This window comes from Lacticaseibacillus brantae DSM 23927 (assembly GCF_001436115.1).
GTDB lineage: Bacteria > Bacillota > Bacilli > Lactobacillales > Lactobacillaceae > Lacticaseibacillus > Lacticaseibacillus brantae.
Window position 1 is genome coordinate 287,404 of record NZ_AYZQ01000001.1, and the last position, 230,686, is coordinate 518,089.

Genomic DNA, 230,686 nt, shown 5'->3' on the forward strand with positions numbered 1-230,686 from the left:
CGGTCAACTTTTGAGCAGGATGCGGCTTATCTTGATTTGGCAGCTCACTATGGGTTCAAGCGAGTGTTTACGTCGATGCTTGAAATCAAAGGCGATCAAGAGACGGTGTTAGCAAATTTCAAAGCGGTGATTGATCACGCTAATGCCTTAGATATGGAAGTCATGGTCGATATGAACCCAGCATTATTTGCCCAACTGGGTGTCTCATATGACAATTTGGCTTTCTTCCATGAATTGGGGGCTTACGGGATTCGTTTAGATCTTGGCTTTACTGGGGCTGAGGAAGCCAAAATGACCCGCAATCCGTTTGATCTCAAGATTGAAGTGAACATGTCTCAAGGCACCCATTATATTGATAACATTATGGCGTTTTCGCCTAAGCGTGAGAACTTGCTGGGGTCGCATAATTTTTATCCCCATCGTTATTCTGGCCTGGGTCAAGATTTCTTTGATTACGCCACTCGCTTGTATACGCAGTACAATCTCAATACGGCTGCGTTTGTTAATTCGCACGCGGCCACTTTTGGCCCCTGGCCGACTCAAGATGGCCTCTCCAGTCTTGAAAGCCATCGTGATCTGCCGATTGCCACTCAGGTGACGCACTACGTCATGATGGACACAATTGACGATCTCATTATTGGAAATGCCTATGCCAGTGAGGCTGAGCTCAAAGCCATGGCAGAGGCATTCAACGCGGAATTTCCAAGTCTACAAGTGGTCCCAAATTCTGGGATGACAGATTTGGAGCGGACGGTGATCTTTGATAACCTCCACAGTTACCGGGGGGATCGGTCGGAATATTTGTTGCGGTCAACGCAGACCCGGGTCAAATATGCTGGCGAGCCATTTCCCGCCCATGATACGGAATTGATTCGTCGCGGCGATGTGTTGATTGATAATGATGGCTATGGCCAGTACAAAGGTGAAACCCAAATTGCCTTACAGCCCATGCCAAATGATGGGCGAGTGAATGTTGTGGGCCATCTGGCTGAAAGCGACTTGTTCCTATTAAATTATTTGCGGCCTTGGAGTAATTTCAAACTCAGCGAAGCTCAATAATCAACAGAGCCAGTGACCGGTGTCGGCATTGGCTTTTTTGCTGGGTCAAAGCGGGGCATGGCTTGCTATTTGGGTTGTCATTGCGTATGATGAGTTGATTATGTTTTTGTCCCAAAGGAGGGAATTTCATGTTTGTCGATCAAGTGACAGTCGAAGTAAAAGCCGGAAAAGGCGGCGACGGAATGGTTGCATTCCGTCGTGAAAAGTTCGTCCCATTTGGTGGCCCAGCCGGCGGTGACGGTGGCCATGGTGGGAGTATTGTATTCTATGTGGATGAAGGTTTGCGGACTTTAATGGATTTCCGCTATCAACGGCACTTTAAAGCCCAGGCTGGTGGTAATGGTCAAGGTAAGTCGATGTACGGCCGCAAAGCCGAGGATACTCGCGTGGCCGTGCCCGCAGGGACAACCGTCTATGATGCCGATACCCATGAATTAATTGGTGATTTAACAGAGCCTGGTGAAGAACTCGTGGTTGCTCGTGGAGGCCGCGGTGGCCGGGGAAATATTCATTTTGTTTCTCCAAGTAACACGGCTCCAGAAATTGCTGAAAATGGGGAACCCGGTCAGCAACGGTTTGTGACCTTGGAATTGAAAGTCTTAGCTGATGTCGGACTTGTTGGTTTTCCTTCAGTGGGGAAGTCGACACTTTTGTCAGTTGTGACAAGTGCCAAGCCTAAAATTGCTGCTTATCAATTCACAACCTTAGTGCCTAATTTAGGCATGGTGCAGTTGGACAACGGGACTGATTTTGTCATGGCAGACCTGCCTGGACTGATTGAAGGTGCCTCGACTGGTGTGGGACTTGGTATTCAGTTCTTGCGTCACGTTGAACGGACTCGTGTTATCTTGCACTTAGTTGAGATGGATCCTGATTCAGGGCGCGAACCCTTGGAAGATTATGCTCAAATTCGCGCAGAACTAGCCGAATATGATTCGACAATTCTGGATCGGCCACAATTAGTGGTTGCCACTAAATTAGACTTACCAGGGTCTCAAGAACGTTTTGATGCTTTTAAGGCGGGTTTGATTGAACAAGGCGTTGCAGAAAGTGATATTTTTGCGATTTCTAGTATCACCCACGACGGGGTCCAAGCCTTAATGCAAAAGACGGCTGAAGTGCTGAAGTCAGCCCCTGTCTTTGCGCCTAAATCACATGACTTCGGGTCAGATTATCAGGATCACGTTAAGGATAACCGCGACTTGATTGTTGAACGAGATGCCGATGGTGTCTTTGTCCTCAGCGGGGCCAAGGTTGAACGCCTGTTTAAGATGGCTAATCTGGATCACGATGATGGGGCCATTCGATTTGCGCGTCAATTACGCAGCCTTGGGGTTGATGATGCGTTGCGCGAGGCCGGCGCCGAAAGCGGCGACCTCGTGGCCATCGATGATTTCACCTTTGAATTCGTTGAATAACTTTCATTTTCTGGCATTCTCAGTGTATGATGGTAAAAGTTAAATATTTCTTAGGAGCGATTCAGGCAGATGGAAAAACAGCAACGTGCAAAACGTCGATATATCACTGGCTTTGATGGTCTACGGACAATCGGGGTCATCGGCGTTATTTTATATCATTTACGCCCTGAACTTTTTAAGGGTGGTTATCTTGGGGTGCCTATTTTCATGGTGGTTTCAGGTTATCTGATCACCGACGGGCTGTTGCAGGAGTTCGATCGCTCCGGACGCATTAATTTCAAAAGTTTCTTCACGCGCAGGTTAAAGCGGTTATATCCGGGATTGATTGCTGTTTTGTTCGCCACCAGCGCCTACATCACGCTATTCTCGCATAACTTGCTCCATAATCTGCACATGATGGTGATTACAAACTTAGCGTATGTGTACAACTGGTGGCAGATTTTCAATGGCCAATCGTACTTTGCCCGCTTCGCAAATAATGAATCGCCATTTACTCACCTGTGGACGCTCTCGATTGAAGGTCAATACTACTTAATTTGGCCGGTTATCGTGCTAGGCTTTCTGATGTTCGTTAAGAATCGAACCAAAATGTTTAATATCACGTTCATTTTGGCGGTCTTAAGTGCAGTTGAAATGGCCATTCTGGCTTTACAAATGGGTGCGAACGCTGATCCTAGCCGGTTATACTATGGGACTGATACGCGTGCTTTCGCTATTCTCTTAGGAGCAGCCTTAGCCTTTATTTGGCCCAGTGCCAAATTAAGTGCCAACATCAAAGGCCAACAGAAGCTGACTTTGAATGTCCTTGGCGGGATTAGTTTGATTGGGATGTTGGCCATGGTCTTCTTGGTTGGCGCTCAAAGCTCATTCCTCTATCTTGGCGGCATGTTCTTGTTCTCCTTGCTAACAATGATTCTGGTGGCAGTTGTGGCTCATCCAGGGGCTTGGTTCAATCGATTGTTGAGTAACCCTGTCTTTAGTTGGGTCGGCAGCCGTAGTTATGGGTTGTATCTCTATCAATTCCCAGTGATGATTTTCTGGGAGAACCAGTTCAAAGATATTGCTGATCATCCGGTGCTTTATCCTGTGATTGAAGTCCTGATCATTTTGGCTTTAACTGAGCTGTCTTATCGCTTGATTGAACAACCGGTGGCGCACTTCGACTTCAAGAAGACCGGTGCTTTCTTAAAGGGGTTAGTAACGCCTTCGACCAAACTTGGCGCCAGTCGCTGGGTCAGCTACGGGGCTTTAGTCATTCTTCTGATTGGGACTGTTGGACTGATTCAGGCCCCGAGTGTGAAAACGGATGCCGCTGATTCATCAGCCCTGGCGAAGCAATTGAAGGAAACTAAGGCCGATAAGGCAAAGCAAGAGAAAGACTTAGCCGCGGCTAAGTCGAGTATCGCCGCTGAGAAGAAAGCCAAAGCAGACGCTAAGGCCAGCAAGTCGATTTCAGTTTCGAAACAGTCAGAAGCTGAATCATTGGCTCGTAAACATCCGGTCAACCAGGAGTATGAAAAGTACGGCTTGACTCAAGTGCAGTTGCAACAAATGCAAACCATCGGGATGACGGCTGTTGGTGATTCAGTGATGAAGGATGGCGAACCCATTCTTCAGGCCTTGTTCCCCAAAGCCTATATTGATGCCACCGTCTCTCGACAGATGATTCAAAGCATTAGCATTGTCCAAAACTATGCAAAGACTGGGGCTTTGGCTGACAACGTCTTGATTGGTTTGGGGACGAACGGCCCGTTCACTCCAGATCAGCTGGATGAAATGATGAAAATCATTGGCCCTTCCCGGAACGTCTTTTGGATTAATGTCCGCGTCCCAACACGCTCTTGGCAAAATGACGTGAACGCATTGCTCAAAGCATCGGTTTCAAAATATCCAAATCTGACCGTCATTGACTGGTACGGTTATTCTAATAGTCATAACGATTGGTTCTACGACGATATGGTTCACCCAAACCCAACTGGGAATCCTTACTACGGCACGTTTGTGGCTAAGGCCATTCTCAGTAAAGTCGACGCTAAGTAATCAAATAAGCCCAGTGCAACCTGCGAGTTTGCACTGGGCTTATTTTTTTGTCTGGGGCGGCAATGGTTGGTGTGGTAAACTTAGGCAAGTAGAATCAACGAGATAGGAAGTACATTATGGAAATTTTATTCTTAGGCACTGGCGCTGGTTCGCCGTCACGGCAACGTAATGTCAGCAGCCTGGCGCTCAAACTCCTCGATGAACGCAACGAAATTTGGTTGTTTGATATCGGGGAAGGCACACAGCATCAAATCTTAAAAACGACAATTCGGCCCCGGAAAGTGACCAAGATTTTCTTAACCCATCTGCATGGCGATCATCTTTTTGGTTTGCCAGGCTTCTTGGCGAGTCGGGCGAATCAGGGCGGTAGTGAACCACTGACCATTTATGGCCCTGATGGCATTGAGGCCTTTGTCACTGCTAGTTTGAAAGCATCACAGACGCATTTAACCTATCCAATTAAATATGTCGTTTTAAAGACTCCTGGTGTGATTTTTGATGACGCGACGTTCAAGGTCAGCTTTGCCCCGCTAGACCATCGCATCACCAGCTTGGGCTACCGGATTGAAGAAAAAGCCCATCCAGGTGAATTATTGATGGACCGGATCAAAGAAGCCCAGATACCTTCAGGCCCCGTTTATGCGAAACTCAAAGCTGGCGAAACGGTCACCTTACCTGATGGCCGCACGTTTGATGGTCACGATTTTATTGGCCCGGATCAACCCGGCCGGACCGTTGCTATTTTGGGAGACACGCGCCAAACGCCAAACGCTTTGGCTTTGGCTGAGAACGCGGATGTGCTGGTCCATGAAAGTACCTTTGGCCCAGAAGAAACCCAATTGGCTAAACAGTATTATCACAGTACAAATATTCAAGCAGCCAAATTGGCGAAGAAAGCCCACGTCAAACGGTTGTTGTTGAACCATATTTCTGCACGTTACATTGGTCCAGGAGTCAAAACCTTACAGACTACCGCCAAGCAAATTTTTCCGCACACGTGGGTCGTCAACGATTTAGAAGAGATAGATGTGCCATTCATCAAAGGAGGAGCGTAAATGTCAGGAATTCAAGGACAAATCATTGCGATTACCGGTGGATCATCCGGCCTTGGCCGGGCGATTGGGCTCGCTGCCGCCCAGTCAGGGGCGACGGTTGTCTTTCTAGCGCGGCGTAAGCCTGAATTACTGCAAGCCCAGGCGCAAGCCACTGCCATTTCTGGACAACCGGCGTATGCTTATGTGTTAGATGTGGCCGATCCCGTTGCTGTTGAAGCCGTGGTGCAGCGGATTTATCGCGAAGTTGGCGAAATTGACGTTTTGGTCAATGCCGCTGGATTTGGTCATTTTGAAGATGCCATCGATACCCCAATGGCGACGGTTGAAGCCATGTTCCGGGTCAATGTTTTGGGCTTGATGTATATGACACAGCTCATTGGCCGCCGGATGGCCGATCGCGGCCGCGGACATATCATCAATATTGCATCAATGGCTGGCAAAATGGCCACACCGAAATCAGCTATTTATTCGGCCACTAAGTTTGCAGTCGTCGGATATAGCAATGGCTTACGGCTTGAGTTGAAGCCCTACGGCGTCCGGGTAACAACAGTGAATCCCGGTCCAATTCGGACGGCCTTCTTTGAATCAGCAGAGGCGACTGATTATCTGAAATCAGTTAATTTTATTGTGCTTGATCCTACTAAACTTGCGTGGCGGATTGTCCGGAGCATGAATCAACCAGTTCGGGAGATTAATACCCCCTGGCTGATGGCAGTAGGGGCAACTCTATATACAATCGCCCCTCACGTTGGCGATTTTTTAGCGGGAACACTTTTTAATCGGAAGTAGGGGGAGTTATGAAAAATCAACAACGTTTAATTATTGGGTTGGTGCTGAGCCTTGTTTTAGTCGTATTTGCCATCTTGAATGGTCAAGCAGTCGAGGTTAATTTCTTTGGCGCCAAAGCTAGTTGGCCATTGATTCTTGTGATTGTTGGGTCGGTCATTCTGGGTGCCTTGATTACTTTCTTAGTTTCTACCAGCACTGCTAGTCAAATGAAGAAGCAAATCAAACAATTGCAAGCTGAACGCGATGATCTTGCGGCCAATAAACCAGATGTCGACAATGCAATTAAGCAAGCAATCAAACCTTATGAGCAACAGGTCAAAGACTTGCAAGCGCAGTTGGCGCAAGCAAAGAAGTCGTAATGATAAGGCTGTGACTCCCGCTGGGTGCCGCGGCCTTTTTTATTGCCATGACACTGGTCAGACCTGGGACTGATTTTTCAGAAAAAGAGTCTTTGACCTTTACTGACCAATGTAAACTTGGTAGAATATAGGCATTGAGAAGGGGGTATTCAAATGAATCCTGATAATTTTACTCAAGCAGTGACTGACGCGTTGGGCGCCGCACAACAAGTGGCCCAGACTCGCCGGCATCAAGACATTGATATTCCAGATTTATTTAAAACATTAGTCCAACCAAACCTTTTGGCCTCCCAGGTATACAAAGAAGCGGGGGTCGACCTTGATGCATTTAACGCCGTGATTGATCAAGCTTTGGATCAAGAGTCTGTCGTTGAAGGGGTCTCAAATTACGGCCAGACCATGAGCCAGAATTTGTTCCAATTGCTCAATGACGCTGACAAGGTGAAAGGTCAATTCGGGGATGAATTCATTTCCACTGAGGCCTTATTATTGGCCTTGTATCAGCAGAAATATAATCCTTTGACCCAGGAATTGGATCGCCAGGGTGTGCATCAAAAGGACTTACAAGCGACCATTGATAAGATTCGCGGTGGCCAGAAAGTGACCAGTAAAAACGCTGAAGAGACCTATCAAAGCCTTGAGAAGTACGGGACTGATTTGGTTGCTGAAGCGCGCTCAGGCAAGATGGATCCAATCATTGGCCGGGATGATGAAATTCGGAACGTCATTCGCATTTTGTCTCGGAAAACCAAGAACAATCCAGTCTTGATTGGGGAACCTGGGGTTGGGAAAACCGCGATTGTGGAAGGCTTAGCCCAACGGATTGTCCGTCAAGACGTGCCTGACAACCTGAAAAATAAGACCATCATTTCACTTGATATGGGTGGTTTAATTGCCGGGGCAAAATACCGTGGTGAATTTGAGGAACGCTTGAAGTCTGTTCTCCAAGAAGTCAAAAAGAGTGAAGGTCAAATCATCCTCTTCATTGATGAAATTCACACGATTGTTGGCGCTGGTAAGACTGAAGGCTCGATGGATGCAGGTAATTTACTCAAGCCGATGTTAGCTCGGGGCGAATTGCATCTGATCGGCGCGACCACCCTTGATGAATATCGTGAAAACATCGAAAAGGACAAGGCCCTTGAACGTCGCTTCCAACGGGTCTTGGTTCAAGAACCAACTGTTGAAGATACGATTAGTATTTTGCGGGGCTTGAAGGAACGCTTTGAAATTTTCCATGGCGTGCGCATTCATGACTCAGCGCTTGTGGCTGCGGCAACCTTGTCCAATCGGTATATCACCGATCGTTTTCTGCCGGATAAAGCCATTGATTTGGTCGACGAAGCCAGTGCCAATATCAACGTGGAAATGAATTCGCGGCCAACTGAATTGGATGTGGCTGAACGGCGACAAATGCAGTTGGAAATTGAAGAAGCGGCCTTAAAGAAAGAAAGCGATCCAGCCAGTCAGAAACGCTTGGCCCAGTTGCAAGAAGAACTGGCTAACTTGCGAGAATCCACCAATCAATTAAAGACCCAGTGGTCCGCTGAAAAGACAGATATTGCGGCAATTAATGCCAAAAAGTCTGAAATCGATCAGGCTAAGCATGATTTGGAGGATGCGCAATCACGCTATGATCTTGAGACCGCTGCCCGTTTGCAACACGGGACCATTCCTGATTTGGAAAAGGAATTGGCCGCGATGGAAGCCACTGATCGGCCTGACGAATGGCTCGTGCAAGAATCCGTCACTGAAAACGAAATTGCCGGCGTCATCAGCCGCCAAACCGGGATTCCGGTGGCCAAATTGGTTGAAGGCGACCGACAGAAACTCTTGCACCTGACGGATCACCTTGAAGAACGGGTGATTGGCCAAGATGAAGCAGTCCAAACCGTCAGCGATGCCGTTTTGCGCTCGCGAGCTGGGTTGCAAGACCCGAGTCGGCCATTAGGTAGCTTCTTATTCTTGGGTCCAACAGGGGTCGGGAAGACCGAACTGGCCAAAACACTAGCGGATGCCCTGTTTGATTCAGAGAAGCATATGGTGCGAATCGATATGTCTGAATACATGGAAAAGTATAGCGTGTCTCGTTTAGTCGGCGCTGCGCCAGGTTATGTTGGCTACGAAGAAGGTGGCCAGTTGACCGAAGCCGTCCGGCGGAATCCCTACACAATTGTTTTGCTCGACGAAATCGAAAAAGCCCATCCTGATGTCTTCAATATTTTGCTGCAAGTGCTCGATGATGGCCGGCTGACAGACTCGCAAGGCCGGACAGTTGATTTCAAAAATACGATCATCATTATGACCTCAAACCTCGGGTCAGAAGCCTTGCTTGACGGGATGTCCGATGATGGCAAGGTAACTGATACTGCCAAGCACCAGGTTGATCAATTGATTCGCACCAAATTCAAGCCAGAATTCTTGAATCGGATTGATGATATTGTCATGTTCAATCCATTGACCCTGGCCGACGTTGAGAAGATTGTGGTGAAAGATCTGGAGCAATTGAGTAACCGCTTGGCACAACAAGATATTACCTTGAGTGTTTCGCCTGCTGCCGAAGAGTGGCTGGCTGATCAGGGCTACGATCCCGCTTATGGGGCTCGGCCGCTGCAACGGTTGATTACCAGCGCCGTTGAAACCCCATTAGCCAAGAAATTGATTGGTGGCGAGATTCTTCCTCAAAGTACAGTCACTGTTGGCGTCGAAGGCAGCACGCTGACGTTCACTGGCAAGCAAGCAGTCCCGGCAGAATAACAAATGTGTGTTAAGGTCTTGCCTTGACGGCTAATTTCTTGTAAGATAGATGTTGCTATGGCGGAGGTGTCCGTCAGATACCAAATCCCATTTTTGCCTTGCAATTCTGGAAGAATTCGGTATAGTAGTAAAGAAATCTATTGAAAAAGGAGTTTAACGCTCATGGCAGTTCCAGCACGTAGAACTTCAAAAACCAAGAAGCGTATGCGTCGTGGTCACATCAAGTTAAGTGTGCCAAACTTACAATTTGATGCAACAACCGGCGAATACCGCGTTTCTCATCACGTTTCACCTAAGGGTTTTTACAAGGGTGCACAAGTGGTTTCTAAGAACGACGCGAATGCTTAATTAAAAATACCAACCCTGTGTTGGTATTTTTTTGTGCAGTCATTTAGTTTCGCACTCTAGGTAACATGGTATAATGAATCCAGGAACACCAAGGAGGCCAACTTATGGCAACGACAGACCCGTTAACAACTTATTTGGATCAAATTCGGCAGGCAAAACTGCCACGCTGGACAGATTTACCTCAGTTTGATTTGTATATGGATCAAGTGGTGCAGTATGTGAATGAAATTCTCCATCCGTTTGGGGTGGGGGATTTAACGGCGACGATGGTCAATAACTACGTCAAAAAGGGCGTGGTTAAGCCACCGCTCAAGAAGAAATACGAACGGGCGCAAATCGCTAATGTTCTCGTGATTGCGCTCTTGAAACCCGTTTTCGCCTTAGATACAATCGCTTCCGGCATCGATTATCAGTTGCAGAATCGCCCGGCCAATCAAGCGTTTGACGCTTTTATTATGGCGTTTATTAGTGGCGTCCAACAAGCGAATACAGACTTTTCTAAGGAAGTCACAATCAATGCGGTGAACAAGACGGACTTGCTCAATATTCAAAGTGCGATGGTTACCCTGGCGATTAATGCTGTGTTGGAGAAGTTGTTTGTCGAATCGATGGTGACGCAGGTTGCCCCCGCGCCAACTGCTAAGAAAAAGAAGGATTAATGATGCAATTAACCATACTCTCAACTAGTGATACGCATGGCTTTGTCGCACCGACAAACTATGTTCAACGGCAGGCAGATCTACCATTCTCGTTAGCCAAAGCCAAAACTGTGATTGACCAGGTAAAATCATCGACGACAGACCCTGTCGTTGTCATCGAAAATGGGGACTGGCTTCAAGGTTCGCCGCTGGCCTACTATGTGGCCAAAGTGGCCCAGGAGCCAGCCTTACTGACGGCCGCTTACAATGCAGTGGGCTATGATGCCGGAATTCTCGGGAATCATGAGTTTAACTACGGCACCGATTATTTGGCAGCCGCGGTTAAGACGCTAGATTATCCAATGTTAACGGCCAATATTGAAAGGCAAGGCCAGCCGCTATTTGGTCAACCTTATACAATTGTTGAAAAATCCGGGCTTAAGATTGCCATTCTCGGCTTGACGACAGACTACATTCCACACTGGGAAACCCCAAGTCACATTGAAGGGTTGGCTTTTGTTGATGTGGTCGAGGTGGCAAAACACTGGGTGCCGATACTCCATGAATTGGCAGATATTGTGGTGGTCGCCTACCATGGTGGCTTTGAGAAAGATCTGACGACTGGTGCGCCAACAGAACGGCAGACCGGCGAAAACGTTGGCTATCGTTTGGCCAACGAAGTGCCGGGGATTGACGCCTTAGTCACTGGTCATCAGCATCGTGAATTGGCGCAATTGGTCAATGGTGTGCCTGTAACGCAACCAGGCTACCGAGGTGCAAACGTTGGTGCCATTACGCTGGATATTGAAGCCACACCGACCGGTTATCAGGTCAGTGGCGGGCAGGCAGCATTGTTATCGACTGGTAACGCGATAGCTGCAGAGGCCGTCTTATCCCCATTGGCACAGTTGAGTGCGGCGGTGGAAGACTGGTTGGATCAACCGCTTGGACAAGTTCGAGGGGATATGCGAATTCACGATCCATTCCAGGCCCGAGTTGACGAAGTTCCCTATATTGAATTCATTCAACAAGTACAAATGGCAGCGACCCAGACGGACATTTCTGGGACAGCCTTATTTAACAATGAAGGTCGGGGCTTTGGTGAAAGTATCACCATGCGGGATGTTGTCACCAATTACATTTATCCGAATACTTTGGCTGTGGTTGGCTTAACAGGGACAGATCTCAAGGCGGCGCTTGAACAAAATGCTGAGTACTTCAGTTTGTCTGCGGGTCAATTAGTGGTCACACCGCGGTTTGAAACCCCAAAACCACAACATTATAACTACGATATGTATGAGGGCATTGATTATACACTCGATATTTCAAAACCGGTTGGCCAGCGGGTGACGAAGTTGACGTATCATGATGAACCCGTCGTATCTGACCACGTCTATGAAGTCGTCGTTAACCAGTATCGTGCTGGCGGCGGTGGTAATTTCCCGATGTTTGATGCGTCTAAGATTGTTCGTGAGAATCAAAAAGATATGACAGAATTAATTGCCGATTATTTGTTGGCCCATCCTGTGATTGCGGCCACAGCTAATCATAATTTCCACGTTCAGGCATAAAAAAGAAGACTGTGATCACCTAACTAGGTCATCACAGTCTTCTTTTTGAAATCAATTATTTATTAGTTTTGGTTGGGGTGGTGTCAAATTGCTTCATGATCACTGGCAGGATGAACAACAAGATGACGAAAATCAAACTGATAACCAAACTGCTACCAGGGTCAAACGTTGAACCATTCAAGGCTGAGATCAAGAAACCCATGACTTCTCCTAAAATTGCACCCCAGAAAATGGTGGCAAGATATCGCATGTGCATCCCTCTTTTCTGTGTTATCTTAACACGTTGATGCTGAGAATGTAAGGCAAACTTGCCCGAAATCAGCCTGGATCGTCGCGGCGATTGGATGCGGCCAAAGCGGTTGGCTCTGGTATACTGAAGGATGAGGTGAGCACATGACATTTACGCAGTTACAAGTTCAAAGTAGTTATAGTTTGCTGCAAAGTCCTCTGACTATTGATCAACTAATCAAAGGTGCAGTGGCGGGCCAATACGCCGCCGTGGCGCTCACAGATACGAACGTTGTCTACGGCTTAGTGGACTTTTATACCGCGGCGCAAAATGCCGGCATTAAACCTTTACTCGGTTTGACTGTAAGCATCGCCGAAGAGCAGTTTATTTTGATTGCTGAAACCACTGCCGGCTATCACCAACTTCTGAAAATCTCAACAACATTAATGTTGGACAATAATCCTACTTTGGCGGATTTACCAGACTTTAATGGCCTGGCACTCATGACGACGGCTCAAAGTCAGGTCAGTCAGCGCTTGCAGGCCGATGATGCCCCCGGGGCGACAGTTGCTGTTGAAGGCTTATTAGCTAAGCAACCAAGTGATTTTTATATTGGCTTAAGTCCAGAATTGTTGCAGTCCCCGCTGCCTGAGTTTGCCCATATGCATCAATATCCCTTGATTGCGCTCGGTGACGTCAGTTATGCGCGGCCCCAAGACGCGTTTACACAAACAGTCTTACGTGCCGTGGGGGCTGGGGAGACTTTGAACTTTCGCGACCCGACGCTGCAAAACCCGGGTCAGCATTGGCTCCAGTCACAAGAGGCGGCGGCTGAACCTTTTGTGGCGGCTGGGTTCGATCAGGCTGTGACCAACGCGAATCAATTAGCCGCTAAGACAGACGTCACCATCGCTTTTCGGCAACCTCAGCTGCCGCACTACAAGACACCAGACGGGCAGCCAGCGATTGCATACTTGACCCAATTGGCGCAAGCAGGGTTGGCCAAACGGTTTGCGGATGGGCAGGTGCCACCAGCTTATCAACAGCGGCTGGATTATGAGTTAGAGGTGATTGCCAAAATGGGATTCGCCGATTACTTCCTCGTCGTCTGGGATGTCATGAATCACGCACACGAGGTCGGCATTACCACTGGGCCTGGTCGGGGATCAGCTGCCGGCGCCTTAGTCAGCTATGCACTGGCGATTACTGAAGTCGACCCAATCGCGTATAACCTTTTGTTTGAACGCTTTTTAAATCCTAACCGGGCTAACATGCCCGATATTGATCTGGATATTCCCGACAACCGCCGTGGCGAATTGCTCCAGTATACCCATGATAAATATGGGACCAATCACATGGCCCAAATTATTACCTTTGGTACATTTGGGGCCAAGCAGGCCCTTCGTGACGTTGCTCGGGTGTTTGGTTTAAGCCAGTATGATAGCAATCTGTGGAGTCGTGCCATTCCTAATGGGTTACACGTGGATTTGAGTACAGCTTACGAGCAGTCACAACCACTGAAGAATTTGGTGGCTGACTCACAGCGCAACCAATTATTGTTTGAAACTGCCAAGGCCATTGAAGGCCTGCCACGTCATTATTCAACCCATGCCGCTGGGATTGTGCTATCAGAAGAACCGTTGACGGACACGGTGGCCTTGCAAGTTGGCAGTGATGGGATTGAAGAAACGCAGTTACCCATGGGCAATGTCGAAGCCCTTGGCCTATTGAAAATGGATTTCTTGGGTCTCCGGAACCTCAGTATTCTTGCCTCAGCGAGTTACTATGTCAGCCAAGCCACTGGAAAACCGTTTGATCCGAAACAAATTCCACTGGATGACGCCCAAACCCTGGCGCTTTTTGCAGCAGGGGATACGAATGGGGTGTTCCAGTTCGAATCCAGTGGCATTAAGAATGTGCTGCGCAAACTAAAACCCACGCAGTTTGAAGACGTTGTGGCGGTTAATGCGCTCTACCGGCCGGGCCCGATGGAAAACATTGATACCTTCATCGCACGTAAGAACGGTCAAGAACCGGTGACTTATCCTGATCCCGTCCTCGAACCAATTCTGGCGCCCACGTATGGTGTTTTGGTCTATCAGGAGCAAGTCATGCAAGTCGCGAGTACCATGGGCGGTTTCTCATTGGGTGAAGCGGATTTGCTTCGGCGAGCGATGAGTAAGAAAAAAGCTGATGTGCTTGCCTCCGAACAGCAGCGATTTATTGAAGGAGCCGTGGCCAAAGGTTTCTCAAAAGACACCGCCACGACTGTGTATGCCTACATTGATCGCTTCGCTAACTATGGGTTCAATCGCTCCCACGCGGTGGCTTATAGTATGGTGGCATTCTGGCTGGCGTATTTGAAGACGCATTATCCAGCCGCGTTTTTCACGGCTTTACTCAATTCAAGTCTCAATAACACGCCTAAACTACGGACCTACATCCAAGAAGCCAAAACCAGGCACGTCAAAGTCTTGGGCCCCGATATCAATCGGAGCGGTCGGTATTTCCAAACGACGGCACAAGAGATTCGTTTTGGCCTGCTTTCGATTAAAGGCACACGGCGCGATTTTGTTGACGCTATCCTCGCCGAACGGAAGCAAGGGCCGTTCAAGAGCCTGCAGCAATTTCTTCAACGCCTGGACACCAAGTGGCAAAAGGCGGCCACGCTCGAGCCGCTGGTGTATGCTGGGGCTTTTGATCAGTTTGATCAGAATCGGGCGCAAGTGCGGGCCAATCTCGATGAATTAATCGAATCCGTCAAACTCAGTGGCGATAATGTCACCTTGTTTGAAGTGTTACAACCAAAACCCGTGACAGTGCCGGAGATGTCTTTGACGGACCGATTAGACAAAGAGGCGGAAGTGCTGGGGGTCTATCTGAGTGGCCATCCGGTTGAGAAATATGCGGTCCTGAAGACCTTGATGCCCATTCAAACTGTGGCAACTATGGTTGCAGATAGTTTGGCGACTCTGATTGTCCAAGTGCGCGCGGTGAAGACGATTCGCACGAAGACGGGCAAGGAAATGGCCTTCGTTGACGGCCAAGATGAGACAGGACCAGTCTCAATTACCATCTTTCCTAATCTCTATCCCCAATTTGCTCAACTCGACGCTGATAAGATTCTGGTTGTCTCAGGTAAGGTTGAGATTAATCGGGATAATTTGCAGTTGGTGGCCAATCGAATTCAGTTAGCCGATGAATTGATGCCTCAGGCCCGACTCTTCATTCAATTGCCAGAAGACTTCACCGATGAGCGGCGGGCTGATTTACTGAAAACGCTACAAAAGTTTTCAGGATCAACACCCGTGATCACCGTTGAGCAAAACACACGCCAATCCGTGCTACTCGCGCGCCAGTATTGGGTTGATCCGAGTGAGACTGCACTGGCCAGTTTACAGGCGATTGTTGGGGCCAAACAAGTGGTTTTGCAACCAGTCAACGGGGATGGCCGCTAATTTTGTAAAATGTCCAAAATCTACGCGACTTTCTTTCTGAAAAGTGATATGCTTTACAAGTGTTTGAGATCACGTGAGGTGATCAAAATAGATATGCATGAGGTGAAATGATGAAACGCATCGGTATTTTGACCAGTGGCGGGGATGCACCAGGCATGAACGCCGCGGTTCGGGCAGTTGCCCGCAAAGCTTTACATGAAGGTTTGGAAGTCTACGGGATTAATTATGGTTTCGCTGGTTTAGTGGCTGGCGATGTCTTCCAGATGGACGAATCAACCGTTGGCGATAAGATTCAACGTGGTGGGACGATGTTATATTCAGCGCGCTACCCAGAATTTGCTAACGAAGAAGGCCAACTTAAGGGGATTGAACAACTTAAGAAATTTGGCATCGAAGCATTAGTCGTTATTGGTGGCGATGGTTCTTATCACGGGGCTTTGGCGTTAACCCGTCATGGTTACAATGCAGTTGGCCTGCCAGGGACAATTGACAATGATATTCCATTTACCGATTTCACAATTGGCTTTGATACAGCGGTAAACACCGTGCTTGAAGCCGTTGACCGTTTGCGCGACACTGCTGCGAGTCATGAACGGACCTTTGTGGTCGAAGTCATGGGTCGCGGCGCTGGTGACATTGCCTTATGGGCTGGTGTTGCCGGTGGTGCTGAAGACGTGATCATTCCAGAACACGACTTTGACGTTAAGGCTGTCGCTGAGAAGTTACAAAGCAGTCGTGAACGCGGCCAAAAGCACGCCATCATCTTGCTCGCTGAAGGTGTCATGCATGCTGAAGAATTCTCCAAGGCCCTGTCCGAATATGGTGACTTCCAATTGCGGAGTACTGTCTTAGGCCACGTGGTTCGTGGGGGTTCTCCAACCGCCCGCGACCGGGTGCTTGCTTCCCAAATGGGTAGCTACGCGGTTGAATTATTGTTACAAGGTAAGGGTGCTTTAGCGATTGGGATTCAAAATAATAAGTTGACGACACATGAAATGACAGACTTATTTGATTCCAAGCACAAGGCAGACCTGTCTCTGTACACCTTGGCTGATGAATTATCATTCTAATTTCTGTTAAAAAACGACATAACCGTCTTTTTTAAAAAATTCAAAGGAGCGATTCCATTTATGAAAAAAACCAAGATCGTTAGTACGCTTGGACCAGCTAGTAACACAACAGATATCATCGTTAAGTTAATCGAAGCGGGGGCTAACGTATTCCGGTTTAACTTCTCTCATGGTGACCACGAAGAACATCTTGGCCGCATGAATATGGTCCACGAAGCTGAAAAGATTACCGGTAAGACTGTTGGTATCATGCTTGATACTAAGGGTGCTGAAATTCGGACAACCGTTCAAGGTACAGATAACGGCAAGATCCAATTACACACTGGTGATACTCTACGTATTTCTATGGATGCAAGTCTTGAAGGGAACAAGGACAAGGTTGCTGTTACTTATCCTGGTCTTTATGACGATACACACGTTGGTGGCCACGTCTTATTCGATGATGGTTTAATCGATGTCTTGATCACTGAAAAAGACGACGCAAACCGCGAATTAGTCACTAAGGTTCAAAACGACGGTCTCTTAGGCTCACGTAAGGGTGTTAACGCTCCTGGCGTTTCAATCAACTTACCTGGGATTACTGAAAAAGACGCTGACGACATCCGTTTTGGTTTAGACAACGGGATCAACTTCATTGCTGCTTCCTTCGTTCGTAAGCCTCAAGACGTGATGGATATTCGCGAATTACTTGAAGAAAAAGATGCTTTGAATGTGCAAATCTTCCCTAAGATTGAATCACAAGAAGGTATCGACAACATTGATGACATCATGAAGGTTTCTGATGGTTTAATGATTGCTCGTGGTGACATGGGTGTCGAAATTCCATTTGAAAATGTGCCTATCGTTCAAAAGCGTTTGATCAAGAAGAGTAACGCTTTAGGTAAGCCAGTTATCACTGCTACTCAGATGCTTGATTCAATGCAAGAAAACCCACGTCCTACACGTGCCGAAGTTAATGACGTTGCTAACGCTGTTATGGATGGTACGGACGCAACCATGCTTTCTGGTGAAAGTGCTAACGGGGATTACCCTGTAGAATCTGTTGCCGCAATGGCTCGGATTGATGAATACATTGAAAAGTCAATGGTTGATCAAGATGCCTTCGCCTTGAAGGAATTCGCTAAGAAGAACGTTACTGAAGCTGTTGGCCAATCTGTTGCGCACACAGCTCGTGACCTTGGTGTTAAGACCATCGTTGCTGCGACAGAATCTGGCTTCACAGCCCGGATGATTTCTAAGTATCGTCCTAAGGCTGACATCTTGGCCATCACTTTTGATGACAAGACTCGCCGCGGCTTGACCATCAACTGGGGTGTGAATGCCGTTGTTGCTGACAAGCCAGCTAACACTGATGCTATGTTTGATTTGGCAACTAAGACTGCGCAAGACTTAGGCTTTGCTGAAGAAGGCGACTTAATCTTAATCACTGCTGGTGTGCCAGTTGGTGAATCTGGTACAACTAACGTCATGAAGGTTCAATTGATTGGCTCTAAGTTGACACAAGGTTCAGGTGTTGGTGATGAAGCTGTTGTTGGTAAGGCTGTCATCGCTTCTAACGCTAACGAAGCTGCTGCAAAGATGCAAAAGGGTGATATCTTAGTTGTGAAGACAACTGATAAGGATTACTTACCTGCTATCGAAAAGGCTGCTGCCTTAGTTGTTGAAAATGGCGGTTTGACTAGTCACGCTGCTGTTGTTGGGATTGCTATGGGTATTCCTGTCATCGTTGGTGCGACAGACGCAACGAACGTTGTCACAGATGGCCAAGTGATCACCGTTGACTCACGTCGCGGTATCGTCTACAAGGGTGCGACTAACGCGCTCTAGGCTACCATCAAAAAATCAATAAGCTTTTCGTGAAAAGGACCTGGGGCTTTTTGCCCGAGGTCCTTTTTGTGAATGGCCCAAATAAATCATTCCGAGAGGATAGCATTTCAACCGTAAGCTTGGTAAGCTAAACAAGAAAGAGGGGATTGGATGGAAAGCTGGTTATTTCTTGCAGGTATTTTGGTGATTGCGGTTTTTGCAAAAAATCAGTCGCTATTGATTGGCGTGGCTGCAGTCATGGTCCTCAAGGCGATTCCACCGTTTTATCCTTGGTTGGAAACCTTAGGTAAATCAGGAATCAACTGGGGTGTGACCATCATCTCAGCCGCCATCATGGTGCCAATCGCGACCGGCCAGATTACCTTCCAAGACTTATTACGGGTCTTTAAAAGTCCAGTCGGACTTGTGGCTGTCGCCTGTGGTATTCTTGTCGCAGTGCTTTCAGCCAAAGGGGTGGGCTTATTAGCCTCCAGCCCCGAAGTGACAGTGGCATTGGTCTTTGGGACTATTCTGGGCGTGGCCCTGCTCAAAGGCGTTGCCGCTGGACCCGTCATTGCGTCTGGTATGACATACGTTATTTTAACCGTCTTTAATTTGCTGCCGACACGTTAGGCAGCCAGGAGGAAAACATGGATTTTAATGGACAAATCGTCACGGCCACGGTCAGTGACCAAAACGAAACACAGGTATTCGCCCAATATCAAGGCGTTACTTTGGCAATTGAAAAAGAAGAATTAGAGCAGCCTGTCGACATTGGCGCTGATATTACAGGCTTTGCGTACGAGGATATGCATGGGCATGCCCGGATGCAAATAACCCCGCCCAAGGTGAATTTAGACCACTACGCTTTCGTGCCCGTGGTGGAAGTTCGCCGCGACTTGGGTGTGTTCGTCGATATTGGGCTAAAAGAAAAAGATATCGTGGTGTCACTCGATCAGTTACCCCAAATCAATCGGTTGTGGCCGGCGCGCGGCGATCGGCTGATGGTCCATCTGGTGATTGATAAGAAGCAACGGTTATGGGGTGAACTTGCCGATGAGCAAACTATTTCCGCCGTCGCCAATCGGGCGAAACCAGACTTAATGAATGCGGATGTCACTGCCACGACATATCGCTTGAAGATGGCTGGCACCCATGTGTTGACCGATGACTTCTACTTAGGTTTCATTCATCCCGATGAACGCGATGCTGAACCACGCTTAGGCGAAGTCATCAAGGGTCGCGTCATCGGTGTGCGCCCTGACGGCTCCTTGAATCTGAGTTTGCGTCCGCGGGCGTTTGAAGCGATTGATGATGATGCTGCCATGGTTTTAGCTGTCCTTCAGCATAGTCAAGACGGCAGTATGCCATTTACCGACAAGAGCGATCCTGAAGCCATTCAACAGGCGTTTGGGATTAGTAAGGGTGCCTTTAAGCGGGCCTTAGGGCATCTGATGAAAGCCAAAATGATTACTCAAAAGGATGGCATCACCACCCTAATCAAGTCATGATGACCAATTTAATCGCCGATTTCATCCATTATTTAGAGGTGGAGCGCGGTTTAGCTTTGAATAGTCGTACCAGTTACGCCCAAGACTTGAAGGCATTTGAAACTTGGCTAGAAGATCAGAAGCTCACGACCGTCCCACAAGATCGAGCGGTGATTCAAGCCTTTCTGGGCGAGCAGACTAGTCTCAAAGCGGCAAGTTCAGTCTCGCGGATGGTTTCTACCTTGCGGAAATTTTACAACTACTTGGCCCGTGAAGACGTCATCACCCAAAATCCCATGAGTCTCATTGCATCGCCAAAAAAAGCTCAGCACTTGCCAGCAACATTATCGACCGCTGAAGTGGATCGGCTGATGGCGGCTCCTGATGTTTCTAAGCCGCTGGGGTTGCGCGACCGGGCCATTTTTGAGCTAATGTATGCGACGGGGTTGCGCGTGTCTGAACTGGTGAATTTACAGCTGGATCAATTACACCTGGCTTTGAATTTAATGCAGGTGACTGGGAAAGGTGACAAACAACGGATGTTACCTGTCAGTCCACCCGCAGTCAGTTGGGTTAATCGTTATTTGACTGAGGCTCGGCCTCAATTGGTGAAGGCTGACGACCCTGGAACCGTCTTTGTGAACTTCCACGGACACAAATTAACGCGCCAAGGAATTTGGAAGAATTTGAAAGCCTATTTATTACAACTTGGCATCAAAAAGAATGTGACGCCTCACACCCTGCGGCATAGCTTCGCGACCCATCTGCTTGAGAATGGCGCTGACTTACGGATTGTCCAAGAACTATTGGGCCACAGTGATATCAGTACGACCCAGATTTATACGCACTTGAGTAATCAGAAATTAGTCAGTGTCTATCATAAGACACATCCTCGAGGGTGAATTGTCGGGCGGGCCTAGATGTGATAAAGTATTAGCCGAGAGTTATTATGGAGGCCATTATGCTGGTTAAGTATAAACGCGACTATCAAAAAATTGCGATGGGATTCTTATCCTTTTTACCGGATTTAGACAATCTATCCAATTTGAAAACTGAATTAAATTTATATACTGAAGACAATGACCACGCCTTATTTATGTACCGCGAAGCACCAACTGCTGATTTCAGCGGCGTCGTGGGAATTGAGGCGAGTGGGGATTCTATTTTGGTCCGCCATTTGTCCTTTTCGCCAAGTGTTCGCAGCCGCGCGACTGAATTTCAAGCGTTGGATGATTTGAAGCAGTTATATCCAGAAGCGACCCTCATGGGTACTCTTGAAACGGCGCACTTGGTTGTGGACTGGCAACGGGAACGAAAGGAGCAAGCAAGTGGTTCTGACACTGAAGCTTGATCAATTCTCAGGCCCGCTTGATTTGTTGTGGCATCTGATTAAGGCCAACGAAGTCGATATTTACGACATTCCAATCGCTGACATCACCCAACAGTACTTGGATTATTTGCATCAAATGCAAGTGCTGTCGCTGGATGTTGCTGGCGATTATTTTGTTATGGCCGCTTCTTTGATGGCGTTGAAGAGTAAATTGTTGTTACCCCAGCCAGAGCCGGAGCTGGTCGAAGATTTTGAAGATCCTCGGGCTGATTTAGTGCAACAATTGTTGACCTATCAGGCCTTTCAACAAGCTGCGTCTCAATTGCAAGACCTGGCGCACGAACGAGCCCAAGCGTTTGCCAAGCCGGTTTCTTTGCCGCCAGCTGATGCGACAATGAGTATTGCGCCGGGCGCGGTTAAACTGCGCGAGGTGACCAAGGCAATGCAGGCTGTCGTGAATCGGCGGTTGTCGGTTGCTGAAACCGTCCAACATATTACGACCGAAGCCACCAGTGTCGCTGAGCAGATTGACTATATTTTGCAAAAGTTGAAAGCAAGTCATCATTGCGATTTTGAAGCCTTATTGGTTCGTGAAGATATTCCGGGGATTATCAGTACATTCTTGGCCGTCCTCGAACTGATGAAACTCGACCAAATTGTTTGCGAACAACAAGATCCTTTTTCGGGGATTGATGTGTATTTGAAGGAGGCCAGCTAATGCAAGCAGCACTTGAAGCCCTGTTGTATACAGCGGGGGAAGCAGGCATCAGCCTGACAGAGCTGACGCAATTGTTGGGCCGCAATGCGAGTGCGATTCGGCAACAACTTGAGGAAATGAGTCTGCGCCTGGCGCACGATGACAACCGCGGCTTGATGCTCGAATTGGCCGGGGACCGTTACTATTTGTTGACCAAGCCGACATTGAGTGAGGTTGTACAGAAGTTCTTTGCTGGACCACCGGCTCAAGGCTTATCGCAGGCCGCTTTAGAAGTCTTGGCGATTGTGGCGTATCAGCAACCGCTCACCCGAATTGAAATTGACGAAATTCGAGGGGTGCAGAGTTCTGGTGCTTTGGCTACCTTAGCATCGCGGCAATTGATTGCCGAGGCTGGGCGCAAGGAAGTGCCCGGTCGGCCCATTTTATATCAAACCACGCCAGTCTTCTTGGATTATTTCGGGTTGACCGGCCTGGATCAATTACCACCGCTAGGGGATGACACGTCGAATGAAGACCTCCTAGCTGCATTTAATCAAAGTTTAGAAACGGAGGCCTCTGATGGCGACTAGTGAACGATTACAAAAGGTGATGGCGCAGGCAGGTGTTGCTTCACGGCGACATGCAGAAGAATTAATTGCTGCCGGGCATGTGACAGTCAACGACCAAGTGGTGACAGAAATGGGCGTCAAGGTCAGCTCTAAGGATGAAGTGGCCGTTGACGGCGTGCCAATCGGCCGAGAAGGCAAACGATACTTGCTGTTTTATAAGCCTCGCGGGGTCATTACGGCGGTCACGGATAATAAAAAGCGCAAAGTGGTGACTGATTACTTTAATGACTTCTCGGAACGCTTGTTTCCAGTGGGGCGATTAGATTATGACACCTCTGGTTTACTCATCATGACCAACGATGGCGATTTGACCAATCTCTTATCCCATCCAAAATTTGAAATTGATAAACATTATGTGGCCAAAGTCCAAGGTGTGCCGAATCGACCTGCCTTACAGCCGTTGAAAGAAGGCATGGTGATTGATCACAAGAAGGTCGCGCCAGCGAAGTTCAATATTTTGTCTTCTGACCGCAAGAAGCAAACGGCGATTGTGGAATTAACCATTCATCAAGGCCTCAATCACCAAGTGAAGAATATGTTCAAGGCAGTTGGGTTTCCAGTCTTAAAATTGTCACGGACGGGGTTTGGCAACTTAGATCTTCACGGCCTTCAGCCTGGGGATTACCGCGAACTGAAACCACACGAACTGCAAGAATTGAAGCGACTTGCAAACGGTTGACATTCAACTTATCTTTAGTTAGTATGATGTCGTACTTAAATATTAGGTTCGTCTTCAGGGGCAGGGTGTAATTCCCGACCGGTGGTAAAAGTCCACGACCCGCTTTTTGCGGCTGATCCGGTGTGAATCCGGAACCGATAGTTAAAGTCTAGATAAAGAAGATGCGGCTATCTTTAACGAGATATGACTGAAAGGTGTTTAGCCACCATTTTGCCCCCATGAATTTTTTCATGCGGGTTTTTTTAGTCGAGCCACTCTGAGACAACCACTTGGAGGGTTTTATATGCAAGTGTCAAAGCTTCATCGTTTGGTTGGGGTGGCCCTATTTGCGGCCATCGGGTATGTGCTCATGAATTTTGCCTTTCCAATCATTCCATTGTTCCCGTTTCTCAAGTTTGACTTCTCAGACTTGACCGTTCTATTGGGCGGGTTTATCTACGGGCCTGTGGGGGGCATTATGATTGCGTTTGTGCGGTCACTCGCCCATTTCGCGCTGACAGGTGGGGGTGTTGTCAATCTTATTGGCGACACAGCTGCTTTTGTCGCGAGTGTTGGCTTCATGTTGCCTATTGTTTGGCTCACCAAACCCAATACGGGTTGGCAGAAACAACTCTTTGGCCTGAGTTTAGGGGTCATCAGTCTGACCATCATTATGAGTATTTTGAACTGGTTAGTGATTACCCCAATGTACTTGGCGGTCTTCAATTTCAACCTCGGCATGTCGCTGACGCGGTACGTCTTGGTTGGGGTGGTGCCATTTAATCTGGCCAAAGGTGTGATTATCAGCGTGGTCTTCTATCTCGTTCAACGGGCCTTGGCGCCTTGGTTAGCTAAACGGCGCGCGATGGTTTAATTCGAAATAAAAGCCTTATTCTGCGTATTTAACAGAATAAGGCTATTTTTGTGGAAATGGTTTGTCAGAACGTTTAATCGCACCGGTTGGACAACGGGTATAGGCAAGTTTAAAATCAATCTTAGCGTAATCATCAAGTGGCAAGGAGCCAGTATTTTGATCTGGTTTGAAACTGGCAATCCCAGCCTCATCATAAGTAAATAATTCTGGGGCCAGCATTTGGCATAAGCCACAAGCGATACAGGCCTCTTGATCAACTTTTGTATAAAGTGCCATAAAAATTTCCTCCAGGAGGTGAGTGTTTGGATGATTTAGTGTTGAATTTCTTTGATGATTTGCCATGGCGCCCGCTATCCCTATGGGGACTGCTCACCAATAAGAAGACGATTTCTAATTTGTATGCGGCCTTGCAACATCATCAATTGTCGCGACTACAGTTATACCCTACCTTGTCGCGTGAGAACTTTCAAGCAACCATCCAGCAACTCGAGCATTCTGGCTTGATTGAAGTCGCTGATGCTGGCGCCATTCGGACATCTGCCGGCAAAAAACGCCAACAGGCTCACTTCTTACCGTCACATTATCAACCTTGGATGAATTTGTTTCAGTTCGAACCGCGGCTGTATTTAGGCGTCCAAGTCCTTTCAGAGGCCAGCTACGCCAATCGCAAGTACCAGCCGGTTATCGGTGACTACGCGACGCAACAGCAAGTTAAGCAGTGGTATCGACGCCTGGGGAGCCAAAGTGGCATTACTGAATTGACGGCAGTTTTTTCAATGCTTGAGCCGGCAGTCGCTAATCGCTTAGCTAGTCTCTTCATTGGTCATGATTTTGCGGGCACGGCGGTGCTTCAGACGGTCCCAGACCAAATGACCCATATTGATGACCTTAGTCAACTAGTGGCCTTAATCGACCAACATCCCGAATGGCAAGCCTTACAACAGTTGTGGGGTGGCCGCTTACCGTTGATTTCCCTGAGTGCCGCGCGCAGTTTGGCCGGTTTAAACCAAGGGCTGTCTATTCCCCAGATTGCGCATAATTCGCGATTGCGGCCCAGTACGGTCATGGAACACATTCAACTGGCAGCCTTATTTGGGGCTAATATTCCTGTTGAACAGCTGTACACGGCGGCTGAACAAGCGACTCTGACACCACTTCAGGGCCACAATCATCAGACGATTATCGAATCGACGGGGTTAGATTTTTTTCACGTGCGCTTATTCCAAATTCTCGCGGTGCAGCAAAGGTGGGTTTTGCATGACAATTGAGACAATTCTTAAAGAACACTTCGGCTTTGACCATTTTCGGCCGGGTCAAGCAGAAATTATCGAGCACGTCCTGGCAGGTCAAGATGTCATGGGAATTCTACCAACGGGTAGCGGCAAAACGCTTTGTTATCAATTGCCTGGCCAGATTCTTGGTGGAACAACGATTGTCATTGAGCCTCTATTGGCCCTAATGGATGATCAGGTCAAACGGCTTCAAGCGCAAGGTGAAAAGCGAGTAATCGCGCTGACCGGCCGATTACAGCCGCAAGATTTTGCCCAAATTTTGAGCCGATTGAATCAGTATCAGTTTATTTTTCTGTCACCAGAAATGCTCGCTAATCCGGCCGTCTATCAAGCGTTAAGTCAACTCAATCTCCAATTGGCCGTGGTGGATGAAGCCCACTGTATCTCGCAATGGGGCCCAGACTTTCGACCTGACTATCTCAAACTTGGGGATCGTCTGCATCCCTTGAAGCCTCGTTCGATTCTTGCGTTAACCGCTACGGCGCCTGACAGTGTCCAAAAAGATATTGTCTCGGGGCTTAGCCTGACTGCGCCGTTTGCCTATATTGCTTCCGTTGATCGACCAAATATTTTTATGGGCGTGGTGCAGGTGGGCGACAAACGCGAGAAATATCAACGTTTGCTTGAAATGGTGACGGCTGTCTCTGGACCAAAAATTATTTATTTTGACCGGAAGAAGACGGCTGAACAGGTGGCGCAACAACTCCAGAATGATACAGGCAAGGCGGCCGCGTACTATCATGCAGAATTGGCTGCCCACGACCGTGACCTGATTCAGCGCCAGTTCATGAGTGATCAATTGGAAATTATTTGTGCCACCAGCGCCTTTGGGATGGGAATCGACAAAGCCGATGTCCGGCTGGTGGTGCATACTTTTGTGCCCGAGTCCCTTGAAGACTATTCGCAAGCAATGGGACGGGCAGGGCGCGATGGTCAGAAAAGTTTGGCAGTGATTCTACTGGGGCCAGGTGATTTTCAGCGAGCCGCCGGTTTTGCTCAGCAGTTGCCTGACGCCAAATTAGTGGCGACAATCTTCAAGCGGCCTAATGCGTACGCTGATTTTGACGATTCTCAGGTCAACCTGATTCAGGCGTATATTGGCAGTGGCTTTAGTCAGGCTCAAGTCTTGGCCCAATTGGCCAGTCGCCGGATTGAAAAACAACACAGCTTTGACGCGGTCGCCAAGTGGCTTCAGACCTCCGGCTGCCGGCGAAATGTCTTGCTTCAGTACTTTGATTCCCCGCTAATCACGCATGATGACTTCTGCTGTGGGGTGGTCGATGAGGCAGTCATGGCGCAATTAGCCCCTGTTTCATCAGTGAAAAAAGCCACACCAACAGACTGGTCAGAGATTTTTGCACAAATTTTTCATTCACAAACAGCGTTTTGATGCGCTTGTGGTACAATTAAAAGCAGAATAATTTGAGGAGGATTGACATGGCTAAGAAAACCGATCAACCCGAAGAACAACCGGTGTATGATGCAACTGATCCGAATAAGCCTTGGGAGAAACAATTTGATGATGATCGTGACGACGATGGGAACCTTTCACGCGTTGCGAATCGAAAGAAACAGCGGGGCAATCGCACGCTGGTGTGGGTCGTTTCGATCTTATTAATTGCCCTGATTATTAGCCCGATTCTGTATCAGGTGTTTTCTTCAAGTCAAAGCAGCCAAACACCTGACGATAAGATTACGGTGGAAACCAGTAGTAAAGTTTCATCGAAGGCCAAGTCTTCTTCGAGCAAAGAGAAGTCAAAATCCAGCAGTGAGCGCTCAAGCGTTGCCAGTACGACGAGCAGTTCAATTGTTTCAAGCAGTAGCTCACAGGCACCGGCTAGCAGTTCAGCCAGTTCAACACCTTCAAGCAGCAGTAGTAGTCAAGCGACAGCTGGTAATACATACGTGGTTAAGGCCGGGGATAATCCATATCGGATTGCGGTCAATCACGGCATGACACTTTCAGAATTGTATGCACTCAATGGTTTAAGCCAGGGGAGTACAGTGACCCCCGGGATGAGTTTGAAAGTGAAGTAATTGGGAACGGAGATAAACATGCAGATTGCAATTGACGGCCCGGCAAGTGCTGGGAAAAGTACCATTGCCAAATTAGTGGCCAAAAAATTAGGTTTTGTTTACTGTGATACGGGGGCCATGTACCGAAGCGTGACTCAAATGGCTCATGAACAAGGAATTGACTATGGGGACCAGGCGGCAATTATGGCGGCGCTGGCAAACACCCAGATTCGTTTTGAGCCAGGGGATCCTGATCAAAAAGTCTTTTTAAACAACGAAGATGTCACCCGGGCGATTCGCTTGCCCGAAATCACCAACAACGTTTCGCAAGTTTCGGCTTTGCCCGAGGTTCGAGAAGCCATGGTCAACTTGCAACGCGACATCGCGGCCAAGCAGAACATCGTCATGGATGGTCGCGACATCGGCACGACCGTTTTACCTGATGCACAAGTGAAAATCTTCATGATTGCATCTGTGGCTGAACGGGCCCGCCGGCGTTTTGTAGAGAACCAACAAAAAGGGATTGATACGCCGCTGAAGACGCTTGAAGAAGAGATTGAAGCCCGCGACCACAAGGATTCAACTCGCGCCGTGTCTCCATTGCGGCAAGCCCAAGATGCCATTTTACTTGATACGACGGAATTGAGTATTGACGAAGTAGTGGCCAAAATTTTGGAATACGTGAAAGTTGCACAAGCAGCACAAGATTAATGTAAACATAGGACTAGTATTTTATCCGTTTTTCAAGTACAATAGCGGATGTATGACAGTCGTATAGGAGGATTTTTGGCATGAGTGAAAACAATGTAAGCAATGAAAACGCCCAAACAATGGCGGACGCTCTTAACAGCGTTGGCCAAGTTAAGATTGGCGACACCGTTAAAGGTGAAGTATTAGCAATCGAGGACAAGCAACTTATCGTTGGTATCGAAGGCACTGGCGTAGAAGGTGTCGTTCCTCTTAAAGAATTATCTGCTCAGCCAATCGAAGATATTCACACAGTTGCATCTGTTGGGGACGTTATCGATTTGGTTGTCATTTCAACAATTGGTAAAGATAAAGAAAACGGGCAATACTTGTTAAGCAAGCGTCGCCTTGAAGCACAAAAAATCTGGAAAGACATTCAAGCTGACTTTGAAGCTGGCAAGACAATTACTGCTCCTGTAACCAACGTGGTTAAGGGTGGCTTAGTTGTTAATGCTGGTGTTCGTGGGTTCGTTCCAGCAAGTATGGTCGATGACCACTTCGTTGAAGACTTGTCCGCATACAAGGGCCAAGAACTTGAATTCAAGATTATCGAAATCGAACCAAGCGAAAACCGTCTGATCCTTTCTCACCGTGCAATCGTTGAAGCTGGCAAAGCTGAAGCACGTAAAGAAATCTTTGGTAAGTTGAATGCTGGTGATGTCGTTGATGGTAAAGTTGCGCGTCTGACTAACTTTGGTGCCTTCGTTGATCTTGGCGGCGTGGATGGTTTAGTTCACGTTTCTGAAATCGCTTATGATCACGTTGACAAGCCAAGTGATGTCTTGTCAGTTGGCCAAGATGTGAAGGTTAAGGTCTTATCAGTTGACCCTGAGAAGGATCGCATTTCCTTATCCATCAAGGCAACCTTGCCACAACCATGGGATGATATCGAAGACCGTGCCCCTGTTGGCGCTACCTTGCCAGGTGTTGTCCGTCGTTTAACCACATTTGGTGCCTTTGTTGAAGTCTTCCCTGGTGTTGAAGGTTTGGTTCACATTTCTCAAATCTCCCACGAACACATTGCAACACCTAATGATGTGTTGAAGGAAGGCCAAGATGTTGACGTGAAGGTGCTCTCTGTTGATCCTGATCAACACCGTTTAGCGCTTTCCATTAAGGCTTTACAAGAACGTCCAGAAGGTGACGAACCATCTGAACCACGTAAAGAAAACCAACGTCCTCGTCGTAACAACAACAGCAACCGGGAATCACACACCAATATCCCTGCTGAATATCAACAAGATGATTCAGGTTTCTCTTTAGGTGATATCTTAGGTGATGCCTTAAAGGATGCCGCTAAAGACGATAACGAATAATCCATCTCGTCGAGCAAATCGATGAAGTGATCTAACCCCCGCCGAATCGTTCGATTTGACGGGGGTTTGTTTTGAGTCAGAACACAGATTAAAGGAAGTGAATCCATGAGTTTACCAACACTTGCAATTGTTGGCCGGCCAAACGTCGGTAAGTCAACAATTTTTAACCGCATCTTGGGCGAACGTGTTTCAATCGTTGAAGATACCCCGGGCGTTACTCGGGACCGAATCTATGGCACAGCTGAATGGCTGGGCAAAGAATTTAACGTTATTGATACTGGTGGGATTGATATGGGCGACGAACCGTTCCTCACCCAGATTACCCAGCAAGCTGAAATCGCCATTGAAGAAGCTGACGTCATCTTATTTTTGACCAGCATCGATAATGGCGTTACTGAAGCCGATGAACGCGTTGCCCAAATCCTCTATCGCGCTGACAAACCTGTCATTTTGGCTGTGAACAAGGTTGATAACCCAGAACGCCGCCAGGATGTTTATGATTTCTATTCATTAGGCTTCGGCGAACCATATCCCTTGTCAGGGACTCACGGTTTGGGTTTAGGGGACGCGCTTGATGCTGTCTTTGCTGCCTTTCCTGAAGAGGGCCACGATGAAGAAGATGACAGTGTGAAGTTTTCTTTCATTGGTCGGCCTAATGTTGGGAAATCCTCGTTGGTTAATGCCATTCTTGGCGAGAATCGTGTCATCGTCTCAAACATCGAAGGGACCACGCGTGATGCCATCGATACCAAGTTTGAAGCAGATGACGAAACCTTTACCATGATCGATACGGCTGGTATCCGTAAACGCGGGAAGGTCTACGAAAATACTGAAAAGTATGCCGTCTTACGGGCATTACGAGCCATTGATCGTTCTGACGTGGTGTTGGTTGTGCTCAATGCTGAAGAAGGTATCCGCGAACAGGACAAAAAAGTTGCCGGATATGCCCATGAAGCCGGCCGCGGGATTATCATCGTGGTCAACAAGTGGGACACACTCGACAAGGACAATCACACCATGGGAGACTTTGAAGATTTGATCCGACGTGAGTTCCAATATCTGGATTATGCGCCTATCATTTTCGTTTCAGCGAAGACAAAACAACGTTTACAAAATCTTCCTCAGATGATTCTTCAAGTCGCAGAAAACCAAACCCGGCGGATTCAAAGCAGTGTGCTCAATGACGTCTTAATGGACGCATTGGCCGTCACACCAACACCGACAGTTAACGGTAAGCGGCTTCGTATCTACTACATGACACAAGTGGCTGTTAAGCCACCAACGTTTGTCGTTTTTGTTAATGATCCTGATTTACTCCATTTCTCTTATCAACGCTTTTTAATTAATCAATTGCGAAATGCCTTTGACTTTGACGGCACCCCGATTCATTTAATTGCGCGAAGCCGTAAGTAGCGTGGTTTCTGGACGTTTTGCCCCTTTTTGTCCGATAGACTCGTTTTTTTATAGAAATCTTTATATATTTCGGGTTTCCCCGGCAAAAACCCTTGCTAGAGTAGGCTTTGTATGATATGTTTATGACTGAAATAGTGATACCTAGTCATCATTGTTTCCTTATTCTTGGACCACTCAAGAGTAGGTATGTTTAGATGTTCACGCATCTAAAAAATACGGAGGTGAAATGAACATGGCAAATAAGGCAGAATTAATCGAAAGCGTTGCAACTGCAACTGGCCTTACAAAGAAGGACGCAACTGCTGCAGTTGATGCAGTTTTTGGTTCTATCCAAACATCTTTAGCAAAAGGTGACAAAGTTCAATTAATCGGCTTTGGTAACTTTGAAGTTCGTGAACGTGCAGCTCGTAAGGGTCGCAACCCACAAACTGGTGCAGAAATTCAAATTCCTGCATCCAAAGTGCCAGCATTCAAGCCTGGTAAAGCTCTTAAGGATGCTGTGAAGTAGTCCTTAACGCAATGATAAGTGATAGCCGAGTCCAATTGGGCTCGGCTATCTCTTTTTATAGGAGGAAAACATGAGCTATTCTGAACAAATGCTGGATGCCCTTGCAGAAGGCAATGTTGATCAAGCGAATTTGCTGTTCCGCTCCGTACTTGAACATGATGACGATGAAACAAAATATAATCTTGCAGAAGAACTGTATGCGTTGGGATTTACGGGTCAGGCTAAGCGTCTCTATCAAGAACTGATGGGTCGCTATCCGGATCAAGATGATATTAAGACAGTCTTGGCTGATATTGCAGTCTCCGACGGGGATCCCGATGCGGCGCTGAATTATCTCAGTAAAATTCAACCTGATAGTGAGGCCTATTTGGAAAGTTTAGTCACGGCTGCTGATGTCTATCAAACCCAAGGCATGTATGAGGTCAGTGAACAGAAATTGTTACAGGCCCAAGCGATTGCTCCAGATGAACCAGTGATTGCTTTTGCCTTAGGGGAATTGTACTTTGATTGGGGCCATTATCCTCAAGCGCAACAAGCATACGCCCAACTCTTGGCTGCGGGTGAAACTGAATTGGCCGGTGTTGATGTGCAAGCGCGGTTGGCAGCTACCTTGGCCCAATTAGGGCAATATGAAGATGCCATCGCCACCTATGAGGCTGATGGCATTAATCAGTTGGACTTAAATAATCGCTTCCAATTGGGCGGCTTGTATTATTTGGTTCAGGATTATCGCGCTGCTATCGACGCTTTTTCAGGGGTCTTGGAACAAGATCAAAGTTTTGCGTCCGCGTATTTACCCCTAGCACAAGCTTACGTTGCTGATAATCAACCGGATATGGCCCTTGAAACCATTCAAGACGGAGTGATGGTTGATGACACCAATCCCGACTTATATGCGTTAGGTGCCGATCTAGCCATTAAGGCAGAGCAGAATGACTTAGCCGAGAATTACCTACAAAAGGCGCTTGCCATTGATCCGGAAAATCTAACCAATGCCTTGGCGTGGAGTAATTATTTGTATCTGGCTGAACGCGATGAGGATAACATTGCGTTCTTGAATGGTCTTGATCAAGAAGGGGAAGTTGATCCTCAGATTAATTGGAATTTGGCCAAGAGTGAAGCGCGGTTAGATGAGATTGACCAGGCCCGCGAACACTATTTGCTCGCGTTTAATCGACTACAGACCCAACCGGATTTCTTACACGACATCATCGACTTTTTCCAGATGACTGGCGCGATTGATGAAACCAAGGCCGCCATGCAGCGATATTTGCAACTGGTTCCCGATGATTTGGATATGCAAGAACGCTATGATCGCTTAATTGCAGACTAAGTAGAAACACCAACGGACTATTGCGTTGGTGTTTTTTTGTGTTTAAGTCGAATTAATTAACTTAATTATAATATGGTAATAAAATGGTGGTGAACAAAAAGGAGGAAGCAGTATGAATGAGAAATTACATTTCAAAATGTACAAGTCAGGCAAACGCTGGTTAACTACCGCGTTGGGAGTGGCAGCATTGACTAGCTTTGCATTAGTGGGTCAGACCATTCATGCCGCTGATGACAAGATTGCTGGCCAGACGACCAATGTCACGGTTTCTCCGACTGTTTCCGCTCAAGTGGCTCCCTCCACGGACCAGAGTCAATCTGTTAGCGGAGACCAGAGTGCTGCGGTTCCGGCTTCAGCTGTCGCTCAACCACAAGCCAAATCTCAAGTTGACGTGGCAACGCTCGCAGCGGCTCGTGCAACAAAAGCAACGGAGCCAGTGCCTAGCGCCAATGATGTTTTAGCCGATCCCAAAAACGCGACTAATTCAACCGAAGCAGTAGGTGTGACTAACAATGTGCAACTGGGATTCACAGATGAGAATGATGCGTTTGTCCCAGTCACGGGGCAAGCTCAACTTGAACAGGACTTGCAAAATGGCGCTTCTGCTCAGTGGCTAATCAATTCAGATTATGCTAAAGCGAATAATATGGTTATTCGGTCTTCATTCACAAACTCGAGTCAGACTGCGATTTCGAATATCAGTGCAGCCTTACAAATGAATGATAGCCGAACCACGCCAACAGGCCTACTATATTTTCGTTCCGACCCGCAACGGATTGATAGCAATGGCTTAAAGTTATTTAAGGTTGGCACGAGCGGTCAAAAAACTGATGTGTCGGATTTGCTGGGATATCCGTCAGACTTATCTTGGCAGTCCGTACTGGCAGGTCATTCTGTCGACGAGACAAAGGGTTTCCTCATCAGGGTTAGAACTGGCAATGTCTCGTTGCTACCAGGAGAAACACTTTACTTTGAAGTTCCTATTTCCTTAAAGATTGACCAGAGCATTCCGGATAAAGGCATAACTTTACGATTGCAAAACTTTCTCTATTCGACTAGCCTCGGCAATAATCCGTATATTTATGGCGGTTCAACTATGGGATTTGTCCAGTTTAGTCCAATCAATGATCAGTTTTCTGTCCCGACAAAATATCTTCTAACCGCTAAACAGCCGGATGGCAGTTATCAAGTTGTGCCAGCTGCGGTTCAGCAACTTTTTGGTGATTTGCCATTAGCTGCACAAGATTTCTATCTTAACAATTTCAGAGCACCAGCGGTTCCTACCGATGGGAGTTTTGTGGCCGGTACGCCTGTTTTTAATATGGCACAATACAGCGCTGATTTGACTTCCGTGCAGAACTTGCTTAAGAACAAAGGCTATTCACTTAAATTTGTGCCTGGCGGCGGGGCAATTAATCAAGCAGCGTACACGTACAAAGTGAATAATGGCCCAACAGTGATTAATCCGGCAGATGGCAAACCTGTCGATTTGTCGGTATATTTTAATACGCCAATTTGGCAAATTATCACTTTCACTAACAAAGATGTCCAGACCAATAGTGAAGGGAACAGTACTCTGGTGATTAAACCAACCCAAACAAACGAGTGGGATTCTCTTAATCAAGTTCGATTTTCAAATACCAATGGCGATGTTGTCTATGATCAGCTCGGTGGTGTGACGTCCGATCAAAAGGTCAGCGTGACACTTCCAGATGGTCCAGTTGACACCACCGTTCCCGGGATCAAGCACGTGACTTACATTTATCATCCCGGGCAAGCTGACGAGGTTAGCAAGACGCTGACTGTCATCATCGGGTCAGCACCGGTGTTGTCAGGGCATGAGGTCACCATCAATTCTGGAACTCCATGGCAGCCAAGTGACAGTATTTCGGTTATCAGCAATGACAAACCAGTTGACGCTCAGACCGTGAACCAAAATGTTGTCCTGCAGGTCACCGATGCCAATGGTCATACCTATACTCAAGTGCCTAATCAGCAACCAGGAGAATACACAGTTATCTATACTTACAAGGATCCTATGACGGGGCTGACTGGAACAGTCACAGCTAAAGTGATTGTCAAAAATGCAGACGCTGGTAATAGCGGCAATGGTAGCGATACTGGCAACAACGGCAGTGACAGTGGCAACGCTGGTAACTCTAGCAATACCGGTGATTCCGGAAACGACAGCAATGGCGGGAACACGGGTTCCAATGGCTCTGGTAATACTGGGGGTACAGATCAGCCAGGTAACTCAGGTAATACTGGACTGCCAGGTACAGGCAATTCTACCAATGGCCAACCTAGTGGTAATACCAGCCGCCCTGGAAGTGCTGGCCTCCAACAAGCGAACAACGGCGTGGGGCAATCAACCCAAGTTTTAGCTGACAAACAGTCGCAGCAAACCTTGCCATCAACAGGTGATCAAAGCGATCAAGCCCTCATCGGTTTGGGGCTGACCGTATTGGCTGGCGTTGCGGCCTTTGCCTGGCGCTGGTTAAAGAAATTTGCCTAATCGAATCATCAATAAAAAGTCACGGTAACGTGGCTTTTTTTGTGTCCATGGTTCTAAAGGGATGCGCCTTGCTTTTTTATGCAAAATTCAGAATAATACGAGATAGAAAGGGTGGTGGCGAGATGCAAAATGCAGGTCAAACAATACTGCAGCAAGTGACGGACCAGATTGGCCAGGTGGTTTTGGGCCATGACGCAACCGTTAAGCTCACACTTACGGCCATGTTAGCTGGCGGTCATGTTTTATTTGAAGATGTGCCTGGTGTTGGTAAAACGACGCTCGTTGAAACATTGGCCAAAACCTTGGATTTAGATTTTCGCCGGATCCAATTCACGCCAGATTTGATGCCGAGTGACATCGTCGGCGGCGCCATTTTCAATCAGCAGACAGCTGAGTTTGAATTTCGCCGCGGGCCACTGTTCACACCGATTGTCTTGGCTGATGAAATTAACCGTGCAACCCCTCGAACACAAGCGGCCTTGCTAGAGGCGATGGGCGAAAAGCGGATTACAATCGACGGCCAAACCTATAATCTGGATCCCAATTTCTTCGTGTTGGCGACCCAGAACGCGACCGAATTTGCCGGCACTTATCCACTACCTGAAGCACAATTGGATCGGTTCTTGATGCGCCTCCATCTCGGTTATCCTGAAGCCTATGCCGAGCTGGCCTTATTGATGGGCGCTCAGCACGGGCCTGTGGCCACGCCAATTTTAACGGGCGCACAGTTGAGCGCTTTGAAAGCAGAAGTGGCAAATGTGACGGTCTCAGAACCTGTGGCTGACTTTGTATTGCGCCTTGTCCGCGCAACTCGCCACTATCCACGGGTCCGGCTCGGGATTTCTCCGCGTGGTGGCTTAGCCTTGGTTGCGGCTGCTCGTGCTTTGGCCTTTATTGAAGGGCGCAATTTCGTCCTCCCCGATGATGTTCAAACATTAGTGCCAGCGGTATTTGGGCATCGACTATTAATGCAGCCGGGCGACGGTGCCGACGCGACCAGTGTCCTTGCTGAGATTCTGCAGACTGTTTTGCCACCTGATTAGGAGGGATGCGCATGTATCGGCTTAAAAATATTGCTGTCCTGATCGGCTTGTTTGGGTTGGGCCTACTTGGGCCAATTTTTAACACCGCGGCTAGTTGGATGATGGCCGATGTGGCGCTTCTCATCTTGGGGCTGAGTGGGCTTAGCCTTATTTGGCCCATCAGCATGTTAACCGTGACTGTAGATGAACCGGTTATCAGCGGGACGCCTTGGTCCTTGACCGTGCGCAATGGCTACTGGCCAGCGGTAATGTTGATAAACGCAGAAACTGTCTCTTGGCAGGGCAGCGTATGGCATCGCCAACAGATTCCTGTCACCCAACCCTTGCAGCGCGGCGTGTACCAGACTTTACCGTTTGAATGGCGTGTTCAGGTGCCTGGCCTGTTTGAAAAACGTGCTTTACTGCGATTGCAGCAACCAATGGTGGTCTTGCCGAAAGCGAATCTCACGCAAGCGCAAATCTTGAAAGACCGCTTGACAACCGAATGGGCGACAATTGGCCAGAATGATTTTCAGATCCGAGATTTTCACCCTTATCAACTGGGGGATGACGTTGACCTGATTGACTGGCATCAAACCGCTAAGCATGGGGACGTCATTGTCAGAGAGTTTGAGCAAGCACAACCGCAAGCACCTGTTTTTGCGTTTATCAATCAAGCTGATGAAGCTTATGAAGCTCGGCTTTCACTCTTTGCTGGGTTAATCGAACAAGGGGCTGATGCCTGGGTTATTGGCTCACAAATTACCGTCACACCAACCTTGACAGATCTCGCACTGTTGGAACCAGACACTCAGATTGCCGCACTCCCGACGCAAAGCGGCCTGGTAGTGCTTGCACCGGGTGATTGGGTGGCACCCGACGATGCTCAAATTCGAATCGTGCGCCTAAGCCACCAGCAATGGCAGGTGACAGGAGGGCGACAATGAAGACGATTGGATTGATGCTCTATCGATGGATTTTATTGGGCTGGTTGCTGTTTTCGGCGGGTGAGCCCTTTGTTCGTATTAATCATTTCTCGCAAGTGCCTTTGTTGATCGGGTTCAGCCTCGCGATGATGGCCATTAGTAGTCTTGTGGCTTGGCGACCACGGCTTTGGTGGGTAGCCACAACCTTGTACCTGAGCAGCTTTTTGGTCATTTTGTGGTGGCTGTTTCCTGGTCGCCAGTGGCTATTCAATTTTTGGGGTCGATTCCAAGAGGCGTTAACCAACTTTCTCACCGTCGGCGGATTGACCATGCCATTAATCGTCTCCGTACCCTTAGTTTTACTGGTGATTATTTTTCTCAGTTTGCTCGTTGTCGGACTGCGACATTACTTTATTCCGTGGTTAGTCATTTTAAGCTATCTTTTGGCGGTCCATATCTTTAATCAGGAAGGCCTGATTAATGCCTTTGCCCAATTGGCCACGATTGGCTTGCTTCTACTGGGCTTACACGTTTTCAGCGCGCAACCAAGACGGCTGGTCAGCATGGCGGTCATCACTTCGGCCATGGTCGGTTTGGTTTGGGGGATTAATGTTAATCAGCCGCAAATTAATACAACCTTGGTCGATGATTCAGTCGGGCTGAGAAACTGGCTGAACGATCGGGGATTTTATCAAGCCTTGAATGATTATGCGCATCAGAACATGAAAACTGGCTTGAGCGCTGACAGTCGCAACCTGGGTGGGCCAGTGTATGATGACAATACGCCGGTGGTCACGGTTGAACAGAAGACGCCGCATTATCTGCGGGCACGAGTGCTGACAGCTTATAATGGCAAAGGCTGGAATGGCACAGCCAACTTTGGCAGCGTGGTGCCAGCAAGCGAAGTCATTAGCGACGCGCAAACGGCCTACGGTTCACCTGAACGCATCACAATCACAGAGCCAAGCGATGCGCCTTTTGCTGTCTTACCCTATGGTCAGGTGCAGTTAACCCAGACCACACCCATGCCCGTCAATCGACTCTACTACAATCCGAACCAAGCACAACTCATGGCATCACCTAATCGCGTCCCAACGCGAGTGACGTTGACCAGTCGGCCCAAAACTGTGACGGCCACGCAACTCAATCGCGTTTCTGCCCCTGACTTGAGTACCGATAATCTGCGGCGGGATACGCGATTGCCTGCCATTCCCACCCGGGTGAAACGATTGGCCCAGCAGGTCACAGCCGACGCGTCGACTTATTACGCGAAAGTTAAAGCGATTGAGACCTACCTGAGGACCAGTCCTAATCTGATTTATTCCAAGGTCGATGCCCGAACAACCCCTAAAGGCCGGGATTATGTTGATTATTTTCTATTCGACTCACAGGTTGGCTACTGTGATAATTTCTCTTCAGCGATGGTTGTCATGTTGCGAAGTATTGGCATCCCGGCTCGCTGGGCAATGGGTTATAACACGGGGACTTTGACGACGAGTGGCAAAACTACTGACACCTATACCATCACGAATGCCAACGCTCATTCTTGGCCGGAAGTGTACTTCACCGGATTTGGCTGGTTGCCCTTTGAGCCAACACCAGGCTTTGCCAACCCAGCAAGCCCTGTCACGCCTGATGCCCCGGTTCAATCGTCATCGACATCAAGTACTAGCAGCACTAGTCAATCCGTGACATCGAGTTCAAGCGCGCCAGCTTCAAGCAGCAGTTCTACCAGGACTGCTGCCCAAACTTCCAATCGCCAAGGATTATCGGTCTGGTGGCTGCTGATCCCTGGGGGCATCATTGTTGGACTTGGTTGGTGGCTAGCTTGGCGCTGGGCAAGTGTTCTTGCCACTCTGGCCAGTATGGGTGTTAATTCGAAGAATTTCGAAGGGCGTTACCGGGGCGTTCGGTGGCTGTTACAAACTCGCTGGCCTAAAGTTCAAACAATGGGCTGGCACGATTATGCGCAATTCATTCAAGCCCAGTTGCCTGAAAGCCACTGGGATAAAGTGACAGCGATTTATGAAGCTAGACGCTTTGGTGGTGACCGCCAGACGGTGGCTGATTTGCGGTCGGTGGCGGCAGCTTTTCGACGTTATCAGTCGGAACATGCCGGCTTCAACCGCCATAACCAGCCAAAATAAAAGCTAGTGATCGTCTAAGACGGTCGCTAGCTTTTTTAGGTTATTTCTTAAATGGACGCCAGGTTTTGCGTTGGTAGGTGAAGCCTTCGCCCAAGGCTTCGTGAACATCGATGACACTAACAAAGGCTTTGGGATCGAGTCGATCAATAATGCGCTTGACCGCTGCAACTTCGGAAGGGGAGACCACGATGTATAACACCTGCTTTGGATCATGAGCATATCCGCCTTCACCGTTGAGGAAACTGGCGCCGCGTTCCAGTGAAGCCATTAATTCATCAGCAATTGCTTGACTCTCATCAGAGATAATCAGCAACCCTTTGGCAGCATAAGCCCCCTCAACGGTGAAATCAACCAGCCGCGAGAACACGTACGAAGCGAGCAGTGTATACATCATTAATTCTAGATTGAGATAACTCAGCGAAGCCCCTAAGACGATGATATCGAAAATAAGTAAAGATTTACCCATCGGCGTCCCAGTGTTCTTTTCCAGGATGCGAGCCAAAATATCAGAGCCACCAGTGGTGCCACCGTAGCGATAGACCAAACCACTGCCTAGTCCACCAAAAATCCCCGCTAAGACCCCAGCAATGAATAAATCATGGTTGATATCTAAGATGAATGGAAATTTCTGCCAGATCCAGAGCCACAGGGAGAGCATTGCCGTGCCATAAATCGTGTAAATTAAACTGCGGCGGCCTAAGAAGCGATAACCCAAAATAATGAGCGGAATGTTCAGTAGTAATGTCGTATAAGCGGGATTAATGTGCCACCAGTACCGAATCAGCAAGGTAATCCCCGTGACTCCGCCTTCCGCCAAGTGATTGGCAATATTCACGTTGACCAAACCAAATGCATAGAATGCACACCCCAACGTAATCATGAATAAATCTAAACTCGTGCGCCCGATTTTGTGCATGCCATGACCTCCAAAACTTAATTAATTCTCATTTTAACAGAAATTTCTCGTTTTATCGCAATTGGAGAGCGGGTTTGCTATGATTGTGTGCGGAGGGATACACATGCAATTAGACTTAAGTCATCCAGATTTTCAAGCTGCGATTCCAATTATGCAACAGATTGAAGCAGCCGGTTTTGAAGCGTATTTTGTTGGTGGATCGGTCCGCGATGCGCTCTTAGGGTTGCCCATCCACGATGTTGATATTGCGACCTCGGCTTATCCAGAAGAAGTCAAACAAATCTTTAAGAAAACCGTTGATACGGGCATCCAACATGGCACGGTGATGGTTTTGGCTCACGGTGTGGGGTATGAAGTGACGACCTTCCGGACTGAATCGACCTATCAAGATTTCAGACGCCCGGATTCTGTCACTTTTGTGCGTTCGCTTGCAGAAGATTTGAAACGGCGCGACTTTACAGTTAATGCCTTAGCGGCGCGCCATGACGGGACCATCATTGATTTATTTGATGGCCTGAGTGACCTGGCGGCGAAAAGATTAAAGGCCGTTGGTGATCCGCAGGCCCGTTTTAATGAAGATGCGCTCCGTATGATGCGGGCAGTACGGTTCCAAAGCCAGCTAGGGTTTGAAATTGAGCCAGCGACACTTGCGGCCATTAAGGCACATGCACCGCTGTTGGCACACATTTCCGTTGAACGAACGGCCTCTGAATTGACTAAGTTAATGTTGGGCATTGCGCGTAATCCCGCTTGGGGAAACTTTTTGGAGACAGGACTAAGCCATTATTGCCCTGATTTTGCTGATGAAGATTTAACGCCTTTACTCGAATTGAACCCAGCACGACTGCCAAGCGCCGAAGCCGCCTGGACGCTCATTGCGCAACAAGTGACGGTCCCAGCCACCAAATTGCTCAAAGACTGGAAGCAGGCCAACGCATTGATTGACATTGTGACCCGGACACTGCGGGTATTGGCGACGTCAACGCCCTCGCCTTGGATGCTGTATCAGGCCGGCCAAGAAGCAATTGAGACGCTGATAGCCGTTAGAACTGCTCAGAATCCTGCATTTGACGCAAATAGCCTGCGGCAAGCCTATGCGCAATTACCGATTCATGACAAACATGAACTCGCAATTGATGGCGGCCAACTCATCACGGCTGGCTTTAAACCGGGTCGACAGTTAGGCCAAATTCTCAACCGCCTAGAACGGGCAGTTGTGGCGGGGGATTTAGTGAACGATTCAACGGTCTTATTGCAAAACGCCCGCACTGATGAAGCGCTTTCTTAATAAATGTGTTAAAATGAACAAGTAGAAAGCGATGAGAGGATGAGCGTAAATGGCAGAACATGTTTTTGAAGAGTTGCATTTTTATTTTCGAAATGGCGATGAATGGACCGTCTCGCATAAGGAACTTGCCGACATCTGGATTAGCCGGGTGACCACCAGTTATGGTCGCATTAACGGGGGGCGGATTGAAGAAATCCATCCTTGTAAGAGTTTCAAGGTCGAAATTCTTCCTGAAGCTGATCATGTCAAAAGTGAAGATATTAATACCGGCTCCCTTGAATTAGGAATGTTTGGCCGGGCGACCAAGTATCAAGACATTGAGAAGATGGATCTTGTGTTTGACCGCAGTGATGCTGATCAGACGATTCAGATTTATTTCCCATTTAAGCAAAAAGATCCAAGTGGCCTTGACAATGCTTATCAATCTAGCCAAGTTTCACAGAAAAACGGTCACCTTTACGTGGTGATTGATGCTGAATCGACTGTCACAGATGAATATCCTGGTATTTAGTCTAATGGCGCTTGATCCCTGTCTTTGGGGTTGAGCGTTTTTTGTCGCCTGGGGCGTCTTTTTCAAGGTCGGGTTTCCGTGGTATGATGAAGCACAGAGATTAACGGACGAATAGAAATCGAGGAAACGTATGCAGACATTAACAGCGACAGGCTTGAGTAAGGCCTATGGCGATAAACAACTTTTTTCAAACATTGATTTTCTCATTAACGAGGGCGATCGGATTGGCCTGATTGGCGTCAACGGGACCGGGAAAACCACCTTATTAAATGGCTTAGCAGGCTTAGACCCCTTTGATGCTGGTGAGGTGACCACGCCAAAGAATTATCAAATCCGATACCTCGCGCAAAAGCCCACGCTAAATCCTGATTTAGCGATTATGGATGCCATTTATGGCGGCGATTCACCGGTGTTTGCGGCCATTCGCCGCTATGAACAAGTCCTGGCTGACTACACGGCCCATCCCGATTCTGAACAATTACTCGAAGCCTATACGAAGGCGGATAGTCAAATGACCCAATTGGATGCGTGGCAGGTCGATACTGAAATCAAAACTATCCTGACCCAATTACACATCACCGACTTGGATCAAACTATTGGGACCTTGTCTGGTGGTCAACAGAAGCGGGTCGGGCTGGCACAGGTCCTCATTGATCAGCCTGATTTACTCATTTTGGACGAACCGACAAACCACCTGGATTTTGACTCTATTGCTTGGTTGGAAAAATATTTGGCTAATTATCGCGGCGCCTTGCTCGTCGTGACGCATGATCGTTATTTCTTGGATCGGGTTAGCAACACGATTTTCGAACTCGACAACGGTCGCTTGTATCGTTATACCGGTAATTACGAAGCCTATGTCGGCCAAAAAGCTGAACAGGTGGCTCGAGATACAGCGGCCAGTCACAAACAGCAACAACTTTATAAACAAGAGCTTGCGTGGATGCGAGCAGGCGCTCAAGCCCGCTCGACTAAGCAAGAAGCTCGCAAAACCAGGTTTCAAGAGCTGAAGGCCGATGTTGATGGGCAAGCTGGCCCCCGTGGCAACGTGGAAATTCAAGTTGCCAGCACCCGCCTGGGTAAGAAAGTAATCGAAATGCACCACGCAAATTTGACTTTGGACAAGCATGTCATCCTCCGGGATTTTGACTGGTTGGTCCAACCTGGCCAGCGTATTGGGATTACTGGAGAAAACGGCGCCGGGAAGTCAACGCTGCTTAATGTGATTGCCGGTAAATTACCGTTAGACTCTGGCGTGATTGAAATCGGTGAAACCGTTCGGCTAGGGTATTACACCCAGATGAGTCAAGAATTGGATGAAAATATGCGCGTGATTAGCTATCTGCAAGAAGCGGGTGAAGGCGTCGTCTCGGACTCGGGGGAACACATTACGGTCACGCAACTACTGGAACAGTTCCTATTTCCTCGGAGTATGCATGGTAGTCTCATTGGCCGCCTGTCTGGTGGCGAAAAGCGGCGCTTGTATCTCTTACGGATTCTGATGGCCCAACCCAATGTGTTGCTACTTGATGAGCCGACGAACGACCTTGATGTGGCAACTTTGACTGTCCTTGAGGCTTATTTAGCCCAGTTCCCAGGCACGATTATTACGGTCTCTCATGACCGCTATTTCCTCGATAAGGTTGCCGATTCTCTGCTGATTTTTGAAGGTCAGGGTCGGATTGCTCGCCATACTGGGCTGTTCACGGATTATTTGAGTCAACAGACTGAGCCAACCAAGCCAGCATCCGCCAAACCGGTGGCAGTAGCCGAAGTCCCGGATAGTCCGAAGGCCAAGACAAAGCTGACTTATGCAGAACAGATGGAGTATGACAAATTACAACCCCAAATGGATGCCTTAGAAGCAAAAATAGATGACCTAAAGGCGCTGATGACTGATAATGGTGACAACTACCAGAAGTTGGCAGAGCAACAGCAAGCGCTTGATGCACTGAATGAGCAACTTGACCAAGCCTTTGATCGTTTCGCCGAATTAGATCAGTACGTCAATTAGAAGGAGGCCGTTATGTTAGAGCAAGCATATCTTGATTTAGCCCAGACCGTATTAGAGACTGGCCATAAGAAGACTGACCGGACTGGCACTGGGACACTTAGTCTTTTTGGCTATCAAATGCGGTTTAATCTGCAAGAGGGATTTCCATTACTCACGACTAAGAAAGTTCCTTTTGGCTTGATCAAAAGTGAATTGCTGTGGTTCTTGAAGGGCGATACCAATATTCGCTACTTGCTCGAACACAACAATCACATTTGGGACGAATGGGCGTTTAAACATTATGTTGAGTCACCCGCCTATCATGGCCCCGATATGACCGACTTCGGTCGCCGCAGCTTAGTCGATGCTGACTTTGCGGAAGCTTATCACCGGGAATTAGCGGCTTTTGATGCCCAAATTCTCAACGACAGTGGATTCGCGGATGAATTTGGTAATCTGGGACAAGTCTATGGGTCACAGTGGCGCGCGTGGCAGACTAGAAATGGCGATACCATTGATCAATTAGGCCAGGTGATTGAGATGATTAAAACTCATCCCGATTCTCGGCGACTTATCGTCTCAGCCTGGAACCCAGAAGACGTCCCAACAATGGCCTTACCACCGTGCCATACGCTGTTTCAGTTCTACGTAAATGACGGCAAGCTCTCCCTTCAACTGTATCAACGTTCAGGGGACATTTTCTTAGGAGTCCCGTTTAATATTGCTTCATATGCGCTGTTGACCCACTTAGTTGCGCGGGAAACTGGTCTGGAAGTGGGGGAATTCGTTCATACCTTAGGGGATGCCCACTTGTACTTAAACCACTTAGACCAGGTGCGCGAACAACTCAGTCGCACTCCACAGGCAGCACCACAGTTGATTCTCAATCCCGATAAGCATCATTTGAATGACTTTGAAATGGCTGATATTCAAGTTGACAACTATCATCCGGCGCCTGCAATCAAGGCACCGGTTGCGGTTTAGGAGGATAATCATGATTGCATTTTTATGGGCTGAAGATGCTGATGGCATAATTGGCCGCAATGGCCGGCTACCATGGCATTTACCTGATGATCTCCATTACTTTCGCGAATTAACTGAAGGCCAGATTGTGGTCATGGGCCGAAAGACTTTTGAGGGTTTAAAACGCCCTCTGCCTGATCGAACCAACATTGTGTTGACCCATCAAGTGGATTACGAGGCGCCCGATGACGTTATTGTGTACCATGATGCACCAGCCGTTATCGCTTACGCTGAAACTAAGCCTGACCAGAACTTAATCATTATTGGCGGGGCAAATTTGTTTGCGAGCTTTACAGGCATTCCAGATGTTTTGTATCGGACCAAATTGGCCGGTCATTTTGAAGGCGACACCCACATGTTGCCAATTGACTACAGCCAATACGCACTGACCAAATCGACGGCAGTGACTAATCCTGACCCGCAACTGACTCATACATTTGAGGTGTGGACCCGCAAGTAACCAAAAAAGCCTCAAGAACATCACAACTGTTCTTGAGGCTTTTTGTTGCATTTGTTTTAGACGAAGAAATAAACTGAAAGAAACATACTTAAGCTCCCCAGCATGACGAAAATATGCCAAATGACATGCTGATAGGGCAGGTTATGAATTAAATAGATGCCAGCTCCTAAAGTATAGGCAAGTCCGCCCGCGAGCAGAAGCGCAAAGCCGGTCACGCCAAGATGCGCCAGAAGCGGCCCGGCGGCGGTGATGCACAACCAGCCAAGCACAACATAAATGATGGTTTCAACGACTTTGAAGCGCCCGACAAACCAAACCTTCAGGATAATTCCCAACAAAGAGAGGCCTAAAATAGCCGCTAGTAGGATGGTTCCGCGGGTCCCACCAATGGCGACTAGTGAATAGGGGGCATATGAACCCGCAATCAGGATGTACACGCCGCTGTGGTCGAGAATCTTAAAAATGCGGGCAAACCTTGCATTATAAAAACTATGATATAAGGTCGAGGCAGCATACAGCGTAATCAAAGCGGCCCCAAAGATGCTAAAGCTGATAATACGCAGTTGATCGTGAGTGGTGACGGCTTTGCCCACCAGTAAAATGGTGCCGATGACGGCCAGCAATAAGCCAATGCCATGGGTCAGGGCACTGAGAAATTCGCTGCGTTGCATGCGTTGATGGTCTTTAAATGATAGTTGCATTTTGCTACCTCCTAGGGTTACTATTTTGTTCTACCTGTTTATAATACCACGTTGGAGATTAAGCAATCAACACTATCTAGTTTTAAAAACCAGATAACATATACTGACAAAGACCGGCGGGTTTGTTATAATTTTGATAGGATTTAACATTTTAGGAAAGTGTGGCAGCGAAATGACAAAAATTAAACTTGTCACGGATTCTTCAATCCAATTGACTCCAGACGAAATTTCAACTAATGACATTCATGTGATTCCATTAACGATTTCAATCGACGGCACGACCTATATTGACGGTCAAACCATCACTCGGTCTGAATTTATGGACAAAATGGCTGCGGCTAAGGATTTACCTAAGACATCTCAGCCTGCAATCGGGAGTTTCGCCGAACTCTATGATGAACTCACCGCTGATGGCAGTGAAGTGTTATCCGTGCATATGACTGAAACCATCAGCGGAACCGTTAATTCGGCTCGCCAAGCCGCTGAACTAACCAACGGTAACGTGACGGTGGTTGATTCAGACTTTACGGATCGAGCTTTGGCTTTCCAAGTGTTGGAAGCCGCGAAAATGGCTGCAGCTGGTGCTGAAATGGACGCGATTGTGGCCCGGATGGCAACAGTTCGGGACAACACGACGCTCATCATGGGCGTCTCCAACTTGGATAATTTAGTCAAGGGAGGCCGCATGTCTCGTGTTTCTGGGATGCTCTCCAGTCTGTTAAACATTAAAGTTATTTTACAACTGAAGGATGCCCAATTAACTGCTCTTCAGAAGGGTCGGGGCATGAAGACCATCAACAAATTTGTCGATGAATTCATTCAAGAAATGCAAAATGTAAAAGATATTACTGCAATCGGGATTTCACACGCCGATGCGGCCGACATGGTGGCACCTTATGCTGAGAAGATTCGCAGTCTTTTACCAAATGTCCCTTTGCTGGTGGAACCCACTGATCCTGTCATTGCCACGCATACTGGCGCGGGCGCATTTGCGATTACTTACTATCATGGCTAAGCCTGCGCAGCTTGTTTAATGAGATAACAATACATTAGGGTCTGTGCCGAAACATGCGTTTTGGCGGCAGGCCCTAATTTGAATTTGGCGATAAGGAGGAGATACTGTGAAGCGATGGCAAAATGTCTTACTTTCATTAGGGCTATTGGGCTTGGTCGCCGGGCTTGTTTTTGCCGGCCTAATGGCTTTTGGCCCCGATGGGAATATTAAGGCGCCAAAGATTAACAATACAGTGAAGACCGTGAAATTGGTTGGCTTGGGCGACTCGCTGACTCAAGGGGTTGGGGATGAAACCAAGCAAGGTGGTTATCTGCCTTTAATTAAAGCGGATTTGGAAGGCAACTATGTCGTCTCTACTGAGAATTTCGGTGTCGGGGGTAATACCAGTACCCAGATTCTCAAACGGTTGACGACCCAAACCAAAATACAAAAAAGTATTCAGTCTGCCACAGTGATTACGGTCACTGTTGGCGGCAATGATCTCATGGCCGTCCTCAAGAAAGACTTCTTGAAATTAAGCGAGGCGCAAATTGTTGCCGGATCCAAGACGTTCCAAAAGCACTTGGCCACCCTGCTGACAACAATTCGGCAATATAATCCCAAGGCGCCCATTTACCTTTTTAGCATCTATAATCCTTTTTACGTCTATTTCCCTGAAATGACCCAGATGACTGATGGGGTCACGAAATGGAACGCGGCCACACAGGCAACGCTGAAACAGTTTAATCGCGTGCACTATGTCGATATTGATCGGGTCATGAGCACGGGTAAAACCGCTAAAGCTTCAAGTCGTGCGGAGTCAGCCAAAGATAATCCACTGATTTTTACGGAAGATCATTTCCACCCAAACAATGCTGGGTATGCGCAGATGACCAAAGTCCTGTATGATGAGATGTTAGCAACCAAAAATGAATGGGAGTGAACCGCTTGAAACGCAGATTTAATTGGTGGCTCGTCGCCACTTTAGTCTTATTAGGCCTCATTATTGGTAGTGGTGCCTGGTTCATCAGCAAAGTGACCTCGCCGATTGAAACACCGGAAAGTACAGTCGCGGCTCGGACAGACGAACCTGTTTTTCATGTGAACCTAACCAAAGCACAAGTTAATCGGTTAGTTAGTTATTATTTGGCCGATTATTTAAAAGACAGTCCGATTAAATATCAATTAGTGGTTGGTGACTCCGCCGTCCTGAGTGGAAATTTTAAATTCTTAGGGGCAAAAGTTGGGTTCAACCTTGAGTTTGATCCTTATGTGCTTAACAATGGGGACGTGCAGTTGAAGGCCCGGAAGTTGAATGTCGGGAGTTTGCCCGTTCCAACAAGTTTTGTGTTAAATTATGTGGGTCATAGTTACAAATTACCCAAGTGGGTTGGTTTAAGTGAGAAGAACGAGACAGTAACCTTGCATTTAAGTCAGTACCAACTGGCGAACGACATGCAGTTACGCGCCCAGAAAATTGATCTAATAGGCGATAGTATCCAATTTGGCATCTATTTGCCTAAATCTAATAAGGAATAGGCGAGCGTGTGAGACAATCATTTTATCAGTACCTAATGACGCTAAGGAATCCTAATGACCATGGCGAAATTGCGAATTTCGCTCAGAATGCTTTTTTAGACCACAGTTTTCCCAAGCAAGCCACTAGCTACGATGAGTTAGATCGCTATCTAGAAGCTTATGGTGGTTATTTGCCCAATCGAAGTGTCTTTGATGACGCGTACAATTTGTATTTAGATAATGTCGGAGGCCACGCCCATGACTAAGATTCAAGTCCCCCTATGGTTAACCAGTACTGCGGTCGTCGTCGCCTTAGCGACTGGCGGTGTGGTTGGTTATGCGATAACTTCACCCCAACAAAGCAGCGACCCAAATATCAATAAAATAGTCTCAACTTATGAAGCCATCAATGACGGCTATTATCAGAAACCAGACGCAAAAAAATTGGTCAATGGCGCTATCAATGGCATGGTCTCAAGCCTTGATGATCCATACTCTAATCTTTTACAGACGGACGACAAAACCAGTCTCGACACCACAATTAGTGCGAGCTTTGGCGGCATTGGTGCGGTCTTGAAAAATGACCAATCTAAGTTACTAATCGACTCAGTCACAGCAGACGGCGCAGCTAAAAAAGCTGGCTTAAAGCCAAACGATGAACTGGTTGCCATTAACGGTAAATCGACCACAGGTTGGTCAACCAGCGAAGCAGTTGCCAAGATTCGCGGCAAAGTGGGGACTACCGTCAGCGTCACGATTAAGCGCGCCGGTGTTAACCAGACTTTCAAGGTCAAACGTCAGAAAATAACGACTGAGACCGTCGCCGGGACCATGGATACTAAAGATAAGGCTTTAGGCATTATTCAGATTAGTAGTTTCTCTGAACCAACCACTGACCAACTGAAAGCAACCATCAAACAATTACGCAAAGCTGGTGCCAAGCGGTTTATTCTGGACTTACGGGGTAATCCTGGTGGTCTGATGCCACAGGCACTCAGTATCGCTTCGATGTTTTTGAAGAATGGTCAAAAAATTATGACCGTCGAACCACGCAACGGTGACAGCGTCACTTATCGGGCCGGTAAAGACTACGATGATGGATTCAAAGTCACAGAACCCACCGCTGTGTTAATTGATGGCCAGAGTGCTTCTGCAGCCGAGATTACGGCTGCCGCCTTGAATGAGAACCGGAACATTCTACTGATTGGCGAGAAGAGCTTCGGTAAAGGGACCGTGCAAAATGTCAATTCACTCAATGAAACAAGTGAATTGAAGCTGACAGTGGCCAAGTGGCTCACCCCAAAAGGCCAATGGATTAATCACAAAGGGTTGATGCCGACCGATAAAGTGCCCTATCCTGCAGCTGCTAAAATCACGATGGTGACTAAAGCAAGTTTGAAGCTGGGAGACACTGGGACGGATGTTCGCTCACTTCAACAGATGTTGGCCGCATTAAAGTTCAATCCTGGAGCAGTCAATGGTGACTATAATGAGACCACCGCCTCAGCTGTCAAAGCATTTCAAGCTACCAATCAGCTGCCAACCACTGGTTCGGCTGATGCGCAGACCCTCCAGATTTTAACCACCAAGTTAGCCAATCAGTTGCACCAAGATGACCCAATGATCAATAAGGCACGGACAGTGCTGAGCAAGGAGAGCAATTAATGGCAATTCAATGGTTCCCCGGCCATATGGCCAAAGCCAAGAAAGAAGTCCAAGAGAAGTTAAAACAAGTTGATTTAGTACTTGAAATTGTCGATGCGCGCACACCAGAATCTTCTCGTAACCCAATGCTAAACGAAATTATTGGTGAGAAGCCGCGCATTATGGTCCTAAACAAGGCTGATTTGGCAGATCCTAACAAAACTGCCGTTTGGATTCAGCATTATCAGGATATGGGTTATGCGGCAATGGCCATCGACGCCCAACACGCTCGCCAATTGAAACAAATTCCGCAACTGGCTCGGCAACTCATGGCCGAAAAGATTGCCCGAAAAAAGGCTCGGGGGATCAAAAATCCAGCTGTTCGGGCCATGTGTATTGGCATTCCTAACGTGGGTAAGTCTACGATTCTCAATCGTTTGGTTAAAAAGAACATTGCGATTACAGGCAATAAGCCTGGGGTCACAAAGAATCAGCAATGGCTCAAGGCTGATGACAGTTTCCAGGTATTAGATACCCCAGGGATTTTATGGCCTAAATTTGAAGATCAGGCAATCGGTTTACGCTTAGCCTTGACTGGAGCCATCGCGGATGCGGTTTTTCAAGAAGATGTGGTCGGGATGTATGGCTTAGAATTCTTCATGGCTAACTATCCCAATGCTTTGAAACAGGCCTATCATCTAACTGCCGATGACCTGAACTTACCATCAAGCGATTTAATGGTCATTTTGAGCCAGCGGAATGGGTTCGCAGACGATTATAATCGGATGGCGGAGCGATTGATTTTTGACGCCCGCCAAGGCAAACTGGGCCGCTACACGCTCGAGTTGCCAGGTGATAATGATGCCGACGCTGAGTGATTATCGCCAGCAGCTGGCCAAAATTCCCGCCGACCCAGCAGTGTTGGCCGCGCTTGCGCAAGATGAACGCGTCGGTGCCACCAGGTTGCTCGCACAGTACGAGCATCGGGTGGCGCAACAAAAGAATGCCTTGCTTGAACTGAAAATGCGCTCGCGTTATGAACGTCAATTATGGCCGCAATACCCACATATCGCGGGCATTGATGAAGTTGGCCGCGGGCCCTTGGCTGGTCCTGTTGTGACCGCCGCCGTCATCTTGCCTCACGATTTTAGCGCCCCAGTCAATGACAGTAAGCAATTGTCTGCCAAAACCCGCCAGCAACTGTATACGGTCATTATGTCTGAAGCAGTGAGCGTTAGCTTAGGGGTGAGTGACGCTAAGCGCATTGATCAAGAAAATATTTACCACGCCACAGAACTGGCCATGGGCGAAGCCGTTAGTCATCTCAGTGTGCGCCCTGATTATTTGCTCGTGGATGCGATGACTGTGCCAACAGCTTTGCCACAGCAAAAACTGATTAAAGGTGATGCCAACAGTATTAGCATTGCAGCGGCCAGTATCGTGGCCAAAGTGGTTCGAGATGAGCTGATGACTATGTATGCTCAGGTGTACCCTGGCTATGATTTCGGTCACAATATGGGTTACGGCACTAAGAAGCATCTTGCTGGTCTTGATGAGTACGGCGTCACGCCTATTCATCGCCACAGTTTTGAACCAGTCCAGCGCCACTTGCAAGACTCGCGACTCAACTAAAAATTGCGTAATTTCTGATAACCACATTCTTTGGAGGTTGTGATGAAATTACGCGATTTTTTATTGGCAGTGCATTGGCTGTCTCATCAAAGTTTGGCCACTGCCAAAGCCATGACTTTTCCGCCTGATAATGAGTTGGTCAGTTGGGTCCAAAAACAACTGGCTGGGCAAATGGCCGCATTTAATCAGCTTAAACAACAACCGTTTATCACGATAATTGATCCAAGCTATCCCGATCGGTTGAAAGAAAGTTTTCAACCACCGTTAGTCTTGTTCTATCGAGGCGACTGGCAATTGGTCCATCAGACCAATCTGGCAGTTGTTGGCGCGCGCCAAGCTGGTAGCTACACCAAGACCAGTCTGGCGAATCTTGTACCAGGACTGGATTCGATGGCCATCGTCAGCGGCCTCGCGCAAGGTGCTGACACGATGGCCCACGAGGCTGCCTTAACCAGCAAGCGACCGACTATTGCAGTGGTCGCGCACGGCCTAGATTTGGTGTATCCAGCGACTAACCGTGAGCTCTTTAATCAGATTGCAAAGATAGGTTTGGTGATCTCTGAATATCCGCCGACAACACCGCCAGAGAAATTTCGGTTTGTGGCTCGTAACCGGATTATCGCCGGTTTGGCACATGGCGTGTTAGTGACTGAAGCCAAAGCCAAGAGTGGCAGCTTGATTACCGCTAATTATGGCTTGCAGAATAATCGCGAGGTCTTTGCTCTGCCTGGCCCGTTGAGTGCGCCACTGGCTCAGGGGCCCAATGCTTTGATCCAAGCTGGGGCGAAAATGGTGCTGACCGCGCAAGATATTAATGAAGAGTTGCACTTTTACGATTAACTCCCTAATATATAAGAAGAAACAAGTTCGCTTGAGGCGAATTGGTTGAGATATGGCTTGTCAGCGCGGAATTTATTCCGCAATTTGACAAACGATTTCATCTCTGCGTAAACTATGCAGAGATTTTTGAGCAGCTTGCTCACTGAAAGGAGGGCGTTCATGACCGCCAAAAATTTGGTAATCGTGGAATCGCCGGCTAAAGCTAAAACAATTGAAAAATATCTAGGTCGCAACTATAAGGTTGTGGCTAGTTTGGGCCATGTGCGGGATTTGCCTAAGAGTCAAATGGGCGTCGACGTGGAGAATGACTACGAACCGAAGTACATCTCGATTCGAGGTAAAGGCCCAGTGATTAAAGATTTAAAAAAAGCAGCCAATGCGGCTGAAAATATTTATCTGGCGGCCGATCCGGATCGTGAAGGGGAAGCCATTGCCTGGCACGTTTCTCATTTGCTCGATCTTGATCCTAAGGGAAAGAATCGCGTGGTTTTCAATGAAATCACTAAAGACGCCGTAAAAAATGCGTTTAAAACGCCGCGGAGTATTGATATGAATCTAGTCGATGCCCAACAAGCACGCCGCATTCTGGACCGCTTGGTTGGCTATTCGATTAGTCCGTTGCTGTGGAAGAAAGTTAAAAAAGGCCTGTCAGCAGGACGAGTGCAGTCCATTGCGTTGAAACTGATTATTGACCGGGAAAATGAAATCGCGGCTTTTGTGCCCGAAGAATACTGGACCATTGATGGCGAGTTTCAAAAGGGCCGTAGCAAGAAGTTTGCGGCGAGCTATTACGGCCTCAAAAATAAGAAGCATGCCTTGAAGAATAATGAAGCCGTACAAGATATTTTGGGCCGGATTGATAAGGCCAAGCCGTTTGCTGTCACAAACGTGGTCAAGAAGGAACGCAAACGTTACCCAGCGCCACCGTTTACCACCAGTTCGTTGCAACAAGAAGCTAACCGAAAGCTCAACTTCCGGACCCGTAAAACCATGATGATTGCCCAACATTTGTATGAAGGAATCAATCTCGGGGGCAAAGCAGGAACTGTCGGATTAATCACCTATATGCGGACTGACTCAACCCGGGTCTCCAATGTCGCGAAGACTGAAACTAGTCAATTCATTCATGACCAATACGGAGAAGCATATGCCGCAGTCAAGATTCGCCAAGGTAAGCTCCAAGAAGGGGCGCAAGACGCCCATGAAGCGATTCGACCAACCAGTACTTTGCGGACTCCTGAAAGCTTAGAGAAGGTCTTAGACAAGGACGAGATGAAGTTGTACCGCTTAATCTGGTCCCGCTTTGTCGCCAGTGAAATGACCCCAGCAGTGATTGACACAGTGGCTGTAACGTTAGACCAAAATGATGTCACTTTCCGGGCGAATGGGTCCCAGACGAAGTTCCCTGGATTCACGAAATTGTATGTCTCGAGTCGTGATGACGATGAAAAGGATAATCTGTTACCTGAACTGGCAATTGGGGATGACGTTAAGTTACTCAAAACCGACCCAGCCCAACACTTTACCCAGCCACCAGCACGCTATTCTGAAGCGAACCTGGTCAAGGCGCTGGAAGAAAATGGGGTCGGTCGGCCATCCACGTATGCGCCAACCATTGAAACAATCCAAAAACGGTATTATGTCAAACTGAATGCCCGCCGGTTTGAACCGACCGAACTGGGTGAAATTGTTAATTCATTGATTGTTGAATTCTTCCCGGATATTGTTGATATCAAATTTACTGCCAATGTCGAGTCAGAACTGGACAGCGTTGAAACTGGCCAAGCTGAATGGGTCAAAGTTTTGGATCAATTTTATCAACCATTTTCTAAAGAAGTTTCTGATGCTGAAGTTGGGATTGAGAAGATTCAAATCAAAGATGAACCAGCAGGGTTTGATTGTGATATTTGTGGCGCCCCAATGGTGGTCAAGATGGGCCGTTATGGCAAATTCTTCGCCTGTTCTCGTTTTCCAGATTGCCGCAATACCAAAGCAATCGTGAAGGAAATTGGCGTTATCTGTCCTAAGTGTCACCAAGGCCAAGTGGTTGAACGCAAGAGCAAGAAGAACCGGATTTTCTATGGTTGCTCTCGCTATCCTGATTGTGACTTCGTATCATGGGACAAGCCTGTCGGGCGTAATTGTCCTGTTTGTGACCACTTCTTAGTTGAGAAGCGCAGCAAGGCCGGGGTTCAAGTGGTTTGCCCTAACCAAGATTACGAAGAAAAGATTCAAAAATAGGCGCTTGCGGCAACCGCTGACGTCAAAGGTGGAATAAGCATGCCAGAAGTGGATGAGTTTTTGCAGTATTTACTGGTGGAGCGTCATTACTCAGCCGAAACTAAGACTGCCTACGCGGAAGATTTGAAGGACTTTGTTGATTTCCTGGAACATAATGGTGGCTTTAAAAGTTTCCAAAAGGTTGATGCCCTTGATGTTCAAACTTACTTAGCAAACTTAAACGACCGCAAATTAGCGCGGAGTACCGTGGCGCGGCGCATCAGTAGCCTGCGCAGTTTCTATCGGTATTTGATTCGAGTTGGGGAAGCCAAGATTAATCCCTTTGCCCTGGTTGAAATCAAGAAGGCCCACCAACATTTACCGCAATTCTTTTTTGAAGAAGAACTCGATGTTCTTTTTAAGGCCACCGATGGTCCTACCCCGTTGGATCAACGGAATAAGGCAATTCTCGAAGTGCTGTACGGGACGGGCATTCGGGTGTCTGAGTGTGCGAATCTGACCCTAAATCAGATTGATTTTGATTTGGAATTATTGTTGGTCCATGGGAAGGGCAATAAAGATCGCTATGTGCCGTTTGGTTCATTTGCAGCGGACGCGTTGACCCAGTATCTCGATAACGGCCGGCAAGCGCTGATGACTAAACTTGATCAGGAGCACCCCTATGTGTTCGTCAACCAGCACGGCCGGCCCATTACCAGTCGCGGCATTGAATACATCTTGAATCAACTGATTAAACAAACGAGTTTGACGAACAATATCCATCCCCATATGTTGCGGCATAGTTTCGCAACGCACATGTTAAATCATGGGGCCGATTTGCGGTCGGTCCAAGAACTATTGGGTCACAGTAGCCTCAGTACCACGCAAATTTATACGCATGTGACCACAGAACATTTGAAGGCTGACTACATGAAGTATTTTCCCAAGCACAATTAGGACTTTCGAATGATGTTTTGTTTGGGGTGAACGGCTAGACTAGATTTACCACAAAATAAAGGAGCTTTTTGACATGACAACAATTGCAGCAGTTAGAAAAAATGGTCACACTGCCATCGCTGGTGACGGGCAAGTTACCTTAGGCGAAAAGGTGATTATGAAGGGGTCCGCACAAAAAGTGCGCCGGATTTATAATGATCAAGTTGTCATCGGTTTTGCGGGTGGGGTCGCGGATGCGTTCACCCTGCAAGATTGGTTTGAAAAGAAGCTCGAACATTATTCTGGTAATTTGCGCCGTTCAGCAGTGGCTTTGGCCCAAGACTGGCGCAAAGACCCAATGCTTCAAAAACTTGAAGCGATGATGATTGTGATGGATGCTCATGACCTGTTGCTTGTTTCTGGTAGCGGTGAAGTGATTGATCCTGATGATGATGTGGTTGCCATCGGTTCTGGTGGTAACTATGCCCAGGCTGCCGCAATGGCAATGTTGCGCCACGCTGACGCGATGGATGCCACAGCAATTGCTAAAGAAGCAATTAACATTGCTGCTGAAATCGACATCTTCACCAACCACAACGTCATTGTTGAAAGCTTCTAGGAGGTCGCTATGACGGAGATTAAAACACCTAAACAAATCGTTGAACAGTTAGATCAGTATGTAATCGGCCAAACCGATGCGAAGCGTGCTGTGTCGGTTGCTTTATATAACCGGTATCGCCGGATGCAACTGTCTGACAAACTGCAACAAGAAATCACCCCTAAGAATTTATTGATGATTGGACCGACAGGGGTCGGGAAAACTGAAATTGCCCGCCGCTTAGCCAAAATTGTCAACGCGCCGTTCGTCAAAGTCGAGGCCACCAAGTTCACTGAAGTGGGCTACGTTGGTCGTGACGTTGAATCAATGGTGCGGGATTTGGCCGATGTGGCTGTGCAAATGGAAGAAGAACGCCAATTCGCCAATGTGCGCACGCGGGCGACAACTGAAGCCAACAAGCGTTTGGTGAAGTTGTTGGTGCCAAGCATCAAAAAAGAAAAGCGGACCAACCCAATGAATGACATGATGGCCATGTTGCAAGGCCTCCAGAACGGCCAAGCCCCTGAAACCAATGATGAAGGTGAAGTCACCGATGACATCCGTAATCAACGGCTTTCTGTGGCCGAACAGCTTGAAGCCGGTCAACTGGAAGATCGTGAATTAACGGTCAGTGTGGCTGACGAGAAGAAGGGCAATGGCCTCAATGACATGTATGGTCAGATGGGGATTGACCTCAGCGAAAGTCTCGGCGCATTGATGCCTAAGAAGCAAGTGCAACGGACGATGAGTGTTAAGGAAGCGCGGGAAGTCTTTATTCGGGAAGAATCCGATAAGTTGGTCAATCACGCTGATATTTATCATGACGCCATTGCTGCCGCAGAGAACAATGGGATTATCTTCATCGATGAAATTGATAAGATTGCCGCTGGGGACAAAAAATCCAGTGGTGAAGTCTCTCGTGAAGGGGTTCAACGCGACATTTTGCCTATTGTTGAAGGGTCGCAAGTGAATACCAAGTATGGTCCGATGAACACGGACCACGTGCTTTTTATTGGTTCAGGTGCGTTTGCAGAATCTAAGCCCAGCGATTTAATCGCTGAATTACAGGGCCGATTCCCCATTCGCGTTGAATTGAATGACCTGAGCGAAGCTGACTTTGTGCGTATTCTGACTGAGCCCGATAATGCGTTAGTGAAGCAATATATGGCTTTAATTGGGACTGATGGCGTTCAAGTCACCTTTACCAAGGAAGCGATTGAATCGATTGCGCATATCGCCACAACGGTCAATCATGATACCGATAACATCGGAGCCCGGCGGTTAGCCACAATCCTTGAGAAGTTACTCGAGGACATCTTGTACGAAGGCCCAGACATGCAAATGGGCAGTATCACAATTACCGAGCAATACGTTAACGACAAGATTGGGAAGATTGTCGCTGACTCAGATATGACGCGTTACATCTTGTAAACGAAGGGATTTTTGACATGGTCACACTTGAAAATGATTTTTTAACCGTCACAATCGATCCACATGGCGCTGAACTGACGAGCGTTCTCGGGGTGCATTCACAGATTGAGTATCTGTGGCAGGCTGATCCTGCGATTTGGAAGCGGCATGCGCCTGTTTTGTTTCCGATTGTTGGTAAACTGCATGATGACAGCTACCAATACGAAGGCCAAACCTATCACATGAGTCAACATGGGTTTGCCCGTGATCGGGACTTTACTGTGGTTGAAAGCACTAAAACCAGTGCCACGTTTGAATTGACGGATGATGCGCAGACGCGGGCGATGTTCCCGTTTGCTTTCAAGCTTGTGATTAAATATGTCCTAGACAACAATATGATTCGCGTGAATTATGCCGTGACGAATCCAGACACGAAGGCGCCATTGTTCTTCTCGATTGGGGCCCATCCTGGGTTTAATATCCCACTGACAGATGAAACCAACTTTGACGGTTACTATATGAGTTTCGATCCTAAGAAATCTCGGGTCCAGATTCCATTGGATGTCGCAGCTGGGATTGATTACACTCACCGGACATTGGCCGCAACGGATGTTAATCAGAGCCTCAGTCGTGACTTCTTTAAGAATGACGCGGTGATTTATGAGCTAAACGGGAAGACGACCTTCAAGCTCCAATCTGACCACAGTAAGCATGGGGTCGCTTTGACGGTTGCCGACGCGCCTTATTTGGGCGTCTGGAGTCCGTACCCAACCACCGGGAATTTTGTCTGCATTGAACCTTGGTGGGGAATCGCGGACACGATTGACGCCAGTGGGGATTTGACCACTAAACTGGGAATTAATCAATTGGCCCCGCAGGCTGATTTCGAAACTGGCTATACTATCCAAACCTTCTAGTTCGAGGCATAAAAAGAGAGACGACACTGTCTAGCGGCAATGTGGTCTCTCTTTGTTTGTGGTGAGCCAATGGCTTAAGCCTTTTTACGATCGCGTAAATATTTGCCTAAGCCAAAGGGGACCATGTTTTCAGTTCCAGCTTTAATGCGTTTGAAATTGTCGCGGTGGCGGATGAGAAAGACAATCCATAAGACAAATGCGACCGTCGACAGTAACCAGTCATGATAAACCAATGACCAAGCCGTAATAATCCCCATACCGACCGTACTGGCAATACTAACCATGGAGGTTAAGCAGACAAGGCTAAAGAAAATCGCACAGGCAATCACAAAGAAGGGTGGATTATACGCGAGTAAAATCCCGGCGCTGGTCGCAACAGCTTTACCTCCTTTAAACCCGATAAAGATCGAGAAAGTATGGCCCAGAACAGCCGCCAAGCCAACGACAAGAATCAACCAGTGTTCGGTGAATCCGGCCAAGTATGGTAAGCTTGCCCCTAATGTCCCTTTTAAAATATCCATGACCAAGACAACGGTACCGCCAACCGGGCCTAACACTCGGTAAGCATTAGTCGTACCAATATTGTGGCTGCCATGTTGGCGAATATCTTGATGGTAGAAGAGCTGGCCAATCCAGACGCCACTAGGAATCGAACCAATTAAATAAGCAAGTAGGAAGCATATCAGCAGTTTCATTGCCCCACTCCTTTCGCTGAATCATTGTAGCATGAAACCCGTGGCTTTTGTAGATAGCCAAGGATTTTTGCAGGGTCAAATTATGCCGGACTTGCTTTTTGCGAACGCATGTTCTATCGTGAATAAGCTGCTTTCAAAAATTAAAATTGAAAGCTGAATCCAGTTTAGTGTAGAGTATTGAATAGTTGTACTAAGAAGGAGTTAGTTATGAGCAAGCCAAAGGAAACATACACTGATTCATCAATTCAGGTCCTTGAAGGTCTTGAAGCGGTGCGGAAGCGGCCCGGGATGTACATTGGGTCGACCGATGGCCGTGGCCTTCACCATTTAGTTTACGAAATTGTCGACAACGCCGTCGATGAAGCCCTGGCTGGCTTTGGCGATACCATTGCGGTGACCATCCACGCCGACGACTCGATTACGGTGAGTGATCATGGTCGGGGAATGCCAACTGGGATGCATGCGTCTGGTAAGCCCACAATTGAAGTCATTTTAACGGTGCTCCATGCTGGTGGGAAATTCTCTCAGAACAGCTATAAAACTTCTGGGGGCCTGCACGGTGTGGGGGCGAGTGTTGTGAACGCCCTATCCGAAAGCCTGACTGTTCGGGTCGTCCGGGACGGTGAAGCCTTTGAAGAACATTTCGTCAATGGTGGTCATCCCGATGGGTCGCTGGTGAAGGTGGGTAAAGTTAAAGAACCAAATGGAACGACCATCACCTTTAAGCCCGACCCAACCATCTTTCAAACCACAACCTATAGTTTCGATACATTAGCTGAACGGTTACGGGAATCGGCTTTTCTGCTCAAAGATATTACGATTACCTTAACCGACGAACGCACCGACAAAGCCGAAGTTTATCATTATCCTGACGGTTTAGTCAGTTTTGTGAGCTATTTGAATGAAGACAAGGATACCTTGTCACCTGTGATGAATTTTGAAGGCCAAAAGGATGGCATTATTGTCGATTTTGCGGGTCAGTATAACGACGGTTACTCAGAGAACATTATCTCGTTTGTTAACAACGTCCGAACTGGCGATGGCGGAACTCATGAAGCAGGCCTGCGGACAGCCTTGACCCGCAGTTTCAATGAATTTGCCCGCAAGGTGGGGCTGCTCAAAGAACGGGATAAGAATTTGGAAGGGACCGACGTGCGGGAAGGCCTGAGCGCAGTCTTGTCAATTCGTGTGCCCGAAGAACTTCTGCAGTTTGAAGGTCAGACCAAGGGTAAGTTGGGCACGCCTCAGGCTCGGGCAGTGGTTGATGCCGTGGTTTACGAACAGCTCAATTTCTACCTGATGGAAAACGGGGATGCTGCTCAGGCCTTGGTGCGCAAGGCTGTGAAGGCCAGAGAGGCGCGCGAAGCAGCACGTAAAGCGCGGGAAGATAGCCGAACGGGCAAACGCAAGAAGAAGAGCGATGGCCTATTATCCGGTAAATTAACCCCAGCCCAGTCCAAGAATGCGCAGAAGAATGAGTTGTACTTGGTCGAAGGGGATTCTGCTGGTGGGTCAGCTAAACAGGGCCGCGATCGGAAGTTCCAAGCGATCCTGCCATTACGGGGGAAAGTTCTGAACACCCAGAAAGCTAAACTGCAAGACATCATGAAAAACGAAGAAATCAACACCATGATTTATACGATTGGTGCTGGTGTCGGGACTGATTTTGATTTGGATGCGGCCAATTACGACAAGATCATCATTATGACTGATGCGGATACCGACGGGGCCCACATTCAAATTCTATTGTTAACGTTCTTCTATCGCTATATGCGTCCATTGATTGATGCGGGTAAGGTCTTTATTGCCTTACCACCGCTATATCGCCTGCAAAAAGGCGCCGGGGCGAAGACAAAGATTGCCTATGCCTGGACCGATGATGAGCTAGCCAAAGAAACCCAAACAATGGGGAAGGGTTACACCTTGACTCGATTCAAAGGGTTAGGGGAAATGAATGCCGACCAGCTGTGGGAGACTACCATGAATCCAGAAACTCGGACCTTGATTCGCGTGCGGATTGATGATGCGGCGCTCGCTGAACGCCGGGTCACAACCCTAATGGGGGACCGAGTTGAACCGCGGCGAAATTGGATTGAGAAGAATGTGAAGTTCGATTTGGATGATGACGGCAGTATTCTTGAAACCGCCACGCCAGATCACACACATCAACAATTCGGTGCACAACAGATTGTTAAGCAATTGGACAAGAAGAAAGGGAAGTAATCGAATTGGCAAATCAAATTCAAGAACTGACCTTAGAGGAAGTTATGGGCGATCGGTTTGGTCGCTATTCTAAATACATTATTCAAGAACGGGCCCTGCCAGACGTTCGGGATGGCTTAAAACCGGTGCAACGCCGCATTCTTTTTGCGATGAATCAAGACGGCAACACGTACGATAAGGGATTCCGAAAGTCCGCTAAATCGGTTGGTAACGTTATGGGGAATTATCATCCCCATGGGGATAGTTCAATCTATGAGGCGATGGTGCGATTGTCACAGTCGTGGAAACTGCGAGCGCCATTAGTTGAGATGCACGGTAACAACGGGTCAATGGACGGCGATCCGCCAGCAGCGATGCGGTATACCGAAGCGCGGCTCAGCAAAATTGCTGCCGAATTATTGCAAGACATCGACAAAGAGACCGTTGATATGGTGTTGAACTTTGATGACACCGCTCAGGAACCAACTGTATTGCCAGCCGCCTTCCCTAATTTACTGGTGAATGGCGCTACTGGGATTTCTGCCGGTTATGCGACTGAAATTCCCCCTCATAATCTACAAGAAGTAATTGATGCGCTGCTGTATCTCATCAAGCATCCTGAAGCTGACTTAGCTGTGTTGATGCAATTCATCAAGGGGCCAGATTTTCCGACTGGTGGGATTATTCAAGGCTTATCGGGGATTAAGGATGCCTATGCCACCGGCCGCGGCAAAATCATGGTGCGGGCAAAAACCCACATCGAAGATTTACGGGGTGGCAAGCAGCAGATTGTGGTGAGTGAATTGCCATATGAAGTGAATAAAGCTAATTTAGTGAAGAAGATTGATGAACTACGCGTCAATAAGAAGGTCGATGGCATTGCGGAAGTTCGAGACGAGTCAGACCGTTTCGGCTTATCGGTTGTCATCGAGCTGAAAAAGCAGGCCAATGCGGAAGGTATTTTGACCTACTTGTTCAAAAACACGGATTTACAAATTGCTTATAACTTCAACATGGTGGCCATTGCCGACATGCAACCTAAGCAATTAGGGATTAAACCGATGCTGGAGGCGTATTTAGCTCACCGGCGGGATGTTGTGACCCGGCGCACCCAGTTTGACCTGGATAAGGCCCAAGCCCGTCAGCACATCGTTGAAGGCTTGATTAAGATGCTGTCGATCCTGGATCAAGTGATTGCTACGATTCGCCACAGTCTCGATAAGTCGGATGCCAAGCATAATTTGGTGGCTGATTTTGAATTCTCTGAAGCTCAGGCCGAAGCCATCGTTTCCTTGCAGTTGTATCGGTTGACGAATACTGATATTACCGCTTTGGAAAAAGAGGCGGCTGAACTGGCCAAGAAGATTGCCACTTATGAGCAAATTTTGGCTGATAGTAAGACGCTTGATAAAGAGATCGAGACAGAATTAAAGGCGATTGCTAAGACCTACGGCACGCCGCGTTTAAGTGTGATTGAAGACCAGATTGAGGTCCTCGAAGTTGAAACGACAGTCACTGTGACTGATGAACAAGTGATGGTCTTGGTTTCTCGCGATGGCTACGTCAAGCGCAGTTCTTTGCGCAGTTTCCAGGCGGTCGCGCCTGAAGACAATGGGCTGAAGGAAAATGACTTCGTTGTCTTTAGCGAAGAACTCAGCACGTTGACGCACCTTTATATTGCGACGAACAAGGGTCACTTAATCTATCGGCCGGTGTACGAAATTAGCGATGAGCGATGGAAAGACAGTGGTGAACATCTGAGTCAGACAGTTGGGTTAGCCGCCGATGAGAAAGTGATTGCGGCCTTTGACTTTGACCAACTCGATGGGGATGGCCGCTTCGTGTTTGGCTCGAGTGACGGCTATATCAAGCAAACAGCGCTTGCTGATTTGCAACCGCAACGCAATTACAAGAGCAAACCGATGGTAGCAATGAAGCTGAAACAAGATGATGCGAATGTCACCAATGCTTATTTTGTCGCTAGTGACGCTAATACTAATGTCGTGGCAGTCTCAAACCAGGCTTATGGTTTGGCTTTTGCTTTGAACGAAGTTTCAGTCGTCGGTGCACGGACCACTGGGGTTAAGTTAATGGATCTGAAGCCGGAAGACTTTGTCGTTAATTTTGTCCTCGTGGCCGATACGCTCGCTGCCAAAATTGCGATTTTGACCCAACGTGGGGCCTTTAAACAGATGGCAGTGAGTGAACTGGGCACAATGACACGGGCTCGGCGAGGATTGATGGTGCTGCGCGAATTGAAGCGTGATCCGCATCGAATTGTTGCAATGGCATTGATTCAGCCTAATCAGTCGTTGGCCGTCTTAACTGATCAAGACACCAGCATCACATTGAACCCAGCTGAACACCCGAGTGGGGATCGCTATTCTAATGGCTCTTTTGTGATTGATACTGAAACTCAAGGCGTACCCGTCTTGATGTTACCCGTGATCCAGCCGCTAACGGATAACGAGAATAATTAGCACTGTGATGAGCACGAGTCCAGACGGACCCGTGCTTTTTTGATGGTCAATAAGATTGCAGGCAATTTAAATGTTATCAAGTGAACAAATTCGAGATTAAGCTCAGATGACGGTGATTAAAAATACATAACAATGCCTATTTAAAGGTAAAGAAAAGGCTTGCAAGGACTTTGTGATATGATATACTTTCTTTGTAGGAAATGTGAAAAGGTAGCATCATCCCTCGCCACCAAAGTTCGACGCCATCTAGAGGGCCAGCAACCTTTCACGCACATTAAACCGAAACGGGGAGGCATTACAGCATGCAAGAAGTAGAACAGACCATCACCGACTACTGGCAGGGCTTCAAGAGCGGCAGTTGGCAATCAGAAATTAACGTGCGCGATTTCATTCAACAGAACCTGACCCAATATGACGGCGACGAAAGCTTTATGGCCGGACCAACTGAAGCGACTAACTTGCTGAACAACCAAGTCTTAAACTTGAAGAAACAGGAACGCGAAAACGGTGGGGTCCTGGATGCTGATAATAGTGTCGTCTCAACGATTACCTCGCATGGCCCTGGCTATTTGAATAAGGACCTCGAAAAAATTGTCGGCCTGCAAACAGACAAACCTTTCAAGCGCGCATTCATGCCATTTGGCGGCATCCGCATGGCTGAAGATGCCTTAAAGGCATACGGTTTTGAGACTGATGATGACTCACATAAGATTTTTAACGACTATCGTAAGACCCATAACCAAGGGGTGTTTGATGCGTACACGCCTGCTATGCGTAAGGCGCGCCATTATAAAATCGTCACTGGTTTACCAGATGCTTATGCCCGGGGCCGGATTGTGTCTGACTTCCCACGGATTGCGATTTATGGGATTGATCGCTTAATGGCTGATAAAGCGCATGATTTTGAAATGACCGGCGACGGTGAAATGACTGAAGATGTCATTCGGATGCGGGAAGAAATCTCCGATCAATACCGGGCTTTAAACGACATGAAGAAAATGGCTGCGAGCTATGGCTTTGACATCTCTCGGCCCGCTGCCGACGCGCAAGAAGCCATCCAATGGATTTACTTTGGCTACTTAGCAGCGATCAAAACCCAAAACGGGGCTGCGATGTCCGTAGGCCGGATTGACACAGTGATTGATGCCTATATCGCCCGCGATATGAAGTTGGGCCGGATTACAGAAGAAGACGCCCAAGAAATGATTGATCATTTTGTCATGAAATTGCGGATGGTTCGCTTCATTCGGACTGAAGACTATAACGCGCTGTTCTCTGGCGACCCAATCTGGGCCACACTTTCATTAGTCGGCATGGGTAATGACGGGCGGCATCACGTCACCAAGACCGCATTTCGTTTCTTGAAGACCCTCGAGAATATGGGGGCGGCGCCGGAGCCTAATATCACTTTGCTGTGGTCAGAACGGCTCCCAGAGGGCTTTAAGCGCTATGCAACTGAGGTTTCAATTCAAAGTTCCACCATTCAGTACGAGAATGACGACTTAATGCGTACCGAATGGGGCAGCGATTACTATGGAATTGCCTGCTGTGTGTCAGCGCAGCCCATTGCCGACGGGGTGCAGTACTTTGGTGCCCGAGCAAACTTAGCTAAGACAGTCCTCTATGCCATTAATGGTGGGGTCGATGAACTCGGCCACGCCCAAGTTGGTCCAGAATTGGCACCGATCACGGCTGAATATATCGACTACAAAGACTTCATGCATAAGTACGATAAGATGTTAGACTGGTTGGCGGATACTTATGTGAACGCCTTGAATGTGATTCATTACATGCATGACAAGTATTATTACGAAGCAGCACAATTAGCCTTAAAGAATACCCGCTTGGATCGGACTTTTGCGACCGGGATTTCAGGGTTGTCCCATGCGGTTGATTCCATTTCTGCCATCAAGTATGGCCACGTTAAAGTGATTCGTGATGACGATGGGATCGCCGTTGACTTCATCACCGATCAAGATTTTCCTCGCTATGGGAACAATGACGATCGCGCCGATGACATTGCCAAGTGGTTGGTGAAGACCTTCTATGAGAAGATGAATACCCATCACTTGTATCGAGGCGCGAAGTTGTCGACCAGTGTGCTGACCATTACTTCAAATGTGGTTTATGGGAAGAACACGGGGACCACACCAAATGGCCGTAAAGCCGGCGAACCATTTTCACCTGGCGCAAACCCCGCCTATGGTGCAGAAAAGAACGGCGCGTTGGCATCCTTAATGTCCACCGCTAAGATTCCTTACCACTATGCAACCGATGGAATCAGTAATACTTTCGGCGTGACACCAAACACCTTAGGCCACGATGATGCTACCCGTAAAGATACGCTGGTCCACATGGTTGACGGCTATATGGAAAATAGCGGGATGCACCTAAACATCAATGTCTTCAACAAAGAGACCTTGATTGATGCCCAGGCCCATCCAGAAGAATATCCAACGTTGACTGTGCGGGTTTCAGGTTATTGTGTCTACTTCGCTGATTTAACCAAAGAACAACAAGATGACGTGATTGCACGGACTTTCTTCGATCAAATGTAGTCATTGCAGACTGGGAATAATTCCCAGTTTGCCAAAAGGACACCACCTTCGCCAGTGGTCTCTTTTTGGCAGACGATGCAAAGGAGGACTTTCAACATGCGTTTATTCGATACGGTGAGTGATTCACCAACGATTCCCAACGCGGCGCACGAGCCGGTCGTGGGCTATATCCACTCCATCGAAAGCTTTGGCTCGGTTGATGGTCCTGGTATTCGCTATATTGCCTTCTTGCAGGGCTGTCGGATGCGGTGTGAGTACTGTCATAACCCGGACACCTGGAACATTGGTGTGGGCGAGGAAATGACCGCTGACGAGATTTTAGCAGACGCTTTACGGTACAAAGCATTTTGGGGCGACACTGGCGGCATCACTTGTTCTGGTGGCGAATCGTTGATTCAGATTGATTTCATTATCGATTTGTTTACCAAAGCTAAAGCCCAGGGCATTACCACCTGCTTGGACACATCAGGCGGTCCCTTTACTCGGGATGAGCCTTGGTTTAGTAAGTTTGAACAACTAATGGCGGTGACAGATATTTCGTTGGTTGATATTAAGCAAATTGATTCGGCCAAGCATCGCAAGTTAACGGGGTTTGGCAACGAGAACATTCTGGACATGATTCAATATATGAGCACACACGGGGATGATATGTGGATTCGCCACGTGCTCATTCCGACCCGAACTGACTTTGATGAGGACTTAACCAAATTAGGGGCTTACATCAAAACGCTCAGCCATGTGCAAAAAGTGGAAATCCTGCCGTATCATACGATGGGGTTCAACAAATACCATGAACTCGGGATCAAATACCCCTTAGAAGGCATTGAACCACCGACGCCAGATCGGGTGGCAAATGCTGAAGCCTTGTTGCATGTTCAGGACTATACAGGCTATTTGACTTGGCGGCCTCAGCAATAACTTAAGTAAACAATAAGAAAGAGCAACTCATATGAGTTGCTCTTTCTTTATTGTTATCTTATAGTGAAGTAAATACCCTAAGGAGCGGCTTATCTATGAAAACGAAGCAAGAAAATATTTTCTCCTCCAAAACTCTTTCTTACTTTCTACAACTTGCTGAAACAATGAATTATACGCAAGCAGCCCAGTTGCTGGGCATTACCCAACCAGCTTTAACTCAACAAATTAAAAAACTTGAACGGACAGTCGGCGCACCGCTCTTTTATTCAGTCGGTAAGAAGCTGCATTTATCTGACGCTGGGAATACGATGCTGTCGGCCACGCAACAAATTTACGAAGTCTTGAATCAAGCCTCTGATGAGATCCAGCAAACCACTAGTGCGACCAATGGTGAGATTCAGATCGGTTTCTTGTCCTCGGTCGAAGACTCTGCATTGACGGCGTTTATTGCGCACTACTATAAATTACATCCAGAAGTTAAGATTTCATTCCGGATGATGAACCGTCACGAAATTTGGGAACGGTTGGAGAACAGCCAGATTGACTTAGCGATTATGTATCTGCCAGATGACACGATTAAAAACTGGAAGCCATACAGTAGCCGGAAAATTATCGATGAGCAATTGTTGTTTATCCACCACAATGAACATCTCGCAAACCGCAAGCGAGTTCATTATCAAGACGCGTTGGAGGGTGCCTGGGTCACTTATCCGGAAGATTATTTCTTGAGTCACCGGCTGCGTGAGGCCTTCAAGAATCAATTGGTTGATCTGCCAGCGCCGGTCGCTCAGTTCACAACCCCAGTACAGTTGATGCAGTTTGCCAACGCGACAGGGGCCAATACTGCCTTACCAACGAGCTTCTACCAAGCCCATCAAGAACAGTTTGATGCCTATGCAGTTGCCTTTGAACCAAACATTAACTTTGACTTGTCCTTCGTTTACCGGAAAGAAAAGACTTCGATTCCGCGGATTGCGGCCTTTTTTGAAGCTTTCGACCAATATTTCAGTGAGAAAGATTACCTATCGCGAGTGGCCGAAAACCGTGTTAAACTATGAAGGTAACTAGATGACAAGGGGAGTAAGATAATGACGACGTTAATCTTTGGGCACCAAAATCCTGATACAGATGCAGTAATTTCCGCAATGACTTTCGCAGAATACCAACGCCAACTCGGAAATACCGACGTTGAAGCGGTCGCTTTGGGTGAATTAAACGATGAAACTAAGTTCGCGCTTGATGCCTTAAAATTGGACACCCCACGCGTGGTCAACACGGTTGCCAATGAAACCGATACTGTGATGTTAGTGGATCACAATGAATTCCAACAAAGTGTCGCTGACATTAAAGATGTCACGATTGCGGCAGTGGTTGATCACCATCGGATTGCCAATTTCACGACGGCTGCGCCTTTGTTCTACCGGGCTGAACCAATCGGCAGTACAAACTCCGTCTTGTTCAACATGTTCAAGGAACGGGGCTTTGAAATCACGCCAACACTGGCTGGGATGATGGCTTCTGGGCTTATTTCTGACACCTTATTACTTAAATCACCGACGACAACAGATCGCGATCGCGAAATCTTTGCTGAACTCAAGCAAATTGCTGACATTGACCTGGAGGCCTTTGGCTTGAACATGCTCAAAGCCGGGACCAACTTGGCCGCAAAAACAGACAAAGAGCTCATTGACGGTGATGCAAAGAGCTTTGAGATGGCCGGCAAGTCAGTGCGGATCGGTCAAGTCAACACGGTTGATCTTGATGAAATCTATGCCCGCCAAGCTGAATTGACCCAGGCAATGACCGATGAAGCGAAGGCTGATGGTTACGATTTATTCCTGTTAGTTGCCACTGATATTCTGAACAGTAATTCAGTCGGTTTTGCCGTTGGTAGCGATCAAGACAAACTCGAAGCGGCTTTTAATCAGAAGTTTGACGGCAATCAACGTTTGAACCTACCTGGCGTTGTTTCCCGTAAGAAGCAAGTGGTCCCACAATTGACTGCTGCTTTTGAAGCTTAATCCAATTTTCGTCCCTGACGCTTTGCGCCGAGGGACGTTTTTTGTAGGGAAGAGAGGGTAGGGGCGGCTGGATGTTGACGAATACAGATTTAAATCACCGGTTTGCCGCTCAATTGATAGCAATCCCTCATCAGTCGCTGAATCGGGCATTTGTGGGCCCGAGTGACCATTTTGAGCAGTCGATTTTTGTTAAAGTCTTCGCATCGCAGGCAAAATGGCGCGCCGAAACGTCCATGACAGCACAGTTAACCGATTGGTTGTTGGACGCAGATGAGCAAACGTTACTGTTGGTGCGGCAAGATTTGCCATTTAGTGCCATTGGCGAAATGACCTCCGAGCTGGCGTTTGCGATGGGCCGAGTGTTTGACGGAATTAAAACCCCTGTACAACCGAGCAACCGGCAAGATTTTTCGGCTGGGGCTGAGATTGGGACTTGGTTTGCGGATCGGCAAGCCGAGATAACTGCTCAATTGGCAGCAATGCCATTAGTTGTCCGACATGGCGATGTGGGCCGGCGGAATTATGTCTTTTTACATGGCCAGTTAACGTTAATTGATTATGAACGGGCGCAGCTCGGCTGGGTACAACAGGATTGGATTAAGTTGTTTTATCAAGATTTTCACTCGGACGCCGATTTAATCCAAGCTTTTACTGATGGCTATGGGAAGATTTCGATGATGCCACAGCTAAGCTGGTATTATTGCGTGTACGGAACGGCCTTGGGCATTTTGGCCTATGTTCACAAAGTGCCTGACCCAGAGTTTTTGGCCGTTGGGCAACGCATGTTACACGATGTGAACGATTATATTCAACAAAGCGAGGACTAAAGATGACAATTGACGTTAAAAAGCTAGAAAAACAGTTTTACCAGCCTAAAACAACGCCCGAACTAATCGAAATTCCGGCCATGAATTTCATGGCAATTCGCGGTATGGGTGACCCCAATGCTAACAACGGTGCCTATCAAACCGCCGTACAGAAGCTTTATGCTGTAGCTTACACGCTGCGGATGAGCCAAAAAGCTGGGGTTGATTTGCCAGGATTTGAGCCATACGTGGTGCCACCACTTGAAGGCTTGTGGTGGCAAACTGGCAAACACGGCGTCGATTTAACATCAAAAGCCACATTTCAGTGGTGGTCGATGATTCGCTTACCAAAGTTTGTGAATTTGGCGATGCTGGATTGGGCCAAACAGAACGCGGCTGAGAAAAAGGCGCTGGATACGTCAGCAATTCAATGGTTGACCTATGATGAAGGTTTGGTGGTCCAAGCCATGCATCTTGGCCCATATGCGACTGAACCAGACACCGTGACGACTATGGCCGCGTTTATTGCTGACCACGAATTGCAAGTAGATTTTACCGAGCGGTATCACCATGAGATTTATTTGAGTGATCCACGCAAGACAGCCGCTGAGAAAATGAAAACAATCTTACGGCATCCAGTTAAACGGCTTTAATGACGATGTGCGTGGATGAGCCGATTTTTGGGCATCCTTTGAATAAGATTCCGATTTACGTTACTTCTAATAATATATATTATGTAAACTAGAAAATAGGTCGTTAAGCAGCGCTTGCACCCTATGGCTGCCTGGCTAACCTTTGTCGATCATTAGCGATGCTTTGCCTCAATCAAAAAAAACCTTACTGGTTTGAATCGCCAGTAAGTTTTTTTGTGTCGCACTGAGAAATACAGATTCGGACAACTAACGGTCTTTCGAAGTCAAAATGTGTCTGAGCGCGTTCTGACGCATCATGGCCGTAGAAAAGCTTGATAATAAGCGACAGCAGCCACACTTTGAGCCGATTGAATCTGGCCATTTTTGACGGCTTCAATAACTTCACCCAGTGGAACCAGTTTGCTGGTCACGAACTCATCTTTATCAAAGTCAGTGGTTGTCCGATTGGCCTCATCAATTTGAACAAGCACCAGTGAGACCACTTCGTCAGTCATGCCTTCGCTTGAGCGAATTGCGGTCATCACTTGTGGATTGCGACCAATAAACCCAGTTTCCTCACGCAATTCCCTTAATGCTGCTGTTGGCACATCTTCGCCAGCGTTGATAAGCCCGGCTGGTAAAGCATAGACTTCGTGGTTCACAGCCACGCGGTATTCCCGGTTAATAAGGACCTGGTGATCATCGGTTAACGCCAACATGGCAACTGCAGGTGCGTGGGTAATCAGGTCGCGGTGAACGGTCAGGCCGTCAGGTGTTTCAATCGTCATTTTTTTGACATCAAAAATTGGTCCGTGATACATGATAGCTGTGTTCAAGATTTTACCTAATTCGGCTTGTGATTTATCCATCATAGTATTGTGATTCCTTTCACATTTAGATTTACCCCATAAAAACACACCCAGTGTCAGCCACTGAGTGTTAGAGATTACTCTTTGCTATAATCTTCAGCCCACGCAATCGCGATGGCTTTTTCGCCTAAATGGGTGCCGATGACTGGCCCAAAATACGAAATATCAAATGTTACATCTGGAAATTTCTGTTCAAGCTCCGCCTTCCAGGCTTCTGCTGCAGGTAAATCATTCGCATGAATAACCATTGCCCGCACGGGATAATCGGCTTTATCTAATGCCAGACTGAATAACTCTTCCACTCGGGCATAGGCTTTCTTCAGGGACCGGACTTTTTCAAAGGCAACAATCTTATCTGATTCAGGGTCGAATGTCAGGATGGGCTTAATTTTTAGCATTCCGCCAATAAAGCCGGCGGCGTTGCTTAAGCGTCCACCGCGCACCAGGTTCTGAAGATCATTCACGATGAACAGTTCATCTTCAGTTGCCCGTAAAGCATCAAGTCGAGCCAGAATCGTGTCGAGATCTTCGCCATTTTGAGCCAATCGAGCTGCTTCGAGCACCAACCACCCCATCAGCATAACGGTGATTTTTGAATCATAGACAACCACGTGTGCAGGCTTAAAATCAGCGACTGCTGCTGTCAGGGTTTCGACAAAACTTGAAATCGTGCTTGCCAAGTGAATGCTGAGAATTGTATCGTAGCCTTCATTTGCCAGATTTTCGTAAAGTTTCAGCATTTCACCCAATGGTGGCTGCGAAGTGCTTGGGAAAGTTTTGGCGGTTTTTAATTTTTCATAGTATTCTTCAGTGGTAATATCTTTGCCTTCATCATAGACCGTCCCATCTAAGATGACAGGAATGGGTACGACCCGGATGTTGTTGTCGGCAACTTGCTCAGGACTCAGATACGCCGAGCTGTCGGTCACAATCGCGATTTTCATTCAAGGAGCACCTACTCTTTCTGGAATTAAACATGAATAACTATACCATGAAATGCGGGAACATGAACTAATTAGCGGTCAAAAATATCAAGGGTGGCTTCTCCGTCCGGTGTCACTGGATATTCGAGGCCAAGAATTTGCGCAAATGTCGGTCCTTCATCGACAAGATTAGCGCTAGGAATCGTGATGCCTTGTTTAATCCCAGGACCGGCATAGACGATAGTAGTCTTGTAATTCGGCTTGTTTGGATCAAAGCCATGGACGGCCCGATAGCGCTCAGGTTGGCCAATGTCGTCGGGATTGACGGTTTCAGTGACTGGCCCGTCAGCATTATCAATGAAATAATACCCGGCTTTGGCTTCCACCATCAAACTTGCCTGTGGATCAGCGCCGCGACCGATAAAGTCGTTTTGCTGGTGGATGGTTTCAATTCCAGGAATATCAGAAATTGCGTCAACCACTGTTTGACTGTCGATTGTGTCTCGCAAATAAATATAGGTTGACCCGTCCGCCGACTTGGCTAGAACTTGCCAATCAGGTTGAATGAGGCCGTCTGCTGTGGGTGTGAGCCACCCCTTTTCAGCGAAGCGGGCATTTAAGCGAATCATTGTGTTGACGTTGATTTGGTAATGGTCGCCCAGAATGGCGAAGACCGTATCGCCATAAACATGGGCATCTTTAGTGGCCTGAATGATCTTTGCGACCCGCAAATCATGCCGTTTCAAGGCGTCGTGGGCTTCGGTGGATTCAACGCCATAGCGATGCCGCATCGAGTCCATGTCAACCAGATGAATTAGGGTCAAGTCAGGCTGATGCTTCAAGATCGTATCGACAGCACTGGCAGTCACAAAATCGTCTAAGTAAGGCTGCTGAATACCTTGACGCAAATGGCCGTATTTACGATTCAAATTGAGCAGCCAAACAGGTGAACTGGCCCGCATGGAAACCAGAACTTGGTTGGTCCAAATTCGATTTGGAAAGATTTCAGCCATATTATAGGTAATTTTGGCCTTGGCAGTCACCGGCCAAAGGAAAGCAGCCGTTGTTAAGCCAGATTTTCGGGCCACATCATAGAGTGGCGTGGCCTGGATGTCTTTACGATACCAGAACCAATCTGGTGATAGGCGCTGGGGCTGAATTTTGGTGTTATTAACGATGCCGTGCCGCTTAGGATAGGTGCCTGTAATAATGCTGGTATGTGATGGATAGGTTAAGGTTGGATAAATGCCCGTAACATTCTCAACATGGGCGCCAGAATCGACGATTGCTTTGAGATTTGGCAGATGTGCCAGGTTGTCTGGTGTGAGATCGCTAGCGCCCATGGCATCTAGTGAAATCACGACTAATTTTTTTGTCATGATTTTGCCCCCTCATGACCTCCATTATACGCTATCCATAGCTTTGCGTCCGCCTTGAAAAACAGTTACAATGATTGCAGCTCTTCACAGAAAGTAGGTTCATTATGTCCTTTGATGGAATTTTTACCCACGCTATGGCCCAAGAACTGAACACGGCCATTGTTGGCGCTCGGGTACAGAAGATTCAGCAGCCTTATCCCAATGAAATTGTCTTAACCATGCGTAAAAACCGCAAGAATTTACCCGTCTTACTCTCGGCACATCCTCAGTACGCTCGGGTGCAAATTACCGATATCCCGTTTGCAAATCCCGACGTGCCGTCCAAGTTCACCATGACGCTGCGCAAATATTTGGCTGCGGCTAGTTTAGAACGGCTGGTCCAGGTCGATAACGACCGGGTTTTACATTTGGACTTTGCCACCCGAGATGAACTCGGCGACGCGCTGTCTTTGCGACTGGTCGTTGAAATTATGGGCCGCCACAGTAACATTACCCTGGTCAATCTCAATAATGGCAAAATTCTCGATTTAATTCGCCACGTGCCAGCAGACCAGAACCGCTACCGCTTGTTGATGCCTGGGGCAACTTATGTCAATCCACCTGCTCAGGATAAGCAAAATCCCTTTACGGCACCTGTGCCTGATGGCTCCGTTGCGGCCAGCGATTTGCAGCAGCAGTTTCAAGGTCTCGCCAAGGATTCCGCGACCGAGTTAGCGAATCGATTAGCGACTTCTGGCTCCGCTGGCTGGCATGCCTTCTTTGCGGCAGTCGATCAACCTGACGCAACCATTACTTCTGGCGATAGCGTGAGTTTTACCGCGGTGCCGTATCAAAGCCTCGCAGGCGAGCAACAACACTACCCCACACTCAGTGCCATGCTTGATGCGTTTTATGCGCAGAAAGCCGAACGCGATCGGGTCCAACAACAAGGGTATCAATTAATTCGCGTTCTAAAGAACGAAATTGATAAAGATAAGAAGAAGCAAGTGAAGTTAGATCAAACCCTCAAAGCGTCTGAAAAGGCCGACGACTATCGGATTAAAGGTGAAGTCTTAACCACCTATCTCAGTCAAGTGACTCGGGGAATGACAACCATCACCCTGCCAAATTTTTATGCTGATGAGGCGCCCCTGACGATTAGCTTGTCGAATCAGCTCTCTCCTTCGCAGAATGCCCAAAAATATTTCGCTAAGTACCAGAAGTTAAGAAATTCAGTGGCGTATGTGCACGAGCAAACGGCCAAGAATCAAGCCGAGCTGGATTATTTGGAAGGTATTGCCGCCCAAATTGAATTAGCCAATCCCAAGGATATTGAAGATATTCGCCTAGAACTGCAAGATGCCGGTTATCTCAAAAAGCAAAAGCAAGGCAAGAAACCAGCTAAACGCCCAAAGTTGGCGAAACCGGATCATTTCTTTGCTAGTGATGGCACCAGTATCTTTGTCGGGAAGAATAATCTTCAAAATGATCAGTTGACGCTTAAAACGGCCAAGAAGACCGATATTTGGTTGCATGCTAAAGACGTCCCCGGTTCCCATGTGATTATTGATAGTGCGGCGCCGAGCGACAAGACTTTGACTGAAGCGGCCATGCTGGCCGCTTATTTCTCGAAGAACCGCAACGGAGCCAATGTGCCGGTCGACTATATTGAAGTCAAAAAGATTCGTAAGCCTAATGGCGCCAAGCCTGGCTTTGTGGTGTACGAAGGACAGCAGACCATTAACGTGACGCCAGAATTGGCCGTCGTGGAGCGACTGCGTCATCAACCGACAATGTAATGTAACGCTAAAAAAGAAGCTGTGATAAAAGCCGCTTCGAGAATGAGGATTAACCAGGATTGAAGATAAAGCCCGAATTTAGGCTTTTGAAACAATCCCATAATGTGTTCAAATTCGCAACAACCTGTGACCGACTTGCTTTGCTGACTTGGCGTCCTCGCCAAGGGCAAAGCAAGTTGGGGCTCGATTGCAAAACGCAAGTGTTCACATTGCTTGTTAACCGGAATTCTCAGTCTTTTGGAACGCGATTAGTCTAGTTTGTTCGGAAATTCAAAAAGGGGTTGTGACAAAATTACATTTTGTCACAACCCTTTTTTATTTGCGCTTAATGATTCTCTTGGGGCCAATGATGGGGATCTTGACGCCAGCGTTGAAGCGAGGCTAATTGTTGGGCAGTGATTCGCCCCTGTTGTTCAGCGACTGCGATGAGACTTGAATAGTTGGTCAGGGTGACAAACGGGATACTTGCTTGATCGAAATTCTTGACGTTGTCTGGTAGTTCATACGTAAAGATGGCCGCGACCCCCAGGACCTCTGCGCCAGCTGTCTGAGCGGCACTGACGGCTTGGAGTACGGAACCGCCCGTGGAGAGTAAGTCGTCTATCAGGACGACTTTAGCACCGGCTTCAAGTGGGCCTTCGATTTGTTGGCCCTGACCGTGGTCTTTAGGTTTGCTGCGGACATAAATCATTGGTAAATTCAGCAATTGTGCCACCAGCGCAGCATGGGGAATACCGGCTGTGGCCACCCCACCAATGACTTCGACATCAGGATAGGCTGAAATGATTTGCTGAGCTAATCCGGCGGCAATTCGGCTGCGAACAGCGGGATAGCCGATTGTGACGCGATTATCAGTGTAAATGGGACTCTTAATCCCACTTGCCCATGTAAATGGTTCATCTGGCGAGAGGCTGACAGCTCCAATTTGAAGTAAATCGGTCGCGATTTGTTGAGCTAATGCAATCATGATTAATCCTCCCAGGCTGCTTTGATTGATTGATAGGCAGAAACGGCGTCTGGTGATTGAGTGATCGGGCGCCCGACGACAATGCTAGAACTCCCTAATGCTTTGGCTTGCTGTGGTGTCACAACCCGATGCTGGTCGTCAGATGCAGCATTGGCAGGTCGAATGCCCGGCGTGACAACGAGAAAATCAACTGGCGTGACTTCCCGTATCGCTTGGACTTCTTGTGCCGAAGCAACCACCCCGTCAGCGCCGGCTTGGTGCGCCAGTTGAGCTAATTGGCGCACTGAGGCTAAGACGGTGCCGGGAATCCGTATGTCTTGATTGAGCATCGCTTGGGACGTTGAAGTCAGTTGTGTGATTGCCAACAATTTTGGCGCTAGTACGCCTGCACTTTTAGCCCCAGCTAGGAGCCCTCTTTTGGCCGCAGCCATCATTTCTGGGCCACCTAGAGCATGCACGGTGGTGAGCTGCACACCGAGGCGACCGATTTGGCGGGCAGCTTGTTCCACAGTGTGCGGAATGTCGTGCAGTTTTAAATCAAGAAAAATCTCAGTCTGTGGTCGTTTTTGGATTGCGGCAATGACCTGAGGCCCTTCGCCGTAAAATAACTCCATACCGACTTTCACGCTCAACGGCGTGTCGGGAAATTGATTTAAAAAGTCGACAGTCTTGGCTGCAGTTGCAAAATCAAGCGCGATAATTGGCCGCATGATGGTCCTCCGTTATTTCTTGATATTCTGCCAAAATATTAGGAATGGCTTGTTGCCGATAGTAGTTGGCAGACCCGATGGCAACGGCAGTGGCGCCGGCCGCTTGCATTTCTAATACATCGGCGCCACTGCTCACCCCACCCATGCCAATAATTGGTAAATCGACAGCCTGATGAACCTGATAAACCATGTGTAAGGCTAGCGGTAATAAAGCCGGACCAGAAATCCCACCAGTGCCTCGAGTGATGACTGGTTGGCCAGTCTTGGCGTCAAAGCGCATCCCCACAAGGGTATTAATCAGGGCAATCGCACTAGCGCCCCCTGCTGCGACGGCCTGAGCAATCACCGTAATGTCAGTCACATTTGGGGTGAGTTTGACGTACACGGGTACCAAACTCGCCTGGACAACAGCGGCGGTCACTGCCTGAGCAATTGCGGGATCAACCCCGAAACTCAACCCGCCGCGATCGACATTGGGACAGGAAATGTTGAGTTCCAGCGCAGCCACATTGGGCGCCTGACTGAGTTGGGTCGCGACTGCCACGTATTCTGCAGTCGTTTCGCCTGCAATACTAGCAATAATGGGTAAATCTGGGTAATGACTGGCGAGCCATGGTAATTCATGAGCTAAAACATGTGCCACGCCAGGGTTTTTCAATCCGACCGCATTTAAGGTGCTGCTTGGGCCTTCCGCATAAATGGTGCCTTGATTACCCACTCTAGGGTCAAAGGTCGTTGATTTAGTGACTAGGGCTCCCAAAGTGTTTAAGTCATACTGGTTGGCGTACCCTTGGCCGAAACCAAAAGTTCCGCTAGCGGGCATGAGTGGACTCTTCATGGTGATACCAGGCAATTCAGTTCTCACGATTAGACCTCCATCCAAAGGTTACAAAGGTTGTGTTGTGAAAGCACGAGATTCCAAAACTTTAAGAATTGCATCGGCAGTATCTAGACTGGTCATGAGTGGCACGCCGTGGGCAATTGCAGCCTGGCGAATCATGAAGCCGTCGCTAGCAGTACTCTGATCAGGCGTCATCGTATTAATCACCAGATTCAGTTTTTGATCAGCGATTGCATCAAGGATAGCGGTTTGATTGTGCCCTTCACCAAGTTTACTGATTGAGGCAACATTGATGCCAGCAGCACTAAAGGCTTCGGCCGTCCCAGTGGTCGCCACAATTCGGTAGCCGACCTCACGGAAACGCTGAGCCAAGGCGATTGCTTCGGGTTTATCCGCATCTGCAATAGTGAATAAGGCCGTACCATAGGCTGGTAAATGCGTGTGTGCAGCCTCAAAGGCTTTATACAAGGCCTTCGCTAAGGTGGTATCGCTCCCCATGACTTCACCAGTCGATTTCATTTCTGGCCCCAAAACGCTGTCTACTTGATTGAGTTTCGAGAAGCTAAAGACTGGTGCTTTGACATGCACGCCAGAGGCAACGGGCAAGAGGCCGGTTGTATAGCCAGTATCAGCTAATTTTGCCCCCAAAATCGCTTGTGTGGCCACTTGAGCCATTGGGACCCCGGTCACTTTACTCAGAAATGGCACTGTGCGACTGGCCCGTGGATTGACTTCAATGACATACACTTGCTCGTGATTAATGATGAATTGGATGTTCATCATCCCCACACAGTTGAGCGCGTGTGCGAGCTGGATGGTATATGTTGTGATTTGATCAATAATGGCTTGGCTAAAGTCCTGTGGCGGATAAACAGCCATCGAATCACCACTGTGGACGCCCGCCCGTTCAATATGTTGCATGATACCGGGTAGGACGACAGTTTCGCCATCTGAAATAGCATCAACTTCACACTCGGTCCCAACAAGATATTGATCAATCAGCACAGGATGATCATGAGACACAGAAACAGCCCGATCAATGTAATTGGCTAACTCCGCTTCACTATTAACGATTTCCATCGCCCGCCCACCGAGAACGTAACTGGGCCGGACTAAAACGGGATAGCCCAGATCATTAGCGATGGCAATCGCGTCGGCCTTGTTCGTCGCCGTTTCGCCCTTTGGTTGCGGAATGCCCAAGTCTTTAATGACTTGATCGAACAAGTCCCGATCCTCAGCGCGGTCGAGATCTTCGACCTGCGTTCCGAGGATTTTGATGCCCCGCTTTGCCAACGGTTCGGCCAAGTTTATGGCTGTTTGACCCCCAAATTGGACAATAACCCCAATTGGTTGTTCCAGATCGATCACGTTGAGCACATCTTCTAGCGTTAGGGGTTCGAAGTAAAGCTTATCGGAAATTGAAAAGTCGGTGGAAACTGTCTCAGGATTGCTATTCATGATAATCGCTTCAAAGCCCGCCTTTTGAATGGCTTTAACCGAATGCACCGTGGCGTAATCAAATTCCACCCCTTGGCCAATCCGAATGGGACCGGAACCGATGACCAGCACGCTTGGTCGATTAGAACGCGTGCTTTCGTTGTCTGTTTCATAGGTACTATAGAAATAGGGCGTGGTGGACTCGAACTCCCCGGCACACGTGTCAACCATCTTGTAGGTTGGCACGATATTGACTTCTTTACGCATCCCCCGCACCTGATCGGCTGTAATTTCCCAAGCCTCGGCAATGCGACTGTCAGGGAAACCGTATTGCTTGATCATGCGCAGCGCGTCCAGATCCCCTTTTTCAGTCGCCAATTGCCGTTCAAGTTCTACGATATGCAAAACCTTGTCCAAGAAAAATGGATTGATATGCGCCATTTCAGTGACCTCCGGTAGGGAATAGTCCCGCCGGAAGGCTTCAGCGATGTAAAAGAGCCGTTCATCGTTCGGCACGATGATATGATCGGTCAACACGTCGTCACTGACATCACGCAGTGCAGGGCGATCAAGATAATCGACGCCCACTTCCAATGACCGGACTGCCTTGAGCAAGGCTTCTTCGACCGTCCGCCCCATCGCCATCACTTCGCCAGTGGCTTTCATCTGGGTGCCCAGAGTGCGGTCACCGTGTTCAAACTTATCAAATGGGAACCGTGGAATTTTGGCGACGACATAATCCAACATTGGTTCAAATTCAGCAAAAGTCTTATCTGTAATCGGATTCTTGATTTCATCTAAGGTCAAGCCCACCGCGATTTTAGCCGCCATCTTGGCAATTGGGTAGCCAGTGGCCTTGGAGGCCAAAGCGCTAGACCGTGACACCCGCGGGTTCACTTCAATCACGTAATAGTTGAATGAGTTGGGATCGAGGGCTAATTGCACATTGCAGCCGCCTTCAATCTTCAAGGCGCGGATGATTTTGAGTGCAGCATCACGTAACATTTGGACTTCAGTATCGGTTAAGGTTTGCACCGGTGCAAAGACAATGGAATCGCCCGTATGTACCCCCACAGGATCGAAGTTTTCCATATTGCAGACAACAATCGCATTGTCGTGGGCATCGCGCATCACTTCAAATTCAATTTCTTTGAAGCCAGCAATAGACCGTTCAACCAGAACTTGACTGACAGGAGATAAATCCAGGCCATTTTCAGTAATAGCTTCTAGTTCGGCGCTGGTTTTAGCAATCCCACCACCGGTGCCACCCATGGTGAAGGCAGGCCGAATAATTACGGGGTAACCAATTTGTTCAGCAAAGGCAGCTGCTTCTTCAAAGCTATGCGCAATGGTAGATTCAGGAATCGGTTCATCCAGATGATTCATCAGATTCTTGAAGAGTTCCCGGTCTTCAGCTTGATCAATTGCTGATAACTTGGTCCCGAGCAACTCGATGCCGAGTTCCTCTAGAATTCCAGTGTTGGAAAGTTCCATTGCCAAGTTGAGCCCAATCTGACCACCAATCGTTGGCAGAATGGCATCGGGCAATTCCCGGCGCAGAATCTGGCTGAGGAATTCCTTGGTGAGCGGTTCAATATAGACCTGGTCAGCGATTTCTTTATCGGTCATAATCGTGGCTGGATTAGAGTTCACCAGCACAACTTCATAACCTTCTTCTTTGAGTGCCAGACAAGCTTGAGTGCCAGAATAATCGAATTCAGCCGCTTGACCAATCACAATCGGGCCAGATCCGATGACCAGAATTTTATGAATATCGGTACGCTTGGGCATGGTTTCCTCCTTGTGTCTGACGATCGTTAAAGGCATCCATCATTTCCATGAATTCGTCAAACAGATGGGCCGCGTCATGAGGACCAGGGGCTGCATCTGGATGGAATTGAACGGAGAACGCGGGATATAAACGATGGCGCAAGCCTTCAACCGTGTGATCATTAATCTCTTCGTGGGTAATCAATAAGTTATCATGGTTGACGGATTCAGGGTCAACCGCGTACCCGTGATTCTGGCTCGTGAAATCAATTCGACCGGTTGCGATTTCCCGCACGGGATGATTAAACCCGCGATGGCCGAATTTCATTTTGAAAGTGTCAGCGCCATTGGCCAGCGCAAAAAGTTGGTGGCCTAAGCAGATACCAAATAATGGGATCTTTCCTTGAATGCCTTGAATCATCTCAAGGGTTTCTGAAACATCTTTGGGATCGCCAGGCCCGTTAGATAACATCACCCCATCAGGATGAAGATCAAGAATCTCTTGGGCTGTCGTGGTGTAAGGCATCACGGTGATATTACATTGCCTTTCTCCTAGTTCCCGCAAGATACTGTGCTTGAGCCCGTAGTCAATCACAACCACGTTGCGGCCGTTGGCGGGCGCTGGATAAGGCTGACTGGTTGAAACTTGTTGGACTTGATTCTTTGGCAGCACCAGGGCTTTGAGTTGGTCAAAAGCGTGGTCATCAGCCGCGTCGACAATGCTGGCTTTCATCGTGCCTTGTGATCGAATGATCTTGGTCAGGGCTCGGGTATCGATTCCAGAGATGCCTGGAATCCCCTTGCGCTTTAAGAACTCATCCAGACTCATTTGCGCCCGCCAATTGCCAGTGACTCGGGCGACTTCGCGGACGACAACACCCTTAGTCGTTGGGTTAATACTTTCGTAATCGTCTCGGTTGACGCCAGCATTACCAATGAGCGGATATGTAAAGGCAATGATTTGACCGTTGTAACTTTGATCGGTGATGGTTTCTTGATAACCACTCATCCCCGTATTAAAGACGATTTCTCCGGTGGTAATCGTTGGTGCGCCAAACCCTTCCCCAGCAAAAATATGCCCGTCTTCTAAAATTAAATACCGTTTCATCCCTCATTCTCCTTTGTGGTAGGCAATGTGTCCGCCCACGATGGTTGCAAGTGTGGTCCCATAAACGGTTTCGCCAATGAAAGGACTGTTGTGTCCCTTTGAAAACCAGGTTGCGGGATCAATCGGATAAGGCTGGTTGGTTTCCATAATGGTTAAATCAGCCGGTTCACCCACTGCTAGCTGCCCGCCGCTTAAACCAAATGCGGTTGCAGGATTACGACTCATCACTTGGACAAGTTGGGCAAAAGGCATGACGCCGGATTTCACCAAATGCGTGTATAACAAGCTAAAGGCAGTTTCTAGACCCACAATGCCAAATGCGGCAGTGCTGAACGAGCCCGTCTTTTGAGCGGCAGTGTGCGGCGCGTGGTCAGTGGCAACCATGTCGATGGTGCCATCAAGCAAACCTGCCAAGACTGCCGCTCGGTCGTCTGGTGAGCGCAATGGTGGATTCATTTTGTAATTAGGATTATCGCCAGGAATCATGGTGTCATCAAGCAAAAGATGATGCGGGCTGACTTCTGCGGTCACACGGATGCCGGCCGCTTTGGCCCAACGAATGAGATCGACACTCGCTTTAGTCGAGACATGGCACGCATGGTAGTGAACCCCAGTTGCCTGGGCCAGCTGCAAATCGCGGGCCAATTGGCTGGACTCACTGACAGTTGGGATGCCAGGCAAATGTAATTTGTCCGCGATGGGTCCAGCATTGATTACACCACCATTGACTAAACTTTCATCTTCAATGTGGGCGGCGATTGGCGCATCGATGGCTTGGGCCGCGCTCATGGCTGCCAACATGGTGGCGGCGGATTGTACCCCCTTGCCGTCATTAGAGAAGCCCAGGACACCAGCTTTTTTCAGAGCGACCATGTCGACGACAGTGTCGCTCGTGAGTCCAGTGGTCATTGCGGCAAACTGGTGAATGCGCACGTGGCCGTCTTGTTGGTTTTTAGCCAGCAGGCTTTCTGTTGTCGCCAGCGTCTCTGGCACAGGATTAAGGTTGGGCATGGCGACGACTTGGGTGAACCCACCATGCGCAGCTGCCACACTCCCCGTGGCAATTGTTTCTTTGTCCGTGAACCCGGGCTCGCGAAAATGCACGTGTACATCAATCAGGCCCGGTAAAGCCCAAGCCCCGTTTGCTTCAATAATTGTATCAGCGGAGGTGTCAGGAATCGTTGGCGCCATTTGAGTGACCACGCCGTCAGCAATTCGAATGTCCTGTCGGCATTCTTTGCCCAGTACCCGTGCTTGTTTAATCAATACTGTCATGGGCTCCCTACTTTCTTTAGAAGTGATTGGCGTCAATTACTGCCTCTAACATGGCCATCCGCATGAAGACACCGTTATGCATCTGGGTAAAAATGCGTGACTGTGGTGATTCAACTAATTCAGACGCCAGTTCCACGTCGCGATTAACTGGTGCGGGATGCATGATGATGGCCTGCGGTTGAAGCTGCTTAGCCCGTTCAAGTGTCACCCCATAGGTTTGGTGGTAGTCCGTGGCAGTGAACGCTGCTCGCGTTGTGGCATCAAGCCGCTCGAGTTGAACCCGGAGTAACATCAACACGTCCACTTGTGGCATCAGGTCATCAATTTCGACATAGGGCCCAGCTTGAGCAAAATCCTCTGTATACCACGCTCGCGGCCCAGAAAACATGACCGTGGCGCCAAGTTGTTTCAGAAGCGTCATGTCAGAGCGCGCGACTCGGGAATGGGCTAAGTCGCCAACAATGCCGACTTTTAGGCCAGTAAAATGACCAAAGTGTTCATGAATGGTCATGAGGTCAAGCATCATTTGTGAAGGATGTTGGCCAGCACCATCGCCAGCATTAAGGATGGCCGTGCTGCTGGCGTCCAATAATGGTCGGTAGTAATCGGATTGGGGATGGCGGATCACCGCCAGATTCACCCCGATGGCACTGAGCGTTTTAATTGTGTCACTGAGCGTTTCACCCTTGCTGACGGAACTATGGGTTGGGTCGAAACTAATGACGGAAAGACCAAGTTTACTCTCGGCCATTTCAAAACTGGTGTGAGTGCGGGTGCTATTTTCAAAGAAAAGATTACTGACATAAATTGGGTTGGCGAATTGACGACTTTCGCCGTGTTTAAACGCTTCTGCCCGTTCAATTAACGTCAGAGCATCTGTTGGGGTCACTTGGTCTGCGCTGACGAAGTGCTTAAAGGTCAACACTGTCATCCCCTTCATTGGCAGCTTTCTTTGGCAAGATGAAGTTCAACGCAATCCCAATGACCGTGGCTAAGGCAATCCCGGAGAAGTTGTGGCCAGCAAATTGTAAGCTGGCGTTCCCGATACCAATCACCAGAATTGTTGAAGCAATCATCAGGTTACGTTTTTGGTCAAAATCAATCTTGTTATCAATGAGAACGCGCAGCCCATTTGAGGCAATCACCCCAAAGAGCAAGAAGCTAATCCCACCGATGACGGGACTTGGAATGGTGTGAATCAAAGCGCTCAGTTTACCGACAAAGGCGAAGATGATGGCGAAGAACGCTGCCCCACCCAAAACATAAACCGAATGCACCTTCGTCATCGCGAGCACCCCAATATTCTCACCATAACTGGTAATTGGTGGCCCGCCGACGAACCCAGCAATAATTGATGCGGTCCCATCCCCGGCTAAGGTGTGGTTAAGGCCAGGGTCTTTGAAGAAGTTCCGGTTGGTCAATTTGTCTAAGACCATGATATGGCCCATGTGTTCAGTCATCGTGACAAAAGCAATGGGAGCCATGGATAAGATGGCACCCCAGTAGATACCAGGCTTGTAGGTCAAGAACGGGATTTGGAAGTGTGGCAATTCAAACCAATTGGCAGCCATCACTGGGGCAAAATCCACAATGCCAAACAGCATCGCCACAATGTACCCGGTCACAATCCCCAGTAAAATCGGCAAGAGACTGATAAAGTTCTTCAAGTACATGTTATAGATAATTGTTGCGGCCAAGGTAATCATCGCCACTGCGAAGTAGCGCAAATCATACACGCTTGTGGTGGCACTAACGGTCCGCATGGTCGCATCTGTCGCGGCTGTCCCAGCAAGGCTTAAGCCAATGACCATCACAATTGGGCCAACGACAATCGGAGGTAATGCTTTGTCAATCCACGCTGAGCCCGCAAAGTTTACAATCAGGGCAACAATCAGGTACACGACCCCAACCGCGATGGTTCCCTGAGCGATTGCGGGGTAGCCCGCGCCCTTCATCAAGGCTTGCATGACGGTGATAAATGAGAAGCTCGAGCCCATGTACGCAGGAATTTTGCCGCGAGTAATCAAGATATACATTAAGGTGCCGACCCCACTGGAGAACAGGGCGATCGCTGGATCCAAACCGACTAAGATTGGCACTAACACGGTTGAGCCAAACATGGCGAATAAGTGCTGAATGGATAAGCCGACCCATTGGCCGAACTTAGGCTTGTCACCGATGTCGAGCACGGCTGCATCGTTATGATATGGTTGTTGTTTGTCTGTCATCTTAGTCCTCCAATTGCATAATCGCGATACCGTCTTGGCCGTCAATTTCTTCAACCTGTACCTGAATTTGTTCGTGTAGTGAAGTTGGGATGTTCTTCCCCACAAAATCTGGCCGAATTGGTAATTCTCGGTGACCCCGATCAACGAGCACGGCCAGGGAGATTTTTTGTGGACGCCCAAGGTCCATCAACGCATCAAGTGCTGCCCGAATGGTTCGGCCTGTGAACAAGACGTCATCGACTAAAATGACATGTTTGCTGGTAATATCAACCGGAATGTCATTGCCAGATACGCTTGGCTCACTGAGATGGTCCGCCTTATGGACGTCATCACGATATAGCTTGATGTCTAAGGCCCCGACCGGAACTTGAATACCTTCTAGTTGTTGCAAGCGCGTGGCAATGCGCTGGGCTAAATAAATCCCGCGGGTCTTAATGCCAACCAGCACAAGGTCATCTAATCGCTTGTTTTGCTCAATAATTTCATATGTAATGCGCGTGAGTGCCCGTTTCATGGTCACGTCGTCGACAACTTGTTTCTTAGCCATGGTGGTCATCCTTTCTGAGTTCAGCATACAAAAAAAGCCCTCTAGCCAGATTGGTTAGAGGGCGCGGATTGACACTTTGCGAAAAATTACCTACCGCGGTAGGTCCGATTGCCTTCTAAGCCTCTCTGGACTTAATTAAAGGAACTTATTTGATTGGTTTAACCTTACCGAAGATTATGGGTCGTGTCAATGCCACGACGCAGTTTTTCTAGGGTGGCTTCAAAAATCGGTGGCAGTGGCGCTTCAAAAATCATTAATTTACCCGTGGTGGGATGCACGAACCCGAGCTTGGCGGCATGGAGAAACTGGCCTTCACCAATTAGGGTTTTTTTCGGGCCATAGACGGGATCCCCGGCAATTGGGTGATGAATATAGGCCATGTGAACTCGAATCTGGTGCGTGCGCCCGGTTTCGAGAATGCATTTAACCAAGGTAAACCGTTCAAACCGTTCAATTACTTCATAGTTGGTAACAGCATGGCGGCCACCGACAACGACGGCCTGTTTCTTACGATTTTTGGGATCGCGAGCTAAAGGAGCATCAATTCGGCCGTGATCTTCATTAAACGTCCCGTGCACCAGCGCTAAATACTCTCGAATAGAGGACTTGGCTTTCAACTGAGCCGATAGACTTGCTTGGGCGGTATCGGTCTTTGCAACCATCAACAACCCACTGGTGTCCTTATCAATTCGATGGACGATCCCAGGCCGAATGACATCGTTAATTGCTGCCAGTTGACTGTGGTATAACAAGCCATTAACCAAGGTGCCCTGCGCATGCCCCGGAGCCGGATGAACAACCATGCCTTGCGGTTTATTGACCACAATGACTTGATCGTCTTCATAGACAATATCGAGCGGAATATCTTCAGGAATGGCGTCAAGCGGTTCTGGTTCTGGTGGAGTCACGCTGATTCTATCCCCTACCTGGACTTGATAGTTTGGTTTGACTTGCTGTTGATTGACCAAAATCGCCCCACTCTTAATCCAATTTTGGGCTTGGCTACGTGAAATCGCTGAATCGAGCTGACTGGCCACCTTATCGATGCGGCCATTTTGATCGGTTATTGTGTATTCCGTGAGTGTTCGCCCTTTCCATCAAAGAATAAAACATAAATTAAAACGAAAATGACCCCAAAGGTTAGCGCCATATCGGCAACGTTGAAAATGGCAAAATTAACAAAGTCTAGTTGGAACATATCAGTCACGTATTGAAACCGCAGTCGATCAATGAAATTGCCAATCGTACCGGCAAAAATCAAGACCAATCCAAACCGGTACCACTGACTCTTGCGACTGTCTTTCCATAAGAACGCCACAACCGCCAAAGCAACAATGGTCACAATGTAAAAGAACCATTGCTTCCCTTCAAGCATGGAGTAAGCCGCACCAGAGTTTTGAATGTGAGTCAGACTTAGCACATGTGGAATAAAAACTTGGCTTTCATTTAATGGGATATTGGCGACAACCCACGCTTTCACTAGTTGATCCGCAGCAATGATAGCTAGGGCGATCAGAGTATAAATAATCACGATTCATCCGCTTTAGGCCAATGCCTAAAGACTTCCTTTCATCAAGTTAGAATAGTCCGGAAATTTTGCCCGTTGCATCGACGTCCATGTCTAAGGCGGCTGGGTGCTTAGGTAACCCTGGCATGGTCAGCACATTCCCAGTCATGACCACAAGGAAACCAGCCCCTAACTTAGGGATGACATCACGCACATGGACCGTAAAGCCGGTTGGAGCGCCCAAAGCTTTGGCATCATCAGACAACGAATACTGCGTCTTGGCAATGCAGACTGGTAAATGATCCCAGCGATTATCAGCAATCAATTTCAGTGATTGAAGCGCCTTTGCATCGTAAGCCACGTCGGCGCCACCATAAATTTTCCGCACGATGGTCGCAATTTTACTTTCGGCACTGGCATCGGCTGCCATTAATGGTGTGAAGTGACTGGGCTCGTTCAGACTCGCTAAGACGGCATCGGCGAGGTCTAAACCACCAGCACCCCCATCGGCCCAGACTGTGGCCGTCACAGCAGTCACCTTCAATTTGGCACACGCCTCAATCAAGAACTGTAACTCGGCATCGGTATCACTGGTGAACCGATTCAGGGCAACCACAACTGGCACGCCATATTGTTGCATGTTCTGAATGTGGCGCTTCAAATTGGCAAAGCCTTTAGCTAGCGCGTCAAGATTCTCAGTTTGTAGTTCATTCAGCGCACTGCCACCATTGTATTTCAAGGCGCGGGCCGTCGCGACAATGACGATGCTGTCAGGCGTTTTGCCAAGAACTGGCGTTTTGATGTCGAGGAATTTCTCTCCCCCAAGGTCGGCGCCAAATCCTGCCTCGGTAATCGCGATGTCGCCCAGTTGCAGGGCGGTCCGGGTGGCAAGCACGGAATTGCACCCATGGGCAATATTGGCAAATGGGCCACCGTGAATGAAAGCAGGGGTGTGTTCGAGCGTTTGCACCAAGTTCGGCTTAATCGCGTCTCGCAACAACATGGTGATAGCTCCCGTGACTTCCAAGTCGGCGACGGTGACGGGTTGTTTGTCATAAGTATAGCCAACCACAATTCGGCTGATCCGGATTTTTAAGTCAGCCAGGTCTTCAGCTAAACACAAGACGGCCATTAATTCGCTGGCCACTGTGATATCAAAGCCAGTTTCTCGGGGTACACCTGACAACGGCCCGCCTAAACCAATCACAGTATTGCGCAGCGCCCGATCGTTAATATCTAACGCGCGTTTCCAAAGAATACGTCTGGGATCGAGGTTCAACGCGTTACCTTGTTGCAGGTGGTTATCAATCAGGGCAGCCAGGGTGTCCACTGCTGAAGTGAGGGCATGCATGTCCCCGGTGAAATGAAGATTAATATCCTCCATTGGTACGACCTGGGCGTAACCACCACCAGTGGCGCCGCCTTTCATCCCCATGACAGGCCCTAAACTAGGTTCTCGAAGCGCGATAATGGCGTTTTGCCCGCGTTGGCGCAAGGCGTCCCCAAGGCCAACGGTGACGGTAGATTTCCCCTCCCCGGCCGGCGTGGGATTAATCGACGTCACGAGAACCAATTTACCAAAGGGACGATCTTTGAGTCGGTTGAGCGCCTCAAAACTGATTTTGGCTTTGCTTTTGCCGTATTGTTCTAAGTCATCTGCTGCCAGCCCCATGGTGGCCGCAATTTCAGTGATTGGCTTCATTTGATTGGCTTCATTTGCTTGTGCAATTTCAATATCAGACATGCTTAATTTCCTCCTTTTTTAGCGAGACCCGTTGTTCTAACTCAGCTACAATCGCTTGATACCGCCAGAACGCTGTAAAACTAACCGGGCCATAGGGACTGGTTTCAAGGGTGATTTGGTGATGTTGGACTGAAAAGTTTTCAATACTTTGATAAGTGATTGTTAAGGTATTGCTCGGTAAGAATTTATGTAAGGTCAGGCCGTTGGCATCAAAAGTTAAGCGATAGCGCCACTTTTGGCTGATTGCAATCACAAGCGTTACAATAAGAACGATTAACGCTAACCAGGAGAAGCTTAAAACCTCTTCTTGAATGATAATTGCCAGACTGATGCCTGTGATGATACTACCCCAGAAGATGCAAAAGGCATACCAACTTGGCTGATACGCAAAGCGTTTACTCATTTCAACACATCCTTAGGAGAAATTATGCTTAAACTATACACAGATGCAGCAACAAAAGGCAACCCGGGGTTCAGTGGTGCCGGCGTGCTAATCGTCAATCAGGGCCAGCAAATTCAGCAGCATTACCCACTGGGGGTGATGTCTAATCACGAGGCCGAATTTGAAGCCGCCATTTTAGGATTTAGTTATTTGATCGACAAGCAGTTAACCACCGACCTCGTGAGTTATACCAGTGATTCAAAATTGGTCATCGATGCCTTAGACAAGCGCTATGCCAAACATTACCCAGATCTAATTCAGCGCTTGTTAGCTGTAGTTGACCAAGTCCCGAACGTCATTTGGCAGTGGCAAGCTGACGCGAATCATCATGGGGCTCATTCATTAGCACAACAAGGCTTGGCTGAATCACTTGCCAGCTTGAACCAATAAAATAATCCCAGTATCTGAAAAACAGATACTGGGATTATTTTACCCTAAATGGGGTTTAAATTACTTTAAAACCTTAAACTGTTGATTGCGATCCATATAGTCCTTCTCGCCGGCTGGTCCTTCGATAGAACCAAATGGCATTTGGGCCCGGAGCATCCAGTTGCTTGGCAAGTCAAAAGCGTCAGCGACTAATTCATCAATAATTGGGTTGTAGTGCTGCAAGCTAGCACCAATTTTATTGTTGGCCAAGCTGACCCAAACATTGTTCTGGGCAATCCCCTGACCTTGTTCCGCCCAGGTGGCGAAATTATCAGCATACAGTGGGAAGTCATTTTCTAATTGGTGGACAACAGCCATATCAGTCAGGTACAAGATGGTCCCGTAACCTGCCTTGAAACTATTAATCTTCCGCAGCGTGTTTTCATAAGCAGCTTCAGTTGGCACTTCGCTCTTTAAACGCTTAGCCACGATGTCCCATAATTGGTCGTGCTTGTCACCAAATAAGAAGACAGCCCGGACGGTTTGGGAATTAAAAGCTGTTGGGGATGCTTGAATCGCATCTTCAGCTAGCTTGACGATGGCGTCATCGTCGACGGTCAGATTTTTGCCGGGGGCATAAATGGAGCGCCGTTGGTTGAGCAAGTCTAAGAGTTCATTGTTCAAGATAAATTCCACCTTTTCAGAAATTTGGTACTCAAACAATATATCAACTAACTTTTAATAAGTAAAGCCCCAAAACCGGTGAAAATCGTGACACTGACTTATTCATTCGGTAGAATAAGGCGAGGAGATAAAACATGTCAACAATATTCTGGGTCATTCTAGTGCTATTAATTGTTAACACGGTGGGTGCAATTTTCACCGTGCTGCGCGAAGTGCGCGATATCTCAACCACCTGGGCCTGGCTGCTCGTGCTGATTCTGCTGCCGGTGATTGGGTTTGGCATCTATTTGTTTGCCGGCCGAGGGTTGTCAGCCAAGAAGATTCGCTTAATTCAAGGCCAATATAGCGACGGGATTGGTAATTTCCTTGGGCTGCAAAAACGTGAAAACGCCAGGAATCATTTACTGCCAGAGGCCGATTTGGGTGCGACAAGCAAGGAAATGATTAACCTCTTTTTAAATAGTGATCAGGCCCCTGTCTTGAGCCATAACCAAGTGCATATCTATACCGACGGTGAACAGAAATTTGCGGCTCTTTTCCGCGATATTGATGCGGCTAAAGCCTACATCTACATTGAGTACTACACCATCTACAATGATAAGTTGGGTAATGAATTGCAGCGTCACTTGATGCAAAAAGCCAAAGAAGGCGTTGAAATCAAGGTACTCTACGATGCTTGGGGCTCGCTTGGAGCGACAACCAAGTGGTGGAAGCAGTTGACCGATTTGGGCGCACAGGTTGAAACCTATTTCAGCTCACGGCACTTGTTCACCGACTTTCGACTTAATTATCGCGACCATCGAAAGGTTGTGGTTATCGATGATGCGATTAGTTACATGGGCGGGTTTAATGTCGGCGATCAATATGTGTCCCGGGACCCTAAATTTGGGTACTGGCGCGATACGCATCTGCGGATCATTGGGGACACAGTCCAGGCATTGAAGATTCGGTTTATCATGGATTGGAACGCAACGGTTGCCACGCAACGCCAACTCCCCTACCATGTGGCCTTGCCTGAACAGCGGACGAGCTGGGCCCACGAAACGCCAGTCCAAGTGGTGGCATCCGGTCCAGACAGCACCAAGCAGCAGATTAAGATGGGTTACGCCAAGATGATTGCCAGTGCAACCGAGTCAATCTGGATCCAATCCCCGTATTTGGTGCCAGATGATACGGTGTTTGATGCGTTGGTCTCGGCCGCTTTGGCCGGAATTGACGTTCGCGTCATGATTCCAGATATGCCAGATCATCCCTTCATTTATCGGGCCACCCAATACTATGCGAATGCCCTGACTAGAGCTGGTGTCAAAGTGTATCATTACCAAAATGGGTTCCTGCATGCTAAGACCGTCATTGTCGACGGCAAAATTGCATCAGTGGGTTCGGCTAATTTCGATATTCGCAGTTTTAAACTGAATTTTGAAATCGTGGCCTTCATGTATGATCGAAAAATTGCACAGCAACTTCAAGCAATTTATACCAGTGATTTGGCCCATTCCTACCTGTTAACTGATGAAATGATTCGAAAGCAATCACGCTGGCTAACGTTTAAGCAGCAGTTTTCCCGCCTACTGTCGCCAATTTTGTGACAACTTAGAAAAAAGAAGTTGTGACAAAAGGGGCTATGAGAATGAGGATTAACAGGGATTAAGATCAATCCCGAACTTAGGATTTGAATCAATCCTATAACGTGTTCAAACTCGCAACAACCTACGCCAAACTTTTTGGAACACGATTAATCAATCAGGTCCGTAAAAAAATAGGCTGTGACACCCCCCGAAGGGTTATGTCACAGCCTCTTTTTGACTTATTTTTGCCAGTTATCGAAATCTTTTTGATGTCGATCGAGATAATGTAAAGCCTCAGTCATCAGGGCATCGATTTCTCCCTCAAGTTCTGCGCCTGAAAGGCCATACTCATCGATTAAATAACCCGACGCCACCGCTTTATACTCACGCTGGGCGATGCCATTGTCATTAAGCAAGGCATCAAGGCCCGCAATTCCAGAGGCCGTAGCGGCCACAACTTGTTGCGCAACATCTGTGCCCGCAGGCAAGTGGCTTGCGGCATTCATCATCAAAGAGTCATTCATATCAATAATGGCTTGGGTATCTTTGTTCCGATCGTGCTTCATTTCAATCACCTCATATTTAGTATACGATGTTTGCTTGCATTTGGCGTACTTTTTTGGCTGCTTCGGCTTGTAAAAAGGCGTGCATCCGCGACCAACTGGCAAAACTTTCGCTATCAACATAATAATATGGGGCGTGAATCGCTGGGTCTGGGAAGACGACTTGGGCATGATCGGTGGTAATAATCAACTCAGGACTCTGGGTCCAATTGACCAAGCGCAGGTAACGAACGTGGCTTAAGTTGACCGTCAACTGATCCACCGAGCGTTGCGTCAGGTGCGGGTCAAAGGCCACCCGTAAGCGCAACGCCTCATTAAGCTGCGGCAAGTGTGGCCACAGCAATTGGAAGAAAGCCGCTGTGAGTGTGTCTTTGACGGCAGGTGTTAGCTCAAAATCGAAATGTGCCGTTTCAAAAAAGTTAGTTAATGCTTGGCGGAGGCGCGGAATTGGGGTGTTTAGTGGGTCGTCGTCTAATCCCCACTCATCAAACGGTAATTTATGATTTAAAACCATGGCGGCCACAATCACCACCAGCAAATTTCCCATTAGCGGTAAATGATTTAACACAACACTATTCTGATCGAAGCGCCGGCTGAGGTAGCCATCCAGGGCTTCAACTAGCTGCCAAGCCTTGCTTTGATGGCGGACATGGTAGCCGACAAAAGCTGCTAGACTCGTCTGATCATCGACGTGGAAACTTGGTCGCATCCAATTGACCAGATAAACAAATCTTTGAGCGTCAAGCGCAATGCTGGTGGTATCGAGCGCGACGTCTGGCCATGGCACAAATGCCGACCAATCAAGGCCCTTTAACGGGTGCCCCTGCCGATGTTGCGCAATGGCCAAACTGAGCGCTAAATGGGCCGCAGTTGCCGAAGGAAGCTGTTCTTGCAGCTGGTTGATCCATTCAACCTGCTGTTCTTCATTAGGGATAAGTCCCGGCAAAGTCGTCCCCCCGGCTAGAATGTGCCAAAACAGCTGGTCATAAAACAACCGAATGACAACTTCGTCGCCCTTAAACCGCACTGGGTTCAACGCGACCGTGACCCCCAGCGGCCGCAAAAATTCTTGTAATGGCCGTAATCGCCGATACAAGGTTGCCCGACTCATTTGTAAGGCATTCAGAAATTGTGGCTCGTACCAGTCACTATGCAATAAAGTAATCAAAGCAAATTGGGTCGTTGTTGCCTGCCCCAATAGGAAACTCGCATAAACAGCCACGTCTACAGTCAGCGCCTGATAATTGATCATCGTGTTCTTTAACAATAACGCTGGATGGGTGGCATCGATTTGTTGGAGATCCGCTTGCACCGCCTGAAGGCGCATTAATGCAGTGCGTCGATTGAGTCCCGTGACCGCCGCTAATTGCGTGACGGTGACTGGTTTAACTTCGTTCATGAGTTGCCGATATAAATTTAAGCGTTCCTGGGCGGATTCACTTAGCATTACTGTGGTAATCTCCATAATTTTCCCCTCCCCCAGGGTAAAATAACAGCGCACACAATTTAATTGCATCCTTATTATAGTTGAAAGCGCTCAAATTTAAAATCACGATTGCAGAATATTTATTGGCAAAGTGAAACTGTCTCAGCTATACTAGATTTATGCCTCAAACCAAGTGAACACCACATATTGTGACGCCACACAATATGTGGTGTTTTTGATTGACTAAGGGTACATGATACGGTATGCTAATCACATCAATAAAAAGCGAGATGATATTTATGTCAAAGATTACAGTGTTCACCCGTAACGGTTGTCCACAATGCCGGATGACCAAAAATTTCTTGCAAACCCACAACATCGACTTTGTGGAACATAACATTAATGAAGAACCCGAATACATCGACTACCTTAAAGACAAGGGCTACCAGATGGTTCCAGTGCTCGAAGCGGGCAATGTTTCCTTCTCAGGTTTCCGTCCAGATGCCTTGAAGCAATTGGCTGGCTAGAAGCCGGCTTTTTTAATCTAATCAGAAAGCAGGAAAGCCCATGTCTTTAAAAACCCTTCAACCCGATACAGTGACTTACTACGCATTAAATAACGAAATTAACATTCCTGTTGACGGCCAAATTCCTTTAAATAAGGATAAGGACGCCCTCAGTGCCTTCATCAACGAAAACGTCATCCCCAATACCATGACTTTTGATAGTTTACGCCAACGCTTGGATTACTTAATCGATAACGATTATTACGAAGCTGACTTCCTCAGTAAGTATCCTCAGGCGTTCTTGGATCAGCTGAATGACTACTTAATTGACCAGCATTTCACCTTCAAGTCTTTCATGGCGGCCTATAAGTTTTATGCCCAATATGCCTTAAAGACTAATGATGGCAGTCTCTATCTTGAAGACTTTAAAGATCGGGTCTTTGTCAATGCGTTGTATTTCGCTGATGGCGATCAAGCCTTAGCCCAACAATTGGCTGACGAAATGATTCATCAACGTTATCAACCAGCTACCCCATCTTTTTTGAATGCGGGCCGGGCCCGTCGCGGTGAATTAGTGTCTTGTTTCCTCTTGCAAATCACCGATGACATGAACTCCATCGGCCGTTCGATCAATTCCGCTTTGGAATTGTCTCGTATCGGCGGTGGCGTTGGGATCACGTTGTCAAACCTGCGTGAAGCTGGTGCCCCAATCAAGGGCATCGACGGTGCGGCCAGTGGTGTGCTACCCGTAATGAAGTTGTTGGAAGACTCATTCTCCTACTCCAATCAATTGGGTCAACGCCAGGGTGCCGGGGTGGTGTATCTCAACGTTTTCCACCCAGACATCATTTCATTCTTGGGCGCCAAGAAAGAAAACGCCGACGAAAAGTATCGCTTAAAGACCCTGAGCTTGGGCGTAATTGTCCCTGACAAGTATTATGAATTGATTGCTGACAATGCGGATATGTATCTCTTCTCCCCTTACTCCGTGGAAAAGGTTTACGGTCAACCCTTCTCATACATTGATATCACGGCTGAATACGACAATATGGTCGCAAACCCTGAAATCAAGAAGTATAAGATTAAGGCGCGCGACTTAGAAAACGAAATTTCTAAGTTGCAACAAGAATCTGGCTATCCTTACATCATCAATATTGATACCGCTAATGCGGCTAACCCAATCAATGGGAAGATTATTATGAGCAATCTTTGCTCAGAAATCTTGCAGGTTCAGACCCCTTCAATGATTAATAATCGTCAGGAATATGATCAAATGGGCACTGACATTTCCTGCAATTTGGGTTCCACGAACATTCCTAACCTGATGAGTTCGCCAGACTTTGGCCAAAGCGTTGATGCCATGGTCCGCGCCCTCACCTTTGTGACGGATAACAGTCAAATTGATGTCGTGCCTTCCATCGAAAATGGGAACAATCTTGCCCACACAATTGGGCTTGGCGCAATGGGCCTACATACCTACTTCGCCTTGAATCACATGGCATATGGCTCAGAAGAATCCCTTGATTTCACCAATATTTATTTCATGTTGCTCAATTACTACTCTTTGAAAGCATCCAATGAAATTGCCCGTGAACGCAAGACCACTTTTGCTGGGTTTGAGGACAGCAAGTATGCCGATGGCAGTTACTTCTTACATTACATCGAAGACAACATTCAACCCCAGACAGCGAAAGTCCAAGCACTGTTTAAGGATATTGATGTCCCAACGGCTGCTGACTGGGAAGCTTTGCGCGATGCTGTCATGGCTGACGGTTTATACCACCAAAACCGTCTGGCGGTTGCCCCAAATGGTTCAATTAGTTACATCAACGATACCAGTGCCTCCTTGCAGCCAATCGTTAACCGGATTGAAGATCGCCAAGAAAAGAAAATTGGGACGATTTTCTATCCAGCACCTGGTCTGTCAAACGACACCCTGCCTTACTACACTAGTGCTTATGACATGGACATGCGTAAAGTGATTGACGTCTATGCCGAAGCCCAAAAACATGTGGATCAAGGCATGTCGATGACCCTCTTTATGCGCAGTACCATTCCAGCGGGCCTCTACCCTTGGAAAGCAGGTCGGACCAACAAAATGACCACGCGGGACTTGAACATCTTGCGGAACTATGCGCATCATAAAGGTATCAAGTCGATTTATTACATCCGCACTTACACAGACGACCAAGAAGAAATTGGCAGTAACGCTTGTGAAAGCTGCGTCATCTAAAAAATTTTTGGCAATCGCCGTCAACTGCTGATGGCGATTGTTTGTTGATAAAGAGGAGAAGTTATGGCAGACAACTATATCGCAATTAACTGGAATGCAATTGAAGATCAAATTGATAAGGCGACTTGGGAGAAACTGACCGAACAATTCTGGCTCGATACCCGGATTCCTTTGTCGAATGATTTGGATGACTGGCGAAGTCTCACCCCTGACGAACAATGGGTCGTGGGCCACGTGTTTGGCGGCCTGACGTTGCTTGATACTTTGCAGTCTCAAGACGGGATGGCCAGCTTGCGCCAAAATATTCGGACGCAACAAGAGGAAGCCGTGTTGAACAACATCCAATTCATGGAATCCGTCCACGCTAAGAGTTACTCATCGATTTTCTCAACGCTGAATACGCCAACGGAAATTGATGAAATCTTTGATTGGACGAACGCCAATGAACATCTGCAATATAAGGCCAATCGGATTAACGGCATCTATCACGAAGGCACACCGTTGCAGAAGAAAATTGCCAGTGTCTTCTTGGAAACTTTCTTATTTTATTCCGGGTTCTTCACCCCGCTCTATTACTTAGGCAACAACAAGCTGACCAACGTCGCCGAGATTATCAAATTGATCATCCGGGATGAAAGTGTTCACGGAACCTATATCGGTTACAAGTTCCAATTGGGCTTTAATGAACTCTCTGTGGCCGAACAAGATGACTTGCGTAACTGGATGTATGATTTGCTGTACGAGCTGTACGCCAACGAAGAAGCGTATACGAACGACGTCTATGAGAAGACCACGTGGACCGATGAAGTTCTCACCTTCTTGCGCTATAACGCTAACAAGGCGCTGATGAATCTGGGCCAAGAGCCCCTCTTCCCTGATACGGCTGCGGACGTGAATCCAATTGTCATGAACGGGATTTCCACGAGCACCGCCAATCACGATTTCTTCTCTCAAGTTGGGAATGGTTATCGGATTGGTCAAGTCGAAGCGATGGGTAATGATGACTACAATTTCGACTAAAGTGAAACACAAAAAAACGTTGCGAAACCAATCCGGTTTCGCAACGTTTTTTATTTGTTACCAGATATGAACACGTTTGTCAGGTGCCAAGTACATCTTGTCACTTGGTTTAACATCAAAAGTTGTGTACCATTCATCCAAGTTTTGCGGTTGGACGTTGGCCCGTAACTTAGCTGGGGCATGCACATCAATATTGAGGAGCAATTGTTGGTAGGCAATTCGCGCCTTTTGCCGCCAAACGCGCGCCCAGTTGATGAAGAAATCTTCCAAATTGACATTGGGATCTTCTTGCGCGGTTTCTAGTGCGGCCGCTAAGCCCCCAGCATCGGCGATGTTTTCGGAGACGACGAGCTTACCGTTGACCTTGCCGGCTTCAGTTTCTAAACCGTCAAATTCAGCAATCATTTGCTCAGTGAGTTTATTAAAAGCAGTATAATCCGCTTCTTGCCACCAATTCACCATGTTGCCGAATTCGTCAAACTGCGCCCCATTGTTGTCAAAGCCATGAGAAATTTCGTGGGCAATGACGGCCCCAATGCCACCGAGATTGACACTATCACTTTGATCGAGCGCGTAGAATGGCGCCTGTAAAATGGCGGCCGGGAAGGTGATGTCATTACGGGAGGGATCGTAACTCGCATTCACTAAGTGGCCAGGCATGTTCCATTCAGTGCGGTCAACGGGTTTGGTTAACTTGCTCAAAGAATCTTGATGGCGCACTTGCGCCAGTTTGGTCACAGCCGTCAACAAGTCGTCAGCGGTATTTACATGCAACTTGGCATAGACGGCATTCGCTGAGTCAGGATAACCCATTTTCAGCACCATTTTGTCGAGCTTAACAATGGCCTTCGCTTTAGTTTGGTCAGAGAGCCAAGTAGAATTGGTTAACCGACGTTTGTAGGTTTGAATCATGCGTTCGACTAATTGGGTGACGTCTTTTTTAGCGGCTTCGCCAAAATATGTGCGACCATAATAGATCCCGATTGGTTCGCTAAAGAAGCTGTTGGCTAAGCGATAAGCATGCTTAGCTTGTGATGGTGCGGCTGGGCTACCAGACAAGGCCCGGCCGAATTCGCCGCCCAGCACGCGTAATTCATCACTTAAGAACCCAGTGTTACTCAGCAAGTCGTTCACATAAGCCCAGTGAATATATTGGACAAAAGTATCCGCATTAAAGATTTCCGTGAAGTGGGCCAAGAACTTCGGATCGGCCACAATAATAGTCTCAGGTTGTTCAGGCAAATCTGCTTGCACAAAGCGCGTGAAATCAAAGTCACCCAATTGCTTAACCACGTCGTCAAAGCTTTGTGGATTATAGGCCTTTGGGTAGTCAGCCCATTCTTCACTACTCTTCACCCGAGCCGCTATCAAGGCGTCAAAGGCTAAGGTGTCATCCAAGTAGCGTTGTTGTTCAGCGTCATCAAGATTGGTTTCCGCCAAAATTTTCTTGGTCATTGAAGACCACAACGTGAGTAACTGTGCCCCCTGCTCGTTACCAGCCGCGTAATAGGTGGTATCCGGCAAAATGGTACTTGGACCATAAATCGTGTAGCGATTGATTGCGGTGTTCTTCATATCTGGTTCGACGCTACCGCTGAATGGCAGTGGGAACAGTTCTTGTTCCAGGGCAGCAGCTTTTTTTTGATAGTCAGCTAATGTCAGCCCATTGAGCGCTTGCAGGCGATCAAGTGCTGGTTGAATACCCGCATTGTCGCGCGCATCAAAATCGCTGGCTAAGCCATAAAGATTGATGGCTTCTTCAAATTCTGCGCTTGGGGCTTTCTTGGTGCCACCGGCGACTGCATCGAAATCGGCCATCAACTTCGCTTCAACGTCATCAGCAAGGTCTTGGAATCCACCAGTTGCTGGCTTATCGTCTGGAATCACGGCCGTTTCAGCCCATTCCCCGTTTACGGCTTCATATAAATCATCTTGATAACGTGCTGTCATATCATCGCTCCTCCGTTAAAATGAACTCATTAATATCTCATGTGACGTTCATTATACGCCAATGTTTGCGTAAAGCCCAGAGTCAGCATTTAAAACTGCCCTCCAAGAAATCGCTTTCTTTACCCTAAGTTAGCGTGTAGAATAAACGGTGTAGGTCAAAGGAGGAAATGCCATGTACTATGTCATCATGAAAGATCACGATATCCGCCGTAATCTCGCCACAGAACAATATATGATGAATGCCAAAAACTTCGATGAACCATTACTGCTCTTCTATTATGAAGGCCCATGTATCATCGTTGGCCGCAACCAGAACACCCTGGAAGAAATTAATCAAAAATATGTTGAAGATCATCATATCGTCGTCACCCGGCGGTTGTCTGGTGGTGGGGCCGTGTATCAGGATTTGGGCAATCTCTGTTTTTCATTCGTCGTTGATGCCGACTCCGAAGACTTTGGCGATTTCAAATCCTTTACGCAGCCAATTGTCGATGTGTTACATGATATGGGTGCCACGACAGCCGAGGTTTCAGGTCGCAATGATATCCTGGTCGATGGCAAGAAATTTTCCGGGAATGCAATGTACACCCGTAACGGCAAGACATTCTCTCATGGCACTTTGATGTTGGATGTGGATATGGATGTGGTTCCCCAAGCGCTCAACGTTCCCGCTGACAAAATCGAGAGTAAAGGCATTAAGTCTGTTCGCAGCCGGGTGACTAATTTGAAGCCATATCTGAGCTCTGAATATCAAAACATTAGTTTGGAAGCCTTTCGGGATCGTCTGCTAACTGGATTGTTTGGTGTTGATTCAGTGGCAGCCATTAAAGACAAGGAATACCAAGTAACACCAGCGGACCAGGTTGAAATCGACAAAATTTACACCGAATACTACAACAACTGGGACTGGGTTTATGGCAAGTCCCCTGCCTTCACTGTCCAAAAGCGCCAGCACTTTGACATGGGGACCGTGGATGCGCGGCTCAAGATTGTGAATGGCAAAATTGAATCTGTCCGTTTCTTTGGCGACTTTTTTGGCCCGCAAGATGTCGCTGATGTTGCCGATGCCCTAAAAGAAACGATTTACGATCGCGCCCACATCACCAGCGCCTTGGACGGTATCGACACCAATCTCTATTTCACTGGAATCCCTAAAGCAGAGCTGGTGGAATTAATTGCGCAGTAAGGTTAATGGCATGCGTGAAAACGGTTGCGTGGTACAATGTAGGTAGTGAAGGGAGACGAAGCACATGGTTGATGGTTCTTTGTACCATACTTATGTTAAGAATGAAGCTGGCTTGGTCGGTGAAAGTTACGTTGAGGGTAACGAGGCCTTGGCACTGGGTGTCAGCAGCTCATTAATTTCGGCGCCAGGGGCCAATCCCGAGCAATTTATTGGGTTTGCGCTGTCTACTTGTTTCAACGCGACTTTGCGGATTGTTCAGCATCGGCAAAATCTTACTGAAGATTCCCAGGTGCGGACCCGCGTGGACATTGTCAAAGACAATCCGGGTTACAAATTCATGGTTGAAGCGCAAATTCTGTTACCAAGTGTTGACGGCGAAACCGCCCAACAGATTGTGGATACTGCCTTAGGCGAATGTCCAGTCGCCAAATTGTTGAAAGACAACGACACGGTTTCGTTCAGAATTGTCAGTGATTTCACTGATGATCCTGCCTACGGCGAATAAAGAAAAAAACCGGGCCCCCGCTGAATGCGAGGTCCCGGTTTTTTAATTTGTGGCCCATTCGATATGGCCGATGGTATAAGCAGCCAACCGTTTGAGGCCTTTTTCGGTTTCAAGGTGAATCGTGGCCCGGTCTTCATACGGTTTGACCGTTGCCGGTTCAATCGCGGTCACGGTGCCACACAGTTTCTGTTTTTCCATGGTTTGAACGTTAACGCGTTGATGCGTGGTCAGTGCTGTTTCCAACATGGTTAAAATCTCTGGAAGTTTCTGAGTCATGGCGATTCCTCCTTTGATTACTAGGTACACCTACAGTGTAACTCACAAGTTGGAAGCGCTTCAACCCCCAAAACTAACCGCGCTTGGCCCAGAATTGGAATAAGTCAGTCTGAATGGTCCCATTATAGAGTTTCCGGCGCTTAGTCGCCTTTTGCCCGTATGACTGCTCGAACTGTAAATCACTGGTCAGAATGTACTTACTCCAACCAGGCATTTGCCGGTAGACACTCCCCATTTCGGCATAGAGCTTCCGAGCGGCTTGAATGTCGCTCATCCGTTTCCCGTATGGTGGATTAGCAACAATCACGCCCCGCTCACTTGTGGGTTGGTAATCCTTAACGGCGAGTTGTTTGAATTGAATGCTGTGCAGCAAGCCCGCTTGTTTAGCGTTAAGCCGGGCAATTTCAATCATTTCTTGATTAATATCAGCGCCCATGATATCCAGCTCAATATCCAGGTCTGCGTCGGCCAAGGCTTCATCTTTGACCGTTTGCAGGACGGTTTCTGGCATGAAGCTGAATTGTTCAAAGCTGAAGTTCCGGTGCAAGCCCGGTGCCAGATTGTGGCCAATCATGGCCGCTTCAATTGCGATTGTCCCAGATCCGGTGGTGGGATCGTAAAAGGGCAGGTCTGGGTGCCAGTTAGTCAAGAGGACCAAAGCCGCCGCGAAATTTTCTTTCAGCGGTGCTTCCCCCTTTTCTACCCGGTAGCCGCGCTTAAACAAACTGGGACCCGTGGTATCAATGGATAACGTGGCGATGTCTTTTAAAATCGAGACTTCAATTGGGTAAACGGAACCTGTTTCTGGTAAACGCCCGCGGCGATGATAAACACTTGAAAGTTTTTCAACAATCGCTTTCTTGGTAATCGCCTGCACGTCAGGTTCTGAGTGCAACTTGGAACGCACGGCCCGACCTGCGACGGGAAACGCAGCATCAAGTGGCAAGAAGTTGTCCCAAGGTAAAGCTTTAACGGCTTCGAATAAGTCGTCAAACGTTAAGACCTTGAATTGGCCAAGAATCAATTTGATCCGATCGGCGCTGCGCAACCAGACGTTAGCGCGGGCGATGTCATGTTCATCCCCTTCGAAATAAACTTTCCCGTTTTCAGTCTGAGTGGTGTAGCCGAGTTGTTGTAATTCTTTGGCGGTGACAGCTTCTAGTCCGGCAGCCATGGTCGCCACAAGTTGATATTTCATAGTGTGTTCCTTTCATTGAACCCTTTTGTGTCAAAAAAACAGCTTGGGTTGCCCCAAGCTGCGCCTGCTTGTAAATTTCTATAAGCCATGTTTTGTTCCAGGTTCCACCAGGCGTGGTTCCCTTCAGTAATCATCTATCTTAGCTTACGCTATTTTGCCGTTAGTTCGGATTCCCATGGCAAAACGCCCCTACCAAAGTTTGGGTTACTCGCTCGCGGGGTTTACCGCGTTCCATCACAACCGTTTCCAGTTGTGCTTCGTCACTGTGGCACTTTTCAGACCTACTACCGCATAGTTGCCCTTAGCGGATTTAGTCGCCGTAACCAATAATGGTTCCTAGGCTTATTGGGCCTAGCACGAACACTACAAGCATCACAGCTTGTGCGGGCATGGACTTTCCTCAGCCTACAAAAGTAGACCGCGATTACTCAAAATTTACAAGTGAATTAGTATTGATCGAATCCGCTGCGATTGTTGCCAGCAGGTGTATCGTCATCACGATCGGCAAGCTTACTCCCGAAAACATGACGTTCAAGATTGCTTAACCGTTTCAGAATATCGTAGTTGGTCGCAGCCGCATTGGTATTTGGCGTTGAGCCAGTCGAAACATTCTTTGAAACGCTGAGTTGCTTGGTCAACTCGTCGACGCGACTGAGAAGTCGGGCGTTATCTTCGTTCAATCGGTCAATCTCGGCCACAAAAGATTCATAGTCGCGAATGATCCCATCGAGGAATTGGTCAACTTCGTCAGGATCGTAGCCACGAACCTTCTTGGTGAAGTCTTTGTCCAAAATATCTTTGGGGCCATATTGAATTTTGAAGTTAACAGTGTCTTGGTTTTCCATTTGCGCACCTCATTTTAGTTCCTAAAATTAGGACTTATTTACTATATCATACTCGCCAGCCTTTGCAAATGTCCATTGCTAAACGCATTTGGACAGATTGTTAAGCAAGACTTAAAAATCCTGCTGACTATCTGCGTAATTTTGAGCCGCCTCTTCTAAGTCGGACATCGAAATTTGGGTGAACGGATAATCGTGGTGCTCCTGGTAGCGTAAAATCGCGTCGTATTGATATTTGGCTTTCCCAGGGAATTCTGGATCATAAACCATCAAGGCCCCATCGGTGTGTTGCAACATGAAGTCTTGATATTGATGCAGTTGACTCGGATTTTGATAAGGTTGTTGGCTGACTGACGCGGTGAAATCCACTTGTAGTTTCAATTGCGCCAAATGGGCTTGATTGTTCTCTGACCATCGATTGCCAAAATCGGAGAATGGCAACATCATGGCTGTTTGTAATTTGGGATAGTCTGCTTTCAGTTTGGTCGCTGCTTCAAGCCCCCACTGCTCAATGCCTAATTCGCCGCCCGAAATCACCCACTCCAGGCCGTCATCCAGAAAGACGCGTAAACTATTCGTCAGCGCATATTCAAGGACCACTAATTTGGGGTCTTTATCCCCGAAAACGTTCAATTCAAAACTGCGGTAGCCCGTTAACCATAGTCGTGAAAGCATTTAAGTTTTCCTTTCATCATTAGCAGTCATGCTAGTTAATTGGTATAATATAGCCCTAGGAGAGTGATTTTATGGCTTTGCATTATCCAAACGGGCAGCCGTTTGTGCGTCAGCCAAGTGCCTCAACCACGAACTATGCCAGTCGTGGGATGACGCTGGAAGAGGAACTCAATCTCAGTAATCAATACTATCTGGAAGCAGGACTGGCAGTTGTCCACAAGAAACCGACCCCGATTCAGATTGTTAAGGTTGACTACCCTAAACGTTCCCAAGCCGTCATCAAAGAAGCGTATTTTAGAACACCATCAACGACCGATTATAATGGTGTCTATCAAGGTTATTATCTCGATTTTGATGCCAAGGAAACCAAGAACAAAACGAGTTTCCCTCTGAAGAATTTACACCCTCACCAAGTCGCGCATATGCAACGCTGCTTGGATCAAGGCGGCATTTGTTTCTTGGTCATTCGTTTTGTAACCTTGCACCGGGTTTTTGTTTTTCCAGCCAGTAATGTCATCGCGTGGTTTCAGCAACAAGATCAAGGGGGTCGCAAGTCGATTCCCTTGGCTGATATTGAGGCGCAAGGCTTTGAGCTAAAACCACAACTACAACCTGTCATCCCTTATCTTACGGGTGTTGACTGGTTAATTCAAACGAAAGTAGGTGGTACGCGTGGCAACTGAACAACGTACCCGAATGCAAAATCGTCATCAACCCCAAAAGAAAAAGCATCGCACCTGGGTGCGGGTTATCCGCTGGCTCTTTTTAGCTGCTATTGCCGTTGTTCTTCTCGGGGTGGGTATTTTTGCGTGGTATGCCAAAGATGCGCCCAAGGTTGATCAGGCCACTTTGGAGAGTGACGGGTCAACCATTCTCTACGATACCGCCGGGAAACAATTCATGACCTTAGGCTTACAGGATCGACTGTATGTCAAAAGCAATCAAATCCCGACTACATTGAAAGATGCCGTGGTCTCAATTGAAGATCGACGTTTTTACGAGGAACACTTCGGGGTCGACCCACTGCGAATTGCCTCGGCGGCTTTCTCGAATGTTCTAGGGAAAAGTAATGGCCTTCAGGGTGGTTCGACCCTGACACAACAACTGATTAAGCTGTCTGTTTTTTCAACTAAAACCAGCGACCAGACCTTACGGCGTAAAGCTCAAGAGGCTTGGCTTGCCATGCAAGTTGAACAAAAATACAGTAAGGCTCAAATTCTCGAATATTATATTAATAAGGTTTATATGAACCACGGCCAATATGGGATGGGCACAGCTGCCAAATATTACTATGGCAAGAATTTGAATCAGCTTAGCCTCCCACAGATTGCGTTCATTGCCGGTTTAGCACAATCGCCAGTCGGTTATGATCCGGTTATTCACCCCCAGGCTGCCACCACCCGGCGAAACGCCGTGATTGCAGCCATGCTCCGGGATAAGAAGATTACCAGTGCCCAAGCCAGTGCTGCCACCCAGACACCGATTGCCACTGGTTTGATTAAGCAAACCGACAATACAGAAGCACAAACTGAGATGCAAAAGATTATGGATCCATACCTAACCTCAGTTGTTGCGGAAGTCAAAAAGAAACTGAAAGTTAATCCGTATACGGCTGGTTTGAAGATTTATACCAATGTCGACGTCGATGCGCAGCGATACTTGTACAACTTGGTCAATAGTGGTCAAATCACCTTCCCAAGCGATCAAGTCCAAACCGCAGTCACCATGACTGATCCCAACACTGGTGCGGTTATTGCGCAAATCGGTGGCCGCAAGTTAGGCGATACGCTCCTTGGGTTTAATCGGGCGACACAGAACAATCGCAGTAATGGCTCGACGATGAAACCATTAATGGATTATGGCCCAGCGATTGAGAATTTAAACTGGTCGACCGCACAAGTCCTGGCGGATACGGCTTATACCTATCCTGGCACCTCGACGCAATTGTACGACTGGGATAAAACCTATATGGGTAATATCACGATGCGAACAGCATTAGAACAATCTCGTAACGTGCCAGCAATCCGGGCCCTGAGTGAAGTCGGTATGTCTAAAGCGGTTAATTTCTTGAAAGGCCTGGGGATTAACTTACCTGCTTCCCAACAAGTCTTATCATCAGGGATTGGGTCTTCAGTCACCACTGAACAAGAAGCCGCAGCGTATGGCGCGATGGCTAATGGCGGGGTTTATTATGAACCAAGCTATATCACAAAGGTTGTGACCGCCGATGGTGAGACTGAGGACTTAACGAGCAACGGAACGCGGGCCATGAAATCTAGTACCGCGTACATGTTGACAGATATGCTCAAAGGCGTCTTGACCAAGGGTACCGGGACAGCAGCCAAGGTGAATTCAACACTGTATGAGGCCGGTAAGACCGGGACGACGGACTACAGTGCCGAAGAAATCGCCCAGAACCCTGCCCTTGGTGGTACGGGGATTGCTAAAGATTCCTGGTTCACCGGCTATACCAGAAATCGTGTCATCTCAGTGTGGACCGGTTACGATAAGCCCCTCACTGGCGGCTTGAACTATACGCAACAAACCATTGCCCAGCAGATCTATAAAGCCTTAATGGGTTACACGTCACAGGGCTTGACCAACCGCGATTGGACCAGACCCGACAATGTCTTGGTCCGTTACCTCCAATCAGGCTCTCGTGAATTGTTCCTGCAAAACAGCCCAACTTCTGGTATTGGTGCGACGACTGATTCTCAACCAACCTACAGCAGTTCGGCCAGTGTTTTCACTGAGCCTGAGAGTTCTTCCTCGGCTTCCTCAAGTAGTTCCGAGAGTGACTCAAGTAGTGTGAGCGAAAGCAGTAGTTCCGCGCCTGAATCATCAAGTGAAGTGTCCAGCAGTGAGGAACCCACCCCACCGGCCGGACGATAATCAAAAAAAGACCACCAACTCGTACAGTCGAGTTGGTGGTCTTTTTAGTGGCCTAAAGGCCGATAGTAATCAGCAAAGCGCTGCCACTGCTCACCTGGCGGTAATTGCGGCGCGCGGGCCGTGAGCCACTGCCGGCCAAAGCGAATAAGACTGCGGTGTAAATTGATCCACATGTCCTCAGGCATCAAGTCTTCTAAAAATTCTTGAATCGCTGCTGGAGTAGCTGTTTGTTTGACTAAGCCGAAGCCTTTGACAATCCGCGTCACGTGGGTGTCCACGGCAATCCCTGGGTGATTGAAGGCGTCGCTTAAGACAACGGTTGCCGTTTTCTGGCCGACACCTGCCAGACTGGTCAGAGCCGCAAAGTCGTCAGGGACCTGGCCATGATAGTTGGTCACTAGCTGGGTACTCATTTGTTTTAGGTGCTTGGCCTTGTTCTTATACAACCCTAGGCGATCGATTAGGTTCTCAATGTCAGTGACGTTCGCCTGAGACATCGCTTCAGCGGTCGGAAACTGGGCAAAGAGTTTAGGTGTGACGGCGTTGACCGCGACATCGGTGGTTTGCGCTGATAAACTAACGGCGACCACAATTTCAAACGGGTTGCGGGCATTCAACGTTGGCGTCGCATCGAGATAATAATCACTGACCTGAGTGAAAAATTCGCGGGCCAACGTTTTAGTCATCCGCTTAGAGCCCATTGTTGGCCTCCTTAGCAGCCTGAACTTGTTGCACCGTGGTTAAATGCCGCTTCTCCCAATTCAAAAGAATCCGATCCATGTACCGGAGTGAGTAGGCTTGGTTGAGGACTGCTTCCCGCAGGGCAAGATGAATCAAATCGGGTTGGTAGTGGTCGACTTGAAGCCACTGTTGGATGGTTTGCTGCTCAATGGGCGACAGCGGTCGGCCAAATTCTACCTCGATTTCACTGAAGACGTCGGTCTGCTTGGGTGGCTGAACGACAGTCTTAGCACCGCCCGCTGGCAGTAGCCGCTCGATGAGTGGCGCCAGGTCGTATTCATCTTGCATCCGACCATTGGCATCCTCTTGGCTTTTCAATTGAATCGCCTGTTTCTGGATGAGGTTATTAATCAGAATGAAGAAGTCGTTAGGCTTAATCTTCATCATCTGGGCCAGCACCGTTAAATCGGGCGCCCCTGGATAATTCTGCTGCCAAAAAGACAAATAAAGATAGGCCACAAGTTCTTGTTGAGTTAAATTGGTTTCAGAAAAATGCTGAAAAATAAGGTTTGACAGGTTGGTCTGACCTGCGGTGAGATAGCGATTTAGTTCGTCCATTTTGCTGCCTCCTGCGTCTAAAAAAGCTGGCGACGCAATGTCCCAGCTTTTTAGTCTTAAGGTTTTAACCGATTAATCATCCGTGGGAACGGAATTGCTTCACGTAGATGATCAAGTTGGCAAATCCATGTCACGGCACGTTCCAGACCCAAGCCAAAGCCTGAATGTGGCACGCTACCGTATTTGCGTAAGTCTAAGTACCATTCATATTCGTTCAAATCTAAACCAGCGGCTTCAATCCGGGCCTTTAAGGCATCATAGTCGGTTTCCCGCTCAGATCCCCCGATAATTTCCCCATACCCTTCTGGGGCCAATAAATCGGCACAGACATAAACATCATCCCGATCTTCGGCTGGCTTCATGTAGAAAGGCTTGATGCTCTTCGGGTAGTTTAAGATAAAGACGGGTTGTTCAAACTGATCTGAAATGTAGGTTTCTTCAGGAGAGCCGAAGTCGTCGCCCCACTTCACATCAAAGTCGGCCTTTTGAAGCATTTCAATCGCTTCATCATACGAGATTCGAGGAAATGGTAGCTTAGTGTATTTCTTGAGCTGGTCGATATCCCGATCCAATAACTTCAGGTCGTATTCACAGTGATCGATGACTGATTGGACGAGGAACGCAATGTAGCGTTCTTGCACTTCCAAACTTTGATCCTGATGGGTGAAGGCCATTTCTGGTTCAATCATCCAGAATTCGGTCAAATGGCGCCGGGTTTTACTCTTTTCTGCCCGGAAGGTTGGTCCAAAAGTAAAGACCTTACCATATGCCATTGCCCCTGCTTCCGCGTAGAGCTGGCCAGATTGGCTTAAGTAGGCAGGATGATCGAAGTAATCCGTTTCAAACAGTTCTGTTGTCCCTTCAGGAGCAGAACCGGTCAAAATCGGCGCATCCATCTTGATGAAGCCTTCATTGTTGAAGAATTCGTAGGTCGCCCGAATCATCTCGTTGCGGATTTGTTGAATCGCGAATTGACGCGATGAGCGCAACCATAAATGGCGGTGATCCAACAAAAATTCAATCCCGTGTTCTTTGGGAGTAATAGGATAATCGCTGGATTCGCCAATAACTTCGATATTGCTAACTTCGATTTCATAACCAAAGTGACTGCGAGAGTCTTCGTGAATCACCCCGGTAATCCACATGCTGGTTTCTTGGCGTAATTCCTTGGCGGTTTGGAAGATTTCTTCGCTCACATTACTCTTGACGACCACACCTTGGAAAAAGGCGCTCCCATCACGCAATTGTAGGAAAGAAATTTTCCCACTGCTGCGTTTGTCGGTCAGCCAAGCGCCGATCCGCACCTCTTCATCCACATGGTCCTTAGCTTCAATAATACGAATTTGTTCCGTCATAATTACGCTCCTCGTTTTCTAAATCGTGGTATCTGTCACAAAAGCTTGAATTCGTTGGCCGGCCTCAGCAAGTTGCGCTGCATCACCGGTGAAATTGAGCCGGATAAAGTCCGGCGCCCCAAAGTTGCGGCCACTAACAACGGCCACCCCCGTGTCTGCCAACAACGCGGTCGCTAAATCGTCCACTGTCGCAAATTGCTTTAAGGTCGCGGCGCGTTTCACCCGGGCGAAGAGAAAAATCCCCCCGGCTGGATGAATGGGTAACTCAAATCCTGGGATAGCAGCCAGTGTTTCGACCAGCGTTAAGCAATTGCTTTGGGCATTCAGCCGGCTGGTCTGAGCCCCGGACTCGTGTTGCAATGCCCCAATCGCGGCCGCCTGCACAATCCCTGGCACTGGCTGAGTTGTGGTAGCTATGTAGGTCTGCATCGCCTGAGTCAGTTTCTTTGGGCCTAAGGCAAACGCAATTGGCCAGGCCGACACCCCTGAAAGCATTGGCAAGCCACTAAGGATGACACTGTTGTCGACAATCGCAGAATCAAGCTCTCGCATCGATACGAAAGTAGTTTCATTATATACAAAGTTTGCATACATTTCATTAGCCAAAACGATAATGTCATGTTGCACTGCCCAGTTACCGATTAAAGTTAACGCCTGCCGATCATAGACGGCACCGGTTGGAACCACCGGATTAGTCAACATTAAGACGCGGGTTTTGACTGTCCGCGCTTGCTCTAGATCATCCACTGACACCAGAGGTGCTGCTGGGACTAATCGCGCCACACCACCAGCCAATTGAATTTGCGCCAAATCATTACTGGGATAAGGCGTTGGCAAAAGCACTTCATCACCGGGTTCAATCAGGCTAGCCAACGCGGCAGCGGCTAAGGTATGACTCCCAGATGCAATCGCCAAATTCTCACTTGTGGCCCCAGTTTGGTTCAAAATGGCCATCGACAAATCTGCCCATAATTCACCATGACTATCGTCAGCTTGATTACTCTGAAGACTCGCCATTGCAGATTCATGAATAAAGTCGGTACTTTCTGCCAGCGGAGCATCACTAGTGAGGTCAAAGACTTCTTGGCCGGCTGCTTTCATGGCACCAATTTGTTGTTGTAAATCGAATCCGGGCTGAATAGCCAATAATCGTTTCGCTAATCGCATATGCTCACCTCTTAAATATTTCGGATGGCTCTCACTTGATTACCTGTTTTGAAACTATAACTAACATAGCCCAGTTTTCCTTGGGAATCAATGAAACTGACGTCCCACACAACCTGGCTTTTGCGTTTACCTAAGGCAACATCTAAAACCTTGCGCGGTTTAAATGCGCTCTTGGCTTGCGCCTGGGCTGTCGCAGCCGAAATACCAGACTTCTGGTTTAAAAGGGTCACCTGCCCGTCTTTCTGGCGGATTAACACTAAAATCGACTTCTGTTGGGCAGTTTGGCCACTGACAGCCAAATAACTTTGGCCATGCTTGTACCAGTAAAAATCATCAATTGTGGTGAGTTTACCCCGATCTTTGGCAATTTGTTCGGCTTGGTTGCGAATAGTGTTGAGTGGTGATTGGATGTGGTGATACCACAAGCCTAAACTCACAATTGCGACCACACCAAGCGTGATCCAAAGCCAGCGATACCAGGTTGGGCGTCTCTGTCTACGCATGGTCATCCTCCTCTGGATTCAAATTTAACCAATCAGCTGTCAGTTCAGCAATATCTGCTGTGGGCAATTGTTTGGGCTTAATATTCGGCAAACTTTTTTGCATGCTACGGCCAAATTTAGTCGTTGCAAGCCGCGGGTCTAAGACAATGAAAACACCGCGGTCATGGCTGGTTCGAATGAGGCGGCCAAAACTTTGGCGCAGGCGCATTGTCGCTCGAGGAATGGCATCGCTCACAAATGGATCAAGTCCCTGCTCTCGTAATTGTTGATAGCGCGCTTTGACCAGAGGCTGATCGGGCGCATCAAACGGCAATCGCGTGAGAATGACAATTTGGAGCAAGCGATCGGGATAGTCAATCCCTTCAAAAAAACTGGCTGCTCCCAGCAAAAGGCTTTGCTGGCCAATGGCGAAGCGTTTGGCAATCTTCTCTGCGGAACCGGTCACACCTTGGGCCAATATTTCCTTTCGACTTGCGATCGGCCGCTGCGTCAATCGACTATATACGGCGGCGATGACGCTGAGCGAATTAAATAAGATAATGGTTTGCGCTTCATTGTCGGCCAACTGTTCGATCGTGTTGGCCAAGTAATCAGCGTATTGCCAGTCGGTCATGTCGGCAATTACTGGGGCGTCTTCGGCCAAGAATACCTGGGCCTGATCCCGATAATGGAACGGGCTCCGCAGGCGCAGTGTTTCTGAATCGGTTAATGTCTGGTACCCAATCTGGCTGGCCACAAAGTCAAAACTCCGATTGACCATCAGTGTGGCACTTGTGAACACTGGGGCTTGGTACGTGGCAAGAAGGGCCTGCAAATCTTCCGAAACGCTAATCGCTTGCCAGTGTGGCGCTAGGCTGGTGACGTCATCCAGATGCCGCATTTGGAGGCTCAACATCCGGCTGACGCCAGCTTCGAGTTCAGCTTCTTGGGCAATCAAGCGTGTCAGTTGATCTAAAGATCGCCCTAACCCAGTGCTAGCTGCTTCCAAATCTTGGAACGTCGCGTAATCACTAATCAGAAACTGATCGCGATGCGCCACAAAGTCAACCGCAACGGCATTGGCTTCGTGCATCAAATCAGGCAACCACTGACTGAGTTGCTTGAGGCCTTGGCTGAAACGTTTGAATAGCTGCTGTGTAGTTTCGGGGTTGAGGACAATTTCTAGATTGGCTGGCACGTGTTTGCGCTGTTTGAAGAATCGCCGATACAGATAAACCTGCATGCCCTCGATTCGAGTTTGAATTGATTCAGCCGTCGTTAACATCGCGACTAGGCGCTGGGTCATCACTCGATTGCCCTGATAGACATGTTTCAGGTCTTGACTATCTTGATGATCAATGGCGTGGCGCAATTGGGTTAGACGGTGCTTTAATTTTCCTAAATTGAGTTGGTCCGAGAAAGCACTCGTCGCATTGTCAGCGAGCCGATGCGCTTCATCAACAACCAAATAAGGCTTCTGACCTAAAGGTAAATCATGCAAGTCATGGCGACTGAAGAAAGCATGATTAGTAATCACAATGCTGGCAGCCTCAACTTGTTTGAGCAAATTGGCATAGAAATCAACCTCAAAAAAAGGATTGGTGGTTTGAGTGCCAATCTGGCCACTATGCTGAATCTGGTTGAACAAGGGCGCTTGATAATTGGTCAAATGCAGTTCATCCAAATCCCCAGTGGCTGTTAACGTAAGCCAGACGAGCAGTTTCATCTGCAGCACGCGCGTTAATCGGTTGGGTTCATCTTGGCGTAGCGACATCGCCAGCTTGTACAAGTCAACATAATGCCGCGGACTTTTGATGGCTACGGCTGGCACATCGAAACCAACAATACGATTCAATTGTGGAATCGCCTGTTCAATCATCTGGGTTTGCAAGACCAAGGTTGCCGTTGTGACCACTAGTTTCTTGCTTGAAGAAGCGAGATAAGCATATGGGACTAAATAACCAAGAGTCTTCCCTAGCCCTGTGCCCGCTTCAATAAATAAGGGATCGATGCTCGGAGCATGCTGATAGACGGCATCCATCATTTTGGCTTGCGTTTTGCGGAACTTCAATTGCGGCCGCAAACGAGACCGCTTCTGGGCCTCATCGGCTGGATAACTCCCCTTCGCTAACGGCTGCTGGAGTGCTTGCTGGCGCCGCAGAACAAACGGGCCCACTTGGACGAGGTTGTCGGCCAAGGGCCTGTCAGGCGTGACAAGCTGTGTTAGGTAGTCCCCGGTATTGCGCAGCAAGGCGCTGCCCAGGTGTGCAAGCTGTTGTTGCACGGCTGAGGGTAAATTCTGGAACCGCTTGGTTAGCTTCAAGAAGAGCTTGGCTGTACTGATGGCGTCACTGTCGGCTTGATGCGGATTATCGTGTTCAATATTTAAATGACTGGTCAAATCGCTGAGACGAAAACTGCCCATTGTCGGGAGCAACACTTGGGCGAGCTCAACTGTATCAATTGCCAGATTATTGAGTGGGGCGTGGCCAATCCGTTCGAGTTCTGCGCTCAAGAATGGATAGTCAAAGTTGACGTTATGCGCCACGATGACGGTATCCTCAAGCATGGCAGCCAAAGTAGGCCCAATTTCTTCAAAATAAGGCGCGGTTAACAAGGTTTTAGGCGTAATGCCGGTTAATTTCTGGATAGTAAATGGAACGTGCCGATCAGGATTAATCAGCTGGGACAGGGTTTGTATCACCTGGCCATTTTGCACCAGTGCGCAGCCAATCTGAATAATTCGATCGCCGTCTTTAACACTGGTTCCCGTTGTTTCAAGATCGATCACCGCATAAATGGTGTCGGGTTTCATGGGAATTTCACCAATATTCTTTCATAATATGCTTCTATCATACTATTTGCGCTAGACCTTTACCACCACCGGCACTAAGTCCATTCTAACCGTTGGTGGGTGCTAAGATTGACTGCTGCGGCACGTCCACTGTGAGTCCGTTCGCCAGGCCGATGAGAACTTGCCGATAGACGGGCTGCGCTTGGACTCGACTCAGCGCTTCACGATAAAGATTCAATTGAATGGTGTAGCGCTGCAGCAAAGCTTCAGCGTCAGCTTGATCAGTCTTAAAATCATAAAGCAAAATCCCATCATGGGTCTGAACGTACCCATCAATAATCCCGTGGACCAGAATTCGCTCAGTGGCGTCATTCAAATTTCCAAAGAGCTCAGTGGCGGGAACCAACATTGAAAATGGTGCTTCTCGAACCACCTTGCTGGGATTGGCTAATAACAGCTGCCCCACATCGCCTTGGAAGAATTGCAGTAAGTTGGCGCGGTTGATTCGGTCGGCCACCGGTGTTTCAATCAGCTGCATCTGGGTCAAATTATCGATGGTATCGTTGATGAGTGCCGCTGACACGGGCTGACTTAAATCAATTTTCTGTAACACAAGGTGCGTTGCCGTGCCGACTGCCGCGGCGCTAACGGTCTTGGTGGTTTCAATGAATGCCGGCGTCGCCAGATCGTCTTGGAACCGATTAACAGGCACAACCGTGCTACTATCCACGAGTTCCAGACTGTCCGGATCATCAAAGGCCCGTTTGATTTCCGAAACTGATTGAAACCCGGTTGTCGTCGTTTCGGCTGCAAATGGGTATTCAAAAGCAAACCAGCGTTGTAAAGCGGCCAAAGTCGGTTGATCAGGTTCGATGCTCCGCTCCGGCTCAGTTGTCAGACTCGTGGTTGTCACAGCGGCACTGGCATCTAAAAATTCGAGGCTAAAGTGGCTGGCTTCATGGGCGAACACTGAACTACTAGCGCCCTCTGGAAAGTCCGGATGGCGGACCAGTGCTGGCCCAATGAGATCTAGAAAGCTATTGGCTTGTAAACGAGTGGTTTCTGGCAAGCGCACGTGCTCGCTATCGCTACCTTGCAACCACTTTTCTCGATCCTTTGCAGTGGCAGCACCGACGAGAATGAGTTGTTGCTGAGCTCGTGTCAAAGCGACATATAACAGCCGCATTTCTTCGGCCCGCAACTTTGCAACGGCGGCATTTTGAGCGAGGTAGAATTGTGGCAATGGCACGACCATTCGATTCTCAGGATTGAGCCAAGCAAAGCCCAAACCGGCCTGGGTAATCACAGCATTTTGGCGCAGGTCCTGTTTGTTAAAGCTCTTATCAATGTTGATGACGAACACGATTGGGAACTCCAGGCCTTTACTTTGATGAATCGTGAGCAATGAAACGGCATCCACGTCGGGGTTTAAGACCACCGGCAGCGCTAAGTCATTGTCTTGCTTCTGCATCAACTCGATGAAATGGACGAATTCGAATAAACCTTGAAAGCCGTTGTCTTCATAGGCGTGGGCGCGCTCATAGAGGGCGCGCAGGTTGGCCTGGCGCTGGGCACCACCGGGCATACCCGCGACGAAATCTAAGTATCCTGTTTCTTGATAGATAGCCCAAATCAAGTCCACTAATTGGTTATTACGGGCGAGCGTGCGAAAGCGATCTAACTGCCTGACAAAATCTTTCAGTCGATCAAATAAATTGTGGGTGGCAGGAGATGGTCCTTGCTGCAAAAATACGTCTAGCGCATCGTAGAAAGGTTTATCTTTGGCTGCCAAGTGAATTTGACTGAGTTCATCAGCACTCAACCCGACAATTGGTGACCGCAACACGGCGACCAAAGCGATTTCTTGTTTGGGATTATCGATAATCCGCAACATCGAAAGCATGACTTGCAGTTCTGTAGTTTTAAAGAAGTTTTTGGCATCGGCCACCACAATTGGAATGCCGGCCTGGTTGAACGCATCTTGAATTAACGGGTTCAATGAGCGCGAGCGGGCTAATAAAGTGATGTCTTGATAACGCACTGGGCGCAGTTGTCCGTTGGCATCATAGATTTGATGCTGACCATCCATCAAGGCTTGGATCTTTTGAATGATGAGCTGCACCTGCCCTTGCGAATCCGTGAGCGGCTTTTCACTGATTGTCTTGTCATATAGTAGGATTTCCGTTGTTGGTGCATAATCGTCAGGATAATTCGCATGCTTAATTAATTTGGCGGCCTCATCATAGTCCATCTCCCCAACTTTGACGTCCATCAATTGTTCAAAGATGAAGTTGGTAAAGTCGATCACATTTTTAGAGGAGCGAAAATTGTCGGCCAAAATCACGCGGTAGCCATTGTGGCCATCGGCATAGTCGAGATATTTCTGATAAAACATTTTGGGGTCAGCGAGTCGAAAAGCATAAATGCTCTGTTTCATGTCCCCCACCATGAACCGATTACCCGGTTGGCGGCTCAGCCCGGCTAGCAGCGCTTCTTGTAAAGGATTCAAGTCTTGATATTCATCGACCATAATTTCTGAATATTGTTGGCTGAGCACGTCTTTCATCGCGATATGGGTATCTGGATCAACGTAATTGATGATGGCTAATGCATTGTGGGCCAGGTCACCGTAATCCTGGAGATGCCGGCGTTGTTTTTCCGCAGCGAAACTGGTCATAAATTCTTGCGCAACACTGACCAAAGTCGCGACGAGAGGTTGACTAGCTGTTAGGGCTTTGGTCAGGTCAGTGGCGGAGACTTGAATTAATGGTCGGACTTGTTGATCAAATAAACTCTTGGCCGCGTCGCGGGGCGTTTTGGCCGCTTCTTTAGCTGCCTTTAACGCTTCATCCTCCAATTTGTTACTCGGCCAGCGGCCAAAGTCCACCTGGTCTAATTGGGTGAGGGTTGCATAACTCGGGAGATCTGTGGCAATCACTTCCTGCAAAGGTGCACGACTGGCGGCCAAATTGTCTGCCCATGGCTTCATCAGGGTCGGATCAATCTCGCTTTGTGCGGTGGCTAGTAGATTGTCGATAGTCATGAGCCATGTACGAATGAGTGGCCAGAATTGGTCGCGATAAACGCTAGTGGTTTCGAAATCGCTCGCCTGAAAATCAGCGACTAGTTGCGCCAACCAGGCCGCTGGCTCTGGGTTAATCATTGCAAAGTCTACTAGGCGGAAGACCAACTCCTGGAGGCCGTTATCGTTGCGGTCATTATTAAATTGTTCATTAAGCGCAATAAAGTCGGCTTGCTGCGCGCTGGCAAAGAAAACCTCGCGTAACTGGTCCCATACCTGTTCTTCAAGCATTTGGCGCTCGGCTTCATCTGCCAACAAGCGGAATCCGGGATCTAAGTCAAGGAGATAGTAGTAACGCTGAACCAGTTGGAGATTAAACGCATCGAGTGTCTGAATGTTGGCGGTATTAATTCGATTTAAAGCAGTTTGAATCCGTTGGCGATCGGCGCTTTCCAGATTTGATTGCAGCCGTTCGATGAGTTTGCTCTGAATTTTTTGCCGCATTTCTTCCGTGGCAGCCTTTGTGAAGGTCACAATCAACAAAGATTGAATATCTTCGCCTGCTAGGATTTCTCTAATAATCCGTTCCACCAACACTGTGGTTTTGCCGGAACCAGCAGACGCTGAAACGAGGATGTTTTTGCCCCGTAAGGTAATTGCTTCTAATTGATCACTCGTCCACTTCGTTGCCATCAGCTTTCTCCTTTAACTTGTCCAAAACCGTTTGTCGATCGAGTTTTTCGACTTGATGATAGTTATTGCTTAATAGTGCTGGGTCAAATTGCATGATCGCGACGAAATCACTCTGAGTGATGGTCTCAGCCTTTTGATCATACTGGAATGGGGCTAAATCAATAACTCCATTGGCAATTTGCGTGGCAGCATTGACGATATTCTGCCGGTTGTGCGCCAGCAATTGCTCCAAATCACCAACCCCAATAATGTTGACGCCGTGTTTGGCGAGTTGCCCATCTTTGCGGTAGGCTAGCTCGACTAGCTTAGACTTGGCCGGATTGTCCGGAGTAGCCGTTTTGTCCAAATGATACAGAATTGGATCATCTGGCGTGTCGTGATTGACTAAGAAACCATGCATTTGAAACTGGCCTAACATTTCATCTGCCAACTGGCTCGGATCAGCATCGCGCTGATAATCCAGCCGCGGATTGTATAGTCTGAAATACAATGCGCCAGCTGGGATTAGAGGTTGATCGCTGGTCTGATTGCGGACGGCATCCATATAGGTGAGCATTTGCAAGGCAACGCCATAGTAGGCGTCACTGTCATTGAATCGGTGGTCACTGGACTTGTAGTCAACGATGAGGAAATAGGTCGATTGCCCATCACTAAAGGTGTCCAGCCGATCAATTTTACCCCGCATCTGCACGGCTTTGCCCCCTGGGAGTGGATAGATTAAAGGCTGGAGCCCTTTTTGGCCGCCAATTTGCCCGAACAATAATTCTGTGGCGCGCGGGTGAAAGTCACTTTGTTTCTGCTGCTGGACAATCGCTGTCAACGTTTGAACGAGAACCCGCTGTAATTGTGCGGTGATGAAGCGAAAACGCGCACTGCTCTGGAGAATCTCGAATCCAGGTTGTTGACTAAAGTCAGCCATCAGTTGTGCGACCACTGTTTGGATGGTTGCTGGCGTGACCGTATTAAGGTCTTGCTGGCTAACGAATTGGTCGAGTACGCCATGGAATAAGGTACCCGTATCAGCTGGTGATAATTCAAATTCTGGCCGTTTTTGCAGCCGCAAACCATACCGAAGGAAGTATTCGAACGGATTCTTAAAGTAAGTTTCTAATTGTGAAACTGATACTCGAATCACATCTCCATACAAGGCCTCAGCAATCTCTGGACTCAGGCTGCCAACAGTATTTTGAAAGTCGATGCTCGACAATAAATGTCGGCTCAGGCCTGCCAACGGGCTTTGTCGTAAAGTCTGAAATAAGCTTTGCCAATCGCTTGCCAATACTTGCTGTGCGTCAGTGGCTAAGCGGAGCACTTGAATCCCATCACTGAGCAAACTTCGCGGCGAGCCCAGTGCTAGTTTGACAGTGGTTTTTGAGGTTGGGCTTTGCCAGATTGCAGGCGTCAAACCAAAATAAGCCTGCAACTGGGTCACATAAATTGAAGGCTGTAAGTCGGTTTCATTATGCACGGGATAACTAATCGTCAGCATTTGATTGCCGGCCATGAAACCTAAGTAGTTAATAAACGGGTCATCAAGCACGGTTCTGGGGCCGGTCGCCGGTAAGAATTGGTCAGTGGGTCTATCCTGCTGGGCCAGCCGGTCTTCGAGAAAGTCTCGATCTGACTGGGTCAAAATTGACGTCTCTGTTTGAATGTCTGGCATAACTGTGCTGGTTGCGCCAATCACGTAGACATGTTGTGCTTGCTGGAGACGAGTTAAGCCGGTTTCTGAGATGACAACTTGATCCAGGGTCGATGGAATTTGGGTAAAGGTGGCCCCAGCAAACCCGGCGTTCAGCAATTGCTGAAATTGGCGCGCCTGATAAGGTTGCTGACCGAACGCACTAACGAAGTCGTCTAAGAGATCACAGACCGTTTGCCAGACTTGAGCAATCGCCTGCGCTTGCATTAAATCCCCTGCTGCTGTTGCGGCCTGACGCTGGGCATTGAGTTGTGCTTTGACGCCGGCGCTGAGCAGCCATTGATATAAAACGGCGGCAGCGTCTTGGCTGGATTCGCTCGCCTTGAGTTGATTCAATACCGGCGTCACTGTTTGAGCAACCCAGTCTTTGATTTGGTTAATTTGCGTACTCTTTTGGCTGTCTAGTTCCGTTGTTGCATCGTTATAACGTTGGAAATACTGCCACGGATCACTCTGACGCCAGTATCGACCAGTCATCCCAGTCCGTAACAAATGATTGTCGGTAACGTCTAGGGCCGCACGGAAATCAGAAAGCGGCATTGATTCGGGAATTAGCAGCTCAGTCCGCAGCAGTCGCATCATACTGGCATAACTGTAATTACTCCGTTGCACCTCGAACAAGGTATCAATGAGCACCACGAGCGGGTGGTTGGCCATCGGGTGTTCGACGTCGACGAAATAAGGCAGATTGAATTCGGAGAAGATTGCCGGAATACTTGAGGTATAGGGGTCTAAATGCCTGGCCATAATCAGAAAGTCTCGGTATCGGGCGCCAGCGTGGACTTTCTGGACGATTTCTCTGGCTACCTGGCGGAGTTCGGCGTATGGATCGCTGGCCATGGCGACAGTGAGGTTACCGGTAGTCTTGGGTTTGGGTTGAGTGGATTGGTCAGTGACTGACAACCAAAACTCCTCGACTTCTGCCATCATCGGTGCCATTTGGCGCTCAGGCAGATGGGTGACGAACTTCGCACTGGGGTCAAATTGGCGTAACTGTTCTAATAGGCGCTGACTCTGGTGAAAAAGCCGGGAGGTTTCATCCTGATTATGGGTCAAAGCGACGGTGACACCGGCTGAATTTTTGATTAAACATTCCATCAAATGTAACTCTGAGGCATTTAAACTGTTAAAATAATTGAGATAGAAGTATGTATGGCTGAGGTCTGTATTATTGAGCTGCTCAGTTAACGCGTCTAACAAACTGGAAGGCGTCACAAACTGGCCCAACGCCTGCGTATAAGCTGATAAAAGGACGGACAAATCAGCAAACTTCTTCGGATTGGGATTCTGTGTCCCCTGCTCTTGGTTCAAGGTTTGCAAATCGTCACCGCCAATACGGCCGAGGGCCAATTCATTAAGCTGTTGCGCCAACTGGACGACAAATCCAGGATGATCAGCTTCTGTTTGATATAAATTAAGCTCTGCTTTGTGATCTTGAAGGATTTTGGCCACCAACAAGGTGTTGTTACCTGAATTTAATCGCGGCAATTGGTATACTGGTAAATCCTTAAGGTAGAACCAGGCCAGACGGCTAAACGACAATACCTGTAAACGCGTTTGGACACTGATAGGATCATCGGTCAATTGCTTGAGCAGATTCACTTCTGATTCGAATTTGATATGATTAGGCACCAAGTAGAAAACTTGTGCCTCTGGGTCGTTTGCGAGGACCGCTTTAATTTGCGCACTGATGAGTTGGGTATGATTCTTTGAAGCCGGACCAATAATGAATTCTAACGACATCCGCCGCACTCCTTTTTTGAATCGAATTTATAGTAAGTTTAGCATATTTTACACCCCGACTTCGCGATGATTTTGGGGTGATAACGAAGGTGGAATGAACATGCAGACCAGTATCGGGGTCAGCCACGCCAAAATAATTCTCATGGGCGAGCACGCGGTTGTGTATCATCAACCAGCGATAGCGCTGCCCATCAAAGCAATTCGCCTGACCGCTACGCTCAGGCCACAACCGAAAGACCAGATGATTGCCTCAACTTTCTATTCAGGTAGTTTGCGGGCCGCGGCCAAGACTCGCTTTGCTGGCATTGCGCAATTGATTCGCCAGTTGTTGCGGTTCTTTGATGCGGAACAACAAGGTTTTATGTTGACGATTGCCAGCGAATTACCGGCTGAACGCGGGATGGGCTCGAGTGCTGCGACCGCGGTCGCTATTGTTCGAGCGTTTTATCAGGCGTTCGGACAAGCTTTGCCCCGAGAGATTTTATTAAATTGGGCGAGCGTATCTGAGAAACTGATTCACGGCAATCCTAGTGGTCTTGATGCCGCCACAACCAGTGCCAGCCATCCGCAATGGTTCATCAAAAATCAAAAGCCCAAAGCTCTGCGGTTACCGCCTGAGGGCGTCCTCGTCATTGCTGATACTGGAACTTCAGGCCATACAGGCGAAGCGGTCGGTCAGGTGGCCGCCCTTTTGCAAGGTGATAAAGATTATTACCAGCCAGAGATTGCTGCTATCGGTAACTTGGTCAAGGTAGGCGCTCTCGCCCTGGCACAAGATGATCTGGTGACTCTGGGGCACTTAATGACGACCAATCAACAACATTTAAAAACATTGGGTGTCAGCACCCCTGCCCTTGATCATTTGGTCGATGTCGCAGAAGATGCTGGGGCACTGGGCGCAAAGTTGACCGGTTCTGGTCTCGGTGGCTGTATGATTGCCCTGGCCAAAGATGTTTCAACAGCCCAGAAAGTAGCCGCCGCTTTAACCGGTGCGGGTGCTAAAGAAACTTGGGTTTATGACTTTTCAACTAAGGATGATGGACAATGACAACTGCGCGCGCACATACTAATATTGCTTTAATTAAGTATTGGGGTAAGAAAGATCCCGATTTGATGCTGCCCTATACCAGCAGCCTATCGATGACCTTGGCCGATTATTATACTGAAACATCTGTTCATTTCGATGCCAGTCTCGATGCTGATCAATTCTATCTTGATGGCCGCCAAACTCCAGCAGCCAAAGTCAGCGCCTTCTTGGATTTGGTCCGCCAACAAGCAGGCCGGCAAGAATTTGCCACGGTCACGTCGGCCAATCACGTCCCAACGACAGCCGGACTAGCCAGCTCGGCCAGCGCCTATGCAGCTTTAGCTTTGGCAGCCAGTACTGCTGCTGGGATGGAACTGTCGGCGACTGAGCTCAGCCGCTTGGCTCGGCGGGGTTCTGGCTCGGCGAGTCGCTCGATTGCTGGTGGGTTTGTCATTTGGCATCGCGGTCACGACGATGCGACAAGTTATGCTGAACCGGTGGCCACACAGCCAACTATTCCGATTCGAATGGTGGTCGTCTTGGTTAATGGCGGCCAAAAGGCTGTTTCTTCGCGGGCGGGCATGCAAAATACTGTTGCGACCAGTCCGTTTTATTCGAGTTTCGTCACCAGCAATGAAGCAGCGATTGCACCAATGCAAACCGCACTGGCTAATAATGATTTCACAATGATTGGTGAATTGGCTGAAGCCAGCAGCTACCAAATGCACGCGACCATGTTAGCGGCCAAGCCAGCGTTGAGCTACTTCGAACCCAAGACCATTACCGCCTTGCAGCATGTGCAGCAATTACGCCAAGCAGGAATTCCGGCGTATGCGACAATGGATGCCGGCCCTAATGTCAAAATTCTAACGCTCGCGCCCTTTGTTGATCGCATTGTTAGCACACTACGCCAAGATTTCAAAACGGTCACCGTGACCCAACCTGGACCAGCCGCCACACTGATTGATTAAGGAGAAGCCCATGCAATCGCAACAATCACATCGCAAAGATGAACATGTGTTTTTAGCTGAGAAATATTACCATCAAAGTCAAGCCGGTTTTGACGCCGTTCGATTTATTCACACTGCCTTGCCAGAGTTGGCGGTTAGCGACGTTAATTTGCAACCTAATCTCTTTGGTTGGCTTCACCCCGTCTACATCAATGCCATGACTGGAGGTTCTGCTCAGACGGGCAAATTGAATGGCCAGTTGGCCCAGATTGCCCAGCAGCAGCAACTAGCAATTGCATCGGGCTCTCAGGCCATCGCATTAAAAGATTCAAGCGTAGTTGAGACTTTTACGACCCTGCGCAAGCACAATCCTGAGGGGTTCATTCTGGCTAACCTTGGCGCCGGTCACACCTGGGCTGATGCCAAAGCAGCAATCGCTATGCTTGATGCCAACGCCCTAGAAATTCACTTGAACGCCGCCCAAGAACTGGTCATGCCAGAAGGTGATCGTGATTTCCACTGGTTAGATGACTTGGCAACGATTGTGGCGCAATCCCCTGTTCCGGTGATTGTTAAAGAGGTGGGCTTTGGGATGAGCCGCGAGACTTTGGTGGCCTTAGCCGAGATTGGTGTGCAGTATGTCGATGTTGCCGGTCGTGGCGGGACAAACTTCGCCCAAATCGAAAACAGTCGCCGCCCAGATAAAGATTTTGCCTACTTGGCATCTTGGGGTCAAACGACTGCTGAATCACTCCTTGAAGCGGCGAGCTCACCCATGACCGCTTTAGCTACCGGCGGTATTCAAACCCCGCTCGACGCCTTGATAGCCTTACGTTTAGGCGCTCGATCGGTCGGAATGAGTGGTCAGGTCCTCCATTGGTTGATTCAGGACGGCCTGGATGCGACGAACACCAAGTTGCAGGCATTTATGGCCCAATTAACGCAATTAATGACTTTAGTCGGGGCCAACTCTCTGAATGCCTTGCGTGATAAATCGGTCGTCTACGCCCCTGAATTACTTAGTTATGCCAAACAACGCCAGCTGGCTCTGCCTTGAGCAATTGGCTACACAAAAAAGCTGTGATGACCCAAGTGGGTTATCACAGCTTTTTAGATTTTTATTGTTAGTCAGCAGATAAGGCATCAATTGGGTTCATCTTAGAAGCCCGGTTAGCTGGCAGTAAGGCTGCCAAGAAACTGATAACTAACGCGAGAATGATTGTGGTTAGAATATTCCCCGGTGTAATCTGGACGAAACTGAAACTGATAATGCTTGATAAAGCACTATTCAAGGCAAAGCCAATCCCGTAGGCCAGAACAAAGGCTGGCACGAGTGAGAAGATCCCGATTAACAGAGATTCAGACGTAAAGAGTAAACGAATATCACCCTTCGATTGGCCCAACGCCCGCAAAATACCGATTTCTTTAGTCCGTTCGGAGACCGACATGAACATGGTCACGATGATCATCAAGGCAGAAACGACTAACGAAACCCCAGCGATAGCAGACAAAGCGGTTGAGGCCAAGCCCACGTATTGTTGCACAGTATCAAGTAAATCACCGACTGTGATCGCCATAAAGGTATAGCGCCCGTTGGATTTGATGTTAGCAATGCGTTTGGAAACAGGTTTAACATCATCCAAGGTCTTAGCATTCACTGATACAAATGTTGGACTCGTGTCGGCATTGGCGGCACTCAGCATTGATTTGGCGGCGGTATAGTTCATCACAGTTGTTGAAGTTTGACCGCTGTCAGAAACCCCAACGACTTTGACATTCCGTGTTGCTTGGACGGGTTGACCTGCTTTTGAGAACCATGGCATGGTGACTTTAACGGTTTTACCGACAATTGTTTTCCATTGCTTGTCACCCATTAAAGCACTGGCGACGCTGCGGGCAACGAGAATTGTGTCGTTTGCTGTTGGCGCTTTGCCCACGGTGACCGAATTGTCGGTATAGGCTTTGGTCCAAGTATTCAGGCTAGAGCCATTGGTATGCTTACCTTCATAAGTGACACTAAACGAGCCAAATGTATAACCAGGTTCGACGGCGTCAACACCTTTAACCTTATTAAGGGCATCAAGTTGACTTTGCGAAATGGCTAGTTTGGTTGGATCAGATCGCAATTGGCCGAGTTTGGCCTGAGCTTCAGCACTCGACAGTTTCTTCTTAGAGTCAGATTTTAAAACGTTGACTGAGCGTGGATTGACCATGGAATTAATCTGATCTTGGATAAAGGCATTAACCCCATTCCCTAATCCCGAGAATAGGAGCACGGCGAACAGGCCGATCCCGGTCCCAAGCATAATGAGCGAGTTCCGCCAGAACGTATAGGTTAAGTGACTAAACGCATTGCGGAATGTTGCTCGGGCCGGCATCTTGCGAGGGGTGAGGCCATTATCGGCTTGAACGGGGTAGGCATCTTTCAGGCGAGTATCCCCGTCGATAACGCCGTCAGCCAAGTGCACAATCCGTGTCCCGTAATCAGCAACTTCTTGTGAGTGGGTCACGGTGATGACAAGCTTTCCTTGAGCCGCAATGCCATCTAATAACTCAAGCACTTCTTTGGTGTTCTGTGAATCAAGGGCCCCTGTGGGTTCATCAGCGATGATAATCTTTGGATCTGACGCCAGCGCCCGGGCAATCGCAACCCGCTGCTTTTGCCCCCCAGATAGTTTGTTAGGGTGTTTCTTCATCTGATCAGCCAAACCAACTTGCGTCAACAAATCGATTGCGCGTTGTTTGCGTTGCTCGCGATTGAGAGTCGTCATATCTAATGAAATCAGCACATTATCCAAAACTGATAAATGTGAAATCAGATTATAAGACTGATAGATGTAACCGACAGTTCCCCGCCGGTAGGCATCCATTTCTTTTTCTTTGCTGTGATCCAATGTTTTGCCGTCAATTTTGACAGCCCCACTGAACTGGCGATCAAGACCGCCAATAATGTTCATCAGAGTGGATTTACCACCCCCGGATTCCCCCAGAATGGAAACAAACTCGCCCCGTTCGAAAGCCAAGTTAATCCCCTTTAAGACTGGAAATTCTTCTTTGCCAAGATAATAACTCTTGTGAATATCAGATAATTCTAAAAATGCCACGCCATCTCGTCCTTTCCTAAACCATCCCACCACAATAGTGAATTGCAGCAAAAAAGTCAATTTATATTCCATAAATTGAGTACACTTATAACGATACCCGGTTGGGTAAAATAAAAAACCAGCCTCACGACTGATTTATTCTTAGACTCGTAAGCCCTTCGGATAGTGATTCTTAATCGTGCCGTTGACCAACTTCCCTAGGGCAAAGCCCTTGGCTTCATTGGTTAACAGAACGTACCGTTTCCCAGGCAATTCAGAAGTGACGGTTTCCCCATGGCGATAGCGTAAATAATGCTCAGCATCCAGAGGTTGAACTGCTTTGAACCAAGACGCGGGTAAAGCAGTGGCTAAACTGTGGCTCGGTTCAAATCGATTTTTCTTGAAGGTGCCAAGGTGCAGACCATAACGCAGCACGTGGATGTGGCCCAAATTTGGCGTCCGACTTGGCAAGGCATAGAGTTGATCTTTCACAACGTGCAACGGTTGACGCAATTTTTGGGTGAAGGTTTCTGCCCAAAAAGTGTCAAAATCATGTTGCTGCGCCGCAGTTGGCTTTGCGACCTGAAAACTTGCAGTCCCTTGACTGGACCCAGCTTTAGAGAGCTTAGCCACAAAATGACCTTCGCCCATGATCCGGTGTGGAAATAAGCGTGCGGTTTTGGCCAAATCAGGATTTCCATTGGCCCATTCGGGACGGCCATCTACCATTCCTTCAAATTTGGCAATGGGCTCAATGGTCAAATTGTGGGTATCAACCAACCAAGCAATCATTTGCTCATCTTCTTCAGGACTGAAGGTACATGTAGAATAAACCAGGGTCCCACCTGGCTTTAGCATCTTGACGGCTTCAGTGAGGATTTCCCGCTGGCGGGCAGCACATTGAGCTGGGTAATCGGCATTCCAATACCGAATCGCCTCTGGATCTTTACGGAACATCCCCTCGCCCGAGCAAGGTGCATCAACCAGGATGCGGTCAAAAGTTTCCGGCCATAATTTGGCCAGAGTCGCTGGGTCACTGTTGGTGACCACGGTATTCTTTAGGCCGAAGCGTTCAACATTGCTCGATAGAATCTTAGCCCGACCAGCGTTGATTTCGTTACTGATTAATACCCCTTCTTCATGCATGTAGCTGGCCAGGTGGGTGGTTTTACCGCCTGGCGCGGCACACAGGTCCAAGACTATTTCTCCGGGATTTGGGGCTGCAACAGTACCAACAAATTGGGCGGAAGGCTCTTGAGAGTACACTAAACCGCTGGTGTGATCAATGGCATTGCCATCAACCTTGCCCACAAACCCCCACTCGCTGTAAGTGATGGGTTGGTCAGTTGGTAAAGAAACTGGTTGGGGTTTAAGGGGATTAATCCGAAAGCCACTTTCAGCTGTTTCTTCGAATGTGGCTAAGAATGCGGGCGCTTCATCTCCCAATAGACCTTGATATTTTGTGATAAATGCTTCAGGTAGTTGCACGGTCAGCCTCTTTTCGTTCATATTGTCGTAAGCTCACCCAACAAAGGGCACAGTATAAAAGCCATAAGCCAGCATTGAAGGCCAGGAGCGGCCACAACGAGGTCAAGTAAAAGCGCCACATGCCAAAAATTGTCCCTAACAGGAGAGCAGCAAATCCGTGTTGGGTTAACTTGAACCACAAGCCTCTGATATATTGCCGCCGCATTTGTTCTGATAACTCGGCAATGGCTTTTGGGCGCCAGAAGAATGTCACAATCCAGCCGGCAAAGGCACTGGCAATAATCAGCCCGGCACCCCACAAGACAGTGGCACCATTCGTTTGTAGCCAGGTTTGTTGATTGTTCGTATAACGTAACCGGGTCGGTTTGACCTTGAAGATCTTCTTTAGAGCCGCCTGATGGCGATTGAGATTCTGGGCATCAATCGTGACCTTGACATCTTTTAGGCCCAATTGTTGAAATGTCGGCGCTGCTGGCGTCAAAATCACTTGGTCATTGAGCGGGCTGTTCTTACGATTACTCATAATACCAATGACCGGTATGTATTGCTGACCCAGTTGATAATACCTTTGAGAACCCCCTGAATACAGGGAGTCCGCCAGGTTCCTACCAGCAATCGCGACGGGGAGTTGCGATTTGAAATCTTGGTCTGAGAACCATTGACCACTGGATAGCGGCAACGTCGTCAAATCGCCAGTGGCATAAAGGTAAGTCGTGTGTCCCGTTTGAAATTGGACCTGGTAATTGGTCAGTCCGACACGATTAATCGCCGCCAGTGCTTGAGGCGCAGTTGTGCTTTGTTTGCTGTGATAAACTTGGGCATTCTCGGTGAGCCCCAGATAGTCGAGGCGTTCGGCATATTCGGTTTGGTCGTGTTGGGACCAAACGACCCCACTAATAATGGCCAGAGCCACTAAGCAGATATCTATCAGCCAACGTCGCATAACATCCCTCCTAATGAATTAAATAAATCCGATCATGCACCTGGTCAAATGATTTGAATTGCTGATTGAGCGCTAACAAGCGTCTGTCGCTAGCGACATGAGCTTGTTGCCAGAAAAGGCGGCTGTTGGTGGCGCCAAACCGTTCACCAATCAAGAAGAACGCCAAGTCCGGCCAGCGTGTACGTAACAAGTGCAAAAAATGAACGTCGTTTGGGTCTTTATCAGGGCTCCAGGCCATCACGACGGCATCGACTTGATCAGCGTATCGAAATAAGGCCTCGTTGGCCCCCATGGCCGTCACTGGCACGAGCGGGGATCGACCAGTCACATTTTCTTGTTGCCAAGTTAACGAGTCAGTTGTAATGACTTGGTTGCCGACCTGGGATAACCCCAGGCTCAGATAGCCATTTCCCGCCGCCACCTCTAAATAGCGTTTGGGTCCAAATAATGTTTGCCAGCGACTAAAAAGTGCTTGATGCACAAACGCCCACATACCGTAATGGTAAGCGACGAAGTATCTAAAATTATGTAGCAAGTGGTTGAGTTGGTTGATTTCTCTCAGATTGGCTTGTGGCACTGCCAACAGCGCCAAAGTTTGATCGAGATTAAGACCTAGCATCGGCAAGCCGGCTTCAGGCAGCTGGCCCTTGGCAAGCGCCAAGCGTGTGGCCGCCATGGCCTCAAATTGGGTCGCTACGGCCACATCACTGTGATACTTCGTGACCAATCGAGTCAACGTTGTCCAATAGTCCATTCTGACACCCTTTCTGCCAGCCAATTCTACCATAAATTCGCCGGGGGCGTCGGTGCACTGATGACTCGCACAAAAAAACCGCTGGAGCCGAGGCTGTCAGCGGAATCTCTAGTGCATGCCCAGCGCCATCTTAGCGTAGCGGCTCATTCGTTCTGGGCCCCAGGCTGGGTACCAGACGAGGTGTAGTTCAACGCTGTTGATTCCATCAACAGCTAAGAGAGATTGGCGCACGTCGTGATCAAGAATATCTGATAATGGACACCCCATCGTGGTGAGCGTCATCTCAACCGTACATTGACCAGTCTCATCCAAGTCCACGCCATAGACCAAGCCGAGATTAATGATATCAACCCCAAGTTCTGGATCAATCACAGTTTCCAACGCTTTGACAATGGCTGTCCGCATTGCCTCTTGATAAGCTTCTTCAGGCATAGGCGGCCTACTTCTCGTCAGACTTCAAGACGCCAGCAACACTGTAATGTTCTGGGGCCATTTCGTTGAGCACAATGTGCACGTGTTCAGCTGGGGCGCCTGTATTTTCCACGATTGCTTTAGTGACATCTTTGACCATGTTCCGTAATTGTTCTGGGCTGCGACCGGCAACTAAATCAATATGTACAAGTGGCAAGGTAATCCCTCCTCTGGGTTGTTTTAGTTATTATAACAAAAGTTTTACTCATCCGGAGACTTTTTTGAGGCGCTCTGTTGGAGTTGTTTGCGGGCGGCTTGTTGGTCATTGGTAAGAAATTCACCCACAACATCAATCGTATTCATGATATTGATAAAAGCGCCAGGATCCACACTCAGAGTGGCTTGGGTTAGGTTGTACAATTCAAACCGAGTAATCACGACCAGCAACGTTGTATTGCTGGCGCCAGTAAAGCCACCTTTGGAGTCAACCACCGTAATGCCGCGAATTAACTCGTCTGAGATGGCCTTAATCACGTCGTCTTTATGGGTGGTGACAATCATCGCGGTAATCTTTTGGTGTGAGGTGTGAATTGTATCAACCAGCCGTGTCATACAGTAAATTGAGATGATGGTGTACATTGCACTTTCCCACTGCACAGCCAACCCAGCGGCCAAAATCACCAATAGGTTCGTTGCAAACAGTAATGTGCCGACGGAGCGGCCGGTGGTTTTTGATAAGACGAGTGAAATGATATCCATCCCGCCAGTAGAAAAGCCGTAACGCATGGCGATTCCCACGCCAATCCCAGTCAACACCCCACCGAAAATGGCATTCATCAGCGGGTTAGTCGACAAGGTTTCAACCGGTAACACCACTGCTAGGACGGAGATGCTCAGTGATGTCAGTGAAGTAAAAATGGTGAACTCGTGGCCTAACTTGAACCAGGCCAGAATGACTAAGGGTAGGTTAAAGAGCAAGATAAACCACCCTGTCGAGTCCCCGATATTAAACGAATGTTGAAGCAATAATGACATCAGCTGACTGACCCCATTGAGCCCAGCCGAGAACACCTTGGCCGGAATTAAGAAAAAGTTCAACGCAATCGCACTAAGGAGTCCCGATAAAATGGCGACGCCTATTTTTTTGACCGTGTCATTGGCTGAATAAGCGGTTAACTTCATACTCTATCCTACTTTCTTTACAGACCTCTTGGCCTCAGAAACCAGCTTACTGAACCCGGCATTAAAAAACAACCCTCGGTGGGGATTTTGAAACTTTGATTAAAATCGCTATAATGGTGAGAAACGTTTATCAGGAGGACACAAGATGCAAACACGGACCGCATGTACAAGTATTTTAATCGGCAAAAGCGCCAGTGCCGATGGTTCCATCATGATTGGCCGTAATGAAGATAGTAAAGCCGCGTGGCCGAAACATGTCGTTAAACATCCCGAAAGCTTTGACCAAGCGCAATTCAAATCGGTGGTAACGGGTCTAAGTCTAGATCTTCCAGCCCACGCGCTGGCTTATACCGCCACGCCAGAGTGGACCAAAGAATTTGGTTTGTACGAAGAAGCTGGTATTAATAGCGCTGGTGTTGCCATGAGCGCCACTGAAAGTGCCTACGCGAATAGTCGAGTATTAGGCTATGATCCTTTCGTGACAACTGGGATTATCGAAGAAGCAATGGTCACAGTGGTGTTACCTTATGTCACTTCTGCCAAAGAAGGCGTCATGCGTTTGGGACAAATTGTCACTGAATATGGCAGCGGCGAAGCCAACGGGATTTTATTTGCGGATCACGAAGAGGCTTGGTATATGGAAATTGCGACCGGCCATCATTGGGTGGCCCAACGCATTCCAGACGACAGTTACGCGGTGGTTGCCAATCAATTAGCAATCCAGACCGTTGATCCCAGCCAGTCTGATTTCTTGTTTGATGCAGATTTGTTCGACTTCGCGCAGACCCATCATCTCTGGCAGCCCGGCACCCCATTCGTCTTTCGCGAAATCTTTGGGACTAGTACGGATTTTGATCGCATCTATAATACCCCCCGGGTTTGGGACGGCCAACGACAACTCTCACCTAGCCGTGCCAGCCAACCAACCGATAATGATTTACCTTTCATTCTTCGTCCCGATAAACCCCTGCATTTAGATGATGCGACCGCCATCTTGGCCAGCCATTATCAAGAAACGCCTTATGATCCCACAGGGACTAGTGAAGCGGCGCATCGTTTCCGGCCAATTAGTCTTGCCAAAACCCAAGAAAGTCACGTCTTGCAGTTACGGCCGGACTTACCCCAAGCTATTGCTGACATTCATTGGATTGCGATGGGTGTGGCGGCAGAAAGTCAGTTTGTGCCATTCTTTGCAGGGACTACTGACACCCCGGCCGCTTATAAAACCGGAACCCTACCAGCGAAGATGGATTCAGCCTATTGGCAGTATAAGCTCGCGGGTGTCCTCATCGATGCGCATTTCAACGGCTTTAAGAAACAATTGCAAGCCGTTCAAGGCGGCGTCCATGCACAGCTGCTGGCTTTAATTGACAAGGTAGACCAGGAAAGTATTGGCCTTGACACAAAGGGGCTCGCTGACTTAGCCACAAAAGGCACACTTGAGGCAGCAGCCATTTCGGCTCAGGCTTGGCAAGCATTTACCATGGATTTGCTGACCCAGAGTACGGATCTGAGTCCACTGAATTTCAAAACCGATTTGAATTTATAAACCGAACAAAAACCAGTCGCGACGTTTGTCGAGACTGGTTTTTTTACATGAAACGGTAAGGGTCAGTCGATAATTGCGAGACCACGGCTTTGATGTGCCAGTGGTTTTGATCAGACCAATGATTCAATTGATCCGCCACCTTTTGTTTCATAATTTGTTCAATATGATGCCCCGGGTCAATGACGGGTAAATCGGCCGCCAACATATCGTGACCGGTATGATAATAGACATCACCAGTGACATAAACATCAGCGCCGGCCGCCTTGGCATCCAGGTAGAACTTGCCGCCGTCACCGCCTAGGATAGCAACGCGGGAAATTGATCGGTCCAAATCATTGGCAATGACCCGCAGTCCAGCAACATTGAATGCCGTTTTGACTTGAGCCACGAAGTCAGCGAGTGACATGGATTTTGCCAATTGGCCGATGCGACCCATCTGCGCTTCGTCACCTGTCTCAATGAATGGAACGACGTGCTCTAAGCCCAAGGCACTGGCAAGCCAATCATTCATCCCCCCTTGTGCGCGATCGAGGTTTGTATGAGCGGCATACACAGCGATGTGGTGCCGGAGCAACTCCGCGTACATCGCATTTTGGGGATTGGTTTCAACGAGGTTCTTGGCGGGTCGAAACATCGCGGGATGATGCGCAAAGATCATTTCAGCACCACGGGCAATGGCCTCTTCAACCACTTCTGGACGCACATCAAGCGTGGTTAGAATCGTATTAACCTCTTGGTTAGGATCACCAAGTTGCCAACCGATTGGATCGCCAGGGACAGCTAAACTCTGGGGGGCAAAGGTTTCAAACTGATTCACAATGGTTTGGGCTCTCATGCTAATTCCGCCTCGATTAATTTCAGGAGATTTTCTTGTTCACGAATTTTTGTAAATGGCACTAAGTTAGCATCCGACAAACCGGCCAGAATCGCTTCAGTTTTTTCACCGCGAATCTTCAATTGTTCAATGAAGAGCGGCGACTTCTGTTTGCGGAGAATTGGGCCAAATTGCAAGTCGGCATCGGTATAAGGAACTTCTGGTTTGGTTCGGCCAGCGACAACAATTTCATAGACATGACCGTCTTCCTCAAGGATGGCTTCATCGACAATCCCAAATTCATGCTGATTCAACCATTGCCGGACTTCAAACACATCCCGGTTTGGGCCGAGAATGAGTGTTTCGGTGCCGTCAAGGTAATCAAGGCCAGCATCTAAGATATCATTAATCAATTGGCCCCCCATTCCGGCGATAATCACGGCCGAAACCGCATCTTCAGGTTTGATTCCAGTTAGGCCATCCGCCAGCCGGACATCGATTTTATCGCTCAGACCAGCGGCTTCAATATTGGCTTTAGCAATCTTTACTGGGCCCTCACCGACATCACTGGCGATGGCAAAATCAATCGTGCCATTCTCAACAAGATGAATTGGGACATAGGCATGATCGGTGCCTATATCTGCTACGCGGTCACCTTCGGTCACAAATTGGCTAATTGCAGTTAAACGTTTGGATAAATGAAAGTTTTGCATACTGGACTCCTTATTGCGTCATTGCCATCATTATAGCAATTTTTAGCCGTAAAGCCCACGGGCGAACTGCTTAAAGTCGGATTTTGCCCACAAAAAAACCGAATCGCCACAGCGACTCGGTTATCAATGACTATTCTAAGAAATCTTTGAGTTGCTTAGAGCGACTCGGGTGCCGCAACTTCCGCAACGCTTTGGCTTCAATTTGCCGAATTCGTTCGCGGGTGACGCCAAAGACCTTGCCGACTTCTTCAAGCGTCCGGGTACGACCATCATCAAGACCGAACCGCAAGCGCAAGACGTTTTCTTCGCGGTCTGTCAGCGTATCCAGCACACTTTCCAATTGCTCTTTCAGCAATTCGTAAGACGCGTGGTCTTCAGGACTAGTGGCATCTTGGTCTTCAATGAAGTCGCCTAAATGTGAGTCGTCCTCTTCCCCAATTGGTGTTTCCAAGGAAACGGGTTCTTGGGCAATCTTGAGAATTTCACGGACCTTGTCAGTTGGCATGTCCATTTCCGCCCCAATTTCTTCAGGTGTTGGTTCGCGACCTAAATCCTGAAGTAATTGCCGTTGAATTCGGATCAGCTTGTTAATGGTTTCAACCATATGCACAGGAATCCGAATGGTCCGCGCTTGGTCAGCAATCGCACGGGTAATTGCCTGACGAATCCACCAGGTGGCGTACGTTGAGAACTTGAACCCTTTACGGTAATCAAACTTTTCAACGGCCTTCATCAAGCCCATGTTCCCTTCTTGAATCAAATCAAGAAATTGCATCCCCCGACCAACATAACGCTTCGCGATGGAAACAACCAACCGTAAGTTGGCTTCGGCAAGCCGTTGCTTGGCTTCTTGGTCGCCTTGTTCAATCTTTAAAGCCAAAGCGACTTCTTCGTCGGCAGTTAACAAAGGCACACGGCCAATTTCTTTCAGATACATCCGCACAGGGTCACTAATCTTAACCCCTGATGGTGCAGACATGTCCTTTAATTCTTTCTTGGAAACAGCCTTTTCTTTTGCCAGACTGACTTCGGCTGGATCGCCGTTTTCGTCGACAATTGAAATCCCATTATCTTCTAGTTGCTGCATCAGTTCGTCAATGGCTTCACTCTTAAGAGCAAAGGGCTTAACGAGCTTATCGGCTAAATCATCATTGGTGATTTGCTTATCAGCCTTATATTCTTTAATGACTGCTTTAACAGCAGTAGCATACTTATCTTCGGTTTTGGTTGTTTTTGCCATTGTGTTTCCTCCCTTAACCTTTTTAGGCCTTTAGTTGACGTAATAGGCCAAAATATTGTTGCGACAGGCTTCTCATTGCTTCCTGATCGTTAAGTTGTTGTGCTTGAGCGAGCTGAGTCTTTAGACTTTGAAGCTGCTGTCGCAATGGTACTGTACCCAGTAAGGCGAGGAGGTCATCAATCACCTCGTCAGACATTGGGGCAAGATTTTGCATGGAGACATCCGCGAGCAAGTTGGCCTGATCAGGTTCAAGTGTGTCCGAGAATGTCGCAATGTCGGGCTGATGGTTAGCAGCAAGATACTGCAACCAAGCATTAAACAGGTCCTGATAACGCGCGTCTGGGAAAACAAAATTGTTATTGACGAGCCGCGCTTGGACCAATTCGTCATGCAAGACAAATGCGAGTAACTCGCGTTGCGCCCTTTGGTAACGGTCAAACTTTACCTGAGGCGTCGCCATATGCACGGATGTCTGGACGACTGCTTGCGGGCGCGGTAACTGTTGGGCTAAAGTCTGTTCATTAATGCCAGTATCTTTGGCGATTTGCTGCAGATACACGGCTCGTTCCACGGGTTGCCGCAATTTGGCCACAGTGGCTAAACTCGCCTTAATATAGGTTAATTTCGCCTCATCGTTGGTCAAATCCTGACCTTGTTTCAAGAAAAACAATTTGAAGGCTGTTGGCGTGAGCCGTTTCTGGACTTGCGCTTTAAACGCTTCAGCACCCGAGGCTTTAATGAACTCATCTGGATCTTGGCCATTGGGCAAAACGACAACCCCACTTGCTAAGCGATTCTGCTCGCCCAGAATATCAACAGCCCGGTTAGCCGCAGCCAATCCTGGCGCATCGCCGTCATAACAGACCGTTAACTGATGAGTACGTTTCGCCAATAGCTGTAACTGCTCATTGGTTAAGCTGGTTCCCATTGAAGCAATCCCATTCTTAATCCCTGCTTGATATGCGGAGATGACGTCCATAAACCCTTCAAACAAGAGCGCGCCGTCAGCAAGTTTGAACTGACTTTTGGCTAGATCAAGGTTGAACAACAAGTCACGTTTGTTAAAGACCGTTGTTTCCGGGCTATTGAGATACTTCGCTTGCTGATCCGCCTTTTGTAAGACCCGACCAGAGAAGCCGACAACAGCGCCAACCTCATTTTTCAGCGGAAACATAATCCGATCGACAAACCGGTCAAACAGTTCCCCATCCTGATTCTCAACGAACAAGCCTGTTTCGCGTTGGACTTGATAGTCAATTTTGCGATTATCTAAGAAGGCTTTGACCAACTTATTGTCCGCTGGGGCATAGCCCAGTTCAAATGTGGCAATCGTTTCTTGACTCAAGCCACGTTCGGTCAAGTAAGCCAAGGCCGCCTCACCCGTCTTGGTATTCACCAAGATGTGGTGATACAAATCCTTAACATCATTCAAAATAGTCTTTTGCTGAGTGACTTCGGGGGCATCTTGCACGGTCTGGGTAACTTGAACGTCGAGCGGAATGTTGGCAAACGCTGCGACTTTAGCCACAGCTTCAGGAAAGCTAACATTCTCCAAGTCCATCACGAACTTATACACGTTGCCGCCGCGGCCGCACGAGAAACAATGAAAAATCTGTTTTGATTCGGACACCGAAAACGACGGCGTCTTCTCTTCGTGAAACGGACAGAGCCCAAAAAGATTCTGGCCCGCCTTGTGTAACTGCACAACCTGTCCAATGTAATCTGCAATGTTCACCGTCTTAAGAATCTGGTCAACAGTTGCTTCGGGAATCATGGCCATCCGCATCACATCCTTTGCACGGTCAAGCGGTAAAAAGTCGCACCCCCAATGGAAATGCGACTTCGTTGTCTAATTCACTGCGTAAAGATACAAAATACATTATAGCGCGGATTGGCCAGCGTTGCAAGTTACTTAACGATGAGCGCTGTCACGTCGCCAAATTGATGGATTAAGCTTGCCAAATGCGTTAATTGAATCAGGCGATTTTCACGAACCTTTTCATCATCAGCCATCACCATAGTTGCGGTGAAGTATTCAGTAATCACCGGTTCCAAAGCTGCTAGGCGTTTGTAGTTGGCGTCGCTGACCTGTTGATCGAAATCAGCACTCACCTTTTCAACGGCCGCTTGGAGTTTGCCTTCGCTGTCGTTATCAAACAACCGCGGATCAACCATGCCATTGGTCGGTTCCTTATCGCTAATGCGAACGACCCGCCCCCAAGCCTCAATCACAGCCTTGAAGTCTGGATCGTTTAAATGCTGGCTTAAAATGTCAGCGCCATCAATCATGGCAGAAATATCAGCAGTTGGCATCGCAATGACAGTATCAATCACGTCGTGGCGAATCTTTTCTTGTTGCAAATATTGTTTGACGCGATCACGCATGAAGTCAGTTAATGCTTCAGCGTGGACGCGATAGTCGAGCTTGCCAACTTGGTTCTGTTCAACTAAGGCATCGGCAATCACGCGCTGCATTTCAGGAATGCTAAAGCGCCAGTGCTTGGCCGCAATCATCCGTACAATCCCAAATGCTTGCCGGCGCAAGGCATAGGGGTCATTACTCCCACTTGGAATGAGATCAACGGCAAAGAAACTCATCAAGGTATCGAGTTTATCGGCAATGGCGAGAATTGTCCCAATATCACTTTGCGGTAATTCACCATCGGCGCTAATTGGTTCGTAGTGTTCCGCAATCGCCTGCGCAACGGCAGGACTTTCACCAGCAAGGGTGGCATATTGTTGTCCCATAATTCCTTGCAATTCAGGGAATTCACCGACCATATTCGTCACTAAGTCGAATTTATAAATTTCAGCCGCACGATTGAGTTCGTCGCGGGCTTGGCCATCAAGGCCAGCTTGAACTGCTAAAAGATGGGCAATGGTTTGTACTCGAGCCATCTTCTCATGCATGGACCCAATCTTGTCATGGAAACTAACCGTTCGCAAGCGGTCAACATAATCGTCAATGGTCTTCTTTTGGTCTTCAGCGTAGAAGAATGCAGCATCCTCAAGCCGAGCTGTCAACACCTTCTCGTTACCAGCGACGACATTGTCCAAGTGGTCCTCATTCCCATTCCGCACGCCGATGAAGGCGTTGACCATCTTGCCCTCGCTGTTTCGCGCGTAGAAGTAGCGTTGATTATCCTTCATCGAAGTAATTAAAACTGCTTCAGGAATATCTAGATACTTGACGTCAAAGGTTCCAAAGAACGCAGTTGGGAATTCAACTAGATTGGTCACTTCTTCCAGTAAATCTGGATCTAAGTCGACCGTCCAATGCTGTTGGGCTGCCAAGGCGTTAATCTGGTCGCCAATAATATCTTTACGACGGCGTGGGTCAACGACGACCATCTGTTCAGCCAATTGTGATTGGTAATCAGTCGCGTGTTGTAAGTCAACTGCGTGACCGAGGAAACGATGACCTTGGGTGGTCCGACCGGCTTTGACATCTAGGATTTGCATTGGAATTACTTGGTCATCGAGTAAACTCACAATCCAGTGAATAGGCCGAATATATTCCAAACTATTGGCACCCCAGTGCATCCGGGTTGGGAATGTCAGACCTGTTACCACATCCACCAGGCCAGGCAAAATGTCTGCGGCTGGTTTGCCAGCAATGGCTTTATGTAAATAAACGTACTCAACGCCCTTTATTTCTTTAAAAGTGATATCGTCAACGCTCATGCCTTGCCCTTTGGTAAAACCAATGGCTGCCTTGCTCCAATTGCCTTCTGCATCCTGGGCAATCTTCTTAGCGGGGCCTTTCACATCTTCTTCAATATCAGCTTGTTTATCAGCCAAGCCTTCTACCATTAAAGCCAAACGGCGCGGTGTGGCGTAACTGACAATCTTACCGAAGTCCAGGTGGTTATCGGTTAAGAAAGTGGCTGTTTTGTCGGCGAATTGTTTCAAGCTCGGAGTGACAACATGCGCTGGCATATCTTCCAAGCCAATTTCAATTAAATACGTCTGCGTCATTATTTTGCCTCCTCAGATTCATTTTGGTGGGTTAACAGTGGGAAGCCAAGCTTTTCACGCTCTTCCACGAAGGACCGCGCTACCTTGTGAGCCATCTTTCGAATTCGACTTAAGTACCCGGCACGTTCTGTCACTGAAACAGCACCACGGGCATCAAGTAAGTTAAAGGTGTGACTTGACTTCAAAATATAATCATAGGCTGGGTGAACAAGGCCAAGATCCATCAGGCGCCAGGCTTCCTTCTCGTAGGCATCAAACATGTTTAATAGCATGCCTTGGTCGGATTCTTCAAATGAATACTTACTGTGTTCGAATTCGGGTTCTTTGAAGATGTCACCGTACAAGACCCCATCGCCCCATTCTAAATCAAAGACATTGTTTACATCTTGAATGTATGAGGCGAGGCGTTCCACCCCATAAGTAATTTCGCTGGTCACTGGACTAACTTCAAGTCCACCGACCACTTGGAAGTAGGTAAACTGTGTAACTTCCATGCCATCTAACCAAACTTCCCAACCGACACCGGCACAACCCATGGATGGGTTCTCCCAGTTATCCTCAACGAAACGAATATCATGTTCGAGCGGTTCAATGCCGAGCGCACGCAATGAGTCTAAGTAATATTCTTGAATTTCTTTAGGAGAAGGCTTCATCACCACTTGGAATTGGTGGTGTTGATACAACCGGTTTGGGTTCTCCCCGTAACGACCGTCGGCTGGCCGGCGAGAAGGTTCAACATAAGCCGCGTTCCATGGTTCTGGACCGATTGCCCGCAAGAAAGTATATGGGCTCATCGTGCCGGCCCCTTTTTCAGTATCATAGGCTTGCATCAACATACAGCCTTTGTCTGCCCAGAAATTTTGCAAGGTTTGAATCATTGTTTGCACATTCATTTTCTTATCCATGCTGACCTCTTTCTTGGTAATAAAAAAACCCTATGCCAAATGAATTGGCATAGGGACGCATTATGCGCGGTTCCACCCTACTTCAAGTCGAAAACGACTTGCACTTTGAGTAAACTGGCTCGAAAACGCCAATCGTGCCGAACGCTACCAGGCTCACACGCTCCCTGGCTCGCTGTAATTGTCTGACAGGACCCTTTTTCTCATCACCGATTTAATTTACAAGTAGTATAGCAAAAACCTGTTCACTTGTCACACCACACCCAGTTATTCTTGCGGTCCAAAGCCTGGATCCTTCTTCATCTGATCCAAAAAGCGTTTGGCTTTTGGTGTGACGCCGACCATATTGTCGTACATTCGATCAATTGCAACTTGCATTTCAAGCTTCGTGGCCGCCTTAAGATCGATTTGATTGACCTGATCAAGTTTGATAGCGCTAAATAGCCGCAACCAATAGATACTGCGAGCACTCAGATGATAGCGGTGATCATCGAGATGCCAATGCTGCTGACAGAGCACCCCACCGTATCGTTCAGAAAAATCAAACGGCAGATCGGTGCGATGACAAATCACACAGTCACGCCAGTGAGGTTCAACACCAAAAGCATGCAAGAGTTGAATTTCACTGATATTGGTGACCACCTGCGGATCTTGACCGCCATCAATCAAGGTGAGACTCTGCTGGGCTTTATCAAACCATGGGCCTAGTAACTCGCCTTCCGGAAAGGCCAAGTCAATCAACGCCAAGATATAGCTGGCATAGGCATTTAGCATGATGTCTTGGCTAATATTCTGGTATTGTCGGGCTTCTTTAACAGCACTGATAAATGACAAACCAGGCCGGCGAATGTCGCCAACGTAAATGCCCAAGGTGAATGGCAGAATACCGGCGGCAAAACGAAAGCCTGGCTTGCGAGCCCGATTCAGCAAGAATGTGAGCTTTCCGAATTGATCCGTGAGCATTTTGACAAGTAAATCTGATTCCCGATAGCTTTGACGCGAAATTACTAGTCCAGTAAAGTCTGCAATTTCGCGGGCCATTAGCGCAAATCCTTCTGATTATAACCGAGACTACGCAAATACTGATTATTATCACGCCAGTTCTTCTGGACGCGGACCCACAGTTGCAAATTCACCTTGTCGCCGAGTAAGTTTTCGATATCACGGCGGGCTTTAATTCCGATTTGTTTCAACATCGCGCCGCCCTTGCCGATAATGATCCCCTTTTGGCTGTCTCGCTCGACAATAATGTAGGCTTCGATCTGGAGTTTACCGGCTTCGCGATTCTTCATCGACTCAACCATAACCGCCACGGAATGTGGCACTTCGTCACGGGTTAATTCAAGAATTTTCTCGCGAATCAATTCACCGACAACGAAATATTCAGGATGATCGGTCAATTGATCTTCAGGATAATACTGCGGGCCAACGGGCAAGCCAGCTTCCAAGGTTTGCAGCAATTCATCGACATTATTGCCCATTGTTGCTGAAATTGGAAAGACCCCTGCAAAATCGTGGAGGCCTTGGTACTGCGCAATCCGAGGCAATAAATCGTCTGGATGAACCAAATCAATCTTGTTCAGAATCAAGTAAACCGGCTGGGTCACATGCTCCAACTGGTGCAGGATATATTGATCCCCGGGGCCCATCTTTTCATCGGCTGCGACCATGAATAAGACCGCATCCACCTGATTCAACGTGGACAGGGCGGCTTGATCCATGTAGTTGTCAAGCTCATTTTTGGGCTTGTGAATTCCCGGCGTATCAACGAAGACAATCTGAACATCGTCAGTCGTGTAAATCCCGTTAATTTTGTTACGAGTTGTTTGGGCCTTAGGTGACATAATGGCAATTTTCTCGCCTAAAATCCGGTTCATAAAGGTGGACTTGCCCACATTGGGGCGACCAATAATCGCCACAAAACCTGAATGGTGTTCGCTCATGCGTTCAAATCTCCCTTCGTAAAGGCCCCTGGCAAGATTGCTGCCACTGTTGTCACTTCGACAGCACCCTGGCGATTTGCCAAGGTGACAGATGCGGATGGGGCCATAAATTCTGTCATGACCTGACGGCACGCGCCACAGGGTGAAATTGGCCCTGTCGTGTCGCCAACGACGGTTATAGTGTCGATTTGTTGGTGGCCGGCTAAAACCGCCGCAAAAATGGCATTCCGTTCAGCGCACATCGATAAGCCAAAAGAGGCATTCTCGATGTTTGCGCCGATAAACTGCTCGTCGCCCACGGTCACAACGGCGCCGACTGGAAAATGTGAATATGGGACATAGGCTTTCGATTGGGCCGAAACAGCCGCTTGGATTAATGTTGCTTGATCAGTCATTGAGGAATCCTCCCAGAAAATCGATTAATTTTGGTCCGAAGACATAGACGCCGGCGAGAATGGCGACTAGACCAGCCAACACCACTGCACCGGCACTCATGTCTTTAATCTTTTTGGCCCGCACATCAAATTGATGGCCAATGATAAAATCCACCACATTTTCAATAATGGTATTCCATAATTCGCTCAAGAAAACCAGCAAGATGGACAAGGCAATGACAAACCAGTCAAACCAACTAATTTGAAAAGCCACGCCCGCAACAATCACTAAAGCAGACAAGACGAACTCCCGCCGAAAATTGCCTTCTTCCATGAAAAAGACACGCAGTCCAGCCAATGCATGTTGGAGCGACTGGCAGAAGTGCCGATTCTTATGGGTTTGTTTATCGTTTGAGGCCATACGCAGATAGAATTTTTTCTTGCAGCGGAATCATCACCGCTTCGTCTTCGGCTTGAATGTGATCATACCCATTCAGATGCAAGATGCCATGGACAACAGTGTAGCCAAGTTCACGCTGAAAGCTGTGGCCGAAATCGTCAGCCTGCAAGGCTACTTTAGCTGGGTCGATGAACAAATCGCCAATATTGCGAGGGACATCTTCAAAGCCAATGAGGGTTTCATCGCCCTCTTCAATCGCAAAGCTGATGACGTCAGTCACTCGATCAGTGTTGCGATATTCCCGGTTAATCCGTTGAATCTCATCATCATCAACGATGGTGATTGACATCTCCGTGTCGTCAGGCAATTCAAGCTCTTTGCCCGCAAAGGCCACTAGATCTTTGACTAGCTGAGTGTCCTCCTCACCTAACAAGTGATCATCGTCAAAAAATTCTAAATCCATATAATCCCCCTACGCGTTTTGGCCATAAGCATCAATAATTCGAGCAACCACCGGATTCCGGACAACGTCTTGGGCAGAGAATTCAGTGAACTCGATTCCCTTGACATGTTGCAGAATCTTCTGGGCTTGAATTAAGCCACTCTTAGCATTATTCGGTAAATCGATTTGGGTGATATCCCCATTAACAATCATCTTTGAACCAAAGCCCAATCGGGTCAAGAACATCTTCATCTGCGCTTGTGTGGTGTTCTGTGCTTCATCCAAGATGGCAAAAGCGTTCTCTAACGTCCGGCCCCGCATGTAGGCGAGCGGGGCGATTTCAATGACGCCGCGATCCATCAAGCGATCGGTGTGCTCTTTACCCAAGACTGCATAGAGCGCGTCGTAGACAGGACGCAGGTAAGGATCAACTTTTTCCTTGAGGTCACCCGGTAAGAAACCGAGATTCTCGCCGGCTTCAACGGCTGGACGCGTCAGAATGATTCGGTCGACCACGCCTTCTTTGAGCGCTGAAACAGCCATGACCACAGCCAGGTAGGTTTTCCCCGTCCCCGCAGGTCCAATCCCAAAAGTGATGTCATTATGGCGGATGGCATTAATATATTGGCGTTGGCCAAAGTTCTTGACGCGAACAGCTTGCCCCTTGGCATCTTTAATTAAGGTTTCAGTATACAGGTCGCCAAAATACTCAAGCGTGCCTTTTTGGGCCATTTTAACGGCACTGACCACGTCTTGAGGCGCCAGACGGATGCCTTGCCCAAGTAATTGCAACATTTGTTGGAGTAAGTTATACGTTAAATTAACTGCACCTTCGCTACCGGAAATTCGCATCTCCTGACCAAACGGCGCAATTGTGACACCGAGGCCATCTTCAATGAGCTTTAAGTTCTCATCGTTGATACCGGCAAGTGTGAGAGCAGTATCTGTATCAATGGTATGAAAGGTCTTCTCAAATAGTGTGTCTGCCAAACAGGCGACCTCCTAGTTTTTTAATGCCCTTATTCTATCACAGTTTCTGAGCAAACAAAAAAGCCGGCTTTCACCGGCTTTTCGTTAACCTAATTTCGCTTTTACAAGCCGATTCACCATGGCGCCATCAGCACGACCCTTGACCTGAGGCATTAAAGCCTTCATAACGGTCCCAAAGTCGCTCTTGCCGCTGGCATGCGTGGATTGAATCACTTGATCGATGAGTGCTGATACTTCGGCTTCATCCATTTGTGCGGGCAGAAACTGCTCGATAAATGTGATTTCTGCTGCCGTACCTGCGACGAGATCGTCTCGGCCGCCCTTCTTAAACTCCGCAACACTTTCTTTGCGTTGCTTAAGTTGGGTTGCCAAGACACTCTTTTCCTCATCACTCGTCAAGTCGTGGCCGACTTTGATCTGTTCGTTGACAATCGCTGATTTCAGCGAGCGCACAACAGTTAAAGTGGCCTTGTCCTTGGCAATCATCGCTGCTTTCATCTGAGCATTGAGCTCATCAAGTAACGCCATTATTCACCAAGTCCTTTGATTAAAACTTCTTCCGCTTACGAGCTGCTTCTGATTTGAGCTTGCGCTTAACGCTAGGCTTTTCGTAGAATTCACGCTTGCGGTATTCTGCTAAGGTACCTGACTTAGATACGGTGCGCTTAAAGCGCCGAAGAGCATCATCGAGAGATTCGTTTTTCTTAACGACTGTCTTTGCCATTTGATATCCCTCCCTCCGACACTGTGTAACCACTGACCGTAACTGTCAACAGTTCTTGAATATTATATCGAACTGTGAAAAGCTCGTCAATTAAGTTTTGAAAAAAGTCTTGAATTCTCGCGTTTTTAGGTCTCGTTGAGTATGGTATGATTAAAGCGTTACCAATAAGAAAACGAGGTGGCTCCTATGGCCGATGAACTTAAACTGTTTCTCATTTCTGATTCAATTGGTGAAACCAGTTTAAAGCTGGCACAAGCTGTGGCAGCGCAATTTCCTGATTTGACTGCCCAATATGTCCGGTTTCCCTTTGTGAACACAGAGAAGAAACTAATTGAAATTTTTGACCAAGCCAAAGCCGAGGACGGCATTGTAGTCCATACCCTAGCAACGCCAGGACTGGGCAAATTGGCCAATAGTTATGGTAAAGAAGTCGGCGTGCCAACTTTTGATGTCTTTACGCCAATTGTCAGTGCAATTCAAACAAAATTTCAACTTGAACCAACTGGTGTGGCAGGCGCCATCCATGACCTAAACGAGAAGTATTTTGACCGGATCTCGGCTATGGAGTTTGCGGTGCTTTATGATGACGGCAAAGATCCGAAAGGCTTTCTGGAAGCTGATATTGTGTTGTTAGGCGTGTCGCGGACCAGCAAGACCCCGTTGTCTCTGTTCCTAGCCAACCGCAACTTGAAAGTGGCGAACTTGCCATTGGTTCCAAATGCCCATATTCCAGAAGAAATCTATCAAATTGATTCAAACAAAATCGTCGGGCTAACCACTGATCCTTCAGTGCTGATGGAATTTCGCCGCCAGCGGATGTTGGCTTATGGCCTCAATCCAGACACGACGTACTCGGCCAGAGAACAAGTCACCCAAGAGCTTGAGTTCGCCGATGATTTGTATGCCAAACTCGGTTGTATCGTGATTAATACCGCCCATCGCTCTATTGAAGAGACAGCGACAATTATCCTCGATCATATGGGATTGGACGGCTTCCAAGAAGAGAAGAAATAACCTGTAACGCCCCTATGAACTTCTTTGTTCACAGGGGCGTTATTTTAGTTACTCGCTGTCAGCCAAAGCTTTCAGGGCTTCGGGCTGAAATGTTTGTGATTGCAACCATGCAATCTCTAGGCCATACGGGGCATGTTGATGCTGCTTATCGGGCCCCACGAACGGTGTTTCAAGGATTTTGGGAATATTATGTAGTGCTGGATGATGGGCAATCTGATTCAATACGTCAAATCCTAGCGTACCAAATCCGATATTCTGATGGCGATCCTTGTGGCTACCTTGCGGATTCTTAGAATCATTGAGATGTACCACCGCTAATTTGTCCAAGCCAATAACGTGATCGAAGTCATTCAAAATACCATCAAAATCTGTTGCAACAGGATAGCCTGCGTCATTGAGATGGCAGGTGTCGATTGTAATGGCTACTTTGTCATTATGGGTCACGCCATCCAGAATCTTGGCGAGTTGCTCAAATGAAGTCCCCACCTCAGTACCCTTCCCCGCCATTGTTTCTAGCGCAATGAGCACCTGCTGATCAGGCTGAATGATTTCATTGAGGCCCTTGATAATATTAGCCAAAGCAGCCTCCGCACCGGCGCCGACATGGGCGCCCGGATGAAATGGCATTGCATACGCATGAAGCGCATCCGCCCGGGCGACTTCTGCTTGCATGAAACGAATCGCAAAGTCAAAGTTCTCAAGCTTAATCGTATTCCCAAGATTGATGATGTATGGCGCATGAATCACGAGATCCGATAGGCCATCCGCTTTCATTGCAGCCAAGCCTTCAGGAATCTTCATTGCTTCAATGGGTTTACGGCGCGTATTCTGCGGCGCCCCAGTGTAAAACTGCAACGTGTTGGCTCCGTAACTGACGGCTTGAGCAACCGCCCCCTCAAACATGGCACTGCCTGACATACTCACATTGGCACCCAGTAACATCGACTCACTCCCTAATCGGATTTTGGTTCGTAGAAACGGCCCAGAATTTTGACTGATTCTGTAATCGAAACAAAGGCATACGGATCACTGCGTTTCATGGCTTGGTCTAAGTCATACATTTCTGCGCGTGAAATGACGGTGAACAAGATAGTCATTTCCTTGTGCTTAAAAGCTCCTTCTGCATCGTGCACAATCGTAATGCCCCGCCGCAAAGTATCTTGGATTTCATTAATCACGTGCTTGGGCTTGTCAGTTACAATCATCACTTGCAAGCGCTGTTGACTGGTATAAAGCGAGTCCATTACTTTCCCATTAATGAAAATCGCCAAGGCCGAATAAAGGGCGTGTGGCCAATCGTTAACGAAGCCAGCAAAGAAGATAATTAAGATATTAAAGGCTATATTAATCGTGCCCACACTGCGACCGGTCTTTTTGCGCAAGACGATACCGAGAATGTCCAGGCCCCCAGTCGAAATATTATTCCGGAGCGCAAAGCCCGTGCCCAGACCGTTAGTGACGGCCCCAAAGATGGCACAGACAATTGGATCTTTGGTCAGAGGGGTTAAATTCCCCAGCAGCCGAATCATAATTGTCGATAAAACGACCGCGAGAATTGTGAACAAGGTGAACCGATGACCGATTTTTCGCCAAGCGACGAAGAATAATGGCACGTTTAACAGGAATAACATAGTCCCGGTTGAAAAAATTTGCGCCGTTGAAACGGCCCCCCACGGGCTGGCAAAGGAGAAATCAAACCAGCGGCGAATGATGGATGCCACTAACTGCGCAGCCCCCGTGATGCCGCTGGCAAAGACGCCACCTGGTTCCCAAAACATATTCAAAGCAATGGCAACACTGAGACTGTAAAACAGTGCAGCCGTGATTCGACTCCAATTCTGGTGTCGCCGAATCAATCGATCGATATTTAACATAGCCAGACCCTCTCGTTATTAGTGCACTTAGTATAACATAGCCGCGTACACAAAAAAGAGCCAGGTAGCAGGTTTTACCCGCCGTCCTGGCTCAACAATTGTTATTGATCTTCCCAATGCTGCTTCAGGAATTGCTCCCGACCGCCACGTTCTTCCATGGCAAACCGCAATGGATCTTTTTTATAGAAATCCTGATGATAATCTTCGGCTGGATAGAATGGTTGGGCAGGCTCAATCGTGGTGACAATTGGCTCTTTGAACCGGCCACTATCAGCAAGCGCCTGCTTGGAGGCTTCAGCGGCTTCTTTTTGGGCGTCTGAGTTGTAGTAAATCACTGGTCGATAGTTATCGCCGCGATCTTGGAACTGACCCATTGCATCAGTCGGATCGGTTTGTTGCCAATAAATATTGACCAAGTCTGGATACGAAACAACTTCTGGGTCAAAAACAATTTCGACCGCTTCAGTATGGCCCGTGGTATGGCTAACAACCTGTTCGTACGTCGGATTAGCCACGTGACCACCGGTATATCCAGAGATAACCTGTTTGATTCCAGGATAGGTGTCGAAAGGTTTCACCATGCACCAGAAACAGCCACCAGCAAAAATTGCAGTTTCTTCTGCCATACTTAGTCCTCCTTAGAAAACAAATCGCGATATTGCCCATAACCAGCAGCTTCTAATTCACTGACTGGAATAAACTTGAGTGCTGCGGAATTAATGCAGTACCGTAAGCCGCCTGCTTCAAGCGGACCATCATTAAAGACATGCCCAAGATGAGAGTTGGCTTCCTTGCTGCGGACTTCGACCCGTTCCATGCCAAAACTCTTATCGCGATGTTCGGCGAGTTTTTGAATTGGCTTTGTGAACGCAGGCCAGCCACAGCCGGCATCATATTTATCCGCGGATGAGAAGAGTGGTTCCCCGCTGACAACATCGACATAAATTCCTGGCTCGTAAAAATCATCATACTGTCCTGTGAATGGCCGTTCAGTCGCAGCTTCTTGTGTGACAGCATATTGTTCGGGCGTTAAACGTTGACGGAGTTCTTTTGGATCGTTTGTCATTTTCCTCACCTCGTCTTCATTATAACCAAAACAATTCAATTGCCAACAACTTAATTGTTTTCGCGTTCTTCGACTAAGGCTTCATCCTCCGGCCGGACTTCGATACCAAGGTCGACCAACTGGGTGTCAGCCACTGGTGTTGGCGCATTCGTCATCGGTTCGCTGGCCTTACTATTCTTAGGAAAGGCAATGACATCCCGAATGTTGTCCTTGCCTGATAACAGCATTGCTAACCGATCGAGACCAATCGCTAAACCGCCATGAGGTGGGAACCCATAATCAAGGGCGTCCAGCAAGAAGCCAAACGCTTTTTGGGCCCGCTCGGGGGTGAAATCAAGTGCTTTAAGCATCTTTTCTTGGATTTCACGAGTGTGGATACGAATTGATCCGCCTCCAATTTCATAACCATTGAGGACGATGTCATAACTTTGGGCGTGGGCCGCATGCGGATCCGTATCCAATAGATGCACATCTTCTTCATTAGGCATGGTAAATGGGTGATGGGCAGGCACCCAACGCTCGATACCTTCGTCGTATTCAAATAAAGGCCAGTTGACAATCCAAACAAAATTAAAGGCACTTTCGTCAATCAGGCCAAGGTCGGCGCCAAAATGCGTCCGTAAATAGCCGAGACTAGCTGCAACAACACTTGGTTTGTCAGCCACAAACAGCAGTAAGTCACCCGCATTGGCACTAAGATGTTGGGTCAGCGCTTCCCCGTCGCCAAAGAACTTCGCGATTGGACCGTTAATCCCCTCATCCGTTACTTTAAGCCAGGCTAAGCCTTTAGCACCGAAACGTTTGATGTAATCCTGTTGCTCATCAATCTTCTTGCGCGAGTACGCATCGGCACCGCCAGGAACCACAATCGCCTTGACTTGGCCGCCATTAGCGACGGCGCCAGCGAATACTTTAAAGTCTGAATCGGCAACTAAGGCTGAAACATCTTGGATTTCCATCCCGAAACGTAAATCAGGCTTGTCTGAACCGAACCGGTCCATCGCGTCTTGCCATTCCATGCGTGCGAATGGGCGCGGAACATCAATCCCTTTGACATCGTGCATAATTTTGACCAGTAAGCCTTCGGTCAAGTCCTGGATTTCTTCAGCACTGAGAAAACTTGTTTCCATATCAATCTGAGTGAATTCTGGTTGCCGGTCGCCCCGCAAGTCTTCATCTCGGAAACACCGAGCTATTTGATAGTACCGATCGAACCCGGCTCCCATCAATAATTGTTTAAATAATTGTGGCGATTGGGGTAAGGCGTAGAAACTCCCTGGATAGACCCGAGAAGGCACGAGATAGTCCCGGGCTCCTTCTGGGGTGCTGGCCGTTAAAGTTGGGGTTTCGACATCAATGAAACCATTGTCATCAAAGAAGCGGTGCGTACTTTGCATAATCTTTGCGCGGGTAAACAAGGCTTGTTGCATTTCAGGCCGCCGCAAATCAAGGTAACGATATTTCAGCTTGGTATCCTCTGAAACCGCGACCCCATCTTCAATATAAAATGGTGGTGTCTTAGCCTTATTTAAAATGGTTAATGTCTGCACTTCAACTTCGATGGCACCGGTTTTCATTTGGTCATTGACTGCCTCTGGTTTACGCGCTTTTACGACCCCGGTGGCTTCAATCACATATTCAGCCCGCAACGTATCAGCAACGGCTAAAGCATCAGCCCCGAATTCATTAGAGAAAACCAGCTGGACAATCCCTGCCCGGTCGCGTAAGTCGATAAAAATTAAGTTCCCCAAACTGCGGCGCTTTTGGACCCAACCTTTCAGGGTGACTGTCTGTTCTAATTCGGCGGTGGTCACATCGCCGGCATACATTGTTCGTTTCATTATTATTTAGCCTCCACTAACTCTTGATAAATCTGACTGAAATCATTCATCAGCCGATCAAAACCAATTGCTTGTTGGTCTCCCGTACTCATCTGCTTCACTTGGGCAGCTTTCTGGGCCAGTTCACTCTCACCTAAGGTAATCACAAGCTGGGCATTTTCCTTATTCGCTGTCTTAAATTGTGCCTTGGCTTTGCGATTCATAAAGTCCAAGTCCACGCCATATCCTGCAGCCCGAATAGCCGTAGCCAATTGCATGGCAACAACCTGAGCACTTTCGTCAATGGTCACAATATAAACAGGGAGCGCCGGTTGTGTGGTTTGAGCCGAGAGCAGGAGCAACAGCCGCTCAACACCCATCCCGAAGCCAAAGCCTGGCGTTTGTGGGCCGCCTAGTTCTTCTACTAACCCGTTATAGCGGCCACCAGCCAGAATCGTTGTGTAGCCCCCGCCAAAAACGGGTGCATTGCTCATCACTTCGAAAATCGTGTGGTTGTAATAGTCCAGGCCCCGGACCATGGTTGGATCGATTTCAAATTGAATATCCAATGCAATCAATAAGCGTTGCACTTGTTCAAAGTGCGCCTTAGCCTCTGGCGTTAGAAAATCTAAAATTTTGGGCGCGTTGGCGACAATTTCTTGATCATGACGATCTTTACTATCAAGTACGCGTAATGGATTCTTATGTAAGCGAACTTTAGAGTCTTCAGATAATTCAGATTCAAACGGTGTCAGATAGTCGATTAAGGCCTGATGATAAGCTGCTCGACTCTCGGGATCCCCAAGGGTATTGATGACGAATTTTACATCGTTGACACCAAGGTTGCTGAGAAGCTGACGGGCCATGGCAATGGTCTCAGCGTCGATAGCGGGCGAATCTGACCCGAAGGCTTCAACCCCAATTTGGTGGAACTGCCGTTGGCGGCCAGATTGTGGCCGTTCGTAGCGGAACATTGGCCCCATATAATAAACTTTGTAAGGCTTAGCATGCTCTGGGCCGTACAATTTGTTTTCGACGTAGGCCCGAACCACCCCAGCAGTGCCTTCTGGCCGCAAAGCCATCATTCGGTGACCTTTATCTTCAAAATTGTACATTTCCTTGGTCACGATATCGCTGGTGTCCCCTGCGGAACGTGAGAATACATCGTAACTTTCAAAAATTGGCGTCCGAATTTCTTGATACTGATAAGTATTGAACACTTCGCGTGCTGTTGCTTCAACGTGTTGCCACAATCCACTCTGGTCCGGCAAAATATCAATAGTGCCTTTTGGTCGTTGATAAGCCATTTTATTTCCTCCTTGTCCAGACAAAAACACCCCTCGTCATTGACGAAGGGTGCTGAGCACGGTACCACCTTACAGTTTTACTTACCGATAACGGTGGTTGACCGAATTGCCTCAGAAGTGTCTTTTTGATCGGTCTCAGCTTTCAGCAATACTGAGTCTCTGTGTGATTGATCTATCCTGCTTCTTCATGGGCTCTGGAATTATTTACAGTAAGAATACGGGTTTTTACCGACGTTGTCAATGTGAGCCTAGCGTGATTGCGTCCCCAAAAGCTTAAAATTTCTGGTCAAACGACTAAAATCACTGCGATTGCTCAGAAGTTTGCTATAATGATGGTATTCTAATCGAGGATTGATATCGGATGAAATTTAGACAACTTAAGAAATGGCCCTTAGCAATTATTCTAGCTTTTGTTTTTGCGGTTGGCATTACTTCAACGACCGTGTTAGCCAATAATCAATCATTAACCGTGAAAGCTGACGTTTTAAACGTCCGACTGGGACCAGGGTTGAATTATTCAACGATGGGTCAAGTCAGTCGAGGCACAGTCTTAACCGTCACTGATCAGCGTAACGCTTGGTATCAGGTACGCCTGGCTGGTAACCGCATTGGTTGGGTCGCCAGTTGGTTAGTTGACCAGAACATGGCTTCCACAACCAAAGCCAAAGTTGCCACGGTCAATCAACCAGGCGTCATCTATCAATATGCGACGCAAGACAGTACCCAATTGGGCCAACTGAATAACGGCACCGACGTGAATGTCGTCTATCAACAAGGCGAATGGACGCAGATTAGCTATCAGAATACGGTCGCCTGGGTACTCACGAAGGTGTTAAATGTCACCGATCAAACGACGACTTTGACCCCTGCTAGCCAAACCAAGTACCAAACACCTGCGGCGGCTAAGCAAACCGGGATTACCGTTGTGACTACCATGGCCAGCAACATTCGCCAAGCGGCAGGAATCAACGCGCCAGTGGTCGTCCGGGTCCCTAACGCGACTAAACTGAATGTGATTTCGCAAAGCGATGATTGGTACAAGGTCCAAACTAGTGATGGCAAGATTGGTTATGTGGCTAGTTGGGTCGTTTCCTCGACTGCCTCTTCCAAGCAGACCAAAGCCGCAACCAATCTCGCTGAAGCCACCATCGTTTTAGATCCCGGCCACGGTGGGACAGATGTTGGCGCACTTTCTACCAGTGGCAAGTACGAAAAAACTTATACGCTTGAAACCGCGCGGGCGATTGCGGCTCAGTTGAAAGCTGCTGGTGCAAACGTGATTATGACGCGCGATAGTGACAAGTTTGTCGATCTCGCCCCGCGTCCTGTGGTTGCCAACAACGCACACGCTGACGCATTTATCAGCATCCACTTCGACTCCAGTCCGGACACTAACTCTGCTACTGGCTTCACAACTTATTACTATTCTGATAAGAAGGATTTGTCGTTGGCCAAGGCCGTTAACAGTTCCTTTAGCAACTTGTCACTGGATAACCGTGGCGTTGCCTTTGGGGATTTCGAAGTGTTGCGCGAAAATCAACAACCATCCATTCTGATGGAAATGGGTTATATCAATACCGACAGTGATTTTAAACAAATCTCATCCAGCAGTTATCAAGATAAGATTGCCAGTGATGTCACCAAGGGCTTGACCCAATACTTTAAAGCCAAATAAAGAAACCGCCCAATAGGGGCGGTTTTTTAGTGGCGAAATAACGCTGGAATGTCACTCAGTTGCGCCACAATGGCATCGGCGGTCGGGGCATCGTTAAATCCGTCGATGTTTAGATAGATGCCTTGAACGTGGGCTGCCTGGCCGGCAAGGACGTCCAACTTACGGTCGCCAATCATTCCAGTCTCGTCTGGGCGTAAGGCGTAGCGGTGAAGCAAAAAGTTTATCGCCGCCGGATCCGGTTTACGGGGTAAATCCTGGCTGCGGTCCACGCCCCCTTCAAATAAGTGTTTCAGCCCGTCTCGGGCTAGCATATCCCAAGCAGCCTCATCCCGGTGCGTCAGCAAGAAATGCCGATTGCCGTGCGCGACCATCGTCTCAAGGACCGCTGCGGCTTGCGGGTAAGGCTTGGCATCAAGCAAATATTGAGCTTCTTGTTTGTGATAAGCCGCTTCTAAATCAACCAAGGTCAAACCAGTCTTTGGCGCCAGTTCGCGCAAAAGGTCACGAATAGAACCCCGTTTGATGGTTTCAAACGTCTTGTCAGCATTTAGATCAACACCATGGGCCCGAAGCACTTCCAGTAAGGCCTGCAGCATCCCTGGGTAAGTATCGTACAATGTCCCATCAAAATCCCAAATCGCATTTCTCATGTCTATGCCTCCGTATCATAAATAATTGTCACTGGCCCGTCATTCACCAAACTCACGGCCATATCCGCCCCGAATTCCCCTGTGGCCACTTTCATCCCCAGTGCAGTTAGCTCCGAATTGAAAGCTTGATAGAATTTCAGCCCCAATTCAGGATCGGCAGCATGCGTGAAGCTGGGGCGATTGCCTTTTTTCGTCTCAGCAAAGAGGGTGAACTGTGAAATGGATAAAATACTGCCACCAATATCTTTGACGCTCAGATTCATTTTGCCGTTCGAATCGCCAAATATTCTTGCATTTACAACCTTTTTAGCTAAATAAGTGACATCAGCCGGTGTGTCATTGGGGCCAATTCCAACCAAAGCGACTAAACCGGGGCCAATCTCACCAATCGTTTGACCCGCCACTTTGACATTTGCTTGGCTCACTCGCTGAATTACAAGTCGCATATTGTCATCTCTTTCATGAAATATTCTCTTTTAACCATACGGGAAAAGCCAGCCCTTGACCAGCAAAAAAAGTAACGGTTGCATTCAAAAAGCCTGTGACAACACCGCAAAGTGATATCACAGGCTTCTGCTGGCTTTAGCCGTTTTCACGCTTAACTTCATAGACATCAGGAATGTTTTTGACAGCATCCATCAATTTATCAAGGTGAGCCAGATTGCGAATCCCAACAGTGACATGAATATCGGCCATCTTATCGTGATCCACACGGCCGTTCACGTTGTTAAGACTCTTGGTTTGCGCGTTCAGGGCCTGCAAAACATCATTGAGCAGGCCGTTGCGATTGTAGCCATAAATTTCTAAATCGGTATTGAAAAGCTGGCTGGAATCACCAGCATTTTCCCAGCGCACATCAATCAAGCGCCCAACCATTTCAGCAGAGTTGGCCACGTTTGGGCAGTCTGCCCTGTGAATCGTGACCCCACGACCCTTGGTCACATAACCGACAATGGCATCACCAGGCACCGGCAGGCAACATTTTGCGAGATGGACCAGCAAATTATCCACGCCCTCGATGATGACACCATCTTCTGTCCGCGTCTGTGGTTTTTGATTTTCTTTGGACATCGTGGTGACTTTTTGATTGTTATCGAGAATTTCTTTTTCGCGGGCCGCTTGGTCTTCAGCGGCTTTTTGCTTGCGATACTTTTCAGTCAGGCGATTAGCCACAACCAAAGCGGTGTATTCGCCGTAACCAATCGCGCTCAATAACTCATCTTCAGTCTGAAAGTTCATCCGCGATAATAAGTCGGCCATGGGTTCCTTGGCCATGAAGGTCTTAGGATTCAAGCCCATTTCCGTCAATTGCCGTTCCAGCATGTCACGGCCCTTTTCGGTATTTTCTTCTTTATCTTCTTGTTTAAAATACCGGCGAATCTTGTTGCGCGCCCGAGATGTATAAACGACGCTCATCCAATCCCGACTTGGGGTCGACTGACTGGAGGTCAACATATCGACGATATCACCATTTTTGAGCTGATAGTTCAGCGGGACAATTTTGCCGTTCACCTTGGCCCCAACTGAGTGATTGCCAACTTCCGTATGCACGAGATAAGCGAAATCTAACGGGCCACTACCTTTTGGTAACTCGTAAACATCACCCTTAGGCGTGAAAACATAGACGCGATCAGTGAAGATATCGCCTTTGACGCTTTCCATGAAGTCAGCGGCATCCGTACTCTCGTCTTGGATTTCCAGAATTTCGCGGAACAGATCGAGTTTCTCGCCGGCAGCATCATATTGCACTTCGCTAGTTTGGCCTTCTTTATACGCCCAGTGAGCCGCAACCCCGTATTCAGCCACGTGATGCATTTCTTCGGTCCGAATCTGCACTTCTAGTGGCTTACCCTGAGGTCCGATAACTGTCGTATGGATACTTTGATACAAATTTGCTTTAGGCATCGCAATATAATCTTTAAACCGCCCAGGCATTGGCTTCCACTTAGTGTGAATCGCGCCTAAAACGGCATAACAATCTTTAATTGATTCAGTGATGACTCGAATCGCCAACAAGTCATACAATTCGTCAAATTGCTTGTGCTTGTCTCGCATTTTCTTGTAAATGGAATAAATGTGTTTTGGGCGTCCATAGATTTCATACTTCATGTTCAAGCCATCAAGGGCGCGATTAATGTCATCAATCGCCGCATTAATGTAGGCTTCCCGTTCCGCCCGCTTACTGTTCATTAATTGGGCAATCCGGTAATACTGCTGCGGATTCAAATACCGTAACGATAAGTCCTCAAGTTCCCACTTGATGGTGCTAATCCCTAGTCGATCAGCTAGTGGTGCATAAATTTCCAGTGTTTCATTGGCAATGCGGCGTTGCTTGTCAGGACGCAGGTGCATCAAGGTCCGCATATTGTGCAGCCGGTCAGCCAGCTTGACCATAATAACCCGCAAGTCCTTAGCCATGGCCAACAGCATTTTCCGGTGATTCTCGGCTAATTCGTCTTTGTGGGCCACATAGGTCACTTTGCTTAACTTCGTCAATCCGTCAACAATGACAGCCACATCATTGCCAAAAAGTTCTTGAATATCGCCCAGCGTAATATTGGTGTCTTCCACGACGTCGTGAAGATAGCCCGACGCCACGGTTTCTGGGTCCATTTTCAATTCTGCTAAAATACCAGCGACTTGAATTGGATGAATGATATATGGTTCCCCCGATTTACGGGTCTGCTCATGATGGACATAAGCCGCAAAATCATAGGCCTTTTGGACGAAAGCCAAATGATCATCGTTCATGTACTGGCGGCACAGAGCCATGACGTCATCCTGGGTTAATTCGATTTCTTCTGCCATTTGTTCAACCCCTGTCTGAATACAAGAAAAGCACGACAACTACGTGCGTGCTTTCCAACCGTTTGTAATAAGTAAATTATACTGACTTTTGTTAAAAAAGCTAGTCCTTGAGAACGGCCAACCAAGTCAAGACCAGATAAATGCCGGCAAACCAGTAATTATACGGGGCGTACTGTAGCCAGACATTCAAAGCGAACAGAATTGGCAGACAGAAACTAATCCAAAATGGCAATCCGCGGTGTTTTTGCCAGCGGCCAAAAAACCAGGCCGCGACCATGTTGATGAGAATAAAGCAAAGACTAATCCGCCAAACTGCACTGATATGTAAAAGTCTAAATAAAAATGGAATCACAAATACAATCACGACACTGATCGCAGGAATCACTGCCAAGGGATGAGTCAAATATTTACGCATAATTTCCTCCGAGTTCTGTCAGCGTCGAGACGGCACTGAGAAGATATAAAGGGGCTGTTTCAGTCCTTAAGATTCGTGGGCCCAGGCCGGCGGTCACAAAACCTTGTGCGGTCAATGCCGCGACCTCTTCAGGGGCAATGCCCCCCTCTGGGCCAAAGACAACCGTCAAACTTGCCGGCTTCTCCGCCAAAGTGGTGACCAATTGGGCCACTTCGCCGGCCTTGGCACTTTCTTCATATGCAATGAGCTTAGCTTCGCTACTTGCAGTCGTGGCCACATACTCAAGGTTTTGGGCAAAATCAATTTCTGGAATCACATTACGGTGACTTTGTTCGGCAGCGCCTTGGGCAATACCTTGCAGCCGCGTTAACTTCTTATCGATGCGTTCTGCCCGCCAGCGGGCTGTCGCCCATTGCGTGTTCACAAAAGTGATTGATGCCGCGCCCAGTTCGGTCGCCTTTTGCACAATAAGTTCTGCTTTATCACCTTTAGGGACGCCGCAAACAAGATGGACAGCGACTGGTAGCTCGACTGGCTGGGTAATTTCTTTCCCAACGGCCACTGTTAATGGGCTCGGTTCGACAATCGTTGACAAAAAGACATGGCCGGCTTCAGAAACAAGCTCCAGCTGATCGCCTACCTGCATTCGCAAGACTTTAATCGCATGTTGTTGAATGGCACTGGCTAATTGAGTCGTGGTGGCGCTTGTTAATGGCTGGTTGGTAAAGAATCGATTCATGCGTCTTCCTCATCACTTTGCCGGTGGGCAACAATGGCTGACCAATCGCCTAAGCGACTTTCGGCCCTCACAATAAACCCATTGGTCGCCAAGGCTTGTTTGACTGGGGCGACCTTGTCATAAAAAATTCCAGACAGGACGACTTGGCCGCGTTTGGCCAGCGCATGATCTAGTTGCGGAATAAGCGGCAGCAATACCTCGGCGAGGATATTCGCCAGAATTAAATCGGCCTTTTCATCGATACCCTCGAGCAAATCATTAGCAATGACATCAATTTTGGTCACAGGATTAAAAGCTAAATTCATCTTGGCATTATCGACGGCCACTTGATCGACATCGGTCGCTAGGATGTGACTGGCACCAAGCATTTCAGCAGCAATCGCCAAAACCCCAGAACCGGTCCCAACATCAATGACTCGCTCACTGCCGCGCATCAGGGTTTCTAAGGCGGTGAGCATCAACTGGGTCGTGGGATGGGTGCCAGTGCCAAAGGCCATACCAGGGTCAAGTTGAATTACCATTTCATTGGGCTGTTGTGGCTGATAAGTTTCCCAGCTGGGCACAATTGTCAAATCGTGGCTGACACGGACGGGATGGTAATACTGTTTCCACGTGTTGGCCCAATCGTCATCAGCGACTGAATCAACACTCACCGTTCCCGCACCAGGATCGAGACCAAAATCAGCCAATTGGGCCACCTTACTCTGAATTTCAGGGACTAGTTCAGGCAAGTGGGTCTTGGCATTGAAAAAGCCAGTAACTTTGGCGCCTTCTTCTTGATGGGCAAAGGTATCGGGATCAAGCCAGACACCATTGGCAAGAAATTCTTCATTTTGAAAGTCAGCAGCGTCTTCAATCTGGATCCCTTCGGCACCGAGCGACATCAGGTAGTTGCTGACGGCCTCTACCGCTTCAGTAGAGGTTTGAACACTAATTTTTGACCATTCCATCGCTGTCACCTAGTACTTTGGGTAAGGAATGAATGTTGTTTGCGCCTTAGCCGGTTGCTTGGCTAGTTCAGCCTCAAAAGCTGCCTGGTCAAAAGTGAGTTCAAACGTTTCAGCTTCACTTGAGCCATCCACAAAATCGAATAAGGCATTTTGGCCAGCATCTAGCAAGCTTTGCAGATAAGCAAACAAAGCATCTAAGGTTGCCTGAGGCATGCCCTTCTTGCCGTCAAACCCAAAGATGGTCAGGTAATTATCTTTGTAGTCATCGCCATTAACGCGGGTCTTGTCGTAGAACAAAATGGCATCCGAATAATCGACTTCGCCGTCGACGATTTCTTGGCCGTCTTGGTCCTCCACCTCAAAGTCCCCCGTAGCGTCAACGTACATGGTTAATTCCAATTCAAAAACATGGGCATCTTTATCCCAGTTAATATCTAAATCCCCATCAAAGTTTAAGGCGTCCATTTTATCGCCAATGTAATCTAATAAGTTGTTATCTGCCAAGTTATTGCCATCCTTTCGTTTGTTCGTTCATTTGTTGTTTCGTCATGCCAGAGACATATGGATTATGTGCCACCCAAAAACGCAATGGTGCAGTCGTCCATTCCCCTTTATTAGGGACGCCAATTCGAGGGCCGCTTTCAATCGCGGCTGGCGTTTTGATTCGGTGTGAGCTGAGATGAATTCGGCCTTGGTTCAGCATCGTCGAATTATCGCGCAGGTCAATCGCCATGGCTTGGGCCAATTTGCCGGGGCCACTGGTCAAATTATACCCTTGTTGGCCCCGCCGCGCTGCCATTGTCGCTAAGCCTTTTGTGGGTTCGATCGCACGAATGAGCACCCCTTGCGGCTCTGAAGCCACTTGGGTAATGATATTCATCAAGAAATAGGCACGTAGTCGATAGACATACACTGTCCCGGCCGGCGCATAGAGTGCCTGGTTGGCCGCGGTCTTCTTACCCCCAAAAACATGCGCAGTCCGGTCGGTGACGCCAACGTAGGCCTCAGTTTCTACAATTAAACCGCCTGTCTCATCAACCGTTAAGCGGTAGCCTAACAGTGCTTTTGCCAAGTCCGGCGTTGATTGCTGCGTGAGCCATTCAAAGTCCAAAATATCACCTTCTGCCGCGAATATTTGGTTGATAGAATCATTTTACACTGTATCGATGCAATTCGTTTGGGTCAAGTCCAAAAAAATATTATAATGGTCTCATACAACAAAGGAGGAACTTTACTCATGGCAGAAAACAACGAATTACGCCACTTGATCAGCAACACTGCTGACCAATTGGTTTCAGAATTATACACGGATGACAAGGTGCAAGCCCGTATCGCTGACTGGCACGCTAACACCCAAGAACCAAGTCTTGAAGACGAATATTCTTATTTAATTGCTGAATCACGTGACTTCTCAGAAGAACTCATTTTCCGGGTTTTGAACAAGCTCTCTGACGAAGGTTACTTGAAGAAGTAATGGCTTGGCTTCCCTCGCGATGGCGGGGGAATTTTTTTTGGAGGAAAACCAATGAGTGAACAAACTTTCACCAAAGCACAGTTAGCTGAATACGATGGCATCCAAAAGCCTGAGAAGTATGTCGCCATCGATGGTGTTGTCTATGATGTTAGCGCAGCTGGTGCTTGGAGCGGCCCCAATTATCATGGGAACGTCGCCGGCCAGGACTTGACTGAAGCCATTCAAAAATCGCCGCACAAACTGGTCGTGCTGACCCGCCTGCCGGTGATCGGCAAGTACATCGGTTAACCATTTTGAATTGACCAGTGCGTTTTAAAGCACGAAACGGTATACTAACAATCATGGAGGTGATTTTCATGTCAAAATCCAACAAGTATAACTCTTTTGCTACCAAGCGCCCTGTTGCTAAACAAGCACGGCGGAAGGCTCGCGCACACCAAACCGCAGCCATCGCTCGCTGGGCAGCTGGCAAGACCGAAACCATCGAACATACAGCTGCTGTTAAGTAGTATGAATTAAGCCCGTCTCAATTGAGACGGGCTTTTTTTGACAATAAATGAGACAGGCGGGTTACCTGAAATTTTTTATTGCGACTCTGTGAGTCTCCTTTGCGGTAAAAGAGCTGAGTTCAGCCGCAATTATCACGCAAAGCGCAAGTGTCGCTTTTTGCTTTCGAGATTCTAAACAAACTCCGGTATACTAACAACAACGATACTTCTGGAGAAGTCAGTAAGGCTACCCCCCACTTTAGCAGCGGGCATGTGCAGGCCATGCCGTGGGTGTTGTAACACAAAAAAATTTGGAGGCGATAAAATGGGAATGTTTGATAAGTTAACCGCCAATTCTGGCCTGACAGCAGAAGAAAAGCAGGCTCGCAAAATTGCAAAAGCTGCGCGTAAAGAACGAATTGTACTTGAACAGGTAATTAAGTTCGATGTTGGCAAGAAACTTGTAGGCGCTTGGGGAATGTTTGGAGACAAGATGTACCAGCTTGATGACCGAACAGTTATTTTCGATTTGGACGATCCAATATACTTCAAACTGATTTCTGTCGATTTTGATGGCCCACGGTATCATGAAGAAATTCAAGAAACATCCAAGTCGGACACCAAGAGCAAGGGCAGAAAGAAAGGCCATGGTTTGAGTGGCGCAGTCATCGGAACGATTTTGATGCCTGGAGTCGGAACTGTCGCAGGTGCAATTGCCGGTGGGCATTCAGGTAAAAATAAAGGCAAGAGTAATACGACAACCACGGCCACGACCACTACCAATCAGGTTGAAGATGACTCACACACAGTCGTCACCTTGCAGCAAGTGGAAACCAGCGATAATGTTGAGATTGTTTTGGTGACAAAAACCAAAGACTACCAAGAATTGCGTGCCTTCAAGCTTGAGCCGACTCCAGAATCCGAACAGACTGAGTCACATGGGCCCGTTGCAGGTGAAGTTACTGGAGTAGTTGACACAGAAACTGATCCAGTTTTGGAAATCAAGAAGTACAAGGCGCTGCTAGACGATGGTATTTTGAGCCAAGAAGAGTTCGAAGCAAAAAAGAAACAAATTTTAGGGCTGTAGAATCAGCACTCTGCATCGAGTTTGGGCCTGACAGCTTCAAAAAAGCAGAACTTTGAACCTTTCAATCCGCCTGACCGACATCTCCCCGCTTGGCTGAAAGGAAAGATATTTGATTAGTTCTTAACGTCGTTGAGGCGGACTTTTTGGTACAAAAAAAGACGTTCAAAAGTTTGAACGTCACCGAATATTTTCAGGAGAGTACAGGATTTGAACCTGCGCGCCGGTATTAGCCGGTTCGACGGATTTCGAGTCCGTTGCATTACCACTCTGCCAACTCTCCACAACAGATATTAGTATATCAAAAGGTAATGATTTTGCAAATGATTACCGTGGAGTTTTCAACGCTGCCAAAACTCGGTATACTAAAGAAAAAAGTTACGCGCCGGTACGTTTGTGACCTCACCGCGAGTCTCGAGGAAGTTATGAAGTTTTCACTCATTAAGTTACCTGCCCTATACACCTTGGTGTTTCTGGGGTATCGCATCATTGAACTCATTATTGCTAGCATCGTCCACATCCAGTCTGGGTTTAGCTTTCCTGCTGTGGGTGCAACGTTGATGGGCTGGGAAAGCTATCTCTGGTGGCTTGGGGCCATTGGTCTCCTTCTCCATCTGATCTCGTATTTCAAAAGTATTCACGGTCCTGCCGGTGATATTTGGGGGAATCTGATTGGCGCGTGTGCCTTCATCGCTGATATTTTGGTCCCAAATTATGCCTTTTGGCTTTTATTTGCGCATTTGATCAGCATGATGCTGCTGTTACGGACCACGCCCCAAACAACTGCAACCGCTAATCGAGGTGAAGCAGAATAATGTTTAAGCGTAAGCCTAAAGAACAAACAATCACGCCCAAAGATTATGATTTCTCAGAAATGGTTAAGGCTGCACGGGTTAAGCCAACACATTTCAAAGAAGTGCAGAAAGTCTTTAGTCAGTTGAAGAAGAAGCCCCGCACAAAAAAATAAACCGAGAACGCCAGATGGCGTTCTCGGTTTTTTTATTGTTGAGCCACTTTCTGGGCAGCGGCCTGCCGCCGAACTTCAAGGTCAGCCAACATGTGGTCGTAGAATTTCTCATCGACAATAATTTTGCGACTGTAAATCCAATAGGTAATGCCAATGCCGATGGCTGGAATCAAAGTGACTAACGCCAACAAGAAGTTGTCTTGCCCCAGTGGAACCTGAGCAATCAGGTTGGCAATGCCACTTTCTTTTGCCGCGGCACTGATGACACCACGGGCCTGATCACTTTCCAATTTTGAGATTTGATTGGTTGTCCCGAGAATTCCTGTCACCAAGTAAATCATCATCGCAATAAACTGACCAGCGGCCATTCCTAATTTGGTGACAAACGGTCGAACTGAGAAGATAATCCCCTCGTTGCGAATGCCGACCTTCCACTCATTATATTCGACCGAGTTAGCAATGTTGATAATAAGGATGAGGTAGAAAATCCCGTTCCCGACTGATGGCAACACGTTGATGACAGATAAAAGCCATGCCTTGGTGGTTGCTAAGGAATTAGGTAAGAATAAGCCTGCCAGCAGCAAAAGGACGTACCCGCCACCAGCCATCACAGTGGCGATTTGAATTAACCGTTTGCGGGTGAAATGTTTTGAAATGGATGCAAAAGTGGCAAAAATGACCGCACCAGCAATTTGTCCCAGAATGGTGAAGACAAAATTCCAAGTGCCTGAGTACCCAAATGAGAAGTACAGATAAATGCTAATCACTGTTGAACTCAAGTTGCTCACAATCATATAAATGAACAACATGACAGCATTCCATGTTGCTTGATCATTCTCCCGTAAAACGCCAATGATGGACCGAAAAGACACTTTAGTGCGCTTACTCGTGGCTTGTTGGGCCTGAATGGTTTTGTCTTCCGTGACGCCAAAAACGGTCAAGCCTTGGGTGAAGAACATCAGCGCGACGAAAATAATGGAAATCCAGGCATAACCCGTCACTGTGCTGCCACCCAACGCGTTGTTCCCCACAGTCCCGATTGGCACCAGAATGTTAGTGAGAAAAGCACCAACCCCGGCCATTAAAGAGGTCAATGAAGTCAATTGGTTACGGTCATCTGAGTTACTCGTCAATGACGGTAGCATGCCCCAGTACGCAATATCGTTCATGGTGAAGAAAATATTGAATAAAAGATACAAAATCGCAAAGGCGATGATATAAGTCCATCCCTGCCACTGGTTCGCAAAGGAAGCAATCACGATGATACCGGTGCCAATCACACCGGTGACGATCCAAGGTTTAAACTTCCCGAAACGCGAATGCGTGGCATCTAGGATGTTTCCCATAATTGGATCAAGCACGGCGTCAATGATCCGAGCCACAACGAACAAAATCGTGATGGTAAAGAACTGCTGGGGTGAAAGCTGCTTCGTCAACATGATGTACGTTAATAAGAAGTTCAAGAACAAGCCCGCAGCTGCCATGTCGCGCCCGATTGTACCTAGCGCAAAGAACCACAAATTCTTTTTACTGAGTCTTGTTTCAGTTTCCACGTGGCTCACCTCCGTTCCAATCTTGCCAATCAATTAATTTCAATCCTGTATTCTGGCTCAAAAATTGATGCACGGCCTGCCAATACGCATCGCCTGCGGTCAGGGCCGCCATGCCATGTTGGGCCCCAGGGACGAGCATCGAAGCCTTTGGTTCAGGGGCTGCAGCGAAGTTTTCCGCTAGCATAGCCGCAGGGACGAAGGTATCGGCCCCGCCATGAAAGAACTGAAGCGGGACTTTAGCTTGCTTCAATGCCGCAAGAGAACTCGCATCTTTGAGGCGCCACCCTAGGCGTCGATGGACCAACCAACCGAATACATTCAGAAGCGGAAAAGCGGGCAAATGGTATAGCTGTTTCAACTGATAGCGAAACTCGGCTTCAACAGAGGTATAGCCGCAGTCTTCAATAAAGGCTTTAACCGCGGAGGGTAAGTCAAGGCCAGCAGTCATCATGACAGCCGCGCCCCCCATCGAAATACCATAAAGGACGATTTCTGCATCGGGGTCACGCGTGAGAATGAAGTCAATCCACTGCTGGATGTCAAATCGGTCTCCATATCCCATCTGAATGTATTCACCCTCACTTTGGCCGGCGCTTTGCATGTCTGGCAAGAGAATATTGAACCCCAACTGGTCAAAGAACGGCGCTTTATCGTACATTTCCTCGTGTCGACCGTTAAAGCCGTGACAGAGAATTGCCCATTGGTGCGTCGCCCGATTCTCTCGGGTATATAGCCACCCTCGCAAAGTCAGGTCCTGTCGATTTCGAATCGTAACCGCTTCAATTTCCATGCGTGCTAACCAACGCTGTTTGAAGGCAGTCAAAGCAGCTTCATCAAGATTTGCCGGTGCTTCAATTTGATTATGGTCGGCTTCAAAAACCGCTTCTCGATCGACATTGCGAGTTAAGGCCACCTTGAACAAATAATTGGCTGCTAAATATAACCCAACGGCGAAGACAACCACAACGATTACTATGATGGCGAGTCCCCACATCACAATCCCTCCAGTTAAACACTTTTCATTTTTGATTACCGCTTCAATTTACCATAAGCGCACAAAAAAAGCTGGGGATAACTCCCCAACTGTTTAGTTCGATGAACTGGTACTACTTGAAGTCGATGCTGTCATTTTGGTATACGTGACCATTGATTTTGGTAATTCGCCTTGGAAATACTGTTGTGCAATCTGATTAGTCAAGGTTGAAAACTTCTGGCTGTCAGTTTTGAATGTGTCAGGATTGTTATTTGCGATATCAGTGAGCACAGCTTTCGAGATAGTCACATATTGTGTTAGGGCTTTGGTCAACGCGGGCACGGACGTATTGTTCTGCAATTCCAAATTGATATCATCCAAAATCTGCTGATTCTTGGCTGTTTGCTTTTTAAGTTCAGCCATGGTCGCACTATAACGGATGGCAGTCAGGGGCGAGATGACCTGATCGCAAATCTTATCGTAGCGCTTCTGTAAAGCTTGCGCGTTGTATTGGTTGCTCTTAATAGTGGTTTTGATTGATGAGGAACTGGCCGACTTCTGATTATTCTGACAACCGGCCAATCCAAGACTAATTGTCGCAAGAACTGCAAGTCCAAGGGTATATTTTTTCATGTCAAACCTCCGTTAAGCTTATTGTGCCACACTTTATAGACGCTCGCAAAAAATTGCCCTGTTATATAACGTTTATTCTTGTTTAATGTTATAAATTTATGTTGACCATAAGATTAACCAATGATATATTGAAAATTGTAAATGATAACAATTTATTTCATGGAGGGTCGGCACATGCAAGAACAAACTTACATCTATACGATTAATCAGTACATTGAACGTTTACTGGTCTTTGAAACCGTTTTTAAAGAATACGCGCATACCTGTCAGAATATCGATAAAGGCAATTGCTACGCCAGCGAAAGCCTCAGCCGCCTGAAAGAATATTTCTCGAAAAACCTCATTCGGTTTAACACGTTTGTCCAAACAGTCTCGCAATTATCTGCCCCAAACAAATATGCGGTTTTTAACCAGCACTTTATTGAAGCCCTAAAAGAAATGCAGTCTGGCGCAATTGGAACCCTACGCGCAATTGATGATGAGAATGTGGATCATTCTCGCTTTGAAGCTAGCGTTGAGAAACAGGCTCAGGCCCGCCAAAGAATCTCTTCTATTTTCGAATACATTGGTCAACCAATCTACTAAGGTTATAATATAGCTGAGGTGAGGTTATGACGATGTGGCATTTGATGTTCCAGCGCCCTAATTTCTCGCAAAGCCAGATACAAAACCTAGTAGCTGAATATGCTAACAACCAGGATTTTGGCGGCTTCGCAGTGAAACAATTAACGTTGACGCATCAAACGAATCAGCTTTTCTACTTAGATTTTGAATTCGAACTGAGTCACGCCATTGATCGGGGCACTTTTGAGCAAATGCAGAAATTTATTCTCTTGCAAGCACTTGGTCTTCAAACTGCCCCGATGCCTGTCTACTACAGTGTGATGGCCCAATCGGTTAAAGACTTAGCTATTGAGACGCATCTATATTCCTCGGGTGAGGCCGACATTATGTACTGGCGCGCACCCAAATAAAAAAACCAGCCTGCTCATCGCAGTGCTGGTTTTTTATTTGGCTTCATCTGGCAAGAGAATGGTTTGGTTCTTGCCATCATCATAGGCAATCACCCGTTCGGGGAACTCATCCGAATAGGCAAAGGGCAGATCCACTGCCATTTCGGTAGTCATATTCTCTTCTGAGAACCGCATGGTGACACTACCGTCGTTATCTTCAATATCGAAATTCAACACATTATTCAAGCGAAAGACGCCCTGAAGGTTCTGATCAATAATCATCCAAATTGAATCAATCAATTCACCAGGTAAAACGGCAATGACGCCAAAGGTTGCGAAACGACTTCGATTAGCTGCAAACATAATATTCTCCTTATGCACTCGTAATATCAGCAAACTTGGCAGCGACCACCCGGGCAAGATCTGTTGCCTTGATTTGAACTGACCGCCCGATTTTACCGGCAGAAACAATAATCTCGCCTTGTTTCTTCGCTTCGTCTGCCAAGAAAATTGGATATTTATACCGTGCGTGAATTCCAATCGGTGTATTAGCGCCGTGTTCATAACCGGTAGTGGCCACTAAGTCCTTCAAGGGGACCATGCCAACTTTCTTGTTGCCAGACACTGCCGCCAACTTCTTGTAGTCCACGTGCCGATCAATTGGGACAACACCGACAACGGGGCCGGTTTTATTGCCAATCAAGACGAGCGTTTTATAAATTCGGTGTTCATCAACATCGAGATGGTCGACTTGTAATTGCGCGACGTCGCCTTCCGTCTCAGTTGGAAACTCGACTGGCGAATAAGCAACGTTTTGCTTATCAAGCATTTTTTCAACGAGGGTTTTATTACTCTCGTCCGATTTGTTGTGTTTGGACACGGAATCACTTCCTCACTGTGCATTAATTGTAGCTGATTCAAGGCTAAAACTCAAAAACGCCGACCAACGCCTCCGCGTTAATCAGCGTCTCTGCCTAGTCGCCTGAATATTGCATTAAGGTAAATAAATCATGGTCGGCTAACTTCGCCCGCCCATTTAAATCTGATAATTCAACGAGAAAGGCCGTCCCAACAACAATCCCGCCCAGTTTTTCGACAAGTTCAATCGTGGCAGCAATAGTCCCACCGGTGGCCAGCAAATCATCGCAAACCAAGACGCGCTGCCCAGGTTTAATGGCATCTTTTTGCAGATACAAGGTGGCTTGACCATATTCAAGATCATAACTGGCGCTAACGGTTTCTCGTGGTAACTTCCCCTTCTTACGGGCTGGGGCAAAGCCAACACCCAACTTGTAGGCAACGGGACAACCAACGATGAATCCGCGCGCCTCAGGGCCGACAATCATTTCGACGCCCTTATCTTGCGCGTAAGCGGCGATTTCGTCTGTAGCGGCGGCATAAGCAGCACCGTCAGCCATCAATGGCGAAATATCCCGAAAGAGAATTCCGGGCTCCGGAAAATCGGGCACGCTCGCAATATAGTCTTTAAAATTAATGGTCATCCTTATCCTTCCAATCCTTCTAATGTTTGTAGATAATGCAGCAACTCACGCGTTGGCAAAGTCTGCAACTGATGGGCTAAATTCAGGAAGGCCTGCCGGTTTGAATACGCCGAAGCACTTTCCAGGGCTTGCTTAGCTGGGTTCTCTACTGGTGAAATGAAAGCACCGTCTATTGTAACAAAATTCAATTCGAAAAACACCTGAATGATGAGAATTACTTGACTGACCGCTAAGTGAGTCGCCGTTGCAATTTGTGGCAAGTGGTGTTTATCAAAATGTGGCTGTTGCTGCAAGAACCGCAGGACTTGCCCGAATTCAGTTCGAGTCGGCATCCCCACCAATTCAGCCGGAGTACTGCTGAAGATCACGCCGATTGGCCAGGTCGTGACATTCAATGCTTGCTTCAAACTCGCTTCATCAGTTGGCAGGTCGACCAGCACTGCATTTTCGACTGGTGCTTGTTGTTGTGAGACCAGCTGAGTTGGGCCACCAAAAGTGTACTGATGAGTCAGTTGTTGCATTTTCTTTTCATTAAAAAATAAGTAAGTGCTGCTGGCCCGAAATTGTTCGCCACTGGGCTTCGGTAAACGCAAATCTTTGATTGGGACGCTAGGAACTTTGACATCTTTAAGGCGTAGTTGCAAGCTAGTTCGACCTTGCCAGACATTTTCTTCTAATAACACGGCTAACTTCATTTGAGTGGCGGCAGTCATTTCTGCTTGCGCAGCCCCGAAGCCAAAGCCAACGACACTAATACCGTCGGTTTTGAACCGCAAGTGGCTACCATCCTTACCCATGGTGCGGACGTCACTAATGGCTTTAGGCTTTAACTCAAACACCGGTTGCGGGTTGCCAGACCCAAACGGAGCCAAAGCGCGTAAGGCTTCATAGTTAGCCAGCGTCAAATCTTGCTGTTCAAGCCGCCCGGCAATCGTGAGTGGTGGCTTGGGGGTTTCGGCTAAGCTGATGACTGCTGCTTTTTCCATGGCAGCGTGAATGGCGTCAAGATTGGCGACCGGCGCTGTCAGACCAATTGCCATATGATGCCCGCCAAAATGTGTGGTTAAATCTCGGACGGCATCGACACTATTGAAGAGATGATAAGCAGGGACGGATCGGCCCGACCCTTTTGCCTGGTCACCTTCAATACGCATGACCACAGTTGGTTTGCCGGTGGTTTCAACGATACGGCTGGCCACAATCCCCAGAACCCCTTCGTGCCAGCCTTCATGAGCTAGCAGCAAGGTCTGATCATTCGCCCTGTCGGGACTTTGAGCCATCGCTAAGGCCTCGATTGTAATTTGCTGAACCAATTTTTGCCGTTCTTCATTAATCGTATTAATTTTCTTAGCCAAGACTTCGGCTTCTGTCTCGTCAAACGTGGTCAACAAATCCACGCCTTCGCCGGCATCTCCCAACCGTCCTAAAGCATTTAATCGGGGACCAATGACAAAGCCGATTGTTGTTTCATTAACGGCCTCTGGCTTCACGTCAGCCACCTCCAGCAGCGCACTAATGCCCAATCGGGGCTGTTGATGAATGAGCTGCAAGCCCAACTGCACCAAAATACGATTCTCATCAGTCAAACTAACTAAATCAGCAACTGCACCAAGGGCGGCCAAGTCGACACTTTCAATTGGCACTTCACCCAATAAGGCGGTAGCAACTTTAAATGCTACGCCGGCACCAGATAAGTCGCCGAATGGGTAGTCGCTGCCAGGATAACGTGGATGAACAACCGCGACGGCTTGCGGCAAGATTTGTGGCAACTCGTGATGATCAGTCACAATGACATCCATGCCATTTGCCATGGCTTCATCGATTACTTCAGCTCCTGCAATGCCGTTATCGACAGTAATTACCAGTTGCGTGCCGCTCTTTTGTAAATATCGATAAACTTCTGCGTTTGGTCCATAACCATCAGTAAACCGATTGGGAATATAGACATCTGGTTCAGCACCGACACTCTGAAGGGCTTCCAGCATAATGGTGGCACTAGTCAGACCATCGACGTCATAGTCGCCATAGATCGTGATTTTCTGATTCTCGGCCACCGCTTGTTGAATCCGGTCAATCGCCTTTTGCATGTCGTGGAGCGCAAAGGGGTCGTGCAAGGCAGCCATGTCAGGATGAGCGAATCGATCCCAGGCGTCGGCTGAATTGATGCCCCGCTCCAACAGTAGCGTGGCGACCAATGGTGACACGGCCAACTCTTGGCTCAGTGCCTGAATTTCTGTTGAACTAGGTGCTGGTTGATACTGCCAATCATAACGTACGTCCACAATAATCGTCCTTTCTAACTGCATTAGTATAGCAAAAATGGCCTAGTAAAAGTATGGTAAAATTTATTGGTTAACTTTACTAAATATGCTATACTGAGGGCAAATTTGAGGAGGTCAGGTCATGGAACAAACTGCCTTACAAACCGCGTTTATGTCACAGTTTAATGAAAGCCCTACCAATTACTTCTTTGCCCCTGGACGGATTAACTTGATTGGCGAGCATACCGATTACAACGGTGGTCACGTCTTCCCATGTGCGATTAGTTTAGGGACATACGCCGCCGTCAGTCCACGGCAGGATCAAGAACTACATTTGTTCTCGCAAAACTTTGAGACTGTTGGTGAAATTGTGCGGCCCTTAAGCAGTTTGGCTTTCGATCAGGAAGATAATTGGGCCAATTATGCTAAGGGAATGTTTCAGCAGCTGCAACAAACAGTCGGACCCTTATCTCACGGATTAAACATCTTGGTCTGGGGTGACCTCCCTAACGGCGCTGGCCTGTCAAGTTCTGCCTCTTTGGAGTTACTGATGGGCATCATTGCTAAATCGATGTATCAGCTTGATTTAGACATGCTCGACTTGATTAAGGCCGGTAAACTCGTTGAGAATCAATATATCGGCGTTAATTCAGGTATTATGGACCAATTCGCCATCGGCATGGGTGAAGCCAATCACGCCGTTTTCTTGGATACCAATACACTCCAATTTGAACAACTACCGCTTGATTTGGGTGATAATGTCATCGTGATTATGAACACGAATAAACGGCGCGAATTGGCCGATTCAAAATACAATGAACGGCGATCTGAATGCGATGAAGCGCTGCTGCGGATTCAAAGTGGTTTTGACTACGCCAGTTTGGGCGCGATGAGTGAAGATGAGTTCGACCAAACCACATCGCTCATCAATGACGCGACCCTAATTAAGCGAGCCCGCCATGCCGTCTTTGAAAACGTTCGCACAATTACTGCCGCGCAGGCCTTAAAAGACCACGATTTACTAACATTTGGCCGATTAATGAATGCCTCTGGCGTGTCACTGGAGTATGATTATGAAGTAACGGGACCAGAGCTAGATACTTTGGTGCATGCCGCTTGGTTGCAACCAGGTATCATTGGTGCCCGCATGACTGGTGCTGGTTTTGGCGGGTGCGCGATTGCAATTGTGCCGAAGACATCGGTCGGCGCATTCACTGAAGCCGTCGGCCAAACCTACGAACAGACCATTGGATACGCAGCCGACTTTTACGTCGCCAGCGTTGCTGACGGTCCTAAGGAAATTTATACCGCATAATTAGAGGAGGATATTTAAATGACAATTGCAGTTTTAGGTGGAGCGGGCTATATTGGCTCACATACAGTGGCACAATTGGTTAAAGCTGGAGAAGACGTGGTCGTAATTGATAGTTTAATCACTGGCCACAAGGCAGCAATCAACCCGGCCGCTCGTTTCTATCAAGGTGACGTCCGCGACCGCGAATTCTTACGGTCCGTATTTTCAAAAGAAAAGATTGATGGCATCATCCACTTTGCGGCCAGCTCCATTGTGCCTGAATCAATGGCTGATCCCCTCAAATACTTCGACAATAATACTTATGGCATGATTGCACTGCTTGAAGTGATGAACGAATTTGGGATTAAGCAAATCGTCTTTTCCTCAACAGCTGCCACTTACGGTGAACCTAAGCAAGTGCCAATTAAAGAAACAGATCCACAAGTGCCAACCAACCCTTACGGCGAAAGTAAGCTGGCCATGGAGAAAATTATGCACTGGTCTGACGTCGCTTACGGCGTGAAATTCGTCGCTTTGCGGTACTTTAACGTCGCAGGTGCCATGCCTGATGGCTCCATTGGTGAAGATCATCATCCAGAAACACATTTAATTCCGATTATTCTCCAAGTCGCTGCTGGTACGCGCGATGGCTTGCAAATCTTCGGTGACGACTATGACACCCCTGACGGTACCAATGTGCGTGATTATGTCCATGTCGTCGATTTGGCTGATGCGCATATTCTAGCCTTGAACTACCTGCGAGCTGGGCACGACAGTACCGCCTTTAATTTAGGATCAGCCACAGGCTTTTCAAACTTAGAAATTTTGAAATCAGCTCGCGAAGTCACTGGCAAAACTATCCCGGCTGAGATTGGTCCCCGCCGCCCCGGTGATCCAAGTACTTTGATTGCCGCTAGTGATAAGGCCCGGGATGTCCTTGGGTGGACCCCCAATTATGACAATATCAATGACATCATTGCGACAGCTTGGAAGTGGCATGAAACCCACCCAGAAGGTTTTGGTGACCGCTAATGCAAGCTATTGATGATTTCATCGCATTTATTCTCGATAATAATGATGCCTACACTGCCATGGACCAAGTATATTTAAAGAATCGGCTTTTTGCCCAAATTGGGGAAACTCATCAACAAGCAGCTGGTGAGACACCTTTGGATACTTTAGATGCCTTGGTGCAAACTGCCCTCCAGAATCAGATGATTCCCGAAACAGCACCAGCCATTGAACAACTGCAAGCTGATTTGATGAACTTGGTGACGCCAACGCCTAGTGCGGTGAACAGCGGATTCTGGACCCGCTATCAAACCAGTCCTCAAACTGCCACTGACTATTTCTATCATCTGAGTGAGCGCAACAATTACATTCAAACGCGCGCCTTGGCCAAAAACACCGCCTTTAATGCGCATACGGAATACGGTGACCTAGAAATCACCATCAATCTTGCTAAGCCTGAAAAAGATCCCAAAGCGATTGCTTTAGCTGCGGCGGCTCCGAGTGCCAGTTACCCGCTGTGCCAATTGTGCATCGAAAATGAAGGCTATGAAGGCCGGGATAATTACCCAGCGCGAGCTAATCATCGGATCGTCCGGCTGAGTTTGGCTGGTCACACTTGGGGGTTCCAATATTCACCGTATGCTTACTTTAATGAACACGCGATTTTTCTGGATAGTATCCACCAACCAATGCGAATTAATCGGCAAACCTTCAGCAATTTATTCGATTTGGTTACCTTATTCCCCCACTACTTCGTGGGGAGCAACGCCGATTTACCTATCGTAGGTGGGTCAATGCTGGCTCACGATCATTACCAAGGGGGCCGGCACACGTTTGCCATGGCTAAAGCGCCCATCGAGCAAACCTTTGCCATGACAGACTTTCCCGATGTCCACGCTGGTGTAGTCAAGTGGCCCATGAGTGTGATTCGTCTGACAGCGGCCGACAAGCAGCGTCTGGGTGAAGCCGCCTGGCACATTCAACACGTTTGGCAGCAATACAGCGACGAAGCTGTCGATGTTCGGGCTTTCACTGATCAAACGCCGCACCACACCATCACCCCAATTGTGCGGCGCGTGGCTGACGACTATCAGATCGATCTGGTTTTGCGTGACAACCAAACATCTGACCAATACCCCGATGGAATTTTCCATCCCCATCAAGATGTCCAACACATCAAGAAGGAAAATATCGGCCTGATTGAAGTCATGGGTCTGGCGATTTTGCCGGCTCGCCTGCAAACTGAATTACAAGAAGTTGAGAAGTTCTTGCTCAATCAACCGAACCAAATGGCCGCAATCCATCGGCCTTGGGCTGAATCATTGAGAAATGGCACCTTCACTGCTGACTCAGTGCACGAGTATGTTCAACAAGCCGTTGGGGCTGTCTTTGCCAAAGTATTGGAGGACGCTGGCGTCTTCAAGCGCATTGATGCCGGTCAGGCCGCGTTTGCACGCTTTATCGCGCAACTTTAGCCACCAGAAGTGCTATACTTAAATTAAATCGAAGCCCAACTCCAATCAGCGACCTCGCGTTAAGGAGGAAGTTTTATGGATATCAATGCAGAAGATGTTAAAACAGCCACTCAATTAGTGCTGGATCAGGGGTATGTCACCAAGAAAGACGTGCCAGCCATGGCTGATCGCGATTATGCGATGGCCTTAGGTGACCAAGTCGGAATTGCCTTACGTAAGACCGGCGATCATGACTATATCTATGCCGAAGAATTCGACTATGCTGATCAAACGATTGCGACGATTATTTGGGATATGGATAAGTTCCCTACTCGCCACGATGCCATGGAGCAATTGGGCCAAGCCTTAAATTTACCAATTCCAACAGTGACTGTCACCGTTGCGGATGAAGTTGAATATTAATCACTGAAAAAGCCTTGATGACATTGTCATCAAGGCTTTTTTTATCGAAGTAACCGTGGCCAGATGACCACTTTGTCTTGGGATAAAGAGTTTGGGACGTCAATGACGCGCTGATTGGCACTGCCACGAAACTGTAAGGTCAGGTCCTTCTTGGCTTCAAGAAACGGCCCATCAACTAAGACATCAATCAGGCTTAATAAGTGTTGCTTGTCAGCAGTTTCTTGGCGCAACTGCTCATACGTATACCCGCTCCAGGACCAAATATTTTTGTCTGGGAAGCGACTGCGCACAGCCTCTGCCAGCCGAATAGCAATACGAGTATTGAGGAACGGCTCCCCACCGAGCAGCGTCAGGCCTTGATAATAGGGTTCGGCCAGTGCGTGCATAATCTCATCAAACATCTGATCAGTGAATGGCTGACCATAATGAAAACTTTGGACCGCCTTGTTGTAGCAACCTGGGCAATTAAATTTACACCCAGAAAGATAGACCGCCACCCGGTAACCAGGGCCATCAACAGCGTCGTGATACTTAATGGCACCAACATAATCTTGGCTTAAATCAACGGCTTGCCACTCCCTTGGTTGCGGTTGATTTGGTTGTGGGACGAAATGCAATTTAGCCATGTTCAATCACCATGTCGTTCCCAAACTGCAAATGTTTCTTACGGTGATTAATTTCTTCTTGGCGGCCGTGAACCATTGGCCGCTGATTAGGATTACCCAAGTAGCCACAAAGACGCTTGACGACATCACATTGAGCCGGATCATGGTTACCACACTCCGGACAGGTGTAGCCTTTGGCCGTGGCTAAGAACTCGCCCTGATACCCACACGCAAAGCATTGATCAATCGGCGTGTTCGTCCCCAAATAACCGACACGATCGTATGCGTAATCCCAGACTGCTTCTAACGCATCGGGATTTTGCCGCAAATTTGGATACTCACAGTAATGAATGAAGCCACCAGTTGAATATTGCGCATAATCTTTCTCAAAGTCGAGTTTTTCAAATGGTGAGGGTTGCTTACGAACATCGTAGTGGAAACTATTGGTGTAATAGCCTTTGTCGGTGATATCTGGAATTTCACCAAAACGCTTCAAATCTGCTTGGCAGAACGTATCCGTCAACGATTCTGACGGTGTCGCATAAACAGAGTAGTGATACCCATTTTCAGCCTTCCACTGCGCACAATGTTCAGATAACTCCTGCACAATGCGTAAGGTGAATGCCTTGGCTTCGGGATTGGTTTCCCATTCGGGGCCAAAGAATGCTGTGCCGACTTCATACAAGCCAATATAACCCAGCGAAATCGTTGCGCGGCCGTTGCGGAATAAACTTGAGACTGGCTCATCAGGAGCAAGCCGCTTACCGAAGGCGCCATACTGATACAAAATGGGGGCCTGCTCGGGAGTCGCATGCTCGGTTTGGGCAATCCGATAGTCCAGGCCAGTTTTAGCCACGGCCAACAAATCTTCAAGCCGTTGCCAAAAATCAGTTTGATCACCATTGGCCAATAAGGCTAGCCGCGGCAGGTTCAATGTAATCACACCAAGATTCATCCGCCCTGCATTGACTTCATGGCCCTGAGCATCCTTCCAACCTTGCAAGAAACTACGACAACCCATTGGCGCTTTAAAACTGCCAGTCATCGCTTTGATTTTGTCATAACTCAAGACGTCGGGATACATCCGTTCTGTGGCACAGTGAATGGCCAATTGCTTGATATCGGAGTTCAAATCTTCCGGATTAAGATTGAGGCCGCGTTTGAGTGTGAACACTAACTTCGGAAAAATCGCGGTGCGCTTATCTTTGCCTAAACCATTGAGACGAATGGTCAAAATTGCTTTTTGAATTTCGCGTTCAAACCATGATTTGCCGAGCCCAAAACCGAGCGTGACAAATGGCGTCTGTCCTTGCGTGGAATAGAGTGTATTCACTTGGTATTCGAAGGTTTGCATCGCGGCCATAATGTCATTTTGCGTCTGGCTGCGAGCGAACGCTTCTTGCTTAGCGACGTCATCGGTCAAAGCCTGAGCTTGTTGCAGGTGCTTGGCATAATTATGTTCTGCAAATGGCGCCAACACTTCGTCAGCCCGGTCAAATGAACAACCACCATATTGACTGGAAGCGACATTAGCAATAATTTGCGTTGCTTGTGTTACCGCTACGCCAATTGAATGGGCAGGTTCCACTTGGGCATTGCCGATTTTAAAGCCATGATTCAACATCTCTTTGAAGTCGATGAGACAACAATTCGTTTCAGGCATGAATGGACTGTAATCGAGATCATGCCAATGAATATCTCCGTTTTGATGCGCTGCGGCCACTTCTGGTGGGAGCATACTTAGGCCATAAGTCTTACTGACGGCGCCGGCAGTCAGATCCCTTAACGTTGAGAAGACGCGACTGTCTTTATTTGCATTCTCGTGAACGACCCGCGCATCGCGACTCAATAATTGGTCAATTCTATTGGTTAACGATGTTGTCAGTGTTTCTGTTGTCATACTAGTTCCCCCTCGTGCTTACGCATTTCAGCATACCACAATATATAGGGGTGTTGTGAGTTAAAACACAATATAACGTGTCTGAATTGACCCTTTTGAACAATTTCAGCGGCAGAATGGGAATTATATAACAGCGGCGTCAAAGGCAATTGTTCACAATCAAAAAGCCTATAAACAAAAAGACAGCAGAGTCCTCTGCTGTCTTTTTGTTTATTTTCCTTTGGTATCTTCTGAATTCATATCGAGCAAGCTCATAAAGGCTTCTTGAGGGACTTCGACAGAACCAACCGCCTTCATCCGCTTCTTACCGGCCTTTTGCTTTTCAAGTAATTTCCGTTTCCGAGTGACATCCCCACCATAACACTTGGCTAAGACGTTCTTCCGATACGCTTTCACAGTGCTTCGGGCAATGATCTTATTGCCAATGGCAGCCTGGATCGGCACTTCAAACTGTTGGCGCGGAATGGTTTCTTTCAACCGGGCGACAATCGCCTTCCCACGTTCGAAGGCAAAATCCTTATGGACGATAGAACTCAAAGCATCGACCGCATCGCCGTTAAGCAGGATGTCCATTTTGACCAAATCACTGCTCCGATATCCAGTCACTTCGTAATCCAGGCTCGCATAACCCTTAGTGCTGCTCTTCAGGTCATCAAAGAAATCATAGATGATTTCAGACAATGGCAGGTTATAAATGACATTGACCCGATACTTGTCGAGATAGTCCATGGTGACGAACTCGCCGCGTTTGCGCTGGGCAATTTCCATTACCGCCCCGACGTAATCATTAGGGACCATGATGGAGGCCTTAACAAAAGGTTCACGAATATCTTTGACGGCTGAGGCTTCGGGCATTTCAGATGGATTATCAATGGTGATCTGCGTACCGTCGGTCAAATCGACTTCATAGTCAACACTCGGCGCTGTCATAATCAAATCCAGATTAAATTCGCGTTCCAACCGTTCTTGGACCACATCCATATGCAATAAGCCCAAGAACCCACAACGAAACCCAAAACCTAAGGCCTGAGAGGTTTCAGGTTCAAATTCCAATGCCGCATCATTGAGCTGCAGGCGCTCGAGGGCTTCACGCAGATCATTGAACTTCGCATTGTCGACTGGAAACAAACCAGAATATACCATTGGCGTAATTTTGCGGTACCCTTCCAGGGCTTCTTCAGCTGGATGGGCCGCCGACGTCACGGTATCCCCGACATGCGTATCTTGAATGGTCTTGATTGCTGCTGTAATATAGCCAACATCGCCGACCATCAGCATGTCGCGCTTCACAGCCTTGGGTGACATCACGCCGACTTCAGTGACTTCGAACTTTTTGCCGTTACTCATGAGTTCAATCTCATCACCGACTTTGACCGTGCCGTCAACAATCCGCACGTTCAAGACGACGCCCCGATAAGAATCATAGACAGAATCAAAAATCAAAGCCTTGAGGGGCGCATCAAGATCCCCACTCGGTGCGGGGACATCGGTCACAATCCGTTCAAGGATTTCTTCAATCCCAATCCCAGACTTCGCACTAGCCAAAATCGCATCAGAGGCGTCTAGGCCAATCATTTCTTCAATTTCTTCTTTAACAACATCCGGCTGTGCTGACGGCAGGTCAATCTTATTAATAACTGGAATGATTTCTAGGTCATCATCCAGCGCTAAATAGACGTTAGCTAACGTCTGGGCTTCAACACCCTGAGCCGCGTCAACAACAAGCAGTGCGCCCTCACAGGCCGCTAAACTCCGGCTGACTTCATAACTAAAGTCCACATGTCCTGGGGTATCAATGAGGTGAAAAATATAAGTTTCGCCGTTTTTGGCGGTGTAATGCAACTCGACGGCATTAAGTTTAATCGTAATCCCGCGTTCGCGTTCCAGATCCATGTCGTCAAGCACTTGAGCTTGCATTTCTCGTTCTGAGATAGTGTCCGTCATTTCAAGAATCCGGTCGGCCAGAGTTGATTTCCCATGGTCGATATGGGCCACAATCGAGAAGTTCCGAATATGCTGCTGGCGATCACGCATTGTCTCTTGGTCCATTTAATTTCCTACTTTCCGCGTTTCGATATTGCCCCTATTATAGCAATCAAAACCCTCAACGACAACGCCGGTCCACGCTTAAGCCCCTTTGCTTGCATTATCGAACAATTGTTTGTATACTTGATGTCCAATAAGAAAACAGGGAGGGATTTCGATGACTGTTATTGAAATGACTGATTGGCTCAACCAGCATACAGAAATTGTCACTGGCTTGAACGACCGGATTTATCGTGACGAGCAGGTAAAAAATGAGCGCCGCTCTATTACGGCCCGCAAGTCGGAGAGTTACCTCGAGCGTGTCACTCAACAACGGCTCAAAGCCAGCATGATGCAGATTTACACCCAGCTGACTCACCAATTACATGGTCAGTCACTGACCGAATGGCTAACGGATAATCACCATCTTGATCAGTTGACTGACGCCATCTTTGCGGCCAAGGTTGCCTAATTGAATAACCAGTCCTATACTAAATTAACTTTTTAGAATAGGCTGGTTATTTTTTATGAACTTATTTCTCATGTTGCTGCTGCTCTTAGGGATTTGGCGGGTCGGCCGCGGGTCCATGCGCTACGAAGCTGTTAAACGAATCTATGACGTTTTGTTACCTTTATACGCCCTGGTGGTCTTTCTCCTTGCCATCAACAACGAGAGCCCAAACCCTGTTGAACTAGCACTCGCCGTGATTGCTGGGGCCATTCTGGGCTGGATTCAAACTTTAACGGCGCAAATTCAGTCGACCCACCAGCACGATCGCCACAATCGACCGGTGGTTAAGGTCCGACGCGGTTGGGCCTACCTGCTTGGTTGGGTGGCAATTTTTCTGGTCGGGTTTGCCTTAGAAATGGTTTTCCATGGTGAGTCCTTCCATGAATTCATCCCGGCCCTAGCAAAAGAAGTTAAAGAAGAACTCTTTCATTTTACAAAACTAACCGATCACGGTGCCTGGACCATTTATGCCTTGTCTGGAATTTCAGGACTTGTCTACGTCAATGTTCTTAGATTGCGGTATCCAGAAATTAAAGCCGCCTTGCGTGATCAACCGCGCCAACGTCGGCACAACTAAGCCTGATCACGTTTGACTATGATAACGGTTACGTGTATGGTTGAGTTGCGCCTGCCGCTAAGGTAGACCAATAGTGGCATCAACCATTGACCATGCCGTCAGGAATAATTATTGTGCCTCAGGGATACCTGAAAGGCTATGAGCAAATGAAGTTAGGCTTTATTAAATCCAATTTTCAAAATGAACGGCGCGTACCATTGTTGCCAGAAGACATTCACGATTTTCAAAACGAGATTATCATCGAAAGTGGGTTTGGCGCTAATCTTGAAATCCCGGATTCGGCTTACGCGGCTGTTGGTTGCCAAATCCGATCCCGGCAGGCTGTGTTTACTGAATCTGCCGGGATTTTTTCACTCAAAGCCATCCAGCCAAACGACTATCCGAATATTCGAGCAGGTCAAATTATTATTGGGTGGACTCACCCTACTGGCTCCGGTCGCCAGTTCATGACGCAACAAGCTAATCCTAAGCAACTAGTTGTCGTTGACCTGGATAACACCACGCCGCGCGTCTACGCCCATCAACAGTCAGTGGCGTTGGATTTACCGAAGGATTTTATTGAGCGCAACAGTTTCTACGCCGGATACGCCGGGACGCTCCACGCACTATTGAGTTTTGGATTACTCCCAGAAGACAGTGCAACCTCTGTTGCCATTCTGGGGACTGGCAATGCCGCGCAAGGTGCAGCCCACGCGATTAGTAAATTTACTAGCCACGTGCGGATGTTTAACCGTCGCACTTTACCGGAATGTCTCGATAATTTAGCCAGCTTTGACATCGTCATCAACGGCATCGAAGTTGGAGCTGGTGGGACGCCAATCCTCTCATTAGCCAGTCAGGCTGGATTAAAACCGGGCTGTCTGATTATTGATATTGCAGCTGATGCCGGCAACGCGGTTCAAGGCAATCACTTTACCTACTTGAACGATCCGATTTATGAAGATCATCACCGCTTCTACTACACAGTTCCCAACGTGCCTAGCTTGGTGTATCGCAATATTAGTCCTTATCTCAGCCGCCAACTGAGTCATTATATTTTCACACCTGATATCAAACAATTTCAGACCATGACTGCATAAAAAAACGGGCCAACGATTTTTAATTCGTTGGCTCGTTTTTTATTTATTAGGGCCTTTAAAAGCGTCTTTAACTTTATCAAACAGACTGCCTTCATGCGGGGTGACATCCTCACCACTGGCGGCAGCAAAGGCCATTAAGGCCTCTTTCTGTTTGGCGTTCAGGTTCTTTGGTGTGTTGACTTCAACCGTTACAATCTCATCACCAGTGCCATTACCGCGCAGTTGTGGCGCCCCTTTCCCACGCAGACGGAACCGTGAGTTGGTTTGCGTGCCGGCTGGAATCTTCAAAGATACCGGCCCATGGACCGTGTCAACATTGATTTCATCACCTAATGCGGCTTGGGCAAAACTAATCGGTAATTTAAAGTAAATCGTGGCACCATCGCGTTCATATTTATCACTTGGCGCAACCCGGAAGACGATGAATAAGTCACCATAACCGCCACCATTCGTGCCAGCTTCACCAGCATCTTGCAGCCGCATCTGTTGACCGTCTTCAACACCAGCAGGGACTTTGACGTCGATTTCGTGGCGTTCTTTTTCATGACCAGTACCGTGGCAAGTTGGGCACTTTTCTTTAATCTCTTTACCAGTACCATGGCAGACGTCGCAGACTTCACGTGTCATCATGGCGCCAAGTGGGGTATTGCGTTGCACTTCAATGTAGCCACTCCCATGACACTTGTGACAGGTCACAGGGCTGGTGCCAGGTGCAGCACCACTGCCGCCACAAGTGTGACAGGTAGCTTCGCGATCATAGGCAATCTTAGTGTCCTTGCCAAAAATTGCCTCTTCAAACTTCAAATCCATCCGATATTGTAGATCGGCACCCTGGCGCGGACCAGCAGGACTAGCCGTTTGGCCGCCACCACCGAAGAACTGACTGAAAATATCTTCAAAACCGCCGAAGCCTTGACCGCCACCAAAGTCGCTATAACCTTGACCACCGCCGAAGCCCTGTGGGCCATCGGCACTGCCATATTGGTCATACGCGGCCCGCTTTTGGGGATCAGACAAAACCTCGTAAGCTTCGTTGACGTCTTTAAACTTATCTTCAGCACCTGGTTCGTGATTCAAATCAGGATGGTATTTCTTAGACAATTGCCGATAGGCTTTTTTAATTGTTGCGTCGTCGGCGTCTTTAGCGACCCCGAGAATTTCATAATAATCTTTAGATGCCATCTGGCTCCTCCTCAAAATCTCTGAAAGCCCACCTAGAATATCATATTTTAACAAAAAAGCCAAAGCCACCCACGCGGCTTTGGCCTCTTTATCTTAACGATTATTTGTTATCGTTAACGTCCTTATACTCACCATCAATGGTGTCGTCATCGGACTTCTTGTCATCAGATGTTGGTTGGGCACCAGCATCACCACCGGCTTGTTGTTGTGCTTGTTGGGCTTGTTCATACAACTTGACGGTCAGATCTTGAACCACTTCACTCAAAGCATCGCGCTTTGTCTTCATGGCTTCAATATCGTTTTCTTGTTGGGCCTTCTTCAATTCTTCTTCGGCGTCTTTAGCCTTTTGAATTTCTTCTTCAGAAACCTTGCCGTCAAGATCCTTTAAGGTCTTGTCAGTTTGGAAAATCAACTGATCAACTTCGTTCTTCAGGTCGACTTCTTCCTTACGAGCTTGGTCAGCAGCTTCATTTTCTTGGGCTTCCTTCATCATACGGTCGATTTCTTCGTCTGAAAGGCCTGATGAACTCTTGATGGTAATATCTTGTGACTTACCAGTGCCCAAGTCCTTAGCGGAAACTTGCACAATCCCGTTCTTATCAATGTCGAACTTAACTTCGATTTGAGGAACGCCACGTGGGGCTGCAGGAATGTCTGTGAGTTGGAAGCGGCCTAAGGTCTTGTCGTCAGCAGCCATTGGCCGCTCACCTTGTAAAACATGAATGTCAACAGCTGGTTGATTATCAGCAGCGGTTGAGAAGACTTGTGACTTGCTGGTAGGAATCGTTGTATTCCGATCAATCAACTTCGTGAAGACACCACCCATGGTTTCAATCCCAAGGGACAATGGCGTGACATCAAGTAAGACAACATCCTTCACATCACCAGAGATCACCCCACCTTGGATAGCAGCACCCAAAGCAACGGCTTCGTCAGGGTTAATGCTGCGGTCTGGGTCTTTACCAGTCCAGCTCTTAACGGCTTCTTGAACAGCAGGAATCCGAGTTGAACCACCATTTAAGATCACCTTATCGATGTCAGCATTGGTTAAGCCTGCATCCTTCAAAGCATTTTCAACTGGAATCTTAGTGCGATCAACCAAGTCTTCGGTCATTTGATCGAACTTAGCCTTGGTTAAGGTACGTTCCAAGTGTAATGGACCATTAGCGCCGGCAGAAATAAATGGCAAGCTGATTTGAGTTGAAGAAACACCAGATAAGTCCTTCTTCGCCTTTTCAGCAGCATCCTTTAAACGTTGTAAGGCCATCTTGTCCTTGCTCAGGTCAATGCCGTTTTCGTCCTTAAATTCGGCGACAAGCCAGTCGATGATCTTGTTATCAAAGTCATCCCCACCTAAATGAGTATCCCCATTGGTTGAGAGCACTTCAAAGACACCATCACCTAATTGGAGAATGGAAACATCAAAAGTCCCACCACCCAAGTCATAAACCAGGACAGTTTCATCTTTGTCAGTCTTGTCCAAACCATAAGCCAAAGCACTGGCAGTTGGTTCGTTGATAATCCGAGAAACATTCAAACCGGCAATCTTACCAGCATCCTTAGTCGCTTGACGTTGGCTATCGTTGAAGTAAGCAGGTACGGTAATGACCGCATCGGTCACTTCTTCACCTAAATAGTCTTCAGAGAACTTCTTGATGTATTGCAGAATCATCCCAGAAATTTCTTGAGGGGTGTATTCCTTGTCGCCAACCTTAACGGTGTAGCCAGCTTCACCCATGTGACGCTTGATGGAAGAAATGGTGTCAGGATTCGTAATTGCTTGGCGCTTTGCGACTTCCCCAACTTGAATTTCGCCATCTTTAAACGCAACAACAGAAGGAGTCGTACGGTTACCTTCTGGATTTGTAATAATCTTTGGTTCGCCACCTTCAAGCACTGCGACAGCAGAGTTGGTGGTCCCTAAGTCAATCCCAATAATTTTAGCCAATGTTCATACCTTCTTTTTTAAAAATTAGTTTGCAACAACAACCATTGCGGGACGAAGCACACGATCTTTCAATCGGTAGCCCTTCTGCAAGACCTGCACAACTGTGTTTGCCGGATGAGCATCATCGGCAGGCACAGTTTGGACAGCCTGATGAATCGTTGGATCAAAGGCAGTGTCATCACTGGCAATTTCTTCAATCCCGTTCTCCTTCAAGGCTTGTTGCAAGTGAGTGACCACCATTTCAACCCCCTTCTTGAGGGAGTCGGCAGCGTCACCCGAAACATCAGTTTGGAGCGCTCGTTCGAGGTTATCCAGAACTGGCAAAACAGCGGTGGCCAGTTTCTGACCGTCATATTTAACAAGTTGTTCCCGTTCCTTCTTGAAACGGTTATTCATATTGGAAATTTCAGCGGCGGCCCGAAGATACTTATCTTCAAACTCATCACGTTGAGCCATCACCTGATCCATCTCAGTTTCAGATTCATGGACTTCTTCGTCGAGTTCGGCCGTCATCTCATCTAAAATTTCATCTTTCAATGACTTTTTAGGTTCGTCTGATTTCTTTGCTTTGTCTTCAGCCATGATGCCCTCCTTTTTGCTTAATCAAAATTCTTATAGTAACTGGTTAAGCGTTTGGCTAACTCAGACCGGAATGCATCGAGCAATCCAATCATGCGCGAATATGGCATCGCGCTTGGCCCAAGCAAGGCAATCGTACCTGTGCCATGAGCGCCCACATCATAATTCGCAATAATCAGGCTCAAATTCTTCAGGGTGTCCGGGGTTAATTCGTCTCCAAGCTTGACTTCAATTGGCACGTTGCCAACCGGGCCAAGCAGTTGATTGATGTCACCAGTATCAGCATCAATCATTGATAACACAGACTTAAGTTGGTTCATGTCATCCGTGCCGATGAAGTCCATCAGATTCAAGCGACCACCAACATAGAATCGTTCAGAGGCAGCTTGCTTCAAGACATCGCCGAAAATATTCAAGAATCCATCCGGCGTGGTCATATAATGCATCATCAGTTCAGGCACTTCAGATTGCACTTTCTTGGCCACTTCGTTCAGTGGTAGGCCGACAAGCTTATCGTTCACAATGCGAATGGCCTTCTCGATGGCACTTGAATCAACGTTTGCAGGAAGCGTAAACAGTTGATTCCTAACCGCACCATTACTCGTCACCAGGATGGCCATCACTTGCTGGCCCCCCAAAGGAACTAAACGAAACCCAGTCAGCGATACACTTGCGACTTCAGGACCAAGCGAAATCGCCGTATAATTCGTTAAGTTTGAGAGGATTCGCGCCGATTGCGCCACAATGTCATCAAGTTCATGATAGGTGCCTCCAAAAGCCTGTTGAATCGTTGCTAAATCCATCGGCGATGCGGCCGTGGGCTCAATCAAGTGATCCAAATAGAACCGATAGCCTTTGGTAGACGGAACCCGTCCTGAGCTGCTGTGAGTCTTAAGGATCAAGCCCGCATCCTCCAGCGCCGCCATATCATTTCTGATAGTGGCAGAACTGACATGGACTGGTAAGCGCGCCATCAAACTCTTCGAGCCAACGGGCTGACCAGTCTCTGTCGATTGGCGAATGATCTCTTTCAAAACAAGCAATTGACGTTTTGTTAGCATCTAATCACCTCTTTTTTAGCACTTATTAAGTGTGAGTGCTAACACAACTAATAATATACCAACATCGATTAGCAGTGTCAATAGTCAATTGCTAATTTCGCCGATGAAAACCGCGTTTTTATAGGGCTCCTTCGTCTAATAGGAATGCCTGGAAAACTTCATTCCCTAAGAATTTACCTTTGTGCGTCAAATGCAACCAGTCGCCCTGGCGAGTCAATAGTCCTTGCTGAGTTAAATCAGCTATCACCGGGGCATACAGGTCGTCAATTTGCAAGTGGTATTTCGCTTGAAAGTGCGTGTAACTAACCCCTTGCATCGTCCGCAGCCCCAGGAACATTTCTTCTTCAATCTGTTCGCTCAGTGGCACTAAATGATGCTCAATCACTGGCACATGACCTGCGTGCAAAGGACTCAGATACTGTTGGATGGGACCGTAGTTGTGGTAGCGATCTTTACCAACATAGCCAAACGCCCCTGCACCAAACCCGTAATATTTGTCGTTCCGCCAGTAACCGAGATTATGTTGAGATTCAAACCCCGGCTTAGCAAAATTGCTAATTTCATATTGTTGGCGACCATGACTAGCCATCAAATCGATGGCGTCTTCATACATATCGGCTTCGACATCTTGTGTAGGCAACCGTAATTTACCTTGACGCATCAGATTATAGAAAATGGTTTTGCGTTCCAGAATTAATGAATAAGTCGAGTAATGTTCCAAATCCAGTTCCAAGGCCTTGTGGAGGCTGTTCAAAAAATCGTCGCGATCTTGGTCAGGCAGGCGAAAGATTAAGTCAATCGACAAATTATCAAAGCCGACCTTGCGTGCATTGGCGATGGCGGTGTACACATCAGCACTGCGATGAATCCGGCCGATCCGCTTGAGGATGTCATCATTGAACGACTGCACGCCAATCGATAAGCGATTGACGCCGTTGTCTTTGAGAACTTGGAGTTTGTCGGTATCCTGAAGGTCATTGGGATTCGCTTCAAAGGTGAACTCGCCGCCATCCCACGGCAAAATCTCGCGCATGCCGGTAATCAAGCGCTCCAGTTGCTTGGGTGAAAGGGTTGTGGGTGTTCCGCCACCGACATAGAGTGTATCCATTTTGGCGACCGGCTTCTCTGCCATCACTAACTGCATTTCACGCAACAGCATCTCAACATAGTCATCGACCGGCTGCCCTTCAATAAAGACCTTATTAAAGTCGCAGTAATAACAAATATGTTCACAAAACGGAATATGTATGTAAGCCGATGTCGTCGCCGGCACCGTGGTTATCGTGTTCATGCTGTCATCCTTTCTAATTGGGCAAACACTTCAGGCTCAAGTGCCACGAAGGTAATCGTAAGTTCTGGGAAATCGTGGGCCACATTAATGGCAATCGCGACTGCCTCTGGAATCGGATAACCATACACACCTGTACTGAGTAACGGCACAGCAACTGTTCTCAGGGCATGGCGCGTCATCAAATTAAATGCACTGTAGTAAGCACGCCGCAGTAAACCAGCTTCATTAGCGCGACCAGTGTGGTAGATTGGTCCGACAGCGTGAATCACATAACTTGCGTTCAACCCAAAAGCTGGTGTCATCACAGCTGTACCAGTGGGCGTCCCGTTAATCGCCAACATGGCTTGGGCTAATTCAGGCCCCGCAGCGGCGTTAATCGCACCATCCACACCGCCACCTGGAACGAGCCGGCGATTCGCAGCATTAACAATGGCATCCATCCGCTGCGGCAGTTGGGTAATATCCCCTAGAACAATTTTAATTGCCATGGCTATCTCCCCTTCGCCTTTCATTATACGCTAGTTGCTTGGGCTTTTTTGTCGGCCTTAAGCATGAAAAAGACTCGCTGGCGATTTTGTGGCCAACGAGTCAAATACTTATGCATAATAAGTTCGAGTGTCCTGTTCATCTTGCTGCAATTGCGCCACGAGTGCATCGGCGCCAGTGAATTTCACTTCGCCGCGCAGATAATGATCCCACTGAACTGTCACTGACTGGCCATATAAATCGCCTGAGAAGTCGAGCAAGTTAATTTCGACCGTCACTGGTCGGTTTGCACCAAACGTGACGTTGCGCCCAACTGATGCCATGCCTAACCACCAGTTGCCATCAACCAACACTTTGACTGCATAGATGCCGATGCCTGGTAATCGTTGACCGCGAGTAGTTTCAATGTTTATCGTCGGAAAGCCTAGCGTGCGCCCTCTTGCCTCACCATGAACAACAACGCCCGTGGTCCGATATGCATAACCTAGCAGGCCATTGGCTGTATCTATATCCCCGGAATCAAGCGCATCACGAATGCGCGTCGACGAAATTTTTTCACCGGCTGCATCGTGTTCTGCAACGACTTCAATATCAAAACGCCCGTGAGCATAATCTGGCAGAGTTTGCATATTCGCAACATCGCGCTTGCCATAGGTGTAATCGAATCCGGCCACCACCGTGTCCGCATGCAAACCTACCAAGTACTGGTCAACAAAGGCTTGTGGACTCAAAGCTGCAAATTCTGGCGTAAAGTGCACAATATAGAACACATCAACCCCAAAGGTCGCCATCAACTCAATTTTGCGTGGTCGGTCGGACAGATATCTGATATCTTCAGGGGCGACATGCCGATAAATAATCGCCGGGTGCTGATCAAAGGTCATCACTGCCAAGGGTAATTGTTTGGCTTGCGCAATCTGATAAGCGCGATTAATGACGGCTTGATGGCCGCGATGGACCCCATCAAAAAAACCCAACGCTAAAACAATCGGCGTTGAGGCAATCGCCTTGGAATCAAGTGGTGGAACAATATCAATTACTTGCATGAATAATCACCTAACTATCAGAATTGGCCGGGCCTGAGTTAGCAAGATACATGGTTTCCGGTCGGTAAAGCCCATTTTGAAACTGATAAATTGCTTTTAATTGCTTGCCATAAAACAAAGCGAGTTCTGGTTCACTCTGCTGCAGACGGAGAAATTTGCCATTTTGAACGTCGGCCCATTGACTATCACTTAGATGATAATGAGGGACCTCGGGATAAGCAAATTCCACCGGTTGGACAAAATTAGCCAGCGTGTGGTTTTGAATCGCTGCTTCAACCTGCGCCAAACTGATAGTTTGCCCAACGCCAAAGCCGCCGCTTTGAATTCTGGTAAGATCACTCATGACGGCTGGGACACCCAATAGTTTGCCGGTGTCCACCGCAAGCGTGCGGATGTACGTGCCTTTTGAAACCTGTGCCTCAAAGCGCACCGTCTGACGACCGTCAGCAAAAACTGGCTCACTAGTGCGTTTGAACTGATAAATAGTGACTTGTCGCTGTGGGCGTTCAACGGGGTCACCCGCTCTGGCATAATCATAGAGCCGCCGGCCATTCACTTTGACCGCAGAAAACAGCGGCGGAATCTGAGTGATTTCGCCAGTCATTTCAGCAAAAGCTGTGTCGATTTGGGCGGGCGTAAACGGCTGGTCAAGCGCGACTTCTTCGACAACGTCGCCGTCTAAGTCCTCAGTCGTCGTCGCAAAGCCAAAAGTGATTTCGCCGATATAAGTCTTGCCTGCGGTCATCAGCATTGGGACCGCTTTAGTCGCAACGCCTAAGGCAATCGGCAACACCCCGTCAACATTAGGATCTAGCGTCCCTGAATGCCCGACTCGTTTCATATGCAATAAGCGCCGCAAGCGGCTAACGACATCCGTACTGGTCATGCCTCGTGGTTTGTAAATCGGAAGAATACCGTCCATATACTCCGTCCTTTCGTTATACGCCATTATAGCATAGCAGGTTAATTCTCTGAGTTACGCCGGGTACGTCGCCAGTGAACTACGCCGGTCACCCCAAAGATCAGTACGACAATGAGCGAGAAGGCCCAGTTGGGAATCTCGAAGTTCAGCCACGGTAAACTCAAGGCCAGTTTGACACTGATAATGCCAATCAACACGTAGGCGGCAATCTCCAATTCTGGCACTTGACTGATGAAATTGGTAATAATTTGCGCGACAAAGCGCATGGCGAGAATACCAATGAACCCGCCAATTAAGACAATAACAGGATTGGCGGAGACACCCAAAGCAGCGATAACCGAATCAATCGAAAAGACCATATCTAAGAACTCAATTGTCACAACTGTGCGCCAAAACCCGCGGCGAATTGGGGCAGGGTCTGTTTGTGGCTGCCGTTGCTGGTAGAAATAACTCAGGGACAGCCACAACAAATAGGCAGCGCCAGCAGCCTTAATAAGCCAAAAGCGCATGAGATATGTGCCCAAGCCAATCGCCACAAACCTAAACGCATAGGCGCCACCCATCCCATACAGCAACGCATGTCGCTGCTGTTTTGGATTAGGCAGCCCTTGCGTTTGAGCCGCCAAAACGACTGCATTATCGACTGATAGCAAACACTCTAACACGGCTAGCGTGAGAATGGTTAGCCAGCCTGAAGACGTCCATAAGGCTGCCTGCCAGTTATTGGCGTCAAAAAAAGGTTGGTATAAAGCTTCAAAACTCGAAATGTGACTCATCCTCTCTAAACACCTTGTTACATTATACCGTTGTTTTCGCAGCAGAAAACCGCTTTTCGCCAAGAAATCCAGCCAATCATCAGATAGCCACCAAAAAAAAAGACCCTGACTCAGGCTTTCGCCGACGTCAGGGTCTTGGTAGTTGCTTATTCTAGGTTGTCATGCTTCATTTCAGCTAACAGTTGATCAATGTGCGCACCATAACGCACGGATTCGTCCTGTTTAAATTCCAATTCTGGAACCTTGAACAAGCGGATGCGTTGCGCCACTTCACGCCGAATTATCCCTTTTGCCTTGTCTAAACCTGCTTGTGCAGACTGGGCCGCACTGGCCAAATCGTTCAAGACACTAAAGTAGACGGTTGCGTGTTGCAAGTCACCCGTGAGTTTAACCCCAGTGATGGTTACCCCTTGCACGCGGGGATCATTGATATCTTTCAATAAGATATCATCAATTTCGCGTTGAATCTGAGTTTCAACACGACCGATACGATGCTTCATGGTGGACCTCCTTATTTAACGGGAACTTCTTCCATGACATAGGCTTCGATTTGGTCGTCAATCTTAATATCGTTGTAGTTTTCGATGGTCAGGCCAAGTTCAAACCCTTGGCGAACTTCCTTGACATCGTCTTTAAAGCGACGCAGAGAAGCTAACTTACCTTCGTAAATCACGATACCATCCCGAATCAACCGAACGCCAGAATCACGAGTGATGTAACCAGAGTCAACATAGGCCCCAGCAACGGTCCCAATCTTAGAAACGTTAATCGTTTCACGGACAGTGACAGAACCAGTGACTTTTTCTTCGTAAACTGGTTCGAGCATCCCCTTCATGGCGGATTCGATTTCTTCGATAGCCTTATAAATCACACGGTGTAAACGAATATCAACATCTTCGCTTTCCGCTTGTGACTTAGCTTGTGGGGTTGGCCGTACGTTAAACCCGATGATAATCGCGTTTGACGCTGACGCCAAGGTCACATCACTTTCGTTAATGGCACCCACCGCTTGGTGAATGATGTTGACGCGAACGCCTTCAACATCAATCTTACGTAAGCTACCAGCTAAGGCTTCAACTGAACCTTGAACATCACCCTTGATGATGACGTCCACTTCTTTCAGTTGACCTTGTTTCATGGATTCAAACAAGTTATCCAACGTTACGTGAGTTGTGTTTTGACGTTCCTTATCCAAGGCCCGCTTTGCACGTTCTTCACCAGCAGCCCGGGCTGTCTTTTCGTCATCGAAGACAACGAAGCGATCAGCAGATTGTGGCACGTCGTTCAAACCAGTAATTTCAACTGGCGTGGATGGCAATGCTTCCTTGACCCGACGGCCCCGGTCATTAGTCATGACCCGAACCCGACCGAACGTATTACCGACCACAATTGGGTCACCAACACGCAAGGTCCCTTGCTGCACGAGTAAGGTGGTCACAGAACCCTTCCCTTTATCCAAACGCGCTTCGATAACAGTACCGACCGCCTTTTGATCAGGGTTAGCCTTTAATTCAAGGACATCAGCTTCGAGCAAAATCATTTCGAGTAATTCATCGATGTTCTTGCCAAACTTCGCTGAGATTTCAACGAAGATGGTGTCACCACCCCATGATTCAGGGATGAGTTCGTATTCAGCCAATTGTTCCATCACGTGCGTTGGGTTTGCGCCTGGCTTATCAATCTTGTTCACGGCCACGATGATTGGAGCGTTGGCAGCCTTGGCATGGTTGATGGCTTCGATAGTTTGTGGCATGACGCCATCGTCAGCCGCAACGACTAAGACGATGATATCGGTAATGTCCGCGCCACGTGCCCGCATGTTCGTGAAGGCCGCGTGTCCTGGAGTATCCAAGAAGGTAATCAAGCGATCATTGAGCTTAACTTGATAAGCCCCAATATGTTGCGTAATCCCGCCGGCTTCGCCTTCAGTCACGTGTGAGTGGCGGAGGTTATCCAGTAAGGTCGTCTTACCATGGTCAACGTGACCCATGATGGTAACAACTGGAGGCCGAGAGGACAAGTGATCAGCGTTTTGGGTTTCTGCTTCATAAACAGTATCCAAGTCAGCAATATCTTGTTCGACCTTCTCTTCGGCATTGATCCCATAATCCGCAGCCAAGACTTCGATGGTGTCCTTGTCGAGACTTTGGTTTTGGTTGACTGCCACACCAAGCATGAAGAGCTTCTTGATGATTTCTGCTGGTTCGCGGTGCAAAATCTTACCTAAATCTTGGGCATTCATCCCAACGGTGTAAACAAGGGTCTCTGGTAATGGCCGATCCTTACGAGCTGGCATAACCTTCTTAGGACCAGTTTGTTGTTGACGGCGATTCTTTTTGTTGTTGCGACGGTTGTTATTGCCGTAACGATTGTTACCGCCATTATTGTTGGTGTAGCCACCGCGGCCTGAACTGTTGTTGTTCCGGTTACGGTTGTTATTGTTGCTTTGTTGGCCATTATTGCTTGGCCGACTGGTGGTACTTGCTGGCCGCGCATTTTGAGTCCGATTGTTGGCCGTCTGTGGCCGACTCTGACCGTTAGTCGCTGGGCGACTTTGCGTGTTTGAACGCGTTTGATTGGTCGTATTGTTTGGCCGGTTGTTTGAAGTCGATGTTGGCCGATTAGTATTATTACTTGGTCGACTCTGGCTACTGTTTGACCGACTTTGATTATTGGTCGAGCGATTTTGACCATTCTGACTAGAACGGTTTTGGCCATTGTTTGCTGGACGACTTTGGCCGTTATTACTTGCTGGGCGACTTTGACTAGCACTGTTAGCAGGCCGTGATTGGGCCGCTGGGCGGTTCGCACTTGTCGACCGGTTATTATTATCATGCTGAGGCTTTGCGGTAGCTGCTGGCTTAGCAGCGGGCTTTGGCGCAGCTGATGTTGCAGCAGGCTTAAGGGCCTGACGCAATGTCTTTTCTTGGGCATCGTCCAAACTGGACATATGGTTCTTCAATTGGATGCCTTGCTTACCAGCGGCCTCAATCACCGCTTTACTTGGCAGATTAATTTCTTTTGCAAATTCATAGACTCGTTTTTTGCCCATATCTTCACGCTCCCTGTGTTTATTAGGTGAGCAGCTTTAGCATTGCTTTGGCGAACCCAGCATCCGTCACAGCAATTAAGGATCGCTTAGTGCCAATCGCATCCGACAACTCCGTACTTGTCGCCGGCATCCGCATTGGAACTGAGTAAAAGCTACTTTTATCCGTCATTTTTTTCTTCGTGTTCTCACTGGTATCACTGGCAACAATCACTAATTTCGCAGTTTGTTTGGCAATCGCATTGACGACGAAGCCTTCACCAGTTTCTAACTTGCCCGCCCGCTTAGCCATGCCCAAAAGATTCAAGAATGGTGTCATTGGGCATTGCCGAACAGTTCTTGGCGGGCTTTTTGATGATCAACGTAGGCGAAGAGTTCATCATAAAACTCAGGTGCTACTTTGATCCCAAAAGCCGTATCAATCAACTTCTTTTGCTTAGCCTTCTGGACGGCCGCTGGGTCCAGGGCCACATAAGCACCCCGACCTGACTGTTTGCCAGTTGGATCAATGGCCACAGTCTCATCCGCTAGGCGCACAATCCGGACCATTTCTTTCTTAGGCCGCATCTCATTGGTGAGTAAATCCTTACGCATCGGAATTTTGCGTTGCTTCATCAACAAGCCTCCTATTCCGTTGGTTGAGAGTCTTCAGTTGGCTCTGACGCGTCAACGTCAACGTCAGTCTCAGCCGCTTCGTTAGGTGCGTCAGCTTCCGACTCAGCTTTGATGTCAATCTTATAACCCGTTAACTTCGCTGCCAAGCGCGCATTCTGCCCTTTCTTACCAATTGCCAATGACAGTTGGTAATCCGGAACAATCACTGTGCAAGCCCGATCGTTGTCACTATCGTTGAACTCAACATCAACGACTTGAGCAGGATTCAAAGCATGGGCGATATAGGCAGCTGGATCTTCTTCCCACTGCACGACGTCCATGTTCTCACCAGACAGTTCGTTAACGACTGCCTGAACACGCGCGCCCTTAGGACCGACTGTCGTCCCAACAGCATCAACGTTTTCGTTCGTTGCATGGACAGCAATCTTAGTCCGATCGCCGGCTTCACGCGCAATCCCAACAATTTCGACAACACCGTCAAAAATTTCTGGGACTTCTTGTTCAAACAATCGCTTGACCAGACCAGGATGAGTCCGACTGACAAAGACTTGCGGACCCTTGCTCGTGTTCTCAACCTTAGTGACATACACTTTAATGCGATCATGCGGTTCATAGTTCTCGTTTGGCATTTGGTCTTGCTTGCCGAGCACCGCTTCAATCTTACCTAAGTTGACATAGATAAACTTGTTGTCGCGCCGTTCAACAACGCCTTGCATGATTTCATTTTCATACTGTGAGTATTCATCATAAACAATGCTGCGTTCAGCTTCACGAACCCGCTGCATAATCACTTGCTTAGCCGTTTGGGCAGCTATCCGTCCGAAATCCTTCGGCGTAACTTCAAAACGAATTTCGTCGCCGACTTCGTAAGCCCGATTAATTGCTAACGCGTCATCCAAGCTGACTTCGAGGCGAGAATCAAAGACTTGATCTGAAACCTCTTTAACAGCAAAAACGTGGATGTCACCCTTCTTTTGATCAAATTCGACCTCCACGTTTTGCGCTTGATTATAGTTGCGCTTGTAGGCTGATTCGAGCGCTGCTTCCAGTGCTTCAATCACAACATCCTTCTTGACACCCTTTTCGGTTTCCAAGGCATCGAGCGCTTCAATCATTTCCTTTGACATGTTGTTCCTTCCTTTACTAGAACTCGATTGCCAACCGGGCACTTGCAATGTCCGGACGGGCGAAGGTCATCTTAACCTTTCGAGCTTTATCTTTAACAGTTAATGTGAGTTCATCAGCACTCAAAGACTCAAGGGTACCTTCAAAAACTTTTTGGCCGTTAACCTTTTTAAATAGCGAAATGTGAATGTACTCGCCGATTGCGTTGTTAAAGTCAGTCTCATTCTTCAAAGGCCGTTCAGCACCAGGGCTGGACACTTCGAGGAAGTAAGCTTGCGGGATGGGGTCTGGCTGAATACTATCCAACGTCTCCGATAACTGCTCGCTGACCATGACACAATCTTCCAAGGTAATGCCGCCAGGTTTATCAATGTAAACCCGCAGATACCAGCTGGCGCCTTCCTTTACAAACTCAACATCGGTGAGATAGAACTGATGTTCATCAAGGATTGGATTGACTAACTCGGTAACCGTTTCGACAACCGTACTCAAACCATCCCCTCCTTCTTAGTGTTTTCATGTTTCATCTGGGTGTGGCAATAAAAAGAGTGAGCATTTCTGCTCACTCCCGCCGAAGTATTAAATCATGCTTATAATATACCACGTTTTGTTTGCTCTCGCAAGTCACGTCAAGACTGACGCCAATGAGAGCGTTCGCCTAAAACATGTTATCAAATAATGACAGCTGATTTTCATCAGGCAAGCTGTCGAGCACATGATTTTCTGAAAGATAATCGATTAATGTCTTTGAAACCTTACCGCGATTTGAGAGGTCTTCTTTGGAGAGGAATGGCCGTTCTTCACGCGCGGAAACGATTTGCTTTGCGACGTTATCGCCCAGGCCTGGAACAGCCCGGAATGGTGCCAGAATTGTCTGATCATCCACAATTGTGAAGTCATGTGAGTCAGACCGTTCAACATCAACCATTTGAATCTTAAAACCTCGTTCTAAACATTCATTAGCGATTTCGAGGACAGTCAGTAAGTTCTTCTCTTTCGTGCTGGCTTCCATGCCCTTGTCCGTAATTTCCTTCATGGCGGCCTTGACGGCATCCTTACCGCGACTCATGGCAACTAAGTCAAAATCCTCAGCTCGCACAGAGAAGTAGGCAGCGTAATAGACCAATGGGAAATAAACTTTAAACCAGGCAATCCGTAACGCCATCAAAATGTAGGCGGTCGCGTGAGCCTTAGGAAACATGTACTTAATCTTCAAACAGGAATCAATGTACCAATCAGGTACATTCTCATTGTCCCGCATTGCTTGTTGCCAGTCGTCAGGAATCCCGCGACCCTTACGCACATGTTCCATGATGTTAAACGCCATGGAATCATCCATCCCCCAGTGAATCAAGTCCATCATGATATTGTCACGACAACCAATCACTTCTTTTAGGGTGACAATACCTTGTTGAATCAATTCTTCCGCATTACCCAGCCACACGTCAGTGCCGTGAGACAGGCCAGAAATTTGGAGGAGTTCAGAGAAGGTCGTTGGTTTGGTCTCCTCTAACATACCCCGGACAAATCGGGTCCCAAATTCGGGAATCCCGAGTGTCCCCATCTTGGAATTGATTTGCTCTGGGGTCACCCCTAGGCTATCCGTTCCTGAGAACAACGCCATGACACCTGGATCATCCGTTGGAATGGAAGTTGGTTCAACCCCAGTCAAATCTTGCAACATCCGGATCATGGTCGGATCATCATGCCCCAACACATCCATTTTTAAAATATTGTCATGAATCGAGTGGAAATCAAAGTGCGTGGTCTTCCAAGCGGCATCTTGATCATCAGCCGGGTATTGAATTGGCGTGAAATCGTAAATGTCCATATAATCCGGCACAATTAAAATCCCCGCTGGATGTTGACCGGTGGTCCGTTTAACCCCTGTTGCCCCTTGTGCTAAGCGTTCAATTTCTGCCCCGCGGAACATCTGCCCGGTGTCTCGTTCGTAGGCCTTCACGTAACCATAGGCTGTTTTGTCAGCCACGGTCCCAATGGTCCCTGCCCGAAATGCATTGTTCTCGCCGAATAAGACTTTGATGTAGTTGTGGGCCACTGGTTGATAGTCACCAGAGAAGTTCAGATCAATATCTGGCACCTTGTCGCCGTGGAACCCGAGGAAGGTTTCAAACGGAATATCATGACCATCTTTATCTAGGTCAGCGCCACAATTTGGGCATTGCTTGTCAGGTAGGTCAAAGCCGGAACCAATTTCCCCTTTTGTAAAGAATTCAGAGTATTGGCACTGTGGGCAGCGATAATGCGGCGGTAATGGGTTCACTTCGGTAATCCCGGACATGGTCGCAGCCAAACTAGACCCGACAGAACCACGGGAACCAACTAAGTAACCATCTTTATTACTCTTTAATACGAGCCGTTGGGCGATGTTGTAAATCACGGAGAACCCGTTCCCAATAATCGACTTAAGTTCTTTATCCAAGCGCGCGGACACAATTTCAGGGAGCGCTTCGCCATACAAAGCATGGGCTTTATTCATTACATCCGCTTTCAAGTTGTCTTCAACGCCTTCAATCTTAGGCGTGTAAAGCTTGTCCTTGACCGGAGTGATGTCGTCGTCAATCCAATCGGCCACAGTATGCGTATTGGTGACCACAATTTGGTGGGCTAGATCTTCGCCAAGCCAACTAAAATCATCCAGCATTTCGGCCGTTGAGCGAAAATGCACATCGGGTAAATTCTGGCGATTCAATGGATTGGCCCCGCCTTGGCTGTGAATAAGAATTTTACGATAAATGGCGTCATTAGGCGTCAGATAGTGCACGTCACCAGTGGCAACAACTGGTTTGTTCTGTTCATCACCAATTTGGATAATCTTCTTCAAAATATCTTGCAAGTGTGGTGTCCCTTGGACCAATTCACTGTCAATCAGTGGTTGATAGACGGGCAATGGCTGCACTTCAAGATAATCATAAAATTCGGCTTTTTTTGCGGCCTCAGCGTAGCCTTTTTGCATCATGGCATTGAAGACTTCGCCTTGATCGCAAGCCGAGCCGACCAGCAAACCTTCGCGCAGCTTCTGCAATCGACTCCGCGGCACACGTGGCAGCCGGTAATAATATTTCACCATCGAATCCGAAACTAGTTTAAATAAATTCTTAAGGCCTGCTTGAGTTTGCGCCAGGACAATCGCATGACTTGGCCGGCTTTGTTTATAAGCGTCATTCTCACCAATACGGTCGTTTAATTGATTGAGTTTAGTCATCTGGTACATTTGAGCGGCTTCTTTTTCTAAAGCATACATCAAATAACCCGTTGCCTCAGCATCCGCATTGGCCCGGTGATGGTGCTCCAAGTTAATCGAATAAGCTTTCGTCAAGGTATCCAGTTTGTGGTTCTTGCGTTCAGGATGTAACATCCGGGACAATTCCAGGGTATCAATCACCGGATTGTCAATTGTAGGCAAACCATGACGAGCATAACCAGCATTCAGAAAGCCGACGTCAAAGGTCACATTATGTCCAACCATGACGGTCCCTCTGGTGAATTCTTGGAACATAGCCAAAACTTCCGCTTCAGTCTTGGATCCGCGAACCATCTCATCGGTGATATGAGTCAAATTGATGGTGGTGTCTGACAACGGGAATCCAGGATCGATCATCTGTTCAAATTCATCGATGACCGAGCCATCTTTCATCTTAACCGCCGCTAACTCAATCACCTTGTCATAAACGGCAGACAAACCCGTGGTTTCCACGTCAAACACAACATATTCGGCATGTTCAAGATCAAGTGGCGCGTCAGCTTGATAAGCGACCGGCGTGCCATCATCAACTAAATTCACCTCAACACCATAAATCATCTTCAAACCCGCTTTTTTGGCGGCGCCGTGGGCTTCAGGATAAGCCTGCAAGCCTGCATGGTCAGTCACGGCAATCGCCGTATGCCCCCAAGTTGCGGCCTGCTTCACATAATCAGAAATGGGGGTGATTGCATCCATCTGGCTCATATTAGTATGCAGATGCAGTTCAATCCGCTTGTCGCCGTCCACATCATCGGCTGGACTCGGATGACTGACTTCTTGAATATCTTGAGCGTTAACCGTTAGTTCCCGAGAATACGTATCTTCTTGGACGCTCCCACGAATCCGGAGCCACATCCCTTTTTGAATCGCCGCAAAAACCGCTTCATCGTCAGCACCGTTACTAAATTTCTTCACTAAGAAAGAGGAAGTATAGTCTGTCACCTTCAGCATCAACAACTTGCGATTAGACCGTAAATTACGCACTTCGACATCAAATACGAAACCTTCAATCGTGGCACTTCGCTCTTCTTGCGTGAGCGTCACCATTTGTTGAACCGGGTCACTGAGTTTCAGTGGCCGGCCCAATTGAACAGGTCCACTAGCCGGCCCAGCTTCCGCTTTAGCCTTATTCCTTTCTTCAATCATCGCAGTGGCTTTTTGGGCCAATTGGGCTGATTCTTCAGCTTTCTTGGCTTTAAAAGCTGCCAGTTGCGCATCAGATTTGGCTTCATCGATGAGGACGGTCAAGCGTAAACTCATAAAGCCCACATCATGAAAGGCCGCCTCAAGTTTGCCCACACCCTGGTTGATAAGAAATTCTTTGACCGGCTCATTCTCGGCTGTCAGTGTCACTCGGCCATCCTGCATGACTGGTACTTGCTTCTCACACAACTCGCGGACCATGCCAGCGTTAATATCCGCGTGATCGACAACATATTGCCAATAACCCGCAAGCAAATCGTCACTCCAAGCGGGATTTTGGACGTTGATGGTCAGCGTTGTGCTGGCAATGTCTTTAAAAGCCGCTGCCAAATGATTTTCAAGTTGGCTAAAAATGGCAAAAGGTAAAATCTCTTCGAAACCTAAAGTAAACTCATAGCGGCGAGACTGTTGGTGCACCACCACCGCTTCGACTGTCGCGGTTGAAAAGCCTTGATAATTCGCCACATCAGCTGGCATATTAAGCTGGGTTAGTAAGGTTTCAAACATTGCACGTTTTGATAAAGCCACAGTAGCACCCTTTCTGTGATAATAATTCCGTCTAAAGCTGTCTGGATTACATTTTACCACTCAAGAATCCACCAGCAAGTGCCAGCGTAAATTCAACACAAAAGGCCGCCGCAAAAACACTTTTGCCGACGGCCTTTTAAGCTTTCCTCGAATGGATTAAACCAGTTGATCCATGAGAATTTTAATGGAATTCAATAATTCAGTTTGTTTGACTTCCAAGGTTTCCCCGGACTGCCGTAACTTCACTTCGACGATATCGTCAGCCGCTTTCTTACCGACAGTGATGCGGACTGGAATCCCAATCAAGTCCGAGTCGGCAAATTTCACCCCGGCCCGTTCATTCCGGTCATCAATCAACACCGAATAACCAGAGCCGGTCAATAATTGCTCAACTTCTTTAGCCAAGTTAACTTGTTCTTCAGCCTTCATATTGACCGGAATGACGTGAATATCAAACGGCGCAATATTCTTTGGCCAAACCAAGCCGTTGTCATCGAGTCGCTGTTCGGCAATTGCCGATAGCAAGCGCGAAACCCCAATCCCGTAAGAACCCATGATAACGGGTTGACTCCGACCGTTTTCATCCAAGAAATTGGCATCCATCGCTTCAGTGTAACGAGTGCCAAGTTTGAAAATGTGCCCAATTTCAATCCCTTTGGTGAACTTCAAGACACCTTCACCGTCAGGAGAAACTTCGCCTTCCGTTACAAAACGAATATCAGCCGTTTCATCCGGCGTGAAATCCCGCTCAGCATTCACATTCAACAGATGCTTTTCTGGGGCATTGGCTCCAGCAACCAGATTGGCTAAGCCAGTCAAACTGTTATCAGCAACGACCCGAATATCTTTGTCTAACCCGACCGGGCCAATATTGCCGATTTCAGCGTGTAAGTATTGCTGAACTTCTTCAGGCGTGGCCATGTCAAGGTAATCAGCCCCTAACAAGTTCTTGAGTTTAACGTCATTGACGTCATAGTCTCCGCGGACCAACGCTAAAACGGGTGCACTGTCAGCGATAAAGAGCACTGACTTGATAATCTTCTCTGGTGAAACATCAAGCCGGGCAGCAACTTCATCGATGGTCTTGGCATCCCCAGTGTCAACTGTTTCCAGGTCGGCAGCTGGTTCATGCGTCAAGATTGGCAGCGTCATTGAGGTCGCCATCTCAAGGTTTGCCGCATAGTCAGAAGTGTCCGAGTAAACAATCGTGTCTTCACCGATAGAAGCAATCGCAGAAAATTCCTTGCTATCTTTACCACCCATGGCGCCACCATCACCGATGATTGCCCGAAAATCTAAGCCTAATCGATTAAAGATATTGGTGTAGGCCTTCTCCATTTGGTTATAGACCTTATCCAAATCTTCCTCATTGGCTGTGAAAGAATACGCGTCTTGCATAATAAATTCGCGACCGCGCAGCAAGCCGTAGCGGGGACGATCTTCATCACGAAACTTCTCTTGAATTTGATACAAGACCAATGGCATCCGCTTATATGACCGCAATTCATTACGAATCAGATCGGTAAAGGTCTCTTCATGGGTTGGGCCAAGAACAAAGTCACGATCATGGCGGTCTTTGAGCTTAAAGAGATTGTCACCATACGTGTCATAACGCCCGGTTTCTCGCCAAAGTTCAGCTGGAATTAAAGCCGGCATTGTCATCTTGACGGCTTCAATCGTGTTCATTTCATCATCAATAATGGCTTCGATCTTATCCAGAACACGCTGGGCCAAAGGTAAGTACGCGTAAACCCCCGCACTCACTTGGCGCATGAAGCCAGAACGTAACATCATTTGATGAGACTTAGCCTCGGCCGAATTTGGAACTTCTTTTTCTGTAGGAATAAACATCCGAGATTGTCGCATTAACTACTGCCTCCAAATAATTACAAAATTAGAAATATCGCATAATATCGTTGATTGTCACGGCAATCATGAGTACGACCATGATACCGACGCCGATGAGCGTAATAATCCCCTCTTTATCACGCGCCATTGGCTTGCCGCGGACGAGCTCGATGAGGTTCATGAGCAGTTTGCCCCCATCCAGCATCGGAATGGGGACCAGGTTGACAATGCCAAGGTTCAAGCTCAACATGCCGAGGAACCAGATGATGGTCACAATTCCTTGGTTGGCTGCTTGACTGGTCATTGTATAGATGCCAACTGGCCCAGCTAGCTTGTTTAGGGAGAAGCCACCAGTGACCAGACTCTTTAAGGTGGTCAAAATTCGGGTGGCAATGGACCACGTTTGGGTGAAGCCATATTGAATCGCACTGCCAAGACTATGATCCATGGCTGGGGTGATGCCAATCTTACCAGCTTTATCGGGTTTGATTGTCACGGTTTTAGCCGTGGTGGCCACTTGCACTGGCTTGGTTTTATTTTTACCCAGATAGGTCAAAATATCATTATAGTTACTCATTTTCTTGCCATTAATGGCTGTAATCGTGGTATCTTTCGGTAACACCTTCGCGGCCGGACTGTCACTGACAGTTTGGACTTGGGTTGTGTCAACCTTGGGTGTTCCAGCCATCAGCCCAACGATGAAGAAGGCAATGATGGCTAGGATGAAGTTATTCATCGGCCCAGCAAAGTTCACAAGCATCCGTTTGAAAATATTCGCGTTTTGAAACTGGACATCGTCTGGTGCAATCACGACTTCTGTACCATCGGGCTCAATGATGGTGGCATCGTGGTCAACATGCCAAGTTTTAAGTTCAGATTCATCGCCATTTTCGTAACCGACAATGGTCAAGTTCTTCTCTAAATCAACTTCACTGACTTGTACGGGAATCCCACCCTGCAACGTCACCCGATCAGAGATGTTAATCCGGGTCACATTGCCGTTTGCGTTCGTTTCGACAGTCAGCTGCGTGCCTGGCTTAATGTCATCTTCTTCATCTTGCCATCCGGCCATCCGCACATAACCACCTAGCGGTAACAACCGCAATGTATAGGTCGTATTGTTTCGCCGAAAGGCCAATAGCTTGGGCCCCATGCCAATCGAGAACTCACGAACCAAGATGCCCGAGCGTTTAGCAAAGAAATAATGTCCAAATTCATGGACGAACACTAAAATCCCAAAGACAATAATAAAGGTTATAACAGCAGTCATAAGACCCTCACTTTCAGGTTACAATACCCCAGCAATGTGTAGCATTGGTAACACAAGCAATAAGCTGTCAAAGCGATCAAGAATGCCACCGTGACCAGGAAGAATCTTACCGGAATCTTTGACGTCGTAATACCGTTTTAAGGCAGATTCAATCAGATCACCTAATTGTCCGATCACACTCAAGACCAGCGTCAAGGCCATCATTGGCCAGAAGCCATAGTATTGGGGGAAGAATTGTAAGTAAATTGCGGCAAAAATTAAGGCTGCAATGTTACCGCCAATGCTGCCTTCCCATGTCTTGTTGGGACTGATAGCCGGCCACAATTTGTGTTTGCCGATGGCCCGTCCGACCATGTATGCCCCACTATCGGTGAGCCAAACAATCAACAAGACGAAGAACAGGGTGTCTAAACCACCATCATTTCGGACAGTCGTCAAAGCGTGAAACCCAACGCCAATATAAATCATCGATAAGGTGCTGATGCCGGCATCATCGTAGGTGGTCCGATTGCGAGTGGCAACCGTCACGAGGAGCAAGACCGCCACGACCAAGTAGACAACGTCTAACCGATCCAAATGGCTGGGTAACCAGTTCCAAAAGCTCTCAGGTAGAACAATGAAAACCACACCTAGTGCTGCCACTAAGAACTCAGTTGACACGATAATTCGTTTACGCATAATGAACACTTCTGAAAGGGCAATCAGGGCAAGCCCTAATGACGCCAATTCCAGCCAGATACCGCCTGCAATCAAGATGGGGATAAAGATTATTAAGGCGATAACCGCCGTGATCACTCGTTGTCTCATGTTAAATTCCTCCGCTATTTCAATCCGCCAAATCGACGGTCACGCATTTGATAGGTCAAGATGTCCGCCTCAAGCGATTCTGGCGTGTAATCTGGCCAATAAGTATCTGTAAACACAAACTCACTGTATGCAATTTGCCACAGCAAGAAATTCGAGATTCGCTGTTCACCGCTCGTCCGAATGAGCAAATCAGGATTCGCTAACTTACCTAGTGGTGCCGTCATCAGCGCTTGCTCAAAAGCCGTCTCATCAATGGCATCGAGGGTTAACTCGTCGTTAGCAACCTGTTGTGCCAGCTGTTTGGTGGCATCTAAAATCTCGTTACGGCTGCCGTAATTTAGGGCAAAGTTTAAGATCATCCCGGTATTCTGCGCAGTTTTGGTCATCGCATTAATGGCCGCTTCCCGCGTCGCATCAGGCAGATCATCTAAGTAACCCATGACCTGGACCCGGACATTTTCTTCAATCAATTCCGGCATAAAGGTATCGAAGAAATCAACCGGAAGCCGCATGATATAACCCACTTCCTCAGTGGGCCGTTTCCAATTCTCCGTTGAAAAGGCATAGAGTGTTAAAACCTTGACTCCCAGCCGACTGGCGGCCTTGGTGATCGTCTTAACGTTTTCCATCCCCTGCTTATGTCCAGCGACTCGCGGCAAGAAGCGCTTTTTTGCCCAGCGGCCATTACCGTCCATGATAATGGCAATATGGTTGGGAATTAAATCTGGATTTAGTTCCGGAGTGGCTTTCTTATTCGAAAACACAAATTCCCCTCCTCAATTTATAATCTTTTCTGATTGTAGCAGAAAAGCCAACTTGACAAAAGTTCGGCTGCGATTTCATCCAAAAATAAAATACGGCCAGTGGCAAAACCTGCGTCTCGCCAGTGGCCGTATTCCGTTGTGAGGCTAGCTGTGGCAATTAGACCACAAATGATCTAGCCTTCAGTAATTTCTTTTTCTTTGGCGGCAGCAATTTCATCAATCCGCTTGGTGGCATCATCCGTCACCTTTTGGACGTCTTTTTCGAACTTGTGCAATTCATCTTCAGTGATTTCGGCAGCTTTTTGCTGCTTCTTCAAAGAATCTAAGGCATCACGACGGATGTTACGAACCGCAATTTTGGCATTTTCGGCGTACTTACCGACTTCTTTAGCCAATTCCTTACGGCGTTCACCAGTCAGTTGAGGAATTACCAAGCGAATCACAGAGCCGTCATTCGCAGGATTAATCCCCAAGTCGCTCATGTTGATGGCTGCTTCAATGTCTTTGAGGGCCCCTTTATCATATGGGGTCACCATTAGCACGCGAGCTTCAGGTACGGTAATGGCAGCAAGTTGGTTCAATGGAGTGGGCGCACCGTAATAGTCTACCGTAATCCGGTTCAACAGACTACCATTAGCCCGGCCAGCCCGGATGTTACCAAGTTCCCGTGATAAGGCTTCTTCAGTCTTAATCATGGTTTGCTTGGCGTGTTCAATGGTTTCGTTTGCCATTCTTTATTCTCTCCCTCGGATTGTGGTGCCGATGTTTTCACCCTCGACAACACGTTTGATATTGTTTGGTTCATTTAAGTTAAAGACAACCAGCGGAATGTCATTGTCCATCGACAATGAACTAGCTGTGGTATCCATGACCTTCAGATCCTTATTAATAATATCGAGGTGGGTTAAAGAATCAAACTTTTTCGCATCAGCGTCTTTATTTGGATCGGCTGAATACACCCCGTCGACATTATTTTTGGCCATCAAAATGACGTCAGCGTTGATTTCTGCCGCGCGTAAAGCTGCAGTTGTGTCGGTACTAAAGTATGGATTACCCGTCCCAGCAGCAAAAATCACGACCCGACCCTTTTCAAGGTCGCGGACAGCCTTGCGGCGAATGTATGGTTCGGCAATTTGTCGCATTTCAATTGAGGTTTGGACCCGAGTTGGCACGTCCAAACTTTCTAGGCTATCTTGTAAGGCTAACGCGTTCATGACTGTTGCCAACATACCCATGTAATCTGCTTGGGCGCGTTCCATGCCCATTTCAGCGCCGATTTGGCCTCGCCAAATGTTACCACCGCCGACGACGATTGCGATTTGAACGCCAAGGTCGTGCACAGCCTTAATTTCTTTAGCGACTGAGGCAATCACTGGTGGATTGATGCCGAAACCGGCCTCCCCTGCAAGGGCCTCGCCACTGACTTTTAAAACGATTCGGTTATACTTGACCATTAGTTTTTCCCTCCGTTGGTTTGGTGTCATTTTACCATAAAAAGCCGATGCGTTGGGGCTTAATTAGAGTTTACGGTCAAAATGGCCGCAAAAAAAGCGTCGCAGCGACGGCAAATAGCAATCGTACGACGCTTAATGAACTAGTCTTTGATTTGACTCATAACTTCTTCAGCAAAGTCGTTAGTCTTCTTCTCGATGCCTTCGCCGACTTCAAAGCGAACAAAGCCCTTAAGCTTGCCACCCTTGCTTGCGACGTATTGGGCAACGGTTTGATCAGAATCCTTGACGAAATCTTGGTCAACCAATGAAATTTCGCTCAGGAACTTGTTAACCCGACCTTCAACAATCTTAGGAATGATCTTTTCAGGCTTGCCTTCGTTCTTGGTTTCTTCAGTAAAGACCGCTTTTTCGTGTTCGAGCACGTCAGCTGGAACTTCTTCACGGCTTAAGTACTTAGGATTGATTGCGGCCACGTGCATTGCCACGTCGCGAGCAGTCTCTTCGTCAGCACCTTCAAGTGTGACCAACACAGCGATTTGGCCACCGTTATGCAAGTACTTGCCGAAAACATCAGCATCTGTCTTCTCAACAACGGAGAACCGACGGAAGCTAATCTTTTCACCAATAACAGCGGTTAATGCCTTTTGTGATTCGTCAATGGTTTCGCCATCGTCTAAGGTCAAAGCCAAAGCAGCGTCCATATCTGCAGGCTTGTTCTTGGCAACTGTGTCAGCCACTTGGTCAACAAAGTTGGTGAACTTTTCGTTAGACGCAACGAAGTCAGTTTCTGCATTGACTTCGACTACAGCAGCGGTGTTACCGTTGATTGCAACTTCAGCTAAACCTTCAGCCGCAATATTGCCGGCCTTTTTGGCAGCCTTAGCTAAACCTTTTTCGCGTAAAACGTCGATGGCTTTTTCCATGTCGCCTTCTGCAGCAACGAGGGCCTTCTTAGCGTCCATCATCCCAACTTGTGTGCGATCACGTAATTCTTTAACTTGCGCAGCAGTAACTGCCATAACGTATTTCCTCCCTGGTTATAAAAAGCTGCCTGCAGATCTTGCAGTATGCGCGAAACCTCCAGACAGCTTATTTAATTATTATTATTCAGCGTCAGTGTTGTCGCCTTCAACGGCTTCAACAATGTCTTCGATTGAGTCTGATGATTGTGCATTGTCTGCAACTTGATCTTCGACTTGGTCTTCACCCTGGCGGCCTTCGATGACTGCGTCAGCCATCTTAGCAGTAATCAAACGAACGGCACGAATCGCGTCATCGTTTGAAGGGATGATAACATCAATATCATCAGGATCAGAGTTCGTATCAACCATCGCAACGATTGGAATGTTCAACTTGTGTGCTTCTTGAACAGCAATCTTTTCCTTACGAGGATCAACGATGAACATTACGTCTGGAATCCGAGGCATATCTTCGATCCCACCCAAGAACTTGGTCAGCTTTTCTTCTTGCTTCTTAAGCAAAGCGACTTCTTTCTTAGGGAGCTTTTCAAATGTGCCGTCTTCAGCCATCTTCTTGATGTCCTTCAAACGCTTGATCCGAGTTTGGATTGTGTTCCAGTTAGTCAAAGTCCCACCTAACCAACGATGGTTAACGAAGTATTGACCGGCACGGGTTGATTCTTCAGCAATAGCATCTTGGGCTTGCTTCTTTGTCCCAACGAATAAGAAGACACCATCGTCTTGCGCTTCGTCTTTCACAAAGTTGTAAGCATCATCAATCATCTTGACCGTCTTTTGTAAGTCAATGATGTAGATGCCGTTACGTTCTGTAAAGATGAATGGCTTCATCTTAGGGTTCCAACGACGGGTTTGGTGACCGAAGTGGACACCAGCTTCTAAAAGCTGTTTCATGCTTAAAACTGCCATGATATAGTTCCTCCAATATGGGTTTTTTCCTCTTGATTACGTCAACTCGCAAGTAGACTCAGATGAGCACCCCGCTCACGATTGGTAATCAATGTGGTTTGTGCATTCGCACTTGAACCAGTATACAGAATCTTGATTATTTTTTCAAGCCTTGCCAGCTAACTTTGTGCGCAGCCAGAAACTGCTCTTTTTGGGCGCGACTCTGGTGCTTAAACGCCCACTCTGCCGATAACGCATCATGCTTAGTCGCAAACGCTTCATGATAGAGTAGCCGCACAGGCCGACGCGTTTTCGTATACTTTGCTCCTTTACCAGCATTATGAGTGGCCACACGAGCGGAGACGTCATTTGTGAAGCCGCCGTAGAACGTCCCATCTGCGCATAAAAGGACATAGAAATAATACTCATTTGCCAAGTAACTGCGCCACCTCTGTCATATATTGATTATCCTCGGTATAAACAACCACTGGCGGCATAATGCGAATACCGTCAGGCTTACCAGCCTTAATCGCCTCAATTAGCACCATATTGGCTTCGCGGTCAGCCTTGGGATGGACAAACCGAATCCTCTTAGGTGCCAGTTGATGTGCATTTAAAGTCGAAAGCAACTCTGCAAGCCGGTCGGGTCGATGCACCAAGAACAGCTTGCCCTGATATTTCAACAAATCGGCACTCACGCGACAGACGGTCTCAAAATCTGTGGTTAACTCGTGGCGAGCAAGTGCAAGATGCTGGTTGGGATTAGTTTCACTTTGCGGGCTGACTTTGAAATAGGGTGGATTACAGGTCACCACATCGACGCTATCTTTGGCAACGTAATCTGGCGTATTCGCTAAATCCGTAGTTAAGACTTCAACGTGTTTAAATTCATTCAAGGTAACGCTCCTTTTGGCCATGTCGGCCAACGTAGGTTGTAATTCCACAAGCGTCACTGGCGCATCCGTCCTAGGCGCGACGAACAGGCCCACTGCACCATTGCCGGCTGCTAAGTCTACGACCCGAGAATGGCGTTTCACTTGCGCAAATGCCGCCAGCAAAACCGCATCAAGAGAGAACGCAAACACATGATCACTTTGAATGATCTTGACGCCTCGAGAATTTAACTGGTCGACTCGCTCGCCTGGTTTCAACAAATTCATATGCCACCTCGGAAAAATGTGTTTGGGACGAAACCCTGTATGGTATAATTTAGCACATGTTGAATCTATATAGAAAGAAGCCGTGCCATGTTTTATTCCGTGCTCCGCGGACTCGTCCGCTTTTTCGTGTTACTGATTAACGGCAATACGCATTATGAAGGTAAAGAGAATTTACCTGACGGGCCCTACGTCTTGGTTGGCCCGCACCGCACCTGGTGGGACCCGGTATTCTTTGCGCTTGCCGGCGCCCCTCGCAAATTCGGGTTCATGGCCAAAGAAGAGCTATTCAACAATTGGTTCATCCGTTGGATTCTTGTGCACATGCACGCCTTTCCTGTCGATCGGGCCAACCCGGGTCCAAGTGTCATCAAAGCACCAGTCCGCATGATTAAAAATGACGATTTGGGGATCATTGTCTTCCCTTCCGGTTCGCGATACTCCAATGATTTAAAAGGTGGTGCGACCTTAATCGCCAAACTAGCCAAAGTACCGATTGTGCCAGCGGTTTACCAAGGCCCATTGAAGTTCTCACAATTGTTCCTACGCCGCCGCATCACCGTTCGTTTCGGTGAACCTATCGCCGTTCCGACCGGAAAACTCGACGATGCCGCTATGGCGCAGATTGGTGAACAAATGCAGCATGCGTTTGACGCAATTGACAAACAAATTGATCCCAACTTTAAGTACATCCCAAACGAAGAAAAATACTTGGCCGAAAAGAATCAAGGTAAGGTCAAATAAAAAGCGCGTTGCCAAGAGGCAACGCGCTTTTTATTTATTTCAAATCTTGACTTGCATGTCTGAAGCCGTAAGCAAAATAAATAATCAAGCCAAAGGCAAACCACATACCGCTCATGACCCAGGTTTCAAGACTCAATTGACTCATTAAAGCCAAGCAGAAAACAAAGGACAAAATTGGCACCACCGGATAGCCTGGCACCTTAAAGCCTTTATTTTCTAAGGTCTCATGCCGGCGCAAGGGAATGATGCCAATTGAAACAAAGGCAAACGCCACCAATGTGCCAATGTTGACCAAGTTGACCAACTGCGTCAGTGGGACAAAGCCACCCATCAGAGCAATAATCACTGTCACCGTCCACAGCGCATTTTGCGGCAATTGGTGATTAACCTGTCCAAACCACCGAGGCAGCAGACCATCCCGGCCAATGGCGTAAACCAAGCGGGAGGAACTGTAAATCATGGTCACCATCATTGTGAACATCCCCGCCAGCGCGCCAATCGAGATGACACCACCAATCCACCGTTGATGAACAAGATTCAAGGCAAAGGCCACTGGATCGGCGACATTTAATTTGGTGTAGCTCACCATGCCAGTTAGCACAATGGCTACCAAGACGTAGAGGATGGTAGCAATGATCAGGGTACCGATAATTCCGCGAGGCAAATTCTTCTGGGGGTCAATGACTTCTGGGGCTGATGCGGAAACCGCGTCAAAGCCTAAATACGCGAAGAATACCAGTGACGCCCCAGCCACAATCCCTTTGGTCCCAAACGGACTAAACGGCCGCCAATTAGCTGGTTGGACATAAAAAAGCCCCACGCCAATAAACAATAGAATAATCACAATTTTAACCACGACCATGATGCGATTAATCGCCATTGAACTTTGCAACCCGCGATGTAAGAGCCAGCCAATCAGGGCGACAACTAACACCGCAAGCAAGTTTACATAGTGCCCTCCTGCCGGATCAAAAGAACCTGCAATACTGGCTGGCATCTGCCAGCCAAAGCCAGCCACAAAGCTCGCAAAATACGCCGCAAAACTTGTCGAAACTGCCGCTACGGCTAACATATATTCCAAAATCAAGGCCCAGCCGATAATCCAGCCAAACACTTGGCCGAAGACAACATTCCCAAACGCATACGCCGACCCAGCCACTGGCAAGGTTGACGCGAACTCGGCATAACACATTGCCGCCAATGAACAAACAATTGCTGCTAACACAAATGACACCATTACCGCAGGGCCACTCGTTGTCGCCGCGACAGTGCCTGGCAAAATGAAAATCCCCGTGCCAATCACAGCACCAATGCCTAATGCAATCAAGTCGCGGGTGTTTAGCGTCCGCGCTAACTGATGATCCGCATTGAGCGTTTTCGTCAAATCAGGTTTGACGGTCATTTTTTTCCACAGTGACATTTCTACAATCCTTCCAAAAAATCATGAACTTACTCTGCCGGCGTCAAATGCCCGCTTTCTTGTAGGTGATACATATCGGCATATTGTCCGCCTAAGGCCACAAGTGATTCATGGGTCCCCCGCTCTATGACCCGACCGTTATCGAGCACTAGAATCAAATCAGCATCTTTAATGGTCGACAGACGATGTGCAATCGCAATTGTCGTCCGTCCGGACCGCAAACGCTTCAGCCCCTCTTGAATCATTGCTTCGGTTTCTGTATCAATATTAGCCGTTGCTTCATCCAGAACCAGGACTTTGGGGTTGGTCACCACCGTCCGGGCAAAAGACAGCAGTTGCCGCTGCCCCGATGAGAACTGGCTCCCAGATTCAATCACTTTGGCATGGTATTTGCCCGGTAGCTTCTCAATAAATTCATCCGCTTGCACGAACTTAGCGGCTTCTTGAACTTGCTCATCAGTGATTGCATCATTGAAGAGCCGGATGTTACTGCTAATGTCACCATAGAACATGAACGCGTCTTGCAACACCAATCCAAGTTTTTTGCGTAAATCGGCGAGGTCAAAATCGCGAATATCCTGGTCATCGATGAGAATTTGCCCCTGACCAAATTCGTAAAAGCGCATCATCACGTTAATAATCGAACTCTTCCCAGACCCAGTGTGACCAACGAGCGCCACAGTCTCACCCGGATTGGCAACAAAACTGATGTCGTGGAGAATTTCGTTTTCGCCATCGTATGCAAAGCTAACGTGTTTAAATTCAATTTTGCCTTGTGAAATCACGGCATGGGCATCTGGATTCTGCTTAGGAGCATATTCGTCATCATCCAAAATGCGGAAAATCCGACTACCCGCCACAACCCCATCCTGCAACGAAGACAAGCTATCCATCATATTCGTCATCGGATTAAAGAAATTCGACACATACGTGGTAAAAGCGTACACCATCCCGGCAGCGACATAATGTTTCATTGAATTCTGGCCAAATCCATACAGCACACCGACCAAAGCAAAGGTGTACAACAGATTGATGATCGGCGAGAGTAAAAGACTGTTGGTCTTGATCATCGCTTTACGGGTATCTAAATAGGCCTGGTTGGTTTGTTCAAATTCATCACTAATGCGTTTCTCCTGACGGAATTGCTGAATAATTTGAATTCCTTCAATCGATTCGTTGAGTTGCGTATTTAAAGCCGACAATTTTGACCGCATTTGCCGATAGACCCGGGAACTGAACGTGCTATAGTACCAAATCACCAGCAACAAGACCGGTAAGAAAGCCAGCACCAACCAAGCGCTCGCAGCATCTGTGGCCAACATAATCCAGAAGCTTGAAACCACGGAGAACAGCCCGACTACCACCGACAGAATCACATTCCAGAAATCCGCCAGGGTCATCGTGTCATTTGTCACCCGCGAAACAATTGAGCCAGCTGGTGTTTGGTCAAAGTAACGCATCCCCAACTGATGTAACTTCGAAAATAGCTTCCGGCGGACATCTTCAAGGCCACGTTCTGAGCCCATCATAAATAAGAATGATTGGAAGAATTGGCTGAGTGCTTTCAAGAGGGTCCCTAAGGCATAGAGCGCCGCAACACCTAAAATGACAGCGACCGTTGCATCCAACTTACTCAAATAGTGATCAACAAAATACTGCAAGATTTGTGGTAGCAGCACATTAATGATGGCTAGAGCAGCCGCAGCCACAAAGGCCCCGATAAATTGCACTTTGTAAGGCTTGGTGTAAGTCATCAAACGGCGCATGATTTTGAATTGCTGCTTCATTGGAATACTTTGACTCCAAGCTGATTCATTTTTCGCCATTAATCCAGCCCTCCTTGCGCTTCAAGTTGTTGTTTATCCCACATGTCGGCATACCATCCGTTCAAGGCCAATAACTCCGCATGTGTCCCACGTTCAATAATCCGCCCATCATCCACCACAATAATTTCGTCGGCTTCCATCACTGAACTCAGGCGATGTGCAGCAATCATAGTGGTTTTGTCCTTACGGGTCTCATGTAAGTGGGCTAGAATTTCGGCTTCGGTCTTAGCGTCGACGGCAGATAAGGCATCGTCTAGAATCAAGAGTTCTGGTTCCGTGATGACTGCCCGGGCAATTGACAATCGCTGCTTTTGACCACCGGATAAACTAACGCCTTTTTCCCCGACTAAAGTTGCGTAACCTTCAGTAAAGTTCAAAATATCATCGTGGACGGCACTTTCTTTAGCTGCTGCCTCAATGGCTTCTTGCCCCTGGTCATAGGCAGAGAAACGAATGTTATTACCGACTGAAGTAGAGAATAAGAAATTATCTTGCGGAACATACCCAATTGAACCGAGTAATGCATCCAATGTGTAGTCGCGAATGTCATGCCCGCCAAAGCGGATTGATCCACGGTATTGGTCAAATTCCCGCATCAATAGTTTAAAAATCGTACTCTTCCCCGCCCCGACCTTGCCGACAATGCCTAAAGTTTGGCCGGCAGCCAGACGAAAGTGCACGTGGACCAAGGCTGACGCTTCGGCATCAGGATAACTGAATTGATCCAAGCGATATTCAATATCGCCTTTGGCAGGGGTGGTAACAGCCGCCTGTGGTTCAACAATCGCACTCTGCTCATTCAGCAAACTCATGACCCGGTCATAACTCGCATTCCCGCGTTCCAGGATGTTGAACAATCGACCGATGGCAAACATTGGCCAAACTAAGGCAGCCACATACGTGATGAATGAAATCAACTGGCCAATTGAAATTTGTTGGCTCTGTACCAGCCAGCCGCCATAAATAATGGTGACTAAGTAGGTTAAGCCCATGATGAGGCTGGTGATTGGATCAAACAGGGCATCTAAGAAGTTCACGCGTTTATTAATCGTGATCGTCTTGTCGACAATCTGATTGAAGTCGTCAACATCAGCAGCCTCTTGACCAAAAGTCTTAATGACCTTAACGCCACTGACACTTTCTTGTGTTTTGTCATTCAGGCGTGAAAAGGCTGCCTGAGATTCAGCAAAAGCCGAATGCAGGCGCATTCCAAGTTTTCTTGCCATCACTGTGAGCAGTGGCATTGGCAACAAAGCGAGCAATGTCAGGCGCCAGTCAACAAAGACCATCATCGCGATAATCGTCGTGCCGCCGGTAATGAATGAATCAAATAAGGTCAAGATACCAGCTCCGGCCACATTCTGAATCGCATTCAGGTCATTGGTCGCGTGGGCCATTAAGTCACCGGTCCGATGTTTTTGATAGAAGGTGGCGTCCATCTTCATGAAGTGCCAAAACAAACGGGTTCGAAGCGTTTTTTCCAGTTGAGCCGCCCCGCCCCAGATGGCGACACGCCAGCCAAAGCGGAAAATGTACTGTCCAATTCCAGACGCAATTAACAAGCCCAACCAAACCCAAAGTTGAGTACTCGTGAGCGTTTGCTTCGACATGGCATCGACTAAATTCCCGATTATTTTTGGTGGGATTAAATTCACCAAAGCTACTAGCACTAAGGCCAAAATACCAAAAATATATCGTCGTTGTTGGGCTTTGAAGTACCAGCCGAGTTTTTTGAAAATACTCATCTGTATTTTCACGCTCCTTTCGCAATGAGAAAATTATAATTTATTTTTAATCGTTAGTAAACCAACAGACCGTCCTCAAGGTATTTAATGGTGCGAAATCAGTTTTATTCGCAACCTTTTGATGTAACCGGTATAATGGCAATCAAATGAAAAAGGAGTGGTAATAATGGGTGAAGCGTTGCCAAAACGGATTCAGTGGATTTGGCTCATTAGTGCGGTGATTTGGCTACTGGTGCTTAGCGGCATCACGGGGCTGATTGGTTTCTTGGTTCCTCGCTGGCATTGGTGGCCATGGCTAACGATTGTGGCTATCGGTCTGACCATCATTATTAGTTTGGGGATGTTGATTAGTATTCCATACCGGTATCGGTTTACCCGTTATCAGTTGTCAACCCTGGCGTTAGAGATCCAGTCTGGATTTTTCACGCGTAAATTCGAAGCGGTTCCGATCTCTCGAATTCAGAATGTGACCTTGACCGCTGGGCCCTTACTGCAATGGCAGCATCTGCAGGCCGTGACGATTGAAACGGCCTCCACTAGCCACACCATTGATGGGATCGAACCAACTGTTGCCGACCAATTACGCGACCAACTGCTCAAGTTGGCCCAGGAGGCGCGCGATGAGTAGATTACATCCCATCTCTATTCTGGTTTTTTCTGCTGCCGTGTTGAGACAGCTTGGATTTGTATTCTTAATCGGGCTTTCGAATTCATTGCTCAAGGGCCAATGGAACGTCACCACAATCGTCATCGGTGGCGAAATTCTTGTGACGCTTGCAATCGCAGTGTGGCGGTGGTTCTTCTTTCGCTACCAGATTACTCCTGATACCATTACGATCCAGCGTGGCCTGATTGCCAAGAAGACGAGTCATATTCCGCGGCACAACATTCAAACCATTCAGCAACGTCAATGGTTCTTCTTCAAACCATTACACGTGCTCGAACTTCAAATTGAAACCTCTGGTCACGAAGGCAGTACGCCAGAAGCTGTATTACCCGGCGTCCCGGAAAGTGTCCTCGCCCAATTGGCTGTCCCCACCACTTCGCAGTCTGTGGAAGTGCAAAACGACCTGAGTTATCAAATTAACGCGAGTGATCTCACCCAGTACGCCCTCACTTCCCTAGGAATTTTCCCAATTCTGGCGGCAATCTTTTGGCTCTTCGGTCGCCTTGACGACTTATTGCCAAAGACCTGGTTCACCCAAGCTCAAGCACAACTGCTGATGTTGGGCACAGTCGTCATTGTGGGATTAGGCATTTTGCTGCTACTTTTCGGCCTACTGATTTCGTTTCTACGGGAAATTCAACGCTATTATCATTTCACGCTACAACAAACCGATCATCAGTTAGTGACTGAACGCGGCTTCTTCCAGCGGAACCAAGTCTCGGTGGCCACTTCAAAGATTCAAGCCTTACGCTTCAGCCAAAACGTCCTGCGGCAAGGATTGAAAATTACCACCATCCAAGCCCTGACGGCTTCTAATGCGGCTGCTGATGAACAAGATAAAGATCTGGTCTTAATCCCTGTCATTAAGACGCCAGTCGCGCTACCGACCATCAAGCGCTTTGTCGATTGGGTCCCACAACCATCGCCCGCTGTCACACTTGTCCCGCCTCGCACTCGGTGGCGCTACGCCCGAAATGTCATCTTAGGCAATGCCGTTGTCATCGGCTTACTTTTTGCCGTCACGGGCCAGTGGCACGCCCCGATTTGGTGGCTGTTGGCGTTCATCTGGTTGGTGATTGCTGGTGGGCTTGGACGCTACGCCGCCCGCCAAGGCCAAATGGGAATGTCTGACACGCTACTTGTTGCGCAGGTCGGCCATCTCTTTGGGCGCACCCGTTACCTCATTCCTAAGGCCAAGATTCAATCAGTAGAAATACGGCAACCGGTTCTCCTTCGGCATCAATTTGCCCACGTCGTCATCAATGTTCGCCATGGTAATAGCAATCAAATTGTCCGCGTTAATTACCTACCCAAAGCATTCGCGCAATCAGTGTGGCAATGGTACGCGCCCAGCTTACCAAATAAAAATCTTGACTAAAAATCAAAAAGCGCCAGGCCTCAACGGCTTGACGCTTTTTGGTGCAATTATTTAGCGCTCTTTTGTGCTTGTTTCATTTTGGCCATCATCTGGTTCATTTTCTTTGCAGATGGTGTTTGTCCTGATTGCATCATCAGGGTGCGCAGCATTTCTTCGTTCAATGGTGGATTATCTTGGAAATAACGCTTCATGTAGGCCCGGGCGCCGAAAAAGCCCCCGATTAACCCGATAATCAAACCGATTACTAAGCCTAAAGCTAGCCAGCCCATCGTCATACCTCCTTTGTGCTTCGATTAACATTGTACAGAATTGTCTGGCTAAAAAAAAGCCTAATCTTCACGCCAGCCATGTTCTCGCTGAACTTTGCGCAGCTTCTCTGGTGTGACTTCGTTACCTTTTTTGTCAAAGTACTGGGTTTGTTCAACAGTTTGGCGAAAACCAGCCCGGAAATCTTTTAAATAGGCTTCACGTAATGCTTGCCGTTCGGCCTTTTCTTCGTCAGTTAAGCCGAATTCTTTATCCTTACGCGCCAATTCATTAATACGGTCAATACGTTCTTTTGGTTGTTCTGCCATGATAAAACTCCTAACTCAGATCGATGGCTGACACATAGTAGCCATCGGGATTTTGATTTGGAAATGGTGCCGATTGGAGCATACGCACATACTCTTCCGCACGAGCATTCGTTCGGAAAGCCTTGAGCATATGATAATCAGCCCCATAGGCATAGTATACAACATAGATCCGTGTATCGATATCAGTTCACCCTTTTTGTTGCACGTGAGAACCCCACCTATTGGTCGGTCATCAGTGTCAGAATTCGATTTCGAAGCGACCAGAGGCCACTTGAAATCCCGGCTTGTGATTTTTCACAACTTATCAACCCTAACGGATTTACCCTCGAAACGCAAGCGGTTTAATTAAAATGGCAAAAAAAGAAACCCTGATTTCTCAAGGTTTCAAAGGTGGTATTAACGACGCTTTTCTTTAATACGAGCAGCCTTACCACGTAATGCACGTAAGTAGTACAACTTCGCACGACGAACTTGACCATGACGTGTCACTTCGATTTGTTCAACACGAGGAGTGTGTAATGGGAATGTCCGTTCCACACCAACACCGCTAGAAATCTTACGAACAGTGTAAGTTGCGCTGACACCAACGCCACGGCGCTTGATGACAACACCTTCAAAGATCTGGATACGTTCGCGGTCGCCTTCGACGATCCGGGCGTGGACACGGACGGTGTCCCCAGGGCGGAAGTCAGGGATATCTGAACGTAATTGAGACTTGGTAATTTCTTGGATTAATGGATTCATCAATCGGTTCTCCTTTTGCCGACATTCATAATCTTCCCGAACAGCGGAATATCGTTGTTATGTGACGTATCACAGTTGTTTAGTTTAGCATACTATCAGGCGCTTGCCAACGGCTTTTTGGGAATTACTCATTTTTAATTTCGGCAATAACCTCATTCAGAAGCTTGTGTTCCTCACTCGTCAAATCCAAGGCTGCCAACAAGTCTGGCCGACGCAGATACGTGCGGCGCAGGCTTTCTTTCAGGCGCCACTGATTGATCAGCTGATGATTGCCATTTTGCAAGACCTCAGGGACATCCATCCCCCGGTAAGTCGCTGGACGCGTATATTGGGGATATTCCAACAACCCGTTTTCGAAGCTATCAGTGTGGGCCGATTCGTCATTGCCTAACACACCCGGCAGTAACCGGGCAATCGCGTCAGTCATCATCATCGCGCCGAGTTCGCCACCAGTCAAAACGAAGTCACCCAATGAGTATTCATCAGTAACTAACGTGCGAATTCGTTCATCATAGCCTTCGTAATGCCCACAAATGAAGACGAGATGCGCTTCATGAGCCAACTCACGGGCGGCGGCTTGATTAAATTGCTTACCAGCTGGATCAAGCAGAATCACCCGCTTTTGTCCGGGGTGATTAGCGTTGAGTTCATCCATCGCCTCAAAAATCGGTTCTGGCTTCAATAACATGCCGGCACCACCCCCGTAAGGTGTGTCATCGACATGCATGTGCTTATCGTGACTATATTGCCGAAAATCAACCACGTTAAAGTCGAGTAAGTCGCGTTCCAAAGCTTTACCAATCACACTTTGGGTCATTGGGGCAAACATATCGGGAAAAAGGCTTAAGACATCAATCCGCATCAACAATCAACCCTTCTGGCACGTCCACGTGCGCGGTTTTAGTCTCCAGGTCAATCGATTGCACCACACTGTTCAAGAATGGTAACAGGATATCAGATTTGCCTTTGCGCGGAATTACCCACACGTCATTGGGACCAGGACTGAGAATTTCACTCACTCGACCAAGCTCAACGTTATTCTGATCAATGACCGTTAAGCCAATGATATCGCGATAATAATATTCCCCCTCATCCAGTGGATGAAGTTGGGCGTCAGTCACGGCCAGTTCTTGGCCTTTGAATGGTAAAACAGCATTGATGTCGTCGTACCCATCAAAGGTCAACATCGTGAGCCCTTTATGTTCGCGGACCGATTTGACCGTCACAGTGGTCGCTGGATTAGTGAGCACTACGAGCTGCTTACCAACGGCGAAGCGCTCTTCAGGAAAGTCGGTGGTCACTAAGACCCGTACTTCTCCTCGAATGCCATGGGTGTTGACGATTTTACCAACATGATAGTATTCAGGCATAATAGCTCCTTTCACAATTCATACAAAAAACTCGGGGCAAAACCGAAGTTTCGTCCCGAGTTCCTGACTATTCTGGATGCGGGGCATCCACGATATTAAGTCGGACCCGCTTTGGATACGGGCTCTTGACACTGTACACTAATGTCCGAATTGCTTGCACAACTCGGCCCTGCTTACCGATAATTCGTCCAACATCGTCGGGCGCCACCGTTAAGTCAAAAGCCATATAATCATCAGTTTCATGAGCTGAAACGAGAATGGCTTCAGGGTGGTCAACTAATGGGGTCACAATTGCTGTAATCAGCGCTGCGATATCCACGAGTCAGACCTATTTCTTAGTGAAGCGTGCTTCGTGATACTTTTGCATAATGCCCTTGCTTGAAAGCAAATTACGTACTGTATCAGAAGGTTGTGCACCCTTTTGAAGCCAATCCAAAATTGAATCCTCTTCTAATTTTAAATCAACTGGTTCGGTTAATGGGTTGTAATAACCAACGGATTCAATGAAACGACCATCACGTGGGAAACGTGAGTCAGCAACAACAATCCGGTAGAATGGCTTACGCTTTGAACCCATCCGCTTTAAACGAATTTTAACTGCCATTTATGTCCACCTCCTATTAATTTCTCAACTTAAGCATCATAGCAAAATTTCAAGACGCTGTAAAGAGGTTTTTCTTTACAACCTGAAATTTTCCTAGGATTTGAAGTTTTTCGCGTTCTTGAGCCGCTTTTTCTTGTTTTTCTTCTGCTTGCGGACCATCGAATTCATCGCCATTTTGCCCAGACGCCCTTGGATTCCATTGCCGAACATGCCTTCCATGCCGCCAAAGTTCCCCTTGCTCATCTGGTTCATCATTTTCTTGCTTTGATTAAATTGCTTGATCATGCGATTGACTTCAGGCACAGGACGACCTGAACCAGCGGCAATCCGTCGACGCCTTGAAGGATTCAATAAGTCTGGGTTCACCCGTTCCGCTGGCGTCATCGAATAAACAATGGCCTTCATATGCCCAATATCCTTCGGTGACATCTGAATGTTAGCAGCGGCGGGATTATTAGCCAAGCCAGGAATCATTTTGAGCAGGTCTTCCATTGGGCCCATGTTACTAATCTGGTCCATCTGATCGAGGAAGTCATTGAAGTCAAAGGAATTCTGCTGAATCTTCTCGGCCATTTCCTGGGCTTGTTTCTCATCATAATTCTGTTGGGCTTTGTCAATCAGGGTCAGCATGTCACCCATGCCCAGAATCCGATTGGCCATCCGGTCTGGATAGAATACATCAAGTGCGTCCATCTTTTCGCCCTGACCAACGAACTTAATTGGTTTACCAGTAACAGCTCGAATCGACAGCGCCGCCCCACCACGGGTGTCCCCATCAAGTTTAGTCAAGACTACCCCAGTGATATCTAAGCGTTCATTAAAGCCCTTCGCCACATCAGTTGCCGCTTGCCCGGTCATACTATCGACAACCAAGAGAATTTCATCAGGGTGCGCTAACGCCTTGATGTTATCCAGTTCAGTCATCAAGGCATCATCAATCTGCAGACGACCAGCCGTATCAATAATGACGTAATCATTCTTTTGTAGCGCCGCTTGGGCCATCCCTTGGCGAACAATTTCGACCGGATCGACATCGGTGCCCATGTCAAAGACTGGCACATTCAGTTGATTCCCAATGGTCTTCAACTGTTCAATCGCAGCAGGCCGATAGACATCGGCTGCAATCAGCAACGGACGCGCGTGATCGTTATCCATCAGATACTTGGATAACTTCCCAACCGTGGTCGTTTTCCCGGCCCCTTGAAGACCAGCCATCATAATGACAGTTGGGATATGGGGTGATTTGTTCAGGGGAACTGCAGTCTCCCCCATCGTCTTCGTTAATTCGTCATTAACAATCTTAATGATCTGCTGTGCAGGCGTTAAACTGTCGAGTACTTCTGCCCCAACAGCCTTTTCCCGCACATCTTTGACGAAATCTTTGACCACGCCGAAATTCACGTCGGCTTCAAGGAGGGCTAAGCGGATTTCTCGCATGGCCTCCCTAACGTCATCTTCTGTTACTTTCCCCTTGCGGCGTAATCCCGCAAAAGCTTTCTGTAATCGTTCAGATAATCCTTCAAATGCCATAATTTGCCTCTTTCATCTTATTGCGCCGTCTGATCCGCTACGCGAGCTAACAACTGATTCAGTTCAATATCACTCGCATAGTGGCCTCGAATATATTGACTCAAAGCATCGACGGCCTGGTTCTGTGCTTGGTAGTTGGCGTACAAATGGAGCTTGGCTTCATACGCCTCTAAACTTGCCTCAGTTCGGCGAATATTATCGTAAACTGCCTGGCGCGAGACGTCGAATTCGGTCGCAATCTCACCGAGAGAATAGTCATCGCCATAGTAAAGTTCCAGATAGCTATGTTGCTTATCAGTCAGCAAGGCGCCGTAGAATTCAAATAAAGAATTCATGCGGTTATTTTTTTCAATTTCCATCATTTCAGTCCTTTATTTTCCATAACGTCATCCCTATCAGAATACCGATTTATCCCTAACGCGTCAATGTAATTCTAACCGATAACAATTCGGTTAGCGGCGCTCGTTAAGGAAATCACAAAATTACGTGCCAACCGCTTTCATTCGTGCTAAACTTGACCTAGGAATAATTAGGAGGGAATCTCATGGTAGCAGCAATTCTTTATTGGGGCGTCATCGCAGCACTCATTGGTTGGGGCCTTTGGAATATTCTATTTTCAATTATTTATGTTCACAATCACGAAAATGGTAATCTGTGGTTCTTCGCCATTCTCAACACCCTGACCCTGATCTTCGGCGGCATCTTCATGTGGGTGATGAATAATGCGGCTTGGCAACGATATTGGTTCACTACTGGGACGAAAACCAGTCCAATTCTGGGCTATTTGCTCATCGCCTACATTGTTCTTGTCGTCTTACAGGTCATCTTCGGCCGCGAAGGCAAACAACAAACCGCCTAAGCCCGCTGCTTTGTCCTTGAGTTACCTCTTCAGGTTGCCCAAGGGCTTTTTTTATGCAGTTTAATCGTCTGCGGGTACAATAAAACCTAATGGAGGTGGGACACATGCGATTACGACATTGGTTGATCGCCATAATTCTTGGTGTGGTGGCGGTCTTTGGGGTTTGGTTTGGCCAGTTACAATGGCGCACCCATCTGTTAGGCTATGAAACATTTACTCACCGCAACATTCCGACAGTCTTGTTGGCGGGGTATGGGGGCGATGCCTGGACCTACAACGGGATGATGCAACGGTATGCAAGCGCTCAGATTGCTCATGGCGCACTCAGAATCAACGTTTCCAAGTCAGGCAAATTCACAATCACCCAAACTGGCAAACTAACTGATAACCCACTGGTTCAAGTACTTTTTGCCGACAACAAGAACTTTCGCGGGGAACAAGCCCAATTATTACCGGTCCTGGCGACCTTGAAAGCCAAATATCACTGGCGACAGATGAATCTTGTGGGCCACTCCATGGGTGGCGGCGTCGCGCTGAACACCTTGCTTGCCATTACTGGCAAAACTGAGTATCCGCAAGTCGCAAAGTTTGTCGGTATCGCCAGCCCGTTCACGGGCTTGGGAAAGACTTCCGATCCAAAACGCGTGGCCGCTTTAACAACCCAATTGCGCCAATTGCCGGCCGGTCTGTCGATTCTTAATCTGGCCGGAGATGTTTTTGGCACCGGTGGTGATTTGGAAGTCGCCTCGCCAACCGTTTTTGGCTTAAAACAAGCACTGCCCAACAACATCAGGTATCGGCAAGTCTTAATCAGTGGCGATATTCTAACTAGTGAACACAGCTTTTTACATGAAAACGCGCAAGTTGACGGCCTAATTGCCCACTTCTTGTGGCAATAAAAAGAGTGATGACAAAAAATTTTTGTCATCACTCTTTTTTCGCTCACTTCGAGGTTACTCCGTCTGGGAAGACTCATCGGGGGATTGAATCAGGCCCTTAAACAGGCCATAGACGAACTTGGTTGGGTCAAAGACCTGCAAGTCATCCATTTTTTCCCCAAGTCCGACCATCTTCACTGGCACATGCAGCTCATTGCGAATCGCTAAAACAATGCCGCCTTTACCAGAACCATCTAGCTTCGTCAAAACAATACCGGTAATGTCAGTGGTCTGGTTAAATTCTTTCGCTTGACTTAAAGCATTTTGGCCCGTGGTGGAATCAAGCACCAATAAGACTTCTTGTGGTGCATCAGGCAATTCACGGACAATCACGCGCTTAATCTTGTCGAGCTCTTTCATCAGATTGACTTTGTTCTGCAAGCGGCCCGCAGTATCGACTAACAACACATCGACTTGTTGTGCTTTGGCTTGTTTCACGGCATCAAAAACAACCGATGCTGGATCAGCGCCCGCTTCACTGGCAATGACTGGTACGCCGTCCCGCCGGCCCCATTCCTGAAGTTGTTCAATCGCACCCGCCCGGAAAGTGTCACCGGCGGCTAAGAGAACAGACTTACCAGAATCTTTCAACTGGTGAGCTAACTTCCCAATAGTGGTGGTTTTACCCGCACCGTTGACTCCGACAAACAGAAACACAGTCGGGCCAGATTCAGCATAATGGAGCGAATTATCTTCATTCTCGCCAGCTTCGCCATAAAGATCGACTAATTTCTGGACAATTACTTGTGAAACTTCCTCAGGACGTTTCACATTTTTGAGCCGGACCTCATCCCGCAACTCATCGCTAATAGTCACAGCGGTCTGGTAACCGACGTCAGCTTCAATAAGCATCTCTTCCAAATCTTCAAAGAAGTTCTCATCAACGCTGCGGAAGTTGGCAAAAAGCGCATTGAGTCGTTCGCCAAAACTACTCCGCGACTTCTCGAGGCCGGCATCGTATTTTTGCGTTTCAGCATTTTGCTCAGGTGCTTCTTCGCCCCCGGTAAAAGCTTTCTTAATTCGATCAAATAATCCCATTAAACATTTTCCTCTCGATCTAAACTGACCGCCATCATCTTCGATACACCAGACTCTTGCATCGTCACCCCGTACAACATGTTCGCCGCCACCATCGTCCCTTTACGGTGCGTGATAACAATGAACTGCGTTGCACTGGCGTAATCCCGCAGGAATTGGCCGAATCGTTCAACATTCGTTTCGTCTAACGAAGCTTCGACCTCATCCAGAATTGAGAACGGCACTGGCTTTACCTGTAAAATCGCAAACAAGAGCCCGATGGCCGTTAACGCCCGCTCCCCACCGGAAAGCAGGGACAACCGTTGGAGCTTCTTGCCCGGCGGCTGTGCCGTGATCTCAATCCCAGTATTCAACAAATCACTAGGGTCCGTCAAACTTAAACTGGCATGGCCGCCACCAAACATCTGAGGGAATAGGTCTTGAAAGGCCATATTAGTCGCATCAAATGTGGTTTTGAAACGCTGCATCACTTCTTTGTCCAGTTCTGCCATCGTTCCTTGCAGCTGATTCTTGGCCGCAATAAGATCATCTTGTTGCTTCGTCAAAAATTCATAACGATCTTTAACCTCAGCGTACTGGTCAATGGCATTAACATTGACCGGACCTAAGTCATCAAGACCACGCTTCAGCAGTTTCAACTGACTTTTAAGTGGTGGCAACGCCACTGAAGGATCCTCAACTTGATCAAGTGCAGCCTCATAAGTCAATTGATAGGTATCAGCTAATGTTGATAGGCGACTTTCAAGCTGCAGTTTAATCCGATTTTGTGCCACCGCCTGTTGTTCACTTGTGGCCATTAATTCATGTTGCTGCTGATAGGCCGTCGTAATTTGTGCCGAGACCCGACTCAACTGCGTGCGGTTGTTGCTTCGGTTCGCCAGTAATTGGTTTTGAAGATCTTTAGCCTTAGCCAAAGTCTTATTCAACTCAGAAATGGCCGCTTTGCGTGATTGCTTCTGATCTGTCGTTTCTTTAACATGCTGCTGAATCTGTTGAATCCGTTCCGCTAGCTCGTCTGCTTGTCTCAGTGCTTGGTCGAACTGAGCTTGCGTTTGATTACGTTCGGTAACCGCAACTTTCAAGTCACCCTGCGTCTCACTCAACTGGGCTTGCAGCTGCCGGCGTTGCTCAGTTAAGGCCGTTTGTTGCTCAGTGGCACTGGCCAACAACGCTTTAAGCTCGTCAGTTGCGGCTTGGCTTTCGGCCAATTGCTGTTTCACCGCAGCAGCAGCGCGTTCGAGTTCTTCCTGCCGGGTTGATAGGTCCGTTGCCGCCTGATCCTGGAGTTGCAAGGCTTGATACTGCCGCTGCAACTGGGTCAGACTTTGATTCAATTCATCAACTTGTTGTTGTTTCAATTCAAACGTACTTTGCGCCTGCATGGCCGCTTGATTGGCGTCTTGTGTTTGCGCTTGTAACTTGTTGGCCTGGGTAATCAGTTCAGTGACGTCATTACGCTTAGTCTCCAGCTGAGTGACCATCGTTTGTAATTGTTTCGCCAAGCGATTGGTCTCTTGGGTCCGCGCCAGAGGTGAGCTGCTCTGTTGCTTGTTTTGCCCGCCGCTCATAGAACCGCCTGGGTTCAAGATATCACCATCAAGCGTCACTAACTTATAGCGGTGACCTGTCGCATCTGCCGCGGCAATCGCATGATCCAGCGTATCAACAACGATTAGCGTTCCAAGGAGGCTGCCCATCACATTAGCCACTTCTTGTGGGAAATTCACTAAGTCAATCCCAATCCCAACAAAACCTGGTTGCTGGGCCAGGTTAGCCGCCACATTGGCCGGCATCGTCCGGGGACGGATAGTCGCTTCGGGTAAGAAAGTTGCCCGGCCACCGCGTTGTTGTTTCAAATAATTAATCGCCCGCTTCGCTGCTTGTTGATCGGTCGTCACAATGGATTGGAGACTGCCGCCAATTGCTAAGTCAAAAGCTGTCTGATACTGTTCCGGTACGGTCACGAGATCGGCCACTGCGCCAATGACCCCAGGTAATTGGTTCTTTTGCTTGAGGACCATCCGTACGCCGGCATAGAACCCGGCATAATCTTCACGCAGTTCTTTTAAGGTGTCATAACGAGATTTGGCCGTTTGATAAATTCCTAATGCCTGCTGGTATTGTTGATTCGCGGCATCAACGGCTTCCTGCTTTGCGACTGCTCGGGCATTAATGTCCGAAGCCGCTTTTTGGGCTGCGGTGAGGTTAGTTTTAGCATTCGTTAAATCGGCCGTTAGCGTTTTTTGGCGTTGCTTTTGTTGTTCTAACTGTTTGCCCTGTTCATGAAGTCGTTGCGAATAGGCTTCAGATTGGTTATGCGCCAATGCTTGTTCCTTATCGACAGCAACCCGCTGATTCCGAATATCTGCCTCTTGACGCAAGAGATCAATATAGTTCGCCTGAGTCGCCTCAAGCTTGTTATTGATTGCTTTGGGATCAGTGGCCAATTTGGCTTGATCAAGTTGGGCCTGCAAATCAGCCACTTGGTCAGTTAAGGTCTGCTGCTTGTGCTCTAAGGCCTCAAGTTTGGCTTTGGCATCTTTGGCAGCCTGAACCGCGGCTTCGTGTTGCGCCGTTAACTCCGCCAAACTCTGAGCTGCGTTTTGCGAACGTTCACTGGAAAGATTTACTTCGCCGGTCAGGTTCTCTAACTGCATGGACTGCGACAAAATATCATCGTTGGCCGCAGTCAATTGCTGTTCAATGGCTTGATCTTGTTGCGTCATGGCATCAGATTGTGTCTCTAATGTCGAAATTTTATCGGCCAATGCTGCCAATTGACGCTTTGTCTGGCTCGTTTTCTGATCAAGTTCACGCTGTTCAGCTGCCAAATCGCGAATTTCAAGCGCTAAGACTGTTTGTTCAATTTGCGCGAAAGCTTCTGATTGTTGCAAGTAGTCGGTCGCGACTGAAGCTT

Annotated in this window: 214 protein-coding genes, 1 tRNA gene, 1 other RNA gene, 3 pseudogenes and 1 riboswitch (2 of these 220 running past the window's edge); of the genes and pseudogenes, 95 read left to right on the top strand and 124 right to left on the bottom strand. The window is 47.9% G+C overall.

The annotated features are described in order from the left end of the window. From FC34_RS01425 to FC34_RS01470, 10 genes are all read left to right on the top strand, one after another. Positions 1-1,059, top strand: the 3' portion of a protein-coding gene (locus FC34_RS01425; RefSeq protein ID WP_057893600.1) for a DUF871 domain-containing protein. 33 nt of this gene lie to the left of the window's left edge; 1,059 of the gene's 1,092 nt are visible here — the last part of the coding sequence; the start codon falls outside the window, past its left edge; the stop codon is at positions 1,057-1,059. A gap of 128 nt (positions 1,060-1,187) precedes the next feature. Continuing rightward, complete coding sequence (gene obgE, locus FC34_RS01430; RefSeq protein WP_057893601.1) at positions 1,188-2,477, top strand: GTPase ObgE; 1,290 nt, start codon at positions 1,188-1,190, stop codon at positions 2,475-2,477. 69 nt (positions 2,478-2,546) lie between these two features. Next, positions 2,547-4,517 (top strand): acyltransferase family protein, encoded by a 1,971-nt coding sequence (locus FC34_RS01435; RefSeq protein WP_057893602.1) that lies wholly within the window; start codon positions 2,547-2,549, stop codon positions 4,515-4,517. Between the two features lie 116 nt (positions 4,518-4,633). Next, on the top strand, positions 4,634-5,572 hold the full coding sequence (rnz, locus tag FC34_RS01440; RefSeq protein WP_057893603.1) for a ribonuclease Z: 939 nt from the start codon (positions 4,634-4,636) through the stop codon (positions 5,570-5,572). After that, positions 5,573-6,361 carry an SDR family NAD(P)-dependent oxidoreductase gene (locus FC34_RS01445; RefSeq protein ID WP_057893604.1) on the top strand — a complete coding sequence of 263 codons (789 nt, stop codon included), beginning with the start codon at positions 5,573-5,575 and terminating at the stop codon, positions 6,359-6,361. A gap of 8 nt (positions 6,362-6,369) precedes the next feature. Then, the gene (locus FC34_RS01450) at positions 6,370-6,720 is read left to right on the top strand and encodes a LapA family protein (RefSeq protein ID WP_057893605.1); all 351 of its coding nucleotides are present in this window, start codon (positions 6,370-6,372) and stop codon (positions 6,718-6,720) included. Between the two features lie 153 nt (positions 6,721-6,873). Further along, on the top strand, positions 6,874-9,477 hold the full coding sequence (clpB, locus tag FC34_RS01455) for an ATP-dependent chaperone ClpB (RefSeq protein ID WP_057893606.1): 2,604 nt from the start codon (positions 6,874-6,876) through the stop codon (positions 9,475-9,477). 162 nt (positions 9,478-9,639) lie between these two features. Further along, complete coding sequence (gene rpmF, locus FC34_RS01460; protein ID WP_057893607.1) at positions 9,640-9,825, top strand: 50S ribosomal protein L32; 186 nt, start codon at positions 9,640-9,642, stop codon at positions 9,823-9,825. Positions 9,826-9,929: 104 nt separating this feature from the next. Then, positions 9,930-10,484: a DUF1836 domain-containing protein gene (locus FC34_RS01465; protein WP_057893608.1), complete on the top strand. Its 555-nt coding sequence runs from the start codon at positions 9,930-9,932 to the stop codon at positions 10,482-10,484. A 2-nt stretch (positions 10,485-10,486) separates the two neighbouring features. After that, the gene (locus FC34_RS01470; RefSeq protein WP_057893609.1) at positions 10,487-12,034 is read left to right on the top strand and encodes a bifunctional metallophosphatase/5'-nucleotidase; all 1,548 of its coding nucleotides are present in this window, start codon (positions 10,487-10,489) and stop codon (positions 12,032-12,034) included. Positions 12,035-12,089: 55 nt separating this feature from the next. Here FC34_RS01470 and FC34_RS01475 read toward each other — a convergent pair whose 3' ends face one another. Next, the gene (locus FC34_RS01475) at positions 12,090-12,284 is read right to left on the bottom strand and encodes a YjzD family protein (protein ID WP_057893610.1); all 195 of its coding nucleotides are present in this window, start codon (positions 12,282-12,284) and stop codon (positions 12,090-12,092) included. Positions 12,285-12,427: 143 nt separating this feature from the next. On the opposite strand from FC34_RS01475, the gene dnaE reads away from it, so the two are divergent. The 11 genes from dnaE (at position 12,428) to FC34_RS01530 (ending at position 24,275) form a co-directional block, all read left to right on the top strand. Further along, positions 12,428-15,721: a DNA polymerase III subunit alpha gene (gene dnaE, locus FC34_RS01480; protein ID WP_057893611.1), complete on the top strand. Its 3,294-nt coding sequence runs from the start codon at positions 12,428-12,430 to the stop codon at positions 15,719-15,721. Between the two features lie 110 nt (positions 15,722-15,831). Continuing rightward, positions 15,832-16,791 carry a 6-phosphofructokinase gene (gene pfkA / locus FC34_RS01485; protein WP_057893612.1) on the top strand — a complete coding sequence of 320 codons (960 nt, stop codon included), beginning with the start codon at positions 15,832-15,834 and terminating at the stop codon, positions 16,789-16,791. A 60-nt stretch (positions 16,792-16,851) separates the two neighbouring features. Continuing rightward, a complete protein-coding gene (gene pyk, locus FC34_RS01490) occupies positions 16,852-18,618 on the top strand; it encodes a pyruvate kinase (RefSeq protein ID WP_057893613.1) in 1,767 nt (588 codons plus the stop codon). Between the two features lie 150 nt (positions 18,619-18,768). Beyond that, entirely contained in the window at positions 18,769-19,230 is a 462-nt protein-coding gene (locus FC34_RS01495; RefSeq protein WP_057893614.1) for a DUF441 domain-containing protein, read from the top strand. Positions 19,231-19,247: 17 nt separating this feature from the next. Continuing rightward, positions 19,248-20,108 (top strand): S1-like domain-containing RNA-binding protein, encoded by an 861-nt coding sequence (locus FC34_RS01500; protein WP_057893615.1) that lies wholly within the window; start codon positions 19,248-19,250, stop codon positions 20,106-20,108. Further along, positions 20,108-20,989 carry a site-specific tyrosine recombinase XerD gene (xerD, locus tag FC34_RS01505; RefSeq protein WP_057894127.1) on the top strand — a complete coding sequence of 294 codons (882 nt, stop codon included), beginning with the start codon at positions 20,108-20,110 and terminating at the stop codon, positions 20,987-20,989. Before FC34_RS01500 ends, xerD begins: the two co-directional genes overlap by 1 nt. A gap of 59 nt (positions 20,990-21,048) precedes the next feature. Further along, on the top strand, positions 21,049-21,438 hold the full coding sequence (locus FC34_RS01510; RefSeq protein WP_057893616.1) for a hypothetical protein: 390 nt from the start codon (positions 21,049-21,051) through the stop codon (positions 21,436-21,438). Next, entirely contained in the window at positions 21,416-22,135 is a 720-nt protein-coding gene (locus tag FC34_RS01515; protein WP_057893617.1) for a segregation and condensation protein A, read from the top strand. Before FC34_RS01510 ends, FC34_RS01515 begins: the two co-directional genes overlap by 23 nt. Then, positions 22,135-22,704, top strand: coding sequence for an SMC-Scp complex subunit ScpB (gene scpB / locus FC34_RS01520; protein WP_057893618.1), 570 nt, complete (start codon positions 22,135-22,137; stop codon positions 22,702-22,704). The genes FC34_RS01515 and scpB overlap by 1 nt, the downstream gene beginning before the upstream one ends. Continuing rightward, complete coding sequence (locus FC34_RS01525; RefSeq protein WP_057893619.1) at positions 22,694-23,422, top strand: pseudouridine synthase; 729 nt, start codon at positions 22,694-22,696, stop codon at positions 23,420-23,422. The genes scpB and FC34_RS01525 overlap by 11 nt, the downstream gene beginning before the upstream one ends. A 46-nt stretch (positions 23,423-23,468) precedes the next feature. Continuing rightward, a riboswitch (FMN riboswitch) is annotated at positions 23,469-23,589 on the top strand. 116 nt (positions 23,590-23,705) lie between these two features. Continuing rightward, positions 23,706-24,275 (top strand): ECF transporter S component, encoded by a 570-nt coding sequence (locus tag FC34_RS01530; RefSeq protein ID WP_057893620.1) that lies wholly within the window; start codon positions 23,706-23,708, stop codon positions 24,273-24,275. A gap of 42 nt (positions 24,276-24,317) precedes the next feature. On the opposite strand, the gene FC34_RS01535 is transcribed toward FC34_RS01530, so the two are convergent. Beyond that, positions 24,318-24,551: a ferredoxin gene (locus FC34_RS01535; RefSeq protein WP_057893621.1), complete on the bottom strand. Its 234-nt coding sequence runs from the start codon at positions 24,549-24,551 to the stop codon at positions 24,318-24,320. Between the two features lie 26 nt (positions 24,552-24,577). On the opposite strand from FC34_RS01535, the gene FC34_RS01540 reads away from it, so the two are divergent. The 12 genes and pseudogenes from FC34_RS01540 to FC34_RS01595 all read left to right on the top strand — a co-directional run bounded on the left by FC34_RS01540 (position 24,578) and on the right by FC34_RS01595 (position 39,510). Further along, positions 24,578-25,543, top strand: a complete 966-nt coding sequence (locus FC34_RS01540; protein WP_057893622.1) for a helix-turn-helix domain-containing protein — start codon at positions 24,578-24,580, stop codon at positions 25,541-25,543. Beyond that, a complete protein-coding gene (locus FC34_RS01545; protein ID WP_057893623.1) occupies positions 25,533-26,957 on the top strand; it encodes a RecQ family ATP-dependent DNA helicase in 1,425 nt (474 codons plus the stop codon). Before FC34_RS01540 ends, FC34_RS01545 begins: the two co-directional genes overlap by 11 nt. 47 nt (positions 26,958-27,004) lie before the next feature. Next, positions 27,005-27,604: an SAG1386/EF1546 family surface-associated protein gene (locus FC34_RS01550; RefSeq protein ID WP_057893624.1), complete on the top strand. Its 600-nt coding sequence runs from the start codon at positions 27,005-27,007 to the stop codon at positions 27,602-27,604. A gap of 18 nt (positions 27,605-27,622) precedes the next feature. Continuing rightward, positions 27,623-28,294 carry a (d)CMP kinase gene (cmk, locus tag FC34_RS01555; protein ID WP_057893625.1) on the top strand — a complete coding sequence of 224 codons (672 nt, stop codon included), beginning with the start codon at positions 27,623-27,625 and terminating at the stop codon, positions 28,292-28,294. 80 nt (positions 28,295-28,374) lie between these two features. Then, a complete protein-coding gene (gene rpsA / locus FC34_RS01560; protein WP_057893626.1) occupies positions 28,375-29,646 on the top strand; it encodes a 30S ribosomal protein S1 in 1,272 nt (423 codons plus the stop codon). A gap of 105 nt (positions 29,647-29,751) precedes the next feature. Then, a complete protein-coding gene (gene der / locus FC34_RS01565; RefSeq protein WP_057893627.1) occupies positions 29,752-31,059 on the top strand; it encodes a ribosome biogenesis GTPase Der in 1,308 nt (435 codons plus the stop codon). A gap of 211 nt (positions 31,060-31,270) precedes the next feature. Then, positions 31,271-31,567, top strand: a pseudogene (locus tag FC34_RS01570) (HU family DNA-binding protein); the annotation flags it as partial. A 70-nt stretch (positions 31,568-31,637) separates the two neighbouring features. Next, a complete protein-coding gene (locus FC34_RS01575; protein WP_057893628.1) occupies positions 31,638-32,900 on the top strand; it encodes a tetratricopeptide repeat protein in 1,263 nt (420 codons plus the stop codon). A gap of 112 nt (positions 32,901-33,012) precedes the next feature. After that, positions 33,013-35,415: a KxYKxGKxW signal peptide domain-containing protein gene (locus FC34_RS01580; RefSeq protein WP_057893629.1), complete on the top strand. Its 2,403-nt coding sequence runs from the start codon at positions 33,013-33,015 to the stop codon at positions 35,413-35,415. A gap of 122 nt (positions 35,416-35,537) precedes the next feature. Next, a complete protein-coding gene (locus FC34_RS01585) occupies positions 35,538-36,458 on the top strand; it encodes an AAA family ATPase (protein ID WP_057893630.1) in 921 nt (306 codons plus the stop codon). An 11-nt stretch (positions 36,459-36,469) separates the two neighbouring features. Further along, positions 36,470-37,384, top strand: coding sequence for a DUF58 domain-containing protein (locus FC34_RS01590; RefSeq protein WP_057893631.1), 915 nt, complete (start codon positions 36,470-36,472; stop codon positions 37,382-37,384). Then, positions 37,381-39,510 carry a transglutaminase TgpA family protein gene (locus tag FC34_RS01595; protein WP_057893632.1) on the top strand — a complete coding sequence of 710 codons (2,130 nt, stop codon included), beginning with the start codon at positions 37,381-37,383 and terminating at the stop codon, positions 39,508-39,510. The genes FC34_RS01590 and FC34_RS01595 overlap by 4 nt, the downstream gene beginning before the upstream one ends. 40 nt (positions 39,511-39,550) lie before the next feature. Here FC34_RS01595 and FC34_RS01600 read toward each other — a convergent pair whose 3' ends face one another. Beyond that, positions 39,551-40,426: a YitT family protein gene (locus FC34_RS01600; protein ID WP_057893633.1), complete on the bottom strand. Its 876-nt coding sequence runs from the start codon at positions 40,424-40,426 to the stop codon at positions 39,551-39,553. Positions 40,427-40,529: 103 nt separating this feature from the next. On the opposite strand from FC34_RS01600, the gene FC34_RS01605 reads away from it, so the two are divergent. The 5 genes from FC34_RS01605 (at position 40,530) to FC34_RS01625 (ending at position 45,701) form a co-directional block, all read left to right on the top strand. Then, complete coding sequence (locus FC34_RS01605; RefSeq protein WP_057893634.1) at positions 40,530-41,714, top strand: CCA tRNA nucleotidyltransferase; 1,185 nt, start codon at positions 40,530-40,532, stop codon at positions 41,712-41,714. Between the two features lie 49 nt (positions 41,715-41,763). After that, a complete protein-coding gene (locus tag FC34_RS01610) occupies positions 41,764-42,225 on the top strand; it encodes a hypothetical protein (RefSeq protein ID WP_057893635.1) in 462 nt (153 codons plus the stop codon). A 130-nt stretch (positions 42,226-42,355) separates the two neighbouring features. Then, positions 42,356-44,239: an ABC-F family ATP-binding cassette domain-containing protein gene (locus FC34_RS01615; protein WP_057893636.1), complete on the top strand. Its 1,884-nt coding sequence runs from the start codon at positions 42,356-42,358 to the stop codon at positions 44,237-44,239. Between the two features lie 12 nt (positions 44,240-44,251). Beyond that, entirely contained in the window at positions 44,252-45,202 is a 951-nt protein-coding gene (locus FC34_RS01620; RefSeq protein WP_057893637.1) for a thymidylate synthase, read from the top strand. A gap of 10 nt (positions 45,203-45,212) precedes the next feature. After that, positions 45,213-45,701, top strand: a complete 489-nt coding sequence (locus FC34_RS01625) for a dihydrofolate reductase (RefSeq protein WP_057893638.1) — start codon at positions 45,213-45,215, stop codon at positions 45,699-45,701. A gap of 56 nt (positions 45,702-45,757) precedes the next feature. On the opposite strand, the gene trhA is transcribed toward FC34_RS01625, so the two are convergent. Next, on the bottom strand, positions 45,758-46,402 hold the full coding sequence (trhA, locus tag FC34_RS01630; protein ID WP_057893639.1) for a PAQR family membrane homeostasis protein TrhA: 645 nt from the start codon (positions 46,400-46,402) through the stop codon (positions 45,758-45,760). A gap of 172 nt (positions 46,403-46,574) precedes the next feature. Between trhA and FC34_RS01635 the strand changes: the two genes are divergently transcribed. The 13 genes from FC34_RS01635 (at position 46,575) to FC34_RS01695 (ending at position 59,111) form a co-directional block, all read left to right on the top strand. Continuing rightward, on the top strand, positions 46,575-47,417 hold the full coding sequence (locus FC34_RS01635) for a DegV family protein (protein WP_057893640.1): 843 nt from the start codon (positions 46,575-46,577) through the stop codon (positions 47,415-47,417). 106 nt (positions 47,418-47,523) lie between these two features. Continuing rightward, positions 47,524-48,339, top strand: a complete 816-nt coding sequence (locus FC34_RS01640; RefSeq protein WP_057893641.1) for an SGNH/GDSL hydrolase family protein — start codon at positions 47,524-47,526, stop codon at positions 48,337-48,339. Further along, positions 48,336-48,935, top strand: a complete 600-nt coding sequence (locus FC34_RS01645; RefSeq protein ID WP_235803391.1) for a YpmS family protein — start codon at positions 48,336-48,338, stop codon at positions 48,933-48,935. Before FC34_RS01640 ends, FC34_RS01645 begins: the two co-directional genes overlap by 4 nt. Positions 48,936-48,943: 8 nt before the next feature. After that, positions 48,944-49,180 (top strand): YozE family protein, encoded by a 237-nt coding sequence (locus tag FC34_RS01650; protein WP_057893643.1) that lies wholly within the window; start codon positions 48,944-48,946, stop codon positions 49,178-49,180. After that, positions 49,173-50,579, top strand: coding sequence for a S41 family peptidase (locus FC34_RS01655; RefSeq protein ID WP_235803380.1), 1,407 nt, complete (start codon positions 49,173-49,175; stop codon positions 50,577-50,579). Before FC34_RS01650 ends, FC34_RS01655 begins: the two co-directional genes overlap by 8 nt. Further along, positions 50,579-51,436 (top strand): ribosome biogenesis GTPase YlqF, encoded by an 858-nt coding sequence (ylqF, locus tag FC34_RS01660; protein WP_057893645.1) that lies wholly within the window; start codon positions 50,579-50,581, stop codon positions 51,434-51,436. The genes FC34_RS01655 and ylqF overlap by 1 nt, the downstream gene beginning before the upstream one ends. Beyond that, complete coding sequence (locus tag FC34_RS01665) at positions 51,420-52,190, top strand: ribonuclease HII (RefSeq protein WP_057893646.1); 771 nt, start codon at positions 51,420-51,422, stop codon at positions 52,188-52,190. Before ylqF ends, FC34_RS01665 begins: the two co-directional genes overlap by 17 nt. A gap of 42 nt (positions 52,191-52,232) precedes the next feature. Further along, the gene (gene dprA, locus FC34_RS01670; RefSeq protein ID WP_057893647.1) at positions 52,233-53,030 is read left to right on the top strand and encodes a DNA-processing protein DprA; all 798 of its coding nucleotides are present in this window, start codon (positions 52,233-52,235) and stop codon (positions 53,028-53,030) included. 159 nt (positions 53,031-53,189) lie between these two features. Beyond that, entirely contained in the window at positions 53,190-55,271 is a 2,082-nt protein-coding gene (gene topA, locus FC34_RS01675) for a type I DNA topoisomerase (RefSeq protein ID WP_057893648.1), read from the top strand. A 39-nt stretch (positions 55,272-55,310) separates the two neighbouring features. Further along, a complete protein-coding gene (gene xerC / locus FC34_RS01680) occupies positions 55,311-56,207 on the top strand; it encodes a tyrosine recombinase XerC (RefSeq protein ID WP_057893649.1) in 897 nt (298 codons plus the stop codon). Positions 56,208-56,280: 73 nt separating this feature from the next. Then, positions 56,281-56,805: an ATP-dependent protease subunit HslV gene (gene hslV / locus FC34_RS01685; RefSeq protein ID WP_057893650.1), complete on the top strand. Its 525-nt coding sequence runs from the start codon at positions 56,281-56,283 to the stop codon at positions 56,803-56,805. Positions 56,806-56,814: 9 nt separating this feature from the next. After that, a complete protein-coding gene (gene hslU, locus FC34_RS01690; RefSeq protein ID WP_057893651.1) occupies positions 56,815-58,215 on the top strand; it encodes an ATP-dependent protease ATPase subunit HslU in 1,401 nt (466 codons plus the stop codon). 17 nt (positions 58,216-58,232) lie between these two features. After that, positions 58,233-59,111, top strand: coding sequence for an aldose 1-epimerase family protein (locus FC34_RS01695; protein WP_057893652.1), 879 nt, complete (start codon positions 58,233-58,235; stop codon positions 59,109-59,111). Between the two features lie 74 nt (positions 59,112-59,185). On the opposite strand, the gene plsY is transcribed toward FC34_RS01695, so the two are convergent. Next, positions 59,186-59,806, bottom strand: coding sequence for a glycerol-3-phosphate 1-O-acyltransferase PlsY (gene plsY / locus FC34_RS01700; RefSeq protein WP_057893653.1), 621 nt, complete (start codon positions 59,804-59,806; stop codon positions 59,186-59,188). 207 nt (positions 59,807-60,013) lie between these two features. Here plsY and parE point away from each other — a divergent pair, with 207 nt between their 5' ends. The 8 genes from parE to FC34_RS01740 all read left to right on the top strand — a co-directional run bounded on the left by parE (position 60,014) and on the right by FC34_RS01740 (position 71,444). After that, complete coding sequence (gene parE / locus FC34_RS01705; protein ID WP_057893654.1) at positions 60,014-62,029, top strand: DNA topoisomerase IV subunit B; 2,016 nt, start codon at positions 60,014-60,016, stop codon at positions 62,027-62,029. Between the two features lie 5 nt (positions 62,030-62,034). Then, positions 62,035-64,488, top strand: coding sequence for a DNA topoisomerase IV subunit A (gene parC, locus FC34_RS01710; protein WP_057893655.1), 2,454 nt, complete (start codon positions 62,035-62,037; stop codon positions 64,486-64,488). A gap of 302 nt (positions 64,489-64,790) precedes the next feature. Further along, positions 64,791-67,046, top strand: coding sequence for a formate C-acetyltransferase (pflB, locus tag FC34_RS01715; RefSeq protein ID WP_057893656.1), 2,256 nt, complete (start codon positions 64,791-64,793; stop codon positions 67,044-67,046). Positions 67,047-67,142: 96 nt separating this feature from the next. Further along, on the top strand, positions 67,143-67,964 hold the full coding sequence (gene pflA, locus FC34_RS01720; protein ID WP_057893657.1) for a pyruvate formate-lyase-activating protein: 822 nt from the start codon (positions 67,143-67,145) through the stop codon (positions 67,962-67,964). Positions 67,965-68,059: 95 nt separating this feature from the next. Further along, positions 68,060-69,022, top strand: coding sequence for a LysR family transcriptional regulator (locus FC34_RS01725; protein WP_057893658.1), 963 nt, complete (start codon positions 68,060-68,062; stop codon positions 69,020-69,022). Positions 69,023-69,052: 30 nt separating this feature from the next. After that, positions 69,053-69,985, top strand: coding sequence for a manganese-dependent inorganic pyrophosphatase (locus FC34_RS01730; protein WP_057893659.1), 933 nt, complete (start codon positions 69,053-69,055; stop codon positions 69,983-69,985). 71 nt (positions 69,986-70,056) lie between these two features. After that, positions 70,057-70,812 (top strand): phosphotransferase, encoded by a 756-nt coding sequence (locus FC34_RS01735; protein WP_057893660.1) that lies wholly within the window; start codon positions 70,057-70,059, stop codon positions 70,810-70,812. Positions 70,813-70,814: 2 nt separating this feature from the next. Continuing rightward, on the top strand, positions 70,815-71,444 hold the full coding sequence (locus FC34_RS01740) for a GyrI-like domain-containing protein (RefSeq protein ID WP_057893661.1): 630 nt from the start codon (positions 70,815-70,817) through the stop codon (positions 71,442-71,444). A gap of 293 nt (positions 71,445-71,737) precedes the next feature. Here FC34_RS01740 and FC34_RS01745 read toward each other — a convergent pair whose 3' ends face one another. From FC34_RS01745 to FC34_RS01755, 3 genes are all read right to left on the bottom strand, one after another. After that, positions 71,738-72,295, bottom strand: a complete 558-nt coding sequence (locus FC34_RS01745) for an NUDIX hydrolase (protein ID WP_057893662.1) — start codon at positions 72,293-72,295, stop codon at positions 71,738-71,740. Positions 72,296-72,369: 74 nt separating this feature from the next. Beyond that, complete coding sequence (locus FC34_RS01750; RefSeq protein ID WP_057893663.1) at positions 72,370-73,236, bottom strand: DegV family protein; 867 nt, start codon at positions 73,234-73,236, stop codon at positions 72,370-72,372. 71 nt (positions 73,237-73,307) lie between these two features. Next, positions 73,308-74,594, bottom strand: coding sequence for an alkaline phosphatase family protein (locus tag FC34_RS01755; RefSeq protein WP_057893664.1), 1,287 nt, complete (start codon positions 74,592-74,594; stop codon positions 73,308-73,310). Between the two features lie 104 nt (positions 74,595-74,698). Between FC34_RS01755 and FC34_RS01760 the strand changes: the two genes are divergently transcribed. After that, positions 74,699-76,372, top strand: a complete 1,674-nt coding sequence (locus tag FC34_RS01760) for an NFACT RNA binding domain-containing protein (protein WP_057893665.1) — start codon at positions 74,699-74,701, stop codon at positions 76,370-76,372. A 325-nt stretch (positions 76,373-76,697) separates the two neighbouring features. Here FC34_RS01760 and pyrE read toward each other — a convergent pair whose 3' ends face one another. The 13 genes from pyrE to FC34_RS01825 form a co-directional block, all read right to left on the bottom strand. Continuing rightward, entirely contained in the window at positions 76,698-77,339 is a 642-nt protein-coding gene (gene pyrE, locus FC34_RS01765) for an orotate phosphoribosyltransferase (protein WP_057893666.1), read from the bottom strand. A 2-nt stretch (positions 77,340-77,341) separates the two neighbouring features. Then, positions 77,342-78,049, bottom strand: coding sequence for an orotidine-5'-phosphate decarboxylase (gene pyrF / locus FC34_RS01770; RefSeq protein WP_057893667.1), 708 nt, complete (start codon positions 78,047-78,049; stop codon positions 77,342-77,344). Continuing rightward, the gene (locus FC34_RS01775) at positions 78,027-78,914 is read right to left on the bottom strand and encodes a dihydroorotate dehydrogenase (protein WP_083479200.1); all 888 of its coding nucleotides are present in this window, start codon (positions 78,912-78,914) and stop codon (positions 78,027-78,029) included. Before FC34_RS01775 ends, pyrF begins: the two co-directional genes overlap by 23 nt. A gap of 21 nt (positions 78,915-78,935) precedes the next feature. After that, positions 78,936-82,118, bottom strand: a complete 3,183-nt coding sequence (gene carB / locus FC34_RS01780) for a carbamoyl-phosphate synthase large subunit (RefSeq protein ID WP_057893668.1) — start codon at positions 82,116-82,118, stop codon at positions 78,936-78,938. After that, positions 82,093-83,205 carry a carbamoyl phosphate synthase small subunit gene (locus FC34_RS01785; protein WP_057893669.1) on the bottom strand — a complete coding sequence of 371 codons (1,113 nt, stop codon included), beginning with the start codon at positions 83,203-83,205 and terminating at the stop codon, positions 82,093-82,095. Before FC34_RS01785 ends, carB begins: the two co-directional genes overlap by 26 nt. A 3-nt stretch (positions 83,206-83,208) precedes the next feature. Next, entirely contained in the window at positions 83,209-84,480 is a 1,272-nt protein-coding gene (locus FC34_RS01790) for a dihydroorotase (RefSeq protein WP_057893670.1), read from the bottom strand. A gap of 16 nt (positions 84,481-84,496) precedes the next feature. Continuing rightward, positions 84,497-85,426 (bottom strand): aspartate carbamoyltransferase catalytic subunit, encoded by a 930-nt coding sequence (locus FC34_RS01795; RefSeq protein WP_420805037.1) that lies wholly within the window; start codon positions 85,424-85,426, stop codon positions 84,497-84,499. Next, the gene (locus FC34_RS01800; RefSeq protein ID WP_057893671.1) at positions 85,392-86,708 is read right to left on the bottom strand and encodes a solute carrier family 23 protein; all 1,317 of its coding nucleotides are present in this window, start codon (positions 86,706-86,708) and stop codon (positions 85,392-85,394) included. The genes FC34_RS01795 and FC34_RS01800 overlap by 35 nt, the downstream gene beginning before the upstream one ends. 1 nt (position 86,709) lies before the next feature. Next, the gene (pyrR, locus tag FC34_RS01805; RefSeq protein ID WP_057893672.1) at positions 86,710-87,255 is read right to left on the bottom strand and encodes a bifunctional pyr operon transcriptional regulator/uracil phosphoribosyltransferase PyrR; all 546 of its coding nucleotides are present in this window, start codon (positions 87,253-87,255) and stop codon (positions 86,710-86,712) included. Between the two features lie 164 nt (positions 87,256-87,419). Next, positions 87,420-88,322, bottom strand: coding sequence for an RluA family pseudouridine synthase (locus FC34_RS01810; RefSeq protein WP_057893673.1), 903 nt, complete (start codon positions 88,320-88,322; stop codon positions 87,420-87,422). Then, positions 88,319-88,786, bottom strand: a complete 468-nt coding sequence (gene lspA, locus FC34_RS01815) for a signal peptidase II (RefSeq protein ID WP_057893674.1) — start codon at positions 88,784-88,786, stop codon at positions 88,319-88,321. The genes FC34_RS01810 and lspA overlap by 4 nt, the downstream gene beginning before the upstream one ends. Before the next feature lie 46 nt (positions 88,787-88,832). Then, complete coding sequence (locus tag FC34_RS01820; RefSeq protein ID WP_057893675.1) at positions 88,833-90,506, bottom strand: formate--tetrahydrofolate ligase; 1,674 nt, start codon at positions 90,504-90,506, stop codon at positions 88,833-88,835. Then, positions 90,499-90,909 carry an EbsA family protein gene (locus FC34_RS01825; RefSeq protein ID WP_057893676.1) on the bottom strand — a complete coding sequence of 137 codons (411 nt, stop codon included), beginning with the start codon at positions 90,907-90,909 and terminating at the stop codon, positions 90,499-90,501. The genes FC34_RS01820 and FC34_RS01825 overlap by 8 nt, the downstream gene beginning before the upstream one ends. A gap of 24 nt (positions 90,910-90,933) precedes the next feature. Between FC34_RS01825 and FC34_RS01830 the strand changes: the two genes are divergently transcribed. Then, a complete protein-coding gene (locus tag FC34_RS01830) occupies positions 90,934-91,338 on the top strand; it encodes a ribonuclease HI family protein (protein WP_057893677.1) in 405 nt (134 codons plus the stop codon). Between the two features lie 60 nt (positions 91,339-91,398). On the opposite strand, the gene FC34_RS01835 is transcribed toward FC34_RS01830, so the two are convergent. Beyond that, positions 91,399-92,001 carry a nitroreductase family protein gene (locus FC34_RS01835; protein WP_057893678.1) on the bottom strand — a complete coding sequence of 201 codons (603 nt, stop codon included), beginning with the start codon at positions 91,999-92,001 and terminating at the stop codon, positions 91,399-91,401. Between the two features lie 134 nt (positions 92,002-92,135). Between FC34_RS01835 and cls the strand changes: the two genes are divergently transcribed. Continuing rightward, entirely contained in the window at positions 92,136-93,590 is a 1,455-nt protein-coding gene (gene cls, locus FC34_RS01840) for a cardiolipin synthase (protein ID WP_057893679.1), read from the top strand. A 218-nt stretch (positions 93,591-93,808) separates the two neighbouring features. On the opposite strand, the gene FC34_RS01845 is transcribed toward cls, so the two are convergent. Beyond that, the gene (locus FC34_RS01845) at positions 93,809-94,135 is read right to left on the bottom strand and encodes a hypothetical protein (protein ID WP_057893680.1); all 327 of its coding nucleotides are present in this window, start codon (positions 94,133-94,135) and stop codon (positions 93,809-93,811) included. A 16-nt stretch (positions 94,136-94,151) separates the two neighbouring features. Continuing rightward, positions 94,152-95,597 carry a helix-turn-helix domain-containing protein gene (locus tag FC34_RS01850; RefSeq protein ID WP_057893681.1) on the bottom strand — a complete coding sequence of 482 codons (1,446 nt, stop codon included), beginning with the start codon at positions 95,595-95,597 and terminating at the stop codon, positions 94,152-94,154. A gap of 260 nt (positions 95,598-95,857) precedes the next feature. Here FC34_RS01850 and nrdH point away from each other — a divergent pair, with 260 nt between their 5' ends. The 3 genes from nrdH to nrdF all read left to right on the top strand — a co-directional run bounded on the left by nrdH (position 95,858) and on the right by nrdF (position 99,317). Further along, complete coding sequence (nrdH, locus tag FC34_RS01855; protein ID WP_057893682.1) at positions 95,858-96,085, top strand: glutaredoxin-like protein NrdH; 228 nt, start codon at positions 95,858-95,860, stop codon at positions 96,083-96,085. 40 nt (positions 96,086-96,125) lie between these two features. Beyond that, complete coding sequence (gene nrdE / locus FC34_RS01860; RefSeq protein ID WP_057893683.1) at positions 96,126-98,297, top strand: class 1b ribonucleoside-diphosphate reductase subunit alpha; 2,172 nt, start codon at positions 96,126-96,128, stop codon at positions 98,295-98,297. 63 nt (positions 98,298-98,360) lie between these two features. Then, positions 98,361-99,317: a class 1b ribonucleoside-diphosphate reductase subunit beta gene (gene nrdF, locus FC34_RS01865; RefSeq protein WP_057893684.1), complete on the top strand. Its 957-nt coding sequence runs from the start codon at positions 98,361-98,363 to the stop codon at positions 99,315-99,317. Between the two features lie 57 nt (positions 99,318-99,374). Here nrdF and FC34_RS01870 read toward each other — a convergent pair whose 3' ends face one another. After that, positions 99,375-101,267, bottom strand: coding sequence for a M13 family metallopeptidase (locus tag FC34_RS01870; protein ID WP_057893685.1), 1,893 nt, complete (start codon positions 101,265-101,267; stop codon positions 99,375-99,377). A 172-nt stretch (positions 101,268-101,439) separates the two neighbouring features. Here FC34_RS01870 and FC34_RS01875 point away from each other — a divergent pair, with 172 nt between their 5' ends. Together FC34_RS01875 and FC34_RS01880 are read left to right on the top strand one after the other, a co-directional pair. Then, positions 101,440-102,453, top strand: coding sequence for a lipoate--protein ligase (locus FC34_RS01875; RefSeq protein WP_057893686.1), 1,014 nt, complete (start codon positions 101,440-101,442; stop codon positions 102,451-102,453). A 64-nt stretch (positions 102,454-102,517) separates the two neighbouring features. Then, positions 102,518-102,958, top strand: a complete 441-nt coding sequence (locus FC34_RS01880) for an OsmC family protein (protein ID WP_057893687.1) — start codon at positions 102,518-102,520, stop codon at positions 102,956-102,958. Between the two features lie 42 nt (positions 102,959-103,000). Here the strand turns inward: FC34_RS01880 and FC34_RS01885 are convergent, their stop codons facing one another. From FC34_RS01885 to FC34_RS01900, 5 genes are all read right to left on the bottom strand, one after another. After that, positions 103,001-103,234 carry a hypothetical protein gene (locus FC34_RS01885; RefSeq protein WP_057893688.1) on the bottom strand — a complete coding sequence of 78 codons (234 nt, stop codon included), beginning with the start codon at positions 103,232-103,234 and terminating at the stop codon, positions 103,001-103,003. A gap of 73 nt (positions 103,235-103,307) precedes the next feature. After that, positions 103,308-104,432, bottom strand: a complete 1,125-nt coding sequence (locus tag FC34_RS01890; RefSeq protein WP_057893689.1) for a THUMP domain-containing class I SAM-dependent RNA methyltransferase — start codon at positions 104,430-104,432, stop codon at positions 103,308-103,310. A 76-nt stretch (positions 104,433-104,508) separates the two neighbouring features. Continuing rightward, an RNA gene (rnpB, locus tag FC34_RS09520) (RNase P RNA component class B) lies at positions 104,509-104,868 on the bottom strand. 10 nt (positions 104,869-104,878) lie between these two features. Then, on the bottom strand, positions 104,879-105,277 hold the full coding sequence (gene gpsB / locus FC34_RS01895; protein WP_057893690.1) for a cell division regulator GpsB: 399 nt from the start codon (positions 105,275-105,277) through the stop codon (positions 104,879-104,881). A gap of 111 nt (positions 105,278-105,388) precedes the next feature. Then, complete coding sequence (locus FC34_RS01900) at positions 105,389-105,949, bottom strand: SLOG family protein (RefSeq protein ID WP_057893691.1); 561 nt, start codon at positions 105,947-105,949, stop codon at positions 105,389-105,391. Between the two features lie 71 nt (positions 105,950-106,020). Here FC34_RS01900 and recU point away from each other — a divergent pair, with 71 nt between their 5' ends. After that, positions 106,021-106,632, top strand: coding sequence for a Holliday junction resolvase RecU (recU, locus tag FC34_RS01905; RefSeq protein WP_057893692.1), 612 nt, complete (start codon positions 106,021-106,023; stop codon positions 106,630-106,632). 13 nt (positions 106,633-106,645) lie between these two features. After that, positions 106,646-108,841: a PBP1A family penicillin-binding protein gene (locus FC34_RS01910; protein WP_083479237.1), complete on the top strand. Its 2,196-nt coding sequence runs from the start codon at positions 106,646-106,648 to the stop codon at positions 108,839-108,841. Positions 108,842-108,885: 44 nt separating this feature from the next. On the opposite strand, the gene FC34_RS01915 is transcribed toward FC34_RS01910, so the two are convergent. The 8 genes from FC34_RS01915 to FC34_RS01950 form a co-directional block, all read right to left on the bottom strand. Further along, positions 108,886-109,527 (bottom strand): endonuclease III domain-containing protein, encoded by a 642-nt coding sequence (locus FC34_RS01915; RefSeq protein ID WP_057894131.1) that lies wholly within the window; start codon positions 109,525-109,527, stop codon positions 108,886-108,888. A 4-nt stretch (positions 109,528-109,531) separates the two neighbouring features. Further along, entirely contained in the window at positions 109,532-110,140 is a 609-nt protein-coding gene (locus FC34_RS01920; RefSeq protein WP_057893694.1) for a DnaD domain-containing protein, read from the bottom strand. A 56-nt stretch (positions 110,141-110,196) separates the two neighbouring features. After that, positions 110,197-111,495, bottom strand: coding sequence for an asparagine--tRNA ligase (gene asnS, locus FC34_RS01925; protein WP_057893695.1), 1,299 nt, complete (start codon positions 111,493-111,495; stop codon positions 110,197-110,199). 18 nt (positions 111,496-111,513) lie between these two features. Further along, positions 111,514-112,662 carry an aminotransferase class I/II-fold pyridoxal phosphate-dependent enzyme gene (locus tag FC34_RS01930; protein WP_057893696.1) on the bottom strand — a complete coding sequence of 383 codons (1,149 nt, stop codon included), beginning with the start codon at positions 112,660-112,662 and terminating at the stop codon, positions 111,514-111,516. A gap of 11 nt (positions 112,663-112,673) precedes the next feature. Further along, positions 112,674-113,165, bottom strand: coding sequence for a cell wall elongation regulator TseB-like domain-containing protein (locus tag FC34_RS01935; RefSeq protein WP_057893697.1), 492 nt, complete (start codon positions 113,163-113,165; stop codon positions 112,674-112,676). Further along, the gene (locus FC34_RS01940) at positions 113,158-115,959 is read right to left on the bottom strand and encodes a helicase C-terminal domain-containing protein (RefSeq protein ID WP_057893698.1); all 2,802 of its coding nucleotides are present in this window, start codon (positions 115,957-115,959) and stop codon (positions 113,158-113,160) included. The genes FC34_RS01935 and FC34_RS01940 overlap by 8 nt, the downstream gene beginning before the upstream one ends. Before the next feature lie 85 nt (positions 115,960-116,044). Continuing rightward, positions 116,045-119,653 (bottom strand): helicase-exonuclease AddAB subunit AddA, encoded by a 3,609-nt coding sequence (gene addA / locus FC34_RS01945; protein ID WP_057893699.1) that lies wholly within the window; start codon positions 119,651-119,653, stop codon positions 116,045-116,047. After that, the gene (locus tag FC34_RS01950) at positions 119,631-123,098 is read right to left on the bottom strand and encodes a PD-(D/E)XK nuclease family protein (protein ID WP_057893700.1); all 3,468 of its coding nucleotides are present in this window, start codon (positions 123,096-123,098) and stop codon (positions 119,631-119,633) included. The genes addA and FC34_RS01950 overlap by 23 nt, the downstream gene beginning before the upstream one ends. A gap of 100 nt (positions 123,099-123,198) precedes the next feature. On the opposite strand from FC34_RS01950, the gene mvk reads away from it, so the two are divergent. Genes mvk through fni form a run of 3 tightly spaced genes read left to right on the top strand, consistent with a single transcriptional unit; the run spans position 123,199 to position 126,132 of the window. Next, on the top strand, positions 123,199-124,146 hold the full coding sequence (gene mvk, locus FC34_RS01955; protein ID WP_057893701.1) for a mevalonate kinase: 948 nt from the start codon (positions 123,199-123,201) through the stop codon (positions 124,144-124,146). Next, on the top strand, positions 124,143-125,096 hold the full coding sequence (gene mvaD / locus FC34_RS01960; protein WP_057893702.1) for a diphosphomevalonate decarboxylase: 954 nt from the start codon (positions 124,143-124,145) through the stop codon (positions 125,094-125,096). Before mvk ends, mvaD begins: the two co-directional genes overlap by 4 nt. A 10-nt stretch (positions 125,097-125,106) precedes the next feature. Continuing rightward, the gene (gene fni / locus FC34_RS01965) at positions 125,107-126,132 is read left to right on the top strand and encodes a type 2 isopentenyl-diphosphate Delta-isomerase (protein ID WP_057893703.1); all 1,026 of its coding nucleotides are present in this window, start codon (positions 125,107-125,109) and stop codon (positions 126,130-126,132) included. A 67-nt stretch (positions 126,133-126,199) separates the two neighbouring features. Here the strand turns inward: fni and FC34_RS01970 are convergent, their stop codons facing one another. From FC34_RS01970 to FC34_RS02000, 7 genes are all read right to left on the bottom strand, one after another. Next, entirely contained in the window at positions 126,200-128,179 is a 1,980-nt protein-coding gene (locus FC34_RS01970) for an ABC transporter ATP-binding protein/permease (protein WP_057893704.1), read from the bottom strand. Positions 128,180-128,320: 141 nt separating this feature from the next. After that, the gene (locus tag FC34_RS01975; protein WP_057893705.1) at positions 128,321-129,646 is read right to left on the bottom strand and encodes an RsmB/NOP family class I SAM-dependent RNA methyltransferase; all 1,326 of its coding nucleotides are present in this window, start codon (positions 129,644-129,646) and stop codon (positions 128,321-128,323) included. After that, positions 129,633-130,589 (bottom strand): ABC transporter permease, encoded by a 957-nt coding sequence (locus FC34_RS01980; protein ID WP_057893706.1) that lies wholly within the window; start codon positions 130,587-130,589, stop codon positions 129,633-129,635. Before FC34_RS01980 ends, FC34_RS01975 begins: the two co-directional genes overlap by 14 nt. A gap of 10 nt (positions 130,590-130,599) precedes the next feature. Then, on the bottom strand, positions 130,600-131,343 hold the full coding sequence (locus FC34_RS01985) for a hypothetical protein (RefSeq protein ID WP_057893707.1): 744 nt from the start codon (positions 131,341-131,343) through the stop codon (positions 130,600-130,602). A 108-nt stretch (positions 131,344-131,451) separates the two neighbouring features. Next, positions 131,452-131,775 (bottom strand): metal-sulfur cluster assembly factor, encoded by a 324-nt coding sequence (locus tag FC34_RS01990; protein WP_057893708.1) that lies wholly within the window; start codon positions 131,773-131,775, stop codon positions 131,452-131,454. A gap of 7 nt (positions 131,776-131,782) precedes the next feature. Continuing rightward, entirely contained in the window at positions 131,783-131,971 is a 189-nt protein-coding gene (locus FC34_RS01995; protein WP_057893709.1) for a 2-hydroxymuconate tautomerase, read from the bottom strand. A gap of 44 nt (positions 131,972-132,015) precedes the next feature. Continuing rightward, entirely contained in the window at positions 132,016-132,936 is a 921-nt protein-coding gene (locus tag FC34_RS02000; RefSeq protein ID WP_057893710.1) for a YitT family protein, read from the bottom strand. A gap of 145 nt (positions 132,937-133,081) precedes the next feature. Between FC34_RS02000 and FC34_RS02005 the strand changes: the two genes are divergently transcribed. Further along, positions 133,082-134,485, top strand: a complete 1,404-nt coding sequence (locus tag FC34_RS02005) for a C69 family dipeptidase (protein WP_057893711.1) — start codon at positions 133,082-133,084, stop codon at positions 134,483-134,485. 43 nt (positions 134,486-134,528) lie between these two features. Here the strand turns inward: FC34_RS02005 and FC34_RS02010 are convergent, their stop codons facing one another. The 14 genes from FC34_RS02010 to rpsU form a co-directional block, all read right to left on the bottom strand. Continuing rightward, complete coding sequence (locus tag FC34_RS02010) at positions 134,529-135,320, bottom strand: Nif3-like dinuclear metal center hexameric protein (RefSeq protein ID WP_057893712.1); 792 nt, start codon at positions 135,318-135,320, stop codon at positions 134,529-134,531. Then, on the bottom strand, positions 135,317-136,012 hold the full coding sequence (locus tag FC34_RS02015) for a tRNA (adenine(22)-N(1))-methyltransferase (protein WP_057893713.1): 696 nt from the start codon (positions 136,010-136,012) through the stop codon (positions 135,317-135,319). The genes FC34_RS02010 and FC34_RS02015 overlap by 4 nt, the downstream gene beginning before the upstream one ends. Before the next feature lie 130 nt (positions 136,013-136,142). Next, positions 136,143-137,252 carry an RNA polymerase sigma factor RpoD gene (gene rpoD / locus FC34_RS02020; RefSeq protein WP_057893714.1) on the bottom strand — a complete coding sequence of 370 codons (1,110 nt, stop codon included), beginning with the start codon at positions 137,250-137,252 and terminating at the stop codon, positions 136,143-136,145. 22 nt (positions 137,253-137,274) lie between these two features. Next, positions 137,275-139,026 carry a DNA primase gene (dnaG, locus tag FC34_RS02025; protein WP_057894132.1) on the bottom strand — a complete coding sequence of 584 codons (1,752 nt, stop codon included), beginning with the start codon at positions 139,024-139,026 and terminating at the stop codon, positions 137,275-137,277. A gap of 134 nt (positions 139,027-139,160) precedes the next feature. Further along, positions 139,161-141,230 (bottom strand): glycine--tRNA ligase subunit beta, encoded by a 2,070-nt coding sequence (gene glyS / locus FC34_RS02030; RefSeq protein WP_057893715.1) that lies wholly within the window; start codon positions 141,228-141,230, stop codon positions 139,161-139,163. Beyond that, entirely contained in the window at positions 141,230-142,135 is a 906-nt protein-coding gene (glyQ, locus tag FC34_RS02035) for a glycine--tRNA ligase subunit alpha (RefSeq protein ID WP_057893716.1), read from the bottom strand. The genes glyS and glyQ overlap by 1 nt, the downstream gene beginning before the upstream one ends. 264 nt (positions 142,136-142,399) lie before the next feature. Continuing rightward, positions 142,400-143,173 carry a DNA repair protein RecO gene (gene recO, locus FC34_RS02040; protein WP_057893717.1) on the bottom strand — a complete coding sequence of 258 codons (774 nt, stop codon included), beginning with the start codon at positions 143,171-143,173 and terminating at the stop codon, positions 142,400-142,402. Beyond that, positions 143,173-144,075, bottom strand: a complete 903-nt coding sequence (gene era, locus FC34_RS02045; RefSeq protein ID WP_057893718.1) for a GTPase Era — start codon at positions 144,073-144,075, stop codon at positions 143,173-143,175. The genes recO and era overlap by 1 nt, the downstream gene beginning before the upstream one ends. Further along, positions 144,072-144,470 carry a cytidine deaminase gene (locus FC34_RS02050; RefSeq protein ID WP_057893719.1) on the bottom strand — a complete coding sequence of 133 codons (399 nt, stop codon included), beginning with the start codon at positions 144,468-144,470 and terminating at the stop codon, positions 144,072-144,074. The genes era and FC34_RS02050 overlap by 4 nt, the downstream gene beginning before the upstream one ends. Then, a complete protein-coding gene (locus FC34_RS02055) occupies positions 144,463-144,870 on the bottom strand; it encodes a diacylglycerol kinase (RefSeq protein WP_057893720.1) in 408 nt (135 codons plus the stop codon). Before FC34_RS02055 ends, FC34_RS02050 begins: the two co-directional genes overlap by 8 nt. After that, positions 144,854-145,312: an rRNA maturation RNase YbeY gene (gene ybeY, locus FC34_RS02060; RefSeq protein ID WP_057893721.1), complete on the bottom strand. Its 459-nt coding sequence runs from the start codon at positions 145,310-145,312 to the stop codon at positions 144,854-144,856. The genes FC34_RS02055 and ybeY overlap by 17 nt, the downstream gene beginning before the upstream one ends. Positions 145,313-145,321: 9 nt before the next feature. Then, positions 145,322-146,281 (bottom strand): PhoH family protein, encoded by a 960-nt coding sequence (locus FC34_RS02065; protein ID WP_057893722.1) that lies wholly within the window; start codon positions 146,279-146,281, stop codon positions 145,322-145,324. Between the two features lie 84 nt (positions 146,282-146,365). Beyond that, positions 146,366-146,809 carry a GatB/YqeY domain-containing protein gene (locus tag FC34_RS02070; RefSeq protein WP_057893723.1) on the bottom strand — a complete coding sequence of 148 codons (444 nt, stop codon included), beginning with the start codon at positions 146,807-146,809 and terminating at the stop codon, positions 146,366-146,368. 19 nt (positions 146,810-146,828) lie between these two features. Then, the gene (gene rpsU / locus FC34_RS02075) at positions 146,829-147,005 is read right to left on the bottom strand and encodes a 30S ribosomal protein S21 (RefSeq protein WP_054661478.1); all 177 of its coding nucleotides are present in this window, start codon (positions 147,003-147,005) and stop codon (positions 146,829-146,831) included. A 186-nt stretch (positions 147,006-147,191) separates the two neighbouring features. On the opposite strand from rpsU, the gene FC34_RS02080 reads away from it, so the two are divergent. Continuing rightward, positions 147,192-148,019 (top strand): pyruvate, water dikinase regulatory protein, encoded by an 828-nt coding sequence (locus FC34_RS02080; RefSeq protein WP_057893724.1) that lies wholly within the window; start codon positions 147,192-147,194, stop codon positions 148,017-148,019. A gap of 48 nt (positions 148,020-148,067) precedes the next feature. Here the strand turns inward: FC34_RS02080 and FC34_RS02085 are convergent, their stop codons facing one another. The 6 genes from FC34_RS02085 to hisS form a co-directional block, all read right to left on the bottom strand. After that, positions 148,068-148,961: a deoxyribonuclease IV gene (locus tag FC34_RS02085; protein WP_057893725.1), complete on the bottom strand. Its 894-nt coding sequence runs from the start codon at positions 148,959-148,961 to the stop codon at positions 148,068-148,070. Positions 148,962-148,972: 11 nt separating this feature from the next. After that, complete coding sequence (locus FC34_RS02090; RefSeq protein ID WP_057893726.1) at positions 148,973-149,893, bottom strand: YitT family protein; 921 nt, start codon at positions 149,891-149,893, stop codon at positions 148,973-148,975. Between the two features lie 101 nt (positions 149,894-149,994). Next, positions 149,995-150,519 carry a peptide-methionine (S)-S-oxide reductase MsrA gene (gene msrA, locus FC34_RS02095; protein WP_057893727.1) on the bottom strand — a complete coding sequence of 175 codons (525 nt, stop codon included), beginning with the start codon at positions 150,517-150,519 and terminating at the stop codon, positions 149,995-149,997. A gap of 2 nt (positions 150,520-150,521) precedes the next feature. After that, positions 150,522-150,959: a peptide-methionine (R)-S-oxide reductase MsrB gene (msrB, locus tag FC34_RS02100; RefSeq protein WP_057893728.1), complete on the bottom strand. Its 438-nt coding sequence runs from the start codon at positions 150,957-150,959 to the stop codon at positions 150,522-150,524. Between the two features lie 50 nt (positions 150,960-151,009). Next, complete coding sequence (gene aspS, locus FC34_RS02105; RefSeq protein WP_083479202.1) at positions 151,010-152,803, bottom strand: aspartate--tRNA ligase; 1,794 nt, start codon at positions 152,801-152,803, stop codon at positions 151,010-151,012. Further along, the gene (gene hisS, locus FC34_RS02110; protein WP_057893730.1) at positions 152,803-154,086 is read right to left on the bottom strand and encodes a histidine--tRNA ligase; all 1,284 of its coding nucleotides are present in this window, start codon (positions 154,084-154,086) and stop codon (positions 152,803-152,805) included. Before hisS ends, aspS begins: the two co-directional genes overlap by 1 nt. 361 nt (positions 154,087-154,447) lie before the next feature. Between hisS and FC34_RS02115 the strand changes: the two genes are divergently transcribed. After that, a complete protein-coding gene (locus FC34_RS02115) occupies positions 154,448-155,761 on the top strand; it encodes an N-acetylmuramoyl-L-alanine amidase family protein (RefSeq protein ID WP_057893731.1) in 1,314 nt (437 codons plus the stop codon). A 26-nt stretch (positions 155,762-155,787) separates the two neighbouring features. Here FC34_RS02115 and FC34_RS02120 read toward each other — a convergent pair whose 3' ends face one another. The 8 genes from FC34_RS02120 to FC34_RS02155 all read right to left on the bottom strand — a co-directional run bounded on the left by FC34_RS02120 (position 155,788) and on the right by FC34_RS02155 (position 162,434). Next, positions 155,788-156,411 carry an HAD hydrolase-like protein gene (locus tag FC34_RS02120; protein WP_057893732.1) on the bottom strand — a complete coding sequence of 208 codons (624 nt, stop codon included), beginning with the start codon at positions 156,409-156,411 and terminating at the stop codon, positions 155,788-155,790. Between the two features lie 2 nt (positions 156,412-156,413). Continuing rightward, entirely contained in the window at positions 156,414-156,857 is a 444-nt protein-coding gene (gene dtd, locus FC34_RS02125; RefSeq protein ID WP_057893733.1) for a D-aminoacyl-tRNA deacylase, read from the bottom strand. Between the two features lie 136 nt (positions 156,858-156,993). Then, positions 156,994-159,219, bottom strand: a complete 2,226-nt coding sequence (locus FC34_RS02130) for a RelA/SpoT family protein (RefSeq protein ID WP_057893734.1) — start codon at positions 159,217-159,219, stop codon at positions 156,994-156,996. Between the two features lie 100 nt (positions 159,220-159,319). Beyond that, complete coding sequence (locus tag FC34_RS02135) at positions 159,320-159,634, bottom strand: hypothetical protein (RefSeq protein ID WP_057893735.1); 315 nt, start codon at positions 159,632-159,634, stop codon at positions 159,320-159,322. Continuing rightward, positions 159,627-160,373 carry a 16S rRNA (uracil(1498)-N(3))-methyltransferase gene (locus FC34_RS02140; protein ID WP_057893736.1) on the bottom strand — a complete coding sequence of 249 codons (747 nt, stop codon included), beginning with the start codon at positions 160,371-160,373 and terminating at the stop codon, positions 159,627-159,629. The genes FC34_RS02135 and FC34_RS02140 overlap by 8 nt, the downstream gene beginning before the upstream one ends. Continuing rightward, complete coding sequence (gene prmA / locus FC34_RS02145; protein WP_057893737.1) at positions 160,370-161,323, bottom strand: 50S ribosomal protein L11 methyltransferase; 954 nt, start codon at positions 161,321-161,323, stop codon at positions 160,370-160,372. The genes FC34_RS02140 and prmA overlap by 4 nt, the downstream gene beginning before the upstream one ends. Positions 161,324-161,332: 9 nt before the next feature. Further along, positions 161,333-161,827 (bottom strand): DUF3013 family protein, encoded by a 495-nt coding sequence (locus FC34_RS02150; RefSeq protein ID WP_057893738.1) that lies wholly within the window; start codon positions 161,825-161,827, stop codon positions 161,333-161,335. A gap of 1 nt (position 161,828) precedes the next feature. Beyond that, a complete protein-coding gene (locus tag FC34_RS02155; RefSeq protein WP_057893739.1) occupies positions 161,829-162,434 on the bottom strand; it encodes a DNA-3-methyladenine glycosylase in 606 nt (201 codons plus the stop codon). A 126-nt stretch (positions 162,435-162,560) separates the two neighbouring features. Here FC34_RS02155 and FC34_RS02160 point away from each other — a divergent pair, with 126 nt between their 5' ends. From FC34_RS02160 to FC34_RS02170, 4 genes are all read left to right on the top strand, one after another. After that, a complete protein-coding gene (locus tag FC34_RS02160) occupies positions 162,561-162,797 on the top strand; it encodes a hypothetical protein (protein WP_057893740.1) in 237 nt (78 codons plus the stop codon). A gap of 51 nt (positions 162,798-162,848) precedes the next feature. After that, positions 162,849-163,085 carry a cytochrome b5 domain-containing protein gene (locus FC34_RS02165; protein WP_057893741.1) on the top strand — a complete coding sequence of 79 codons (237 nt, stop codon included), beginning with the start codon at positions 162,849-162,851 and terminating at the stop codon, positions 163,083-163,085. A 68-nt stretch (positions 163,086-163,153) separates the two neighbouring features. Beyond that, positions 163,154-163,306, top strand: coding sequence for a hypothetical protein (locus tag FC34_RS09750; protein WP_169790019.1), 153 nt, complete (start codon positions 163,154-163,156; stop codon positions 163,304-163,306). A gap of 304 nt (positions 163,307-163,610) precedes the next feature. Beyond that, positions 163,611-164,372 (top strand): SHOCT domain-containing protein, encoded by a 762-nt coding sequence (locus tag FC34_RS02170; protein ID WP_057893742.1) that lies wholly within the window; start codon positions 163,611-163,613, stop codon positions 164,370-164,372. A 192-nt stretch (positions 164,373-164,564) separates the two neighbouring features. Here the strand turns inward: FC34_RS02170 and FC34_RS02175 are convergent. Then, positions 164,565-164,652 (bottom strand) — tRNA-Ser (locus tag FC34_RS02175). A gap of 142 nt (positions 164,653-164,794) precedes the next feature. Here FC34_RS02175 and FC34_RS02180 point away from each other — a divergent pair. Then, positions 164,795-165,184, top strand: coding sequence for a hypothetical protein (locus FC34_RS02180; RefSeq protein WP_057893743.1), 390 nt, complete (start codon positions 164,795-164,797; stop codon positions 165,182-165,184). After that, the gene (locus tag FC34_RS09755) at positions 165,184-165,336 is read left to right on the top strand and encodes a hypothetical protein (RefSeq protein WP_169790020.1); all 153 of its coding nucleotides are present in this window, start codon (positions 165,184-165,186) and stop codon (positions 165,334-165,336) included. The genes FC34_RS02180 and FC34_RS09755 overlap by 1 nt, the downstream gene beginning before the upstream one ends. Before the next feature lie 32 nt (positions 165,337-165,368). Here FC34_RS09755 and FC34_RS02185 read toward each other — a convergent pair whose 3' ends face one another. The 3 genes from FC34_RS02185 to FC34_RS02195 form a co-directional block, all read right to left on the bottom strand. Then, positions 165,369-166,889 (bottom strand): MFS transporter, encoded by a 1,521-nt coding sequence (locus tag FC34_RS02185; RefSeq protein WP_235803383.1) that lies wholly within the window; start codon positions 166,887-166,889, stop codon positions 165,369-165,371. Continuing rightward, a complete protein-coding gene (locus tag FC34_RS02190; protein WP_057893744.1) occupies positions 166,879-167,883 on the bottom strand; it encodes an alpha/beta hydrolase in 1,005 nt (334 codons plus the stop codon). The genes FC34_RS02185 and FC34_RS02190 overlap by 11 nt, the downstream gene beginning before the upstream one ends. Positions 167,884-167,976: 93 nt before the next feature. Next, entirely contained in the window at positions 167,977-168,495 is a 519-nt protein-coding gene (locus FC34_RS02195) for a hypothetical protein (RefSeq protein WP_057893745.1), read from the bottom strand. 174 nt (positions 168,496-168,669) lie between these two features. Between FC34_RS02195 and FC34_RS02200 the strand changes: the two genes are divergently transcribed. Further along, a complete protein-coding gene (locus FC34_RS02200; RefSeq protein WP_057893746.1) occupies positions 168,670-169,080 on the top strand; it encodes a hypothetical protein in 411 nt (136 codons plus the stop codon). A 26-nt stretch (positions 169,081-169,106) separates the two neighbouring features. Continuing rightward, positions 169,107-169,469 (top strand): hypothetical protein, encoded by a 363-nt coding sequence (locus FC34_RS02205; RefSeq protein WP_157052203.1) that lies wholly within the window; start codon positions 169,107-169,109, stop codon positions 169,467-169,469. Positions 169,470-169,502: 33 nt separating this feature from the next. Here FC34_RS02205 and FC34_RS02210 read toward each other — a convergent pair whose 3' ends face one another. From FC34_RS02210 to recJ, 4 genes are all read right to left on the bottom strand, one after another. Continuing rightward, entirely contained in the window at positions 169,503-169,811 is a 309-nt protein-coding gene (locus tag FC34_RS02210) for a DUF960 domain-containing protein (protein WP_057893748.1), read from the bottom strand. A gap of 10 nt (positions 169,812-169,821) precedes the next feature. After that, on the bottom strand, positions 169,822-170,328 hold the full coding sequence (gene ybaK / locus FC34_RS02215) for a Cys-tRNA(Pro) deacylase (protein WP_057893749.1): 507 nt from the start codon (positions 170,326-170,328) through the stop codon (positions 169,822-169,824). Between the two features lie 94 nt (positions 170,329-170,422). Next, positions 170,423-170,950 (bottom strand): adenine phosphoribosyltransferase, encoded by a 528-nt coding sequence (locus tag FC34_RS02220; protein ID WP_057893750.1) that lies wholly within the window; start codon positions 170,948-170,950, stop codon positions 170,423-170,425. Positions 170,951-170,952: 2 nt separating this feature from the next. Continuing rightward, complete coding sequence (gene recJ, locus FC34_RS02225; RefSeq protein WP_235803384.1) at positions 170,953-173,232, bottom strand: single-stranded-DNA-specific exonuclease RecJ; 2,280 nt, start codon at positions 173,230-173,232, stop codon at positions 170,953-170,955. 121 nt (positions 173,233-173,353) lie between these two features. Between recJ and FC34_RS02230 the strand changes: the two genes are divergently transcribed. The 4 genes from FC34_RS02230 to FC34_RS02245 all read left to right on the top strand — a co-directional run bounded on the left by FC34_RS02230 (position 173,354) and on the right by FC34_RS02245 (position 177,393). Beyond that, positions 173,354-174,526, top strand: coding sequence for a galactokinase (locus tag FC34_RS02230; protein WP_057893751.1), 1,173 nt, complete (start codon positions 173,354-173,356; stop codon positions 174,524-174,526). Positions 174,527-174,544: 18 nt separating this feature from the next. After that, a complete protein-coding gene (galE, locus tag FC34_RS02235; RefSeq protein WP_057893752.1) occupies positions 174,545-175,537 on the top strand; it encodes a UDP-glucose 4-epimerase GalE in 993 nt (330 codons plus the stop codon). Then, positions 175,537-176,991 carry a UDP-glucose--hexose-1-phosphate uridylyltransferase gene (locus tag FC34_RS02240; protein WP_057893753.1) on the top strand — a complete coding sequence of 485 codons (1,455 nt, stop codon included), beginning with the start codon at positions 175,537-175,539 and terminating at the stop codon, positions 176,989-176,991. The genes galE and FC34_RS02240 overlap by 1 nt, the downstream gene beginning before the upstream one ends. Before the next feature lie 75 nt (positions 176,992-177,066). Next, on the top strand, positions 177,067-177,393 hold the full coding sequence (locus FC34_RS02245) for a hypothetical protein (RefSeq protein WP_057893754.1): 327 nt from the start codon (positions 177,067-177,069) through the stop codon (positions 177,391-177,393). Between the two features lie 41 nt (positions 177,394-177,434). Here the strand turns inward: FC34_RS02245 and nrdG are convergent, their stop codons facing one another. From nrdG to lepA, 3 genes and pseudogenes are all read right to left on the bottom strand, one after another. Then, complete coding sequence (gene nrdG, locus FC34_RS02250) at positions 177,435-178,019, bottom strand: anaerobic ribonucleoside-triphosphate reductase activating protein (RefSeq protein WP_057893755.1); 585 nt, start codon at positions 178,017-178,019, stop codon at positions 177,435-177,437. Then, positions 178,012-179,859 (bottom strand): annotated as a pseudogene (gene nrdD / locus FC34_RS02255) (anaerobic ribonucleoside-triphosphate reductase); the annotation flags it as partial. The pseudogene nrdD and the gene nrdG, both read right to left, overlap by 8 nt. A gap of 249 nt (positions 179,860-180,108) precedes the next feature. Next, positions 180,109-181,947, bottom strand: a complete 1,839-nt coding sequence (gene lepA / locus FC34_RS02260; RefSeq protein ID WP_057893756.1) for a translation elongation factor 4 — start codon at positions 181,945-181,947, stop codon at positions 180,109-180,111. A gap of 154 nt (positions 181,948-182,101) precedes the next feature. Between lepA and FC34_RS02265 the strand changes: the two genes are divergently transcribed. The 3 genes from FC34_RS02265 (at position 182,102) to FC34_RS02275 (ending at position 184,090) form a co-directional block, all read left to right on the top strand. Then, positions 182,102-182,395, top strand: a complete 294-nt coding sequence (locus tag FC34_RS02265; protein WP_057893757.1) for a hypothetical protein — start codon at positions 182,102-182,104, stop codon at positions 182,393-182,395. Positions 182,396-182,450: 55 nt separating this feature from the next. Next, entirely contained in the window at positions 182,451-183,011 is a 561-nt protein-coding gene (locus tag FC34_RS02270) for a hypothetical protein (protein ID WP_057893758.1), read from the top strand. A gap of 146 nt (positions 183,012-183,157) precedes the next feature. Next, positions 183,158-184,090 (top strand): Rossmann-fold NAD(P)-binding domain-containing protein, encoded by a 933-nt coding sequence (locus tag FC34_RS02275; protein WP_057894135.1) that lies wholly within the window; start codon positions 183,158-183,160, stop codon positions 184,088-184,090. A gap of 39 nt (positions 184,091-184,129) precedes the next feature. Here the strand turns inward: FC34_RS02275 and dnaJ are convergent, their stop codons facing one another. The 26 genes and pseudogenes from dnaJ to FC34_RS02405 form a co-directional block, all read right to left on the bottom strand. Further along, positions 184,130-185,272 (bottom strand): molecular chaperone DnaJ, encoded by a 1,143-nt coding sequence (gene dnaJ, locus FC34_RS02280; RefSeq protein ID WP_057893759.1) that lies wholly within the window; start codon positions 185,270-185,272, stop codon positions 184,130-184,132. Between the two features lie 100 nt (positions 185,273-185,372). Beyond that, a complete protein-coding gene (gene dnaK, locus FC34_RS02285) occupies positions 185,373-187,220 on the bottom strand; it encodes a molecular chaperone DnaK (protein ID WP_057893760.1) in 1,848 nt (615 codons plus the stop codon). A gap of 24 nt (positions 187,221-187,244) precedes the next feature. After that, positions 187,245-187,802 (bottom strand): nucleotide exchange factor GrpE, encoded by a 558-nt coding sequence (gene grpE, locus FC34_RS02290; protein WP_057893761.1) that lies wholly within the window; start codon positions 187,800-187,802, stop codon positions 187,245-187,247. Between the two features lie 17 nt (positions 187,803-187,819). Further along, positions 187,820-188,860 (bottom strand): heat-inducible transcriptional repressor HrcA, encoded by a 1,041-nt coding sequence (hrcA, locus tag FC34_RS02295; RefSeq protein WP_057893762.1) that lies wholly within the window; start codon positions 188,858-188,860, stop codon positions 187,820-187,822. Positions 188,861-188,978: 118 nt separating this feature from the next. After that, the gene (hemW, locus tag FC34_RS02300) at positions 188,979-190,151 is read right to left on the bottom strand and encodes a radical SAM family heme chaperone HemW (RefSeq protein WP_057893763.1); all 1,173 of its coding nucleotides are present in this window, start codon (positions 190,149-190,151) and stop codon (positions 188,979-188,981) included. Then, positions 190,148-190,639: a macro domain-containing protein gene (locus FC34_RS02305; RefSeq protein ID WP_057893764.1), complete on the bottom strand. Its 492-nt coding sequence runs from the start codon at positions 190,637-190,639 to the stop codon at positions 190,148-190,150. The genes hemW and FC34_RS02305 overlap by 4 nt, the downstream gene beginning before the upstream one ends. 108 nt (positions 190,640-190,747) lie before the next feature. Next, positions 190,748-191,683: a riboflavin biosynthesis protein RibF gene (gene ribF / locus FC34_RS02310; RefSeq protein ID WP_057893765.1), complete on the bottom strand. Its 936-nt coding sequence runs from the start codon at positions 191,681-191,683 to the stop codon at positions 190,748-190,750. 10 nt (positions 191,684-191,693) lie between these two features. Next, positions 191,694-192,605, bottom strand: a complete 912-nt coding sequence (gene truB / locus FC34_RS02315; RefSeq protein WP_057893766.1) for a tRNA pseudouridine(55) synthase TruB — start codon at positions 192,603-192,605, stop codon at positions 191,694-191,696. A 41-nt stretch (positions 192,606-192,646) separates the two neighbouring features. Then, positions 192,647-193,381 carry a TerC family protein gene (locus tag FC34_RS02320; RefSeq protein ID WP_057893767.1) on the bottom strand — a complete coding sequence of 245 codons (735 nt, stop codon included), beginning with the start codon at positions 193,379-193,381 and terminating at the stop codon, positions 192,647-192,649. 146 nt (positions 193,382-193,527) lie between these two features. Beyond that, positions 193,528-193,881 carry a 30S ribosome-binding factor RbfA gene (gene rbfA / locus FC34_RS02325; RefSeq protein WP_057893768.1) on the bottom strand — a complete coding sequence of 118 codons (354 nt, stop codon included), beginning with the start codon at positions 193,879-193,881 and terminating at the stop codon, positions 193,528-193,530. 11 nt (positions 193,882-193,892) lie between these two features. After that, positions 193,893-196,433, bottom strand: coding sequence for a translation initiation factor IF-2 (infB, locus tag FC34_RS02330; RefSeq protein ID WP_057893769.1), 2,541 nt, complete (start codon positions 196,431-196,433; stop codon positions 193,893-193,895). A 22-nt stretch (positions 196,434-196,455) separates the two neighbouring features. Then, positions 196,456-196,749 carry a L7Ae/L30e/S12e/Gadd45 family ribosomal protein gene (locus FC34_RS02335; protein WP_057893770.1) on the bottom strand — a complete coding sequence of 98 codons (294 nt, stop codon included), beginning with the start codon at positions 196,747-196,749 and terminating at the stop codon, positions 196,456-196,458. Then, entirely contained in the window at positions 196,746-197,045 is a 300-nt protein-coding gene (gene rnpM, locus FC34_RS02340) for an RNase P modulator RnpM (RefSeq protein ID WP_057893771.1), read from the bottom strand. The genes FC34_RS02335 and rnpM overlap by 4 nt, the downstream gene beginning before the upstream one ends. A gap of 91 nt (positions 197,046-197,136) precedes the next feature. After that, positions 197,137-198,172 (bottom strand): annotated as a pseudogene (gene nusA / locus FC34_RS02345) (transcription termination factor NusA); the annotation flags it as partial. A 16-nt stretch (positions 198,173-198,188) separates the two neighbouring features. Next, a complete protein-coding gene (gene rimP / locus FC34_RS02350) occupies positions 198,189-198,662 on the bottom strand; it encodes a ribosome maturation factor RimP (RefSeq protein WP_057893773.1) in 474 nt (157 codons plus the stop codon). A gap of 166 nt (positions 198,663-198,828) precedes the next feature. Beyond that, the gene (locus FC34_RS02355) at positions 198,829-203,166 is read right to left on the bottom strand and encodes a PolC-type DNA polymerase III (RefSeq protein WP_057893774.1); all 4,338 of its coding nucleotides are present in this window, start codon (positions 203,164-203,166) and stop codon (positions 198,829-198,831) included. 156 nt (positions 203,167-203,322) lie between these two features. After that, entirely contained in the window at positions 203,323-205,032 is a 1,710-nt protein-coding gene (locus FC34_RS02360; RefSeq protein ID WP_057893775.1) for a proline--tRNA ligase, read from the bottom strand. A 28-nt stretch (positions 205,033-205,060) separates the two neighbouring features. Beyond that, positions 205,061-206,284 (bottom strand): RIP metalloprotease RseP, encoded by a 1,224-nt coding sequence (rseP, locus tag FC34_RS02365; RefSeq protein WP_057893776.1) that lies wholly within the window; start codon positions 206,282-206,284, stop codon positions 205,061-205,063. An 18-nt stretch (positions 206,285-206,302) separates the two neighbouring features. Next, positions 206,303-207,091, bottom strand: a complete 789-nt coding sequence (locus FC34_RS02370) for a phosphatidate cytidylyltransferase (protein WP_057893777.1) — start codon at positions 207,089-207,091, stop codon at positions 206,303-206,305. Between the two features lie 14 nt (positions 207,092-207,105). Continuing rightward, positions 207,106-207,855 carry an isoprenyl transferase gene (locus FC34_RS02375; RefSeq protein ID WP_057893778.1) on the bottom strand — a complete coding sequence of 250 codons (750 nt, stop codon included), beginning with the start codon at positions 207,853-207,855 and terminating at the stop codon, positions 207,106-207,108. Between the two features lie 173 nt (positions 207,856-208,028). Next, entirely contained in the window at positions 208,029-208,586 is a 558-nt protein-coding gene (gene frr / locus FC34_RS02380; protein ID WP_057893779.1) for a ribosome recycling factor, read from the bottom strand. Positions 208,587-208,589: 3 nt separating this feature from the next. After that, positions 208,590-209,309 carry a UMP kinase gene (gene pyrH / locus FC34_RS02385; RefSeq protein ID WP_057893780.1) on the bottom strand — a complete coding sequence of 240 codons (720 nt, stop codon included), beginning with the start codon at positions 209,307-209,309 and terminating at the stop codon, positions 208,590-208,592. Positions 209,310-209,449: 140 nt separating this feature from the next. Further along, positions 209,450-210,328: a translation elongation factor Ts gene (gene tsf, locus FC34_RS02390; protein WP_057893781.1), complete on the bottom strand. Its 879-nt coding sequence runs from the start codon at positions 210,326-210,328 to the stop codon at positions 209,450-209,452. Between the two features lie 84 nt (positions 210,329-210,412). Further along, positions 210,413-211,195, bottom strand: a complete 783-nt coding sequence (gene rpsB, locus FC34_RS02395) for a 30S ribosomal protein S2 (protein WP_057893782.1) — start codon at positions 211,193-211,195, stop codon at positions 210,413-210,415. Positions 211,196-211,331: 136 nt separating this feature from the next. Beyond that, positions 211,332-211,610 (bottom strand): GIY-YIG nuclease family protein, encoded by a 279-nt coding sequence (locus FC34_RS02400; RefSeq protein ID WP_057893783.1) that lies wholly within the window; start codon positions 211,608-211,610, stop codon positions 211,332-211,334. Beyond that, positions 211,600-212,334 carry a tRNA1(Val) (adenine(37)-N6)-methyltransferase gene (locus tag FC34_RS02405; RefSeq protein ID WP_057893784.1) on the bottom strand — a complete coding sequence of 245 codons (735 nt, stop codon included), beginning with the start codon at positions 212,332-212,334 and terminating at the stop codon, positions 211,600-211,602. The genes FC34_RS02400 and FC34_RS02405 overlap by 11 nt, the downstream gene beginning before the upstream one ends. 87 nt (positions 212,335-212,421) lie before the next feature. On the opposite strand from FC34_RS02405, the gene FC34_RS02410 reads away from it, so the two are divergent. Beyond that, on the top strand, positions 212,422-213,075 hold the full coding sequence (locus tag FC34_RS02410) for a lysophospholipid acyltransferase family protein (protein ID WP_057893785.1): 654 nt from the start codon (positions 212,422-212,424) through the stop codon (positions 213,073-213,075). 34 nt (positions 213,076-213,109) lie between these two features. Here FC34_RS02410 and FC34_RS02415 read toward each other — a convergent pair whose 3' ends face one another. From FC34_RS02415 to FC34_RS02425, 3 genes are read right to left on the bottom strand one after another with little or no spacing between them, the layout of a single operon-like run. Beyond that, positions 213,110-214,495 (bottom strand): APC family permease, encoded by a 1,386-nt coding sequence (locus FC34_RS02415; protein ID WP_057893786.1) that lies wholly within the window; start codon positions 214,493-214,495, stop codon positions 213,110-213,112. A 29-nt stretch (positions 214,496-214,524) separates the two neighbouring features. Next, on the bottom strand, positions 214,525-216,321 hold the full coding sequence (locus FC34_RS02420) for an ABC transporter ATP-binding protein (protein WP_057893787.1): 1,797 nt from the start codon (positions 216,319-216,321) through the stop codon (positions 214,525-214,527). Continuing rightward, complete coding sequence (locus FC34_RS02425) at positions 216,321-218,066, bottom strand: ABC transporter ATP-binding protein (protein WP_057893788.1); 1,746 nt, start codon at positions 218,064-218,066, stop codon at positions 216,321-216,323. The genes FC34_RS02420 and FC34_RS02425 overlap by 1 nt, the downstream gene beginning before the upstream one ends. A gap of 166 nt (positions 218,067-218,232) precedes the next feature. On the opposite strand from FC34_RS02425, the gene FC34_RS02430 reads away from it, so the two are divergent. Next, entirely contained in the window at positions 218,233-218,694 is a 462-nt protein-coding gene (locus FC34_RS02430) for a PH domain-containing protein (RefSeq protein WP_057893789.1), read from the top strand. Beyond that, entirely contained in the window at positions 218,687-220,111 is a 1,425-nt protein-coding gene (locus tag FC34_RS02435) for a PH domain-containing protein (protein WP_057893790.1), read from the top strand. The genes FC34_RS02430 and FC34_RS02435 overlap by 8 nt, the downstream gene beginning before the upstream one ends. A gap of 47 nt (positions 220,112-220,158) precedes the next feature. On the opposite strand, the gene FC34_RS02440 is transcribed toward FC34_RS02435, so the two are convergent. From FC34_RS02440 to FC34_RS02480, 9 genes are all read right to left on the bottom strand, one after another. Then, positions 220,159-220,386 carry a YneF family protein gene (locus FC34_RS02440; protein ID WP_420805030.1) on the bottom strand — a complete coding sequence of 76 codons (228 nt, stop codon included), beginning with the start codon at positions 220,384-220,386 and terminating at the stop codon, positions 220,159-220,161. Positions 220,387-220,440: 54 nt separating this feature from the next. Beyond that, on the bottom strand, positions 220,441-220,686 hold the full coding sequence (locus FC34_RS02445; RefSeq protein ID WP_057893792.1) for a DUF896 domain-containing protein: 246 nt from the start codon (positions 220,684-220,686) through the stop codon (positions 220,441-220,443). Positions 220,687-221,082: 396 nt separating this feature from the next. Continuing rightward, a complete protein-coding gene (gene rplS, locus FC34_RS02450) occupies positions 221,083-221,430 on the bottom strand; it encodes a 50S ribosomal protein L19 (RefSeq protein WP_057893793.1) in 348 nt (115 codons plus the stop codon). Positions 221,431-221,554: 124 nt separating this feature from the next. Further along, on the bottom strand, positions 221,555-222,292 hold the full coding sequence (gene trmD, locus FC34_RS02455; protein WP_057893794.1) for a tRNA (guanosine(37)-N1)-methyltransferase TrmD: 738 nt from the start codon (positions 222,290-222,292) through the stop codon (positions 221,555-221,557). After that, a complete protein-coding gene (gene rimM / locus FC34_RS02460) occupies positions 222,282-222,800 on the bottom strand; it encodes a ribosome maturation factor RimM (RefSeq protein ID WP_057893795.1) in 519 nt (172 codons plus the stop codon). The genes trmD and rimM overlap by 11 nt, the downstream gene beginning before the upstream one ends. Positions 222,801-222,867: 67 nt before the next feature. Then, positions 222,868-223,119 carry a KH domain-containing protein gene (locus FC34_RS02465; RefSeq protein ID WP_057893796.1) on the bottom strand — a complete coding sequence of 84 codons (252 nt, stop codon included), beginning with the start codon at positions 223,117-223,119 and terminating at the stop codon, positions 222,868-222,870. Positions 223,120-223,128: 9 nt separating this feature from the next. Beyond that, positions 223,129-223,404 (bottom strand): 30S ribosomal protein S16, encoded by a 276-nt coding sequence (rpsP, locus tag FC34_RS02470; protein ID WP_057893797.1) that lies wholly within the window; start codon positions 223,402-223,404, stop codon positions 223,129-223,131. A 93-nt stretch (positions 223,405-223,497) separates the two neighbouring features. After that, positions 223,498-224,934, bottom strand: coding sequence for a signal recognition particle protein (gene ffh / locus FC34_RS02475; RefSeq protein ID WP_057893798.1), 1,437 nt, complete (start codon positions 224,932-224,934; stop codon positions 223,498-223,500). Positions 224,935-224,951: 17 nt separating this feature from the next. Beyond that, positions 224,952-225,293 (bottom strand): putative DNA-binding protein, encoded by a 342-nt coding sequence (locus FC34_RS02480; protein ID WP_057894136.1) that lies wholly within the window; start codon positions 225,291-225,293, stop codon positions 224,952-224,954. Positions 225,294-225,478: 185 nt separating this feature from the next. Here FC34_RS02480 and FC34_RS02485 point away from each other — a divergent pair, with 185 nt between their 5' ends. Beyond that, the gene (locus FC34_RS02485; RefSeq protein ID WP_057893799.1) at positions 225,479-225,793 is read left to right on the top strand and encodes a hypothetical protein; all 315 of its coding nucleotides are present in this window, start codon (positions 225,479-225,481) and stop codon (positions 225,791-225,793) included. 104 nt (positions 225,794-225,897) lie between these two features. Next, entirely contained in the window at positions 225,898-226,692 is a 795-nt protein-coding gene (locus tag FC34_RS02490; RefSeq protein ID WP_057893800.1) for an alpha/beta hydrolase, read from the top strand. 54 nt (positions 226,693-226,746) lie between these two features. Here FC34_RS02490 and ftsY read toward each other — a convergent pair whose 3' ends face one another. After that, positions 226,747-227,769, bottom strand: a complete 1,023-nt coding sequence (ftsY, locus tag FC34_RS02495) for a signal recognition particle-docking protein FtsY (protein WP_057893801.1) — start codon at positions 227,767-227,769, stop codon at positions 226,747-226,749. After that, a protein-coding gene (smc, locus tag FC34_RS02500; RefSeq protein ID WP_057893802.1) for a chromosome segregation protein SMC crosses the window boundary here: on the bottom strand, positions 227,769-230,686 show its 3' portion. The gene runs 622 nt beyond the window's last position; 2,918 of the gene's 3,540 nt are visible here — the last part of the coding sequence; its start codon lies off the right edge, out of view — the gene reads right to left on this strand; the stop codon is at positions 227,769-227,771. Before smc ends, ftsY begins: the two co-directional genes overlap by 1 nt.

Bases quoted from the DNA above. Each gene is read 5' to 3' on its own strand.
- obgE (WP_057893601.1), top strand. From the start codon at position 1,188: ATGTTTGTCGATCAAGTGACAGTCGAAGTAAAAGCCGGAAAAGGCGGC.
- FC34_RS01435 (WP_057893602.1), top strand. From the start codon at position 2,547: ATGGAAAAACAGCAACGTGCAAAACGTCGATATATCACTGGCTTTGAT.
- rnz (WP_057893603.1), top strand. From the start codon at position 4,634: ATGGAAATTTTATTCTTAGGCACTGGCGCTGGTTCGCCGTCACGGCAA.
- FC34_RS01445 (WP_057893604.1), top strand. From the start codon at position 5,573: ATGTCAGGAATTCAAGGACAAATCATTGCGATTACCGGTGGATCATCC.
- FC34_RS01450 (WP_057893605.1), top strand. From the start codon at position 6,370: ATGAAAAATCAACAACGTTTAATTATTGGGTTGGTGCTGAGCCTTGTT.
- clpB (WP_057893606.1), top strand. From the start codon at position 6,874: ATGAATCCTGATAATTTTACTCAAGCAGTGACTGACGCGTTGGGCGCC.
- rpmF (WP_057893607.1), top strand. From the start codon at position 9,640: ATGGCAGTTCCAGCACGTAGAACTTCAAAAACCAAGAAGCGTATGCGT.
- FC34_RS01465 (WP_057893608.1), top strand. From the start codon at position 9,930: ATGGCAACGACAGACCCGTTAACAACTTATTTGGATCAAATTCGGCAG.
- FC34_RS01470 (WP_057893609.1), top strand. From the start codon at position 10,487: ATGCAATTAACCATACTCTCAACTAGTGATACGCATGGCTTTGTCGCA.
- FC34_RS01475 (WP_057893610.1), bottom strand. From the start codon at position 12,284: ATGCGATATCTTGCCACCATTTTCTGGGGTGCAATTTTAGGAGAAGTC.
- dnaE (WP_057893611.1), top strand. From the start codon at position 12,428: ATGACATTTACGCAGTTACAAGTTCAAAGTAGTTATAGTTTGCTGCAA.
- pfkA (WP_057893612.1), top strand. From the start codon at position 15,832: ATGAAACGCATCGGTATTTTGACCAGTGGCGGGGATGCACCAGGCATG.
- pyk (WP_057893613.1), top strand. From the start codon at position 16,852: ATGAAAAAAACCAAGATCGTTAGTACGCTTGGACCAGCTAGTAACACA.
- FC34_RS01495 (WP_057893614.1), top strand. From the start codon at position 18,769: ATGGAAAGCTGGTTATTTCTTGCAGGTATTTTGGTGATTGCGGTTTTT.
- FC34_RS01500 (WP_057893615.1), top strand. From the start codon at position 19,248: ATGGATTTTAATGGACAAATCGTCACGGCCACGGTCAGTGACCAAAAC.
- xerD (WP_057894127.1), top strand. From the start codon at position 20,108: ATGACCAATTTAATCGCCGATTTCATCCATTATTTAGAGGTGGAGCGC.
- FC34_RS01510 (WP_057893616.1), top strand. From the start codon at position 21,049: ATGCTGGTTAAGTATAAACGCGACTATCAAAAAATTGCGATGGGATTC.
- scpB (WP_057893618.1), top strand. From the start codon at position 22,135: ATGCAAGCAGCACTTGAAGCCCTGTTGTATACAGCGGGGGAAGCAGGC.
- FC34_RS01525 (WP_057893619.1), top strand. From the start codon at position 22,694: ATGGCGACTAGTGAACGATTACAAAAGGTGATGGCGCAGGCAGGTGTT.
- FC34_RS01530 (WP_057893620.1), top strand. From the start codon at position 23,706: ATGCAAGTGTCAAAGCTTCATCGTTTGGTTGGGGTGGCCCTATTTGCG.
- FC34_RS01535 (WP_057893621.1), bottom strand. From the start codon at position 24,551: ATGGCACTTTATACAAAAGTTGATCAAGAGGCCTGTATCGCTTGTGGC.
- FC34_RS01545 (WP_057893623.1), top strand. From the start codon at position 25,533: ATGACAATTGAGACAATTCTTAAAGAACACTTCGGCTTTGACCATTTT.
- FC34_RS01550 (WP_057893624.1), top strand. From the start codon at position 27,005: ATGGCTAAGAAAACCGATCAACCCGAAGAACAACCGGTGTATGATGCA.
- cmk (WP_057893625.1), top strand. From the start codon at position 27,623: ATGCAGATTGCAATTGACGGCCCGGCAAGTGCTGGGAAAAGTACCATT.
- rpsA (WP_057893626.1), top strand. From the start codon at position 28,375: ATGAGTGAAAACAATGTAAGCAATGAAAACGCCCAAACAATGGCGGAC.
- der (WP_057893627.1), top strand. From the start codon at position 29,752: ATGAGTTTACCAACACTTGCAATTGTTGGCCGGCCAAACGTCGGTAAG.
- FC34_RS01575 (WP_057893628.1), top strand. From the start codon at position 31,638: ATGAGCTATTCTGAACAAATGCTGGATGCCCTTGCAGAAGGCAATGTT.
- FC34_RS01580 (WP_057893629.1), top strand. From the start codon at position 33,013: ATGAATGAGAAATTACATTTCAAAATGTACAAGTCAGGCAAACGCTGG.
- FC34_RS01585 (WP_057893630.1), top strand. From the start codon at position 35,538: ATGCAAAATGCAGGTCAAACAATACTGCAGCAAGTGACGGACCAGATT.
- FC34_RS01590 (WP_057893631.1), top strand. From the start codon at position 36,470: ATGTATCGGCTTAAAAATATTGCTGTCCTGATCGGCTTGTTTGGGTTG.
- FC34_RS01595 (WP_057893632.1), top strand. From the start codon at position 37,381: ATGAAGACGATTGGATTGATGCTCTATCGATGGATTTTATTGGGCTGG.
- FC34_RS01600 (WP_057893633.1), bottom strand. From the start codon at position 40,426: ATGCACAAAATCGGGCGCACGAGTTTAGATTTATTCATGATTACGTTG.
- FC34_RS01605 (WP_057893634.1), top strand. From the start codon at position 40,530: ATGCAATTAGACTTAAGTCATCCAGATTTTCAAGCTGCGATTCCAATT.
- FC34_RS01610 (WP_057893635.1), top strand. From the start codon at position 41,764: ATGGCAGAACATGTTTTTGAAGAGTTGCATTTTTATTTTCGAAATGGC.
- FC34_RS01615 (WP_057893636.1), top strand. From the start codon at position 42,356: ATGCAGACATTAACAGCGACAGGCTTGAGTAAGGCCTATGGCGATAAA.
- FC34_RS01620 (WP_057893637.1), top strand. From the start codon at position 44,252: ATGTTAGAGCAAGCATATCTTGATTTAGCCCAGACCGTATTAGAGACT.
- FC34_RS01625 (WP_057893638.1), top strand. From the start codon at position 45,213: ATGATTGCATTTTTATGGGCTGAAGATGCTGATGGCATAATTGGCCGC.
- trhA (WP_057893639.1), bottom strand. From the start codon at position 46,402: ATGCAACTATCATTTAAAGACCATCAACGCATGCAACGCAGCGAATTT.
- FC34_RS01635 (WP_057893640.1), top strand. From the start codon at position 46,575: ATGACAAAAATTAAACTTGTCACGGATTCTTCAATCCAATTGACTCCA.
- FC34_RS01655 (WP_235803380.1), top strand. From the start codon at position 49,173: ATGACTAAGATTCAAGTCCCCCTATGGTTAACCAGTACTGCGGTCGTC.
- ylqF (WP_057893645.1), top strand. From the start codon at position 50,579: ATGGCAATTCAATGGTTCCCCGGCCATATGGCCAAAGCCAAGAAAGAA.
- FC34_RS01665 (WP_057893646.1), top strand. From the start codon at position 51,420: ATGCCGACGCTGAGTGATTATCGCCAGCAGCTGGCCAAAATTCCCGCC.
- dprA (WP_057893647.1), top strand. From the start codon at position 52,233: ATGAAATTACGCGATTTTTTATTGGCAGTGCATTGGCTGTCTCATCAA.
- topA (WP_057893648.1), top strand. From the start codon at position 53,190: ATGACCGCCAAAAATTTGGTAATCGTGGAATCGCCGGCTAAAGCTAAA.
- xerC (WP_057893649.1), top strand. From the start codon at position 55,311: ATGCCAGAAGTGGATGAGTTTTTGCAGTATTTACTGGTGGAGCGTCAT.
- hslV (WP_057893650.1), top strand. From the start codon at position 56,281: ATGACAACAATTGCAGCAGTTAGAAAAAATGGTCACACTGCCATCGCT.
- hslU (WP_057893651.1), top strand. From the start codon at position 56,815: ATGACGGAGATTAAAACACCTAAACAAATCGTTGAACAGTTAGATCAG.
- FC34_RS01695 (WP_057893652.1), top strand. From the start codon at position 58,233: ATGGTCACACTTGAAAATGATTTTTTAACCGTCACAATCGATCCACAT.
- plsY (WP_057893653.1), bottom strand. From the start codon at position 59,806: ATGAAACTGCTGATATGCTTCCTACTTGCTTATTTAATTGGTTCGATT.
- parE (WP_057893654.1), top strand. From the start codon at position 60,014: ATGAGCAAGCCAAAGGAAACATACACTGATTCATCAATTCAGGTCCTT.
- pflB (WP_057893656.1), top strand. From the start codon at position 64,791: ATGCAAGAAGTAGAACAGACCATCACCGACTACTGGCAGGGCTTCAAG.
- pflA (WP_057893657.1), top strand. From the start codon at position 67,143: ATGCGTTTATTCGATACGGTGAGTGATTCACCAACGATTCCCAACGCG.
- FC34_RS01725 (WP_057893658.1), top strand. From the start codon at position 68,060: ATGAAAACGAAGCAAGAAAATATTTTCTCCTCCAAAACTCTTTCTTAC.
- FC34_RS01730 (WP_057893659.1), top strand. From the start codon at position 69,053: ATGACGACGTTAATCTTTGGGCACCAAAATCCTGATACAGATGCAGTA.
- FC34_RS01735 (WP_057893660.1), top strand. From the start codon at position 70,057: ATGTTGACGAATACAGATTTAAATCACCGGTTTGCCGCTCAATTGATA.
- FC34_RS01740 (WP_057893661.1), top strand. From the start codon at position 70,815: ATGACAATTGACGTTAAAAAGCTAGAAAAACAGTTTTACCAGCCTAAA.
- FC34_RS01745 (WP_057893662.1), bottom strand. From the start codon at position 72,295: ATGATGGATAAATCACAAGCCGAATTAGGTAAAATCTTGAACACAGCT.
- FC34_RS01750 (WP_057893663.1), bottom strand. From the start codon at position 73,236: ATGAAAATCGCGATTGTGACCGACAGCTCGGCGTATCTGAGTCCTGAG.
- FC34_RS01755 (WP_057893664.1), bottom strand. From the start codon at position 74,594: ATGACAAAAAAATTAGTCGTGATTTCACTAGATGCCATGGGCGCTAGC.
- FC34_RS01760 (WP_057893665.1), top strand. From the start codon at position 74,699: ATGTCCTTTGATGGAATTTTTACCCACGCTATGGCCCAAGAACTGAAC.
- pyrE (WP_057893666.1), bottom strand. From the start codon at position 77,339: ATGATTGCATTAGCTCAACAAATCGCGACCGATTTACTTCAAATTGGA.
- pyrF (WP_057893667.1), bottom strand. From the start codon at position 78,049: ATGCGGCCAATTATCGCGCTTGATTTTGCAACTGCAGCCAAGACTGTC.
- carB (WP_057893668.1), bottom strand. From the start codon at position 82,118: ATGCCCAAGCGTACCGATATTCATAAAATTCTGGTCATCGGATCTGGC.
- FC34_RS01785 (WP_057893669.1), bottom strand. From the start codon at position 83,205: ATGAAACGGTATTTAATTTTAGAAGACGGGCATATTTTTGCTGGGGAA.
- FC34_RS01790 (WP_057893670.1), bottom strand. From the start codon at position 84,480: ATGACAGTATTGATTAAACAAGCACGGGTACTGGGCAAAGAATGCCGA.
- FC34_RS01800 (WP_057893671.1), bottom strand. From the start codon at position 86,708: ATGACAGACAAACAACAACCATATCATAACGATGCAGCCGTGCTCGAC.
- pyrR (WP_057893672.1), bottom strand. From the start codon at position 87,255: ATGGCTAAGAAACAAGTTGTCGACGACGTGACCATGAAACGGGCACTC.
- FC34_RS01820 (WP_057893675.1), bottom strand. From the start codon at position 90,506: ATGTCTGATATTGAAATTGCACAAGCAAATGAAGCCAATCAAATGAAG.
- FC34_RS01825 (WP_057893676.1), bottom strand. From the start codon at position 90,909: ATGAGTAAACGCTTTGCGTATCAGCCAAGTTGGTATGCCTTTTGCATC.
- FC34_RS01830 (WP_057893677.1), top strand. From the start codon at position 90,934: ATGCTTAAACTATACACAGATGCAGCAACAAAAGGCAACCCGGGGTTC.
- cls (WP_057893679.1), top strand. From the start codon at position 92,136: ATGTCAACAATATTCTGGGTCATTCTAGTGCTATTAATTGTTAACACG.
- FC34_RS01845 (WP_057893680.1), bottom strand. From the start codon at position 94,135: ATGAAGCACGATCGGAACAAAGATACCCAAGCCATTATTGATATGAAT.
- FC34_RS01850 (WP_057893681.1), bottom strand. From the start codon at position 95,597: ATGGAGATTACCACAGTAATGCTAAGTGAATCCGCCCAGGAACGCTTA.
- nrdH (WP_057893682.1), top strand. From the start codon at position 95,858: ATGTCAAAGATTACAGTGTTCACCCGTAACGGTTGTCCACAATGCCGG.
- nrdE (WP_057893683.1), top strand. From the start codon at position 96,126: ATGTCTTTAAAAACCCTTCAACCCGATACAGTGACTTACTACGCATTA.
- nrdF (WP_057893684.1), top strand. From the start codon at position 98,361: ATGGCAGACAACTATATCGCAATTAACTGGAATGCAATTGAAGATCAA.
- FC34_RS01870 (WP_057893685.1), bottom strand. From the start codon at position 101,267: ATGACAGCACGTTATCAAGATGATTTATATGAAGCCGTAAACGGGGAA.
- FC34_RS01875 (WP_057893686.1), top strand. From the start codon at position 101,440: ATGTACTATGTCATCATGAAAGATCACGATATCCGCCGTAATCTCGCC.
- FC34_RS01880 (WP_057893687.1), top strand. From the start codon at position 102,518: ATGGTTGATGGTTCTTTGTACCATACTTATGTTAAGAATGAAGCTGGC.
- FC34_RS01885 (WP_057893688.1), bottom strand. From the start codon at position 103,234: ATGACTCAGAAACTTCCAGAGATTTTAACCATGTTGGAAACAGCACTG.
- FC34_RS01890 (WP_057893689.1), bottom strand. From the start codon at position 104,432: ATGAAATATCAACTTGTGGCGACCATGGCTGCCGGACTAGAAGCTGTC.
- gpsB (WP_057893690.1), bottom strand. From the start codon at position 105,277: ATGGAAAACCAAGACACTGTTAACTTCAAAATTCAATATGGCCCCAAA.
- FC34_RS01900 (WP_057893691.1), bottom strand. From the start codon at position 105,949: ATGCTTTCACGACTATGGTTAACGGGCTACCGCAGTTTTGAATTGAAC.
- recU (WP_057893692.1), top strand. From the start codon at position 106,021: ATGGCTTTGCATTATCCAAACGGGCAGCCGTTTGTGCGTCAGCCAAGT.
- FC34_RS01910 (WP_083479237.1), top strand. From the start codon at position 106,646: ATGCAAAATCGTCATCAACCCCAAAAGAAAAAGCATCGCACCTGGGTG.
- FC34_RS01915 (WP_057894131.1), bottom strand. From the start codon at position 109,527: ATGACTAAAACGTTGGCCCGCGAATTTTTCACTCAGGTCAGTGATTAT.
- FC34_RS01920 (WP_057893694.1), bottom strand. From the start codon at position 110,140: ATGGACGAACTAAATCGCTATCTCACCGCAGGTCAGACCAACCTGTCA.
- asnS (WP_057893695.1), bottom strand. From the start codon at position 111,495: ATGACGGAACAAATTCGTATTATTGAAGCTAAGGACCATGTGGATGAA.
- FC34_RS01930 (WP_057893696.1), bottom strand. From the start codon at position 112,662: ATGCGATTAGCGAAACGATTATTGGCTATTCAGCCCGGATTCGATTTA.
- FC34_RS01935 (WP_057893697.1), bottom strand. From the start codon at position 113,165: ATGCGTAGACAGAGACGCCCAACCTGGTATCGCTGGCTTTGGATCACG.
- FC34_RS01940 (WP_057893698.1), bottom strand. From the start codon at position 115,959: ATGAAACCCGACACCATTTATGCGGTGATCGATCTTGAAACAACGGGA.
- addA (WP_057893699.1), bottom strand. From the start codon at position 119,653: ATGGCAACGAAGTGGACGAGTGATCAATTAGAAGCAATTACCTTACGG.
- FC34_RS01950 (WP_057893700.1), bottom strand. From the start codon at position 123,098: ATGTCGTTAGAATTCATTATTGGTCCGGCTTCAAAGAATCATACCCAA.
- mvk (WP_057893701.1), top strand. From the start codon at position 123,199: ATGCAGACCAGTATCGGGGTCAGCCACGCCAAAATAATTCTCATGGGC.
- mvaD (WP_057893702.1), top strand. From the start codon at position 124,143: ATGACAACTGCGCGCGCACATACTAATATTGCTTTAATTAAGTATTGG.
- fni (WP_057893703.1), top strand. From the start codon at position 125,107: ATGCAATCGCAACAATCACATCGCAAAGATGAACATGTGTTTTTAGCT.
- FC34_RS01980 (WP_057893706.1), bottom strand. From the start codon at position 130,589: ATGCGACGTTGGCTGATAGATATCTGCTTAGTGGCTCTGGCCATTATT.
- FC34_RS01985 (WP_057893707.1), bottom strand. From the start codon at position 131,343: ATGGACTATTGGACAACGTTGACTCGATTGGTCACGAAGTATCACAGT.
- FC34_RS01990 (WP_057893708.1), bottom strand. From the start codon at position 131,775: ATGCCTGAAGAAGCTTATCAAGAGGCAATGCGGACAGCCATTGTCAAA.
- FC34_RS02000 (WP_057893710.1), bottom strand. From the start codon at position 132,936: ATGAAGTTAACCGCTTATTCAGCCAATGACACGGTCAAAAAAATAGGC.
- FC34_RS02005 (WP_057893711.1), top strand. From the start codon at position 133,082: ATGCAAACACGGACCGCATGTACAAGTATTTTAATCGGCAAAAGCGCC.
- FC34_RS02010 (WP_057893712.1), bottom strand. From the start codon at position 135,320: ATGAGAGCCCAAACCATTGTGAATCAGTTTGAAACCTTTGCCCCCCAG.
- FC34_RS02015 (WP_057893713.1), bottom strand. From the start codon at position 136,012: ATGCAAAACTTTCATTTATCCAAACGTTTAACTGCAATTAGCCAATTT.
- rpoD (WP_057893714.1), bottom strand. From the start codon at position 137,252: ATGGCAAAAACAACCAAAACCGAAGATAAGTATGCTACTGCTGTTAAA.
- dnaG (WP_057894132.1), bottom strand. From the start codon at position 139,026: ATGATTCCCGAAGCAACTGTTGACCAGATTCTTAAGACGGTGAACATT.
- glyS (WP_057893715.1), bottom strand. From the start codon at position 141,230: ATGACGCAGACGTATTTAATTGAAATTGGCTTGGAAGATATGCCAGCG.
- glyQ (WP_057893716.1), bottom strand. From the start codon at position 142,135: ATGGATAAGAAAATGAATGTGCAAACAATGATTCAAACCTTGCAAAAT.
- recO (WP_057893717.1), bottom strand. From the start codon at position 143,173: ATGGCCCGCGAAATTGCAGACTTTACTGGACTAGTAATTTCGCGTCAA.
- era (WP_057893718.1), bottom strand. From the start codon at position 144,075: ATGAGCGAACACCATTCAGGTTTTGTGGCGATTATTGGTCGCCCCAAT.
- FC34_RS02050 (WP_057893719.1), bottom strand. From the start codon at position 144,470: ATGACTGATCAAGCAACATTAATCCAAGCGGCTGTTTCGGCCCAATCG.
- FC34_RS02055 (WP_057893720.1), bottom strand. From the start codon at position 144,870: ATGGCCTCAAACGATAAACAAACCCATAAGAATCGGCACTTCTGCCAG.
- ybeY (WP_057893721.1), bottom strand. From the start codon at position 145,312: ATGGATTTAGAATTTTTTGACGATGATCACTTGTTAGGTGAGGAGGAC.
- FC34_RS02070 (WP_057893723.1), bottom strand. From the start codon at position 146,809: ATGGCGTTACTTGATGAGCTCAATGCTCAGATGAAAGCAGCGATGATT.
- rpsU (WP_054661478.1), bottom strand. From the start codon at position 147,005: ATGGCAAAGACAGTCGTTAAGAAAAACGAATCTCTCGATGATGCTCTT.
- FC34_RS02080 (WP_057893724.1), top strand. From the start codon at position 147,192: ATGGCCGATGAACTTAAACTGTTTCTCATTTCTGATTCAATTGGTGAA.
- FC34_RS02085 (WP_057893725.1), bottom strand. From the start codon at position 148,961: ATGTTACTGGGTGCCAATGTGAGTATGTCAGGCAGTGCCATGTTTGAG.
- FC34_RS02090 (WP_057893726.1), bottom strand. From the start codon at position 149,893: ATGTTAAATATCGATCGATTGATTCGGCGACACCAGAATTGGAGTCGA.
- msrA (WP_057893727.1), bottom strand. From the start codon at position 150,519: ATGGCAGAAGAAACTGCAATTTTTGCTGGTGGCTGTTTCTGGTGCATG.
- msrB (WP_057893728.1), bottom strand. From the start codon at position 150,959: ATGACAAACGATCCAAAAGAACTCCGTCAACGTTTAACGCCCGAACAA.
- hisS (WP_057893730.1), bottom strand. From the start codon at position 154,086: ATGGCTTATCAACGACCAAAAGGCACTATTGATATTTTGCCGGACCAG.
- FC34_RS02115 (WP_057893731.1), top strand. From the start codon at position 154,448: ATGAAATTTAGACAACTTAAGAAATGGCCCTTAGCAATTATTCTAGCT.
- FC34_RS02120 (WP_057893732.1), bottom strand. From the start codon at position 156,411: ATGAGAAATGCGATTTGGGATTTTGATGGGACATTGTACGATACTTAC.
- dtd (WP_057893733.1), bottom strand. From the start codon at position 156,857: ATGCGACTTGTAATTCAGCGAGTGAGCCAAGCAAATGTCAAAGTGGCG.
- FC34_RS02130 (WP_057893734.1), bottom strand. From the start codon at position 159,219: ATGGCAGAAGAAATCGAATTAACCCAGGATGACGTCATGGCTCTGTGC.
- FC34_RS02135 (WP_057893735.1), bottom strand. From the start codon at position 159,634: ATGCGTAAATATTTGACTCATCCCTTGGCAGTGATTCCTGCGATCAGT.
- FC34_RS02140 (WP_057893736.1), bottom strand. From the start codon at position 160,373: ATGAATCGATTCTTTACCAACCAGCCATTAACAAGCGCCACCACGACT.
- prmA (WP_057893737.1), bottom strand. From the start codon at position 161,323: ATGGAATGGTCAAAAATTAGTGTTCAAACCTCTACTGAAGCGGTAGAG.
- FC34_RS02160 (WP_057893740.1), top strand. From the start codon at position 162,561: ATGGCAGAAAACAACGAATTACGCCACTTGATCAGCAACACTGCTGAC.
- FC34_RS02165 (WP_057893741.1), top strand. From the start codon at position 162,849: ATGAGTGAACAAACTTTCACCAAAGCACAGTTAGCTGAATACGATGGC.
- FC34_RS09750 (WP_169790019.1), top strand. From the start codon at position 163,154: ATGTCAAAATCCAACAAGTATAACTCTTTTGCTACCAAGCGCCCTGTT.
- FC34_RS02170 (WP_057893742.1), top strand. From the start codon at position 163,611: ATGGGAATGTTTGATAAGTTAACCGCCAATTCTGGCCTGACAGCAGAA.
- FC34_RS02180 (WP_057893743.1), top strand. From the start codon at position 164,795: ATGAAGTTTTCACTCATTAAGTTACCTGCCCTATACACCTTGGTGTTT.
- FC34_RS09755 (WP_169790020.1), top strand. From the start codon at position 165,184: ATGTTTAAGCGTAAGCCTAAAGAACAAACAATCACGCCCAAAGATTAT.
- FC34_RS02190 (WP_057893744.1), bottom strand. From the start codon at position 167,883: ATGTGGGGACTCGCCATCATAGTAATCGTTGTGGTTGTCTTCGCCGTT.
- FC34_RS02195 (WP_057893745.1), bottom strand. From the start codon at position 168,495: ATGAAAAAATATACCCTTGGACTTGCAGTTCTTGCGACAATTAGTCTT.
- FC34_RS02200 (WP_057893746.1), top strand. From the start codon at position 168,670: ATGCAAGAACAAACTTACATCTATACGATTAATCAGTACATTGAACGT.
- FC34_RS02205 (WP_157052203.1), top strand. From the start codon at position 169,107: ATGACGATGTGGCATTTGATGTTCCAGCGCCCTAATTTCTCGCAAAGC.
- FC34_RS02210 (WP_057893748.1), bottom strand. From the start codon at position 169,811: ATGTTTGCAGCTAATCGAAGTCGTTTCGCAACCTTTGGCGTCATTGCC.
- FC34_RS02220 (WP_057893750.1), bottom strand. From the start codon at position 170,950: ATGACCATTAATTTTAAAGACTATATTGCGAGCGTGCCCGATTTTCCG.
- FC34_RS02230 (WP_057893751.1), top strand. From the start codon at position 173,354: ATGGAACAAACTGCCTTACAAACCGCGTTTATGTCACAGTTTAATGAA.
- galE (WP_057893752.1), top strand. From the start codon at position 174,545: ATGACAATTGCAGTTTTAGGTGGAGCGGGCTATATTGGCTCACATACA.
- FC34_RS02240 (WP_057893753.1), top strand. From the start codon at position 175,537: ATGCAAGCTATTGATGATTTCATCGCATTTATTCTCGATAATAATGAT.
- FC34_RS02245 (WP_057893754.1), top strand. From the start codon at position 177,067: ATGGATATCAATGCAGAAGATGTTAAAACAGCCACTCAATTAGTGCTG.
- nrdG (WP_057893755.1), bottom strand. From the start codon at position 178,019: ATGGCTAAATTGCATTTCGTCCCACAACCAAATCAACCGCAACCAAGG.
- lepA (WP_057893756.1), bottom strand. From the start codon at position 181,947: ATGGACCAAGAGACAATGCGTGATCGCCAGCAGCATATTCGGAACTTC.
- FC34_RS02265 (WP_057893757.1), top strand. From the start codon at position 182,102: ATGACTGTTATTGAAATGACTGATTGGCTCAACCAGCATACAGAAATT.
- FC34_RS02270 (WP_057893758.1), top strand. From the start codon at position 182,451: ATGAACTTATTTCTCATGTTGCTGCTGCTCTTAGGGATTTGGCGGGTC.
- FC34_RS02275 (WP_057894135.1), top strand. From the start codon at position 183,158: ATGAAGTTAGGCTTTATTAAATCCAATTTTCAAAATGAACGGCGCGTA.
- dnaJ (WP_057893759.1), bottom strand. From the start codon at position 185,272: ATGGCATCTAAAGATTATTATGAAATTCTCGGGGTCGCTAAAGACGCC.
- grpE (WP_057893761.1), bottom strand. From the start codon at position 187,802: ATGGCTGAAGACAAAGCAAAGAAATCAGACGAACCTAAAAAGTCATTG.
- hrcA (WP_057893762.1), bottom strand. From the start codon at position 188,860: ATGCTAACAAAACGTCAATTGCTTGTTTTGAAAGAGATCATTCGCCAA.
- hemW (WP_057893763.1), bottom strand. From the start codon at position 190,151: ATGAACACGATAACCACGGTGCCGGCGACGACATCGGCTTACATACAT.
- FC34_RS02305 (WP_057893764.1), bottom strand. From the start codon at position 190,639: ATGGCAATTAAAATTGTTCTAGGGGATATTACCCAACTGCCGCAGCGG.
- ribF (WP_057893765.1), bottom strand. From the start codon at position 191,683: ATGCAAGTAATTGATATTGTTCCACCACTTGATTCCAAGGCGATTGCC.
- truB (WP_057893766.1), bottom strand. From the start codon at position 192,605: ATGGACGGTATTCTTCCGATTTACAAACCACGAGGCATGACCAGTACG.
- FC34_RS02320 (WP_057893767.1), bottom strand. From the start codon at position 193,381: ATGAGTCACATTTCGAGTTTTGAAGCTTTATACCAACCTTTTTTTGAC.
- rbfA (WP_057893768.1), bottom strand. From the start codon at position 193,881: ATGAAGCATCGTATCGGTCGTGTTGAAACTCAGATTCAACGCGAAATT.
- infB (WP_057893769.1), bottom strand. From the start codon at position 196,433: ATGGGCAAAAAACGAGTCTATGAATTTGCAAAAGAAATTAATCTGCCA.
- FC34_RS02335 (WP_057893770.1), bottom strand. From the start codon at position 196,749: ATGACACCATTCTTGAATCTTTTGGGCATGGCTAAGCGGGCGGGCAAG.
- rnpM (WP_057893771.1), bottom strand. From the start codon at position 197,045: ATGAAGCAACGCAAAATTCCGATGCGTAAGGATTTACTCACCAATGAG.
- FC34_RS02360 (WP_057893775.1), bottom strand. From the start codon at position 205,032: ATGCGACAATCTCGGATGTTTATTCCTACAGAAAAAGAAGTTCCAAAT.
- rseP (WP_057893776.1), bottom strand. From the start codon at position 206,284: ATGACTGCTGTTATAACCTTTATTATTGTCTTTGGGATTTTAGTGTTC.
- FC34_RS02370 (WP_057893777.1), bottom strand. From the start codon at position 207,091: ATGAGACAACGAGTGATCACGGCGGTTATCGCCTTAATAATCTTTATC.
- frr (WP_057893779.1), bottom strand. From the start codon at position 208,586: ATGGCAAACGAAACCATTGAACACGCCAAGCAAACCATGATTAAGACT.
- pyrH (WP_057893780.1), bottom strand. From the start codon at position 209,309: ATGGTCAAGTATAACCGAATCGTTTTAAAAGTCAGTGGCGAGGCCCTT.
- tsf (WP_057893781.1), bottom strand. From the start codon at position 210,328: ATGGCAGTTACTGCTGCGCAAGTTAAAGAATTACGTGATCGCACACAA.
- rpsB (WP_057893782.1), bottom strand. From the start codon at position 211,195: ATGGCAGTTTTAAGCATGAAACAGCTTTTAGAAGCTGGTGTCCACTTC.
- FC34_RS02405 (WP_057893784.1), bottom strand. From the start codon at position 212,334: ATGAATTTGTTGAAACCAGGCGAGCGAGTCGACCAGTTAAATTCTCGA.
- FC34_RS02410 (WP_057893785.1), top strand. From the start codon at position 212,422: ATGTTTTATTCCGTGCTCCGCGGACTCGTCCGCTTTTTCGTGTTACTG.
- FC34_RS02415 (WP_057893786.1), bottom strand. From the start codon at position 214,495: ATGTCACTGTGGAAAAAAATGACCGTCAAACCTGATTTGACGAAAACG.
- FC34_RS02420 (WP_057893787.1), bottom strand. From the start codon at position 216,321: ATGGCGAAAAATGAATCAGCTTGGAGTCAAAGTATTCCAATGAAGCAG.
- FC34_RS02425 (WP_057893788.1), bottom strand. From the start codon at position 218,066: ATGAGTATTTTCAAAAAACTCGGCTGGTACTTCAAAGCCCAACAACGA.
- FC34_RS02430 (WP_057893789.1), top strand. From the start codon at position 218,233: ATGGGTGAAGCGTTGCCAAAACGGATTCAGTGGATTTGGCTCATTAGT.
- FC34_RS02435 (WP_057893790.1), top strand. From the start codon at position 218,687: ATGAGTAGATTACATCCCATCTCTATTCTGGTTTTTTCTGCTGCCGTG.
- FC34_RS02440 (WP_420805030.1), bottom strand. From the start codon at position 220,386: ATGACGATGGGCTGGCTAGCTTTAGGCTTAGTAATCGGTTTGATTATC.
- FC34_RS02445 (WP_057893792.1), bottom strand. From the start codon at position 220,686: ATGGCAGAACAACCAAAAGAACGTATTGACCGTATTAATGAATTGGCG.
- rplS (WP_057893793.1), bottom strand. From the start codon at position 221,430: ATGAATCCATTAATCCAAGAAATTACCAAGTCTCAATTACGTTCAGAT.
- trmD (WP_057893794.1), bottom strand. From the start codon at position 222,292: ATGCGGATTGATGTCTTAAGCCTTTTTCCCGATATGTTTGCCCCAATG.
- rimM (WP_057893795.1), bottom strand. From the start codon at position 222,800: ATGCCTGAATACTATCATGTTGGTAAAATCGTCAACACCCATGGCATT.
- rpsP (WP_057893797.1), bottom strand. From the start codon at position 223,404: ATGGCAGTTAAAATTCGTTTAAAGCGGATGGGTTCAAAGCGTAAGCCA.
- ffh (WP_057893798.1), bottom strand. From the start codon at position 224,934: ATGGCATTTGAAGGATTATCTGAACGATTACAGAAAGCTTTTGCGGGA.
- FC34_RS02480 (WP_057894136.1), bottom strand. From the start codon at position 225,293: ATGGAAATTGAAAAAAATAACCGCATGAATTCTTTATTTGAATTCTAC.
- FC34_RS02485 (WP_057893799.1), top strand. From the start codon at position 225,479: ATGGTAGCAGCAATTCTTTATTGGGGCGTCATCGCAGCACTCATTGGT.
- FC34_RS02490 (WP_057893800.1), top strand. From the start codon at position 225,898: ATGCGATTACGACATTGGTTGATCGCCATAATTCTTGGTGTGGTGGCG.
- ftsY (WP_057893801.1), bottom strand. From the start codon at position 227,769: ATGGGATTATTTGATCGAATTAAGAAAGCTTTTACCGGGGGCGAAGAA.